The sequence below is a fragment of the Serratia sp. CY47444 genome (genome assembly GCF_052168635.1).
Taxonomy (GTDB): Bacteria; Pseudomonadota; Gammaproteobacteria; order Enterobacterales; family Enterobacteriaceae; genus Serratia; species Serratia bockelmannii.
In genome coordinates this window covers 1-212,275 of record NZ_JBJNMH010000007.1, presented here as the reverse complement: position 1 = coordinate 212,275, position 212,275 = coordinate 1, and the positions used below count along the sequence as shown (strand labels likewise).

Sequence of the window (212,275 nt, the reverse complement as noted above, 5' to 3'; positions counted from 1 at the left end):
GAAAGTATGTTTGCCGAGGTCGATACCGATGAGCGTAATGTTTTGCATGATGATCCCCTCCGGAAAGAAAAACACCCTGTCAGCGTACCGCTCACAGGGTGGGGGTGACCATCTCATTAGGGTTCGGCTTGGCCGAACCCTTTACGTTTACTGCCCGCGTTTCACTGCCGGCTGTCGTTAGCCTGCCGCAACAGCGTGCGGCTCTCCACCAGAAAGCGCTGGGCGTAATCGCCGAACCAATGCTCTACCTTGCGGAAGCTATCGATAAACGCCTGTTTGTCGCCATGCTCCAACAGCTTGATCGCCTCGCCGAAGCGCTGGTAGTAACGCTTAATCAGCGCCACGTTTTCTTCCGACGACATGATGATGTCAGCGTACAGCTGCGGATCCTGCGCGAACAGGCGGCCAACCATCGCCAGCTCCAGCCGGTAGATCGGCGAGGAGAGCGCCAGCAGCTGCTCCAGTTGCACGTTCTCTTCCGCCAGGTGCAGCCCGTAGGCGAAGGTGGCGAAGTGCCGCAGCGCCTGAATAAACGCCATATTCTGATCGTGTTCGACCGCGCTGATACGATGCAGCCGCGCCCCCCACACCTGCAGCTGTTCAAGCAGCCATTGGTAAGCCTCCGGTTGGCGGCCATCGCAGTAAACCACCACCTGCTTCGCCACGCTGCCCACGTCCGGACCAAACATCGGATGCAACCCCACCACCGGGCCGCTGTGCGCCGCCAACATCGCATGCAGCGGACGATTCTTCACCGACGCCAAATCCACCAGAATACAGTCGTCAGGCAACGGCGGCAGGCGGCTTATCACCTGCTCGGTCACGTGGATCGGTACGCTGACAATCACCATACCGGCATCCGCCAACAGCTGTTCCGCCTGCGGCCAATCTTCCTGATCCAATACCCTGACCTGATAACCCGACAGCGTCAGCAGACGGTTGAACAGCCGGCCCATCTGGCCGTTGCCGCCGATGATGACGATCGGCCGCAGCTGCGGGCACAGAGTTTTAAAACCTTTATCGTTCTCGCTGACGTACGATTCGCGCATCACACGGCGCAAGACGTCCTCGATCAAATCCGGCGGCACGCCGAGGTTTTCCGCCTCCTGGCGGCGCGAGGCCAGCATCGCCGCCTCGCGCTCCGGCACATAAACCGGTAAACCGTGGCGGCTTTTCACCTCCCCCACTTCCGCTACCAGATGCAGGCGTTTCGCCAGCAGATCCAGCAACGCTTTGTCCACCTCGTCGATTTGATCGCGCAGCGCGGTCAGTTCTGCCACCATAACTTACTTTTCTCCCGTGCGTGCCTTCAGCGCAGCGCCGAGTTCCTGATGCATGTGGCGCAGCAGCGTTTCCGTGCTCTCCCAGTCGATGCAGGCGTCGGTGACGGATACGCCGTAACGCATGTCAGCACGCGGCTGTTCGGAAGACTGATTGCCCTCATGCAGATGGCTCTCCAGCATAATGCCGGTAATCGAGCGGTTACCCGCTTTAATCTGCTCCACCACGGACTCGGCCACCGCCGGCTGACGGCGATAGTCTTTATTCGAGTTGCCATGGCTGCAATCTACCATCAAGGACGGATGGAGTCCCGCCTCGAGCATCTGTTTTTCACAGGCCGCAACGTGCTCGGCGCTGTAGTTCGGGGTTTTACCGCCGCGCAGGATCACGTGCCCGTCCGGATTGCCCTGAGTCTGCAGCAAGCAAACCTGGCCCGCCTGGTTGATGCCGACGAAGCGGTGCGGCATAGCGGCGGCGCGCATGGCATTGATGGCGGTACCCAGGCTGCCGTCGGTGCCGTTTTTGAACCCGACCGGCATCGACAGGCCAGAAGCCATTTCACGGTGGGTCTGCGATTCGGTGGTACGCGCACCGATCGCCGACCAGCTGAACAAGTCCCCCAGGTACTGCGGGCTGTTCGGATCCAACGCTTCGGTAGCCAACGGCAAGCCCATGCCCACCAGATCCAGCAACAGGCGACGCGCGATATGCAAGCCTGCTTCAACGTCAAACGAACCGTCCATGTACGGATCGTTGATCAAACCTTTCCAGCCGACAGTGGTTCTGGGTTTTTCAAAATAAACGCGCATAACGATATACAGCTGATCGCTCAAGTCAGCCGCCAGGGTTTTCAAACGACGGGCGTAGTCCAGTGCCGCATCCGGATCGTGGATCGAACAAGGCCCACACACGACCAACAGGCGATGATCGCGCCCCTGCAAAATGTTGGCGATGGTGTTACGCGCGGTGGCGATTTCATTTTCGTCGTCGGCGCTGAGCGGGAACTGGTTCTTCAGCTCCTCCGGCGTGATGAGAACCTGTTCTGCACTGATGTGTACGTTATTGAGCGCGTCTTTTTGCATGATGCTATTCCTGTCGTTTGGCGTTATGCGTTGAAATGGAACATTGAGCGTTTCAGGGCTCTACCCTATCACGATATGTAAAGTTTTCAATCCAATTTCCGTAAATAAAAAATTACCATAATTTCTCTTATGAGATAACATGCATAAACACATCAAGAAAATACAATAAAAACAAACAAATTCAATTAAATAATAAATTCACAAGCGCCTCAAAACGCACCTGTTCGCCTTCCCGGCGAAAGCCCCATATCGTAAACATATGTGTACAACTTGTTTTACAGGCAAGATACGCCGCCCGTCTCGGCGCCAACGAACGGGCAGGCGCGGATACCGTCAGACTCAGCACGAAATGCCGCCGAAAGCGATGAATTTCAGTAGAAGAAAAGTGAATAAATGAGGAATAAAAATTAAAAACTTAAGCTAATAGCGGCTATTTTTGTCGCTGAAATGAACCGATATAATGTGACCGTCATCAACAATAACCACCCTTAACAACTGGATCCAAGATGCTCTCTTCTCGCGCTCGTCGCGCTTTTCCGCTGTATATTTGCTGCTTAACGACTTTCACCAGTGTTTCAGCCTTTGCCGACAATACGCTTTTCACCGCGATGGACGATCCGGCCACCGCCAAGAAACCATTCGAAGGCAACGTGCAGGCGGGCTACAACGCCCAGTCAGGCAACTCGCAGAGCTCCACCCTGCTTGCCAACACCAACATGACCTGGTTCAACAGCGATGCGGCGTACAGCCTGTGGGGGGCGGCTAACAACACCACCTCCTCCAACGTGCGCTCGTCCGAAAAATACCAGGCCGGTGGCCGTACGCGCTATAACCTGACCGATCGCAACTACCTGTTCGGCCAGGCCAGCTGGCTGAGCGACCGTTTCAACGGTTACGACTCACGCTCCACGCTGACCGGCGGCTACGGCCGTCAACTCCTCAACGGGCCGCTTAGCGATCTGCGGGTGGAATTCGGTCCCGGCGTGCGCCATGACGAATACCATGGCGGCGGCCGCTCGACCAAAGGGTTGGCCTATGGCGCGGCCAACTATTCCTATCAGCTGACCGACAACACCAAGTTCATTCAGGGCGTTTCCGCACTGGCGAACGAAGAAACCACGCTGAACTCGGAAAGCGCGTTGAACGTGGCGATCAACGATCGCTTCTCGCTGCGCGTGGCTTACACCGTGACCTACAACAGCAAACCGCCGGCCTCGGCGCCGAAGAACACCGACACGACGACCTCAGTCACGCTGGTCTACGGCCTGTAATTTCCCCCCAATATTTCTCAAAGCCCATCATTGATGGGCTTTTTTTATGCCTGCCGCCCTCTTTTGCACAATCTGCTAAAAATATTCACCCCACCCATTGACGACTTTAGCAAATAGCTTAATACTGTATGCATATACAGTAATTATTATACAGCCTCGGAGCATGATGGATTTCGATAGAGAGTGGCCAGAAACGCATCGATAGCCGCCACAGCTCCCGAGAGACTGTAAACAAAGCGAGCATAAGCTATGGAGAAAATCACCTCATTCATCACCTACGCCATGGCGTTGTTTCTCGCCTGGCTCGGCAAGCTGTCACCGCAGGACATTGCCTTTCTAGTCGGTGCGGCGGTAGGCATCGGCACGTTTCTGGTGAACTGGTACTACCGACGTAAAAGCCTGCAGATCTTGAAGGCTATTGAACGCAATGCGGCATCACGGAGGAAAATTTACGATGAATGCAATCGTTAAGCGCTGCAGCGTCGCCACCGTTTTGGCCATCGCCGTGCTATTGCCGTCATTTGGCGAGCTGCAAACCTCAGAAGCCGGCCTCAGGCTGATCGCCGATCTCGAAGGCTGCCGCCTGTCGCCTTACCAGTGTAGCGCCGGGGTGTGGACACAGGGCATTGGACACACTGCCGGCGTCATCCCAGACAAGATGATAGATGAACGCAAAGCCGCGGTGGATTTGGTAGACGATGTTCGCCGCACCGAACGCGGCATGGCCGCTTGCCTGCCGCATACGCTCTCGCAACAAACCTATGACGCAGTGATCGCCTTCGCCTTCAATGTGGGCGTCGGCGCAGCCTGCCACTCTACGCTGGTCGCGCTGCTGCAACAGCGCCAGTGGCGGCAGGCCTGCGATCAGTTACCACGCTGGATTTACGTAAACGGAAAGAAAAATAAGGGGCTGGAACAGCGACGCGCCATGGAACGCGCACTGTGCTTGCAGGGGATTGCCTCATCATGACGAGTTCGCTCGCCAAAGGGTGATGCCACAACAATTTCACTTAATTTGTTCAAGGGGGTTCTTATGATGCACTGTCCACTATGCGGTCACGTGGCCCACACTCGCTCCAGCCGCTATCTGAGCGAGTCGACCAAAGAGCGTTACCATCAATGCCGCAACATCAATTGCAGCTGCACGTTCGCCACGCACGAGTCCGTCGCGCGGGTGATCGTCAAACCTGGCGATGACATTATCCCGGCGCAGCCTCACCCGCCGGAGAGTCAGCATAAACAAAGCGCCGCGGCGCTATAATGCAAAAAGCCTGCTTATGCAGGCTTTATTATGTTGGCGGCGCGCAGACGAAATCTCGCAAATGTAACCAGTCGAGATTTAAGATAAAAAAAGGGGTTGGCATAATGCCAACCCCTGATAACTATTAACTTTTGGATGCAGCGTTAGCCAACGCGGTTCAGACGCTCTTTGATACGAGCAGCCTTACCAGTACGCTCACGCAGGTAGTACAGTTTAGCTTTACGAACGGCACCACGACGTTTCACAGCAATGCTGTCGATTACTGGGGAGTGAGTCTGGAATACGCGCTCAACACCTTCGCCGTTGGAAATCTTACGAACAGTGAATGCAGAGTGCAGACCGCGGTTACGGATAGCGATAACCACGCCCTCGAATGCCTGCAGACGTTTTTTGCTACCTTCAACGACCCATACCTTCACTTCCACGGAATCACCCGGACGGAATGCAGGTACGTCTTGTTTCATCTGCTCTTGTTCAAGTTGCTTAATAATGTTGCTCATAATATGTCTCTTACCCTAGGTAAACTGATATATCGGTCCCGTCTGTTGTCAGACGTTTCCTTCATAGTCCTGTTGCCTGGCCTGATGTTCCCGTTGGAACTCAGCCAGCAACACCGCTTGCTCGTCAGTCAGAGCTAGGCTTTCTAGAAGTTCAGGTCTTCTAAGCCAGGTTCGGCCCAGCGACTGCTTTAAGCGCCAGCGACGTATCTCGGCATGGTTACCCGACAGCAGAACTGGCGGTACCTCCATCCCTTCCAACACCTCTGGGCGGGTATAGTGCGGGCAGTCCAGCAATCCGTCGGCGAAGGAGTCTTCCTCCGCTGAGGCCTGATGGCCCAGCACACCCGGTATGAAACGGGCGACTGAATCAATCAGGGTCATTGCCGGCAGTTCCCCGCCGCTGAGAACGTAATCGCCGATTGACCATTCTTCGTCAATTTCGGTTTGGATTACGCGCTCGTCTATCCCTTCGTAACGGCCGCATACCAGAATCATCTTCTGATTGGCCGCCAGTTCGCACACGCCGGTTTGATCCAGCTTGCGCCCCTGAGGTGACAGATAAATCACCTTTGCTCCCTCGCCTGCCGCTGCTTTCGCCGCATGAATGGCTTCCCGTAAAGGTTGCACCATCATCAGCATTCCCGGGCCGCCGCCGTAAGGGCGATCGTCCACGGTACGATGCCGGTCGTAGGTGAAGTCGCGAGGACTCCAACACTGCACGCTCAGCAGGCCATTTTTTACTGCCCGGCCAGTCACCCCGTAATCGGTGATAGCGCGGAACATCTCAGGAAACAGGCTTACAATACCGATGAACACAAGCCAATCCCCTTACCGTTATTCCACTTGCTTCGACCGTTTGATCCGGGGGTCAAAAACCAGGATCCCAATCTGCCTCAATCACGCGGGCAGTGAGATCGACTTTCTTGATAACCTGCCCATGAAGAAACGGAATCAACCGCTCCTTCATGCCGAACGCATCTTTCAGGTTCGCTTTCACAACCATCACATCGTTCGAGCCGGTTTCCATCATATCGATGACTTTACCCAGCTCGTAGCCGGCGGTGGTGACTACCTGGCAGCCCATCAGGTCTTTCCAGTAGTAATCGTCACCCTCCAGCGGAGGAAGTTGCTCAGAATCCACCATAATCTCGCGATTAGTCAGCAGATTCGCCGCGTCCCGATCGTCAATGCCTTTGACCTTGATGATCAGATCCTGACTGTGGCGCTTCCAGTCTTCCAACTCGATATGCTGCCACTGACCCGCCTGCTGGATAAACCACGGCTGATAGTCAAAAATGCTTTCGGCGTTCTCGGTGGATGAAAACACTCTGAGCCAACCACGAATGCCGTAAGCGGACCCCATTTTACCGAGTACAATCGGCTGCTTAGGCGCTACCGGTTTGAGTTGCTTGCTCATTGCCACCACCGCGACAGATTAAGCTGCTTTCTTAGCGTCTTTGATCAGCGCGTGAACGCGATCAGAAACGGTTGCACCCAGACCAACCCAGTGCTCGATGCGGTCCAGGTCCAGACGCAGTGCTTCAGCCTGACCGGAAGCGATCGGGTTGAAGAAGCCAACGCGCTCGATGAAACGACCATCACGAGCGTTGCGGCTGTCGGTCACTACTACTTGATAGAACGGACGCTTTTTAGCGCCGCCACGTGCCAAACGAATTGTTACCATAACATCCTCTTTAGTTAATAAAACAGCCGGGCCCCATTGAGGGACGGGGCCCGGTTGCAATATAAAAAGCCCGAAAATTTTACTCATTTTGGCGCAAAAAGCAATCTAAAGCGTCGATCGCAGGGGACAACTTTTGCAGCCTGTCAAATTTCGGGCGGTTTTCACCGCGAACGGCGAATGCTGAAAGCGCCCGCACTCAGCGTGCGGAGGCCCATCAGCGGCCTGGGAAGCCCGGTGGCATCATACCTTTCATGCCGCGCATCATCTTCGCCATACCGCCTTTCTTCATCTTCTTCATCATACGCTGCATTTCGTCGAACTGCTTCAGCAAGCGGTTGACGTCCTGCACCTGCATGCCGGCCCCCATCGCGATGCGGCGCTTGCGCGAGCCCTTGATGATTTCAGGTTTGGCGCGCTCTTTCAGCGTCATCGAGTTGATGATCGCCTCCATGCGCACCAGCACTTTGTCGTCCATCTGCGATTTGACGTTGTCCGGCAGTTGGCCCGCGCCCGGCAGCTTGCTCAACATGTTGGCCATACCGCCCATGTTGCGCATTTGCTTGAGCTGCTCCAGGAAGTCGGTCAGATCGAAACCGTCGCCCTTCTTCAGCTTGTTGGCCAGTTTCTCCGCCTGCTCGCGGTCGACCTTGCTTTCGATATCTTCGATCAGTGACAGCACGTCGCCCATGCCCAGGATGCGTGATGCCACGCGATCCGGGTAGAACGGCTCCAGCGCTTCGGTCTTCTCGCCCACGCCGAGGAATTTGATCGGCTTGCCGGTGATGTGGCGGATGGACAATGCGGCACCGCCGCGCGCGTCGCCGTCGACCTTGGTCAGCACCACGCCGGTCAGCGGCAGCGCTTCGTTAAACGCCTTGGCGGTATTGGCGGCGTCCTGGCCGGTCATGGCGTCAACCACGAACAGGGTTTCCACCGGCTTGATCGCCGCATGCACCTGTTTGATCTCGTCCATCATCGCTTCGTCAACGTGCAGACGGCCGGCGGTATCGACGATCAGTACGTCGTAGAATTTCAGCTTGGCCTGTTGCAGCGCGCGATTGACGATGTCGATCGGTTTTTCTTTGACGTCAGACGGGAAGAAATCGATGCCGACACCTTCCGCCAGCGTTTCCAGCTGTTTGATCGCCGCTGGGCGATAAACGTCCGCGGAAACCACCAACACTTTCTTCTTCTGTTTTTCTTTCAGGAACTTGCCGAGCTTACCGACGCTGGTGGTTTTACCGGCGCCCTGCAGGCCCGCCATCAGCACCACCGCCGGCGGCTGGGCCGCCAGATTCAGCTCGGTGTTGACTTCGCCCATCGCGGCGATCAGCTCGCCCTTGACGATCTTGACGAACTCCTGCCCCGGCGTCAGGCTCTTGTTGACTTCATGACCAACCGCGCTCTCTTTGACGCGGTTGATGAAGTCGCGCACCACCGGCAGCGCAACGTCCGCTTCCAGCAATGCCATACGCACTTCACGCAGGGTTTCCTTGATATTCTCTTCGGTCAGCCGCCCGCGGCCGCTGATATTGCGCAACGTGCGCGACAATCGATCGGTTAAATTTTCAAACATCGTCTCATGCTCAACGTGTAATGACAGGCCGCTCCGGCGACACAATTGCGCCGATGATAACACGAAGCGCGCAGGATCTCTGCCTCAGCGTTGGAGATAGGTTGGAGTGAAACGCGCGCAACGTTATACTGACACTCCTATTAACCACGCCGAAGCAAAATTAAACGCTATGCCAGTTTTCTCCATTGTGGCTTTGATGGCCTACCTGCTCAGCCTTGGACTGATCATTCCCAGCTTGTTGCGGAAGAACAGCGCATACCGTCGACTGGCCCTCGTCTCGGCGGTGGTGGCGCTGATTTGCCACGCCATCGCGCTGCAGCAGCGCATCTTTGACGTCAGCGCCGGGCAGAATCTCAGCCTGCTGAACATTGGTTCTATCGTCAGCCTGATCATCTGCTCGGTGATGACCTTCGTCGCTTCACGCGATCGCGGCTGGTTCCTGCTGCCGATCGTCTACAGCTTCGCGATGATCAATCTGGCCTTCGCCAGCTTCATGCCCGGCGAGTTCATCACTCACCTGGAGGCCAGCCCGGAATTGATGGTGCATATCGGCCTGGCGCTATTCTCTTACGCCACCCTGATCATCGCCGCGCTCTACGCCTTGCAGCTCGCCTGGCTCGACTACCTGTTGAAAAACAAGAAGCTGACCTTCAGCGCCGACATGCCGCCGCTGATGAGCATCGAGCGCAAGATGTTCCATATCACCCAGATCGGCGTGGTGCTGCTGACGCTCACTTTGTGTACCGGCCTGCTGTACATGGATAACCTGTTCAGCAAAGAGAACGTGCATAAAGCCGTGCTGTCGATCATGGCCTGGTTCGTGTATATCGTGCTGTTGTGGGGCCATTACCATGAAGGCTGGCGCGGCCGCCGCGTCGTCTGGTTCAGCTTCGCCGGCGCCTTCCTGCTGACGCTCGCCTATTTCGGCAGCCGTCTGATTCAGCAGGTGATGGTGCGCTAGGCCAGCCTGGCTCAATTCTCCCTCTCTATAAGGAATACTGCATTGGAGCATGTGTCGACGGGGACCCTCATCATTATCCTGGTGATCATGATCGTGGTCTCCGCTTACTTCTCCGCCTCCGAAACCGGCATGATGACGCTCAACCGTTATCGCCTGCGTCATCTGTCCAAACAGGGCAACCGCTCGGCGCGTCGGGTGGAGAAGCTGCTGCAAAAACCGGATCGGCTGATCGGCCTGGTGCTGATCGGCAACAACCTGGTCAACATCCTCGCCTCGGCGCTGGCGACCATCGTCGGCATGCGGCTGTATGGCGATCTCGGCGTGGCGATCGCGACCGGCATACTGACCTTCGCCGTGCTGCTGTTCGCCGAAGTGCTGCCGAAGACCTTCGCCGCCCTCTATCCGGAACGTATTGCCTTCCCCAGCAGCGTCCTGCTGGCCCCGTTGCAAAAGGTGATGTTCCCGCTGGTCTGGCTGCTCAACGGCATCACCAGCCTGACCTTGCGCCTGTTCGGCATTCGCACCAACGTGCGCATCAGCGACGCCGTCAGCAAGGATGAGCTGCGTACCATCGTGCGCGAATCCCAGTCGCAGATCTCACGCCGCAATCAGGACATGCTGATCTCGGTGCTGGATCTGGAAAAGGTGACGGTCAACGACATCATGGTGCCGCGCACCGAGATCGTCGGCATCGACGTCAACGACGACTGGAAGTCGATCATGCGCCAGCTGACCCACTCGCCGCACGGCCGCATCGTGCTGTATCGCAGCTCGTTGGACGATGCGATCGGCATGCTGCGCGTGCGCGAAGCCTACCGCCTGATGACCGAGAAAAAAGAGTTCAACAAAGAGAACCTGCTGCGCGCCGCCGATGAGATCTACTTCGTACCGGAAGGCACGCCGCTCAACGTTCAGTTGGTGAAATTCCAGCGCAATAAAGAGAAGGTCGGCATCGTGGTCGACGAGTACGGCGACATTCAGGGCCTGGTTACGGTGGAAGACATCCTCGAGGAGATCGTCGGCGACTTCACCACCTCGATGTCACCGACGCTGGCGGAAGAAGTCACGCCGCAGAGCGACGGTTCGGTCTTGATCGACGGCACCGCCAACGTACGGGAGCTGAACAAAGCCTTCAACTGGACCTTGCCGGCCAATGAAGCCCGTACCGTCAACGGTATGCTGCTGGAAGAACTGGAAGAGATCCCCGAAATCGGCACCCGGGTGCGTATCGGCCATTACGATATCGACATTCTCGACGTACAGGGCAACATGATCAAACAGGTGCGAGTCACGCCGATCACCTCGCTGCAGTCCAGCGTCGGCCATCACTGACCGCCGGCCAGAACGTAAAAAAGACGCGAAATCGCGTCTTTTTTGTTTCTGCGGGAAACGTACGGTCAGATATGCAGCTCCTGCAGCTTCTCTTTCGGCAGCGCCAGCTCGTCGTTGTGGTTCACCACCACGCCGTTATCCAGAATGTGCTTGGCGATTTCCTGCGCTTCTTCCAGCGAGTGCATGTGGTAGGTACCACACTGGTACTCGTTCAGCTCAGGGATCTTGCGCTGGTCGGTCACTTTCAGCACGTCGGCCATCGCCGCTTTCCAGGCATCGGCAACGCGCTGCTCTTCCGGCACGCCGATCAGGCTCATGTAGAAACCGGTGCGGCAGCCCATTGGGGAGATGTCGATAATCTCCACGCCCTGGCCGTTCAGGTGGTCGCGCATAAAGCCGGCGAACAGGTGTTCCAGCGTGTGAATGCCGCGTTCGGGCATCACTTCCAGGTTCGGGCGGCAAAAGCGCAGATCAAACACCGTGATGGTATCGCCATGAGGCGTTTTCATGGTTTTTGCAACGCGGACAGCCGGAGCTGCCATACGGGTATGATCGACGGTAAAGCTATCCAGCAATGGCATTTCGCTACCTCCTCGTAAAAGAGCATTTATTTCGAAACTTTTTTTCCTAACCGGGAAACCTTTTCCAACCCTGCGAGTCTGAGTATGTGAAAGACGCGCATTTGTTATCATCATCCCTGTCATCAGAGATGCATATTTGGCCACATTGATGTGGCCTTTTTCTTTTTCAGCTTCCGCCGTTTTGCTTCAGGAACGCTTCAAAGCTTAGCGTATCATTGGCTTCTATGTCGCGTTGGCGCTGCCACGAGGCTTCCCGCTCTTTATCCAGCTCGGCCTCATTCAGGATTTCCAACGGTTCTTCCAGCAACGTCTGGCGATACTGCTCCGCCAGCTGCAGACCGACGCGCCCAGTGCCTTCCGCCTTCATCGCCTTCAGAATGCGCGCGGAGAAGGTCAGCTCAGGATCGTCAAATGCGGCGACCAGCTCATCGCACACCTGCTGGTATTGACGGTTGCCGGCTTCGCCGTCCAACACTTCCGCGACCCGACGCAGATCGGCGAACAGCGCCTTGCCCACGTTTTCCAGCGGTTCATGGCTGGCGCCACAGCCGATGCCGATGGTCTGGCCCGGCTTGCGCCCTTCCAGAATCACCCGGTTCCAGTTCTTGCGCGTGCACAGCAGTTCATCGCTGCTCATCTCCGGCGCATCGGCCAGCGCGCACCACACCAGGAACAGATCCAGGAAACGCGCCTGCACCGCATCCACGCCGATCGGCGAGAACGGGTTGATATCCAGCGAACGCACTTCGATATATTCGATACCGCCGCGCAGCAGCGCGTCTGACGGCGTCTCGCCGCTTTTGGTCACGCGCTTCGGCCGGATCGGCGCATACAGCTCGTTTTCGATTTGCAGCACGTTACTGTTCAACTGCAGGTAGCGGTCACCCTCTTTCACGCCCAGCTTGGCGAACTCTTCGGAAGGCGTAACGATCGCCCGCTTCAGACCGGCCACATAGCTGTGCAGATCGTTGAAGGTGATGCCCAGATTACTCTGCGACTTGTTGGTGTAACCCAGGTCGCTCAGACGCAGCGAGGTGGCGTACGGCAGATAGCACATCCCCTGCTCGGTGCGTTCGAACGGCAGAGTGGTCTCGCGACCTTTGAGGAACGAAGAACAAATGGCCGGCGATGCGCCGAACAGATACGGGATCACCCAACCGAAACGGTAATAGTTGCGGATCAGGCGGAAATACCCCGCCGAGATCTGCTCTTTACCGCTTTCTGCGTCCTGCACGCCAGCCCAGGCCTGCCAAAACTCCAGCGGCAGCGAGAAGTTGTAGTGCACGCCGGAAATGGTCTGCATCAACGCGCCATAGCGATTCTTCAACCCTTCGCGGTACAGCGTCTTCATGCGGCCGATGTTCGACGAACCGAACTGCGCCAGCTCAATATCCTGCTCGGCTTCGATAAAGCACGGCATGCTGAGCGGCCACATGCGCTCATCGCCAATATTGCGCGCCACGTAGCGATGAATATCGCGCAGGAACGTCAGCAGGTGATCGATATTGTCATCAACCGGCGTAATGAACTCTAACAGCGCCTCGGCGAAATCCGTGGTGATCCAGTGGTGCGTCAATGCCGCCCCCAGCTTTTCCGGATGCCCGGTAGTCGCCAAGGTGCCGTTCGGCGTGACTCGCAGCGTTTCACGCTCGATGCCGCGACGAATGCCTTTTAATGCCTGAGGATGGGCTTCCAACCAAGAAAGCGCCTGTGATACGTCCGGGATCAAATTGACCTCCCGCTTCTAAAAACAATAACTCGTAAGCATACTGAATCCGCACCCGAGAGAATATTGAGTTATATTCACTTGGTTACTGCCACCAGGCGATGCCCTGTACCGTTATCATAGTCAAAACGATGTAACGCAGCGCCTTTCCGATACACAGAAACAGCGCGACAGAGCCCCAGGGCATGCGCAGCCAACCTGCCAACACGCACAACAAATCGCCCACCACCGGCACCCAACTGAGCAACAGCGCAGCCGGGCCGAAGCGTTGCAGCCACCCGAGCGCCGTTGCCAGCCCCCGCTGTGGTTTCAACGCCGGTAACAGGCGCCCGATAATGACATTGGTCAAGCCGCCCAGCGTGTTGCCCAGGGTCGCGGCCAGCACCAGCAATTCCGGCGAGACGCGACTCTGGGTCAGCAAGGCGACCAGAACGATTTCTGAATTTCCCGGCAGCAGCGTCGCACTGAGGAAGCTACTGCCAAATAACGATATTACGGCTAGCGTACTACTCACAGCGTGCGGACGTCTACCACAGCCATACCGGCACTTTTCGCCGCCTGAATGCCAAATTCGGCATCTTCAAACACCACGCATTTTTCCGGCGGCACGCCGATCAGTTCAGCACAGCGTAAGAAGGTATCCGGCTCCGGTTTATGGCGCTGTACGTCGTCCGCGCCGACGATCGCGTCGAAGCAGTCGAACAGGCCGAGATGACGCAGCAGCATTTCCGCCATGCGGTGCTCGCTGCCGGTACCGACCGCCATCGGACGGCGACCGTGATAGGACTTCACCACCTCGATCAGCGGCAACGGGCGCACGCTATCCAGCAGCATCGCTTCCACCGCGCGGGTTTTCTCCGCCGCCAGGTGATGGGGATCGAGGTCGGCCTGATGGCTGGCGATAATCGCCTGAGCGATGCGCCAGGTCGGCGAACCGCTCAGCGCCACCATGGCCGTTTCATCAAACGTCATGCCATAACGGGACAACACTTCATGCCACGCTTTACGGTGCGTTGGCTCGGTGTCCAGAATCGTGCCGTCCATGTCGAAAATAAGACCCTGATAGCGGTCGTACATCGTTACTCCATGATCGTTGAGGAAAGAAAACTACTTTAGCGTAAAGCCGATGGGTTGTCGCTGACTGCGTCATAGCGGAATGTGCTGTGCCTAATCGTGCACAAAGGGGAAAGGGGGGGAGATAGATAAAGGCTGAAAAGCGAAAAACCCGCCGAGGCGGGTTTCTCTTAGATGGTGCATCCAGGAGGATTCGAACCTCCGACCGCTCGGTTCGTAGCCGAGTACTCTATCCAGCTGAGCTATGGATGCATGTCTATTTTTTTACTGCTTGCCTGCTTCGCTAACGAAACACGACAGAAAGAATGGTGCATCCAGGAGGATTCGAACCTCCGACCGCTCGGTTCGTAGCCGAGTACTCTATCCAGCTGAGCTATGGATGCACAGGAATTCTTTTTTGATACCGTATGGTACGTTGTTACTACCCCACCATACTGCAAAATATGGTGCATCCAGGAGGATTACTCGGCGCTAGCGCCTCGCCCTACGGGCCATTGCTTAAGCAATGTTATCCTCCTTCGAGCACTTTCTTGCTCGTCACCTGTCTGAAACTCTCGCTTCGCGACACATGAGGAAAATATGGTGCATCCAGGAGGATTCGAACCTCCGACCGCTCGGTTCGTAGCCGAGTACTCTATCCAGCTGAGCTATGGATGCAAATGGCGGTGAGGCGGGGATTCGAACCCCGGATGCAGCTTTTGACCGCATACTCCCTTAGCAGGGGAGCGCCTTCAGCCTCTCGGCCACCTCACCATACGCTTCTTTCGAATTGTGCCTAACTTGCTTTGGAGAAGCTCATCGGCACTGCGTGGCGCACATATTACTTTCTCCGACTTTTAAGTCAAACAATTTTTCCCAACTCATGCGCGTTTGCACAATTCACACCCAACATGGGCGATTTCACGGCAAAAAGGGCGTTTTATCAACAGGCAACCGCAGCGTCTGTGGCAACAAAGCAGGAAACTCACCGGGAAAATAATCACGAAAAAGAGAGGGGGGAACGAAAGAAGTGGGTAAAACGATGCAGTAGCGTCTCGTCTGGCAACGAGACGCTGCTTCGGAATCAGTAAGTCGTCTGCTGAGACTTCTCTGCCTGAATGCGCTGATAGATTTCTTCACGGTGAACCGAAACCTCTTTGGGGGCATTCACACCAATACGCACCTGGTTGCCTTTTACCCCTAGCACAGTGACCGTAACCTCATCGCCAATCATGAGGGTTTCACCAACTCGACGAGTCAGAATTAACATTCTTTGCTCCTTGAAAGATTAAAAGAGTCGGGTCTCTCAGTTTCCCCGTCATTATCCATCATATGTGGTGAAAACGTAAGCCGCGCAATCCACAATAAGTGTAAGCAGACTTGGTCCCACCTCAGATAATGGTAAGTTTAGCCGACCTGAAAAACTTTGTTCCCGCAATTGTAACTAAATTGTGTTAGCACAGTATGAAAACGCCATAATCAACAAAGTATTATGGCGTTTGTGCGTGCTATTTATTTATGTTCACAGCTTCGAGGCCACCCAGGCTTCTACGCTGTTTAACGCCGCTGGCAGGGCGTTGATATCCGTCCCCCCCGCCATCGCCATATCAGGGCGACCACCGCCCTTGCCGCCGACCTGCTGCGCCACGTTGCCGATCAACTCGCCGGCTTTCACGCGGTCAGTCAGATCCTTGGTCACGCCCGCGACCAGGCTGACTTTGTCATCAGCCGTCGTCGCCAACACGATAATGGCCGAACCCAATTGATTTTTCAGGTCATCCACCATAGTGCGCAGCATTTTGGCTTCGACATTGTCCAACTGGCTGACCAACAGCTTCACGCCGTTAACCACTTTCGCCTGACTGGACAGCGACGCGCTTTCCTGCGCCGCCTGCTGATCTTTCAGTTGCTGCAGTTCTTTTTCCAGCACGCGGGTGCGATCGAGCACCGAGCGCACTTTATCGGTCAGGTTGTTGCTATCGCCCTTCACCAACTGCGCAACGTCTTGCAACAAATCGCTTTGCTGATGCAGCGTAGCGATAGCGCCAGCGCCGGTTACCGCTTCAATACGGCGGATGCCCGCCGCGGTGCCAGACTCGCTCAGAATGCGGAACAGGCCGATATCGCCGGTGCGGCTGGCGTGGGTGCCGCCGCACAGCTCGGTGGAGAAGTCGCCCATGGTCAGCACGCGAACGTTGTCGTCGTACTTCTCACCGAACAGCGCCATCGCACCCTTCTCTTTGGCATCTTCCAACGCCATCAGCTCGGTCTGCACCGGCAGGTTACGACGCACCTGCTGGTTAACCAGATCTTCCACCGCGCGAATTTGTTCCGGCTTCATCGCTTCGAAATGCGAGAAGTCGAAGCGCAGGTATTTGTCGTTAACCAGAGAGCCTTTCTGCGCAACGTGCTCGCCCAACGTTTGGCGCAGCGCAGCGTGCAGCAGGTGGGTCGCGGAGTGGTTCAGGCGGATGCTGTTGCGGCGTTCAGTGTCGATCTGCGCGTCTACGCGATCGTTCAGCTTCAGCGAACCTTGCGCCAGCTTGCCTTGATGGCCGATAGCCTGACCGTATTTCTGGGTGTCGTTGACCACAAACTCGGCGCCTGCGGCTTTCAGCACGCCTTTATCGCCGACCTGGCCGCCGGATTCACCGTAGAACGGCGTCTCGTCCAGCACCACCACCGCCTCTTCGCCAGCGTTGATCTGATCGACCGGCTGGCCGTCGCGGAACAGCGCAATGACCATCGCCTGCTGCTCGTCGTGATCGTAGCCGCTGAACTGGCTGCTGCCGTCCACACGGATCAGGCTGTTGTAGTCGGCGCCGAAGCCGCTGGATTCGCGCGCGCGGCGGCGCTGTGCTTCCATCGCCTCTTCAAAGCCCGCTTCGTCGACTTTCAGACCGCGCTCGCGGCAGACGTCAGCGGTCAGGTCCACCGGGAAGCCGTAGGTATCGTACAGACGGAAAGCGGTTTCGCCGTCCAGGGTATCGCCCTGCAGCTTGGCCAGCTCTTCATCCAGCAGCGCCAGACCACGCTCCAGCGTACGGGCAAACTGCTCTTCTTCGGTTTTCAGCACCTGCTCCACCAGCGACTGCTGGCGTTTCAGTTCATCGGCCGCCGGGCCCATCACTTCGATCAGCGGCGCCACCAGCTTGTAGAAGAAGGTGTCTTTCGCGCCCAGCATGTTGCCATGGCGGATCGCACGACGAATGATGCGACGCAGCACGTAGCCGCGGTTTTCGTTAGACGGGATCACGCCGTCAGACACCAGGAAGGCGCAGGAACGGATGTGGTCGGCGATAACGCGCAGAGATTTATTGTCCAGATCGGTCGCACCGGTCACTTTCGCCACGGCGGCAATCAGGGTGCGGAACAGGTCGATCTCATAGTTGGAGTTCACATGCTGCAACACCGCCGCGATGCGTTCCAGGCCCATACCGGTATCCACCGAAGGTTTCGGCAGCGGCAACATGGTGCCGTCGGACTGACGGTTGAACTGCATGAAAACGATGTTCCAGATCTCGATGTAGCGATCGCCGTCTTCTTCCGGGCTGCCCGGAGGACCACCCCAAATGTGATCGCCGTGATCGTAGAAAATCTCGGTGCACGGGCCGCATGGGCCGGTATCGCCCATCTGCCAGAAGTTATCGGAAGCGAAAGGCGCGCCCTTGTTGTCGCCGATGCGGATAATGCGCTCGGCCGGTACGCCGATTTGCTTCTGCCAGATGTCGAATGCTTCGTCATCGGTTTCATACACGGTGACCCACAGTCGCTCTTTCGGCAGGTTGAACCAGTTTTCACCGGTCAGCAGTTCCCACGCGTAGCTGATCGCATCGTGCTTGAAGTAATCGCCGAAGCTGAAGTTGCCCAGCATTTCAAAGAAGGTGTGGTGACGAGCGGTATACCCGACGTTTTCCAGGTCGTTATGCTTGCCGCCTGCGCGCACGCAGCGCTGCGAGGTAGTGGCGCGGGAATAGGCGCGTTTGTCGAGCCCCAGGAAAACATCCTTAAATTGGTTCATGCCGGCATTGGTAAACAGCAATGTCGGATCATTGTTAGGCACCAGGGAGCTGCTTGCTACAACCTGATGACCCTTACTATGAAAGAAATCGAGAAACGCTTGACGGATCTCAGCGGTGCTCTTGCTCATAATTTTCCTGGAAAGGCTAGAATAACGACACGTGAGCCGGTGGCGCGTCATCCCGACGATGACAACCAGCTCACGAACAAAAAGTGGGGATAAGATAAATTTTCTTCAGAGGGAAGTAAAACCCCGTGTGCGCTCATTGCGCAAAATCACGGTAAATTGACTGAATTTCTTCCTGGAAAAAGCCGCGATAGAGCAGATAACGCTGCACTTTGGCTTTCTCTTTCCAGTCAGTTGGCAACGCATCGCCAAATTTTCGCTGCGCCACCTGTTTCGCCTGTTCACACCAGTCGATGTCGCATTCCGCCAGCGCGTCCTGTACCAGCGCTTTGTCGACGCCCTTTTGCATCAGTTCGCTGCGGATGCGCTGCGCGCCGTAACCTTTGCGGCTGCGGCTGCCAATGTAGCTGTGGGCGAAACGCTTATCGTCCAGCCAATTATGCTGATAACAGTAGGCGACAACCTGCTCGATCAGCGCAGGATCTACCGGCTCTTCAGCCACCGGCGGTGATGCCGGCGCATGTGGTCCCTTGCCGCCAAAACGGGCTTTCGCCACAAACGGCTGCGCCGCAAGTTTGCGGCGCAGTTCAGCTTCACTATGATCGCGTTGCGACAGCAGGCGCATGGCGCGGCTTAGCAAGTCATTCATCATTTGAGCCTGAATTCAGGGGATGCGCGCCACATAAACGGCGGCGCACATCTTCAGCGATTAAAACTGCTCGCTGGTTTCCGCTTCGTCATCTTCGAAGTCGTCACCGGAGGCAGCCACCAGCTCACCGCCGCTGTGCAGCAGCAGGTCGCGCAGTTTCTTATCCAGCTCGGCGGCGATAGCCGGGTTTTCTTTCAGGAAGTTACAGGCGTTCGCCTTGCCCTGACCGATCTTCTCGCCGTTATAGCTGTACCAGGCGCCGGCTTTTTCGATCATCTTGTGCTTCACGCCCAGATCGACCAGCTCACCACGGCTGTTGATGCCTTCGCCGTACATGATTTGGAATTCAGCCTGTTTGAACGGCGCAGCGATTTTGTTCTTCACCACTTTCACGCGGGTTTCGCTGCCCACCACTTCGTCGCCCTCTTTGATGGCGCCGATACGACGGATATCCAGGCGTACCGAAGCGTAGAACTTCAGGGCGTTACCACCGGTGGTGGTTTCCGGGTTGCCGAACATCACACCGATCTTCATACGGATCTGGTTGATGAAGATCAGCAGGGTATTGGCGTTTTTCAGGTTGCCGGCCAGCTTACGCATCGCCTGGCTCATCATGCGCGCCGCCAGACCCATGTGCGAATCGCCGATTTCACCCTCGATTTCCGCCTTCGGCGTCAGCGCCGCCACGGAGTCGACGATGATGACGTCAACCGCGCCGGAGCGGGTCAGCGCATCACAGATTTCCAGCGCCTGCTCGCCGGTGTCCGGCTGGGAGCACAGCAGGTTGTCGATATCAACGCCCAGCTTTTTCGCATAGATAGGATCCAGCGCATGCTCAGCATCAATGAACGCACAGGTTTTTCCTTCGCGCTGCGCAGCGGCGATCACCTGCAGCGTCAGGGTAGTTTTACCGGACGATTCCGGGCCGTAGATTTCGACGATGCGGCCCATCGGCAGGCCGCCAGCGCCCAGAGCGATATCGAGTGACAGTGAGCCGGTGGAGATCGTTTCCACGTCCATGGAGCGGTCTTCACCCAGGCGCATGATGGAGCCTTTGCCGAACTGTTTCTCAATCTGGCCCAGTGCCGCAGCTAACGCCTTTTGCTTGTTCTCATCAATAGCCATTTTTGCTCCTTCGTTTCGCAATGCCGGTGTTACCCCACACTGCCACTGAATGTATGTTGTGCAGGAAATGTCACTAATTATACTGTATGGTCATACAGTATCAAGCCTAATTTACAAAAATTCGTCGATGGCGGTTTGCAGCGCGAAAATCGTCGCCTGCAGCCGCACCGCATCGCGGTCGCCCTCGAATTGCATCATGCGCGACAGCCCCCGGCCATCGCTGCCGGCGAAGCCGAACCACACGGTACCGACCGGCTTTTCCGCGCTGCCGCCGTCCGGGCCGGCGATGCCGCTCACCGACAGCGCCAGATCGGCCTGCGCCGCCCGCAGCGCCCCTATCGCCATCTCACGCACCACCTCTTCGCTGACCGCGCCGTGCGCCGCCAACGTGGCTTCGCTCACCCCTAACAGGTCATGCTTCGCCGCATTGCTGTAGGTGACGAAACCGCGATCGAAATAGGCGGAGCTGCCGGCGATATCGGTAATGGCCTTGGCAATACCGCCGCCGGTGCAGGATTCTGCGCAGGTGATCCAGCGGCCCTGTGCCTTCAGTTTTTCCCCCACCAGCACGCTGAGCCGACGCAGTTGGTTTTCACTCATAACCTCTCCCTCGCGAATTCAGGTATATGCGCCCGATAGTAGCATTTATCAAGGCGATGCGGCGGCCGACGCGTGGAAATGCGCAGCGCCTCGCAGGAGGTGCGGTTTTAAGCGCCCAGCCAAGCTGCTAGTATCAAAAGAAGCGCCCCAGCGAGCGGCGGCGCACCAGCACAAGGAACATCACGGAGGCGGCACGCTGCGGCGGCGGCCTCAGGGCGCACCAGAAGAGATTAGGATGATAGCGTGAAAAAAACGTTGGGCGTATTCTTGCCGTTGTACACCACCACCCTGCTGCTGCTGTTGGGCTCGGGCCTGCTCACCACCTACGTCTCGCTGCGGCTGGCCTCCATCCACGTCAGCAGCGCGCTGATCGGCGCCATCATCGCCGCCAACTACATCGGGTTGGTGATCGGTGGCAAGGTCGGCCACTTTCTCATCGCCCGCGTCGGGCATATCCGCGCCTACGTGGCCTGCGCCGGCATCATTACCGCTGCGGTGCTGGGGCACGGCCTAACGGAGTTCATTCCCGCCTGGGTCGCCCTGCGCCTGGTGATCGGGCTGTGCATGATGTGTCAGTACATGGTGCTGGAAAGCTGGCTGAACGACCAGGCGGAATCCAGCCAGCGCGGCATGGTGTTCGGCTTCTATATGGCGGCGACCTATCTCGGCATGTCGCTGGGCCAGATCGTGCTGATGCTGCAAAGCAACCTGGGCATCACCACGCTGCTGGTGATCGCGCTGTGCTTCGCGCTCTGTCTGGTGCCCATCGCCCTCACCACCCGCACCAATGCGCGCCACATGTCGCCGGCGCCGATGGAGCTGCGCTACTTTGTCGGCGCCATTCCCAAGGTGCTGGCCACCACGTTGGTGATCGGCATGGTGGTGGGCTCGTTTTACGGGCTGGCGCCGGTCTATGCCAGCCTGCAGTCCTTAACCACTCAACAAACCGGCCTGTTCATGGCACTGGCCATCTTCGCCGGACTGGTGGCGCAGTTCCCACTCAGCTGGCTGTCAGATCGCTATAGCCGCCCGTTGCTGATGCGACTCAACGCTATTTTGCTGATCGTGGCGGCGCTGCCGCTGGCGCTGCTGCCGCACATCGATTTCCCGCTGCTGCTGGCGGTGGGATTCGTCGTCAGCATGCTGCAGTTTACGCTCTACCCGTTGGTAGTGGCGCTGGCCAACGATCTGATTGAGCCGGAGCGCCGCGTCTCACTGGCCGCCTGTCTGCTGATGGCGTTCGGCGTCGGCGCCAGCATCGGGCCCTTGGCGGTCGGCGCGCTGATCGAGCCGCTTGGCGGTAATATCCTGTACGCCTTCTTCGCCCTGTGCGGCGTGCTGCTGGCGGCCCTCAGCCGCACGGCGAAAGCGGAGGAACCTCAGCTGGCGCAGGACGCACCGGTGCCGCACATTGCGCTGCCGGACAGCCTCGCCAGTTCGCCGCTGTCGCCGGCGCTCAATCCGACCTTCGATGAGCAGATCATTCACGACACCATGCCGCCGCCGGAAGCGGCGCCCGATGTCGACGAGCCGCAGCCCGAGGAACAGGAGATGGAGCCCCTGCCTCAGGGGGCCGATCCGCAAGAGGATACCGGCCTGAAAAAGGCGCACGCCATGCTGTAAACGGCGGCGCTACAGATCCTGGAAGGAGCCCAGCATAAAACCGCGTTCGGCGATCGCCGCTTTCAGCGTCGGCGCGGTCAACACATCCAGCTCGACGAGGCGCGGATGACAGTATTTGCTCTGCAGGATCGTCGCGTCGAGGAACGCCGGGTGGCACATCATTTCCAATGACTCGGCGCCCTGCTCGTCGGCGCGCGTCAACCGCTGCAGGAACAAGGCTTCGGAAATCATTTCACCGTAGAATCCCGCGTCAAACGCGTCGGTGCTGCAGGGCGTCTGCAACGCAATATCGCACCGTTTCGCCTCTTCGCGATCGAGACGCAGCGGCAGACCCTGTGCCTGCGCAAACGCCTCCACCAGCGGGTAAATCTGCGGCTGCATATGCACATGGTGGTGGCTGTCGATATGCGTCGGCGGCCTGCCGAACAGCGTCACAAACCGCGCGAACTGGCGCTGCAGTTCCTCCTGAACCTCGTCCAGCTGCAGCTCGCCGGCCTCGGCGCGGCACCACAGCCATTTACCCAGTTCGCCATGCTCGTTGACCAGCGAAGGCATGGCGCCCAGCGGCCTGCCATGGGTCAAAACGAAATGCAGCCCGATCGGCAGCCCCGGATATTGCCGGCTGAGCGCCGCCGCGTGCTGGGCGCCGCCGCCGTTCACCATCGCCGTGGTAGAAGAAACCACGCCATGCTGATACGCCTCGATGACGCCGTAGTTTTGCCCCTTGCTCAGGCCGAAGTCATCGGCATTCACGATCAGTAGTTTTTCCATAATGGCTCCCGCGAGATGGATTTTTGGCAAGGGAAGCCCGACCGACCGACGCGGCATTCCCCTTCGCTAAGGTAAAAATCGAATGATTAACCGGCCGGCGGCCTGAAGCTCATCGGCATATCTGCGTTGATACTGATCGGGAGCGGCCCTAAAGAGGGCCGTAGCACTTTTTTCGGTAGTTGCCTGGGGTCACGTCGGTGAGCCGCTTGAAGTTCTTAATGAACAGGCTGACATCGCCATAGCCGGAATCAAAGGCGATATCGGAAACCGAAGAGTTGGTGACCTCCAGCTGCGTCTTGGCGAAATTGATGCGGATCTCATTGATCACCTGCATCGGCGTCTTATGGTAGTAACGCCGCATCGCCCGGGTCAGATACTCCTGAGTCTTCCCCGACAGCGCCACCATGTTCGCCAACGCCCTTTCGCCGAACATCGCCTTGTCATGCATGCCGGCCAGGGTGTTCTTCAGCCACTGCGGGATATCATCGCCGCCGTCGTTTTCTTCCTTATAGTGACGAATGCGGCTGATCACATAAAAGGTCAGCGTTTCGAGAAATTCGGCGAAATCATCCTCGCGAAACTGCGGCGAACTCACCACCGATTCGATATAGGCCAAAAACTCGCTCCTCAGGCTGTAGGCCTGCGAGGCGACGAAACAGCGCGGCAGCTGCTGCAAATAGTGCTCTTCAAAGAACGCTTTGCTGACCGCCACGTTGAAGATTTTCGTCGCGCCGAACTCGTAAAAGCTCTGGTGGTAGGAGCCGATAGGGATAAAGACGAAATCCCCGCGTTCCAGCAGCACCCGCTTGCCGTTGATCTCCTGATAACATTTGCCGCTCAGCACGATGGTGAATTCGTAATAGTCGTGCTGATGCAGCCCGGTGGCGCTTTCCACCTTGTTGTAGATGAACAGGTGAAAGTCTTTGCAGTTAAAGAAATCCTGCTCGCGAATCAGCTTCACGTCGTTGGCACTCAGCGAAATTCGGTTATCGGACACGGCGCCGGCCTCCCGTTAGTCAAACCCGTTGCGTCTGGCCGCCTCGGCAAACCAGTAGCCGCTTTTTTTGATGGTGCGGCGCTGATCCGCCCGATCCAAGCGCACCAGCCCATAACGATTCTTGTAGGCATTCAGCCAGGACCAGCAGTCGATAAAGGTCCACAGATGATAGCCCTTGCACTGCGAGCCTTCCGCCAGCGCGCGGTGCAGCCACTTCAGATGCTCGCGAATAAAGTCGATGCGGTAATCGTCCTCCACCCGCCCATCGGCGCCGATAAACGCCTCTTCGCCCTCGACGCCCATGCCGTTTTCGGAAATATAACAAGGCAGATTGCCGTAGTTCTCTTTCAGATCCATCAGGATGTCGTACAGCCCCTTCTCGTAGATCTCCCAGCCGCGGTGCGGATTGATTTTGCGGCCCGGCATTGCATAGTAACTGAACAAATCCTCCGGCGATGCGATCGGCCCCTCGGCACGACGCCCCGCTTTCGCCTGTACCCTGCGCGGCTGGTAGTAATTGACGCCGAGGATATCCACCACGCCGCCTTCGATCAGCGGCGCATCCTGCGGCTCGCAGTAGGGCATCAGCCCATGGCGCTCCAGCAAGTGCAGCAACGCCGCCGGATAACGCCCTTTGGCGACCGGGTCGAGGAAACTGCGGTTGAGCAACAGATCGGCGTCGTGTGCGGCCTGCCGATCCTCCGGCGCGTCGGAGCGCGGATAGGTCGGGCTCAGATTCAGAATGATGCCGATGCTCCCCGGCAGCCCGCGCGCTCTGAAACGCTGCACCGCCATGGCGTGCGCCAGTACGCTGTGATACGCCACGGTGATCGCCCGTTTGAAATCCACCACGCAAGGGTAATGCAGGTCATTCAGGTAACCGGCCTCCACCGGCACGATCGGCTCGTTGAAGGTGAACCAGTGGGTGATCCGATCGCCAAACAGACCGAAGCAGATGTCGGCATAACGCGCATAGGCTTCGACCACCGCCCGATTTTCCCAGCCGCCGCGCTGCTGCATGCACAGCGGCATATCGAAGTGATAGAGATTGATAAACGGGGTGATGCCCTGCGCCAGCAGCTCGTCGATCATCGCGTTATAGAAGGCCACCGCCTGCGGGTTCACCTCGCCGTCGCCGTCCGGGATCAGCCGCGACCACGAAATCGAGGTTCTGAAGGTATTGTGGCCCAGCGTTTTGAGCAGCCCGATATCGGTACGGAAATGGTCGTAAAAGGTCGAGGCCTCGGCCGGCCCCACCCGATCGTGAAAGCGCTCGGGCGCAATCTCGTACCAATAATCGAAGATATTGCGGCTCTTGCCGTCCCGCGCTGCCGCACCTTCAGACTGCGGCGCGGAGGTGGCGCTGCCCCACCAGAACCCGTCGGCAAATTGATATTCCATACTCGTGTCCCTCGCGGGGCGGCCGCGCCGCCCCGTTCCACAGTTAGAATTTCAGCGCCTTGGCGATGTCTTCTTCGCTTTCCGTCGCCGCGTCGATCTGGCTCTGCGCCTTGTTGGAGATCGCCACGAACGGCAGATAAATCACGGTGGCGACCGCCAGGTTGAACAGGCTCAGCAACATGGCCATGATGCTGCCGTTGGTGTTGAAGAATGCCCCCAGGCCGACCGGCATGGTCCAGGGCGCAATGTTGGTGATCGGCGGGATCAGCCCGGAGTAATAAGCCAGCGAGGTGATAATGGTCAGTACCGGCTGCACCAGGATGAACGGAATGAACATCACCGGGTTCATGATCACCGGCAGGCCGAACAGAATCGGTTCGTTGATCTGGAAGATGCCGGACGGCGTCGCCAGCTTGGCGACCTGGCGGTAATCTTCGCGGCGCGAGGCGATGAAGATGGCGATAATCAGACCCAGCGTCGAGCCGGTGCCGCCAAGGTAGATGTAGGAGTCGACGAACGGTTTCGCCCACATATGGAACTCTTTGCCGGCGGCCACCGCCGCTTCGACCGAACCGTATTTGTTGTACAGCTCCACGTTTTCCAGCGCGAACGGCGTCATGATGCCGCTGTCCAGCGCCGCCAGCGCCATGGAGCCGTGCACCCCGAAGAACCACAGCAGCGAGGAGAACAGCACGTAAACCCAGCCCACCACGCTGCCCATCTTGGCCAGCGGCGCCGAAATGCCGTCCATGATGATCTGGTGGAAGTTGGTGCCCCAGTGCGCCAGCGCGAACGCCACCAGCCCCATGATGGAGAGGATGATAAAGCCGGGGATCAGCGCTGAGAAGGAGCGCGACACCGAAGCCGGCACGCTGTCAGGCAGGCTGATCACCCAGTTGCGCCGCACGATGAAAGCAAACATCTCAGCCACCGCCAGCCCGATCACCATACCGGAAATGATGTTGGCGCCGCCCAGCCAATTGGCGCCCACCGCATAGGCCTCGCCGACGTTGAACGGCGTGACGGTCATGAAGGCCGCCACCGCCAGCAGCGCCGAGGCTAGTGGATCGACCTTGCGCTCTTCGGCCAACGCCATGCTGATAAAGAACGGCGTCATCAGGGACATGATCCCTAGCGTACCGTTATAAACGCTGCCACCAATGCTCTTCAGGCTATTCAGCGTCTCGATGGTGGAGGCGTCCAACCTTACACCCAACGAATAGAAAAACGATCCCTCGCCGAAGCTCAGGAACACGTTGTTGATCAACACGAACATCGCCCCGGTCAAGGTCAGCGGCATCAGGCGGATAAAGCCGTTCTTGATGGCGTTGACATGGGGCTGCTTACCGATTTTTACGGCGAAAGGCAGGATAACCTTCTCGAGCGAGGCAATGAGGGTATTCACGGCGGCCTCCTGTTATTGATTGGCTTTCTTGATGGCGGCCACCGCGGCCTTCAGTACGCCCAGCCCATCGACCTTGCCGTACAACAGCGGATCGATGACTTCAACAGGTTTATTGGGCAGCTGTTTCTGCACTTCCGGCAGGGTGTAGGCGATCTGCGGCCCCAGCAGGATCAGATCCGCTTCAACGCCTTTCTCCGCGGCCAGCGCTTCCGGATAGGCGGCGATGATCACCGGCACTTCATATTTTTCGGCCTGCGCCTTCATTTTTGATACCAACAGGGAAGTGGACATACCGGCAGAACAAAACAGATAGATTTTTTTCTTTTCCATACCAAGCACCTCAGATAATCAAAAAAACCCGGTGTTATTTGTATGCCAGATGCAATCACGATTGCTTCACGCACATTCCTTATGAAAATTTCCGTCACGTTGCCCTGGTTACAGACAGTATACGGAGCATGAAAAACGGATCGGTAAGCCAAGAAGAGACAGAACCGTCTCTCATTGACCTGATGGATTGACCCTCTTCACATTTTGCACAAAAAATAGTGTGACCGGGCTCTCAAATAACCGCTAAAAACTCAGAATATTCTTAATAAATAATCAAATGACAATTATAAACAGCAAGTTATGAACTCGCTGAGAATTTAAGAGGTTATTTGCGCCTGAACAAACGGCGAGGGAATAAAAATAGTTCAAGCTTGATTCGGCTGCTGCCATCCGAACGCGACGGCAGCAGGCGAAGAGGATTACATGGGCAGACGCAGCAACTCGATCACCGTGGCCAGCGCCACGGAATGGTTCCTGCGGTTGGGGTAATAGAGGTAAAAACCGGGAAACGGCGCGCACCAGTCGGCCAGCACCCGCCGCAGCCGCCCGCTCGCCAGGTATTCTTCCACCTCCTGCTCGATGGCAAAAGCGATGCCGACGTTCGCCAGCGCCGCCTGCACCATCATCCTGCCGTCATCGAGTATCAACGGGCTGTTAACCGCCACAGAAAATCGCTGCTCCCCCTGCTGAAAAGCCCATTTGTAGCGCTCGCCTGAAGAGGCTTTGCGCCAACCGATGCAACGGTGCTGCAGTAAATCCCGCGGATGCGTCGGCTCGCCGTGCCGCTGAAAATAGTCCGGCGTGGCGACGATGGCGAAACGCAGATCCGGTGTCAGGCGCACCGCGCGCATATCGTTATGCAGGTCCTCACCGAGCCGGATGCCGGCGTCAAAACCTTGCTCGACGATATTGGCGAACCCCTCGTCCGCCACCACTTCCAGCGTAATGCCGGGGTATTCGCTGGCCAACCGCCCCAGATGCGGCACGATGGCGAGATCGATCGCCGAACGCGGCGCGTTGATGCGCACCAGGCCGCGCGGCCCTTCGCGAAACGCATTCAGGCTCTCGAGCGCGGCGTCGATGTCGGTAAAAGCCGGCACCAGCTGCGCCAGCAGATGCTCTCCGGCCTCCGTCGGCGAGACGTTGCGGGTGGTGCGGTTCAGCAGGCGAATGCCCACCTGCGCCTCCAGTTCGCGCAGGGTGTGGGTCAGCGTCGGCGGCGTCACGCCCAATCGGGCGGCGGCGCGGCGGAAGCTGCGTTCACTGGCGATAGCCACGAAGGCCGCCAGGCCGGACAGTTCGGGTTTCTTCATGCTATTGATATAAATTATCTAATAGTGAGATGAGTTTTTAGCGGATAGTTATCCGTCATCTAACAACATAGCATTGCGATCGAACCCATTACCAGGTATCGATGCGATGATTAATGCTACAGCTCCAACCCATGAAACGCCGCGCCGTCTGGCAGACAAAGTCGTACTGGTGAGCGGCGGCGGTACCGGTATCGGCCGCGCTGCGGCGCTGGCCTATGCCCGCGAGGGCGCCAAAGTCGCACTGGTCGGCCGGCGCGCGGCGGAGATCGAAGCCACGGCGCGCGATATCGCGCTGGCCGGCGGTGACGCCCTGCCCATCGTGGCCGACGTCTCCCTGGAAGACGATATCCGTAGGCTGCTCGCCGCAGTGACCGCCCACTACGGCCGGCTCGACGTCGCTTTCAACAACGCCGGCATCATCGGCAACTTCGCCCCCATCACCGAACAGAGCAGCGAGGATTTTGACCGCGTGATCGCCATTAACCTCAGAGGCGTCTGGCTGGCGATGAAATACGAGATTGAAACCTTCCTAGCTCAGCACTCGGGCGGCGTGATCATCAACACCTCCTCCTGGCTGACCCACGGCGCGCTGGCCGGCTCATCCAGCTACTCCGCCAGCAAAGGGGCGCTCGATGCGATGATCCGCGCGGTGGCGCTCGAATACAGCGGCCAGGGCATCCGCGTCAACAACATCAACCCCGGCATCATCGACACGCCGATGGCGCGCGGCAGCGTGGCCGACAGCGCGGCGTTCGCGCCCTTTATAGCCCATACGCCCGCCGGCCGCCTGGGCGAATCGGAAGACATCGGCGATGTGGCGCTGTGGTTGGCGACGGACGAGGCCCGCTTCATCACCGGCCAAAGCCTGCTGGTGGACGGCGGTTACACCATCGCCGGCATGCGCTGAGGAGACGATGCCATGAACTACGTTCGGCTTGGCGACAGCGGCCTGAAAGTGTCTCGTCTCTGCCTGGGCTGCATGACCTATGGCGATCCGGCCTGGCGCCCCTGGGTGCTGAAGGAAGATGAAGCGCGCCCCTTTATCCGCGAAACGCTGGAAGCGGGCATCAATTTTTTCGATACCGCCAACATTTACTCCGGCGGAGAAAGCGAGCGCATTCTCGGCCGCGCCCTGAAGGCGTTCGCCCGCCGCGAAGACGTGGTGATCGCCACCAAGGCCTACTTTCCGATGGACGCGCAGCCGAACAGCCGAGGGCTGTCGCGCAAGCACCTGCTGCAGAGCGTCGACGCCTCTTTGCAGCGGCTGGGGACGGATTACCTCGATCTGTTTGTGCTGCACCGCTTCGACACCGAAACGCCGATCGAAGAAACCGCCGACACCCTCGATGGCCTGGTGCGGGCGGGCAAGATCCGCTATCTCGGTGCCTCCTCGCTGCACGCCTGGCGCCTGATGAAAATGCTGGCCTTTCAACGTCAGCACCGCCTGGCGCCGTTTATTTCGCTGCAGAGCCAATACAACCTGGTGACGCGTGAAGATGAAGAGGAGCTGATCCCGCTGTGTCTGGAGGAGGGGCTCAGCCTGACGCCCTGGTCGCCGCTGGCCCGCGGCGTGCTGGCCGGCTCCGGCAACGCCGGCACGCTGCGCGCCGCCACCGACGAACAGGCGCCCCGTTGGTACGGCGGCAGAAACGAAGTGGAACGCACCGTCGCGGCGGTCGCGGAGGTGGCGGCCACACGCGGCGTTCCACCGGCGCAGATCGCGCTGGCCTGGCTGCTGGCCAAACCCGGCGTGGCGTCGCCGCTGGTGGGCATGTCCAAGCCGCACCATCTGCAGGATGCGCTGGCAGCGCTCACCCTCAGGCTATCGCCGGAAGACCTCGCCGCGCTGGAGGCGCCAATGGCACAGGCTGCCCGCCCCGATCGCTGGTAGCCCCTTTTCCGTCATTCCAGGAGAGAAGACATGTCATATGCGCTTACCGCGCGAGCAGCGTTGTTCACCCTCGCCGCCGCACTCCCCCTGACCACTCCGGCGCAGGCCGCCGCCAATACCCACTGCGCCGAAAGCAGCATGACGCTGCCGCCCGGCGCGCTTTACCCCAACGGCATCGCCCGCGCGGCGGACGGCACGCTGTATGTCGGCCTGATCACCAGCGGCAACGTGCTGCGCAAGCGGCCGGGTAAAGCGTGGGAAACCTTTTTCCCTGGCGCTGACACGGTGTTCGCCTCAAACGCGCTGCGGCTGGACGAACGGCGCGGGTTGCTGTGGGGCAATTCGCCGGACTTCCTTTCCGGCGGCAAAACGCGGGCCAACCGCATCTATGCGCTGAACGTCGCGGATGGCACCCTCAACCGCAGCCTGGCACTGCCGACGGGGGAAATGGGCAACGATATCGTGCTCGGCGCAGACGGCACGGTGTACGTAACGGAAACCCGCGGCGGCGGCATCCTGCGCCTGCGGCCGGGCGAAGCGGCATTCAGTACGCTGTTTCAGGATGCGCGATTGGCGGCCCCCAGCGGGCTGGGCGCCGCCGGGATCGTGCTGCTCGACGATCGGCTGATGGCTGTCGCCAATTTCGGCACCGGTAAGCTTTATACCCTCAGCTATAACGATCCGCAGCCGCAGCTGACGGAAATGCAGCTGCCGCGCCTGATTGAAAACCCGGACGGAATGGGATTGGCTCCGGGCGGCGCGCTGATCGTGCTGGAAAACGGGATCCAGAGCGGCCAAGGGCGGATCCTGCGGATCCCGTCACCCAAGGCGGCAGGGATGCACCAACTTGAGGTCTTGCGCGAAGGCATGGAGTCGCCGGTTAACCTGACTATCACCCCACAAGGCTGCGCCTTCGTCAGCGAGTCGCGCATCCGCCACCGTCTGCTGCCCGGCCATGAAACCGAAGTGCCCGACAGTTTCCGCCTCTATCAACTGCCCCTGCCTCTCACCGCCGCGCAATAAAGTCGCCCCCCCACTGCGGGCGGCGACTTGCGTTGTATCGTTAACATCCAATAAATTGAAACTATTTACTTCGATGCCATTAATCAGACTTATGATTAATCCTAACTTAATAACCTGATTTTAATTAAATTGTTCCGCCGCGTATCGCTGATTATACTTGCCTTATCTCCCGCCTAATTTATCGAGCGTAAGCATGAGCCGATACCATGTTTCCAGCAGCGAAGGCCAATATGAGAAAGAATCCGGCGAGCAAGTTCTAGCCAACAAGCTGGGTATTGCCGATAGCAATGAACTCGACGATGCCGAATTGGTATTGCTGGAACAGCTCTACCATTCCATTTTCGAACAGCATTTTCCATTAGGGAAAATCACCGTCGAGATGATCAAGGGCTGGCATCGCCGCTGGTTAGGCAATATCTATGCATGGGCTGGTCAAGCAAGAACTGTCAATATCAGCAAAGGGGGCTTTATGTTTGCCCCTTCGACGCGATTGCCCAAACTACTGGACGATTTCGAGGTGGAATACCTGGCCCGTTACACACCTTGCTCAGCCATGAGCGAAGAACAGCTGATAGAAGCGATTGCGATAATCCATGTTGAACTGATACTCATACACCCTTTCAGAGAAGGGAATGGCCGTTTGTCACGGCTGTTGGCCGATGTGATGGCGGTTCAGGGCGGGCATAAACCGTTGGATTATCAAAGCTGGGAGCAAAACAGAGCCCAGTATATCTCAGCGATTCACTCAGGTATGAACATGAACTACGAACCAATGAAACACTGGGTCAGTCAAGCACTAAGAAGATATTAGGCAAGGCGCAAATGAGCAAATTTTTTACGCGCTTCTTCTAAAGAAGCTTCAACTCTGGCTGAGGGTTGACCTGTTTCAACCGCCGTTGATGTCGCCACGGAACGCGCAATGTCCGTACGGGACGGCTTGGCATAACCCACCTGCACTTTTTTGCTGTTACTCATGACAACCTCTGTTCGCAAATTTGTTGAAGACATTATATCAAGGAATGTAAAGGACTTCATTCCCTTGCCTCTCACTCCCGAGCCATAGCCTCACCACCACTCCGTGCGGCGACACTTGCGTTGTTGCCCGCAGGCGAACGACAATCTCGCTGCGTTACAAACCGGCCTTGCGCAGCGCTTCCCATTTTTACCTGTGACAGCCGATTGCCCGCTGGGCTAGTATAAGCGTCTGTGCAAACCTTGGGTTTGAGCGCGCCGTTTGGCGTTTTGATGATTTGATTTGCGCCGCCCGGCAAGCGCTAAAAGGGGCGGCGTCTGCTGAAACAATGTGATAGCGAATGACGACAATGAAAATCACAGTTCCCTTTACATTCAATGGATTGGAAAAATAATCGCATGAATAGCACCGATAAACTCGATTCGCACACGCCGATGATGCAGCAGTACCTGCGCCTCAAGGCCCAGCATCCTGAAATCCTGCTGTTCTACCGCATGGGCGACTTCTACGAGCTGTTTTACGACGACGCCAAGCGCGCTTCCCAACTGCTGGATATCTCGCTGACCAAACGCGGCGCCTCGGCGGGTGAACCGATCCCGATGGCCGGCGTGCCGCACCACGCGGTAGAGAACTACCTGGCCAAGCTGGTGCAGCTTGGCGAGTCCGTCGCCATCTGTGAGCAGATCGGCGATCCGGCCACCAGCAAAGGGCCGGTCGAGCGCAAAGTGGTGCGTATCGTCACCCCCGGCACCATCACCGACGAAGCGCTGCTGCAAGAACGCCAGGACAACCTGCTGGCGGCGATCTGGCAGGATGCGCGCGGCTTCGGTTATGCCACGCTGGACGTCAGCTCCGGCCGCTTCCGCGTCGCCGAGCCGCAAGATCTGGAAACCATGGCCGCCGAGCTGCAGCGCACCAATCCGGCCGAGCTGCTCTACCCGGAAACCTTCGAACAAATGGCGCTGATCGAACAGCGCCACGGCCTGCGCCGCCGTCCGCTGTGGGAATTCGAACTGGAGACCGCACGCCAACAGCTCAACCTGCAGTTCGGCACCCGCGATCTGACCGGCTTCGGCGTCGAGCAGGCGCACCAGGCGCTGCGCGCCGCCGGCTGTCTGCTGCAGTACGTCAAAGATACTCAGCGTACTTCGCTGCCGCACATTCGCGGCATCACTATGGAGCGCCAGCAGGACGGCATCATCATGGACGCCGCGACCCGCCGCAACCTGGAGCTGACGCAGAGCCTGTCCGGCGGCAGCGACAACACGCTGGCGGCGATCCTCGATCGCACAGTCACGCCGATGGGCAGCCGCATGCTGAAACGCTGGCTGCACATGCCGACCCGAGACATCAAGGTGCTGACCGCCCGCCAGCAGGCGATCGGCGCATTGCAGGAACTGTTCGCCGATCTGCAGCCTTCGCTGCGTCAGGTGGGCGATCAGGAGCGAATTTTGGCGCGCCTGGCGCTGCGTACCGCGCGTCCGCGCGATCTGGCGCGCATGCGTCATGCTTTCCAGCAATTGCCGGACATCCGCGCGCTGCTGCAAGACGTGGACACCCCGCACGTGCAGCAGTTGCTGGCGCAGGTGGGCCAGTTTGACGAGCTGCGCGAGCTGCTGGAGCGCGCGGTGATTGAATCGCCGCCGGTATTGGTGCGCGACGGCGGCGTGATCGCCCCCGGTTACAACAGCGAGCTGGACGAGTGGCGCGCACTGGCCGATGGCGCCAGCGACTACCTCGACCGGCTGGAGATCCGCGAGCGTGAAAAGCTGGGGCTGGACACGCTCAAGGTCGGTTTTAACGGCGTACATGGCTACTACATTCAGGTGAGCCGCGGCCAAAGCCATCTGGTGCCGATCCACTATGTGCGCCGCCAGACGTTGAAAAACGCCGAGCGCTACATCATCCCGGAATTGAAAGAGTACGAAGACAAAGTGCTCACCTCCAAGGGCAAGGCGTTGGCGATCGAGAAAAGCCTGTACGACGAACTGTTCGATCTGCTGCTGCCGCACCTGGCGGAGCTGCAGCAGAGCGCCGCCGCACTGGCCGAGCTGGACGTGCTGGCCAACCTGGCCGAGCGCGCCGATACCCTGAACTACGCTTGCCCGACCATGAGTGAGCAGCCGGGGATCCGCATTACCGAAGGCCGCCACCCGGTGGTGGAGCAGGTGCTGAGCGAACCGTTTATCTCCAACCCGCTCACCCTGTCGCCGCAGCGCCGCATGCTGATCATTACCGGCCCAAACATGGGCGGTAAAAGCACCTATATGCGACAAACGGCGCTGATCGTGCTGATGGCGCACATCGGCAGTTACGTGCCGGCCACCAAGGCCACCATCGGCCCGGTGGATCGCATCTTCACCCGCGTCGGCGCGGCGGACGATCTGGCTTCCGGCCGCTCCACCTTCATGGTGGAGATGACCGAAACCGCCAACATCCTGCACAACGCCACCGAGCACAGCCTGGTGTTGATGGATGAAATCGGCCGCGGTACCTCCACCTACGACGGCCTGTCGCTGGCCTGGGCCTGCGCCGAGAACCTGGCTAACCGCATCAAGGCGATGACACTGTTCGCCACCCACTACTTCGAACTGACGACCCTACCGGAGAAAATGGAGGGCGTGGTCAACGTGCATCTGGACGCGCTCGAACATGGCGACACCATCGCTTTTATGCACAGCGTACAGGACGGGGCTGCCAGCAAAAGCTATGGCCTGGCGGTCGCCGCGCTTGCTGGCGTGCCGCGCGACGTCATCAAGCGCGCCCGCCAGAAGCTGCGCGAGCTGGAGTCTATCTCCAGCCACACCGCGTCGGGCAGCGTCGATGCCACCCAGATGACGCTGCTGCAGGAAGAGGCCTCGCCGGCGGTTGAAGCCCTGGAAGCGCTGGATCCGGATTCCCTGTCGCCGCGCCAGGCGCTGGAATGGATCTACCGGCTGAAAAATATGGTGTAGTCAGGCGCCAAACGCAGGCATAAAAAAACGGTGAGCATAATGCTCACCGTTTTTATTTGATGCGGTTCAACAACCGGCGTTATTCGCGGAACAGCGCCTCAATGCTCAGGCCCTGCATCTGCAGAATCTCACGCAGACGGCGCAGACCTTCAACCTGAATCTGACGGACGCGCTCGCGCGTCAGGCCAATCTCCCGGCCTACGTCTTCCAGCGTCGCCGCTTCATAGCCCAGCAGGCCGAAACGACGCGCCAACACTTCACGTTGTTTGGCGTTCAGTTCGAACAACCATTTGACGATGCTTTGTTTCATATCGTCATCTTGCGTGGTATCTTCAGGCCCGTTGTCCTTCTCGTCGGCCAGAATGTCCAGCAGCGCTTTCTCCGAATCCCCGCCCAGCGGCGTATCCACCGAAGTGATGCGCTCATTCAGGCGCAGCATGCGGCTGACGTCATCCACCGGCTTGTCGAGTTGCTCGGCAATCTCTTCAGCGCTCGGTTCATGATCCAGTTTATGGGAAAGCTCACGCGCGGTGCGCAGATAGACATTCAGTTCTTTGACGATATGGATAGGCAAACGAATAGTACGGGTTTGGTTCATGATCGCCCGTTCAATCGTCTGACGGATCCACCAGGTTGCATAAGTGGAGAAGCGGAAACCGCGTTCCGGGTCGAATTTTTCCACTGCGCGAATCAAACCGAGGTTACCTTCTTCGATCAGATCCAGCAGCGCCAGACCACGGTTGCTGTAGCGGCGGGCGATTTTCACCACCAGCCGCAGGTTGCTTTCAATCATGCGACGGCGGGACGGCACGTCACCGCGCAGAGCACGCCGCGCAAAATAGACTTCTTCCTCTGCGGTCAGCAGAGGTGAATAACCGATCTCACCCAGATAGAGCTGCGTCGCATCCAATACGCGTTGCGTAACGCCTTGAGACAACAGCTCTTCTTCCGCTAAATCGTTCTCGCTGGTCTCTTCTTCTACCAGCGCTTTTTCATCAAACGACTCGGCCTCAGCTCCATTCTCGTCGAAATCCGCATCATCATGTAACTCGTTAACTTTCAGCGTATTTTGGCTCATATGCTGCTCCTACCCGTGATACCGCGAGCAGAATCTCAGCGTATTCTGCCCAATCTATCGCTGCGGAAGATAACGCAGCGGGTTTACGGATTTCCCCTTGTAACGAATTTCAAAATGCAAACGTACTGAACTGGTACCGGTGCTACCCATGGTGGCTATTTTTTGACCCGCCTTCACTTCTTGTTGTTCCCGGACCAGCATTGTGTCGTTATGAGCGTAGGCGCTCAGGTAATCATCATTATGTTTGATGATGATTAGATTACCGTAACCCCGTAAAGCGTTGCCTGCATACACTACACGACCATCGGCGGTAGCGAAGATAGGCTGCCCACGAGAACCGGCGATATCGACACCTTTATTCCCACCTTCTGATGAGGAAAAGTTATCAATAACCTTACCGTCAGTCGGCCATCTCCAGGTACTGACCGGAGCGCTGTTGCTGACGGTGCTGCTCACGGGAGGAGCGGCTTCCGGCGCGGTAACAGGCGCAGTCGCGGTCCCAACCGCTGCGGCACCTGCTGCAGGTAACATCTTACCTACATTCTGTTTACCCGAGTTTTCAGAATACGCGTTAGTTGATTGAGAATCAACCGTTGCCGTCTGGATCTGGGAGCTGGAAGGTGGCTTCGGAACGCCGCCTTTGGTCGCGTCTGTCGTCGCCAACATGCCGCCGCCGCCGTTGGCAGAACCATTACCAAGCTGAATGGTTTGACCAACATTCAGGCTGTATGGCTCGGGAATATTGTTGCGCTGAGCCAGGTCGCGGAAATCATTGCCGGTGATCCAGGCGATGTAAAACAGCGTGTCGCCGCGCTTGACCGTATAAGTTTCACCGCCGCTGTAGCTCCCTTTTGGGATGGCGTTATAACTACGATTATAGACAATGCGGCCCTCTGGGCTGGCCTGCTGCACTCCGCCATTATTATTGCCGGATGGAACGGCGCCGCCGCCCACACTGCTGATAGGGGCCGACGTCGAGGCCGTATTCGTACAACCCGCCAACCACAAACTTACCATCGTACACACCGCTACCCGGCGTAACGTAATCATTGGGCTTCCCGTGCTCATGCTTCCCCCATGACAGCAATATCAGTGATATATCCAAAATACCCTTTACATCGTAGCCGAGCTTTTGCCACTTCCCAGTTTCTGCGATGTAAAGGCGCCGCCGGCCGATCCCTGAACGCCAGGTCATCTCCCGCCGGAGCATCAAAACGCGCGCCAATGCTAACCACATTGGCGTCGCCGCACCATAAGACAACTACGTAGAAAGGCCAATTCTAGTGAAAATTAGCCTGATTGGAACGAGAAAACCTTATCCGCACGTGATGAAAGTGCAACAGATTTTGCAGACGGTCGAAAAATCAGACAATCGCTAGGCCAATTCGCCTTTCACCAGCGGCACAAAGCGCACCGCTTCTACCGCATCGACCACGAAATCGTTGCCATGACGCTGAATGCGTTTGAGGGTTTGGGTCTGCTCGCCCACCGGCAACACCAAAATGCCGCCGTCGTCCAGCTGCTCCACCAGCGCCTGCGGGATCTCCGGCGGCGCGGCAGTGACGATGATCGCATCGAATGGGCCGCGCGACGCCCAGCCCTGCCAGCCGTCGCCGTGGCGAGTGGAAACATTATGAAGATCGAGCTGCTTCAGGCGGCGCTTGGCCTGCCACTGCAGCCCCTTGATGCGCTCGACAGAACAAACGTGTTGCACCAGATGCGCCAGGATGGCGGTCTGATAACCGGAACCGGTGCCGATCTCCAGCACTCTTGAGGTGGGCTTCAGATTCAGCAGCTCGGTCATCCGCGCCACCATATAAGGCTGAGAAATGGTCTGGCCAGAGCCGATCGGTAATGCAGTGTTTTCGTAGGCTTTGTGATCCAGCGCTTCGTCGACAAAACGCTCGCGCGGCACCGCCTCGATCGCTCTCAGCAGCTTTTCGTCCCGGATCCCTTGCTGACGCAGCTGCGTCAGCAATGTTTGCATACGCTTGTTCACCATTCCCCGCTAACCTCTGCCTTGGTTAACCATGTTGTCACGACTTCCTGCGCCGCGTAGGCGGTCAAATCCACCTGTAGCGGCGTGATCGCCACATAGCCTTGTTCCACCGCCGCAAAGTCGGTATCCGGCCCGACATCAAATTTATCACCAGGCGGCCCGATCCAGTAGAGATTTTGTCCACGCGGATCCTGCTGGCAGAAGACCTTATCGGCAGGATGACGGCTGCCACAGCGAGTGACGCGCAGGCCTTTGATCTCCGCCAGCGGCAAATCCGGCACGTTGATATTCAGGATTTTTCCGGTGCGTAACGGTTCACGCTGCAGCGCACGCAGGATGCGGCAGGTAATGGCCGCTGCGGTTGCGTAGTGTTGGTGACCGTTCAGAGACACCGCCAGTGCGGGCAGCCCCAGGTGCCGGCCCTCCATCGCCGCCGCGACGGTGCCGGAATAGATGACGTCATCACCTAAATTCGGTCCGGCGTTAATGCCGGAGACGACGATATCCGGCGCCGGGCGCATCAATGCGTTGACGCCAAGATAAACGCAGTCGGTCGGCGTCCCCTGCAGCACCGCGATATCGCCGTTGGCCAGCGTCTGCGTGCGCAGCGGCGACTCCAGCGTCAAGGCGTTGGAAGAACCGCTGCGGTTACGATCCGGCGCCACGACCTGCACCTCGGCGAACTCCCGCAGCGCCGCCGCCAGCACCTGAATGCCCGGGGCGCTAACGCCGTCATCGTTACTCAGCAATATCCGCATCACTGTTATCCTGCTGCATGATTTCGCGAACTACGCTGGTGGCGAAGCTGCCTGCTGGCAGCCAGAAGCGCAGTTCCACGGTAACGTCATCCCACCAGTTCCACTGCAAATTTTGCGGCTGCAACAGCAGGGCCCGACGAGCGGGGTCGACACGCTCGCGCTTTAAAAGCGTAAGCAATTCCGGTTGTTCCGCCAAGCATTGTTGTTCAAAAGCCAAGGCTTTGCCGGCGGTGCCTGGCTCACCGTCGCCCGGCAACGCCGCGGTGACAACCAACTCGCCGGCATCCAGCCGTTGCTGCAACGTCTCCAGCTCATCGGCCTTGGCGACGAACCAGCTGCCGCGGCCGCTCAACTGCAGGGCGTCCCCCTCCAGCACGGTGCGCTGCAGGCCGTCGGCCAGGCGCCGGCCGACTATCAGATTGAACAGCGCGCTGCGGCTGGCGGAAAGGTAGAAGCTGCGTTTGCTGCGCTCTTTGACGCGGATTTCGTCGTTTGCCCAGCGACGCGCCATCACCAGATTGTTGCCGCCGCGGCCGAAGCGCTGGCTGCCGAAATAGTTTGGCACGCCCTGCGCGGCGATGGCCTGCAGACGGTTTTCCACGTCCTGACGATCGGAAATGTGGCGCAGCACCAGCGTAAAGTGGTTGCCCTTCAGGTTGCCGATACGCATTTTGCGCAGGTGGCGGGCGAACGAGAGCACCTCGCAGCCTTCCAGCGCAAACTGTGAGAAATCCGGCGTGTCTTTGCCCGGCATATGCAGGCAGAACCACTGTTCGGTCACCGCGTGGCGATCCTTCAAGCCGGCATAGCTGACGGAACGGGCGTGAATACCGGCGAAGCGCGCCAGATAGTCGGCCACGAACTGGGTATTGCAGCCGTTTTTACGGATGTTCACCAGCACATGCTCGCCTTCGCCGTCCGGCGCAAAGCCCAGGTCTTCCACCACCACGAAGTCTTCCGGATTGGCTTTCAACACCCCGGTGCTCTGCGGCCGGCCATGCAGCCAGGTCAGTTTCGCCATATCCATGCGGTTATTCCTTGATCAGCAAGGCGACCGCTTCGCAGGCGATGCCCTCGCCGCGCCCGGTGAAGCCGAGCTGCTCGGTGGTCGTGGCCTTCACGTTGACGTCATCCATATGGCACTGCAGATCTTCCGCCAGGAAGACGCGCATCTGCGGGATGTGCGGCGCCATTTTCGGCGCCTGAGCGATAATCGTGATATCGAGGTTACCGAGGCGGTATCCTTTGGCACGGATACGTTTCCAGGCTTCGCGCAGCAGCTCGCGGCTGTCCGCGCCCTTGAAAGCCGGATCGGTATCGGGGAACAGCTTGCCGATATCGCCCAGCGCCGCAGCGCCCAGCAAGGCGTCGGTCGCGGCGTGCAGCGCAACGTCGCCGTCGGAATGGGCCAGCAAACCTTTGTCGTAAGGGATGCGAACGCCACCGATCACCAACGGGCCTTCGCCGCCGAATTTATGTACGTCAAAACCGTGACCGATACGCATGGTGCGCTCCTTAATTGTCTAACTGAGTCAAATAGAACGCCGCCAGCGCCAAATCCTCCGGCCGCGTTACTTTAATGTTGTCCGCCCTGCCGGCGATCAGCTGCGGATGATAACCGCAATACTCCAGCGCCGAGGCTTCGTCGGTGACGTTAGCGCCTTCATCCAGCGCGCGCTGCAGGCACTGCTTGAGCAGCGGCAGCGGAAACAGCTGCGGCGTCAGCGCATGCCACAGATCCTGCCGTTCGACGGTGTGGGCGATGGTGTCGCGGCCAGGTTCGGCGCGTTTCATGGTGTCACGCACCGGCGCGGCAAGAATGCCGCCGACCTTGCTGTGTGCGGTGATCGCCAGCAGGCGCTCGAGATCGTCGGCGTGCAGGCAGGGGCGCGCAGCGTCATGCACCAGCACCCAGTCCGCATCGGCCGCGAGCTTCAGCCCGGCCATCACCGAATCAGCGCGCTGTTTGCCGCCCTGAGTGACGGTCACCCGCGGATCCTGGGCGATGGGCAGCCGTTCGAACTGGCGATCTTCCGGGCTAATCGCCACGATCACCCGTTCAATGCGCGGGTGGCGCAACAGGGCATGGATAGCGTGTTCGACGATGCTGTGCCGGCCGATGGTTAAATATTGCTTCGGGCATTCCGCCTGCATGCGGCTGCCGATACCGGCAGCGGGCAGGACGGCAATCACCGAGGGAAAGGTGCCTGCGGAGTGATTCATGCGTTATTTTTGTGCGTTATTTTGCGAGGAAGACGCCGCGTTGCGTCTGGATTGGTCAGGAACCAGACGATAGAAAGTCTCACCGGGCTTGATCATGCCCAGCTCATTACGCGCTCGCTCTTCGATCGCTTCCTGACCGCCGTTCAAATCATCGATTTCGGCAAACAGCTGATCGTTACGCGCTTTCAACTTGGCGTTACTGCCCTGTTGGACCGCAACGTCTTCATTGACTCGCACGTAATCGTGAATACCATTTTTGCCCAGCCACAGTGAATACTGTAACCAACCGAGCAATGCCAGCAATAGCAGCGTAAGTTTTCCCATCTCCGCCCCCTGAAAAACCGACCAATCATCCCACAACTTCTCGTTGGACTCCACACTGAGAGCGGCATTTCAACGCCAAATTCAGAATACGGATGAAGGATTCCCGACTTTATCGCCTAATTCCGTGGTGAAAGCGGCAAAAAAAGCCCCTTTTGCCCGGCACGCGCGGCGCATTTTCCGATGAGACACGCACTGCCCTTTCCCCATTATGCAGCAAGAACCACTGCATCGCCGCTTGCTGACCCATTTCTTACGCCAAAGCAACGTCAAAAGTGAATATTTAACACCATAGAAAGAATAATTATCATGCAGTGGTTGCACTTTCATTCATTGGGGCTTATTTTTATGCACTCATAGTGCATAAATAATTCCAATATATAACCATTCATTATCGGGGATCGCGATGTTAAAACGTTTAGTTCTGATCGGCGCCTGCCTAGCCGCCACCTTCTCCACCGCCGCGTTAGCGGCTGAAACGACCTACGTCGTCGGCTCCGGCGGCACCTATCGGCCGTTCGAGTTTGAAAACAGCCAAAAGCAGCTGGAAGGTTTCGACATCGACATCATCAAAGCGGTGGCCAAGGCCGAAGGCTTCCAAATCAAACTGATCAATACGCCGTGGGAGGGGATCTTCGCCACGTTGAATTCCGGCGATCGCGACATCATCATTTCCGGCATCACCATCACCGACAAGCGCAAGCAAATGGTTGATTTCTCGGCGCCTTACTTCCCGGCCGAACAGGCTATCGTGGTGCCGCAAGACTCGACGGTGGACTCCATCGCCGCGCTGAAGGCGCTGAAGGTCGGCGTGGTGAACTCCAGCACCGGCGACATCGTGGTGTCCGACGTGCTGGGTAAAAACAGCACCGCCATCAAGCGCTTCGACAATACCCCGCTGATGCTGCAGGAGCTGTATGAAGACGGCATCGGCGCGGCGGTCGGCGACGTCGGCGTGGCCAAGTTCTATATCAAAACCCACCCTGAGAAAGCCTTCAAGTTGGTGCCCGACGCCAAGTTTGAGCGCCAGTATTTCGGCATCGCCGTCGCCAAAGGCAACGATGAGCTGCGCAACAAAATCAACGCCGGCCTGAAGAAAATCGTCGCCGACGGCACCTACGCCAAGATCTACCAAACCTGGTTCGACAGCAACGTACCGACGCTGCCGGCGGAATAATGCCCTGTCGCCGGCGCCCACCAGGCCGCCGGCGCACCACCGTTTCAGCCTACCAAGAAGGAACGCCCTTTGAACTTCCGCTGGGAGATCATCCAGGAATACGCGCCGCTGTTTATGGAAGGCGCCTGGATGACCATCAAATGCACCATTATCTGCGTGCTGCTGGGCACCACCTGGGGATTGATCCTCGGGCTGGGCCGTTTGGCGCAGGCGCCGCACGGCATCTGGAAACCCATCCTGCATTACGGCGTTCAGTGGCCGGTACGCATTTACATCAGCGCCTTTCGCGGCACGCCGCTGTTCGTACAAATCATGGTCGTGCATTTCGCTCTGGTGCCGCTGTTCATCAATCCGCGCGACGGCCTGTTGGTCACCAGCGGCCTGATGAGCGTCGATTTCGCCCGTGCTCTGCGCGCCGACTACGGTGCCTTTCTTTCCTGCGTGGTGGCGATCACGCTCAACGCCGGCGCCTATGTGTCGGAGATCTTCCGCGCCGGGATCCAATCGATCGATCGCGGCCAGATGGAGGCTTCGCGTTCGTTGGGCATGAGCTACGGCAAGACCATGCGACAGGTTATCTTGCCGCAGGCCTTCCGCCGCATGCTGCCGCCGCTGGGCAACAACGCCATCGCGATCGTCAAGGATTCGTCGCTGGCCTCCGCCATCGGCCTGGCGGATCTGGCCTATGCCGCCCGTACCGTCTCCGGCGCCTACGCCACTTACTGGGAGCCCTATCTGACCATTTCGCTGGTCTATTGGGTCATCACCTTCCTGCTCTCGCTGCTGGTGCAACACATGGAAAAGAGGTTCGGTAAAAGTGATTCGCGTACATAACCTGCAAAAACAGTTCGGCGAGAGCCACGTGCTGCGCGGCATTTCCTGTCAGATCGCCGCCAATGAAGTGGTGTGCGTCATCGGCCCTTCCGGCTCAGGGAAGAGCACCTTCCTGCGCTGCATCAACGCGCTGGAAACGCTCTCCGGCGGCGAGATCGAGGTGAATGGCTTCGCCGTCCACGATCAGAAAACCGACCTGAACAAAATGCGTGAAAGCGTGGGCATGGTATTTCAGCGCTTCAACCTGTTCCCGCACATGACGGTGTTGGAAAACATCATCATGGCACCGGTAAGCGTGAAGAAACTGCCTCGCGCCGAAGCCATTACGCAAGCTGAACAGCTGCTGCGCAAGGTCGGCCTGCTCGACAAGATTGACGCCTACCCCAACAGCCTGTCCGGCGGCCAGCAGCAGCGGGTGGCGATCGCCCGCGCGCTGGCGATGGAGCCGAAGATCATGCTGTTCGACGAACCGACCTCCGCGCTCGATCCGGAGCTGGTGGGCGAAGTATTGGCAGTGATGAAATCGCTGGCCCACGAGGGCATGACCATGGTGGTCGTCACGCATGAGATGGGCTTTGCCCGCGAGGTGGCCGACCGGGTGCTGTTTATCGATCAGGGGATCATTCAGGAGGAAGGCGCACCGCAGCAGATCTTCAGCCATCCGACTAATCCGCGCACTCAGGCATTTCTAAGCAAAGTTTTGTAACCTTCGGCACCGCTTTGCAATCCTTCGGGCGCCGGCATCGGCGCCCGCTCCCTCACCACCCGGTCAGGAAGCTGAACACCAGCCAAAACAGGCACAGCACAATGGTGCCGGTCAACAGCAGCGTCAAGATCAGACGACCGCGCAGCAGCATGCTGAGGGTGATGCCGATCAACACCGACAGCGGCATCAGCGCCAGGAAGAATGGCCAAGTATAAAGCAGGAAAAACAGCGTGTTGGAACCGTAAACCAGAAACGGCAACGCGAACGCCAGCCAGTAGAAAACAAAGCCGCTGACGCCACCCAGGAAAGAATAAGAAGGCTCCTCTCTCTCCTGTTTTGATTGCTTGGAGTCGATCAAGATAGGCGTGACATTTTGCATAGTGATCCCTGGTTATTCGGCTCGCTCTGCGGCGGCTTAGAGTAAAAAGCGCATGGCGAAAAACGCCACACGCTTTTTTTGAATTCAGGGTTTGATAATAGCCTGACCACGCAACACGTCTAACAATTGCGCAATCAAATTTGTTACCAATTGTTGGCCATCAAGGTGGATTTCCGGCTGCTGCGGCGCCTCGTAAACCGCGTCGATACCGGTGAAATTGCGCAGCTCGCCGGCGCGCGCTTTCTTATACAATCCCTTCGGATCGCGCGCCTCGCAGATCGCCAACGGCGTATCGACAAACACCTCGATAAAGCGATCGTCACCGAGCATCTCGCGCACCATCTGCCGTTCGGCGCGGTGCGGCGAAATGAACGCGGTCAGCACCACCAGCCCAGCGTCCACCATCAGCTTGGCCACTTCCCCCACCCGGCGAATGTTCTCGCGCCGATCCTCGTCGGAGAAGCCGAGATCGCGGCACAGGCCATGGCGCACGTTATCGCCGTCCAGCAGGTAGGTGCTGACGCCGAGCCCATGCAGCGCCTGCTCCAGCGCGCCGGCGACGGTGGATTTGCCCGAGCCGGACAGCCCGGTAAACCACAGCACCGCGCCGCGATGGCCGTTGCGCGCTTCGCGATCCGCGCGCGTCACCGCGTGCGGATGCCAAACCACGTTCTCGTCGTCCGGCCCGGTCGCCCTCAGTTCAACGGCCACCTTATCGGCCACCGAGCAGATCGCGCGCGCCCCAGTGCGGGAAGTGCTTGCGCACCAGCGCATTCAGCTCCAGCTCGAAGGCGCTGAATTCGCCGCGCGCCGCCGATGCGGCCTGCAGCGTTTCACGCACCAGACCGGCGCCAACCGTGACGTTGCTCATGCGATCGATAAAGATCAGCCCGCCGGTGTCGTGATTGCTCTGATAGCTGTCCAGCATCAGCGGCTCGTCGAAGGTCAGTTCCACCAATCCGATGCCGTTGAGCGGCAACGTGTCGGCCGGATGCTGCGCCAGCGTATTGATCTCCACCTGATGACGGATGCTCTCCACGCGTGCGCGGGTCTTTTTACCGGCGATCTTGATGTCGTAGCTCTGGCCCGGCACCAACGGCTGCTCGGCCATCCATACTACGTCCACCAGCGCGCTCTGCGCCGCCTGCAGACTTTCGCCGGCGTCGACCAGCAGATCGCCCCGGCTGATGTCCACTTCATCCTTCAGCACCAGCGTAATCGCCTCGCCCGGCACCGCTTCTTGCAGATCGCCGTCGAAGGTCACGATGCGCGCCACGTTGGACTCCACACCGGAAGGCAGCACTTTGACCCGTTGCCCCACCCGCACCACGCCGGCAGACAGCGTGCCGGCATAGCCGCGAAAATCGAGGTTCGGGCGGTTGACGTACTGCACCGGGAAGCGCAGCGGCTGGTTTTCTCGCTCGCTGATCACATCAACGCTCTCCAGCACTTCCAGCAGCGTCGGGCCGCTGTACCACGGCATATGGGCGCTTTCGCTCGCCACGTTGTCGCCGTCCAGCGCCGACAGCGGCACGAATTTGATGTCCAGGTCGCCTGGCAGCTGCTGGGCGAAGGTCAGGTAATCCTGTTTGAACTGCTCGAACACCGTTTCCTGATAGTCCACCAGATCCATCTTGTTCACCGCGACCACCAGATGGCGAATGCCCAGCAGGGTCGCGATAAAGCTGTGGCGGCGAGTCTGATCCAGCACCCCTTTGCGAGCGTCGATCAGCAGGATCGCTAGATCGCAGGTAGAGGCACCGGTGGCCATGTTGCGGGTGTACTGCTCATGCCCCGGGGTATCGGCGATGATAAACTTGCGTTTTTCGGTCGAGAAGTAGCGATAGGCCACGTCGATGGTGATGCCTTGTTCGCGCTCGGCCTGCAGGCCGTCCACCAGCAGCGCCAGATCGAGCTTCTCGCCCTGGGTGCCGATGCGTTTGCTGTCGCTGTGCAGCGTCGACAGCTGATCCTCGTAGATCTGGCGGGTATCGTGCAGCAGGCGGCCGATCAGGGTGCTTTTGCCGTCGTCGACGCTGCCGCAGGTCAGAAAGCGCAGCAGGCTCTTGTGCTGCTGCGCGTGCAGATAGGACTCGACGCCGCCCTGGTCAGCGATTTGTTGTGCAATTGCGTTGTTCATCCGGCGGCTCCTTAGAAATACCCTTGACGCTTTTTCAGCTCCATCGAGCCGGACTGATCGCGATCGATCATCCGCCCCTGGCGTTCACTGGTGGTGGAGACCAGCATTTCTTCGATGATCTCCGGCAGGGTTTGCGCCTGCGAATCCACCGCGCCGGTCAGCGGCCAGCACCCCAGGGTGCGGAAACGCACCATGCGCTGGCTGATCACTTCGCCCGGCTGCAGATCGATGCGATCGTCGTCCACCATCATCAGCATGCCGTCGCGCTCCACCACCGGGCGTGGTTTCGCCAGGTACAGCGGCACGATGTCGATCTTTTCCAGGAAGATGTACTGCCAGATATCCAGCTCGGTCCAGTTCGACAGCGGGAAGACGCGGATGCTCTCCCCTTTGTTGATCTGGCCGTTGTAGTTGTGCCACAGCTCCGGCCGCTGGTTTTTCGGATCCCAGCGGTGGAAGCGATCGCGGAACGAATAGATGCGCTCTTTGGCGCGCGATTTCTCCTCGTCGCGCCGCGCACCGCCGAAGGCGGCGTCGAAACCGTACTTGTTCAGCGCCTGCTTCAGGCCCTCGGTCTTCATGATGTCGGTATGCTTGGCGCTGCCGTGCACGAACGGGTTAATGCCCATCGCCACCCCTTCCGGGTTTTTATGCACCAGCAGCTCGAAGCCGTACTCCTTCGCGGTGCGATCGCGGAATTCGTACATTTCGCGGAATTTCCAGCCGGTATCGACGTGCAGCAGCGGGAACGGCAGCGTGCCGGGGAAGAACGCCTTGCGCGCCAGATGCAGCATCACGGAAGAGTCTTTGCCGATGGAATACAGCATCACCGGGTTGGCGAATTCAGCGGCGACTTCACGGATGATATGGATACTCTCCGCCTCCAATTGCCGCAAATGAGTGAGTCGTTTTTCGTCCATAACAGGTCCTTAAAAGCCTTGCCTATGCCAAATTCACGACGGCCGGGCGCGCTGCCCCTTCCGTCTGCGATTGATGCCCGAACCAGGCGATTTGATGGTGCAGTTCCACCACTTCGCCGATCACCAACAGCGCCGGCAGCGGCGCCTGTTGGGCCAGGTGTTCCAGTTGTTCCAGCGTGCCGATCTGCACCTGCTGATCGGCGCGCGTGCCGCGGCTGATCACCGCCACCGGCGTCGCGGCAGCGCGACCGTGGGCGATCAGCCGCTGGCTAATGTCCGCCGCCTTCATCGTGCCCATGTAGATAGCCAACGTCTGCCGCGCCCGAGCCAGATCGGCCCAGTCCAGGCCATCGCCGTCGGGGCGGCAGTGGCCGGTGATAAAGGTCACGCTCTGCGCGTGGTCGCGGTGCGTCAGCGGAATGCCGGCGTAGGCGGTCGCCCCCGCGGCGGCCGTGACGCCCGGCACCACCTGGAAAGGAATGCCGGCGGCGGCGGCCACCTGCAGCTCTTCGCCGCCGCGGCCAAAGATGAACGGATCGCCACCCTTGAGGCGCACCACGCGTTTGCCCTGCTGCGCCAGTTCCACCAGCAGCCGATTGGTCTCCTCCTGGATCACCGAGTGCGCGCCGGCGCGCTTGCCCACGCAGATGCGTTCGGCGTCACGGCGCACCAGATCGAGGATTTCGCCGCTGACCAGATGGTCATACAGCACCACGTCCGCCTGCTGCATCACCTGCAGCCCGCGCAGGGTCAACAGCCCCACGTCGCCCGGCCCGGCGCCCACCAACGCTATCTCGCCCTGGGCGCCCTCATCGCCTGCGGCGAAGCGGTGTAAATCCTGCTCCAGCTGGCGTTCCGCCTGCGCCGTCTGGCCGTTGGCCACCAGCGTGGCGAAACGGCCACCGAAGGTTTTTTCCCAGAAACGGCGACGCTCGCCAATCGAGGCCAACCGCTGTTTGACCTGGCCGCGCCAGCGGCCCGCCACCTGCGCCATCTGCCCCAAACTGGCGGGTAGCAACGCCTCCAGCTTTTCGCGCAGCAACCGCGCCAGCACCGGCGCCTGGCCGCTGGACGATACGGCCACCACCAGCGGCGAGCGATCGATGATCGACGGGAAGATGAACGAACAACGCGGCTGATCGTCCACCACGTTGGCCAGCACCCGGCGTTTATCCGCCTCGGCGAACACCGCGGCGTTCAGCGCGTTGTCGTCCGTGGCGGCGATCGCCAGAAACACGTCGTCCAGCTGCTGCGGATCAAAGCTTTTCCCCAGCCAGAGCACCTGCCCTTGCTGACGTTGTTGTTCCAGTTCCGGTGAGAGCGACTGCGCAACTATCCGTATTTCAGCCCCGGCGCGCTGAAGCAGGGAGACTTTGCGCGCCGCCACGTCACCACCGCCAACGACCAGTACCGGACGTTGTTTCAGGTCGGCGAATATTGGTAGATAGTCCACAACAGCCTTTTCATATAACAGAAAGATAGTGTGACTATACGGGCTGAGATTTAGCCTCTGAAATGACGAAAAGGAATGATTAGTTCCTTTATGGAATATAGGCCGCAACGCCGAAGGCAAACGGTGATACTCACGACAGCAGTTTGCGCGTTGGCGCGAAAATTAAGAGACAGGGAAATTGTGTAATGCCGCCCGGCGTCTCATACTGGGTGCCGAAGAAAAATGATCGGCAGCGCCGATAGCAAAGAAGGATTTTTCGGTATGTTTTCCCGTTTTTACCTGAAGACCAGCCTGCTGGCCCTCGCACTCGGCGGCGTCTTCAGCGTGTGTGCCGCACAGCCCGTAAAAGACGCGCCAATGGGCCGTTTCGCCGCCGAACAGACCCGCCACATCGCCACTTACTTCCCCGGCCGCATGGCGGGCAGCCCGGCCGAATTGCTCACCGCCGACTACCTGAAGCAGCAATTCAGCAAGATGGGTTACCAAAGCGATATTCGCAGCGTCAATACGCGCTATCTCTACACCAGCAAAGATGGCAAGAAGAACTGGAACAACGTCACCGCCAGCTCGGTGATCGCCGCCCGCAACGGCGACAGCCCGAAACAAATCGTGGTCGTCGCCCACTTCGACACCTATACGCCGCAGAGCGACGAGGATCTGGATAACAACCTCGGTGGCTTGACGCTGCAGGGCGTCGACGACAACGCCTCCGGCATCGGCGTAATGCTGGAACTGGCGGAACGCCTGAAGAACATCCCCACCGCCTACGGCCTGCGCTTCGTCGCCACCAGCGCCGAAGAGCTCGGTTCGCTGGGGGCGCAGAACTACCTGCAGCGAATGAGTGCGGAAGAGAAAAGCAACACCGTGCTGGTGATCAATCTCGACAGCCTGATCACTGGCGATCGGCTGTACTTCAACGCCGGGCGCAACACGCCGCCGCAGATGGCGAAGCGCTCCCGCGATCGCGCGCTGGATATCGCCCATCGCTACGGCATCGCCGCCGCCACCAATCCAGGCAGCGCACAGCATCCGCAGGGCACCGGCTGCTGCTCCGATCAAGAGGTGTTCGATGCCGCAGGCATCCCGGTATTGTCGGTAGAGGCCACCAACTGGTCGTTGGGGGAGAAGGACGGCTATCAGCAGCGCGCCGTCAGCCCGCACTTCCCGCAGGGCATCACCTGGCACCGCCCGCAATACGACAACCTGCAGTATCTGGATCGCTATCTGCCGGGGCGGATCGACAAACGCAGCCGCGACAGCGTGCAGATCCTGCTGCCGCTGATCAAAGAGTTGGCGCAGGCGCACCCGCCGAAAGCACAAAAGAAAAAGTAGCCTACAAAAAAACAGGGCCCAGCATTGCTGAGCCCTGTCGGGTGATTCGCCTCTTTTAGCCTTCGTGCAGACCGCACTCGCGCTTCAGGCCGAAGAAACGCGTCTCTTCCTCACTCATGCCCGGCTCCCATTTCTGGGTGGTGTGGGTATCGCCTACCGACAGGTAGCCCTGTTCCCACAGCGGGTGATAACTCAGCCCGTGTTCGGTCAGATACTGGTAAATCTTGCGGTTGTCCCAGTCAATGATCGGCAGGATCTTGAACACCCCACGCTGCACCGCCAGCACCGGCAGATTGGCGCGGCTACCGGACTGCTCGCGCCGCAGACCGGCGAACCAGCTCTGCGCCCCCAGCGTCTCCAGCGCGCGGTTCATCGGCTCAACCTTGTTGATCTGGTTGTACTTTTCAATCCCTTCCACGCCCTGTTCCCACAGCTTGCCATAGCGCGCCTCTTGCCAGGCGGGAGACTGTTCGGCGCGGAACACCTGCAGATTCAGCTTCAGCTGGTCGGTCAGTTGATCGATAAAGCGATAGGTTTCCGGGAACAGGTAACCGGTGTCGGTCAGGATCACCGGGATATCCGGCCGGATGCGCGTCACCAGGTGCAGACATACCGCCGCCTGAATGCCGAAACTGGACGAGAGTACGAACTCGCCGGGCAGATGCTCCAGCGCCCATGCAACGCGCTGTTCGGCGCTGAGGGTCTCCAGTTGGCCGTTGACTACCGCCAATGCCAGCGCCTGCCCGGATTTGGGCAACGCGTTCAGCGCCGCCAGATCGAATTCAGCCATGTTGTCTCTCCTGATGCTTGAAATTACCTGCGCGGCCCCTCTGCCCAGAGGCCGCCCGGCCTCACTCCCAGAAATCTCGCGCCGGATCCAGCACCGGTTTGACGATGCCCGCACGCACGGTGAAGTCGCCGAAGCCTTCGCCGCCGTTGCGCTCCTCCGCCCAGCGCCCCACCAACAGGTCGATCTCGTTCAGGATCTCGTCTTCGTTGATGTTCTCGCGGTACATGCGCGGAATGCGCGTGCCTTCGCGGTTGCCGCCCAAATGCAGGTTATAACGGCCGACCGCCTTGCCCACCAGCCCCAGCTCCGCCAGCAGCGCGCGGCCGCAGCCGTTCGGGCAGCCGGTAATGCGCAGCACGATATGCTCGTCGCCCACCCCGTGCCGATGCATGATCCCCTCCACCTTGGTGACGAACTGCGGCAGGAAGCGCTCGGCCTCCGCCATCGCCAGCGGACAGGTCGGGAACGACACGCAGGCCATCGAATTCTTGCGTTGCTCGCTGATCTCGTCGTCGATCAGGCCATGATCGCGCGCTAGGGCTTCGATCTTCGCCTTCTCGCTTTCCGGCACGCCGGCGATGATCACGTTTTGGTTCGCCGTCAGACGGAAGTCACCTTTATGGATCTTGGCGATCTCCGCCATGCCGGTCTTCAGCGGGCGCCCCGGATAGTCCAGCAGGCGGCCGTTCTCGATAAACAGCGTCAGGTGCCATTGATCGTCGATGCCCTTCACCCAACCGATGCGATCGCCGCGGCCGGTGAATTCATACGGCCGGATCGGCGCGAAAGTAATGCCGGCGCGCTTTTCCACTTCGGCGCGGAAAACATCTACCCCGACGCGCTCCAGCGTGTATTTGGTCTTGGCGTTCTTGCGATCGGTGCGGTTGCCCCAGTCGCGCTGCGTGGTCACCACCGCTTCCGCTACCGCCAGCGTATGTTCGAGCGGAATGTAGCCGAACTCGCTGGCCTGGCGCGCGTAGGTTTTCTTGTTGCCGTGTTCGATGGACAGCCCGCCGCCCACCAGCAGGTTGAAGCCTACCAGCTTGCCGTTTTCGGCGATCGCCACAAAGTTCATGTCGTTGGCGTGCAGATCGACGTCGTTCTGTGGCGGGATCACCACCGTGGTTTTAAATTTGCGCGGCAGGTAGGTCGGCCCCAGAATCGGTTCTTCGTCGGTGGTGGCCACCTTTTCCTGATCCAGCCACACCTCGGCGTAGGCGCGGGTGCGCGGCAGCAGGTGTTCGGAGATCTTCTTCGCCCACTCGTAGGCTTCCTGATGCAGCTCGGACTCCACCGGGTTGGAGGTGCACAGCACGTTGCGGTTCACGTCGTTGGCGGTCGCCAGCGCGTCCAGCCCCAGGCGGTTCAGCAGCTGGTGCACCGGTTTGACGTTGCCTTTCAGGATGCCGTGAAACTGGAACGTCTGGCGGTTGGTGATGCGAATGCTGCCGTACAGCGTGCTCTCCTGCGCGAACTTGTCGATGCCCAGCCACTGCTGCGGGCTGATGATGCCGCCCGGCAGGCGACAGCGCAGCATCATGGCGTGGCGCGGCTCCAGCTTCTGCTCGGCGCGTTCGGCACGAATGTCACGGTCATCCTGCTGGTACATGCCGTGAAAACGGATCAGCAGGAAGTTGTCGCCGTTGAAGCCGCCGGTCAGGCCGTCGTTCAAATCTTCGGCGATGGTGCCACGCAGGAAGTTGCTTTCCTTCTTCATGCGCTCCGCATCGGCCAGTTTGCCTTCGACTACCAAAGGCCCGGGGTGTTTATCACTCATCAGTAAACATCTCGCTGATAACGGCGCTCAAGGCGCAGCTCACTTAAAAATTCATCCGCCTGCTCGGTATCCATGCCACCGTGCTCGGCCACCAGTTCCAGTAATGTGTTTTCCACGTCTTTCGCCATGCGATTGGCATCGCCGCAGACGTAAATGTGCGCGCCTTCCTGAATCCAGCGCCACACTTCTGCGCCCTGTTCGCGCAGTTTGTCTTGTACGTATATTTTATGTTGCTGGTCACGGGACCAGGCCAGATCGATGCGGGTCAGCAGGCCGTCTTTCACGTAGCGCTGCCATTCGACCTGGTACAGGAAATCTTCGGTAAAGTGCGGGTTGCCGAAGAACAGCCAGTTCTTGCCGCCGGCGCCGTCGGCGTCGCGCTGCTGCATAAAGGCGCGGAACGGCGCGATGCCGGTGCCCGGGCCAATCATGATCACCGGCGCTTCCGGATTGGCCGGCAGGCGGAAGTTGTCGTTGTGCTCGATAAACACACGCACGTCACCGTCTTCGTCCAGGCGATCCGCCAGGAAGCCGGAGGCGCCGCCGCTGCGGGCGCGCCCGTCGATGTCGTAACGCACCACGCCCACGGTGATGTGCACTTCGCTTTCGTTCTCCGCCTGCGAAGAGGCGATGGAGTACAGGCGCGGCGTCAGCGGACGCAGCAGCCCGACCAGCTGTTCGGCGCTCAGATCCGCCGGCGCCTGGCGCACCATGTCGACGATCGGCGTGTTGTGCGCATACTGCTGCAGCGCAGCCTTATCCGCCAACAGACCGATCAGCGTTTCGTCGCGCGACAGCGCGGCGTATTTATCGACGATCGGCGTGGTGTTCTGCGTCAGTTCGAAATGGCTGCGCAGCGCCTGCGCCAGCGGCAGGGTCTGCCCTTCCACCTCGACCGGCTCGTCGCCTTTCAGCCACAACAGCTGCACCAGTTCGTCCACCAGCGCCGGATCGTTGTCGAACCATACGCCGAGCGCATCGCCCGGCTGATAGCGCAGGCCGGAGTCGCCCAGATCGATCTCGATATGGCGCACGTCTTTATCCGACGCGCGGCCGGTAATTTTCTGCTTGACCGCCAGTTGGGCGGTGAGCGGTTGTTCCTTGCTGTACGGACTGCTGTCGATCAGGTCAACCGCGCCGCTGGCCAACACGCCCGGCGCAGCGCTTTCCGCCGGCGCGCGCGCCTTCAGCACCGACACCACCTGTTTGCGCCAGGCGGCGGCCAGCTCCTGGTACTCCACGTCGGCATCTACGCGCTCCACCAGGCGCTCGGCACCCAGCTCGGCCAGCTTGCCGTCGAAATCTTTACCTGACTGGCAGAAATTCTCATAAGAGGTGTCGCCTAACCCGAACACCGCAAACGCGGTGTCATTGAGCTTCGGCGCCTTCTTCGAGAACAGGAATTTATGCAGCGCCACCGCTTCTTCCGCCGGTTCGCCTTCCCCTTGTGTGGAGGCGACGATCACCAACAGGCGCTCTTGAGCGATCTGCTTGAACTTGTAGTCGCCGGCGCTGACCAACGTGGCGCTCAGATTGGCGGCCAACAGATCGTCGCGCAACTGCTCCGCCAGGCGGCGCGCATTGCCGGTCTGCGAAGCGGAAATGATGGTGATGGCGGCCGCAGCCGCAGGGGCGGCAGGCGCAATGGCCACGGCTCCGGGCTGTTGATTGACCATGCCCCAAAAATAACCGGACAGCCACGCCAGCTGCGTCGGCGAATAGTCGCCGATCGTTGCCTGCAAGCGCGCCAGCTGTTCGGGCGTCAGCGGGAGCAAAGATGTTGGAGGAGCCTGAGTCGTCATTGCTGTACTTATTTCCTATACTTAGCGCCTTTCCTGCCAGGCGCGCGCCAGTGCCAGTCGCTGTCTCTTCGCTGCGTCGGGTGTGCGGAAAAGATCAGGAGAGTTTGTAAGGTTACCGAGCAGAATAGCAACGATTAAATAAGGGATAGCAATAAATCATAACCAAAATGACTAAGCTGTTTTTCTGGTAAGGGATAACGCTTAAACCGTTAAACAAAGTTTTTTATCCAGATGAAAATAAAGCACTTTTTTTCATCATTTTTTCACCGTTCAACATTTCGGCTCATAACCCCAGCCGATAGGTGCCGCAGACACCAAACAAAAAAAGTGTTAACCGGGTGCGTTTGCCGTGGCGGTAGACCATAACGGTATAAATGGCAAGCAGGCGCGCTTTCCGGTACTATGCGGCGGTTTTTGAGTCAATGAGGCCGTAATAATGGCAACCACGCTGTTTAAAGATTTTCAGTTTGAAGCCGCACACCGTTTGCCGCATGTACCGGAGGGCCACAAATGCGGCCGTCTGCATGGGCATTCGTTTATGGTGCGTCTGGAAGTGACCGGTGAAGTGGACCCCCACACCGGTTGGGTGATGGATTTCGCCGAGCTCAAGGCTGTGTTTTCCCCGATCTGGGAGCGGCTGGATCACCATTATCTGAACGATATTCCAGGATTGGAAAATCCCACCAGCGAAGTGCTCGCCGCCTGGATTTGGCAGCAGCTCAAGCCCCAGTTACCGGAACTGACTGCGGTGATGGTGAAAGAGACCTGTACGGCGGGATGCGTATATAAAGGTTGATGCCGTGAGGGTATGTGCAGATACCCTCACACTACCTCGCCTTGCAGATCCAGGTGCCGCGCCGCCCAGGGCCTTTCCGACAGGCTCAACGCCATTCCCCCGCGATAGACAAACGTTTTGCTCTCGCCATCCTCAATGAACGCCGTCTCGTTTTCCATCGCCCGATAGCCGGCGCCGGTATAGTATTTTTCGCTTACCGCAAACAGTATGGAATATGCGATCCCTTTACTGCGCAGAGAGTCATGCGCCTGCACCAACATTTTTGCGGCCACGCCGCGGCGGCGATGCGTTTGTGCCACGGCCACCAGCCCGATGATGCCAATCACCTCGGCCTCACCGTCAATCAGCACCGGCCGCTCATGCACCGCCAGTTGGCCGACGATCGCCTCACCTTCCGTGGCGATCACCAGGCAAACCGGCGCATGCTGCAGATAAAATCCGTCGGTTATCTCGGGGAAAGCGTCGGACAACAGTGAGCGAATCGACCGCAATTCCGCTTCCGTCACCGCCTCGAATGCACGCGATAAAATCTTCACCGGCAACTCCTGTCTCGTTCTAACGCTTCCGGCCAATAAACTCAGGCGATATTCAGATATTTGTGGGTCTGCATCGACAGCCGCCAGTTGCGCGCAATGCAGGTTTCGATACACAGGCGGGTCGCCTCTTCTTTCTGGCTGATCGGCTGCAGCGCAATAATCCGCGCCTTGTCGTCCTGCAGCGTCGCCAGCAGCGCGTCGAGCGCCTCGATGTCGCGCTCGCGCGCCACCGGATGCTTCACCTCGTCGGCGCGCCGCAGCGCCTGATCCAGCACTTTCATGCCGCCGCGCATATTCACCTTGGGCGAAACCGTCACCCAGGTGTTGGCGGAGCAGCGAATTTCGTGGGTGCCGCTGGTCTCAATCTGGCAACGGTAGCCGTGCTGTTCGAACAGCTCGGTCAGCGGCGCCAGATCGTAAATGCAGGGTTCGCCGCCGGTGATCACCACATGACGCGCGGTGTAGCCTTGTTGGCGCATCACCGCCAACAGCTGCTCGGCGCTGGCATTGCCCCAGGCGTCGCTCTCTTCTGTTTTGACCAGGATCCGTTGCAGGTCGACTTCCCGATGGGCTTCCTTTTCCCAGGTATGTTTGGTATCGCACCAACTGCACCCTACCGGGCAGCCCTGCAGGCGGATGAAAATGGCCGGCACGCCGGTGAAAAAGCCTTCGCCCTGCAAGGTTTGGAACATCTCGTTGATCGGGTACTGCATCGGTTTCTCAATCTGGAAAAGTAAAAAGCGATTATCGCAGATTCCGGCCCGGCGACCAAACGGCCAAAATTGTATTAAATTTTATCCTCCGCGCCGCCATCAGCATATCTCACCGCCAATGGCGTTCATTTAATTTGTTAACCGGTCTTTGGCCTTTCATCGGCGGTGCAACCTGCTCCACAGAAAACAACACGCAGTTAACAAATAAGATAATTATATTTGACATAAAGCGCTGACGCGCAGATGTATATACAAGCAAACACAAGCCGAGCGCCAGTTTCGGCCACGTTCCATCACGACTACATCTGCGTTTAGAGGGTGCCATGACTCATTCCACCAGCGAGTTAAACATTCAACAGGCCATCGACGACAGCAAGTTTTCGCTGTTTCACTGGACCCTGATCATTCTCGGATTCCTGATCCTCGCCATCGACGGTTTCGATACCGCCGCCATGGGCTATATCGCCCCCTCGGTCGCCAAAGACTGGGGCATCGTCAAACAGGATCTGGGGCCGGTGCTGAGCGCCGCGCTGCTGGGGCTGTCGCTCGGCGCGCTGATCGCCGGGCCGATCTCCGACCGCATCGGCCGCAAGCGCGTGCTGGTGTTTTCCTGCCTGTTCTTCGGCCTGTCGAGTTTGGCCACCGCCTACGCCGGTTCGCTCAACAGCCTGACGCTGTGGCGCTTCCTCACCGGCCTCGGGCTGGGGGCGGCGATGCCCAACGCCATTACCTTGATCTCCGAATACGCGCCGCAGCGCTGCCGTTCGCTGGCGATCAACACCATGTACTGCGGCTTTCCGCTGGGCGCAGCCGGCGGCGGCGCCATTTCATCGTGGCTGATCCCGAGCTACGGCTGGCACAGTGTGCTGCTGCTCGGCGCCATCGCGCCGCTGGTATTGACGGTTCTGCTGATCCTGCTGCTGCCGGAGTCGGTTAAATATATGGTTAACCGCGGCCAGGATGCGGCGAAGATCAAGCGCATCGCGCAGCGCTTCGTTAGCCGGAGCCTCGACGGCGTGACGCGTTTTTACCTGTACGAAGAGAAGCTGGCGCAGACCAAAACCAGCGTCGGCCTGCTGTTCAGCCGCCCCTATCTGCTCGGCACGCTGATGCTGTGGCTGACCTACTTTATGGGGTTGGTGATCTACTACGTGTTGCTGAGCTGGATGCCGATCCTGATGCAGGGATTGGGTTACCAGTTGGAACAATCGGCGATGCTCACCTCGCTGTTCACCTTCGGCGGCACGCTGGGCATTCTGGTGGCCGGCTGGCTGATGGATCGCTGGAATGCGCATAAAGTGGTCTCGAGCGGCTTTGTCGTCACCGCCCTGCTGATCGTGGCGATGGCCACCGAAGATAAACAGATCGTGCTGCTGGGCGCCTTCATCTTCCTGATGGGCGTCACCATGAACGGCGCGCAGTCCGGGCTGCAAACGCTGGCGGCGACCTTCTACCCGACCCACAGCCGCGCCACCGGCATCGCCTGGATGCAGGGCATCGGCCGCTTCGGCGGCGTCGCCGGCACCATGATGGGCGCCCAACTGCTGGCGATGCAGTGGGAAGTGCAGAGCATCCTGATGTTCCTGTGCGTGCCGGCGCTGATCGCCGCCATCGCCACGGTGTGCAAGATGAGCCGCAAACCGACGCTGCAGCCGGCCGCCTGACCCTTGCAAGCCCGCCCACGGCGGGCTTTCTTCCTTCGGTGATAGGGCTTTTTTATCCTGCGCCGTCAACTGTAATCAGACTGTAAAAATATTGTGACTAGCCGCCCAAAAATGAGTCAATTTTAATTCATTTTTGCCGAACAGCTCACTTTTCTCCGGCTTTCCGTACCTGGGACCGGCGATAAAAACTCGCATATCAACCTGATATAAAAAGAAAATAACTTTTTCTTATGCCACTTTTCAGCGGCAACTGGTCAGTGTTGCATATGCTTGTACATACAAGTATATGTTAATAAGCCCTACGCATTGTTATGCCGTGGTACTCATCCCCACCGCGGCATGGAATCTGCACCGATACTGTTTGAGGAAACTGCTGTGACTACAAATAACAAAGTTCGCAATGTCGATGTACGCGCGCCACGCGGCACACAATTAAACGCAAAAAGCTGGCTGACCGAAGCGCCGTTACGCATGCTGATGAACAACCTCGATCCTGAAGTTGCGGAGAACCCACACGAGCTGGTGGTGTACGGCGGCATCGGCCGCGCCGCGCGCGACTGGGATTGCTACGACAAGATCGTCGAAACCCTGAAAACGCTGGAAGAAGACGAAACCCTGCTGGTGCAGTCCGGCAAACCGGTCGGCGTATTCAAAACCCACAGCAACGCGCCGCGCGTGCTGATCGCCAACTCCAACCTGGTGCCGCACTGGGCAACCTGGGAACACTTCAACGAACTGGACGCCAAAGGCCTGGCGATGTACGGCCAGATGACTGCCGGCAGCTGGATCTACATCGGCAGCCAGGGCATCGTTCAGGGCACCTATGAAACCTTCGTTGAAGCGGGCCGCCAGCACTACGACGGCAGCCTGCAGGGGCGCTGGGTGCTGACCGCCGGTCTGGGCGGCATGGGCGGCGCGCAGCCGCTGGCCGCGACGCTGGCGGGCGCCTGCTCGCTGAACATCGAATGTCAGCAGAGCCGCATCGATTTCCGTCTGAAAACCCGCTACGTCGATGAGCAGGCCAAAGATCTGGACGACGCGCTGGCCCGCATCAAGAAATACACCTCAGAAGGCAAAGCCATCTCCATCGCTCTGTGCGGCAACGCGGCGGAAATCCTGCCTGAGCTGGTGCGCCGCGGCGTGCGCCCGGACATGGTCACCGACCAGACCAGCGCCCACGATCCGCTGAACGGCTACCTGCCGAAGGGCTGGAGCTGGGAAGAGTATCGCCAGCGCGCGCAAACCGAGCCGGCCAAAGTGGTCGCCGCCGCCAAGCAGTCGATGGCCGATCACGTCAAAGCCATGCTGGCGTTCCAGCAGATGGGCGTGCCAACCTTCGACTACGGCAACAACATTCGCCAGATGGCGAAAGAAACCGGCGTCGACAACGCCTTCGACTTCCCGGGCTTCGTGCCGGCCTACATCCGTCCGCTGTTCTGCCGCGGTATCGGGCCGTTCCGCTGGGCGGCGCTGTCCGGCGATCCGCAGGACATCTACAAAACCGACGCCATGGTGAAAGAGCTGATCCCGGATGACGAACACCTGCACCGCTGGCTGGACATGGCGCGCGAGCGCATCAGCTTCCAGGGCCTGCCGGCGCGCATCTGCTGGGTTGGCCTCGGCCAGCGCGCCAAGCTGGGCCTGGCGTTCAACGAGATGGTGCGCCGCGGCGAACTGTCCGCCCCGATCGTCATCGGCCGCGACCACCTGGATTCCGGCTCCGTTTCCAGCCCGAACCGTGAAACCGAAGCGATGAAAGACGGTTCCGATGCGGTTTCCGACTGGCCGTTGCTGAACGCCCTGCTGAACACCGCCAGCGGCGCCACCTGGGTTTCCCTGCACCACGGCGGCGGCGTCGGCATGGGCTTCTCCCAACACTCCGGCATGGTGATCGTCTGCGACGGCACCGACGAGGCCGCCGAGCGCATCGCCCGCGTCTTGCACAATGACCCGGCTACCGGGGTCATGCGTCACGCCGACGCCGGTTACGATATCGCTATCGACTGCGCCCGCGAGCAAGGCCTGAACCTGCCGATGGTTGCCGCGACCCAAGGAGAAAAAGCATGAAAGCGCTGACTATTCGCCCAGGCAAACTGACGCTGGCCCAGCTACGCGACGTGTATCAACATCCGGTGACGCTGACGCTGGACGACAACGCCTACGGCCCTATCCAACAGAGCGTGGCCTGCGTGGAACGCATCGTTGAAGAAAACCGCACCACTTACGGCATCAACACCGGGTTTGGCCTACTGGCTTCGACCCGCATCGCCCGCGACGATTTGGAAAACCTGCAGCGTTCGATCGTGCTGTCACACGCCGCCGGCGTGGGCGAGCCGACCGACGACAACCTGGTGCGCCTGATCATGGTGCTGAAGATCAACAGCCTGTCGCGCGGCTTCTCCGGCATTCGTCTGGAAGTCATTCAGGCGCTGATCGCGCTGGTCAACGCCGAAGTTTATCCGCATATTCCGCTGAAAGGCTCAGTCGGCGCCTCCGGCGACCTGGCGCCGCTGGCGCACATGAGCCTGGTGTTGCTGGGCGAAGGCCAGGCGCGCCATCAGGGCCAATGGCTGCCGGCGACCGAAGCGCTGGCCAAAGCCGGCCTGAAACCGCTGACGCTGGCGGCGAAAGAGGGCCTGGCGCTGCTGAACGGCACCCAAGTCTCCGCCGCCTTCGCGCTGCGCGGCCTGTTCGATGCCGAAGATCTGTTCGCCGCTGCGACCGTGGCGGGCAGTCTGACGGTGGAAGCGGCGTTGGGCTCTCGCAGCCCGTTCGATGCGCGTATCCACGAGGTGCGCGGCCAGCGCGGCCAGATCGACGCCGCCCTCGCCTATCGCCACCTGCTCGGCGCGCGCAGCGAAGTCTCCGACTCGCACCGCAACTGTGAAAAAGTGCAGGATCCTTACTCCCTGCGCTGCCAGCCACAGGTGATGGGCGCCTGCCTGACGCAGATCCGCCAGGCCGCCGAGGTGCTGGAAATCGAAGCCAACGCCGTCTCCGATAACCCGCTGGTGTTCGCCGAACAGGGCGACGTGCTGTCCGGCGGCAACTTCCACGCCGAACCGGTAGCGATGGCCGCCGATAACCTGGCGCTGGCGTTTGCCGAAATCGGTTCGCTGTCCGAACGCCGCATCTCGCTGATGATGGACAAACACATGTCGCAACTGCCGCCGTTCCTGGTGGAAAACGGCGGCGTGAACTCCGGCTTCATGATCGCCCAGGTCACCGCCGCGGCGCTGGCCAGCGAAAACAAAGCGCTGGCGCATCCGTCGAGCGTCGACAGCATCCCGACCTCCGCCAACCAGGAAGACCACGTCTCCATGGCGCCGGCCGCCGGTCGCCGCCTGTGGAGCATGGCGGACAACGTGCGCGGCATTCTGGCGGTCGAATGGCTGGCCGCCTGCCAGGGCCTGGATTTCCGCAACGGCCTGAAGACCTCGGAAGGTCTGGAGCAGGCGCGCCGTCTGCTGCGCGAGCATGTCAGTTTCTACGACAAGGATCGTTTCTTCGCCCCCGACATTGAAGCCGCCAGCCAACTTTTGGCGGCCGGTCACCTGACATCGCTGCTGCCTGCGGCGCTGCTGCCTAGCCAGGCATAATCATCACACACTGAATCACGCAGTTTGTTCTGCCCCGCCGGGTGCATTCCACCCGGCGCGGGCAGCGCGTGCCTGTTCGGCAAACACTTAACGGGAAACAACATGCGTAACGAAACGACACAACTCAGACGCGGACTAAACGCGCGGCATATCCGTTTCATGGCTCTCGGCTCGGCGATCGGCACCGGCCTGTTCTATGGCTCCGCCGGCGCCATCCAGCTGGCCGGCCCGGCCGTGCTGCTGGCCTACCTGGTGGGCGGCGCGGCGGTGTTCATGGTGATGCGCGCACTGGGTGAAATGGCGGTACACCAGCCGGTTTCCGGCTCGTTCGGCCACTACGCCAGCCACTATCTCGGCCCGCTGGCCGGGTTCCTCACCGGTTGGACCTACACCTTCGAAATGGTGATCGTCGCCCTGGCGGACGTCACCGCCTTCGGCATTTATATGGGGCTGTGGTTCCCGGAGGTCGCTCAGTGGGTTTGGGTGCTCAGCATCATCCTGTTTATCGGCGCGCTCAACCTGTGCAGCGTCAAGGTCTTCGGCGAGCTGGAGTTCTGGCTGTCGCTGGTCAAAGTCGCCGCCATCGTGGCGATGATCGTCGGCGGTGCGGCGGTGATGCTGTTCGGTTTCGGGCAAACCCAGCACGCCACCGGTATCAGCAACCTGTGGCAACACGGCGGCTTTATGCCTAACGGCTTCGGCGGTGTGGTCGCGTCATTGGCAGTGGTGATGTTCGCCTTCGGCGGCATCGAGATCATCGGCATTACCGCCAGCGAGGCGAAAGACCCCGCCAAAGTGCTGCCGAAGGCGATCAACGCCGTACCGGTGCGCATCCTGCTGTTTTACGTGCTGACGCTGACGGTGCTGATGGCGATCTATCCGTGGAACAGTATCGGCCAGAACGGCAGCCCGTTCGTCGAGATTTTCAGCAACCTTGGCATCAGTTCCGCCGCCAACGTGCTGAACGTGGTGGTGATCACCGCGGCCATTTCGGCCATCAACAGCGACATCTTCGGCGCCGGCCGCATGATGTACGGCATGGCGCAGGACGGCCAGGCGCCGCGCAGCTTCACCAAACTGACCGCCAGCGGCGTGCCGTGGATGACGGTGCTGGTGATGTCAGTCGCCCTGCTGCTGGCGGTGGTGCTCAACTACCTGATCCCGGAGAAGGTCTTCATGATCATCGCCTCGATCGCCACCTTCGCCACCGTCTGGGTGTGGCTGATGATCCTGCTGTCGCAGATCGTCATGCGCCGCACGCTGTCGCCGGAAGAAACTCGTCAGTTGAGCTTCCCGGTGCCGTGGTGGCCGGTGGCGCCGGCATTGGCGACCGCCTTTATGGCGTTCGTCATCGGCCTGCTCGGCTACTTCGAAGAGAGCCGCATCGCGCTGTACGTCGGGCTGGTGTGGATCGCTTTACTCACCGTGGCTTACTGGCTGTGGGTGCGCAAAAAAGGCGGCGGCTCGCCGGTGACCGCGGCGACGCAACAGATGTAACGCCCGCTGTTGATAAAACCCGCTGCGGCGGGTTTTTTTATTGCGCTTGCGCCAGCGCCTGCAGGATATCGGCCTGCAGATCGTCAAACGCCTCCAGCCCGGCGGACAGCCGCACCAGCCCCTCGCTGATGTGGTGCCGTTTCCGCTCTTCCGGCGTGTAGGCCGAGTGCGTCATGCTGGCCGGGTGTTGCGCCAGGCTTTCGCAATCGCCCAGGCTGACCGCGCGCAAAATGAGCTGCAGCGCATTGAGGAAGCGAATGCCTGCACGCATGCCGCCCCGCAGTTCAAACGCCAGCATGCCGCCGGGGCGCGCCATTTGCCGCTGCGCCAACGCATGCTGCGGGAAGTTCACCAGGCCGGGGTAATACACCCGCTCGACCGCCGGATGCTCCGCCAACATCTCTGCCAGGCGCTGCGCGTTATCGCAATGACGTTCCATGCGCAGCGGCAAGGTTTTCATCCCACGCAGCACCAGCGCGGCATCCTGCGCCGACAGTACCGCCCCGTTCATGTCCTTTAACCCCTCCAGACGGATCGCCTCGGCCAACGCCTGACGCGTCACCGCTATCCCGGCCAAGAGATCGCCGTGCCCGCCGAGGTACTTGGTCGCCGAGTGCACCACGATATCGGCACCTAACGCCAAGGGCCGCTGTAGATAGGGCGTGCAGTAGGTATTGTCCACCAGCAGCAGCGCCTGATGCCGATGGGCGATCTCCGCTACGGCGGCGATATCGACCAAGCGCATATTGGGATTGGCCGGGGTTTCGCAATACACCAGTCGGGTATGCGGACCCATGGCCGACGCTAGCCGCTCCGGCCGGGTCAGGTCAACGTGGGTTATCTTGACGCCGAAGCGTGCCAAGCCATGATGAAAGTAGCTGAAGGTACAGCCATAGACGGTTTCATCGACAATCAGCTCATCGCCCGGTCTGAGCAGCGTCCAGCAACACGCGGTGATCGCCCCCATACCGGAAGCGAACGCCACCGCCGCCTCCCCCTCCTCCAGGTTGGCGATGCGTTGCTCGAGCAGGGTTAACGTCGGATTGGCGATGCGCGAATAAAAGTACCCCGGCTCGGTGCCGGCAAAGCAGGCACCGCCGTATTCCGCGGTGGGAAAAGCAAACGTAGAGCTCATAAACACCGGCGGAGACAGTGCCCCCTGATACCGCTTCGGATCGTAGCCGTAATGAATAGCCCGGGTGGCAAAGTCGTGGCCAACTGCTGTAGCGGACATAACACAACTCCTTACCTGAGTGGGTGAAGCTTAATTCGTTGATTCATCCGAAAGGGCCGGCGGCAATGCGCTGTCTCGCGTGCGCTGGCCGATGATTTGTAAAGTACGCAGCAGCAGCGTCAACCCCAGCAGGGTATCCGGCTGCTTCAGCAAGGCGTACAGCGCGCGAAAACTGGCCGGCGGAGGATTCAATTGCAGCTCGCTGTGCGCCATCTGCAACGCAGTCCCCCCCTCCCAACCGACCGTAACCAGCCCTTCAAACACGCCGGCCAGTTTCTCCACCAGCGCGTTGTCGGCGATATCCACCACGTCCGACAACAGCGACAACAGATCGACCACGTTATCCAACCGCCCGCCCGCCAGCAGCGGCTGCAATTTCTCGAGCAACGCCGCCAATGATTGCAGGTCCGCCGCATGCACCGTGCTTTCCGTCATATCAGCCCCCTTACCGTGGCCCAGTAAAGGCCACGGTTAAACCCATTACGCAGCATGCCGCCTACCTTGGTGGCGGGCGTCGGCAGTACGTCATGCCGGTAGTCGTAGACCAGCGGCATGCCGGCATTCAGCCCCATTTGCGCGACCGCCTGCACCTTGCCATCGTAATGGCTCACGGGCTGGCCCAGCCGCATTTCCGCCACGATGTTGTCGGCAATGACCGGCGCCTGATTATGGCAAGAGCCGCCGGCCTTGCTGACCGGCAAATCCACGGTATCGCCGATCACATATACGCCCTGCAGACCGTAGACCTGCAGCGTTTGATGATCGGTTGGCAGCCAGCCTTCGCCGTTTTGACTCTCGCTCAACCCGGTATTGCGCACCGCCTCGACTGCGCGAATCGGCGGCGTTGCCATCAGAATGTCGAACGGCTGTTCTTCCCCTTCGGCGGAATAGGCGATGTTACGCTGGGCGTCTACCCGGCTGAGGGTAAACCCTCGCTGGTGGCGAATGTCGCGCGCGGCAAAAATGGCGGGCAGCGCTTCGCCGGTCGGCCGCTGCAAAAACAGGCAGTTGCGCAGCAGTTGGGAAATGGTCGGGTAGGTGTACACAATCTCTACCGCCTTGCGCACGCCGCGCCGCCGCAGGTAGTCGTCCAGCATCAAGGTGGTTTCGATCGGCGCAATGCCGCACTGATGGGGCACGTTGGGCGTTTCGGGGAAGGACACGGTGATGAAAATTCGGCCTTTTTCGATCGTCGCCAGCTTATGCGCCAGCCGCCTGGCGGCCTGATACTGATAAAAATGATCGCCCGCCTGCGCCAATCCTTCGATGCGTTCTGGCCAAGGGACACAGCCGGTAGCAAAGACCAGAAAGTCATAGGAATAAATTTTACCGCTTTGCGTAGCTATACTTCGCTGTTTTAAATCGAAAGATTGCGCTTTATCAACAATAAACTGTATTTCAGGCCGCAATAAACTCCGCTGTGAACGCGTGAGCTCTTGCTTGAAAAAAGCATTGAACGCCACATACATAAACGCCGGCTTGTAATAATGCAGCGGCGAATCCGATATCATTAATAACTCGACTTTATTATTAATAATCTCTTGGTGTAATTTTGCGGCCAATAAATTGGCCAGGATGGTGCCGCCGGTTCCACCGCCGGTAATGATGATTCGCTGTCGCATCAAGCCCCCGCTCAACCGGCCAGCAAGCCGGCAGTATTAAGGTATGGTGATGATGAAGTTCTACGGCAGAACGGCGAGAAATAAACTGCCTTATTGGCAGTCTAGTAACGAATAGTTATAAAGCAAATAAAATGGGAATATAAAAACGGGAAAGAGAGATATCGGAATAAATTTACCCCGTTAAAAACTACCGTTTTTAATAAATAACTACTGGTTAATATATCGGTTATAGCCACAAAAAAACCCGCCGCAGCGGGTTTTTATTTAACAACCGAATCGGTCGAACTTACTGGCCTTTAACTTCTTTCAGGCCGTTGAATGGCGCACGGTCACCCAGCGCTTCTTCGATACGGATCAGTTGGTTGTATTTAGCAACGCGGTCAGAACGGCTCATGGAGCCGGTTTTGATCTGGCCAGCCGCAGTCCCTACCGCCAGGTCGGCGATGGTCGCGTCTTCGGTTTCACCGGAACGGTGAGAGATCACCGCGGTGTAACCAGCGTCTTTCGCCATCTTGATTGCAGCCAGCGTTTCGGTCAGAGAACCGATCTGGTTGAATTTGATCAGAATGGAGTTAGCGATGCCTTTCTCGATGCCTTCTTTCAGGATCTTGGTGTTGGTCACGAACAGGTCGTCGCCCACCAGCTGAATTTTGTCGCCCAGCACTTTGGTCTGGTAAGCGAAGCCCGCCCAGTCAGATTCATCCAAGCCGTCTTCGATAGACACGATTGGGTACTGTTTGGTCAGCTCTTCCAGGAAGTGAGTGAACTCTTCGGAAGTGAAGGCTTTATTGCCTTCGCCGGCCAGCACGTATTTACCGTCTTTGTAGAATTCGGAAGCCGCGCAGTCCATCGCCAGAGTAACGTCTTTGCCCAGCTCGTAGCCCGCCGCTTTTACCGCTTCAGCGATAACGGCCAGCGCTTCGGCGTTGGAACCCAGGTTTGGCGCGTAGCCGCCTTCGTCGCCCACGGCGGTGTTCATGCCTTTGGCTTTCAGAACTTTCGCCAGGTGGTGGAACACTTCAGAACCGATGCGCACCGCTTCTTTCAGGGTCTTCGCGCCAACCGGCTGAATCATGAATTCCTGAATGTCGACGTTGTTGTCAGCGTGCTCGCCGCCGTTGATGATGTTCATCATCGGCAGTGGCATGGAGAATTTGCCTGGGGTGCCGTTCAGTTCAGCGATGTGCTCATACAGCGGCATGCCTTTAGAGGCTGCGGCCGCTTTCGCTGCTGCCAGGGAAACCGCCAGAATGGCGTTGGCGCCGAAGTTGGATTTGTTTTCGGTGCCGTCCAGATCGATCATGATCTTGTCGATGTTCGCCTGGTCTTTGGCATCTTTACCCAGTACTGCCTGAGCAATCGGACCGTTTACTGCAGCAACGGCTTTCAGTACGCCTTTACCCAGGAAACGAGACTTGTCACCGTCACGCAGTTCCAGCGCTTCGCGGGAACCGGTAGAAGCACCTGACGGCGCAGCAGCCAAGCCGACGAAACCGCCTTCCAGATGAACTTCGGCTTCAACAGTCGGGTTACCGCGGGAGTCGATGATTTCACGACCGATGACTTTAACGATTTTGGACATTAGGTTTTCCTCAGTACAAGTTAAACTAAAACTCCAGACAAACAGCGCGCGGTTCTCACCGCGCGCCGCCCACCAAATATTTTATTTCACCTGGCGCTTCTGATGCTCGCCTGCGGCTTTCACGAAGCCGGCGAACAGCGGATGCCCATCACGCGGCGTAGACGTAAATTCCGGGTGGAACTGACAGGCTACAAACCACGGGTGATTCGGCAGTTCAATGATCTCGACCAGCTTGTTGTCGGCGGAACGACCGGCGACACGCAGCCCTGCGGCTTCGATCTGCTTCAACAGCATGTTGTTAACTTCGTAACGGTGACGATGACGCTCGACAATGGTCGGTTCGCCGTACAGCTGACGCACCAGGCTGTTGTCGCTCAGGTTGCACTGTTGGCCACCTACGCGCATCGTGCCGCCCAAATCGCTTTCTTCGCTGCGCACTTCGACGTTGCCGTCTTCGTCGCGCCATTCGGTGATCAACGCCACCACCGGGTACTTACAGTCTGGCATAAACTCGGTGGAGTTGGCGTTTTCCATGCCGGCCACGTTGCGAGCGAACTCCATCAACGCCACCTGCATGCCCAGGCAAATGCCCAGGTAAGGAATGTTGTTCTCGCGCGCATAGCGTGCGGTCATCACTTTGCCTTCCACGCCGCGGTAGCCGAAGCCGCCCGGGATCAGGATCGCATCCAGCCCTTTCAGCACTTCCACGCCGCGGGTTTCTACGTCCTGCGAGTCGATCAGCTTGATGTTCACGGTCAGACGGTTTTTCAGCCCGCCGTGTTTCAGCGCTTCGATCACCGACTTGTAGGCATCCGGCAGCTCAACGTATTTGCCGACCATTCCGATGGTCACTTCGCCGCCCGGATTGGCTTCTTCGTAGATCACCTGTTCCCATTCGGCCAGGTTGGCTTCCGGTGCGTTCAAGCTGAATCGTTTACAAATATAATCGTCCAGCCCCTGAGATTTCAATAGGCCTGGGATTTTATAAATAGAATCAACGTCTTTCAGAGAGATAACCGCTTTTTCCGGCACGTTGCAGAAAAGCGCGATTTTAGCGCGTTCGTTAGCAGGAACCGCGCGATCGGAACGGCAAATCAGCACATCAGGCTGAATACCGATGGAAAGCAGCTCTTTTACGGAATGCTGGGTCGGCTTGGTTTTCACTTCGCCGGCCGCCGCCATGTACGGCACCAGCGTCAGGTGCATGTACAGAGTGTGCTCGCGGCCCACTTCCACCGCCATCTGACGGATGGCTTCGAGGAACGGCAGCGATTCGATATCGCCGACGGTGCCGCCGATTTCCACCAGCACCACATCGTGGCCTTCGCCACCTTCGATGATGCGCTCTTTGATCGCGTTGGTGATGTGCGGAATGACCTGCACGGTCGCACCCAGATAGTCGCCGCGGCGTTCTTTACGCAGCACGTCGGAGTAGATGCGGCCGGTGGTGAAGTTGTTGCGACGCGACATTTTGGTGCGGATGAAGCGCTCGTAGTGACCCAAATCCAGATCGGTTTCTGCGCCGTCTTCGGTGACGAAAACTTCCCCATGCTGAATCGGGCTCATGGTGCCCGGATCCACGTTGATGTACGGGTCCAGTTTCATGATGGTAACGTTGAGGCCACGGGCTTCAAGAATAGCCGCCAGAGAGGCTGCGGCAATGCCTTTACCCAGAGAGGATACGACCCCGCCGGTCACAAAAATATAATTAGTTGTCATGCTGAACCTGAGAGTTTAGGTTTAAAGACGATGGAAGAACCAGGACGGGAAAGTAGTATACCCGAACCTCTCCTGACCTACAAACGATCGTTTTGCTGTCCATCATCTCGGCCGCCCTCCCGTGTTCATCAGGGTTTACTCCGCCGGCGCCGCCTAAACCCTCTAGGAAATACAAAGAGTTAGCGGAGAAAATTTCTTTTTACCGCCCCTATCGAGCGATAAAACGCCTTAGATTTCAGTTTGTTGGCCTTTTGCTGCCGACGGCAGCCCTGCGCCTGTGACCTGACCGTAAGCTTAACCGTTTCAGCCTGAGTGAACCTTGTTTGCGATCAACATTGTCGTTGCAGCGATTCAACTTTCCTTGCGCTTCACCTGCTGCCAGGCGTCTTCCATCTGCTCCAGCGTGGCGTCCTCCAACCGCAGCCCGCGTTGCTGGACGATCGCCTCCACCTCCCGGAAGCGGCGTTCGAACTTGCGGTTCGCCGCCTGCAGCGCGTTCTCGGCCTTGTGGCCCAAATGGCGCGACAGGTTCACGGTGGCGAACAGCAGATCGCCGATCTCCTCTTCCAGCTTGCTCTCATCAACCACCGCCTGGCGGGCTTCGTGCATCACTTCGTCGATCTCTTCATACACTTTGTCCAGCACCGGGCCCAGCGTGTTCCAGTCGAAGCCGACCGAGGCGCAGCGTTTTTGGATCTTTTGCGCCTTCATCAACGCCGGCAACGCCTGCGGAATGTCGTCCAGCACCGAGTGCAGCGCTTTTTCGGCGCGCTCGCCGGCCTTGAGCTGCTCCCAGCGCGCCGCCACGGCTTCGCTGTCTCCGCCCTTGGCGTCGCCGAAGATGTGCGGATGACGGCGCTCCAGCTTGTCGCTGATGGCGGTGCACACCTCATCAAAATCGAACAGCCCCTGTTCCTGCCCCATCTGGGCGTAGAACACCACCTGGAACAGCAAGTCGCCCAGTTCGTCGCGCAGATCGGCGTAGTCCTGCCGTTCGATGGCGTCCAGCACTTCGTAGGTCTCTTCCAACGTATAAGGCGCAATGGTGGCGAAGGTTTGCTTGCGGTCCCACGAGCAGCCGAGCTGCGGGTCGCGCAGCGTTTTCATGATGTTCAGCAGACGCTGCAGCGGAGTGGATTGGGTCATAAAAAATCTCTGAGAAAGAATGGGGGCGCAGGGGAGCGCCCGCAGAATTCATGGATTTCGGGCCGCATCCGCTATCGATACGGCCCGAAAGGCGATATGGGCTTAGTTGCCGTGCAAACGCTTGGCGTCTATCACGTCCGGCAGTTGGTTCAGCTTCGCCAGCACCCGGCTCAACACCTGCTGGTTGTAGATTTCGATATCCATGTCGATAGTGGCCAACTGCTTCTTGGTATCGCTGCGGCTGGCGACGCCCAGCACGTTGACCTTTTCGTTGGCCAGAATGGTGGTGATATCGCGCAGCAGCCCGCTGCGATCGTTGGCCATCACGCGCACCACCAGCGAATAACCGCTGGAGTAGCTTTCGCCCCACACCGCATCGACGATGCGCTCCGGCGCATGCGATTGCAGATCGACCAGCTGATCGCAGTCCGCACGGTGGATCGAAATACCGCGCCCCTGGGTAATAAAACCGACGATGTCGTCGCCCGGGATCGGCTGGCAGCAGCGGGCGATGTGGTGCATCAGGTTGCCCACGCCCTCCACCACCACGCGGCCGTTATCCTTGTTGCGGGTCGGCGGCGGCGCTTTCTGCTGCACCAGCTGGCGCAGCGCCTCGCGATCCTGCTCTTCGGCGCTCGGCTTGTTGAACTTGCCCTGCAGGTAATTCACCATCTGGTTCAGGCGAATGTCCCCGCCGCCGATCGCCGCCAACACCTCGTCCAGCGAGTTCATGTTGTAGCGCGGGATCAACAGCTTCTCAGCCTCTTTCAGGCTGATGCCGAGATGCTCCAGTTCGTTGTCCAGCATCTGGCGGCCGGCGAGAATGTTCTTGTCGCGATCCTGCTTGCGGAACCAGTTGTGGATCTTCGAGCGCCCGCGGCTGGTGGTCACGTAGCCCAGGTTCGGGTTCAGCCAGTCGCGGCTCGGGTTTGGCTGTTTCTGGGTGATGATCTCAATCTGATCGCCCATCTTCAGCTGATAGGTAAACGGCACGATGCGGCCGCCGATCTTGGCGCCGATGCAGCGGTGACCGACGTCGCTGTGAATGTGGTAAGCGAAATCGAGCGGCGTGGAGCCGGCCGGCAGATCCACCACGTCGCCTTTCGGGGTAAAGACATAGACCCGATCGTCGAACACCTGGCTGCGCACTTCGTCGAGCATTTCGCCGGAGTCCGCCATCTCTTCCTGCCAGGCGATGAGCTTACGCAGCCAGGCGATGCGCTCTTCGTAGCCGGAGCGCACGGTCACGCCCGCGCCCTCTTTGTACTTCCAGTGTGCGGCCACGCCCAGCTCGGCGTCTTCATGCATTTGCCGGGTGCGGATCTGAATCTCGACGGTTTTGCCGCGCGGCCCCAGCACCACGGTGTGGATCGACTGGTAGCCGTTGGGTTTCGGGTTGGCGACGTAGTCGTCGAACTCGTCCGGCAGGTGGCGGAAGTGGGTATGCACGATGCCCAACGCCGCGTAGCAATCCTGTAGACGCTCCGCCACGATGCGCACCGCGCGCACGTCGAACAGTTCGTCAAACGCCAGGTGCTTTTTCTGCATCTTGCGCCAGATGCTGTAGATGTGTTTCGGCCGGCCGTAAATCTCCACCCGAATGCCTTCTTTGGCCATCTCGGCGCGCAGCCCGGCGACGAAGTCGTCGATGAACTGTTCGCGATCGATGCGGCGCTCATGCAACAGCTTGGCGATGCGCTTGTATTCTTCCGGGTGCAGGTAGCGGAAGCAGAAATCTTCCAGCTCCCACTTCAGTTGGCCGATGCCGAGCCGGTTAGCCAGCGGGGCGTAGATGTTGGAACACTCTTTCGCCGCCAGCACACGTTCGTCTTCCGGCGCGTCTTTCACCTCGCGCAGGTGGGCGATACGTTCCGCCAGCTTGATGACCACGCAGCGGAAATCCTCCACCATCGCCAACAGCATGCGGCGCACGTTGTCGACCTGTTCGGAGGCCATCGAGTCGTTTTGGGTGGCTTTCAGTTGACGAATGGCGTCCATGTCGCGCACGCCGTGCACCAGCGCGACGATGCCATTGCCGAACGCTTCGGTCAGGGTCTCTTCCTGCACGATGCCGGCGTCCACCAGCGGGAACAGCAGCGCGGCGCGCATACTGTCGTTGTCCATGCTCAGCGTCGAGAGGATTTCCACCATCTCCAGGCCGCGCCACAGCAGCAGCGAGGCGTCGGGATGGTTTTGGGTCTGCTGCTCACAATAACGCCAGGTTGCGGCCAATCGCTCACATGACTGCGGGTTGGGTAGCCCCAAGCCGGCGATCCACTCATCGAGAGCGAACTCACCCGCCGTATTCAGATGTGCACTTCTTACCGCAACCATAACTTCTCCCTACTTTGCAGCGACCTCTGGCGCGCGCTCGTTGATAAACAGCGCCATTGATTCAAGATGCCCCGTGTGCGGAAACATATCCAACATCCGCACGCGCGCAAGACGATAACCGGCGTTCAACAGCACTTTGCTGTCGCGAGCCAGCGTGGTGGGGTTACAGGAAACATACACCACCCGCGCCGGCGCCAGTTTTACAATGTGTGACATCACCCCGGCCGCACCGGCGCGGGCGGGATCCAGCATCACCTTATCAAACCCTTGTGCTGCCCAAGGTTGCCGCTCAACGTCGTCCTCCAGATTCTCATGGAAGAACGACGCATTATTCAGCTTATTCTTATGTGCATTATATTGCCCATTCGCTACCAGCGTGGCAACACCTTCGATGCCCACCACCGCAGCGGCGCGGCGCGCCAGCGGCAGGGTGAAATTCCCCATGCCGCAGAACAGGTCCAGCACCCGATCATTGGGTTGAATGTCGAGCCATTCAAGGGCCTGCGCCACCATTTGTTGGTTTACGGCGTCATTGACCTGAATAAAGTCGCGCGGACTGAAGTCTAAGCGTAGCCCGTCAACCTGATAATACGGCGTTTCACCGCACAGTTTTTCCACGCGGTCGCTGTCCGGCGCCAGATAAACAGCGACGTTTTCCCGCTCGCCAAACGCCAACAGCGCCTGGCGATCCGCCTCTTTCAGGGCATCGAGATGGCGCAGCACCAGCAGCGGGCCGTTATCCGCCAGCACCAGCTCCACATGCCCCAGCCGCCGCACCGCCTGCAGCCCGCTCAGGCAGGCGCGCACCGGCGCCAGCAGCTGTTCCAGCTCCGGGCGCAGCACCGGGCAGTGCTCCACCGCTACCAGCTCGCTGGAGGCCGCCTGTCGAAACCCCATCATCAGGCGCTGCAACTTCGGCTGCCACGCCAGGCTCAGGCGGGCGCGGCGGCGATAACCGTATTCCGGGCCGGCGATCACCGGTTCCTGCTGCGGGGTCACCCCGGTTTCGCGGGCGATCATGCGCACCAGCGCCGCCGCCTTGCTCTGCTGCTGCAGTGCCTCATCCGCATGCTGCTGCTGGCAGCCGCCGCACACGCCGAAATGCGGACAGCGCGGTGCCACCCGCTGCGGGCTGCGGCTCAGCAGGCGCTTGAGCTTGCCTTTGGCGAACTGGCGCTTGTCTTCGGTCAGCTGGATTTCCGCCTGCTCGCCCGGCAATACGCCCGGCACGAACACCGCTTTGCCGTCGTGGCGCGCCACGCCCTGGCCGAAAGGATCGAGATCGCTCACCGTCACGGTGAAGATTTGTGAGCTCTGCCGGGTCGTCACGCGGCGTTTGGGAGAGTAGAATTGCGCCATATTTGTCGATTGTGTGCTGGTTCATTAAGCTAGTGTCAGCTGTCAATTCTCCCACATTGGAATCCCATGACCAAATACAGCCTGCGTGCGCGCATGATGATCCTGATTCTGGCCCCGACCTTGCTGATTGGTTTGCTGCTCAGCACCTTCTTCGTGGTGCACCGCTATAACGAGCTGCAGGAGCAATTGGTCGACGCCGGCGCCAGCATCATCGAGCCGCTGGCGGTGGCCAGCGAGTACGGCATGACGTTCCGCAGCCGCGAATCGGTCAGGCAGTTGGTCAGCCTGTTGCACCGCCGCCATTCGGACATCGTGCGTTCGATCACCGTGTTCGATGCGCAGAACAATTTGTTCGTCACCTCCAATTATCATCACAACTTCGCTCAGCTGCAGCTGCCGAAAGGCGTGCCGTTGCCCACCGAGCTGATGCTCACCCGACGCGGCGATTCGCTGATCCTCCGCACGCCGATCCTGTCGGAAAACCAATATCCGGATGAAACCGCTGACGGCGGCAGCCACCCCGACAACAACCTGGGCTATGTGGCGATCGAGCTGGATCTGCAGTCGGTGCGGTTGCAGCAATATAAAGAGGTGTTCGTCTCCACCCTGCTGCTGTTGCTGTGCATGTGTATCGCCATCCTGTTTGCTTACCGGCTGATGCGCGACGTGACCGGCCCGATCCGCAACATGGTGAACACCGTCGACCGCATCCGCCGCGGCCAGCTCGACAGCCGCGTGGAGGGCTACATGCTCGGCGAGCTGCACATGCTGAAGAACGGCATCAACTCGATGGCGATGTCGCTTACCGCCTATCACGAAGAGATGCAGCAGAACATCGATCAGGCCACCTCCGACCTGCGTGAAACGCTGGAGCAAATGGAGATCCAGAACGTCGAGCTGGATTTGGCGAAAAAACGCGCGCAGGAGGCAGCGCGCATCAAGTCCGAATTCCTGGCCAACATGTCGCACGAGCTGCGTACCCCGCTCAACGGCGTGATCGGTTTTACCCGCCAGATGCTGAAAACCGATCTGAGCGCAACCCAAACCGATTATTTGCAGACCATCGAACGCTCGGCCAACAACCTGCTGACCATCATCAACGATGTGCTGGACTTCTCCAAGCTGGAGGCCGGCAAGCTGGTGCTGGAGCATATTCCGTTCGCCCTGCGCGAAACGCTGGACGAAGTGGTGGTGCTGCTGGCCCCCAGCGCCCACGACAAAGGGCTGGAGCTGACGCTGGATGTGCACAACGACGTGCCGGAGCAGGTGATCGGCGACTCGCTGCGCCTGCAGCAAATCATCACCAACTTGCTGGGGAACGCCATCAAGTTCACCGAAACTGGCAATATCGATATCCGCGTCGAGCTGCGCAAACAGCTGGATCGCCGGGTGGAAGTGGAAGTGCAGATCCACGACACCGGCATCGGCATCTCCGAACGCCAGCAGTCGCAGCTGTTCCAGGCATTCCGTCAGGCAGACGCCAGCATCTCCCGCCGCCACGGCGGCACCGGGCTAGGGTTGGTGATCACGCAAAAGCTGGTGAAGGAGATGGGCGGCGACATCTGCTTCCACAGCCAGCTGAATCGCGGCTCGACCTTCTGGTTCCACATCACGCTGGATCTGAACGAGGGCATGCTGTCGCTGGCGCCGAGCCTGCCGGATCTGAACGGCAAAACGCTGGCCTATATCGAGTCCAACCCGACGGCGGCACAGGCGACGCTCAACATGCTCAGCGTCACGCAGCTGGTGATCACCCACTCGCCGACGCTGGGCCAGCTGCCGTCAGGCCATTACGATTTCCTGCTGGCCGGCGTGCCGATCCCGTTCCGCGACAACATGGCGCAGCATCAGGACAAATTGTTGGCCTCGCTGAAGCTGGCCGATCGGGTGATTCTGGCGCTGCCGTGCCAGGCGCAGATCGACGCCGAACTGCTCAAGCAACAAGGTGCGCTTGGCTGCCTGATCAAGCCTATCACCAGCACGCGTCTGTTCCCGCTGCTGAGAATGGAGACGCCCGATCGGCTCGCCGCCCCACCTGAGCGTAAACGTCTGCCGCTGACGGTGATGGCGGTGGACGACAACCCGGCCAACCTGAAGCTGATCGGCACGCTGCTGGGCGAACAGGTGGAAAAAACGCTGCTGTGCGAGAGCGGTGAGGAAGCGCTGGCGCTGGCGCGCAACAACGTGCTGGATCTGATCCTGATGGACATTCAAATGCCGAAGATGGACGGCATTCACGCCAGCGAACTGATCCGCCAACTGCCGCACCACAACTCTACGCCGATCGTCGCCGTCACTGCCCATGCCGCCAGCGGCGAACGCGAGCATCTGCTGCAGGCCGGGATGGACGACTACCTGGCCAAGCCGATCGACGAGAAAATGCTGACCCGCGTGCTGTCGCGCTACCACAGCGGCGACGTGGAAAGCGCCGTCGCCGACGATGCCCCGCTGTCGCTCGACTGGCCGCTGGCGCTGCGCCAGGCGGCCAATAAACCGGATCTGGCGCGCGATCTGCTGCAAATGCTGCTCGATTTCCTGCCGCAGGTGCGCGAACGGGTGCAGGCGCTGCTCGAGGGGCAACACGACGACGAGATCCTCGACCTGGTCCATAAGCTGCACGGCAGCTGCAGCTACAGCGGCGTGCCGCGCCTCAAGCAGCTGTGTTTCTACCTCGAGCGGCAGCTGCGCCAGGGCATCACCAACGACGAACTGGAGCCGGAGTGGCTGGAGCTGTTGGATGAGATTGAACTGGTGATCCACGCGGCGCGCGCGCATCTGGCGCAACCGACCTGAATCCTCAGGCCATAATGCAAAAAGGCACGCCGTAGCGTGCCTTTGTTGCTTTTAGCGCCTGACGTTTATCACTGCGCCAGCAGGTACAGTTGGCTATCGCCACGCTGAATATTCAACGCCAGCACCGACGGTTTGCTGTCGAGGATTTTACGCAGCTCGCCCAGGTTCTGGATCGGCTGTTGGTTCACGCCCAGGATCACGTCGCCCTTTTTCAGGCCGATGCGCGCGGCGGCGCTGCCGGCTTTCACGCTGTCGACCTTGACGCCTTTCACGTTGCCGACCTGGGTATTGCTCAGCTCGGCGCCTTCAATGCCGGTGTAGATATTGCCCGAGGCCACCTGGGTCTGCGCGCTTTGCTCCAGCGTGACGTCAATCGTTACCGGCTTGCCGTCGCGAATAATGCCCAGCGACATCTTGCTGCCGACCGGCAGCGTGCCGATCTCCGCCCGGAACGAGGCGAAGCTGGAGATGGCCTTGCCGTTCATGGTGACGATCACGTCGCCGGCCTTGATGCCCGCCTTCGCGGCGGAAGATTTCGGCATTACCTGGCTGACGAAGGCCCCGCGCTGCGCATCGACCTTCATCGCCTTGGCCAGCTCAGAGTTCAGCTCGGTGCCCATGATACCCAGCTCGCCGCGTTTCACCTGGCCATACTCGACCATTTGCGCCGTCAGGTTTTTCACCATGTTGCTCGGAATAGCGAAGCCGATACCGATATTGCCGCCGTCCGGCGCCAGGATCGCGGTGTTGATGCCGATCAGCTCGCCGTTCAGGTTAACCAGCGCGCCGCCGGAGTTACCGCGGTTGATCGCCGCATCGGTCTGGATAAAGTTTTCGTAGTTTTCGATGTTCAGGCCGCTGCGCCCCAGGGCGGACACGATGCCCGAGGTGGCGGTTTCACCCAACCCGTACGGGTTGCCGATCGCCACGGTGTAATCGCCGACGCGCAGCTGATCGGAGTCCGCCATCTTGATCGCCGTCAGGTTCTTGAAGTCTTTCAGCTGGATCAACGCGATATCGGAACGCGGATCCTTGCCGATCACTTTGGCGTCGAAGCGGCGTCCGTCGCTCAGCTGCACCTGGATCTTGTTGGCGTTGTCCACCACGTGGTTATTGGTCACCACATAGCCCTTGGTGGCATCGATGACCACCCCGGCGCCCAGCGCCTGGAATTTCTGCTGCGTGCCCTGCGGCTGGCCATCCGGCCCTGGCTGTTCACCGCCCTGACACATCGGCGAGCCCTGGAACGGCGAACCGTCCTGGCAGAACGGCGAATCCTCACCGAAGAACTGTTGGAACTGCTGCGGCATGCGCGGCGTATTGACCGTGGTGCTGCCCTCAACGTTAATGCTCACGACGGAAGGCATCACCTTCTCCAGCATCGGTGCCAGGCTCGGCAGCTGTTGGGTGCTGGAAGAGGCGGTTTCAGCGGCGCTGGCCGTCGCCGGGCCCATCGCCATACCGATACTGAATGCCAGTGCGCTCAGAACTAATGCGGTTTTTTTCATCTGTGTGTCTCTTATAAAGTCGTTCAAAAAGAATGGCCGTCTTGCGTGCTTATTCAGAGTTAATTAATAGCCCGAAGTTCCGGCACAGATGATTGGCAATAGTAAACAAATATTGTCCGTCTTTACAAAACTCGAGACAGCCAACCGGTTGGAATTGCTGGCAATTATTCTTCAGCTCAATTATTCCGCCGCCATCAATCGACGATATTCATCATAGGCGTACAGGTCGGTCATTCCGCTGATATAGTCCTGCAATAAACGCGCGCGGAAATAATATTCCCGAATGCCTTGCTGCTCCGGCGATAAATGCTGCAGCCCTTCTACCGCCTCCGCATACGCTAGCCGATGCTTGGTGGACAGCTTGTGGAACAGGCGTGTTTCAATCGGATAAGCGCGATGGCTGTCCTCGCGCACCAGCTGGCTGAAGTCCGCCAGCGACATCGCCAACAGCGGGCTGTAAATGTCCAGCAGGCCGCTGATCACCCGATAGCCTTGCAGCTCGAGCTGCTCGACCTCAGGGTGGTTGAACACGTGCTTGAACGCCACATTTTTAAATATCTTCAGTAGCCGATAGGCCGGGCTGGAATCCTCCAGCAGCGCCTGATTGAAACTGCCCTGATAGACCGCGTCCAGATTGTCGATAAAGCGCTGCGCCGCATGCGGCACCAGCCGCGCCACGGTAAACACCCGCAGATACATGAAGAACTGATCTTCCGCGCTGCGCCGCGCGCCGCCGCGATCGATCTTGCGAAACGCGCTGGCGACGGTCTTGTCGAACAGATCGCCCGGCACCACCTCGCCCCACTCCTGAATCAGGTGCTGATACAGCTGCTCGACGGTGAAAATGCTCTTCTCCACCGCGTCTTCCAGATCGGCCACACAGTACGAGATATCGTCGGCGGCCTCCATAATATAGGTCAGCGGGAAACGATCGAACTCGCCCATGTGCAGCTCGCGCCGCAACCGATCGACGAAGGCCTCTTCCGCCAGATAGTAGCCGGGCTTTTTCATCAGGTAACTGTGGCTGGCAGGGATGTCGCTCGCCCAGTAGGCCGGGCGGGTGTATTTCAAAATGCAGCCGACCTGCGCGTAGGTCAGGTTGAGCTTGAGCAGGCTGTACACCATGCGGATCGCCTGGGCGTTGCCCTCGAAGTGGCTGAGATCCTGACGGATCCGGCTGCGCAGCCGGTTCAGATCGCTCTCCCCTTCATGCAGGCGCAGCGTCGCCACCTGGCAGCGATCGTGGCTGCCCGGCTCGCTGCCGCAGCTGGCGGGATCGAGCCGCTGGGCGAACCAGTCGTTGATCGCCGACTCGCCGAAGTGTCCGAACGGCGGATTACCGATGTCGTGCATCAGGCAGGCCATTTCCACGATGCTTTCAAACGGATCGAGCAGCCGGGTCAAGCCGAGCTCATCAATTCTCCCCGCCTGTTTGAAGCGATTGAGGATCTCTTTGGCGATGTGGCGCCCAACCTGCTGCACCTCCATCGAGTGCGTCAGGCGGCTGCGCACCGCCGCGTTGCGTTCCAGCGGAAACACCTGGGTTTTTTGCTGCAGACGGCGAATGGCGGCCGAGTTGACGATGCGCCCGCGATCGCTCTCGAACTGCCGCACGATGTCGTACTCTTCCTCGGCCTCGATCGGTTTGCTGAAAGGCCGTTGGAAGCTGATTTTTTGCTTGAAGTCGATCCCGGACATCTGTTTCTCCGCCGTTGCGCCCTGCCCCCGTGATAACAATTCCCGGCAGCGGATGCAACGCATTATCTCTGATACACAGCCATGATAGACTATGCCGCAATTCTCACGGCCAATCAGCGAGTGTTATTTATGAAAGTAGGCATCATCGGCGCAATGGAGCAGGAAGTCACCCTGCTGCGCGATCAAATCGAAAACCGTCAAACCATCCAGCGCGCGGGCTGCGAAATCTACACCGGCCAGATCGGCGGCGTTGACGTGGCCTTGCTGAAATCCGGCATCGGCAAAGTCTCTGCGGCCATGGGCACCACCCTGCTACTGGAACACTGCAGCCCGGATCTGGTGATCAACACCGGTTCCGCCGGCGGCCTGGCCAGCACCCTGCGCGTGGGCGATATCGTGGTGTCGGAAGAAGTGCGCTACCACGACGCCGACGTCACCGCCTTCGGCTACGAGCCGGGCCAGATGGCCGGCTGCCCGGCGGCGTTCGTCGCCGACGACGCGCTGATCGCGCTGGCGGAAAGCTGCATCAAACAGCTGGATCTGCACGCGGTGCGCGGCCTGATCTGCAGCGGTGACGCCTTCATCAACGGCGCCGAGCCGCTGGCGCGCATCCGCGCCACTTTCCCGCGCGTCGCCGCCGTGGAAATGGAAGCCGCGGCGATCGCCCACGTCTGCCATCTGTTCGGCACGCCGTTCGTGGTGGTGCGCGCCATTTCCGACGTCGCCGACAGCGAGTCGCACATGAGCTTTGACGAGTTCCTGGTGGTAGCGGCCAAGCAGTCTACGCTGATGGTCAATGCCATGCTGCAAACCCTGGCCAAGCGCGGTTGATGTGAGGCTGCGCTTCACCTCGATGCTCTGTCTGTTGGCGCTCTGGCTGGCCCTGCCGGTCGGCGCCGCCCAGCGGGTGATTAGCCTGGCGCCCAACGCCACCGAGCTCGCCTATGCCGCCGGCATGGGCGAGGTACTGGTGGCGGCGAGCGCCTATTCCGATTACCCGCCGCAGGCCGCCAAGCTGGAGCAGGTGGCCTCCTGGCAGGGCATCAACCTGGAGCGGGTGCTGGCGCTCAAGCCGGACCTGATCCTCGCCTGGCGCGGCGGCAATCCGCAGCGCGTGCTGGATCAGCTCGCCGCGTTCGGCATCCCGATCTTCTATGCGGACGCCGACAACCTCGGGGGGATCGCCGGCTTGCTGGATAAGCTGGCGCAATACAGCCCGCACCCGGATCAGGCGCATCAGGCGGCAGACGACCTTCGCCGCCAGTTCGCCGCTCTCAAGCAACAATACGCCGCTAACTCACCACGGCGCGTGCTGCTGCAGTTCGGCACCCAGCCGCTGTTCACCAGCTCCGGCGCCACATTGCAAAGCCAGGTGCTGGCGCTGTGCGGCGGGCAGAACGTCTTCGCCGATAGCCGCACCCCTTGGCCGCAGATCAGCCGCGAGCAGGTGCTGGCGCGTCAACCCCAGGCCATCGTCATCACCGGCGGCGCGAAAGAGGCCGCCAATGTGAAAGCCTTCTGGGCGCCGCAGCTGCAGGTGCCGGTGATCGCGCTGAACGAAGACTGGTTCAATCGCGGCGGGCCGCGCCTGCTGTTGGCGGCGCAGCAGCTGTGCCGCCAGCTGGCGGAGATCCGCTGATGCTGGTGTTCTGGTTGGATATTCTCGGCACGGCGGTGTTCGCCGTCTCCGGCGTACTGTTAGCCGGCAAGCTGCGCATGGATCCGTTCGGCGTACTGGTATTGGGCGTGGTCACCGCGGTCGGCGGCGGCACCATCCGCGATATGGCGCTGGCCAACGGCCCGGTGTTCTGGGTCAAGGATCCCACCGATCTGGTGGTGGCGATGATCACCTGCGTCTTGACGCTGCTGCTGGTGCGCCAGCCGCGCCGCCTGCCGAAATGGGTGCTGCCGGTGCTCGACGCCGTCGGGCTGGCGGTGTTCGTCGGCATCGGCGTCAACAAGGCTTTCGCGGCCGGCACCGGCCCGCTGGTGGCGATCTGCATGGGAGTGATCACCGGCGTCGGCGGCGGCATTATCCGCGACGTGCTGGCGCGCGAGATCCCGATGATCCTGCGCACCGAAATTTACGCCACCGCCTGCATCATCGGCGGCATCGTGCACGCTACGGCGTTTTACACCTTCCACATGCCGCTGCAACAGGCCATGATGCTGGGCATGATCATCACGCTGGCCATTCGGCTGGCGGCCATCCGCTGGCACCTCAAGCTGCCCGCCTTTATTCTCGAACGCTGAGCCGTCGCCCTGCGGGGCGACGCGTGGCAACGCCGCACCGGGTGATTTATTAGACTAAAAACGGGTTCAGTGGTATTATTTTCATCCAAAAAATAGCGTAATGTCGATGTAAAATTCTGTTACCCGCAGGTTAATCCCTTCCCCGCGCTGTTAAAACTTTTTAACTTTTTGCCGATAAGTCATCACAAGATGGCTTACGGATGACTATTCCCGCAATGATGAAAAAAATTCTGCTTGCCTGCTGTGGCGCCCTGCTGAGTGGCGCCGCGTATGCCGATGCCGTCAGCGGCCAGATCGGCGTTACCCTGACCATTGAACCGCAATGCGCCGTGCGCCTCGAAGCCGCCGTCCCCCAGGCCGAATGCAGCCACGCGACGGCGCAGCCGAAGATCATCCGCAACCCACCGACGCAGCAGAACGGTGCGGAAGTGATCCTCGTGGAATGGTAATGGTAGGCATAAAAAAAACCCGCCGGCCTAAGGCGAGCGGGTTGATGTTCTGACAGGCAAACTCAGATGCTGAACGACGAACCGCAACCGCAGGTGGTTTTGGCATTCGGGTTGGTCACCACGAAGCGCGACCCTTCCAGCCCTTCGGTGTAATCCACCGAACCGCCAACCAGATACTGCAGGCTCATCGGATCGACCACCAGCGCCACGCCCTGCTTCTCGATGGTCATGTCGCCATCGTTGACCTTGTCGTCAAAAGTGAAGCCGTACTGGAATCCGCTGCAGCCGCCGCCGGTAATGTAAACCCGCAACTTCAGGTTCGGGTTTTCTTCGTCAGCAATCAGGAACTTAACCTTGTTTGCTGCTGCCTCGGTAAATTGCAGGGGCAGTGCCGTTTGATCACTCATACTCTTTACTCCCAACATTGTTCAGCATCAGATCGCGACTATGGCTGCCTGATTAATATTAACGATTATCCGATACCTGAGTGTTGCGTTCAAGTATTCACCGCATTTGTTGTATTTTCTTTACCTGTTTTCTCCGCCGCTTCCCGTGCCAGCTGCGCCTCCTGCCTTTGCAGGGTGCGAGCCAAGATCGATGAATACAGCGGCTTGCCGCCGAGCAGCTGCGCCACTACCGTGGCGCCGAGGCAGGTGATGATCATCGGTAAAATCAGTTGGTAGTTGTCGGTCATTTCCAGCACCAGCACGATACCGGTCAACGGGGCCCGCACCGTGGCGGCGAACAGCGCCCCCATACCGGCGATGGCGAAGGTGCCCGCTTCGATGCCGTATTGCGGGAACAGATGCGCCCCCGCCAGCCCGAAGGCGGTGCCGAACAGCGTGCCCAGCGCCAGCATCGGCGCAAAGATGCCACCCGGCGCGCCGGAACCGAAGCACAGCAGCGTGGTGAAGATGCGGGTAATGAAGATAAACATCAACATGCCGACGCTGTAATTGCCCGCCGCGGCGATCGGGATCAGCCCAAAGCCGCCGCCCGCCGCCTCTGGCTGAATCAACCCCAGAATGCCACACACGCCGCCGAGCAACCCACCCATCAACAAGATATTGCGCATTCTGCCGCCGTGCAGGCGCGCGAACATGTCTTGGGTGCGGAAGATCAGCGCGTTGAACCCCACGCCCACCGCGCCGAATATCGCCCCCAGCACCAGATAGAGCCACAGGGTATTGATGGGCGCCGAAGAAAGTTTGTCGACCGCGATCACCGAGCCCTGGCCGTTAAACAGCTGGTACACCACGCTCGACATGATAACGCCGATAAACACCGCTTTAATCGAGATCAGGTTGTAGCGAAACTGCGGCCGCATCTCTTCGATGATAAACAGAATGCCGGCCAGCGGCGCGTTGAACGCGGCGGACAGCCCGGCGGCGGCCCCGGTCGCCAGCAGCGAATGACGCGCCTCGGCGCCGCGAATGCGCAGCACGTCCAATACCATGCGCCCGACGTTGCCGCCCATTTGCACCGTGGGCCCTTCGCGCCCCAGCACCATGCCCGCCCCCAGCGTGCCCATGCCGCCGATGAATTTCACCGGTATCACGCGCCACCAGCGCACCGGCCGCAGCTCCTCCAGCGCGCCTTCGATCTCCGGAATGCCCGAGCCGCCCGCCTCAGGCGCAAAGCGCCGCACCAGGTAATAGCCCAGCGCCGCCAGCGCGGCGGACAGGATAAACGCCAGCGGCCACACCAGGATCCAGGAGTCGGCGACCTGCGCCAGCGAAGCCAGCCGCTGCTGCTGCACCCACTCCACCGCTTTATCGAAGGCCACGCCAAGCAAACCAGCCAGCGTCCCCACCAGCGCGGCCATCAACAAGATCGCCACCGGCGTTTTATCGCGGCGGATAAACTGGCGCACCGCATCGCTGCGGCTAAGGCGCGGGCTCAACGTCCCGACGGGCTGTGAGTATGATTCTGTCATCGCGAATAATTCGTCAGGTAATTTGTAATACAAATAGGCAGGGCGATAATTCTACCCCAACCCGGCGGCGGGCGCTGCCGTTAATGGTATCTGACTGTGATCGTTTCATAACGCGGCGCTCTCCTCTAGAATAGCGCGGTCAAATCATTCAAAAGAGAATCCAGGAGCCGATTTATGAGCCTACACAGCAAGTCCGAAAGTCTGTACGCCCAGGCGCAACAGTTGATCCCCGGCGGGGTAAACTCTCCGGTGCGTGCATTCACCGGCGTAGGCGGTGTGCCGCTGTTTATCGAGCGCGCAGACGGGGCTTACCTGTTCGATGCCGACGGCAAGGCCTATATCGACTATGTCGGTTCCTGGGGGCCGATGGTGCTGGGGCATAACCACCCGGCGATCCGCGACGCGGTGATCGAAGCGGCGCAGCGCGGCCTGAGCTTCGGCGCGCCGACCGAGATGGAAGTCAAAATGGCGCAGCTGGTCACCGAGCTGGTGCCGACGATGGATATGGTGCGCATGGTGAACTCGGGCACCGAAGCCACCATGAGCGCCATCCGCCTGGCGCGCGGTTACACCAACCGCGATAAAATCATCAAGTTCGAAGGCTGCTACCACGGCCACGCCGACTGCCTGCTGGTGAAAGCCGGCTCCGGCGCGCTGACCCTCGGCCAGCCGAACTCACCGGGCGTGCCAGCCGACTTCGCTAAACACACCCTGACCTGCACCTATAACGATCTGGATTCGGTGCGCGCCGCCTTCGAACAGTACCCGTCAGAGATCGCCTGTATCATCGTCGAGCCGGTCGCCGGCAACATGAACTGCGTGCCGCCGCTGCCGGAATTCCTGCCGGGCCTGCGCGCCCTGTGCGACAAGTACGGCGCGCTCTTGATCATCGACGAAGTGATGACCGGCTTCCGCGTGGCGCTGGCCGGCGCGCAGTCCTATTACGGCGTTGAGCCGGATCTGACCTGCCTCGGCAAAATCATCGGCGGGGGGATGCCGGTGGGCGCCTTCGGCGGCCGTCGCGATGTGATGGAGGCGCTGGCGCCGACCGGTCCGGTCTACCAGGCGGGCACCCTGTCCGGCAACCCGATCGCCATGGCGGCGGGCTACGCTTGCCTGACCGAAGTGTCGCAGGTTGGCGTGCACCAGACGCTGACCGAACTGACCGAGATGCTGGCCGCAGGCCTGCTGCATGCGGCGCAGGAAGAGAATATCCCGTTGGTGGTCAACAACGTCGGCGGCATGTTCGGCCTGTTCTTCACCGACGCGCCGGCGGTCACCTGCTACCAGGACGTGATGCAGTGCGACGTGGAACGCTTCAAGCGCTTCTTCCACCTGATGTTGGAAGAAGGGGTGTATCTGGCACCGTCCGCCTTCGAAGCGGGCTTCATGTCCGTGGCGCACAGCAAGGAAGACATCCAGCGCACCATCGACGCCGCGCGTCGCTGCTTCGCCAAGCTGTAATCCCGGCCGGATGGCAAAAAAAATGGGCGCCTCGGCGCCCGTTTTGTTTTTCGCTGCGGCTTAAAGCAGCGTGCCGTAAATGGTCAACAGCGCCACCACCACCACGATGATCATCGTCACCTTGCGCGCCAGCGTCACCGCCGCGCGCGGCGTTTGCACCGGATCCATATGCGGATCGCGCGCCAGCGAGAACTGCGCCAGCCGCGTCAACACCTGATACGACGACGAATGCCGATCCCCCAGCGAGGCGAACCAAGCCGGCAGCGCCCGCTCGCCGTGGCCAAACAGCGCATAGGCCACCCCGGCCAAACGCACCGGGATCCAGTCCAACCAGTTCAGCAGATGATCGATGCCCGACTGCGAACGCTCCAGCGGCGTATTGTGGCGCGCCAGCCAGGTTTGATAGGCGCGCAGGAAGGCATATCCCGCCAGCGCGATCGGCCCGTACGGCCCAAAGACCACGAACCAGAACAGCGGCGCCAGGTAATAGCGGAAGTTGATCCACAGCAGCGCGTTTTGCAGCTCGCGCAGGCGCAGCTCCTCACTGCAGTCCACCGGCAAGCCGTGGATCAACGCCAGCTCTTCCGCCATCTGGTCGCTGGCGTGGGTATCGCCCTGTCGCGCCGCTTTCAGGTAGGCGCGGTAGTGTTTGCGCTTGATGCCGGCGCCGACGCATAGCAGATCGATGACGATCCACAGCAGCAGCGTCACCACGCCAAAGAATAACCCGTGCGACAACCACAGAACGCCCCAGACGACAACCATCCAGGCGGCGGTCATCGCCAGCGTCTGCGCCAGCGAAACCCGATGCAGCCGCTGAAATACCACTTCGAGGCGATGATCCAGCTGCCAGTGTTCCCCCAGCTTGAACAGGCGCTCCCAGGCCAAAACCAGCAACAGCGTAAACAGCGTCATTAGCGATTCCTCTCCCTTTTTCTTGTCTCAAGCATAGCGTCGGCAGGCGCGCCGCGTTGTTCCAGAGATGCCAGATAGCGATCCCAATCGAACGCCGGCCCGGGATCGGTTTTGCGGCCGGGGGCGATATCGCAATGCCCGGCGATATGCGCCGCCAACGGCGGATAATGTTCGGCCAGCAGCGCGGTGACCGCCTGCAGCGTGCGATATTGCGCCTCGGTGTAGGCTAACTGGTCGGTGCCTTCCAGCTCGATGCCGATGGAGAAATCGTTGCACCGTTCGCGCCCCTGATACAGAGAAACGCCCGCGTGCCACGCGCGCTGGTCGAAGGGCACATACTGCACCATCTCCCCATCGCGGCGGATCAGGCAGTGCGCAGACACTCGCAGCTGATGGATCTCGGCGAAATAAGGGTGCTGCGCGGGATCGAGCGTGCCGGTGAACAGCTGGTCGATATAGGGGCCACCGAATTCGCCGGGCGGCAGGCTGATGTTATGGATGACCAGCAGCGAGGGCGGCTCGTCATCCGGGCGACGATCGCAGTGCGGCGAAACCACTCGCGTCACCCCGACAATCCAGCCATTTTCCAACTGCATCAGACACCTCTCTGCGGTGGTACTTATTCCTGCAACAGAGTAGCATGTTCCCCTACGATCTAACCGTCCATTTCGGAGTTTTCCATGCCGACACGCCGCTACAGTGCCGACCGTCGCCGTACCGAGCTTCTTGAACGTATTGAAAGTGATATTCCCTATTCCGTCGCCCAGGCGCTGCGCGAAGACCTGGGAGGTGAAGTTGACGCCGGGCGCGATATTACCGCGCAATTGTTACCGGCGGACAAGCAGGCCGAAGCCACCGTCATTACCCGCGAAGCCGGCGTGTTCTGTGGCTGCCGCTGGCTGAACGAAGTCTTTATTCAGTTGGGCAACCAGGTGCAGGTGGAGTGGCTGGTGGCAGACGGCGACCGTCTGATACCGAACCAACCGCTTTGCCGGCTGCGCGGCCCTGCGCGGGTGCTGTTGACCGGCGAGCGCACCGCGCTGAACTTCGTGCAGATGCTCTCCGGCGTGGCGACCGAGGTCAGCCGCTATGTGGCTCTGCTGGAAGGCACCCAGACTCGCCTGCTCGATACCCGCAAGACCTTGCCCGGCCTGCGCACCGCGTTGAAATATGCCGTACTGTGCGGGGGCGGCAGCAACCACCGGCTGGGGCTGTCCGATGCCTTCCTGATCAAGGAAAACCACATCATCGCCTCCGGCTCGATCAAAAACGCGGTGGAAAAAGCCTTCTGGCTGCACGCCGACGTGCCGGTGGAAGTGGAAGTCGAATCGCTTGATGAACTGCAGCAGGCGCTGGACGCCGGCGCCGACATCATCATGCTGGACAACTTCAGCGTCGAGATGATGCGTCAGGCGGTCGCCCAAACCCAGGGCCGCGCCCAGTTGGAGGTATCCGGCAACGTCACCAGCGAGACGCTGCGCACCTTCGCCGAGACCGGCGTGGATTACATTTCGGTCGGCGCGCTGACCAAACATGTGACCGCGCTCGATCTGTCGATGCGCTTCAAATGATCCCCTCGCCCCCGGCCGCCGCCGGGGGCGTTACCGCAGATTTGCGAAGCCCCTCGCACCGTTTTTCCCTCCGCTGCAAACGGCATCATTACTGATGGAAGCACGCCGAGAAACGCGTAAAACCCGCTCGCCGTTCCCCCGCGCAAACCGCTACCGTTGTTTTCCACACCCTTATGGAGGAAACAACGCATGGAAACGCAACGCGGCTTTAGCCTGATCGAACTGATGGTGGTGATCGCCATCATCGCCATCCTCAGCGCCATCGGCATTCCCGCCTACCAGCGCTACATCCAGAAAGCGGCGATGACCGACATGCTGCAAACCATGGCGCCGTATAAACTGGCGGTCGAACTGTGCGTGCTGGATGAAGGCGCGCCCGCCGGCTGTGACGCTGGCAGCAAAGGCATTCCCACCGGCGGCGCGTCGCGTTACGTCAGCGAGGTGAAAGTCGTTAAAGGCGTCATCACGCTGACCGGCGCCCAAACGCTGCAGGGGCTGGCGGTGGCGTTAACCCCCAAATCGAACGCCGATGGGCTGACCCACTGGACCCGGCTGTGCAGCAGCGAAAACGCGACGCTGGTTGAGGTGTGCCGGGAAGTCTTCCGCTTCGACGACGCAGCGGAGTAGCAGCGATGAACGCGCAAATCAGCGAAGAGGTTCACACCCTGTGTCGGCGCTATCAGGCGCTGGCGCTGAGCGAAGACCCGACCACCCTGACGGTCGCGCTCAGCGAAGAAGCGCCGCAGGGGCTGCTGGTGGCGCTGCGTTTCGCCACCGGCAAACGCATCCATCTGGAACAATGGCCGGCGGCCAGGTTGGAGCTGGCGCTGAATCAGCACCACGAGCCGCTCTCGGCACCGCTGGCAGCCGAAGAGGACACAACCGATATCGCCTACCCCGACGACGGCGATGCGCCGGTGGTACAGTTCATCAACCAGACGCTGCGCCTGGCCATTCAGCGCCGCGCCTCGGACATCCACTTCGAGCCCTTTCGGCAGCATTTTCGCATTCGTCTGCGCATCGACGGCGTGCTGCAAACCCTCGCCTCACCGCCGCCGCAGCTGACCGCGCGCCTCATCGCCCGGCTGAAGATCCTCGGCCAGTTGGATATCGCCGAGCGCCGTCAGCCTCAGGACGGGCAGCTCAGCCTGACGCTGGACAGCGCGCGCTATGCCATGCGTATCGCCACCCTGCCGACGCTGCACGGCGAAAAGGTGGTGCTGCGCGTCCAGCAGGGTGAGCAGCAGGAGCTGCCGCTGGATAAACTGGGCATGAGCCGGGCGGATCTGGCGCGCTACGCGACGGCGCTGGCCTGCCCGCAAGGGTTAATCCTGGTGACCGGCCCGACCGGCAGCGGCAAGACGGTGACGCTGTACAGCGGTCTGCGCCAGTTGAACGATGCGCAAAGCAACCTATGCAGCGTCGAGGATCCGGTCGAGATCCCGCTGTTCGGCATTAATCAGACCCAGATCAACGCCAAAACCGAGCTGAGCTTCGCCCGGGTGCTGCGCGCCCTGCTGCGTCAGGATCCGGACGTCATCATGATCGGCGAGATCCGCGATGCGGAAACCGCCGAGATCGCGGTCAAGGCCGCGCAAACTGGCCACCTGGTGCTGTCAACGCTGCATACCAACTCCACTGGCGAAACCCTGACGCGGCTGATGCACATGGGGATCCCCGGTTACCTGCTCGCCGGCTGCCTGAAGCTGATCGTCGCGCAGCGGTTGGTGCGCAGGCTGTGTCGCCACTGCCGCTACCCGCAAAGCCAGCCGACGCATTTTCCCACCGCGATCTGGCCAGAACCGCTGACCGCCTGGCGCGCCGACGGCTGCGAGCACTGCTTCGGCGGTTACTATGGGCGCATCGGCGTGTATGAGCTGTTGGCCATTACGCCGGAAATACAGGCGGCGCTGCTGGCGAACGCTGCTCCTAGCCTGCTGGCGGATATCGCCCGCGAACAGGGGCAGCTTTCGCTGCTGCAGGCCGGGCTGACTCTGGCCGCCGAAGGCACGACCTCGCTGGAAGAACTGTATCGCGTGATCGACGTCGTCCAGCTCGGCGCAACCACGTCATGAAAGCACGCCGCCTGTTTCTGTGGCAGGCTTTCGACGCTCAGGGCGCCTTACGCCGCGGCGAACTGATGAGCGAAGAAAAACGGCAGGTGAGCCGATTACTGATTGAGCAAGGCATGCAACCGTGCCGAATCGGGCACGGCAAACGCGTTACGCCCGGCCAATGGCGTGGAGAACCCTTAATCCACTTCACCCGCCAGCTCGCCACTCTGCTTCAGGCGGGGTTGCCGCTGGTCGATGCGCTGCAGTTGCTGGCAGCAGAGCATCCTTCGGCAGCCTGGCGCTGCCTGCTGCGCCAGCTGGCCGACCAGGTGCGCGAAGGGCAACCGCTTTCCGAAACCCTCGCCGAACAACCGGGGATTTTTCCCCTGATCTACCGCCAGCTGATCGCCATCGGCGAACTGACCGGTAACCTCGATCGCTGCTGCCTGCAGCTGGCACAACAGCAAGAAGCCCAGCTGCTGCTGCGCCGCAAGGTGACCAAGGCGCTGCGGTATCCCCTCTTCATCTGTGCGGTGGCGCTGCTGGTCAGCGTGCTGATGCTGGTGATGGTGCTGCCGGAATTCGCCAAGGTTTATCAATCGTTCGATGCGCCACTGCCCTGGTTTACCCAAGGGCTATTGAAGTTGTCCGCGCTGCTGATCGCCGTTGGCCCCTATTTGGCGCTGCTGCTCGGCGCATCGCTGTTCGGCTACTGCCGCTGGCTGCATCCGCGCCCGCCGTGGCGCAGACGTGAACAGGCACTCTTGCTTCGCCTGCCGCTGATCGCCCGGCTGGTGAGCGGCGGCGCGCTGAGCCAAACATTTCGCATCCTGACCATGACCCAACGCGCCGGGCTGACGCTGGTGGAAGGCTTGAGCGCGGCGGCGCTGGCGGCTGACCATCTGCTGTACCGACAGGCGCTGGAGCAGGTGCGACGGCAGATCGCCGAAGGCGAAGCCTTTCATCAAGCCATGGGCCTGCAACCGCTGTTTCCGCCGCTGTGCCGGCAGTTGGTGCGGGTGGGCGAAGAGTCCGGTTCGCTGGACGCCTTGCTGGATAAATTGGCACAGTGGTATGAACGGCAGACGCACGAGCTGGCCGATACGCTGGCGCAAACGCTGGAGCCGCTGCTGATGCTGGTAGTGGGCGGGATTGTCGGCGCTTTGGTGATCGCCATGTACCTGCCTATCTTTCAACTGGGCAGCGTGTTGGGATAAAGGGAAAAGGATAGCGGGCGCCGCGGTGTGCTGCGCCCGAATGCAAGGTGCGGCTTATTTGCTGCCGAAGACGCGGTTTTCCTGCTCTGCCACGCGGATAAAGGTGGTGCGCTTGGTCAGCTCTTTCAAACGCTCGGCGCCGACGTAGGTGCAGGCGGAACGCAGGCCGCCGAGGATATCGCGCACGGTAAACTCCACCTCGCCCCTCAGCGGCAGCTTGACGGTTTTCCCTTCGGCCGCGCGATACTCCGCTACGCCGCCGACATGGCGCTTCATCGCTGACTCGGAGCTCATGCCGTAGAACAGCATGAACTTCTCGCCGTTCTCTTCCACCACGGAGCCTTCGCACTCGTCGTGGCCGGCCAGCATGCCACCCAGCATCACGAAGTCCGCGCCGCCACCGAAGGCTTTGGCGACATCGCCCGGCACCGAGCAGCCGCCGTCGCTGACAATTTGGCCGCCCAGCCCATGGGCCGCATCGGCGCATTCGATCACCGCCGACAGCTGCGGGTAGCCCACGCCGGTTTTCACACGGGTGGTACAAACTGAGCCCGGGCCGATGCCGACTTTAACGATGTCGGCGCCGGAGAGGATCAACTCTTCCACCATCTCGCCGGTCACTACGTTGCCGGCGCAGATGACGTGATTAGGGCAGGCTTCGCGCGCTTTCTGCAGGAAGGCGACGAAGTGTTCAGAGTAGCCGTTGGCCACGTCGATACAGATGAATTTCAGCGCCGGAGACAGGGCCAGGATCTGCTGCATTTTGGCGAAGTCGGCTTCGGAGGTGCCGGTGGACACCATCACGTGGCGCAGCACCGATTCCGGCATGCGCTGCACGAAGTCAGCCCATTGCTCGACGCTGTAATGTTTGTGTACGGCGGTGAGAACGTCGAAAGAAGCCAGGGCCTCGGCCATGCGGAAGGTGCCCACCGTGTCCATGTTGGCGGCGATAATCGGCACGCCGGACCAGCTGCAACCTGAATGCTTGAAGGTAAACTGACGTTCCAGTTCAACCTCGGAACGGCTTTTCAGCGTGGAACGCTTAGGGCGGATCAACACGTCTTTAAAGCCTAACTTCAAATCTTCTTCAATACGCATGACTTATGATTTCCTGGTTAATGGCGACGGATCGCAAGGAGGATATTCGAACCTCTGCCCGACGGCTTTCCCGTGGCGCGGAAAGATGACGGCGAGATTAATGCCAGTTCCAGTGACGTTATAATACGCGCTAATAATCGCCGAACAAGACTGCGAATTCGCCTTTATTTACGCTACAATCCGACAAATTTACCTGCATAATCGCAGTGTGATTGCCCGCTCATTTCTGCCGTGCCGCTGCGCTTTTTCTCGCCGCCCGAACGGGGCCGAGGCGCAAGCGCCGCCTGCCGACTTGCACTTCTGCGCGATCGCTTTATGATTCGTCTATTATTTTTTTATGAACATCGGATGCACCTAACACCATGGCCTACATTGTTGCGTTGACCGGGGGCATAGGCAGCGGCAAAACGACCGTTGCGAACGCCTTTGCGCGCCACGGCGCAGCCATTGTCGATGCCGACGTGATCGCCCGTCAGGTCGTTGAGCCGGGCACCCCTGCTCTGGCCGCGATCGCCGAGCGATTTGGTAATGAAATGTTGCTGCCGGACGGCGCGCTCAACCGCGCTGCTCTGCGTCAGCGCATCTTCAGCCACCCCGATGATAAAACCTGGCTGAACCAACTACTGCATCCGCTGATACACCGCGAGACCCAACGCCAACTGGCGCAGGCGGCCAGCCCGTACGCGCTGTGGGTCGTGCCGCTGCTGGTGGAAAACGGCCTGCAGGATCGCGCCGATCGGGTGCTGGTGATCGACGTCGACACCGAAACCCAGTTGGCTCGCACCATCGCGCGCGACGGCATCAGCCGCGAGCAAGCGCAGAGCATTCTCGCCGCCCAGGCCACGCGCCAGCAGCGCCTCGCCGTGGCGGATGACATTATTGACAACAGCGGCGCCGCTCAGGGGATAGAGCCACGGGTCGCCGCACTGCATCGTCGCTACCTTGAACTGGCGGCAACAGCGCCCCAACAGGATTAAACTGCATGAGTGATGTTTCCCCAACCGTTCTCTTTGAACACCCGCTGAACGAAAAAATGCGCACCTGGCTGCGCATCGAGTTTTTACTGCAACAGCTGCACGGCCAGCGCGCCCTGAGCGAAACCGCCATCGCCCTTACCTTTTTCCGCACCGTCTCCGATTTGCTGGACGTGCTGGAGCGCGGCGAAGTGCGCACCGAACTGCTCAAAGAGCTGGAGCGCCAGCAGCAAAAACTGTTGGCCTGGGCCGATGTGCCGGGCGTGGATATGGCGCTGATCGATCAGCTGCGCGGCCAGTTAAAGTCGCGCTCATCGGCGCTGATGGCGGCGCCGCGCCTCGGTCAGGCGCTGCGTGAAGACCGGCTGATCGGCCTGGTGCGCCAGCGGCTGAACATTCCCGGCGGCTGCTGCAGCTTCGATCTGCCAACCCTGCACATGTGGATGCACGCGCCGCAGCAGGATCGCGACGCCGACGTCGCCGCCTGGCTGCAATCGTTGGATCCGCTGAACCAGGCGCTGATCATGGTGCTGGATCTGATCCGTCAGTCGGGGCCGTTCCGCAATCAAATCAGCCTGAACGGCTTTTTCCAGGACAACGCCGAAGGGGCGGATCTGCTACGCCTGCGCCTCCATCTGGCGCCGCAGCTTTATCCGCAGATTTCTGGCCACAAGACGCGTTATGCCATTCGTTTCCTGCCGCTGGACAGCGAAAATGGCGTGGTGCCTGAACGCCTGACGTTCGAACTGGCCTGTTGTTGAACTCATGAAAGCAAGCCTTCTCAGCACTGACAGAAGGCGTAAGGAACCGTTATGACGACCGTAGTGAAATGCCCAACCTGTGGCACCGGCGTGGTTTGGGGTGAAGTCAGCCCGTTCCGGCCGTTTTGCAGCAAGCGCTGCCAGCTGATTGATCTTGGCGAGTGGGCCGATGAAGAGAAGCGCATTCCGAGCAACAGCGATCTGTCGGAAAGCGAAGACTGGAGCGAACTCGACGACCGCTAGTCGCCGGTTGAAGGCCTGGCGGACGCCAGGCCAATCTTGTTATTGCGCGGCGTTCGCCTGCGCTACCAGCAGTTGAATAATGCCGACGTTGGCTTCCGGGAACTCGTCTTCACGCAGATCGGCCTGTTTTACCCAGCGCATCGGCTGCCCCTCACGGCCAAACGGCTCGCCCGCCCAACGCTCCACCAGATAAAAATTCAGTGTCACGATGCGATCGCTGAAACGATGTTCCACCACCTCCAACAGTTCGGCCCGCTCGGCTTCGATACCGGTCTCTTCGTGCAACTCGCGGCTCAGGGCCTGTTCCGGCGTCTCACCCGGTTCGATCTTGCCGCCGGGAAACTCCCAAAATCCGGCCATGTGCGTGTCAGCGGCGCGGCGGGTAATAAAGATCTCCCGTTGAGCATTGCGGATGATGCCCACGGCGATATTCAGATGTTTCATCTCACCCTCCTGATGGGTGCCAAAAAACAGGGGCTCAGCAAGCTGAACCCCTGGGTGTTATCGGTTAACCGCAGCCGGCATTACTGCAGGCGGCCGTGGCACTGCTTGTATTTCTTGCCGGAACCGCATGGGCAAGGATCGTTGCGGCCCACTTTGCGCTCGGCGGTCGCCGGCGCGTTCGGATCTTCGGTCACCAGCGCGTTCTCGTCGTGGTGGCTCAGCTGTTGCTGCTGCGCCAGGCGCTCAGCCTCTTCACGACGCTGCTGTTCCAGCGCTTCCACTTCTTCCGGCATCCGCACCTGTACCTTGCTCAGCACGCTGATCACTTCATATTTCAGCGATTCCAGCATGGTGGCGAACATGTTGAAGGATTCGCGCTTGTACTCCTGCTTCGGATCCTTCTGCGCATAGCCGCGCAGGTGGATGCCCTGACGCAGGTAGTCCATCGCCGCCAGGTGCTCTTTCCACAGGGAATCCAGCGTCTGCAGCATCACGCCCTTCTCGAAGTTGCGCATCATTTCGCTGCCGACCACGTCTTCCTTACGCAGGTACTGCTCTTTGGCGTTCTCCAGAATGCGTTCGCGCAGCGTCTCTTCGTGCAGCTCCGGCTCTTTGTCCAGCCACTGGGCAATCGGCATCTCCAGATCGAAGTCGTTCTTCAGGCGCTCTTCCAGCCCCTGAATGTCCCACTCTTCTTCCAGCGACTGCGGCGTGATGTAGTTGTCGATGGTGCTCTTGAACACGTCCTCGCGGATGCTGGCGATGGTTTCGCTCACGTCGGACACGTCCAGCAATTCGTTGCGCTGGCTGTAGATGGCGCGGCGCTGATCGTTGGCGACATCGTCGTATTCCAGCAGCTGCTTACGTATATCGAAGTTGCGGCTCTCCACCTTGCGCTGAGCGTTGGCGATCGCCTTGGTCACCCACGGGTGCTCAATCGCTTCGCCTTCTTTCATGCCCAGTTTACGCATCATGCCAGACACGCGATCCGAGGCGAAGATACGCATCAGGGCATCTTCCATCGACAGGTAGAAGCGGGATGAACCGGCATCGCCCTGACGACCGGAACGGCCGCGCAGCTGGTTATCGATACGGCGCGATTCATGGCGCTCGGTGCCGATAATATGCAGACCGCCCGCCGCCAGCACCGCATCGTGGCGCACTTTCCAGGCGGCTTTGATGGCTTCAATTTGCTCTTCGGTCGGTTCTTCCAGCAGCGCCACTTCGGCCTGCCAGCTGCCGCCCAGCACAATATCGGTACCACGGCCCGCCATGTTGGTGGCGATGGTCACCGCACCGCTCTGACCCGCCTGGGCAACGATGTCCGCCTCCATGGCGTGGAATTTGGCGTTCAGCACCTTGTGCTCGATACCCGCTTTGGTCAGCTCATGGGAAACCACTTCGGATTTCTCGATTGAGATGGTACCCACCAGCACCGGCTGGCCTTTGGCGGTACGCTCGCGGATGTCTTCAATGATGGCGCCGATCTTCTCTTTCTCGGTCATGTACACCAGATCCGGCATATCCTTACGGATCATCGGACGGTTGGTTGGCACCACGATCGTGTCCAGTTTGTAGATCGAGCTGAATTCGAAGGCTTCGGTATCGGCGGTACCGGTCATCCCGGCCAGCTTCTCGTACAGACGGAAGTAGTTCTGGAAGGTGATCGAAGCCAGCGTCTGGTTCTCGTTCTGGATCTCCACGCCTTCTTTGGCTTCCACCGCCTGGTGCAAACCGTCGGACCAGCGGCGGCCCTGCATGGTACGGCCGGTGTGCTCATCGACGATGATCACTTCGCCGTCTTTCACGATGTAGTCCACGTCGCGGGTGAACAGCACGTGGGCTCGCAGCGCGGCGGTAACGTGGTGCATCAGCATGATGTTGGTCGGCGAGTACAGCGATTCGCCTTCATCCATTATGCCAGCTTCCACCAGCATCTCTTCGATCAGGATCAGGCCGCGTTCGGTCAGGTGGACCTGACGCGCCTTCTCATCCACCGAGAAGTGCCCTTCACCCTTGAAGGTGTCGGAGTCTTCTTTTTCCTGGCGGATCAGTTTAGGGATCAGCTTGTTGACCTTGATGTACATCTCGGAGCTGTCTTCTGCCGGGCCGGAGATGATCAGCGGCGTACGCGCTTCATCGATCAGGATGGAGTCCACCTCATCCACCAGCGCATAGTGCAGTTTGCGCTGCACGCGCTCTTCTGGGCTGAACGCCATGTTGTCGCGCAGGTAGTCGAAGCCGTATTCGTTGTTGGTGCCGTAGGTGATGTCGGCGGCGTAAGCTTCACGCTTGGCCGGCGCCGGCATGCCCGGCAGGTTGATACCGATGCTCAGGCCGAGGAACTCGAACAACGGACGGTTGTTTTCGGCGTCACGCTGCGCCAGATAGTCGTTGACGGTCACGACGTGCACGCCGCGGCCGCTCAGGGCGTTCAGATAAGCCGGCAGCGTCGCGGTCAGGGTTTTACCTTCACCGGTGCGCATCTCGGCGATGCAGCGATCGTTCAGCACCATGCCGCCCAGCAGCTGCACGTCGAAGTGACGCATGCCGAACACGCGCTTGCTCGCCTCACGCACCACGGCGAAGGCTTCCGGGATCAGGCTGTCCAACGACTCGCCTTTCTCCAGGCGCGCGCGGAACTCGTTGGTTTTCGCTTTCAGCTCGTCATCGGACAGTTTTTCCATGTCCGGTTCCATGCGGTTGATCTGCTCAACCACTTTGCGCATGCGGCGCAGGGTACGATCGTTACGGCTGCCAAAAACTTTGGTTAATAATTTCACTAACATGATGTTTGATATCTCTGTCATGACGGCCGAGCACGGCAGTCAACTTGCTATTATTTATGGTTTTTGTGCCCGAAGGGCGAAGTCAGACGAGTGCGGCGGGCCCGGCACGAATGCCTTGCACCTGCGCCACCCACAGGCCGGTCTGATGCCGTGCCAGCGTTGGCAACACCTCAAGGTGGGTGTGACGAATGATGGTCGGCGGCTTCGGCTCGTGCGTCAGCAGCGCGTTGAGAGTAGAAAGCAGCGCCAGTTGCGCCACTTGCAAAGGGGGTTCCGCTTCGGCTTCGCTCTCCTGCACCCGCGCATAAACCGCCTGCGGCGCCAGCGCGAAAGAGAGGTGACGAATGACGGTGCGCAGCGCATGTTGCTGCCAATAATCTACGCTGAAGGTAGGACGGCGATGTGCGTCCTGCAGCAGGGCCAGGCTGTTGAAGGTGCCGTTGGCCGAATTTTGCCGGTTAAGGCTGGACGATGTGCTCGGCAGTGCGGCCTGATCGGGGGCGCCGGACAAATTGGAAGGTGCGCCAAGCGTGGCCGCAACCATCCCTAACAGGAGATGGGGCCAGAAATAACGTCTGCCAAATTGTCGCCAACGATTTAGAATACCGATCACGAGTTTATAATCCGCCGGAGCCCATTATGCGCGATAGCCGTCCACAATTATTAGATGTCCTGTTCGACGACGCGTCTGCCGGCAGCAAAGGGACGCTGCAAAACGTCCAGCAACGCGCGGTGGCGCTGCTCAAGCTTAACCGTGCAGTGAAGGGCCTGTTGCCCGCTCCCCTGCATCCCTGGTGCCGCGTCGCGAATTTCCGACAGGGTATTTTAGTGCTCGAAACGGCAAATGCCAGTTGGATGATGCGCTTGCGCTACGAACAACCCGCTTTGCTGTCTGCACTACGAGCGCAAATTCTACCATCATTGTCGTCGATCGACATCAGGATTAATCCGGCCTTGATGGCGAAAGGCAGCAACCAGGTGCAAAACGCCGAAAAAGCGCCTGAAAAACCCGTGCCAATACGGCATTTGAGTCTGGAAAGTGCGGAGGAACTGAGAGGATTGGCAAGCCGTAGCCCGGAGAAGCTGCGCAAAATATTGGAACGGCTGGCTGCATTGGCCGGAGAGGGTACCAACACAACCAGTCGTGATAAGTAATCAGCGACACGAACTGCAAAACACCCGACAGCCGGCATCACACCATCGCGAGCCTGAATGCTCAGGCTCTCAGGGGATGCGCCTGCCGTTATTCGCAGGCGAGGAATTCAGACCTTACGCCAATACGGTAGACGGTGCCTTGAATGCCAATGGCATTTCGGCTTCGTCCTGGAAGGTCACGTATTCCCACGCTTCCTGCTTGGCCAGCACGGCCTGCAGCAGTTTGTTGTTCAGCGCGTGGCCAGACTTGAACGCGGTGAACGCGCCAATGATGTTGTGGCCGCACATGAACAGGTCGCCGATGGCGTCCAGCATTTTGTGACGTACGAATTCGTCTTCGAAACGCAGACCGTCTTCGTTCAGCACGCGGTAGTCGTCTACCACGATGGCGCAATCGAAGCTGCCGCCCAAGGCCAGGCCACGGGACTGCAGGTATTCGATGTCACGCATAAACCCGAAGGTGCGCGCGCGGCTGATTTGACGCACGAACGACTCAGCCGAGAAATCAAGGCGATAGCGCTGAGAGCTGGCGTCGATAGCCGGGTGGTTGAAATCGATGGTGAAGTCCAAGCGGAACCCGTTATGCGGGGACAGCTCGGCCCATTTATCGCCATCTTCAACACGCACAGTCTCTTTCAGACGCAGGAATTTCTTCGCCGAGTTCAGTTCTTCGATGCCGGCATCCAGCAGCAAGAACACGAACGGACTGGCGCTGCCGTCCATGATTGGGATTTCAGCGGCGTCGACTTCAATGACGATGTTGTCGATGCCCAGCCCAGCCAGCGCGGCGTTGAGGTGCTCAACGGTCGAAATACGCACGTCATGCTCATTCACCAGGCAAGTACAGAGCATGGTATCACGCACGGATTTTGCATCAGCCGGAAAATCAACCGGTGGATTCAAGTCAGTGCGACGATAGATGACCCCGGTATTAGCCGGCGCTGGGCGCATTGTCAGCGTGACTTTCTTGCCGGTATGCAAACCGACGCCAGTCGCCTGAACAATACGTTTTAATGTCCTTTGTTTGATCATCGTTTTATCTCGCAATGTTATCCATCCTACCAGCCAAGCATACAGCATGGCTGGCGGGACAGTTTAGCACAAAGAGCGGAGATTCCAAATTCTCAGGATATTCTTAGTCTGCCTGCTTACGCAGGAAGGCTGGAATATCAAGATAGTCGGGCTCTTTATTCGGCTGCGCAGCTTGGTCGTTGACCACCTTCGCGGCAGGTTTCACTTCCTGCGGCAGAGGCGACATGCCGTGCTGCTGATAACGGTGATCCATCACCGGCTGGCTGGCCTGCTTATTGGTCACCAGGGTGATTTCAGGACGCTTGTCCATACCGATACCGGTTGCAACCACGGTTACGCGCAGTTCGTCGTTCATTTCTGGATCCAGCGAGGTACCGATAACCACGGTAGCGTTGTCGGAAGCGAACGCGCGGATGGTGTTACCCACGGTTTCGAACTCATCCAGACGCAGGTCGAAGCCAGCGGTAATGTTGACCAACACGCCGCGCGCGCCGGACAGGTCGATGTCTTCCAGCAGTGGGCTGGAGATCGCCATTTCGGCCGCTTCTTCGGCGCGGTCTTCACCGCAAGCCACGCCGGAACCCATCATCGCGTAGCCCATTTCGGACATCACGGTGCGCACGTCGGCGAAGTCGACGTTCATCAGGCCCGGACGGGTGATCAGCTCGGCGATACCCTGCACCGCGCCTTTCAGCACGTCGTTGGCCGCGCCGAACGCGTCCAGCAGGGAAATGCCGCGACCCAGAACTTTCAACAGCTTGTCGTTCGGGATAGTGATCAGCGAGTCCACGTGTTTGGACAGCTCAGCGATACCCTGCTCCGCGAATGCCATGCGCTTCTTGCCTTCGAAGTTGAAAGGCTTGGTCACCACGGCCACGGTCAGAATACCCAAATCTTTAGCCACTTCAGCCACCACTGGCGCTGCACCGGTACCGGTACCGCCGCCCATGCCGGCTGCGATGAAGACCATGTCTGCGCCGTCCAGCGCTGCGCGCAGGGCTTCGCGGTCTTCTTCCGCTGAATTGCGACCCACTTCAGGGTTCGCGCCCGCACCCAGACCTTTGGTAATACCGCTACCAATCTGGATGGTTTGGCCAACCGCCGTTTTGCGGAGCGCCTGGGCGTCCGTGTTCACAGCGAAGAATTCAACACCTTCGATGCGCTCGCGCACCATGTGTTCAACGGCGTTGCCACCGCCGCCGCCGACGCCGATGACTTTAATCACCGCGTCATTGGTTAGTTCCATTGGTTCAAACATAGTTTCTCTCCGTTTTGTGCCTGTCGCTGCGAGATCATAAAAAGATTACTCAGCATGATCTCTTTGTTGAAACATTAAAACTCTTTTCTCAGCCAGCTATTGATGCGTTTAAACCAATTGCCCACCGAGGCGCGTTTTTCTACTTCTGTCTCACCGCTCAGGTGAGACTCTTTTCCATAGTGCAGCAGACCTACCGCCGTCGAGTAGTAAGGCTCCTGCGCATAATCCGTCAGACCCGTGATGTTCAAGGGTTGGCCGATGCGTACCTGGGTGTGGAACACCCGTTGCGCACAGGCTGCCAGGCCATCAATCTGGGCGGCGCCACCGGTCAGCACGATACCTGCCGCCAGATGATGCTTCACCCCTTGCTGACGCAGTTGCTCCTGCAATTGCAAAATTTCATCGTTAACCAGATTCAACAGTTCGGTGTAGCGTGGCTCAATGACTTCAGCCAGCGTCTGTCTTTGCAGACTGCGCGGAGGACGTCCCCCGACGCTAGGCACCTCTACATTCTCATCCTTGCTAACAATCGACCCAAGCGCACAACCGTGTCGAACTTTAATCGCTTCCGCGTCGGTCGGCGGCGTGCCGAAGGCGTAAGCGATATCGCTGGTGACCACGTTCCCGGCGTAAGGGATCACTTTGGTGTGGCGCAGCGCACCGCCGGTGTACACCGCCATATCCATGGTGCCGCCGCCGATATCCACCACGCAAACGCCGAGTTCGCGTTCATCTTCGGTCAGCACCGCGTAGCTCGCGGCCAGACCGGCGAAAATAAGTTGGTCAACTTTCAAGCCGCAACGTTCCACGGCCTTGACGATGTTCTTCGCCATATCGTTATGGCAGGTAATCAGATGCACCTTGGCCTGCATGCGCACGCCGGACAGCCCAACCGGGTTTTTGATGCCTTCCTGATAATCGATGGCGTATTCCTGAGGAATCACGTGCAGAATGCGGTGTTCGTCGCGCACGCGCACCGATTTGGCGGTGTGCACCACGTTCTCCACGTCGTCCTGCGTCACTTCCTCTTCCGAGATCGGCACCATGCCGATTTCGTTCTGGCAGCTGATGTGCTTGCCCGACAGCGCCAGATACACCGACGAGATCTGGCAGTCCGCCATCAGCTCGGCCTGATCGATGGCGCGTTGTACGCACTTCACCACCGACTCCAGGTCGTTTACGCCACCCTTATCCATGCCGCGAGACGGGCAGCTGCCCACCCCGATAATGTTGACCATGCCATCGGGCAGAACTTCCCCTACCAACGCGGAGACTTTTGCAGTACCGATCTCCAGTCCAACTACCAGTTTTCTGTCCGTCGACTTGATCATTGTTGTTTTGCCTGTGCCTGATTCTGTTGCTGATTACTGTTTTGCTGACCGCCAAGCGCCTGCGGATCGACCAACACCGGAGCCCACCCTACCGAAGCGCCGGACTCGTAGCGCAGATCGACATAGCTGACACGCTTGCTCTCCGCCTGGCCCTGCTGCTGCAATACCGGGTAAAGCTCGATAAACCGCTGCAAACGCCCGTTGCGGTCATCGCGCCCCAGCTCAAGCCGAACATCGTTGTCCAGCGCCAGCTGCCAGGAATGGCGCGCGGTCATCGCCGCCATTTTCAGCGTATACTTGCTGGCCGCCAACGTGGCGCTCATCGCCCGATAGCCCTCCAGCACATCCTGTTCGCTTCCTTCCGGCCCGTAGAGCAGCGGCAACTTCTGCTTGCCCGCCCGCTCCGCCGGCACGCTGAACGCTTTGCCCTCGGCGTCCACCATGTGCAAATCGTTCCAGCGCGCCACCGGGACGTACTCCACCAGATGGATCTTCAGCTCATCCGGCCATTGTTTGCGCACGCTGGCCTGCTTGATCCACGGCAGACGTTCGATCTGCTGCTGGATGACGTCCACATCCTGCGTCATAAAGGTGCCGGGGGCGCCCAGCGCCAGGATCGCCTGACGAATATCATCGTTGGTGGTGTAGTGGCGTTCGCCGGTCACCACCAGCCTTGAGAGCGGCAGGCGACTGGCGTCTTTCATCCAGCCAAGCACCGCCCAACCGCTCCACACGACCGTTCCCAACACCATCAGCAGGAAAATCATTCCCGCCAACTGGGTTCCATTGCTGCGGCGCGGGCCGTTATCCACCTCGCGATCGCGCGCATTTAGGGCAGCTTGCGACATATCAGTCGGCCAACTCCAAAATTCTCGCCACTAGCTGCGAGAAGCTTAATCCAAACTGGCGCGCCGCCATCGGCACCAGGCTATGACTGGTCATGCCCGGAGAGGTGTTCACCTCAAGCAGATAGAAGCTGCCATCGCTGTCTTGCATCACGTCGACGCGGCCCCAGCCGCTGCAGTCCAGACCGCGGTAGGCGCGCAGCGCCAATGCCGCCATCTCGGCTTCCTGCTCGGCGCTTAAACCGCTCGGGCAGAAGTACTGCGTATCGTCCGAAATGTACTTGGCCTGGTAGTCGTAAAACACGCCGGCCGGCTGGATACGGATAGACGGCAGCACCTGGTCGCCCAGCATTGCCACCGTGTATTCCGGGCCGCTCAGCCACTTCTCCACCAGCACATCGTCGTCATGGCGGAAGGCTTCTTCCAGCGCGGCTTCCAACGCAGCGCTCTCGGTGACCTTGCTCATGCCGACGCTGGAGCCTTCACGGCTCGGCTTGACGATCAGCGGCAGGCCGAGATCCGCCACGCGCGCCAGCAGCGCCGCTTTTTCGGCGCCGAGATACAGCTGGCGATTCAGCGCCACGTAAGGCGCCACCGGCAAGCCCATCGACTGCCACACCATCTTGGTGCGCCATTTGTCCATGGTCAGCGCCGAGGCCATCACGCCGCTGCCGGTATAAGGCAGCTCGAGGAACTCCAGCAGCCCCTGCAGGGTGCCGTCCTCGCCGCCGCGGCCGTGCAGCGCGATAAACACTTTGGTGAACCCTTGATCTTTCAGCTGGGTCACCGGGAAATCGCGGATATCGACGCCGTGCGCATCGATGCCGGCTTCGCGCAACCCGGCCAGCACCGCGGCGCCGGACTGCAGAGAAACGTCACGTTCAGCGGAGGTGCCGCCCAGCAGAACTGCAACTTTATCAGCCATGGTGCTCCTCCTCTTTCTTCGGCGGCTGCAGCTTCAGCTCGGCCAGTTTACGGGCGATTTTGCCCACGTTGCCGGCGCCTTGCACCAGCACCAAGTCTTCATCCTGCAGCAGCTGCGCCAGCGTTTCCGGCACGGTATCGGCATCGGAAACCAGGATCGGATCCAGCTTGCCGCGGCTGCGGATGGTGCGGCACAGCGAGCGGCTGTCCGCGCCCGGGATCGGCGCTTCACCGGCGGCGTACACGTCAAGCATCAGCAGCACATCCACCTGCGACAGCACGTTGGCGAAATCGTCGTACAGATCGCGAGTACGCGTGTAGCGGTGCGGCTGGAAGATCATCACCAGACGCTTGTCCGGCCAGCCGGCGCGCGCCGCTTTCAGCGTGGCGTCCACTTCGGTCGGATGGTGGCCATAATCGTCCACCAGCATCGCGCTGCCCGCTTTGCCGTTGACCGGCTCCAGCGGAAACTCGCCGAGGAAATCGAAGCGGCGCCCAGTGCCCTGGAAGCCCGCCAGCGCGCGCAGGATATCTTCGTCGTCGATGCCTTCTTCGGTCGCTACCGCCACCGCCGCCGCTGCGTTCAACGCATTGTGGCGGCCCGGCGCGTTCAGCGTCACCGTCAGCAACGGTTTGTCCTGACGGCTCAGGGTAAAGTGCCCCTGCGGCCCAATCTGCCGGTAGTCTTCGATGCGCACGTCGGCATCTTCACTGAAGCCGTAGGTGGTGATGTGGCGACCCACGCGCGGCAGCAGCTCACGCACCACCGGATCGTCGATGCACATTACCGCGCGGCCGTAGAACGGCAGGTTGTGCAAGAAATTGATAAACGTCTGCTTCAGGTTCTCGAAGTCGCCCTGGTAGGTGTCCATGTGGTCGGCTTCGATGTTGGTGACCACGGCCACCATCGGCTGCAGATGCAGGAACGACGCATCGCTCTCATCCGCTTCCGCGATCAGATAACGGCTGGACCCCAGTCGTGCGTGGGTCCCCGCCGCCTTCACCAGCCCGCCATTGACGAAGGTCGGGTCCAGGCGGGCTTCGGCGTAAATGCTCGAGACCATCGCCGTGGTGGTGGTTTTGCCGTGCGTGCCGGCGATAGCGATACCGTGGCGAAAACGCATCAGCTCCGCCAGCATTTCAGCGCGGCGGATCACCGGGATGCGCGCTTCACGAGCGGCGACGATCTCCGGGTTGTCGGCGGAGATGGCGGTAGACACCACCACCACGCTCGCATCCAGCACGTTTTCCGGACGGTGATTGAAATAAATCGTCGCCCCGAGCGCGCTTAACTGTTGGGTGACCGGATTCGGCGCCAGGTCGGAGCCGCTGATCTGATACCCTTCGTTTGCCAACACTTCGGCGATACCACCCATGCCGGCACCACCGATGCCGACAAAGTGAATGTGCCGGACGCGACGCATCTCGGGCACGATAGTACGTAGTTTCGCCAGTTGTTGTGTATTCATCACTCTCTCTAATCCGGATCCGGTACCCCGGCCCTACATCACATTGCTTTTATTCAGGTTCGGCGCGCCGAACCCCTGCACTCGTTACTTGGCGAGCCGCACCAGCTCCGCCGCCACGCGCTCGGTGGCATCCGGAATGGCGACCGCACGCGCTTTCTCGGCCATGGCCAGCAGCGTCTTGCGATCCCAACTCGCCAGCAGTTCGGCCACCACATCGGCGTTAAACTGCGGCTGTTCGATAATCTTCGCCGCGCCGGCTTCTTCCAGCGGACGCGCGTTCCAGTACTGCTGACGATCCTTGTGCATAAACGGCACGAAGATCGCCGGCAGCCCTGCCGCCGCGATTTCACTGACGGTCAACGCGCCGGAGCGGCAGACCACCACGTCGGCCCAGGCATAGGCGGCGGCCATGTCGTCGATGAACTCGGTCACTTTGTGCTGCGTCTGCCCTACCCTTTCGTAGTCGCGCAGCACCGTTTCCAGCGCGCCCTTGCCAACCTGATGCCAGAGCGTAATTCTATCGCCCAAACGCGCCGCGACTTCAGGAACTGTCTGATTCAGCACGCGGGCGCCCTGACTTCCGCCAATCACCAGCACGCGGATCGGGCCTTCGCGCCCTTGCAACCGCTCTGCCGGCAGTGGCAGCGCCAACACGTCGGTACGCACCGGGTTGCCCACCACCTCGGCGTTCGGGAACGCGCCGGGGAAGGCCTGCATCACTTTGGCGGCGATGCGCGCCAGCCAGCGGTTGGTCAAACCGGCGATGCCGTTCTGCTCGTGCAGCACCACCGGGATGCCGCACTGCCAGGCTGCCAGGCCGCCGGGACCGGAGACGTAACCGCCCATTCCCAGCACCACATCCGGCTGATAGCTGCGCATAATGGCTTTTGCCTGACGCACCGCCTGCCAGATCCGCAGCGGTGCGGTCAATTGAGCCTTCAGGCCCTTGCCGCGCAGGCCGGAGATGCGGATAAAATCGATCTCGATCCCGTGCTTCGGCACCAGATCGGCTTCCATTCGGTCTGCGGTTCCGAGCCAGCGCACCTGCCAGCCCTGCGCCATCAGATGATGCGCGACCGCCAGCCCCGGGAACACGTGCCCGCCGGTACCGCCTGCCATCACCATTAAACGCTTAGGTTTCCCGCTCATCCCTTACCTCTTCACAAACGCCTGAGCCTTGGTCAGGCGCGTTTCATAATCAATTCGCAGCAACAGCACGATCGCCGACGACATAATCAGCAAGCTCGAACCGCCGTAACTGATCAGCGGCAGCGTCAGACCTTTGGTCGGCAGCATGCCCGCGGCGGCGCCGACGTTAACCAGCGCCTGGAAGCTGAACCACACGCCGATCGCGCAGGCCAGGAAGCCGGAGAAGCGTTGGTCGATCTCCAGCGCGCGGCGCCCGATGGACATCGCGCGAAAAGCGACGAAGAATACCATTAACAGGGCTAAAACCACACCGATATAGCCCAGTTCTTCCCCCAAAATGGAGAAGATGAAGTCGGTGTGCGCTTCCGGCAAATACTCCAGTTTCTGCACCGAGTTGCCGAGCCCCTGCCCCCAGAACTCGCCGCGGCCGAACGCCATCAGCGACTGGGTCAGCTGGTAGCCGCTGCCGAACGGGTCGGCCCACGGGTTCCAGAACGACGTCACGCGGCGCATACGGTACGGTTCCGCGATGATCAGCAGCACCACGGCGAACACGCCGGAGCCGATGATCGCCAGGAACTGCCACATTTTCGCGCCGGCCAGGAACAGCATCGCCAGCGTGGTGATGAACAGCACCACCACGGTGCCGAGATCCGGCTGCGCCAGCAGCAGCACCGCCAGCACCACCATCACGCCCATCGGCTTGCAGAAGCCCCAGAAGTTGCTGCGCACCTCTTCCACCTTGCGCACCAGATAGCTCGCCAGGTAGCAGAACAGCGACAGCTTGGACAGCTCCGCGGGCTGAATACGCAGCGGGCCAAGTGCGATCCAACGCGAGGCCCCGTTTACCGAGCTCCCCACCACCAGGACGATCAGCAGCATCACGATCGACATCAGCAGCATCACGTTGCTGTAGCGCTGCCAAATTTCCATCGGGATGCGCAGCGTCACCAGCGACAGGCCGAACGCCAGGCCGAGGTACAGCGCGTCACGTTTGGCGAACAGGAACGGATCGTCCGCCAGGCGTTGGCCGATCGGCATCGAGGCCGAGGTCACCATCACGAAGCCGATGATCGCCAAGCCGAAGGTCAACCACAGCAGGGTGCGATCGTACAGCACCATGTTGACCGCGTCGTTGTCGCGCGCGCCGGTCACCCAGTCTTTCAGCCGTTCTGTCAGCCCGAAGTTCGGCAAGCGTAGTTTCATCCGCCAAGCTCCTGCGCCAGGCGGGCGAACTCATCGCCGCGCACTTCAAAATTACGGAACTGATCGAGGCTGGCGCAAGCCGGCGACAACAGCACCATATCGCCGGGCATTACGCGGCCGGCGATGGTGCGCATCGCCTGCTCCATGGTCTCGGTCAACGTCGCCACTTCCGGCCGCAGCTGTGCCAGCTGAGCGCCGTCACGGCCAAAACAATACAGACGCACGTTGTCGCCCTGCAGATAGCGCGCCAGCGGCGAGAAATCGGCGGACTTGCCGTCGCCGCCCAGCAGCAGATGCAGCGTGCCGTCCACCTGCAGGCCGTTCAGCGCCGCTTCGGTGCTGCCGACGTTGGTGGCTTTGGAATCGTTGATCCAACGCACGCCGTTGTGCTCCCAGGCCAGCTGGAAGCGGTGTGCCAGGCCGGTGAAGGTGGTCAGCGCCTTCAGGCTGGACGCACGCGGGATATTGACCGCATCCGCCAACGCCAGCGCCGCCAGGGCGTTGGTGTAATTGTGGCGGCCGGTCAGCTTCATTTCGCGCGTATTCAGCACCTTCTCACCGCGCACCCGCAGCCAGGTTTCCCCCTGCTGGCGGTTCAAGTGATAGTCGCCTACGTCCGCGCCGAAGCTGACACAGCGTTCGTCGGCGCCGCGCACCGGCATGGTCAGCGCGTCGTCCGCGTTCACCACGCACACCGCGGCGTTTTCATACACGCGCAGCTTGGCACCGCGATACTGCTGCAGACCGAACGGATAGCGATCCATATGATCTTCGGTCACGTTCAGGATGGTCGCCGCCGCCGCCCGCAGGCTATACGTCGTTTCCAGCTGGAAGCTGGACAGCTCCAGCACGTAAAGCTGACATTCCTGACGCAACAGGCTCAGCGCCGGCAGGCCGATATTGCCGCCCACGCCCACCGCCCAACCGGCGGCTTTCGCCATCTCACCCACCAGGGTGGTGACGGTGCTCTTGCCGTTGGAGCCGGTAATCGCCACGATCGGCGCCTGCGCCTCGCGGCAGAACAGTTCGACGTCGCCGACGATTTCGACGCCGGCGTCAGCCGCGGCGCTCAATGCCGGGGTCGCCAGCGCGACGCCCGGGCTGGCGACGATCAGATCCGCCGCCAGCAGCCAGTCTTGATTCAGATCGCCCAGATGGCGCTCCACGCTTTCAGGCAGTTTGTCCAACCCTGGCGGCGCGATACGGGTATCCATCACGCGCGGCGTCACGCCGCGCGCCATGAAGAAATCGACACAGGACAGGCCGGTGAGGCCCAACCCGATGATGACGACTTTTCTACCCTGATAGTCTGCCATGATTAACGCACCTTCAGCGTTGCCAGGCCAATCAGCACCAGCATCAGCGAAATGATCCAGAAGCGCACGATCACGCGCGGTTCCGGCCAGCCTTTCAATTCATAGTGGTGGTGAATCGGCGCCATGCGGAAAATGCGTTGTCCGCGCAGCTTGAACGACCCCACCTGCAGGATCACCGACAGCGTCTCTACCACGAACACGCCGCCCATGATCACCAGCAAGAACTCCTGGCGCAGCAGCACCGCAATGGTGCCCAGCGCGCCGCCTAGCGCCAGCGAACCGACGTCGCCCATAAACACCTGAGCCGGGTAGGTGTTGAACCACAGGAACCCGAGGCCGGCACCGACGATGGCGGTACACACGATCACCAACTCACCGGCATGACGCAGATACGGAATGTGCAGGTAGTTGGCGAAGTTCATATTACCGGTCGCCCAGGCCACCAGCGCGAAGCCGGCCGCCACGAATACCGTCGGCATGATCGCCAGGCCGTCCAGGCCGTCGGTCAGGTTGACCGCGTTGCTGGTGCCGACGATGACGAAATAGGCCAGCAGGATGTACAGCAGGCCCAGCTGCGGCATCACGTCCTTAAAGAACGGCACAACCAGCTCGGTGGCTGGCGTGTCTTTTCCTACGGCGTACATGGCGAATGCGACAATCAGCGCAATCACCGATTGCCAGAAATACTTCCAGCGGGCGATCAACCCTTTGGTGTCCTTACGCACCACCTTGCGGTAGTCGTCGACGAAGCCGACGATGCCGTAACCCACCAGCACAAACAGCACGCACCAGACATACGGGTTGGACGGGTAGGCCCACATCAGCACCGAAATGGTGATGGAGGTCAGGATCATGATGCCGCCCATGGTCGGCGTGCCGCGCTTGCTGAAGTGCGACTCGGGGCCGTCGTTGCGCACCACCTGACCGAAGGACATTTCTTGCAGACGCTTGATCACCCGCGGGCCCATCCACAGCGACAGGAACAGCGCGGTCAGCAGGCTGACAATGGCTCGGAACGTCAGATAAGAAAAGACGTTGAAGCCTGAGTAATACTTGACCAAATGTTCGGCCAGCCAAACTAACATGGTGCTTTCTCCTGTAACGCGCGTACTACCTGCTCCATTGCGGCACTACGTGAACCTTTGATTAACACGGTGATGACCGCATGTTCCGACAGTAATTCCGCCACGCGCGCGATCACTGCTGTCTTGTCCTGATAATGTTCGCCGTTGCCGGAGGCTTCGCTCAGCACGCGGCTCAACCCGCCGACGCTGATCACTTTATCGACCCCGGCCAGGCGGGCGGCTTCACCCACCTGACGGTGGCACTCTTCCGCTTCTGCGCCCAGCTCGGCCATATCGCCGACCACCATCACGCGGTAGCCCGGCATTTCCGCCAGCACCTGCGCCGCCGCGGTCATCGACCCGACGTTGGCGTTATAGCTGTCGTCCAGCAGCAGCTTGCCTTCGGCCAGCGCCACCGGGAACAAGCGCCCCGGCACCGCCTGCAATTGTTTCAACCCCTGACGCACCGCTTCGAGCGTCGCGCCCACCGACATCGCCAGCGCCGTGGCCGCCAGCGCGTTGGCCACGTTGTGGCGCCCCGGCAGCGGCAGTGCGATCTCGGCGGTGCCGAACGGGCTGTGCAGCGTGAACTGCGTACCTGCGCCATTCACCCGCACGTTGTCCGCGAAGAAGTCCATACCTTCGGCGGCCTGCGGCGAGAAGCGCCAGACGGTTTTGCCGACCAGCATGCTCTGCCAGTGCGGCCAATCGTTGTTATCGGCGTTGATGATCGCCACGCCGTCGGCCGGCAGGCCGGTAAAGATTTCACCTTTCGCCTGAGCGACGCCGGCCAGCGAGCCGAAGCCTTCCAGGTGCGCCGCCGCCAGGTTATTCACCAAAGCGGTCTGCGGACGCGTCAATGCGGTGGTGTAAGCGATTTCGCCAATGTGGTTAGCGCCCAGCTCTATCACGGCAAAATCATGCTGCGGCTCCAGACGCAACAGCGTCAGCGGCACGCCGATGTCGTTATTGAAGTTACCGGCGGTATACAGCACTTCGCCGCATTCACGCAGAATGGCGGCGGTCATTTCTTTCACCGATGTCTTGCCCGAGGAGCCGGTCAGCGCCACCACGCGCGCCGGCACCTGCTGACGCACCCAGGCGCCAAGCTGCCCCAGCGCCAAACGGGTGTCTTCCACCACCAGCTGCGGCACGTCCACCAATAAGCGCTTACTGACCAGCAATGCCCCGGCGCCTGCGGCTACGGCATCCGCCGCGAAGTCGTGAGCGTCGAAACGCTCACCTTTCAGCGCCACAAACAGGCAACCGGCGGTCACCTTGCGGGTGTCTGTCGTCACCTCGACAATTTGGCAATCGGCGCCGATCGGTTCAGCGCTCAATACCTCAGCCAGTGTCTGAAGAGAGACAGGGATCATGCCAGCACCCCCAGCAGTCGGGCGACCGTCGTGCGGTCGGAGTAATCCAGGCGGCGGTTGCCCACCAGCTGATAATCTTCATGGCCCTTGCCCGCCACCAACACCACATCCTGCGCCTGCGCTTGCATGATGGCGCTGGTTACCGCTTCGGCGCGGCCGTGGATCACCAGCGCCTGCCCGGCGTCCAGCAATCCGGTCAGGATGTCGTTGATAATTGCGCGCGGCTCTTCGGTACGCGGGTTGTCATCGGTGATCACCACGCGATCGGCGAACTGCTCGGCAATACCGCCCATCAGCGGACGCTTGCCCTTGTCGCGATCGCCGCCGCAGCCGAAGACGCACCACAGCTGCCCCTGGCAGTGCAGGCGCGCGGCTTCCAGCGCTTTCTCCAGCGCATCCGGCGTGTGGGCGTAATCCACCACCACCGTCGGTTTGGCCGGCGCGTTAAACACTTCCATGCGGCCGCAGACCGGCTGCAGACGGCTGCCGGTTTCCACCAGCGCCTCCAGCGGATAGCCCAGCGACAGCAGCGTGGCCAAGGCCAACAGCAGGTTGCTGACGTTGAAAGCGCCCATCAGGCGGCTTTCGATCTCGCCGTCGCCCCAGCTGGAGCTGAAACGAACGGTGGCGCCGTTGTCGTGATAATCGACCGCCGTGGTTTTCAGCCAGCGGCCGTGGCCGCCCGGCTGCAGGTTGCCCTGCATCGTCACCGCTACCGCATCCGGCAGCTTGCCGAGCCAGCGCTGACCGACTTCATCGTCGGCGTTGATGATCGCCTGCCCCACGCTGTGGGCGGCGAACAGCGACCATTTGGCCGCCTCGTAATTGGCCATGTCACCGTGGTAATCCAGGTGATCGCGGCTCAGGTTGGTAAAGACCGCCGCGGCGAACGGCAGCGCCGCCACCCGGTGTTGCACCAGACCGTGGGAAGAAACTTCCATGGCGGCGAAGGTCGCGCCCTGTTCCGCCAACTCGTTTAATACGTGTTGAACATCCACCGCAGAACCGGTGGTATTCTCGGTCGGACACACCTGGCCCAGCAGGCCGTTGCCGACGGTGCCCATCACCGCGCTGGTTTCGCCCAGCAGTTGGCTCCACTGCGCCAACAGCTGCGTAGTGGTGGTTTTGCCGTTGGTGCCGGTCACGCCGACCAGGCGCAGACGCTCGCCCGGCTGGTGGTAAAAACGCCCGGCCAGCGCGGAAAGGCGCTGGTTCAGTTGGCTCAGGTAGATCACCGGCACGCCGTGCATCTCAACGATGGCGCCGTCTTCGGCCTGACCGTCAGCTTCGGCGATCACGGCGGCGACGCCCTGCGCGATGGCCTGCGGAATATAGCGGCGTCCATCCGTTTGATGGCCGACAACGGCGACAAACAGATCCCCGGCAGCCGCCACACGGCTGTCTAATGTCATTTCCCGCAGCGCGCGCCCGGGTGCCGTCGGCACCCACGGGGCGAGTAAGTCGCGCAAATTACGATCTGCCACCTGAACCCTCTTTCTTGTTAATCACTAATTCGCTTTTGTCACCGGTAGGCAACGCGTCAGGCTCGACGTTCATGGTGCGTAATACGCCGCCCATGATGGCGCCGAACACCGGCGCGGAGATTGCACCACCATAGTATTTCCCACCCTGTGGGTCGTTGATGACGACCACCAGGGCAAAACGGGGGTTACTTGCCGGCGCGACGCCGGCGGTATAAGCGATATATCGGTTGACGTATTTGCCGTCCGGGCCCACTTTTTTTGCGGTACCGGTTTTGATGGCGATACGGTACCCCTTGATGGCGGCTTTCACGCCGCCGCCGCCCGGCAAGGCCACGCTTTCCATCATGTGCACCACGGTGCGCACCAGAGGTTCAGGGAAAACGCGTTCGCCGGCGACCGGAGGGTCAACCTTGGTGATCGACAATGGGCGATACACGCCCAGGCTGCCGATCGTTGCATAGACTCGCGCCAACTGTAACGGAGTTACCATCAGCCCGTAGCCGAAAGAGAAGGTGGCCCTCTCTATGTCAGACCACCGTTGTTTTTTTGGGTATATGCCACTGCTTTCTCCGACCAGCCCCAAATTGGTCGCTTTTCCCAGCCCAAAACGAGAGTAAGTATCTACTAACGCTGAGGACGGCATCGCTAACGCCAGCTTTGAAACACCGACGTTACTCGACTTCTGCAAGATCCCGGTCAATGACAGCTCCGAGTACCGCGCCACGTCTTTGATCTCGTGGCCCTGGATGCGGTACGGGATGGTGTTCAGCACGCTGTTTTCTCTCACCACGCCGTTTTGCAGCGCGGTCATCACCACCATTGGCTTCACGGTTGAACCGGGTTCAAAAATATCGGTGATGGCGCGGTTACGCATGGTTTCTTTCGGCGTACCGGCCATGTTGTTCGGGTTGTAAGACGGGCTGTTGGCCATCGCCAGCACTTCGCCGGTGTTCACATCGATCAGCACCGCAGTGCCCGATTCGGCCTTGTTGAACGCCACCGCATTGTTCAGCTCGCGATACACCAGCGCCTGCAGGCGCTCATCGACGCTCAGCACCAGGTTGTGCGCCGCCTGGCTGTCGACGGAGGAGATGTCTTCGATCACCCGGCCGAAACGATCCTTACGCACCGTTCTCTCGCCCGGTTGCCCGGTCAGCCAGCGGTCGAAGCTCTTCTCGACGCCTTCGATACCTTGCCCGTCGATGTTGGTCACGCCGATGATGTGCGACGTCACCTGCCCAGCCGGGTAGTAACGGCGCGACTCCTGCCGCAGGTAGATCCCCGGCAGCTTGAGTTTGTGGATGTAGTCGCCGATCGCCGGGTTAACCTGGCGCGCCAGATAAACGAAGCGCCCTTTCGGGTTGGCGTTGATGCGGTTGGAGAGTTGGTCCAGCGGGATGTTGAGCGCATCGGAAAGCGCTTTCCAGCGGCTGTCCAGCGTGATGCCGCCGCGCTCGTTCAGCTCTTTCGGATCGGCCCACACCGCATTCACCGGCACGCTGACCGCCAACGGACGGCCGGCGCGATCGCTGATCATGCCGCGCGCGGTCGGCACTTCCTGCACGCGCAGCGAACGCATGTCACCTTCTTTCACCAGACGATCGGGGTTGATGACCTGCAGGTACGCGACGCGCAGCATCAGGCCAACCATCGCCAGCAAAATGCAGCCGCACAGCAACGCAAAACGCCAGCTGACAAAGCTGGCCTGATCTTCCTGGCGTCTCAACTTACCGGGGCGCGCTGCTTTCATGCGTTTCCTTTCTACTCCGTGTCATTATTCCGGTTAAACCATTCATTGTTTAACGATGATATTTTCCTGCGATGGATCAACGTGTTGCATCTGCAGTTTTTCTGTCGCGATACGTTCAACCCGGCTGTGATCGCCGAGGGCGTTCTCTTCTAAAATCAGGTTGCGCCACTCGATGTCCAGCGCATCGCGCTCCAGAACCAGCTGTTCGCGCTCGGCGGTCAGCAGGCGGGTGCGGTGCGCGGTAGTCACCACGAAAATCGCGGAGACCAGTGACGCAATCAGTAAAATCAGGGGGATCTTGGCGTTGCGCAGCAGATCGCCGCCAATGACCCCAACCAGACCGTGACGTTCGTTGCCGATCACGCGGGCATCCTCTCAGCAATACGCAGCACCGAGCTGCGCGCACGCGGGTTGTCCGCCACTTCCGCTTCCGACGGCATCATTTTGCCCAGCGCTTTCAGCGTTCGTCCGCCCATGCTGCGCAGTTGCTCTTCGGTCAACGGAATGCCCGCCGGCACCTGAGCGCCGCGGCTGTGGTGACGCATAAAGCGTTTGACGATGCGGTCTTCCAGCGAGTGGAAACTTATGATCGACAAACGGCCCTGTGGGGCCAGCACTTCCAGCGCGCCGTCGAGCGCACGCTCGATCTCTTCCAGCTCGCTGTTGATATAGATGCGGATCGCCTGGAAGCTGCGCGTCGCCGGATGCTTGTGCTTTTCACGGAACGGGCTGGCATCGGCAATCAGATCCGCCAACTCTTTGGTGCGCGTCATCGGCTCCACGCGGTTTCTTTCGACGATGGCGCGTGCGATGCGCTTGGCGAAACGCTCTTCGCCAAAGGTTTTCAGCACCCAGGCGATATCGTCCGCCTCGGCCTTCATCAGCCAATCCGCGGCGGACAGGCCGGTGGACGGATCCATGCGCATGTCCAGCGGACCGTCGCGCATGAAGGAGAACCCGCGCTCTGCGTCGTCAAGCTGCGGCGAGGAAACGCCCAGATCGAGCAGAACGCCGTCGATCTTGCCGACCAGTTCGCGCTCCCGCACATAGTGCGACAACTCGGAAAATGGGCCGTGTACGATGGTAAAACGAGGATCTTCAATAGATTTGGCGGCTGCAATCGCCTGAGGGTCACGGTCAATTGCCAGCAAGCGCCCTTCCGGCCCCAGCTGGGACAGAATCAGACGAGAATGGCCACCGCGACCAAAAGTACCGTCGATATATATGCCGTTGCTGCGGATGTTCAGGCCGTTGACGGCTTCGTCCAGCAGGACGGTGGTGTGTTTATAGTTTTCCAACATGCTTATAGCGACAAGTCCTGTAGCCGCTCAGACAACGGTTCCTGAGTCGACTGTTCAGCGTCAATATCATCCTTGACTTGTTGATACCAGGTCTGTTCATCCCACAGTTCAAACTTGTTGAACTGACCGACCAGCATCACTTCTTTTGTGAGCCCGGCGTGTTGCCGCAGCGTATTGGCAAGCAGCAAACGACCGGCACTATCCATCTGACACTCACTGGCATGCCCCAACAGCAGGCGCTGAACGCGGCGCTCGGCGGGATTCATGCTCGACAGACGTGATAATTTTTGTTCAATAATTTCCCATTCGGGCAAAGGATAAAGCAGCAGGCAGGGCTGATGGAGGTCAATGGTACAGACCATTTGGCCTTGCGATTCCTCGTTGAGCAATTCCCGATATCGGGTAGGTACGGCGAGCCGCCCTTTGCTGTCGAGGTTGACCATCGTCGCTCCACGGAACATTCCTGAGCTACCCCTTAGTGACCGTTTTCACCACTTTACCCCACAAATTCCCACACAATGGAGTTTACGGAGGGTATGAAAACCTTGTCAAGCCAGAGCGCCAGCGCTTTGGCAATATTTCTCTGGTCATTTTGGGAGCTGACTCGCGAAAGAAACTCTGATTATTCGACGATTAAAAATTAACACCATGATAAACGGAGAGAATTTTCTAAGCGGAAAGAATCTGATTAAAAACCTGACGAACTGGCGATTAATTAACTCATTACTTCCTTCTGCAAGCCATGTCTCATTTTTCAGCTCGGCAATCTCAGGGCTGTAACCGCTGCCGCCCCGCGCCCGCCAAGGCTCGGCGCCTGGCGAATCGACCGAAGAATAAGGCCATAACCCCTTGAGTTAATAACGCTCAATCGTTATTCACCGTGAAACTGCGCGCTATTTTACTTCAATTTGTCCCGCCATGATGAGAGCACGATAAAAATAAATGGCTCGGATATTACGAGCAGAAGTAATTTCGATTTAAATCAATTTGGTAAGATTATTCCCAAAATACCTGTTTACAATTATGGTTTCATTTTCTTACACCTTTATTTCCACAATTTTTGCCGGAAAAAAACCTCTTCAAACACCAAAAATCGCAACTGCATGTTTTTAATGAATTTATTTAAATTCACCGATTTTAATCTCCCTGTCCCATCCTGTGCCCCTGTTCTGCGGGACAAAAACCGAACAAATGTTAAAAATAAAAATTTAAATCCAGTTAAAAAACACAATACAGATTAGTACACTATATAAAGCGCAAAAACCAGAACTAACAACTACGAATAAATAATTTAACAGAACATTAACCAAAAAGGAGAGAGTGCATGCTTTCGCCCGCCCCTCACTGGCGTAGCGCCGCTGCCGATACGTTCGCACTGGTGGTGTACTGCTTTATCGCCGGCATGGCGATAGAAGTGTTGATCTCCGGCATGAGCTTCCAGCAATCCCTCTCTTCGCGCCTGCTGTCGATCCCGGTCAACATCCTGATCGCCTGGCCTTACGGCCGCTATCGCGATCTGTTTATCCGCACGGCACGCCGCTGCCCACGCGGCCAATTCCTACTGCGCAACCTCGCCGATCTGCTGGCTTACGTCAGTTTCCAGTCGCCGGTTTATGCCGCCATTCTGTGGAGCGTGGGCGCCGACGGCCAACAAATGCTGGCGGCGGTGACCAGCAATGCGCTGGTCTCCATGGCGATGGGCGTAGTGTATGGCTATTTCCTGGAATATTGCCGACGGCTGTTTCGGGTCGCGGGTTACGTCTAAACCAGGAGCCCGACAACGCGGGCTCCTGTAGAGCGGCCTATTTGCGGCTCAGGCTACCGCGGCGGAACAGATTACGGCGTATCCGCGTCAGTCCCGGTTTGGGTTTACGCGGTTCGTCCAGGCTGGCCAACACCAGCTCCAGCACGCGTTCGGCCACGTCGCGATGGCGCTGCGCTACCGCGAGCACCGGGCACTCCAGAAAATCCAACAGCTCATGGTCGCCGAAGGTGGCAATCGCCAGATCGGTCGGCAAACGGCCGCGTTGCTTCAGCGTCACGTCCATCACGCCCTGCAATAAAGAGAACGACGTGGTGAACAGCGCCTGCGGCATCGGGTGCGTTTTCAGCCATTCAGCAAACAGCGCGCCGGCGGCCTCACGCTCATAGCTGTTGGCGTACAGATAATCGACATGGCGAGGATCCTCTTGCCAGGCCTGACGGAAGCCCTGCTCACGCAGGAAGCTGACCGAAAGCTCCGGCAAGGCGCCCAGGTACAGTACCGACTCCGCCGGGAAGGTGCGCAGCTCCTGCGCCAGCGCAAAGGCATCTTCCTCGTCGGCCCCGACGACGCTGATGAAATGCTCGCGATCCAACGCGCGGTCCAGTGCGATGATCGGCAGCGGATCGTTGGCCCAGCGTTGATAGAAGGGGTGCTCCGGCGGCAAGGCGGTGGAAACGATGATGGCGTCCACCTGACGCTGCAGCAAGTGCTCGATACAGCGCATTTCGTTGTCCGGCTGATCTTCGGAGCAGGCGATCAGCAATTGATAACCACGCTGGCGCGCCTGACGCTCCAGGTAGTTGGCGATACGGGTATAGCTGGTATTTTCCAGATCCGGGATCACCAGACCGATAGAACGGGTGCGCCCAGCGCGCAGCCCTGCCGCGACGGCATTCGGGTGGTAGTTATGCTCCCTGACCACGGCCATCACTTTCTCGACGGTTTTATCGCTGACACGATACTGCTTCGCCTTGCCGTTGATGACATAACTGGCCGTCGTGCGCGAAACGCCCGCGAGACGCGCGATTTCATCCAGTTTCACATTAACCCCTTAATGACGCTGAAAATAGAAGTGAAGGCTGTGCTCGGATTAACCATGACATCCCGTGCGGTTATTCAATCCAGCCTCTGCGATCTAACAGCAGAAAACACTACCTAGCAACCGCTTTTGCCGAAAGGTGCCAGCAATCGGGCAAAAAAATGCCGAAAAACAAAGGGCGCAGCCATGCCGCGCCCCGATTATTCGCCACTAAACCGCGCTCAGCGCATGATTTTGTCGCCGCGCGACACGCCGACCACGCCGGAACGCGCCACTTCCACAATCTCCGCCACTTCACGCACCGCGCTCAGGAAGGCGTCGAGCTTGTCGCTGGTGCCGGCCAGCTGTACCGTGTACAGCGTCGCCGTCACATCGACGATCTGGCCGCGGAAAATGTCGGCGCAGCGTTTCACCTCTTCACGGCCATAACCGCTGGCCTGCAGCTTCACCAGCATGATCTCGCGCTCGACGTGAGCGCCTTGCACCAGCTCGCTGACGCGCAGCACGTCCACCAGCTTGTGCAGCTGTTTCTCAATCTGCTCCAGCACTTTCTCGTCGCCGACGGTCTGGATAGTCATGCGCGACAGCGTCGGATCGTCGGTCGGCGCCACCGTCAGGCTTTCAATGTTATAACCGCGCTGGGAGAACAGCCCGACCACGCGCGACAAGGCGCCGGATTCGTTTTCCAGCAAGACAGATAAAATACGGCGCATGATCAGGTCCTCTCCGTTTTGCTAAGCCACATTTCGTCCATGCTTCCGCCGCGGATCTGCATCGGGTAAACATGTTCGGTTTCATCGACGGTCACGTCGACGAACACCAGCCGCTCTTTTTCCGCCAGCGCCTGCGCCAGCTTACTTTCCAGCTCATCCGGCGTGCGGATGGCGATGCCGACATGGCCGTAAGCCTCGGCCAGCTTGACGAAGTCCGGCAGCGAATCCATGTAAGACTGCGAATGGCGGCCGGAATAAATCATGTCCTGCCACTGCTTCACCATGCCCAGATAGCGGTTGTTGAGGTTCACCACCACCACCGGCAGGTTATATTGCAGCGCAGTGGACAGCTCCTGAATATTCATCTGAATGCTGCCGTCGCCGGTCACGCACACCACGGTTTCTTCCGGCAGCGCCAGCTTGACGCCCAATGCCGCCGGCAGGCCGAAGCCCATGGTGCCGAGGCCGCCGGAGTTGATCCAGCGGCGCGGTTTGTCGAACGGATAATAGAGCGCGGCGAACATCTGGTGCTGGCCCACGTCCGAGGTGACGTAGGCGTCGCCTTTGGTCAGGCGGTGCAGGGTTTCGATCACCGCCTGCGGCTTGATGGTGCCGCTGTGCTTGTCGTAACCCAGGCAGTCGCGGGCACGCCACTGCTCGATAGACTGCCACCAGTCGCGCAGCGCATCGTGATCCTGCGCTTTCTCATCCTGCGCCAGCAACTCCAGCATTTGAACCAACACCTGCTTGGCATCACCGACGATCGGAATATCGGCGTCCACCGTTTTGGAGATCGAAGTCGGATCGATATCAATGTGCAGCACGGTGGCGTCCGGGCAGTATTTAGCCAGATTGTTGGTGGTGCGATCGTCGAAGCGCACGCCTACGGCGAAGATCACGTCGGCATGGTGCATGGTTTTGTTGGCTTCATAGGTTCCGTGCATGCCGAGCATACCGACGCTCTGACGATGGGTGCCGGGGAAAGCGCCCAATCCCATCAGGCTGCTGGTTACCGGCAGGTTCAGCTGCTCCGCCAACGACAGTAATTCAGCTTCACAACCGGCGTTGATCGCGCCGCCGCCGACGTACATCACCGGCTTTTTGGCCGCCAGAATGGTTTGTAACGCGCGTTTGATCTGCCCGCGGTGGCCCTGCACCGTCGGGTTATAAGAACGCATGCTCACGTCCTGCGGGTAGGCATAAGGCATCCGCACCGCCGGGCCGACAATGTCTTTCGGCAGATCGATCACTACCGGGCCGGGGCGGCCGCTGGAAGCCAGGTAGAACGCCTTCTTCAACACCGCCGGGATGTCTTCGGTGCGTTTTACCAGGAAGCTGTGCTTCACCACCGGGCGCGAAATCCCCACCATATCGCACTCCTGGAAGGCGTCGTAGCCGATCAGCGAGCTGGGCACCTGCCCCGACAGCACCACCATCGGGATCGAGTCCATATAAGCGGTAGCGATACCGGTAATGGCGTTGGTGGCGCCGGGGCCTGAGGTCACCAACACCACGCCCACTTCACCGGTGGCGCGCGCGTAACCGTCGGCCATGTGCACCGCACCTTGCTCGTGGCGCACCAGAATATGATCGATCCCTCCGACCGTATGCAGGGCGTCGTAGATATCGAGCACCGCCCCGCCGGGATAGCCGAATACATGCTTAACGCCCTGATCGATCAACGATCGGACGACCATCTCGGCTCCTGACAACATCTCCATGGGTTTGCCTCCAGGCTTGCTTATTCTTCTCTGGCGCCGGAACGTAGCGCCTGCTGCGGGGCAATGCCCCTAAATTTTTATGGGTTGTCGCTATCGAATTAACATAACGTCAGAAGATGGGGCAGGCAAACGGCAAAATGGCTTAACAGCGGCGGGGTTATTGCCAAGCGGCTGGAGATCGCGGCTTTATAAAAACAATGCGCTAGCCCCAGAGGCGTCAGGCTAGGCATTGTTTCGAACAGAGGGAAAATTACAGAACTAAATCAGGCGAGGTATATGCCGTTTTTTTCGCCGGACGCGCGATCCGGCGGCGGCGTCAAGCCTGTTCCTGGTACATTGAGTCGATTTCACGCTGATAGCGCTGCAGGATCACTTTGCGGCGCAGCTTCAGCGTTGGCGTCAGCTCTCCCAGCTCCATGGAAAAGGCCGCCGGCAGCAGAGTGAACTTCTTCACCTGTTCGAAGCGCGCCAGCTCCTTTTGCATCTCGCGCAGACGCTTTTCGAACATCTCGAGAATTTCACCGTTGCGCAGCAGTTCCAGACGATCTTGGTACTTCAGGTTGACTGACTTCGCGTACTCTTCCAGCGACTCAAAGCACGGCACGATCAGCGCGGAAACGAACTTGCGCGCATCGGCGATGATCGCCACCTGTTCGATAAAACGGTCCTGCGCCAGCGTACCTTCCAGCATCTGCGGCGCGATGTATTTGCCGCCGGAGGTTTTCATCAAATCCTTCAGGCGCTCGGTGATGAACAGATTGCCCTCTTCATCGATCGCCCCGGCATCGCCGGTTTTCAGCCAGCCGTCTGCGGTAAAGGTCGCGGCGGTTTCCAATGGCTTGTTGAAATAGCCGCGCATCACGATCGGCCCTCGCACCTGGATTTCATTTTCTTCACCGATGCGCACCTCGACCTCCGGCAGCGGTTTGCCGATGGAGCCGAAACGGAAATGCCCTTCCTCCCAGCAGGACACGGTCGCACAGGTTTCGGTCATGCCGTAGCCGTACTTGATGTTGACGCCCATCGCCTGGAAGAACAGGATCACATTGTCATCCAGCTTGGCACCCGCCGCCGGTAGAAAGCGCACCCGGCCGCCGAGGATACCGCGCAGCTTGCTCAATACCAGCTTGTCGGCCCAGCGATGGGAGAGTTCGAACAGTTTGCCCAACGGTTTGCCGGCCCGCTCCTGCAGGAACTTGCGCTCCCCGCAGACGATCGCCCAGTGGAACAGCGCGCGGCGCAGCCAAGGGGCGCGCGCCACTTTTTCATGCACCGCGCTGAAAATCTTCTCGTAGAAACGCGGTACCGCGCACATCAGCGTCGGGCGGACCTGCCCCATCGCTTCCCGCACCCAGTCGGTGTTCGGCAGGAAGACGTTCTGCGCGCCGGAATGCATCACAAAGAAGCTCCAGGCACGCTCGAACACGTGCGACAGCGGCAGGAAACTGAGCGACACATCTTCTTCGCCGACCGTCAGCCTTTCATCATGCAGGTAGAGCTGCGCCGCCAGATTGCGGTAGTCCAGCATCACCCCCTTAGGCTCACCGGTGGTGCCCGAGGTATAGATCAGGGTGAAGAGATCCTGAAGGTCGCACTCTTCAATGCGCTGCCGACGTTGAACGATAAAAGCCGCCGGATCGGCGGCACGCTCGAAGGCGCTCAGATGCTGTGCGATCTCGCAGCCGCGCAGATCGGCATCCTCGTCAAACACGATAATATGGCGCAGCTGTGGGCAAACGCCGCGCAGCGCGATGGCGGCGTCAAGCTGCGCCTGCTCCCCGACGAACAGTATACGGATGTCGGCGTCGTTGGTGACGAACGCCGCCTGCGCCGGCGTATTGGTGGAATACAGCGGCACGCTGACGCCGCGCAGATGCAGGATAGCGAGATCGGCCAACGACCAGGCTATGCCGTTATTGGCGAATATACCGATGCGCTCTTGCACTTCGGCCCCAAGGGCCAACAGCCCGGCGGCAATGCGATCGATGCGGGTGGCAGCCTCTCCCCAGGTCAGTTGAAACTCGCCGTTGGGCGACCATTGGCGAAAAGCTGTGCGATTGGCTCGATGGGTGATTTGATGCTGTATACGATGGATCAAATGGTATTGCAGCAGATTAGTGATCATAGTGCTCTAAGCCTGAAATGAATCATACAGTTAAGCCTGAACGACGCCTTGCGGCCCTCATCTCAGCTTACACGTGTTTACTTTTTTCCGCGCAGTCTACCTACTCTCAGGCAGAGGGAAAAGTGATTTCAGCGTAGAAGTGTGAGCCAAAACTCAGGCCGGCTTTCGCGCTTTCATGGGTTGGACAGAACGGGAAAGAAAAGGTTGGGTGGCAGCAATAAAACGCGGCCCATCCGGGCCGCCGCATCGAATTAGTTTAAAATACCAGCCGAAAAGTAAAAATCAGAATATTAATTTATATTAATTATTTTTGGTAAACGAACCAACCCACCCTGAAAATAAGTTATTTTATCGCCGCAAAACCAAGAAACATCTTAATAAAAACCCAGATAGTTCTTAGCTTTTATCATGAGAAAAAAACGCTCAGTTGAATATTATTTTTGTATGACCCCATTTTTTATCGCGTTACTTTGGGTTACCGGCCTCAATCAGAACGGATTTCATCCACTGGTGGCCTTTATCCCGCTCGGAGGATTCATGCCAGGAGAGATAGCAAGTAGCTTTATTATCGTTGCCACATAAAGGAACCGACTTTATTTTCAACGCTTCCGTCTGTTGCCGCACCAGCCAGGCGGGCGCAATCGCCACCATGTCCGTTTGCGACACCATATTCAACACGCTGTAGAGATCCGTGCACTGTTGTGTCACGGTGCGCAGCATCGGTTCCTCTAAATAAAAAGGTTTACTGAAAGAACCAAAACTTTCCAGGGAAACTGCCGCGTGCTGTTCGGCCAACATTTTCTCCGGCGTCACCTCCTCCCCTATTCGCGGGTGCGCCTGCGCGACCGCCAGCACTAATTCGTCGTCGAACATTGCCAGGCTGCGAAACTCCGCCGACTCGAAACGGCTGTAGCCGATGACAAACTCGACGTCCTGATAACGCAATTGATGTTCGATATTATTGTTAATGTATGACTTTATTTGCAGGTTAAGCTGCGGCGCGATCTGTTTGACGTGATTGATTATTCCAGCGCCCAGACGTAAATCGAGCGGGCTGCACAGCGACAAGGAGAACGCTCGCGTGCTGGTCAGCGGCTCAAACTCAGATCCCGGCAACTCATTTTGCACCAGCTGCAGCGCTTGCCGCACCGGCCCGAACAGCTGCCTGGCGCGCATAGTGGGCTGAATCCCGCGCCCGCAGCGCACAAACAGTTCATCGTTGAACATCACCTTCAGGCGCGCCACCGCGTTACTCACCGCCGGCTGCGACATCCCCAACGAATTAGCGGCTCGCGTAATATTTTGCATTTGCATCACGGCGTCAAACACCGTCAGCAAATTAAGATCGACGCTGCGCAAATGGATGTCCGCCGGCTCTTTGACCATGGCGATTTCTGAATCATATTCAGCCATATTTCACTCCACTAAATCCTGTGTAGATAATCTAATCCTTATGCTCGAAAAACAATGAAACGCCGCATTGTCTTATCTTTGCACGACAAATCCTGCTATTACCGTCATGAGCCGATAAAAAACCTCGTGTTATCGACACGATATAAGTCGTATATGGAATGCATGTCAGTCACTTATCCCGTCAGCAGGAAGAATGCTACCTGGGTGGTACCAACAATTAGGTATTAACAATGATTAATACAATTAAACAACGTAACCGCACTGTATGAGACAAACTATAAAAACACATCATAAGCAATCAAACCATCTAAAAACACCGCTCACTTTGTGTAAAATCGCATTATTTTGTTATATTATGACTAAAACAATCAATTAATCATATGAATCCAATTTCAATCATTTGAATTAAAAATGTTATTTTGTTGCCTCCCGTGATTAATCTCTCTTAATTTTCATCACAAATCTTAACCCAACAAAATCCAGAAGCAATTAGCGCAGTCTCTATTCGATTCGTTTATGCTAAGCAACGCGCAAACTGCGCCCCACTTTTTCTCTAGAGCACCGCATTTTTACCGAATGTTCCTCTGTTTGGCCACTTAGCCGGTGCATTGTCCCCGCATTCAATCAGGTGTTGACATCGCCAGGCCAATCACGTATCAAATTAGGCAGACACCCAATTTAAGAGAAGCTGAACCCTTATGATCCGTACCCACCGTCTACTAGGCCTACTACTCAACGCATCTTGTTTGCGCGGTATGCCTGTGGATGAAGTTCGGAGCTGACTCAGCCGATCACCCATAAGAAACCCGCGCTACTGCGCGGGTTTTTTTTTGCCCGCTTAGCGTGAAATCAACACGATAAGGAATGCACCGATGAGCCAACAAGTCATTATTTTCGATACCACTCTGCGTGACGGCGAACAGGCATTGCAGGCCAGCCTGAGCGTAAAAGAGAAGATTCAGATTGCGCTGGCGCTGGAAAGAATGGGCGTTGACGTGATGGAAGTCGGCTTCCCGGTCTCTTCGCCGGGCGACTTCGAATCGGTGCAAACCATCGCGCGCCAGATCAAGAACAGTCGCGTCTGCGGCCTGGCCCGCTGCGTGGACAAAGACATCGACGTGGCTGCCGAAGCGCTGCGCGTCGCCGAAGCGTTCCGCATCCACGTGTTCCTGGCCACCTCCACCCTGCATATCGAATCTAAGCTGAAGCGCTCGTTCGACGAAGTGTTGGAGATGGCGGTGCGCTCTGTCAAACGCGCCCGCAACTACACCGACGACGTAGAGTTCTCCTGTGAAGACGCCGGCCGCACGCCGATCGACAATCTGTGCCGCGTGGTCGAAGCCGCCATCAACGCCGGCGCCACCACCATCAATATTCCGGACACCGTCGGCTACACCACGCCGAACCAGTTCGGCGGCATCATCACCACCTTGTATGACCGCGTGCCGAACATCGACAAAGCCATCATTTCCGTACACTGCCACGACGATTTGGGCATGGCGGTCGGCAACTCTATTGCCGCGGTCCAGGCCGGCGCCCGTCAGGTGGAAGGCACCCTGAACGGCATCGGTGAGCGCGCCGGCAACTGTTCACTGGAAGAGGTGATCATGGCGATTAAAGTGCGCCAGGACATCATGAACGTGCACACCAACATCAATCATCAGGAAATCTTCCGCACCAGCCAGATCGTCAGCCAGCTGTGCAACATGCCGATTCCGGCCAACAAGGCGATCGTCGGCTCCAACGCCTTCGCCCACTCCTCCGGCATTCACCAGGACGGCGTGCTGAAGAACCGCGAAAACTACGAAATCATGACCCCGCAGTCGATCGGCCTGAAGGACGTGCAGTTGAACCTGACCTCCCGCTCCGGCCGCGCGGCGGTGAAACACCGCATGGAAGAGATGGGCTACCAGGAGCAGGACTACAACCTGGATACCCTGTATGCCGTCTTCCTGAAGTTGGCCGACAAAAAAGGCCAGGTGTTCGACTATGACCTGGAGGCGCTGGCCTTCATCAATAAACAGCAGGAAGAGCCGGAGCACTTCAGCCTGGGCTACTTCAGCGTGCAGTCCGGCAGCAGCATCATGGCCACCGCCTCGGTGAAACTGATCTGCGGCGGCGAAGAGAAAGCCGAAGCCGCCACCGGCAACGGCCCGGTCGATGCGGTCTATCAGGCGATCAATCGCATCACCGATTACCCGATCGAGCTGGTGAAGTACCAGTTGACCGCCAAGGGCCATGGCCGCGACGCGCTGGGCCAGGTGGATATCGTCGTCTCTTACAACGGCCGCCGCTTCCACGGCGTAGGCCTGGCGACCGACATCGTCGAATCCTCTGCCAAGGCAATGGTGCACGTGTTGAACAATATTTGGCGCTCACAGCAGGTAGAAAAAGAAAAGCAGCGCCTGCAGCAAAACAAACATCAAAATAATCAGGAAACGGTGTGAACATGACGAAGACTTATCACATTGCCGTCTTGCCCGGAGACGGCATCGGCCCGGAAGTAATGGCTCAGGCGCGCAAAGTATTGGACGCAGTGCGTCAACGCTTTGATATTCGCATCACCACCGCCGAGTACGACGTCGGCGGCATCGCCATCGATCGCCACGGCAGCCCGTTGCCGGCGGCGACCGTCGCCGGCTGCGAGCAGGCCGACGCCATCCTGTTCGGCTCGGTGGGCGGCCCGAAATGGGAACACCTGCCGCCGGCCGAGCAGCCGGAACGCGGCGCGCTGTTGCCGCTGCGCAAGCACTTCAAACTGTTCAGCAACCTGCGCCCGGCCCGCCTGTATCAAGGGCTGGAGGCATTCTGCCCGCTGCGCGCCGACATCGCCGCCCGCGGCTTCGACATTCTGTGCGTGCGCGAACTGACCGGTGGCATCTACTTTGGCCAACCGAAGGGCCGCGAAGGCCAGGGCATGCAGGAGCGCGCTTTCGATACCGAGGTGTATCACCGTTTCGAGATTGAACGCATCGCACGCATCGCCTTCGAATCCGCCCGCAAGCGCCGCCACAAGGTGACGTCGATCGACAAGGCCAACGTACTGCAAAGCTCCATCCTGTGGCGTGAAGTGGTCAATCAGGTTGCCAAGGATTACCCGGACGTGTCGCTGTCGCACATGTATATCGACAACGCCACCATGCAGCTGATCAAGGATCCGTCCCAATTCGACGTGCTGCTGTGCTCCAACCTGTTCGGCGACATCCTGTCCGACGAATGCGCGATGATCACCGGCTCGATGGGCATGTTGCCATCCGCCAGCCTGAACGAGCAAGGCTTCGGCCTGTACGAACCGGCGGGCGGTTCCGCGCCGGATATTGCAGGCAAAGGCATCGCCAACCCAATTGCGCAGATCCTGTCCGCCACCCTGCTGCTGCGTTACAGCCTGGGCGCCGATGAAGCGGCCGACGCCGTGGAGCGCGCCATCAACCAGGCGTTGGAACAGGGCTACCGCACCGCCGATCTGGCCGGTGACGGCAAAGCCGTCAGCACCGATGAAATGGGCGACATCATCGCTCGCTTTGTAGCTCAGGGGGCATAACATGGCCAAGACCTTATATCAGAAGCTGTACGACGCCCACGTGGTATACGAAGCGCCGAACGAAACGCCGTTGCTGTATATCGACCGTCACCTAGTGCACGAAGTCACCTCGCCGCAGGCGTTCGACGGCCTGCGCGCCATGGGCCGCAAGGTACGCCAGCCCGGCAAAACCTTCGCCACCATGGATCACAACGTGTCGACCCAGACCAAAGACATCAACGCCAGCGGCGAGATGGCACGTATCCAGATGCAGGAGTTGATCAAGAACTGCGCGGAATTCGGTGTTTCGTTATATGACCTGAATCACCCCTTCCAGGGCATCGTGCACGTGATCGGGCCTGAGCAAGGCATGACGCTGCCGGGCATGACCATCGTCTGCGGCGACTCGCACACCGCCACCCACGGCGCTTTCGGCTCGCTGGCGTTCGGCATCGGCACCTCCGAAGTGGAACACGTGCTGGCGACCCAAACCCTGAAGCAGGGCCGGGCCAAAACCATGAAGATTGAGGTTACCGGCGACGCCGCCGAGGGCATCACCGCCAAAGACATCGTGCTGGCGGTGATCGGCAAAACCGGCAGCGCCGGCGGCACCGGCCACGTGGTGGAGTTCTGCGGCAAGGCGATCGAAGCGTTGAGCATGGAAGGCCGCATGACCCTGTGCAACATGGCGATCGAAATGGGCGCCAAAGCCGGCTTAGTGGCGCCGGACGACACCACCTTCGCCTACCTGAAGGGGCGCCAGTTCGCGCCAACCGGCGAAAACTGGGAGCAGGCGGTCGCTTACTGGCGCACGTTGAAGTCCGACGCCGACGCCCAGTTCGATACCGTGGTGACGCTGCGCGCCGAAGAAATCGCGCCGCAGGTCACCTGGGGCACCAATCCCGGCCAGGTGATCGCCGTCAATCAGGCGATCCCGGCGCCGGAATCGTTCAACGATCCGGTCGAGCGCGCCTCCGCCGAGAAAGCGCTGGCCTACATGGATTTGAAGCCGGGCATCAAATTGACCGACGTGCCGATCGACAAAGTGTTCATCGGCTCCTGCACCAACTCCCGCATCGAAGATCTGCGCGCGGCGGCGGCGATCGCCAAAGGGCGCAAGGTCGCCAGCGGCGTGCAGGCCATCGTGGTGCCGGGATCCGGCCCGGTGAAGGCCCAGGCGGAAGCCGAAGGGTTGGACAAAATCTTTATCGAAGCCGGTTTCGAATGGCGTTTGCCGGGTTGCTCAATGTGTCTGGCAATGAACAACGACCGTCTGAATCCGGGCGAGCGCTGCGCATCCACCAGCAACCGTAATTTCGAAGGGCGTCAGGGCCGCGGTGGGCGCACCCACCTGGTCAGCCCGGCGATGGCGGCCGCGGCCGCCGTCGCCGGTCACTTCGCCGACATCCGTGATATTCACTAAGGGGCTAACGTGGCTAAATTTACTCAACATACCGGCTTAGTGGTGCCTTTGGATGCGGCCAACGTCGACACCGACGCCATTATTCCCAAGCAGTTCTTACAGAAGGTCACCCGCACCGGTTTCGGCCAGCATCTGTTCAACGACTGGCGCTTCCTCGACGATGCCGGCCAGCAACCGAACCCGGCGTTCGTGCTGAACAAACCGCGCTATAAAGGCGCCAGCATCCTGTTGGCGCGGGAGAACTTCGGCTGCGGCTCCTCGCGCGAACACGCCCCTTGGGCGCTGACCGACTACGGGTTCAAAGTGGTGATCGCGCCGAGCTTCGCCGATATCTTCTACGGCAACTCATTTAACAACCAGCTGTTGCCGGTAACGCTGAGCGAGCAGCAGGTGGATGAACTGTTCAAACTGGTAGACGCCAACGAAGGGACGGAGTTCGTGGTGGATCTGGAGAACCAGACGGTCAACGCCGGCGGCAAAAGCTATCCGTTCGAAATCGACAGCTTCCGCCGCCACTGCATGATCAACGGGCTGGACAGCATCGGCCTGACGCTGCAGCACGAAGCGGACATCTCCCGCTACGAAGCGCAGCAGCCGGCGTTTCTGAATTAATCCCCTTCACCCGCCGCCCGGCGGGTGAATTTTTTCCTCACCAGTAGCCCAGCAGCTTCCACCACGCCCCGCCGATCAGCATCCAGATCAGCAGGTTAACCACACTCATCACCCATCCCGCTTTCCACCATTCTCCCAGCGTCACATAGCCGGAGCCAAAGATGATCGGCGCGGTGCCGGTGCCGTAATGCGTCAGCGACATCATCAGCGAAGAAGAAAACGCCAGGATCAGGCCCAGCAGCGCCGGTGGCGCGCCAAGCGCGATGCCGGCGGCGAAGAAGGCGGCGAACATCGCCGTCACGTGCGCGGTGGTGCTGGCGAAGAAATAGTGCGAATACAAGTAGATGAGAGTCAGCAAGATCGTACCGCCCACCCAGCTCATACCCATATGGTCAATGCCGTTGCCCACGGTCTGCGACAGCCAGCCGATCAGCCCCAGCTTGCCGAGGAAACTGGCCATCATCACCAACGCCGAGAACCACACCACGGTGTCCCAGGCCCCTTTATGCTTCAGCACATCCTCCCAGCTCAGCACGCCAGTGGCCAGCAGCACCGCCAAGCCGATCAGCGCCGCGGTGGTGGGATTGACCGCCAGCGCCGGGCCGAAGATCATCGCCGGAATGCCGGCCCACAGTATCAGCAACAGCGCGAACACCCCGAGGGTAATTTTTTCCGGCAGCGTCACCGGCCCCAACGCCTGCAGTTTTTCGCGCGCGAAGCGCGGCGCGTCCGGGGTGCTTTTCACCTCCGGCGGATACAGCAGGTAGATGACCAGCGGCATCACGAGCAGCGAACACAGCCCAGGTACCAGGGCGGCAATCGCCCACATCGACCAGGACAGCTCGAAGCTGCCATGGGTGCCTTTGGCGATCAGGCTGACGATCAACGGGTTAGGCGCAGTGGCGGTGATAAACATCGCCGAGGTGACCGGGTTGATGTTGTAGTTCACCAGCGACAGGTAGCGGCCGATCTTGCCGGAGGTATTGAGCTCCGGTTTTGAACCGAAACTGTCGGCGATCGATTTCATGATCGGGTGAATGATGCCGCCGCCGCGCGCGGTGTTGCTCGGCGTCACCGGCGCCAGCGTGGTTTCCGCCAGCGTCAGCGCATAGGCGATGCCCAGCGTTTTTTTGCCGAACAGCGAAATAAAATAGTAGCCGATGCGCGCGCCCAGCCCGGTTTTGTTCAGGCTGAGGGAGATCATGATCGAAAAGCCGATCAGCCAGATCAGTTGGTTGGAAAAACCGCTGAGCGCATCGTCCAGCGCGGCCCCCGGCTTGCCGGGATTGGTGACGCCGGTCACCGCCACCAGGGCGATGGCGATCACCGAGACCGCGCCAATCGGCATCGCTTTGCCGATAATGGCGATGATGGTGCCGATAAACAGCGCCAGCAGCTGCCAGGCGTTGGGCGCAACGCCCTCCGGCACGGGAATGAGGAACCAGATAATCAGCGTGGCGGCCAGGGCGCACAAGGAAGGAAGCGGTTTGAGCGGTGTGAGTTTATCCATAACGTTCCCACTGTTCTAAACAACAAGGCGGCATCTCAATAGCGAGACGGGCGTGGGCGCAACGATCGCGCTCCATATGCCTTCAGCTTGGGCGTCCGCTTCAGCCTTCTCAATGACTTGCATCAAGAATGCCGTCGTTTAACCTCACACTTCACGCACTTTGGCGCTCATCCCGAGCGCCGCCAGCGCCAACAGCGCCGCCATCCAATACACCGAGCCATGACCGAGGTTCTCCACCAGTGCGCCCTGCAGCACCCCGGCCAGGATCACCCCGGTCGAGATACTGTTGGTGAACAGCGTGGTGGCGGCGCCCGGTCGGCCCGGCATCAAATCCTGAAAATAGAGCATGCCGATACCGGCGACGATACCGATAAACACCGCGTTGAGCAGCTGCAGCGCGATCAGGGCCGGCTTGCTCTCCAGTACCGTCAGCCCGAGGTAAAACAGCACGCCTGCCACCACCGCCAGCAGCATCATGTTGCGCTTGCCGAAACGTTTGACGTAGTAACCGGCCAGCAGCATCGCCGGGATCTCCAGCCCGGCGGCGGTACCCATCAACACCCCGGCCAACCCTTCCGGCAGGCCGAGATCGGCGGTGATATACAGCGGCATATCGATGATATACAAGGTGTTGCAGGTCCACATCAGCATTGAGGCGATGAACAGCAGCCGTACGTCGCGATTGCGCCAGGCACTGGCGGGCGCGATCGGCGCAGACACCCCACCCTGCAGCCCCTCATTTTCCGCCGCGCGCGGCACCGAAGGCAGCATAAACCCCACCAGCAGCACGCAAACCGCGAAGGTGGCGGCGGCAATCAGGAACATCACGGTGAATCCGTAGTTCAGCGCCAACGCAAACGACAGCGGCGGGCCGATCACCCACGCCAGCGAAAGCTGGGCGCGCATCACCGAGCTGAACATCACTACTTCACGCGCCTCGCTATCGGCATATTCCCGCGCCAGCGCGAAGATCTGCGGCATGGCGGTGTTGGCAACGGCGGACATCAGCACCCCGGCGGTGATCAGCGTCAGGTAGTCGCGGTTAAAGGCGAACAACAGGCAGTTACCGACCGCCATCAGGCAGCACAGCAGGATCAGCCTGCGGCGATCGCCGCGGGTGTCGGAACGTTTGGCCAGCAGGAAGCTGACGACGATGCCGGCCACCGCGTTGGCGGTATAAAACAGCCCGACCCACAGCGGCCGCACCTTAACTTCGGTGGTCAGAAACAGGCTGAGCGTCGGCGTCAGCAATGCGCCGGCGATGCCGGAGAGAAAAGCGATCAGTAGGAATGCGGCAAAGATGGGGTTAATGCGCAGTGACAACCGGCTCAGGCGTTGCATATCGTCTTCCCTGACCTCAAAGCAGAAGAAAGAACCTTAGGCCACGGCAAGAAAAATGCAAGCGCATCGCCATGTCCATGCATAAAAAAACCAGTGGGTTGCCCCACTGGCTGGTGAAACAGCACCATTACTCAGAAACTTGTTGCCGCAGCCCCTACAGGTGCTCGCGATATTGCTTATCGGTCATCTCTTTGATGTCCCATTGCGTCAGGTGTGCCAGCATCGCCAGCCGCGCCTGTTCGGGCACCACGCTCAGCCAGTCGGCGCGTTGACGGCGCACCGCGCTGAAATAGCGCTGATAGAACTGTTTGGATAAGAAAGCTTTCATGATTACGCCCTCCCCTTTCATTGATGAAAATTATCGGCGTAATATAGGGAAAGAAAAATTGACGAGTTGAGGCGGGAGCGTTCCTCTTTTATGTCCACGTCCAGATTGCAGCAACAGTTCATCCGCCTGTGGCAGCGCTGCCACGGTGAAACCACCGACACCACCCTGCAGGATCTGGCGGAGGTGCTCAGCTGCTCGCGGCGCCACGTGCGCTCCCTGCTGAGCGCCATGCAGCGGGAAGGCTGGCTCACCTGGCAGGCGGAGTCGGGGCGCGGCAAGCGTTCACGGTTAACCTTCCACTACACCGGCCTGGCGCTGCAGCAACAGCGGGCCGAGGAGCTGTTGGAACAGGATCGCATCGATCAGTTGGTGCAGCTGGTGGGCGACAAAAACGTGGTGCGCCAAATGCTGCTGTCGCAGCTGGGGCGTAGCTTCCGCCAGGGTAAACACATCCTGCGGGTGCTCTACTACCGGCAGTTGTACAACCTGCTGCCCGGCTCGGCGCTGCGGCGTTCGGAAACCCATTTGGCGCGCCAGATCTTCAACGGCCTGACGCGCATAAATGAGGAAAACGGGGAACTGGAGTCCGATCTGTCCCACCATTGGCAGGCGCTGACGCCCTTGCACTGGCGGTTTTACCTGCGCCCGGCGATCCATTTTCATCACGGCCGTGAGCTGGAGATGGCAGACGTCATCACTTCCCTCTCGCGTCTCACCTCGCAACCGCTGTTCTCACATATCGAAAGCGTCACCTCGCCGACGCCGTTCGTTATCGACGTGCATCTGCGCAGCCCCGACCACTGGCTACCCTGGCTGCTGGGCAGCGTGCAGGCCATGATCCTGCCGCGCGAATGGCGCGAACTGCCGGACTTCGCCCGCCATCCGGTCGGCACCGGCCCCTACCGCGTGGTGCGCAATCTTCCCAGCCAGATGAAGATCCACGCCTTCGACGACTATTTCGGCTACCGGGCGCTGATCGACGAGGTGAACATCTGGGTGCTGCCGGAGTTCTCCGAAGAGCTGGTGCACTCCGGCGTGCAGCTGCAGGGCGATGAAACCGGCAAAAACGAACTGGAAAGCCGACTGGAAGAGGGCTGTTATTTCTTGCTGTTCGATCAGCGTTCCCCGCTGGCCGCCGACCCCGCCATTCGCAGCTGGCTGTGCGAATTGATCAACCCCATTTCGCTGCTGAGCCACGCCGGGCCGCTCTACCAGCGCTATTGGTCGCCGGCATACGGCCTGCTGCCGCGCTGGCACCACAACCGCACGCTGGCGCAGCAACCCAAACCGGCGGGGCTGACTGAACTGACGATGACCCACTTCAATGAGCATTCGGAGTTTCACGCCATTCGCCAGGCGATCGAACCGCTGTTGGCGCAGCACGGCATCCGCCTGATCGTACAAAGCGTGGATTACGCCACCTGGCACCAGGGCGACGCGCGCAGCGATCTGTGGCTCGGCAGCGCCAACTTCTATCTGCCGCTGGAGTTTTCGCTGTTCGCCACGCTGTACGAACTGCCGCTGATGCAGCACTGCATGAACGAGGATCTGGCGGAGGATGCGGCGCTGTGGCGCGCCAACCGCTTGCCGCTGGCGGAGTTTTGCCAGCGGCTAGTCAGCAACCACCAGCTACATCCGCTGTTCCACCACTGGCTGCAGCTGCACGGCCAGCGCAGCATGCGCGGCGTGCGAATGAACACCCTCGGCTGGTTCGACTTCAAGTCAGCCTGGTTTGCCCCGCCGGAGGCATAAGCGCCTTTCGCCCGGGTCGGTTAATCTTTACAATAGCGCCGTCTCAACGGGGTGCGGTGAGTCGGGCCGTGTGCATAAGCCCGATTTTCCGCTGAGAGCACACCCGTCGAACCTGATCCGGTCAATACCGGCGGAGGGATTTGAGCCCAGCGAACCGGCGACGCCGCCTCGCCCCCTCAGATGCCCTTGCCCCCTTATTTTTCAGGAGTGCAACGTGGTCAAAAAATATCTGCCCTGCTTATTGCTGCTGTGCGCCGCGCCGGTGTTCGCCAAGCCGACGCTGACGGTATACACCTACGATTCCTTCGCCGCCGACTGGGGCCCTGGCCCGGCGGTGAAAAAAGCCTTCGAAGCCGAGTGCGACTGTGAACTGAAGTTCGTCGCGCTGGAAGACGGCGTCTCGCTGCTGAACCGCCTGCGCATGGAGGGCAAGAACAGCGCCGCCGACGTGGTACTGGGGTTGGACAACAACCTGTTGCAGGCGGCGCAGCAAACCGGCCTGTTCGCGCCGAGCGGCGTCGACACCGCCAAACTGACGGTGCCGGGCGGCTGGCAGGATACGACCTTCGTGCCTTACGACTACGGGTACTTCGCCTTCGTCTACAACAAAGAAAAACTGAAGAATCCACCGAAAAGCCTGCAGGAGCTGATCAGCAGCGATCGCGACTGGAAGGTGATTTACGAAGATCCGCGCACCAGCACGCCGGGCCTCGGCCTGCTGCTGTGGATGCAAAAAGTGTATGGCGACAAGGCGCCGGCCGCCTGGCAGCAGTTAGCGAAGAAGACCGTCACCGTCACCAAAGGTTGGAGCGAGGCCTACGGCCTGTTCCTAAAAGGCGAAGGCGATCTGGTGCTCAGCTACACCACTTCTCCCGCCTATCACCTGATCGCAGAGAAAAAAGACCTTTACGCCGCCGCCACGTTCAGCGAAGGCCACTACCTGCAGGTGGAAGTGGCCGGCAAGCTGAAAGCCGCCAAACAGCCTGGGCTGGCCGAGCGTTTCATGCGGTTCATGGTGACGCCGGCATTCCAGAACACCATCCCGACCGGCAACTGGATGTACCCGGTGATCAACACCCCGCTGCCCGTCGGTTTTGAGCAGATGAACGTGCCGCATACCGCGCTGCAATACAGCGCCGAAGAGGTGGCCACACAACGCGGCGGCTGGATCCGGGCATGGCAAACCGCCGTCAGCCGCTGATCCCCCGCTGGCTCTGGCCGGGGCTGCTGGCCGCCGGCGTGATCCTGCTGGTCGCCGCACTGGCGATGGGCTCGCTGTGGCGCCATGCGCCGGACAGCGACTGGCGCGGCCTGTGGCAGGACAGCTACCTGTGGCACGTGGTGCGCTTCACCTTCTGGCAGGCGCTGCTGTCAGCGCTGATTTCGGTGCTGCCCGCCGTTCTGCTGGCGCGCGCGCTCTATCGCCGCCGTTTCCCCGGCCGGCAGCTGTTGCTGCGGCTGTGCGCCATGACGCTGGTGCTGCCGGTGCTGGTGGCGGTGTTCGGCCTGCTCAGCGTCTATGGGCGCCAGGGCTGGCTGGCGACGCTGTGCGGTTGGCTGGGCGTCGAATATGGCTTCTCGCCCTACGGGCTGCAGGGCATTCTGCTGGCGCACCTGTTCTTTAACCTGCCACTGGCCGCCCGCCTGTTGCTGCAGGCGCTGGAGAACATTCCGGTGGAGCAGCGCCAACTAGCCGCCCAACTGGGTATGAGCGGCTGGCAGCAGTTCCGCTTCGTCGAATGGCCGGCGCTGCGCCGCCAGATCCTGCCGAGCGGCGCGTTGATCTTCATGCTGTGTTTCGCCAGCTTCGCCACCGTGCTGTCGCTGGGCGGCGGACCGCAGGCCACCACCATCGAACTGGCGATCTACCAGGCGCTGAGTTACGACTACGATCTGGGCCGCGCCGCCATGCTGGCGCTGATCCAGTTAAGCTGTTGTCTGGGGCTGGTGTTGATCAGCCAGCGCCTGAGCCAGGTGCTGCCGGTGGGCCATACCCACGCCCAGCGCTGGCGCAACCCGGAAGACAGCCGGTGGCGGCGCATCAGCGATTTTCTGCTGATCGCCGCCGCGCTGCTGCTGCTGCTGCCGCCCCTGCTGGCGGTGATTGCCGACGGCGCCAATCAGGCCGTCGTCAGCGTGCTGCGCCAGCCGGTGCTGTGGCAGGCGCTGTTCACGTCGCTGCGCATCGCCCTCGGCGCCGGGCTATTGTGCGTGGCGCTCACGATGATGCTGCTGTGGAGCAGCCGCGAGCTGAAGCTGCGACAGCAACTGCGCGGCGGCCAGGCGCTGGAGCTGAGCGGCATGGTGATCCTGGCGATGCCGGGCATCGTGCTGGCCACTGGCTTCTTCCTGCTGCTGAGCGATACGATTGGGCTGCCGCAGTCGCCCTATGCGCTGGTGATCCTCACCAATGCGCTGATGGCGGTGCCCTATGCGCTGAAGGTGTTGGAGAACCCGATGCGCGACCTCGCCGAACGTTACAACCCGCTGTGCCTGTCGCTGGATATCCGCGGTTGGCAGCGGCTGCGGCTGATCGAACTGCGCGCGCTGCGCCGCCCGCTGGCGCAGGCGCTGGCCTTCGCCTGCGTGCTGTCGATCGGCGATTTCGGCGTGGTCGCCTTGTTTGGCAATGAGCATTTCCGTACCCTGCCTTTTTACCTGTATCAGCAGATTGGCGCCTACCGCAGCAACGACGGGGCGGTGACCGCGCTGCTGCTGCTGCTGCTGTGCTTCCTGCTGTTTACCCTGATCGAACGCTTACCGGGGCGCCATGCTGACGCTTGAAAAACTGACCTACCTGTATGAACACCTGCCGATGCGCTTTGATCTGCGCATCCAGCCGGGCGAGCGCGTCGCGGTGCTCGGCCCCAGCGGCGCCGGTAAAAGCACCCTGCTGAGCCTGATCGCCGGTTTTCTGCCGGCGGCCAGCGGCCGGCTGCTGCTGAACGGCGAAGATCATACCGCCACGCCGCCGGCCAAACGGCCGGTGTCGATGCTGTTTCAGGAGAACAACCTGTTCGCGCACCTGACGGTGGCGCAGAACATCGGGCTGGGATTGGATCCCGGCCTGCGCCTGACTGAACAACAGCGCCAACAGCGGGCGCATATCGCCCGTCAGGTCGGCCTGGAGGAGCACCTGGAGCGCCTGCCGTCGCAGCTTTCCGGCGGCCAGCGTCAGCGCGCCGCGCTGGCGCGCTGTTTGATTCGCCAACGGCCGATCCTGCTGCTCGACGAGCCCTTCTCGGCGCTCGATCCGGCGCTGCGCAACGAGATGTTGCAGCTGCTGCAGACGGTGTGCGAACAGCGTAATCTGACGCTGCTGATGGTGTCGCACAATCTCGACGACGCCGCACGCATCGCACCGCGCACGCTGCTGGTGGTCGACGGCCGCATCTACTACGACGGCCCGACGCAGGCCCTGCTGGACGGCAGCGCACCGGAAGCGCGCGTGCTGGGCATTTCGGGTAAAGCGTGATCTGACGCGCGTTTTTTATGCTGCGCCAATAAACCTGTTGTGCGAATTTTGCGCCTGTGTTTTTATAAAAACCTGACTTTTTTTACTGATGATAAGGTTCCCTGTGATCGCATCCTCGCTGACTTCGACCCTACTAGTTACCGCGCTACCAGCCGCGGTGGTCGTCGTGCGTGTGGTGGTGGTCGTCGGCAATGCGCCGTAGGGTCCGAATCAACGCATCGATTCCCAAACCCCGCCGGCGCAAACCGGGCGGGGTTTCTTGTTTTAGCACCCTGCCCAGCAAAGCTCACCGGCCTTGAGAAAGGACAGGAACATGGCAACTTCGGGCACGCCTCAACCGAGTACCCGCTTCACCGGCGCACAATTGATCGTTCATTTGCTGGAGCGTCAGGGCATCACCACCGTCGCCGGCATCCCCGGCGGTGCGGCGCTGCCGCTGTATGACGCGCTGAGCCAAAGCACCCGCATTCACCACGTGCTGGCGCGCCACGAACAGGGCGCGGGCTTTATGGCGCAAGGCATGGCGCGCGCCAACGGCAAGGCGGCGGTGTGCATCGCCTCCAGCGGGCCGGGCGCCACCAACCTGGTCACCGCTATCGCCGACGCCAAGCTCGACTCCATTCCGCTGGTGTGCATCACCGGTCAGGTGCCCTCCTCGATGATCGGCACTGACGCCTTCCAGGAAGTCGATACCTACGGCATTTCCATCCCGATCACCAAGCACAACCATCTGGTGCGCGATATCCGCGAGCTGCCGCAGGTGATTGGCGACGCGTTCCGCATCGCCGAGTCCGGCCGCCCCGGCCCGGTCTGGATCGATGTGCCGAAAGACGTGCAAACCGCCACCATTACCCTGGAAGAACTGCCGCCGATCGCCGTGCCGGACGCCGCTCCGAGCTTCGATCCGGCGCTGGTTTCTCAGGCCGCCACGATGATCAACCAGGCGAAACGCCCGATCCTCTACCTGGGCGGCGGCATCATCTGCGCCGACGCTCACCGCCAGGCGGTGGAACTGGCCGAGCGCGCCGGTCTGCCTACCACCATGACGCTGATGGCGCTGGGCGCGATGCCGGTGGAACACCCGCTGTCGCTGGGCATGTTGGGCATGCACGCGGCGCGCAGCACCAACTTCATTCTGCAGGAGGCCGATCTGCTGATCGTGCTGGGCGCACGCTTCGACGATCGGGCAATCGGCAAAACCGAGCAGTTCTGCCCTAACGCCGCCATCATTCACGTGGACATCGACCGCGCCGAGCTGGGCAAGGTCAAACAGGCCAACGTGGCAATCCATGCCGACGTCGGCCAGGTGCTGGAACAGCTGCTGCCGCAGATCGACACGCAGCCACGCAGCGCATGGCTGAACACCGTCAACGACCTGAAACGCGAATTCCCGTTCAACATGCCGAACGCCGACGATCCGCTGAGCCATTACGGCCTGGTGCTGGCCGCCGCGCGCTGCGTGGACGACAGCGCCATCATCACCACCGACGTGGGCCAGCATCAGATGTGGGTAGCGCAGGCCTATCCGCTGAGCCGGCCGCGCCAGTGGCTGACGTCGGGCGGCCTGGGCACCATGGGCTTCGGTCTGCCGGCGGCGATCGGCGCGGCGTTGGCAGAGCCCGAGCGCAAAGTACTGTGCTTCTCCGGCGACGGCAGCCTGATGATGAACATTCAGGAAATGGCCACCGCGGTCGAGCACGATCTGGACGTGAAAATCATTTTGATGAACAACCAGGCATTGGGGCTGGTGCACCAGCAGCAGACCCTGTTCTACCAACAGCGCATCTTCGCCGCCGCCTATCCGAAGCGTACCGACTTCCTGAAAATCGCCGCCGGATTCGGGCTGGATACCTGCGATCTGAACGCCGCGGAAGATCCGCAGGCGGCGCTGGCGGAGGCGATCCAGCGCCCAGGCCCTTGCCTGATCCACGCGCTGATCGATATCAACGAAAAAGTATTCCCGATGGTGCCGCCGGGCGCCGCCAACATCGACATGATTGGAGAATAAGCCATGCTGCAACCACAAGATAAATCCCAGGTGATCCTGGAGCTGGCCGTGCGCAACCATCCCGGCGTCATGTCGCACGTTTGTGGGTTGTTCGCCCGCCGCGCGTTCAACGTCGAAGGCATTCTGTGTCTGCCGCTGAAGGACGGCCAGCAGAGCCGCATTTGGCTATTGGTCGCCGACGATCAGCGGCTGGAGCAAATGATAAGCCAGGTGGAAAAGCTGGAAGACGTGCTGCAGGTGAAGCGCCACAGCGAAGACGTGCGGGTATTTGAACAGCTGGAAGCCTTCTTCCAGTGATACGAAGGGGGCTTACGCCCCCGCAATCATTGCCCGGCCAGCACTTTCCACAGCAGGTGCCGGTACACCGGCATCAGCGGCTGTTGGCTCAGCAGATAGCCGACCGCCAACGCCGCCAGCCAACTCAATCCGCACACCACGCGCAGCCGCAGCGGCGTCAGCCAACGGCTCAGCCGATCGGCGTTGCGCTTGCCCTCACGCCACCAGCGCCAGCTCAGCCACACCGCCAGCCAGACCAGCAGCGCCGCCGCGAGCAGCAACCACTTGAACATCGCGCTGTTGGCGCCGGCGGGAATGTCGATCGCCACGCCCGCCAGGATGCCGGGGAAGAAATAGACCGGCGGCCAGGTCAGGCAACCAATGATGTTCGGCAACGCGAACTTGTACGGCGGCAAATCGAGCATGCCGGCCACCATCGGCACCAGCGGGCGCGTCGGGCCAACGAAGCGGCCGATCAGAATGGTCGCCATGCTGTGCTGGTGCAAGGCATGTTCGGTTTTGTCGAGCAATGCTTTGTTCTTTTTCAGGAACGACCAGCGGTGCAAGGGCCCCTTAAAAGCGCGGCCGACGAAATAGGAGATCCAGTCGCCGAGCAGGCAGCCGATGATGCCCGCCGCCCAGGCGTAGTAAAAATCCACCTTGCCGCTGCCGATCAGCGCGCCGATGCTGGCCATCATCACCGTGCCGGGCAGCAGCAGCCCCACCAGCGCCAACGACTCGAGAAAAGCGACCAGCAGAACGACCATCAGGGTGAAAGCCAGGGACTGGGTGATCAAATCTTGTAAATAGGCTTCCATTACACCTCTGCAGATTATTCGGCCAAACGGGGCGGAGGATTTTCCAGTGCCACCGCAGACGAGTCAATCGATGAATTGTATGCGTATTTGGCAGCGCCGTACGCCGATGGACAATGACTGTATAAAAACACATACTATAATTTATCTATATTAGCGCCAAAACCGACATCTCGCTGGATGTCGCGCACGCCGCCCGGCCGAAGACGAAGGGGTTATGACAGCACTGCAACAGGGTTTCCTGCTCACTCGCCACTGGCGCGACACGCCCGCCGGCACCGAGGTCGAATTTTGGCTGGCGACCGACGCAGGCCCGCGTCAACTGCGCCTGCCGCCGCAGACCTCGGTGGCGTTTATCCCCGCCGAACAAAGGCAGCGCGCGGAACTGCTGCTGCGTGAAGAACGGCAAGTCGAACTGAAACCGCTGGCACTGACGGATTTTCACCACCGCCCAATGCTGGGGTTGTACTGCCGCCAGCACCGTCAACTCATCAAGCTGGAAAAGCTGCTGCGGGAAGGCGGCGTTGCGGTCTATGAAGCCGACGTTCGCCCGCCCGAGCGCTACCTGATGGAACGCTTCATCACCGCGCCGGTATGGTTCAACGGCCAGGGCAACGGCGATGGGCCGTTGCTCAATGGCCAGATGAAGCCGGCGCCGGACTACCGCCCGACGCTCAGACTGGTGTCGCTGGATATCGAAACCACCGCCCACGGCGAACTTTACTCCATAGCGCTGGAAGGCTGCGGCCAGCGCCAGGTCTACATGCTGGGGCCGGCCAACGGCGGCGATGCGCCGCTGGATTTCGATCTGGAATACTGCGCCAGCCGCCCCCAGCTGCTGGAACGGTTGAACGCGTGGCTGGAGCGCCACGATCCTGACGCCATCATCGGCTGGAACCTGGTGCAGTTCGATCTGCGGGTGCTGCAAAAGCACGCCGAACGCTACCAGATCCCGCTGCGGCTGGGGCGCGGCGGCAACCTGCTGGAGTGGCGCGAGCACGGCTTCAAACAGAACCACTTTTTCGCCACCGCCGCCGGCCGCCTGATCATCGACGGCATCGAAGCGCTGAAATCCGCCACCTGGAACTTCCCCTCCTTCAGCCTGGAATACGTTTCGCAGGCGCTGTTGGGTGAAGGCAAGGCGATCGACAACCCTTATCAGCGCATGGCGGAGATCGACCGACGCTTCGCCGAAGACAAGCCGGCGCTGGCCCGCTACAACCTGAAGGACTGCGAGCTGGTGACGCGCATCTTCGCCAAGGCCGATCTGCTCAACTTCCTGCTGGAACGCGCCACCGTCACCGGGCTGGCGGCCGATCGCAGCGGCGGATCGGTCGCGGCCTTCAGCCACCTCTATATGCCGCGCATGCACCGACTGGGCTTTGTCGCCCCCAACCTCGGCGAACAGCCGGAGGAACACAGCCCCGGCGGATTCGTGATGGACTCCCAGCCCGGTCTGTACGATTCGGTGCTGGTGCTGGACTATAAAAGCCTGTATCCGTCGATCATCCGCACCTTCCTGATCGATCCGGTCGGGTTGGTGGAAGGCATGCGCCACCCAAGCGACGCCGATTCGGTGCCCGGCTTTCGCAACGCCCGCTTCTCGCGCAGCAAACACTGCCTGCCGGCGATCGTCGAACAGATCTGGCAGGGGCGCGAAGCCGCCAAGCGCCAACACAATAAGCCCCTGTCGCAGGCGTTGAAGATCATCATGAACGCGCTGTACGGCGTGCTGGGATCGAGCGGCTGCCGCTTCTTCGATCCGCGGCTGGCGTCGTCGATCACCCTGCGCGGCCACGAGATCATGCGCCAAACCCGCGAGCTGATCGAAGCCGAAGGCTATCAGGTGATTTACGGCGATACCGACTCCACCTTCGTGTGGCTGAAACAGCCGCATGATGAGCAGCAGGCGGCGCAGATCGGCCGGGCGCTGGTGCAGCGGGTCAACGCCTGGTGGCAGCAGCATCTGCAGCAGCAGTTCGGGCTGGAGAACGCGCTGGAGCTGGAGTTCGAAACCCACTATTCCCGCTTCCTGATGCCGACCATTCGCGGCGCCGAACAGGGCAGCAAGAAGCGCTACGCCGGCCTGATCGCACGCGCCGGCGGCGAGGAAGAGATGGTGTACAAAGGTCTGGAAACGGTGCGCACCGACTGGACGCCGCTGGCGCAGCAGTTCCAGCAGCAGCTCTATCAGCGCATCTTCAAACGGCAACCCTACCAGGACTATGTGCGCGACTACGTCGGCAAAACCCTGAACGGCGACTTCGACGATCAGCTGGTGTACCGCAAGCGCCTGCGCAGAAAGCTCGACGACTATCAGCGCAACGTGCCGCCGCACGCCCGCGCCGCGCGCATCGCCGATGACTACAACCGCAGCCAGGGGCGGCCGCTGCAGTATCAGAACGGCGGCTGGATCAGCTACGTGATGACCGTCGCCGGGCCGGAACCGCTGGAAACCCGTCATTCGCCCATCGACTATCAGCATTACCTCGAACGCCAACTGCAACCGGTGGCAGACGCTATACTCCCTTTCTTGCACGACGATTTCACCACGCTGGTCACCGGGCAGATGGGGCTGTTTTGAGATTGCGCCAGGTTAAGAAAAATCATCCGGTTTTGCAGGTGACGAACGCGCCGCCTTCCATTACCATAGCGCCCTTCCCAAAACTGAACCACGCTTAGCCCTGCCGTCTCGCGACGTCTGCATGGCGTGAACGGCTATTGCCCGTCAAATTTAAAACAAACCGGGATTAGCAGACGTTCAGTACAGGTGCCGCGGCCCTTCCCGCCCGGTAACAAGACTTACTTACAAAGAATCGAGCCGACAATATATGCCTTTTACTCTTGGTCAACGCTGGATCAGCGACACGGAAAGCGAATTAGGACTGGGCACCGTCGTGGCGCTGGACGCGCGCATGATTACCCTGCTTTTCCCCGCCACCGGTGAAAACCGCCTCTATGCCAGAAACGATTCGCCGATCACCCGCGTGATGTTCAACCCGGGCGATACCGTCAGCAGCCACGAGGGATGGCAGCTGCAGGTGGAAGAGGTGAAAGAGGAAAACGGTCTGTTGACCTATATCGGCACCCGCCAGGACACCCAGGAAAGCGGCGTGGCGATGCGCGAAGTCCTGCTGGACAGCAAGCTGACCTTCAGCAAACCGCAGGATCGTCTGTTCGCCGGCCAGATCGACCGCATGGACCGTTTCGCGCTGCGTTTCCGCGCGCGCAAATACCAGAGCGAGCAGTATCGGCTGCCGTTCGCCGGCCTGCGCGGCATGCGCGCCAGCCTGATCCCGCACCAGCTGCACATCGCTCATGAAGTCGGCCAGCGCCATGCGCCGCGCGTTCTGCTGGCGGACGAAGTCGGCCTCGGCAAAACCATCGAAGCCGGCATGATCATCCACCAGCAACTGCTGGCGGGCCGCGCCGAGCGCGTGCTGATCGTGGTGCCGGAAACGCTGCAGCACCAGTGGCTGGTGGAGATGATGCGCCGCTTCAACCTCTACTTCTCGCTGTTCGACGACAGCCGCTACGCCGAAGCCAAGCTCGACAGCAGCAACCCGTTCGAGACCGAACAGCTGGTGATCTGCTCGCTGGACTTCGTGCGCCGCAACAAGCAGCGCCTGGAAGAGCTGGCGGACGCCCAGTGGGATCTGTTGGTGGTCGATGAAGCGCACCACCTGGCCTGGAGTGAAGAAGCGCCGAGCCGCGAATATCAGGTGATCGAACAGCTGGCCGAGCATATCCCCGGCGTGCTGCTGCTGACCGCCACCCCGGAGCAGCTGGGCCAACAGAGCCACTTTGCGCGCCTGCGCCTGCTCGATCCGAACCGTTTCCATGACTATGGCGAGTTCGTCGCCGAACAGCAGAAATACCGTCCGGTGGCCGACGCCGTCACCCTGCTGCTGAGCGGTGAACGCCTGGCCGACGACAAGCTGAACCTGCTGGGCGAGCTGATCGACGAGCAGGACATCGAACCGCTGCTCAAAGCGGCCAACAGCGAAGGCGACAACGCCGAGCAGGCGCGCCAGGAGCTGGTTTCCATGCTGATGGATCGCCACGGCACCAGCCGCGTGCTGTTCCGCAACACCCGTAACGGCGTGAAGGGCTTCCCGCACCGCAACCTGCACCAGATCAAGCTGCCGTTGCCAACCCAGTATCAGACCGCGATCAAAGTCTCCGGCATCATGGGTGCCAAGAAGTCCGTCGAAGCGCGCGCGCGCGACATGCTGTACCCGGAGCAGATCTACCAGGAATTCGAAGGCGAAAACGCCACCTGGTGGAACTTCGACCCGCGCGTCGAGTGGTTGCTGGACTACCTGCTGGCCAACCGTAACGAAAAAGTGCTGGTGATCTGCGCCAAAGCCGACACCGCGCTGCAGCTGGAGCAGGTGCTGCGCGAGCGTGAAGCGATCCGCGCCGCGGTGTTCCACGAAGGGCTGTCGATCATCGAGCGCGACCGCGCCGCCGCCTACTTCGCCTCCGAAGAGGAGGGCGCGCAGGTGCTGCTGTGTTCCGAGATCGGCTCCGAAGGCCGCAACTTCCAGTTCGCCAGCCAGCTGGTGATGTTCGATCTGCCGTTCAACCCGGATCTGCTGGAACAGCGTATCGGCCGTCTGGACCGTATCGGCCAGATGCACGATATCCAAATCATGGTGCCTTACCTGGAGCACACCGCGCAGGCGGTGCTGGGCCGCTGGTTCCACGAAGGGCTCGACGCCTTCGAACACACCTGCCCGACCGGCCGCACCATCTACGACAGCTGCTACGAGCAGTTGATCGGCTATCTGGCCGCGCCGACCGAGCAGGAAGGCCTGGACGAATTCATCCACGCCTGCCGCCAGCAGCACGATCAGTTGAAAGCGCAGCTGGAACAAGGCCGCGACCGGCTGCTGGAGATGCACTCCAACGGCGGCGACAAGGCCCAGGCGCTGGCCGCCGCCATCGCCGAGCAGGATAACGACGTCAACCTGGTGGGCTTCGCGCTCAACCTGTTCGACATCGTCGGCATCAATCAGGAAGACCGCAGCGACAGCCTGATCGTGCTGACGCCGTCCGATCATATGCTGGTGCCGGACTTCCCTGGCCTGCCGCAGGACGGCTGCACCGTGACCTTCGACCGCGATCAGGCGCTGTCGCGCGAAGACGCGCAGTTCGTCAGTTGGGAGCACCCGATCATCCGCAATGGCCTGGATCTGATCCTGTCCGGCGATACCGGCAGCTGCGCGGTGTCCCTGTTGAAAAACAAAGCGCTGCCGGTTGGCACCCTGCTGGTTGAACTGGTCTATGTGGTGGAGGCCCAGGCGCCGAAACACCTGCAGCTGACCCGCTTCCTGCCACCGACGCCGATCCGCATGCTGATGGATCGCAAGGGCACCAACCTGGCGGCGCAGGTCGAGTTTGAAAGCTTCAACCGCCAGTTGAACGCGGTCAACCGCCACACCTCCAGCAAGCTGGTCAATGCCGTGCAACAAGACGTGCACGCCATGCTACAGCAGGCGGAAAGCCTGGTGGAAGCGCAGGCGCGCACGCTGATCGAACAGGCGAAGCAAGAGGCGGACGACAAGCTGAGCGCAGAGCTGGCGCGTCTGGAAGCGCTGAAGGCGGTCAACCCGAACATCCGCGACGACGAAGTCGAGACGCTGGAGTTCAACCGCCGTCAGGTGCTGGCCAACCTCAATGAAGCAGGCTGGCGTCTCGACGCCATTCGTCTGGTGGTGGTCACCCACCAATAACCGGCGCGATGCGGGGAGGCCACCGTCTCCCCGTTCGGCCCTTTTCGCGGAGCCAAGATGGAACCCTACAATCCCCCGCAGGACCCGCTGCACATCCTGTATCAGGATGAACACATCATGGTGGTCAACAAGCCCAGCGGCTTGCTGTCGGTACCCGGCCGCGCCCCGGAAAACAAAGACAGCCTGATGACCCGCATTCAGGCCGATCATCCGGCCGCCGAATCGGTGCACCGGCTGGATATGGCCACCAGCGGGGTGATCGTGGTGGCGCTCAACAAGGCCGCCGAGCGTGAGCTAAAGCGTCAATTTCGCGAACGCGAACCGAAGAAATCCTATATCGCCCGCGTTTGGGGACATATGGCGCATGATGAAGGATTAGTGGATTTGCCGCTGATCTGCGACTGGCCGAACCGGCCGCTGCAAAAAGTGTGTTTTGACACCGGCAAAGCGGCGCAGACGGAATATCGGGTGCTGTCGCGCGACGCCGACGGCAGCACCCGCGTGAAGCTGACGCCGATCACCGGCCGCTCGCACCAGCTGCGGGTGCACATGCTGGCGCTGGGACACCCGATCCTCGGCGACGGTTTCTACGCCCCGCCGGAAGCCAAAGCGATGGCGCCGCGGCTGCAGCTGCACGCGCAGGAGTTGCGCATCACCCACCCCGCCTTCCAGACGCCGATGCACTTTCGCGCCGAGCCGGATTTCTGAGCTCATCACCCTGAGATACCCTAAATAATTCGAGTTGCAGGAAGGCAGCAACTAAGCGCAGCCCCGGGAGCGTACAAAAAGTACGTGACCGGGGGTAAGCGCGGGCAGCCAACACTCCTGCAGCTCGAAGTATGACGGGTATCGTTATTTAAAACCTTTCTCGCGTTTGATCAGGTCGTACGCCGCCTGGATCTCCTGCGCTTTCTGCTTGGCCATTTCCATCATCTCCGGCGGCAAGCCTTTCGCCACCAGCTTATCCGGATGGTGTTCGCTCATCAGCTTGCGGTAGGCGCGTTTGATGGTGGCGGCATCGTCGCTGCTGCGCACGCCAAGCACCTTGCACGCATCGTCGAGCGTCGGGCCGCGCTGAGCCTGCTGATAGCCGCCCTGCGAATACCCGCCCTGCTGACCGCCGCCGAACTGACGCCCGCCCTCCATCATGCTGAGGAACTGATCGAACTGCGCGCGCGAAATGCCCAGCTCTTCGGCGATGACATACAGCACCTGACGTTCGTTCGGGTGCAGCGAGCCGTCGGCGAACGCCGCCTGAATCTGAATTTCCAGAAACATCCGAATCAGATCGAAGCGGCCGAAACAGATACTGCGGAACTGCTGCAGCGTCTCACGCAGCGGGAACTGGCTCTGTTTGCCCTCGCGGAACGCCTGCTGCGCCGCGGTGCGCGCTTCGCCGTGCAGCTGAAGGCGATCCATAAACAGGCTGGCGATCTGAATATCCGCCTCGGTGACGCGTCCTTTGGATTTGGTCAGGTGGCCCATCACCTGAAAAGTGGTGCGGAAAAACAGCGTTTGCCGCGTTTGCTGGTCGGTGAAAAACCCCCGACTGCGCTTGTTGCTGCGCGCCGTATCGATCATATGACCGATAATCAGCCCCAGAACTACACCCCAGAATCCCGCGCCAGACCAGATGGCGACGATGACGCCGAGCAGTTTTCCCCAATACTGCATATACTCCTCAATTATCATGCCGAAAGCCGCCCGCTCTCCTCCGTTTCAGGAAAGGGCGCAGGCGATTTTTCCTAGAATTTGGATTATCATACCTGTCATTTATCTTTGCGCCTAACGACGACGCAAGTAAACGGCTGGATTTAGCACTAGCGCAACGCAGATGAGTAATATAGTCTCTGACCGTTTGCCAGACACGACGCCTCTGATGACGGAACACCAAAACCGCGTATGAAAAAAAGTTTCCCAACACTGCTGGCCACGATGATTTGGACGGCACTCTACAGTCAGCATGCGCTGGCTGATCTGGCCGAGCAATGCATGCTTGGCGTTCCCGTTTACGACAAGCCTTTGGTCAGCGGCGATCCGAACAGCCAGCCGGTGACCATCAATGCCGATGACTCGCGCGCCGACTACCCGAAAAGCGCCCTGTTCAGCGGCAACGTGCATATCGAGCAGGGTAACAGCACCCTGACCGCCAAAGAAGTTGAGCTGAACCAGACGGAAAACCCCGGCCAGACGGATCCGGTGCGCACCGTCACCGCTACCGGCGACGTGCACTACAGCGACAATCAGATCAAACTGAAAGGCCCGAAGGCCTGGTCGAACCTGAATACCAAAGATACCGACGTCTATGAAGGCGACTACCAGATGGTAGGCCGTCAGGGTCGCGGCGACGCCGACAAGATGAAAATGCGCGGCGCCAACCGTTACACCATCCTGGAAAACGGCACCTTTACCTCCTGCCTGCCGGGCGACGACAGCTGGAGCGTGGTCGGTTCCGAAGTGATCCACGATCGCGAAGAGCAGGTGGCGGAAATCTGGAACGCCCGCTTCCGCATCGGCGGCGTGCCGGTGTTCTACAGCCCGTACCTGCAATTGCCGGTCGGCGACAAGCGCCGTTCCGGCTTCCTGATCCCGAACGCCAAGTACGGCAGCAACAATGGCTTCGAGTTCATGTTGCCGTACTATTGGAACATCGCGCCGAACTACGACGCCACCATCACGCCGCACTATATGTCCAAGCGCGGCCTGCAGTGGCAGACCGAGTTCCGTTATCTGGTGCAGCCGGGCCTCGGCCTGATGGAGTTCGACTGGCTGCCGGACGACAAGGAATACGGCAAAGATCATGACGACAACAAACGCTGGCTGTTCTACTGGAACCATAACGGCGTCATGGATCAGGTATGGCGCTTCAACGTCGACTACACCAAGGTCAGCGATTCCAAATACTTCACCGATCTGGACTCCAAATACGGTTCCACCACCGACGGCTACGCCACGCAGAAATTCAGCCTCGGCTACGCCAACGAAAACTGGAACGCCACGCTGAGCTCCAAGCAGTTCCAGATCTACGACGACACCGATCGTTCACAGTCGGACTCGTATAAAGTTCAGCCGCAGCTGGACCTGAACTACTACAAGAACGACATCGGCCCGTTCGACTTCCATATTTACGGCCAGGCGGCCAAGTTCACCAGCGTCAACCCATATAGCCCTGACGCCACCCGTCTGCATATGGAGCCGACGCTGAGTCTGCCGCTCACCAACGGCTGGGCCAGCCTGAACACCGAAGCCAAGGTGATGGCGACCCACTACCAGCAGGATATTCCTGACGGTTTCGCTGCCAACTACCAGAGCCGCAAAAACGCTGCCGCGCCGGAGCTCGATGATTCGGTCAACCGCGTACTGCCGCAGTTCAAAGTCGACGGCAAGCTGGTGTTCGAGAGGCCGATGATCTGGGCCGAGGGCGCTACCCAGACGCTGGAGCCGCGCGTGCAGTACCTGTATGTGCCGTACCGCGACCAGAGCAACATCTACACCTACGACACCACGCTGCTGCAGACCGACTACTCCGGCCTGTTCCGCGATCGCACCTACAGCGGCTTGGATCGCATCGCTTCGCAGAACCGCGTCTCTACCGGTTTGACCACCCGCATTTATGATGACGCCCTGGTTGAACGTTTTAACGCTTCCGTGGGTCAAATCTACTACTTCAGCCGTTCGCGTACCGGTGACCAGATGACCGGTTACGACAACAACGACGATACCGGCAGCGTAGCCTGGGCCGGCGATACCTATTGGAAAATCGACGATCGTTGGGGCCTGCGCGGCGGCCTGCAGTACGACACCCGCCTGAACAGCGTCTCGCTGGGCAACGGCGTGGTGGAATACCGCCAGGACGCCGAGCGCGTGGTGCAGTTGAACTACCGTTACGCCACGCCGGAATATATCCAGACGGCGTTGAACACCAAAACGGTTCCGGCCTTCCAGGACGGCATCTCGCAGGTGGGCATCACCGGCAGTTGGCCGATCGCCGATCGTTGGGCGGTGGTCGGGGCGTACTACTACGACACCCGCGCCAAACAATCCGCCGATCAGTTGGTGGGGCTGAAGTACAACACCTGCTGCTGGGCGGTGACGCTGGGCTATGAGCGCAAGATCACCGACTGGAACAACAGCAACAATACCAGCGTTTACGACAACAGAGTTTCGTTCAACGTCGAACTGCGCGGCCTGAGCAGCGATCATAGTCTCGGCTCCGCAGAAATGCTGCGCTCCGGCATTCTGCCGTATCAGCGCGCATTCTGACGCTTTGCAACACTTTGAAAACGAGAACTTTCACCCGCATTTGCGGATTACATAATGGGAAATGTATGAAGAACTGGAGAACGCTTATTCTCGGATTGGTGGTTTGCGCCAATGCCGCGTTCGCAGCACCCCAAGAAGTGGATAAAGTCGCCGCCGTCGTGGATAACGGCGTGGTACTCGAAAGCGACGTCAACGGTCTGTTGCAGTCAGTCAAGCTCAACGCCCAGCAGGCCGGCCAACAGCTGCCGGACGACAAGACGCTGCGCCATCAGATCATCGAACGCCTGATCATGGATAACATCCAGCTGCAGATGGCCAAGAAAATGGGCATCACCGTGTCCGATGCCGATCTGGACAAAGCGATCGCCAACATCGCCGCGCAAAACAAGATGAGCGTCGATCAGCTGCGCAGCCGCCTGTCGTACGAAGGGTTGAACTACAACACCTACCGCGCGCAGATCCGCAAAGAGATGCTGATCTCCGAAGTGCGTAACAACGAAGTGCGCCGCCGCGTCACCATCCTGCCACAGGAAGTGGACGCACTGGCCAAACAGGTGGGCGCACAGAACGGCAGCGACACCGAAATGAACATCAGCCACATCCTGATCCCGCTGCCGGAAAACCCGTCGCAGCAGCAGGTCGACAAAGCCGAAGAGCTGGCCAAACGTCTGGTGGGTGAGATCAACAGCGGCGCCGACTTCGGCAAGCTGGCGATCACCTACTCCGCCGACTCTCAGGCGCTGAAAGGTGGCAACATGGGCTGGGGCAAACTGCAAGAAATCCCGACCCTGTTCGCGGAACGTCTGGTGAGCGCCAAGAAAGGCGACGTCGTCGGCCCAATCCGTTCCGGCGTCGGCTTCCACATCCTGAAAGTGAACGACATTCGCGGCGCCAGCCAGTCGGTGTCGGTCACCGAAGTGCACGCCCGTCACATCCTGCTGAAACCTTCAGTGGTGCTGACCGACGACCAGGCTCGCGCCAAACTGCAATCCGTGGCGGAAGCGATCAAGAGCGGCCGCGCCAAGTTTGCCGACGAAGCCAAACAGCTGTCGCAAGATCCGGGTTCTGCGATGCAGGGCGGCGATCTGGGCTGGGCTTCCCCGGACATCTACGATCCGGCCTTCCGCGATGCGTTGCTGAAGCTGAGCAAGGGTGAAATCAGCGCGCCGGTCCACTCCTCCTTCGGTTGGCACCTGATCCAGTTGCTGGATACCCGCCAGGTGGATAAGACCGACGCTGCGCAGAAAGATCGCGCTTACCGTATGCTGTTCAACCGTAAGTTCGCCGAAGAAGCGCAGACCTGGATGCAGGAACAGCGCGCCCAGGCTTACGTGAAGATCCTCGATGGCAGCGATGCACAGCAATAAACGCGTCGTCATTACCCCCGGCGAACCCGCCGGGGTGGGGCCGGATTTGGTGGCAGCGCTGGCGCAACAGGATTGGCCTGTTGAGCTGGTGGTGTGCGCCGATCCGGCCCTGCTGCTTGAACGCGCCAAGCGTATGGGCCTGCCGCTGACGCTGCGCGACTACCAGCCGCAGCAACCGGCCGAAGCGCAACGCGCCGGCACGCTGACCGTGCTACCGGTCCCGCTCGCTCACCCGGTTACCGCCGGTGAGTTGAACGTCGGCAACAGCGCCTACGTGGTGGAAACCCTGGCGCGCGCCTGCGACGGCTGCCTGAACGGCGAGTTCGCGGCGCTGATCACCGGCCCGGTGAACAAGGGCGTGATCAACGACGCCGGCGTGCCGTTTATCGGCCATACCGAATTCTTTGCCGATCGCAGCCGCTGCGATCGCGTGGTGATGATGCTCGCGACCGAAGAGCTGCGCGTGGCGCTGGCGACCACCCACCTGCCGCTGCTGGCGGTGCCGGGCGCCATCACGCAGCAGAGCCTGTTCGAAGTCATCCGCATCCTCGACCACGATCTGAAAACCAAATTTGGCATCGCCCAGCCGCACATTTACGTTTGCGGTCTGAATCCCCACGCCGGGGAAGGCGGCCATATGGGGCGCGAAGAGATAGACACCATCATCCCGGCGCTCGACGCGCTGCGCGCTGACGGCATCCATCTTGTCGGCCCGCTGCCGGCGGACACCCTGTTCCAGCCCAAATATCTGCAAGATGCCGATGCGGTGCTGGCGATGTATCACGATCAGGGGCTGCCGGTGCTAAAATACCAAGGGTTCGGCCGCGCGGTGAATATCACCCTCGGTTTGCCTTTCATACGCACCTCGGTCGACCACGGTACCGCTCTGGAACTGGCCGGCACCGGCACCGCCGATGTCGGCAGTTTCCAAACGGCCCTGAATCTCGCCATTAAAATGATAATTAATTGTAATGAATAACAGAGTCCACCAAGGGCACTTTGCCCGCAAACGCTTTGGACAAAACTTTTTAACCGATCAGTTTGTCATCGATAGCATTGTCTCCGCCATTCACCCGCAGCCGGGCGAAGCGGTGGTCGAGATCGGCCCCGGCCTCGGCGCCTTGACCGAGCCGGTCGGCGCGCGCATGGACCGCATGACGGTGATCGAACTGGACCGCGATCTGGCCACCCGGCTGGAGAACCACCCGCGGCTGAAAGACAAGCTGACCATCCACCAGCAGGACGCCATGACGGTGAATTTCGCCGAACTGGCCGAGGAAGCTGGCCAACCGCTGCGCGTATTTGGTAACCTGCCGTACAATATTTCGACGCCGCTGATGTTCCACCTTTTCAGCTATACTCAGGCAATCCGCGACATGCACTTTATGTTGCAAAAAGAGGTGGTCAACCGTCTGGTGGCCGGCCCGAACAGCAAGGCCTACGGGCGTTTGACCGTGATGGCGCAGTACTACTGCAACGTCATTCCGGTGCTGGAAGTGCCGCCGACCGCGTTCGCGCCGCCGCCGAAGGTCGATTCCGCCGTGGTGCGTCTGGTGCCGCACACCGAGCTGCCGAACCCGGTGGGCGACGTGCGCATGCTGAGCCGCATCACCACGCAGGCATTCAACCAGCGGCGGAAAACCATCCGCAATAGCCTGGGCGACCTGTTCACGCCGGAGCAGCTGACGGAGCTGGGCGTCGATCCTTCGCTCAGAGCAGAAAATATTTCTGTGGCGCAGTACTGCAAGCTGGCGAACTGGCTGTCAGCCAATCCGGCGCCGCAGCAATAAGGAGTTGTTGTCATGATTGATTCGCCCCGCGTGTGTATTCAGGTTCAGAGCATCTATGTGGAATCACAGTCGATCCCTGAAGAAGAGCGTTACGTCTTCGCCTATACCATCACCATCCGCAATCTGGGGCGGACCGACGTGCAACTGTTGGGCCGTTACTGGCTGATCACCAACAGCAACGGCCGTCAGACCGAAGTCCAGGGCGAAGGCGTGATCGGCGAACAGCCCGTCATTCCGCCCGGTGGCGAGTTTCAGTACACCAGCGGCGCCATTCTGGAAACGCCGCTGGGCACCATGGAAGGCCATTACGAAATGGTGGACCATCAGGGTCAGCCGTTCCGCACCGCTATTCCCGTGTTCCGCTTAGCCATTCCAACGCTGATCCATTAACTATGTCGACATACCTTATCGGCGACGTTCACGGCTGTTTCGATGAACTGAAGTCGCTGCTGGCTCAGGCTGCTTTCGATCCCGAGCGCGATCAACTGTGGCTGACCGGCGATCTGGTGGCGCGCGGCCCCGCCTCGCTGGACGTGCTGCGCTATGTGCGCTCGCTCGGCCCGGCGGTGCGCATGGTGCTGGGCAACCACGATCTGCACCTGCTGGCGGTTTACGCCGGCATTAGCCGCAACAAACCCAAAGATCGCATCACGCCGCTGCTGGAAGCGCCGGACGCCGACGAGCTGATCAATTGGCTGCGCCGCCAACCGGTGCTGCAGGTGGATGATGAGCAAAAGCTGGTGATGGCCCACGCCGGCATCACCCCGCAGTGGGACATCGACACCGCGAAAATGTGCGCACGCGAAGTGGAGGCGGTATTGAGCAGCGACAGCTATCCGCTGTTCCTCGACGCCATGTACGGCGACATGCCGAACAACTGGGCGCCGGAGCTGAGCGGCCTGGCGCGCCTTCGTTTCAGCACCAATGCGCTGACGCGCATGCGCTACTGCTTCCCCAACGGCCAGCTCGACATGATCTGCAAAGATGCGCCGGGCAGCGCGCCGGCGCCGCTGAAACCGTGGTTCGAGCTGCCGCGCCTGGTGGATCCGGAATACACCATCATCTTCGGCCACTGGGCCTCGCTGGAAGGCAAGGGTACGCCGGAGGGCGTGATCGGGCTGGATACCGGCTGCTGCTGGGGCGGCGATCTGACGATGCTGCGCTGGGAAGACCGCCGTTACTTCACGCAACCCGCCAATCGCGGCGAAGCGCCTGACCACGCCGGCAGATTAGCCGCATCCTGAAACGATAAAGGCGGCCCGGTGGCCGCCTTTGTTCTGTATTGATTGCCGCCTTACGCTCCAATCACTCCGCCATCTTCACGCGTGATCATCAACACCGATGAACGCGGGCGCGGGCTGTTGTTCGGGAAGTGCGAATCGCCCTCTTCTCCCGGATGCTGTACGTTGACGAACATCGTCTTGTAGTCCGGGGTGAAGGTGATGCCGGTCAGTTCGCAGGACTTTGGCCCCACCATGAAACGGCGAATTTCGCCGCTGACCGGATCGCCCACCAGCATCTGGTTGTTGCCCTGCCCAACGTAATCCCCCTTGTTGCTGTACTTGCCGTCGGTGAGGATCCACAGGCGGCCGGCGCGATCGAAGCCCAGCCCGTCCGGGCTGTTGAAGGTATTTTCCGCCGTGATGTTCGGCGTGCCGCGGTTGACGCCTTCCGGGTGGGCAATCGGGTTGCCGCACAGTGCATACATGTCCCAGGCAAAGGTGCCGGCGGTGGCGTCGCCGCCTTCGTCCCAGCGAATGATCTGGCCATAGATATTGTTCGGCCGCGGGTTGGCGGCGTTCAGCGGCATCCCTTCCTCACCGCGTTTGCTGTTGTTGGTCAGCGTGCAGTACGCACGGCCGTCATGCGGGTTCACCGCGATCCACTCCGGGCGATCCATTTTGGTGGCGCCGACCTGCTGCGCCGCCTTGCGGGCGAAGATCAGCACTTCGGCCTCGTCGCGGAAGCCGTTCTCCGGCGTCAGGCCGTTCTTGCCGAACTCGAGCGCAATCCAGCGCCCTTTGCCCTTCAGCGGCGTGCCGGCTTCGTCGCCGTCGAACTGCGCCACGTACAGCGTTCCCTCATCCAGCAGCGTGCGATTGTTGGCCGGATTGGCGGCGTCGACCACGCCTTTGGAAACGTACTTATAGATATGTTCACCGCGCTCGTCGTCGCCCATATACACCACCAGACGGCCGTCTTTGGCCACGGTCACCGCCGCGTTTTCATGTTTGAAGCGGCCGAGCGCGGTGTGCTTGATGGGCGTCGAGATCGGATTCAACGGATCGATCTCCACGATCCAGCCGTGACGGTTGAATTCGTTGGGATTCTTCGCCACATCGAAGCGCTCGTCATAGTCCGGCCAGTTGCGCTCCGGTTCGTTGACCTTCAGCGTGTAGCGCTTCTGTTCCGGCGTGGTTCGATAATCGGCCTGACGGGTGCCGAAATAGGTGTCGAAGTTTTCCTCGCAGGTCAGGTAGGTGCCCCACGGCGTCTTGCCGTTGGCGCAATTGCCGAAGGTGCCCAGCACCTTGCGGCCGCTCGGATCGGCGGCGGTCTGCAACAGCGGATGTCCGGCGGCCGGGCCGCTGAATTGCATCTCGCTGTTGGCGGTGATGCGGCGGTTATAGCGCGACGGGCGCTCCACCGCCCAGCGCTGGCCGTCGCCGACCCGCTTGACCGCGACAATGGAGACGCCGTGCGCCGCCTGCGATTTGCGCACCTCTTCCAGGCTGGTGGCCTTGGCGCCGCCGTGGGCGAACAGGTACTGCTCGTTAACGTATTCGTTATTGATGGCCATCACGCCGTGATTGTCATCGATAGGGAAGAAGCTCATGCCATCATTGTTGTCGCCAAACTGTTTTTCCTGATCGGCGGCGCTGTTGTTGCCCTGCGGATCGAAGGCCGGCGCGCCGTCCACCAGCGGCTCGCCCCAGGAGATCAGCACCTCGGCGCGGTAGCCTGGCGCTATCGTCACTTCATCGGCGGTAGACGCGGCGATGCCCCGGAAACCCAGCAGCGTGTTCGGCGGCAGATCCTCGGCTAACGCCTCGGCGGAGACCGACCAGATGCCGCCGCCGAGAAAACCGGCCAGGCCGACGGCGCCGGCGCTGCCGAGCAGCAGCTTGCGGCGAGTGGGATCGATCAGGCGGTCGGCGTCTAATTGCTCAATTTGCTTGGTCATAACGTGGTTACCTTTTTAGTTATGGCGCCGCGGTCAAGATTCACCAGAGTTGCCGTGGCGCTCGGAGTTGGGCTTCATACTAATCAGGTAATGTGACGGAAAGGTTACGAATGACCGGCGCAAAAAGACCGGGGGCGCAATTGCTTGCGCCCCCGGGGATAGCTGGCTAACGCGCTGAAATCAGCGGCGCTGCAGGATTTCGAAGCAGTAGCTGTGCGAATTCAGCTCGTCGGCGTCGTGGAATTCGCTGAACGTGGTTTCCCACTCGTCCGGCTCGTAATCCGGGAAGTGAGTATCGCCGCCGACTTCGGCGTCGATGTGCGTCAGGTACAGGCGATCGGCGCGCGGCAGCAGCTGGGTATAGATGCGCCCACCGCCGATCACCATCACTTCTTCCACCTCACCCGCGGCGGCCAGCGCCTCATCCAGCGAGGTCACCCAGGTCACCCCGGCGGCATTACCTGGGCGGCTGCTCAAAACGATATTGTGGCGGCCCGGCAGCGGGCGGCCGATGGACTCGAAGGTCTTGCGGCCCATAATAACCGGCTTATTCAACGTGTTGCGTTTAAACCACGCAAGGTCCGCCGGCAGGTGCCACGGCATGGCGTTTTCCATGCCAATAACGCGATCCGCCGCCAAGGCAGCGATCAGGCTGATAATCATTGTTTAACCCTGTGTAGGCAGCAAAATTGGTGACACTATACGTAAAGGCCTGAGTGCCGTCGATAGGCTAATCAAGCAAGATGAATATATAAGATAGCTCTTATCAGCATATCTAATAACCAACGATCGCCCGCCGGGAAATTTCACACGCCGGGGCGTTTGCGGTACAGCCACAGGCCCGGCAACGACAGGCCGATCGACAACGCGCCGACGATGAAACTGGCCTTGAGGAAGTTGGTGATCATGGTCTCCATCAAGGCTTCGCTGTAGCCCAGATGTGAGATCTCTACCACAGTTATCATCGCGGTATAGGCGGAAATGCCGGGGAACATCGGGATCACCGCCGCCACGGTGAATACCTTCGGATGCGCCAACAGCCAGCGCGACCAGTAGATGCCGATGATACCGATCAGGATCGCCGCCAGCAGCGACGCCCACTCGATATTCATGCCAGCGTGCATCATCAACATGCGCGAGCCGCGCCCGATTGCCCCGAGCAGCGCGCAATAGCGCAGCGCGCGTAGCGGCACGTTGAACACCATGGCAAAGCCCAGCGCCGGCACCGCCGCCAACAGCATCTCCTGCAACAATGCCCACAGCAGACTCATGACCACCCCCGCAGATCCCACAGCGACATCGCCATCACCACCCCGATGCAGGTCGCCAGCGTCAGCAGGCTGGCCATCGCCCAGCGCGCCAGCCCGGTATTGACGTGCCCCTTGAACATATCGGCCACCGCGTTGATCAGCGGGAAGCCCGGTACCAGCAACAGCACGCTGGCGGCCATCGCCACGCTGGAGGTGTCTTTAAACGCCGGCAGGCGCAGCAGCAGTCCGGAGATCGACGTCGCGACAAACGCCGTCAGGCAAAAATTGATCAGTGGATTCATATGACGGGCGGTGAGGATTTGACGTACCAGCATCGCCGCGCCGCTGGCGATAAAGGTCACCAAAAAGGCGTCGTCGCCGCCGCCGTTGAGCATGCTGAAACATCCACAGGACAGGCCCACCATCAGCACCACCAGCCAGCGCGGGTAGCGTAGCGGCCGGATCCTTTCAAAACGACGCGCCACGTCGTGCGCATCCGCCAGGTGGTGCTCGGCGAGGATCACGATATGCTGCACTTCGGTCACCACCTGCATATTGATGCCGCGATCGACATTCTTGCGGGTGGTGGTCAGGCAGGCGCCGTGGCTGAGGGTGGTCAACACCACCGCATTGGCGGAGATTGAACTTTCCACGCTGTCCATCCCCAGCGCCAACCCCAGGCGGGTCGACAGCTGTTCCACCACCGTGCTCTCGGCGCCATGCTGCAACAGCAGCAGCGCGCATTGAATGCACAGGCGGGTAATTTCACGCTGTTGCCGGTGCGGCTCCGGCATGTCTGTGGCGGTAGTCTGCTGCATAGTGCTCCGTCGCTGGCGGTAGATGAATTATTATCATAGAGCCTAACAATACCTCATTGGGTTGATGCGCATCAGAGGAAGCGGCGTTATTATCGCCAGAACTCTGTCTTTTGCGCGAGACGCCCCATGCTTGAAACTTCGCTGTTCGTCGCCGGCATCGCCGCCCTCGGCATGCTCTCCCCCGGCCCGGATTTTTTCCTGGTGATCAAAAATGCCGCCCGCTATCCGCGGCTGGCCGCCATGATGACCGCTTTCGGCGTGATCTGCGGTGTCGCCACCCACATGTCCTACTGCGTCGCCGGGCTGGCGGTGGTGATCACCACCACGCCGTGGCTGTTTAACCTGCTGAAATACGCCGGGGCGGTCTATCTGGTGTGGATCGGCATCCAGGCGCTGCTGTCGCGCGGCGGCGGCAAGATGAACGTCAGCAATCTGCCGCAGCAACAGGTCAGCCTGAAGAGCGCCTTTGCGCAAGGCTACCTGTGCAACCTGCTGAACCCGAAAGCCACCCTGTTCTTCCTGGCGGTATTCACCCAGGTGCTGCAGATCGATTCCGGCCTGGGCGACAAGCTGTGGTACGCGGGGATTATTCTCGGCCTGTCGGTCATCTGGTGGCCGCTGCTGGTGTTCCTGATCCAGAGCGGGCCGGTGCGCCGCGGGCTGGAAAAGACGCAGAAGGTCGTCGACAAATTGCTGGGTGGCATGCTGATCGCCTTAGGGATCAAGGTCGCGTTGAGCTAAGCAAAAAAACGGGGCGCCATTACGGCGCCCCTGCTGTTATCCTTTGGCTTCCACCACCTCATCTTCCGGCGCCTTGCCGTCGATACTGCCGCGCCAGCCGGTCTGCTGCACCCGCGACAGCCGATTCTGATCCTGCTCGATGGCCGCACTGAGCATCTCCTTGGCTCGCTGCAGGCTGGCGATACGGAATTCAGTATCCTGATAATTCTCCAGCGTGTCTTCCAACATCTTCAGGTTATAGCGGCGGAACGTGTCCGCCTTCTCGCGCGCCTCATAGGCGTCCAGCCCCAGCAGTTCCAGCGTTTCACGGCCGATGCGCAGCGAGCTTTCGAAAGTTTCGCGCTCCGGTTTTTCCACCCCTAGCTGCCGCAGCTGATACCAATGATCGACGTCGCGCGCCCGCGCCACCACCTTCAGATGCGGGAAGTGCTGCCTGGCCAGCTCGGTTAACGCCAGGCTGTCTTCCACATCGTCGATGGCGTTGATCAGCACCTTGGCGTGAGCGGCGCCGGCGGCCTCCAGCAGATCGGCCCGCGTGGCGTCGCCGTAAAACACCTTGGTGTCGAATTTGCGCAGCGTTTCAATATGGTCCGGATCGTGATCCAGTACCACGGTGTGCACGCCGTTGGCCAACAGCAAACGGCCGGCGATCTGGCCGAAACGGCCGAAGCCGGCAATGATCACGCTGGCATTCTCGTCGTCGATGACGTCAGCCGGGCGCTCCTCTTTCGGCGCATTTTTTTCCAGCTGCGCGGCGATCACCAACAACAGCGGCGTGGCCGCCATCGACAGCGCTACCGCCAGCGTCAGCGACTTGGCCCATTCGACCGGCAATACGCCGGCCAGCTGCGCGGCGCTGAAAATCACAAAGGCAAACTCACTGCCCTGGCCCAGCAGAATGGCGAACAGGCCGCGCTGGCGCTTCGGCACCCCGAGCAGCGGCCCAATCAGCCACAGCAGCGCCGCCTTGATCAACATAAAGCCCAGCAGCAGCGAGGCGATCAGCAGCGGGTGATGGAACAGGGTGCCGAAGTCAATCGACATGCCAACGCCGATAAAGAACAGCCCCAGCAGCAACCCCTTGAACGGCTGAATATCGCTCTCCAGCGCGTGACGGTATTCCGAGCTCGCCAGCAGTACCCCGGCGAGGAACGCCCCCATCGCCATCGACAGTCCGGCCATCTCCAGCAGGATGCCAAAACCGAACACCAGGAACAGCGCCACGGCGCTGAACACCTCGCGCATGCCCGAACGGGCGACAAAGTGCAGCAGCGGGCGGGTGACGTAGCGGCCGAGCAGCACCACCATCGTCAACGCGCCCACCACCTTGGCCGCCGACAGTACGAAAGCGCCCAGCGTGGTGGTGGCGCCGCTGCTGGCGAGCAGCGGGATCATCGCCACCAGCGGGATCGCCGCGATATCCTGGAACAGCAGCACCGCAAACGCACTGCGGCCGATTGGCGACGGCGTCAAATTACGTTCGCTCATCGCCTGCATGGCGATGGCGGTAGATGAAAGCGCCAGCGTCAAACCGATCAGCAGCGCCACCTTCCAGTTGAGGCCGAGGAAGTAACAGAAGGCGCTCAGCGCCAGGCCACAGCCCACCATTTGGATGCTGCCGCCGCCGAACACCGAGGCGCGCAGCGTCCACAGCCGCTTGGGATCCAGCTCCAGGCCGATGATAAACAGCATCAGCACCACGCCGATCTCGGCGAAGGTCAGGATCGACTCGGCATCCGACACCAGCTTCAGCCCCCAGGGGCCGATAATACAGCCGGCGATCAGGTAGCCAAGCACCGAGCCCAGCCCCAGTCGCACCGCGATCGGCACGAACAGCGCCGCGGAGCCGAGGTAGATCAGTCCCTCGATCATCATGTGATGGTTATCCATGGCTGGCCTCCCGGGTTTCCGCTTCGGCATGTTCCATCAGGTAGTCAACCAACCGCTGGCGGTAGGCTTCGCCGGCGGCGAGCAGCGCCGGCTCGTTGCAGGTAAAGGTGTTGTGCACGGCGAAATAAGGTTGCCAGTTCATGCCGCAATAGATCGCCGTAGCCTGCAGCGGCTGCGCCAGCGTAGCGAAGTTAGGAAAGTCGCCCAGCTCGAAGTGGTGCTCGTCGCCGCCGCTGGTCACTGCCCACAGGCAGTCTTTACCCACCAGCGCATTGCCGTCGTGGCCGTAGGCCCAGCCGTGCTCCAGCACTTTGTCGATCCACAGCTTCAACAGCGGCGGGAAGCTGTACCACTGCATCGGATGCTGCAGCACCACCAGGTCGGCGCGCTCCAGCGCCTGTTGCTCGGCGTTGATATCGATATTGAAATCGGGGTACAGCTCATACAGCGAGCGCACCTCTACCTCGGGGAGATCCCTCACCGCCTGCAGCAGGCGCTGATTGGCATGCGAATGCCGGGGATACGGGTGAGCATAAATTATCAGAATCATTGTTATCGTCGTTCCTTCGTTTCTTGCCAATACACCAAGCATATACCAATCACACAGAGTGACAGTTTGCCCACTGATTGATAGCGGAAATTTTTAACACCAGCCGACAAATTCGCTGAATAAAAAAAGGCGCTGCATCTGCAGCGCCCTGGCATAACGTTCTCGCGCGGTTACTTGCCGATACGCGCGTGCATTTCCTGCACCGAAGTCACCTGCTCGGTCGGATCCGCTTTCAGCGCCATCGCGGTGGCAAAGCCGCCGTTCAGCGTGGTGTCGTAGTGCACCTTGTACTGCAGGGCGCTGCGGCGAATCAGCTTGGAGTCCTCAATCGCCTGGCGGCCTGCCGTGGTGTTGACGATGTAGGTGTACTCGCCGTTCTTGATACGGTCTTGAATGTGCGGACGCCCTTCGTGCACCTTGTTGACCAGACGCGGGTTGATACCCGCTTCGCCCAGCACCACCGCGGTGCCGTGGGTGGCATCCAACTCGAAGCCCTGCTTCAGCAGGCTGGCGGCCAAATCGACCACGCGGGCTTTATCGCCTTCGCGCACCGACAGCAGCGCGCGGCCCTGCTTCTTCATGCCCGAGTTGCTGCCCAGCATCGCTTTGGAGAAGGCTTCCGCGAAGGTGCGGCCTACGCCCATCACTTCCCCGGTAGAGCGCATTTCCGGCCCCAGAATCGGGTCGACGCCCGGGAATTTGTTGAACGGCAGCACCACTTCTTTCACCGAGTAGTACGGCGGGATAATTTCTTCGGTCACGCCCTGCTCAACCAGCGTTTTGCCCGCCATCACGCGCGCGGCCACTTTGGCCAGCGGCACGCCGGTCGCTTTGGACACGAACGGCACGGTACGCGCGGCGCGCGGGTTGACTTCAATCAGGTAGACTTCGTTGTCTTTCACCGCGAACTGTACGTTCATCAGACCGCGCACCTGCAGCTCGAACGCCAGTTTTTCCACCTGGCGACGCATCACGTCCTGAATTTCCTGGCTCAGGGTGTACGCCGGCAGTGAGCACGCGGAGTCGCCGGAGTGCACGCCCGCCTGCTCGATGTGCTCCATGATGCCGCCAATCAGCACGCGCTCGCCGTCGCAGATAGCATCGACGTCCACTTCCACCGCGTCGTCCAGGAAGCGGTCCAGCAACACCGGCGCATCGTTGGACACGCTGACCGCGGTCTGGAAATAACGGCGCAGGTCGGTTTCGTCATAGACGATTTCCATCGCCCGGCCGCCCAGCACGTAGGAAGGACGCACTACCAGCGGATAGCCGATGCCCGCCGCCTTCTCGACCGCCTGCTCGATGGCGGTAACGGTGGCGTTGGCCGGCTGCTTCAGGCCCAGGCGGTTGACCGCCTGCTGGAAGCGTTCGCGGTCTTCGGCACGGTCGATGGCGTCCGGGCTGGTGCCTATGATCGGCACGCCTGCGGCTTCCAGCTCACGCGCCAGCTTCAGCGGGGTCTGGCCGCCGTACTGTACGATAACGCCTTTTGGTTTCTCGATGCGCACGATTTCCAGCACGTCTTCCAGGGTCACCGGCTCAAAGTACAGGCGGTCCGAGGTGTCGTAGTCGGTGGAGACGGTTTCCGGGTTACAGTTGACCATGATGGTCTCGTAACCGTCTTCACGCAGCGCCAGCGAGGCGTGCACGCAGCAGTAGTCAAACTCGATGCCTTGGCCGATACGGTTCGGCCCGCCGCCTAACACCATCACTTTCGGCCGGTCGTTGGTCGGGTTGGACTCGCACTCTTCTTCATAGGTGGAGTACATGTAGGCGGTGTCGGTGGCGAATTCCGCCGCGCAGGTATCCACGCGCTTGTACACCGGATGCAGACCGTGGCTGTGACGCAGCTTGCGAATTTCGCTCTCGGCGACACCGGCTAGCTTGGCCAGACGCGCATCGGCGAAGCCCTTGCGCTTCAACGTGCGCAGGAAGTCTTTGTCCAGGCCGTTGATGCCCGCTTCGGCTACCTGCTCTTCCAGGCGCACCAGCTCTTCAATCTGCACCAGGAACCAGCGATCGACGTTGGTCAGGTTGAAGACGCCGTCGACCGACAGACCGGCGCGGAAGGCGTCGGCGATGTACCAGATGCGGTCGGAACCGGCGTCTTTCAGCTCGCGGCGGATTTTGGTCAGCGCTTCCGGATCGTCCAAGCTCACTTTCGGATCGAAGCCGGTGGCGCCCACTTCCAGACCGCGCAGCGCTTTCTGCAGCGACTCCTGCTGGGTGCGGCCGATGGCCATCACTTCGCCGACCGACTTCATCTGGGTAGTCAGGCGATCGTTAGCGCCGGCGAACTTCTCGAAGTTGAAGCGCGGGATCTTGGTCACGACGTAGTCGATGGACGGCTCGAACGACGCCGGAGTGCGGCCGCCGGTGATGTCGTTCATCAGCTCATCGAGGGTATAGCCCACCGCCAGTTTGGCGGCGATCTTGGCGATCGGGAAGCCAGTGGCTTTCGACGCCAGCGCCGAAGAGCGCGACACGCGCGGGTTCATCTCGATGACGATCAGGCGGCCGGTTTTCGGGTTAACCGAGAACTGCACGTTGGAGCCGCCGGTTTCAACGCCGATCTCACGCAGCACCGCCATCGAGGCGTTGCGCATGATTTGGTATTCCTTGTCGGTCAGGGTCTGGGCCGGCGCAACGGTGATCGAGTCGCCGGTGTGGATGCCCATGGCGTCGAAGTTTTCGATGGAGCAAACGATGATGCAGTTGTCGTTCTTATCACGCACCACTTCCATCTCGTACTCTTTCCAACCGATCAGCGATTCGTCGATCAGCAGCTCGTTGGTCGGCGACAGGTCCAGACCGCGTTCGCAGATCTCTTCGAACTCTTCGCGGTTGTAGGCGATGCCGCCGCCGGTGCCGCCCATAGTAAAGGAAGGACGGATAATGCACGGGAAGCCGACGTCAGCAGCCACCGCCAGCGCTTCTTCCATGGTGTGCGCGATGCCGGAACGCGCGGTATCCAAACCGATTTTCTTCATCGCCACGTCGAAACGGCGGCGGTCTTCGGCCTTGTCGATGGCATCGGCGGTCGCGCCGATCATGGTGACGCCGAACTCGGCCAGCACGCCCTGACGCTCCAGTTCCAGCGCGCAGTTCAGCGCCGTCTGGCCGCCCATGGTCGGCAGCACCGCATCCGGGCGCTCTTTTTCGATGATCTTGCGCACCACTTCCCAGTGGATCGGCTCAATGTAGGTCGCGTCGGCCATCTCCGGGTCGGTCATGATGGTCGCCGGGTTGGAGTTGACCAGAATGACGCGGTAGCCCTCTTCGCGCAGCGCTTTACACGCCTGGGCGCCCGAGTAGTCGAACTCACACGCCTGGCCGATAACGATCGGACCCGCGCCGAGGATCAGGATGCTTTTTATGTCTGTACGTTTTGGCATTTTTTACTGCTCCTGATTATTTGGCGTTAGAACGGTAAGTCTCAATCAGTTCGATAAAGTGATCGAACAGCGGCGCGGCGTCGTGCGGGCCTGGGCTGGCTTCCGGGTGCCCCTGGAAGCTGAACGCCGCCTTGTCGGTGCGGTGAATGCCCTGCACCGTGTGGTCGAACAGCGATTTGTGCGTCACGCGCAGGTTCGCCGGCAGGTTGTTTTCATCTACCGCAAAGCCGTGGTTCTGCGCGGTGATCATCACGGTGTTGTTGTCCAGATCCTTCACCGGGTGGTTGCCGCCGTGGTGGCCGAGCTTCATCTTCATGGTTTTCGCCCCGCTGGCCAGCGCCAGCAGCTGGTGGCCCAGGCAGATGCCGAACACCGGAATGTCGGTTTCCAGGAACTGTTTGATGGCGGCGATGGCGTAGTCGCACGGCTCCGGGTCGCCCGGGCCGTTGGACAGGAAGATGCCGTCCGGATTCATTTTCAGCACTTCGTCGGCTGGGGTCTGCGCCGGCACCACGGTCAGGCGACAGCCGCGATCCACCAGCATGCGCAAGATGTTGCGCTTGGCGCCGTAGTCGTAAGCCACCACGTGGAACGGCAGTTCCGCGGCGGTTTTGGCTTCCGGCAGATCGCCTTCAAGCGTCCAGCTGCCTTGCTGCCAGCTGTAGGCCTCTTGAGTGGTGACCTCTTTCGCCAAATCCATGCCCTTCAACCCCGGGAAGCCTTGCGCCTTGGCCAGGGCCAGCGCGGCGTCCGGCGAATCGGCGGCAACGATGCAGCCGTTCTGGGCGCCTTTTTCGCGCAGCAGGCGGGTCAATTTACGGGTATCGATATCGGCGATCGCCACAATGTTGTGACGCTTGAGGTAGTCGGACAGGCTTTCTTCACTGCGGTAGTTGCTGGCGATCAGCGGGAGGTCACGAATGACGAGGCCTTGGGCGTGTACTGCGGAGGATTCTTCGTCGGAAGCATTGGTGCCGACATTGCCGATATGAGGATAAGTAAGAGTAACGATCTGGCGGGAATAGGAAGGATCAGTGAGGATTTCTTGATAACCGGTCATCGACGTATTGAAGACCACTTCCCCCACTGCCGTTCCCTCTGCCCCGATGGCCCGACCGTGGAATTGGGTTCCGTCTTCCAGAACCAATAGCGCTGACTTTATCAAAACATCCTCCGAGGAATAATCAATCACAATATTTGCATATTAATTCAGATATCACGATCTAAATCAATGCAAAAACCGTCCGCGAGGCCAATTTTTGGCAAATTGGGCGCATTTTAATGATGAGTGCCCGGCTTGTCTACCCAAACTGCCGTTTTTTGTTTTATTTTTGCAGTTCTCGCCGCTCATGCGGCTTGAGCGACGATAAAAACACAGAAAACCGGGGCTGGAAAACGGTTGCGAGGCTGAATGACGGAAAATGGCGCCAGAATAGACTCAAAAAGACCTTAAAATGAGATTTGGTGGATAAAAACGGGATGATTAGCAAGGTAAATATCAATAAATAACAGTCAATGAAACAAAATCACGCCAATGCTTCATTTTTCATGTTAAAAAAAAGGACAATAAAATTATTGTCCGATTATCATAGCATTATGATCAATACAACCACATCACGATGGTATGCAAATCAATTATAATTGGTCCAAATTCAACACATCACGCATATCAAACAGGCCTTTATCCCGAGTATGCAACCAGGCGGCCGCGCGCACCGCGCCGCTGGCAAAAGTCATACGGCTGGAGGCCTTATGGGTGATTTCCACCCGTTCACCGATGTCGGCGAACATCGCGGTGTGCTCGCCGACGATGTCGCCGGCGCGAATGGTGGCAAAGCCGATGCTTTTCGGATCGCGTTCGCCGGTATGGCCTTCGCGCGCATAGACCGCGCAACTTTTCAGGTCGCGCCCCAGCGCGCCGGCGATCGCTTCGCCCATGGCCAACGCCGTGCCCGACGGCGCATCCACTTTGTGCCGGTGGTGCGCCTCAACGATTTCGATATCGGTATAGTCGCCCATGACCTGCGCGGCCTTCTCCAGCAGTTTCAGCACCAGATTGACGCCGACGCTGAAGTTGGCGGCAAACACGATACCGATATGCTGCGCCGCATCGCGGATCGCCTGTTTGCCGGCGTCATCGAAGCCGGTGGTGCCGATCACCATCGCCTTATGGTGCGCCACGCAAAATTCCAGGTAGCCCAGGGTGCTTTCAGGGCGGGTGAAGTCGATCAAAATATCGAACTCGCTCGCCACTTTATCCAGACTGTCACTCACCTTGACGCCCAGCGCGCCGGCATCAACGCCGACCAGGCTCGATCCCGGGCGCGACAGCGCCGCCCCCAACACCACGCCTTCCGCCTGCTGCACCGCCTGGATCAATTGACGGCCCATCCGGCCGCCGGCGCCCGCAATCGCAATGCGGATTTGTGAATCTTTCATGCTTGCTCTCTTCTTGATGTAACGCGTATCCCATTAACCTATCGATTCAGGGTAACTGCCCCGCTGCGGCGCCGCCAGAGGATTCATTTCATAATTAGAAAATTATGATATTCCTCCGTTCTCATCAGCGGCGCTGTCGTGAGATTAACATTCAACCGATTTGGCGGCCTGCGACGATTGTACATAATCATGCAGTTTTCATTGCAAAAAAATGCAGAAAAAAGGCGCCGAAAACGGCGCCTGAGGAACGGAGTGCGGCGGGGTCAAGCGGTAATGGCGGCCACTTCGTTGGCTATCGCCGTCAGCGCATCGTGGCGAGCATAGTCCTCCTGCACCAGCGCCGCGCGCCGGCGATAGATCGGCTGTTGCAGAATGCGCGTCGCTGCCGCCAGTATTTGTTCCGCGCTTGGCGTGCTGGTATGCAGGCTGATGCCGCAACCGGCGGCCACCACGCGCGCGGCCGCCTCCAGCTTGTCCTCACCGGTGCCGGCGACAATCAGCGGCACGCCGCTGTCCAGCGCATAGTTGATCGAGCCGTAACCGCCGTTGGTGATCAAGAGCGCCGCCTGCGGCAACCAGTGTTCGAAGGAGATAAACGCCCGCACTCGGGCGTTGTCCGGCAATGCGTCCATCAGCCCTTCGGTCGCCCGCCCGCCAGTGGTGGCCAACACCCGCACCGGCAGATGCGCCAGCGCCTGCAGCGTCGGCACGATCAGCTGATGCAGATCGACATTGGCCAGCGTGCCCTGAGACACGATCACCAGCGGCCGACGATCGTCCTCCTCCCACAGCGCCTCTTCCGCGGCCGGTTGACCACCGCTGCGCAGCGGCCCGACGAAGCGCACGCCGCTCGGCAGGTCGTCGCGTTCATATTCCAGCGCCGTGGTGGCCAACTGCAGGAAACGCTCGCAGCCGCCGATCAGCGCATCGGTAAACGGGCGATTCAGCGGCCGCCCACCCACTTGCACCAGCGCGGTATCAAAGCTTTGCTGCACCTCATCAAGCAACACCCGCGTCGCTTCATCCACCAATTGCTCGCGGGTCAGCGCCCGCGGCAGCAGCGCCGGCGGGATGCGCGGGCCATAGAAAATGGCGTCGCGCGAAGAATACGACAGCGGCGTGACGCCGATCCCGAAGACCGGCGGCCGTTCGGCGGACTGCAGCAGCGGCAGCACGCCGTAGAAGCAGTTCTCCACCATCAGCAGATCGGTCTTTTCGGCGGCGATGGCCGCACGCAGCTGACGATCCAACAGTGGGATCGGCGCGGCGAAGAAATCTTTCAGCGCCAGCGCCATCTGCGCATTGCCCGGCGGCAGCGCGGCGCGCTCGGGGAAATGCTCCTCCAGGTGGCGATAGTCGAAATCCACCTGCGCGTCGAACGGCACGAAGCTCGCCCCAGCCGCTTCGGCGCGTTCGCGGAACAGCGCGCCGGTCATCACCCGCACCTGATGCCCTTGGGCAACCAGGTGGCGAGCGATGGCCAACATCGGGTAGACGTGCCCCGGAGTGGCGACCGCCGCCATCAGTATCCTTGCCATAATGCTCCTTTACGCTTCTGCGTTGGCCGGCTTCAGCGCCAGATTGGCGCACACCGGGTTGCTCTGAATATGCACGCGCTGCAAATGACGCGCGGAACGGGCAGTAAAGCCCTCACGGCCGTGCAGCAGCGAGAAATTGTCCGCCACCACCACGTCGCCCTGTTGCCACTGATGGGCATAATAGTGACGCGGATCGTACAGGTGCTGCTGCAGAGTGTGATGGAACTGTTCCTGCTGTTGTTCCGGCACGCCGTGATATTCCAGCGCATGCTGGTTGAGGAATTTTTTCCCCTCCGTCGGCGGTTCATTGTAGCGCATGATCAAGCCCCTGCCGTTCGGGTGCTGCACCACCAACGGCGAACAGACTTCTCCGCCGTAATGCACCACCTGCTTGATGCGGTAGGTGATCGACACCGACAGCCACTGATCCAGCAACGCTTCGTCCGCATTGGCCAGCAGCCGCGTGGTATCGACGAAGGTAGTGCACCCGCCTTCGTCCTGCGACGGCGCCGCCACGCAGTGGAACAGCTGGAACTCGGGGATGGTCGGCTTATACATGCCATCCCAATGCAGCGGGACGTAGCTGCTGTCGAAAATATGATCCTTGGCGTCAGGATGTTCCTTCACGTCCAGCACCGCGCCGAACGGCCACATCATGATCTCGCCCCACTGCTCGGCGTAGCGCGTCAGAACCTCCCCATCGCTGAAACCGGAGTCGAATCCGCGCAGCACCAGCAAGTGGTGCTCCTGCGCCAGCGCTCGCAGCGCCGCCACCGGTAGCTCGCCGATCTTTTGCCCCGGATGCTGCGGCGTCAGGATCGCGCCGAACGGGGTATTCGGTTGGATATGGCAATTAAGCGGTTGGTTGTTCATCAGTATTCTCCTTGCATCGAATGTGCTGCTCACACGGCAACGTGCCGTCAAAAACGCGCCCGTCAGGATTTCGGGCGCAAAAGCATGCAGCGGCCTCAGGCCATCTGCGGTTGTTCGATCAGGTAATGGCTCGGCGTGCCGCGGATCTCTACCAGCTCGCCGTCCAGGCTCTGCGCGTCTTTACGTTTCATCAGCACGAACTGGCCGTTCACGTTGGCTGCCACGCCGTGCCACGGCGTCAGCCAGTCGTCTTTGGTCGGCATCATGTGGATACCCATTTTCAGACTGTCGACCGGCTGCGGGTGAATCGACAGACGGATCGCCGCCGGGAAGTGCTGCGCCAGCAGATTGCCCCAGGCCCAGCTGCGCTGGATCACGCCGCAAGCGCGCTGTTTGGCGTCTTTCTGCAGCGCGGCGTTGGAACCGCTGTAGCCCGGCAGTTGGCTGTCTTCATACAGGAAACGCGTGATGGCGCGGTACAGCAAGAGGCCCTGTTCGTCCTGCATCAGTTGCTGTTTGATCGCCTCTTCCGATTCGGCATAGCCCTCCACCAACAATCGGCGCAGCAGATCATAATCATCGGTATGCTCCGCCAGGCCTTTGACATCGCCGAGGTTGAACACGCTCAGGTATGTCGCGCCCACTTCATGCAGCAGGCTTTCAATCTCGCGCTGATAGTGGTTGATCGCGTCGTCGCTGACGCGGATCAGATCGCCGAACACGTGACCGTCGGAGCAGATAACGATATGCGCCCCCGGCGGGTAATAGAGCTGAATGCGCTGGCACAGCGAGTTGAGGAAGATCAGCGACAGCCGCTCCGCCATGTCCGGCACCGCACCGATCACCTTGTTGGTGTTGGGCGACTTGGTCGGGAAGGCCGGCAGCACGAATTCGATACGTTGCTCGTTTTCGATGAATGCCCGAATGCGCGGCAATTGCACCTGAGTGACCCGCCGTTCTTCTTCGGCGATCGAGGTGTCGTCGCCGGGGAAACGGCGGCGGTATTGCAATAATTCACGTAGGATCTTTAACGATATTTCTTCTTTCTGAGCGCTGTCCACAATGAGCTCCTGTTGCGATGTGGCGCGGGTGTATTATTGATAAGCGCAATAAGATTTATCAAAAAGAGAAAAAATCTCTGCAAAATAATAATCAGCCCGGCGTTTATATGCTTCAGGCAATATAGAAGAGATGGTGCTATATTATTAGCCCGTATAATTCACAATCTTGGTTAAGTTGTGCTTAACAAACTATGAGCAATATTTTAAAACGCATGGCCATTTTCTCAAAAGTGGTCGATTGCGGCGCATTCAGCATGGCGGCAAAAGAATTGGGCATGACGACCTCCGCCGTCAGCCAACATATTCGCCAGCTGGAGGAACATCTGGGCATTCAATTACTGTTGCGATCGACGCGTTCATTGAGTCTGACCGAAGCAGGATTGTGTTTTTATGAAGATTGCCTGCTGATGATCCACGCAGCCGAACGTGGCCAACAACGGATCGCCGCGCTGCGCGGCGAGCTGGTCGGCGAACTACGTGTCGCCACCTCCACTGAATTCGCCACCCACTATCTGGTGCCGGCGCTGCAAAGCTTCCTCGATGAACACCCGCAGCTTACGCTGCGACTGGAAATCCACGATGAGAAGATAGACCTCATCACGCAACGCATCGATCTGGCGATACGTGGCGGTGTGCTGGCCGACTCCAGCTACGTTTCCACGCGGCTGGCGCGCTGCCGTGAAGTGTTATGCGCCTCACCGGCCTACCTGGCACACCACGGCGTGCCGGATTCACCGCAGGCGCTGAGCCATCACCACTGGGTCACCTTTACACCGCTCGGCAACCCGCAGTTTGTCCGTCTTATCCATCGCGACGGCGGCGAACACCGCATGCGTATGACGGGGCGTTTGTTCACCAACAGCGGTATGGCGATGAAGGAGTTGGCGCTGACCGGCAAGGGGATCATTCGCAATTTCTTCGCCAACGTTGAACGTGAATTGCGCAGCGGTGAGCTGATTGAAATATTGCCCGATTGGCGGTTACCGGAAATTAATTGCTATGCCATTATGCCGCGCAGGGAGATCCAGCCATTAAAAGTCAGACGGTTGCTGGAACATATGAAACTCTATTTGCAGGAGAAGGGATTAACGGCCGTAGAACATATTCGACAGGAATAAAATAAGAAACATCTGCAACATCCATTATTGTAATTATTGTAATCACTTTGCCAACACCGGGCCTCATTTAGATTGCAGCCTAATGATATTCTGATTAATGACTTTTCGCCAGCCTTTATAATTAAATACACCGCCGTTATTTCAAATACTCAGAATAAATTTGACTTTAGTTAGCAGAAAATTTGAATATGCATGGCATGTTATTTTTAACGCGGCACGATTCCAAAAAAAACGGGAAGCCTAAGCTCCCCGCTGTCATCCGCCGGCGCATGTCAGTCAATCTGACGAACGTCCACCCGCAGCTCTTTAGGCACTTCAAACACGATGTTCTCTTCACGCCCGCTGATTTCATGCACGTCCAGGCCGCCCAGCGCTTTCAGGCGAGAAATCACCTCCTGCACCAGCACGTCCGGTGCCGAGGCGCCGGCGGTAACGCCGATATTGCGCGCTTCGCTCAGCCAGCTCTCCTGAATATCCGCCGCCGAATCGATCAGATAAGCCGGTTTGCCCACGCGCTGCGCCAGTTCAGCCAGACGGTTAGAGTTGGAAGAGTTCTTTGACCCCACCACCAGCACCACATCCGCATCGCCTGCCAGGTTACGCACCGCTTCCTGACGGTTGGTGGTGGCGTAGCAAATGTCATCCTTACGCGGACCGATAATGCTCGGGAAGCGCTGACGCAGCGCGTCAATCACGTCCGAGGTATCATCAACCGACAGCGTGGTCTGCGTCATGAAGCACAGATTGCTTTCGTCTTTCACCTGCAGCTTCCACACGTCTTCCGGCGATTCGACCAGGTACATGCCGCCCTTCGGGTTGCTGTACTGGCCCATGGTGCCTTCCACCTCCGGATGACCGGCATGGCCAATCAGAATCGCTTCGGTGCCGCGGCGGCTGGCGCGCGCCACTTCCATATGCACCTTGGTCACCAATGGGCAAGTGGCGTCGAACAACATGGTCAGATCGCGCGCCTTGGCTTCGGCGCGTACCGCCTGAGACACGCCGTGCGCCGAGAAGATCAGGATAGAACCGTCCGGCACTTCGGCGATCTCTTCGATAAACACGGCGCCCCGCTCACGCAGGCTGTCAACCACGTAGCGGTTGTGCACCACTTCATGCCGTACGTAGATCGGCGCGCCATACAGCTCCAGCGCACGTTCCACGATGCTGATCGCACGATCAACCCCGGCGCAGAAGCCGCGCGGGTTAGCCAGCAATATTTGCATGCGTCTCCTCCTGCTGCGGATCGATCTCCAGCACTTCGATATCGAAGGTCACCGGATGGCCCGCCAGCGGATGGTTGAAATCGACGGTGATTGAATCCTCCGCCACCGCGCGCACCACGCCCGGCATTTCGCTGCCGTCGATGGCGGTAAACAGCATGATGGTGCCCACGTCCGGCACGCCGGTTTCCGCGAAGTCGCGGCGCGAGAAGAACTGGACCAGATCCGGGTTCTCCGCGCCGAACGCCGCTTCCGGCTGCAGGGTAAAGGCACACTTGTCGCCCGCTCGCAGGCCGAGCAGCTGCGCTTCCAGCGGCGCCGACAGGCTGCCGTCACCCAGACGGAACAGCGCCGGTTTGCCGCTGCTGCGGGTAGATTCGGCGGTCGAACCGTCTTCCAGTTTCAGCGTAAAGTGAACCAGCACCGCGCTGTCACTGATAATCTGAGCCGTCATGTTACTCACCTTTACTCTTTGCGCCTTTGTTCGCCGGCGACAGGAAACCTTCCAGCACGATCATCGCCGCACCCACGCAGATAAAGCTGTCCGCCAGATTGAAGGTCGGGTAGTGCCAGTCACCGACGTAGAAGTCGATGAAATCGACCACAAAACCGTGCCACAGGCGATCGAACAGGTTGCCCAACGCCCCACCGATGATGAAGGCGTAGGCGATGTTGTTCAGCTTCTGCTGCGCCGCGCTGCGGTACATCATCACCAGCAGCACCGCGACGATGGCGATGGCGATGCCGGCGAAGAACCAGCGCTGCCAACCGCCGTGATCGGCCAGGAAGCTGAACGCAGCGCCGTAGTTGCGCGCGTAAAACAGGTTGAACGACGGGATCAACGGTTGGGACTGGCCCAGCGTAAAGTTAGCGAGGATCCACTGCTTGCTGCCGAAATCCAGCGCCAGCACCGCCACTACAACCCACAGCCAACGCAGGCCGGTCGAACAAATTGGTTTACTCATCAGGCGCGAGTTCTCAGGCAAAGTTACGCTTCTCGCCGTCACCGGCGACGTTGCTCACACAGCGGCCGCAGATGTCTGCGTGCTCCGCCACCAGACCGATATCGGTGGTGTAATGCCAGCAGCGCGGGCACTTCTCACCTGGCGCCGTGCTGAAGGCGATCTTCAGCCCTTTCAGCAGCTCGGAGGCCTGCGCGTCGGCCGGCGCATCCGCCAATGGCGCAACGCTTGCCGCAGAGGTCAGCAGCACGAAGCGCAGCTCATCCTGCAGGCTGTTCAGGCGAGCCGCTAGCTCGCTGTCGGCATACAGCGTCACCGCCGCTTCCAGCGAACCGCCGAGGCGTTTGTCGGCACGCGCCTGCTCCAGCACCTTGTTCACTTCGCCGCGCACTTTCAGCAGCTCAGCCCAGAAAGCGTCGTTCATCGGCTCGCCTTCCGCCAACCCGAACAGGCCGTCGTACCACTCTTCGGTGAACACGTACTGCGCGCGTTTGCCCGGCATGAAGCCCCAGATCTCGTCTGCGGTGAACGACATGATCGGCGCCATCCAGCGCACCAGCGCTTCCACGATGTGATACAGCGCGGTCTGGCAGCTGCGGCGGGCGACGCTGTCGCTCTTGGCGGTGTACTGACGATCCTTGATGATATCCAGGTAGAAGGAGCCCATCTCGACCGAACAGAACTGCATCAGGCGCTGCACCACTTCGTGGAAATCGTAGTTGGCATAAGCCTGCTCGATATCCTGCTGCGCCGCCAGCGCGCGGCCGACCGCCCAGCGATCCAGCACCACCATGTCTTCAGGCGCCACGCAGTCGGTGCTCGGCTCGAACCCGTTCAGGTTGGCCAGCAGGAAGCGCGCGGTGTTGCGGATGCGGCGGTAAGAGTCGGCGGAACGCTTGAGGATCTCGTCGGATACCGCGATCTCGCCGGTGTAATCGGTCGACGCCACCCACAGACGCAGAATGTCGCCGCCGAGCTTGTTCATCACGTCCTGCGGGCTGACGGTGTTGCCGATCGACTTGGACATCTTGCGGCCCTGGCCATCGACGGTGAAGCCGTGGGTCAGCACTTCTTTATAAGGCGCCTTACCTTTCATCGCGGTGGAGATCATCAGCGATGACATGAACCAGCCGCGGTGTTGGTCGGAGCCTTCCAGATACATGTCAGCGCTGTGGCCCTGGAACTCAGGGCGCACATCGACAACAGAGGCGTGAGTAGAACCGGAATCGAACCACACGTCCAGCGTATCCGGCACTTTCACGTAGTCGGCGGCTTCCGCACCGAGGATGTCGGCCGCGTCCAGATCCCACCAGGCCTGAATGCCGTCTTGCTCGACGCGCTTGGCCACTTCTTCCATCAGCTCAACGGTGCGTGGGTGCAGCTGCTCGGTCTCTTTGTGCACGAACAGCGACATCGGTACGCCCCAGGTGCGCTGACGCGAGATGCACCAGTCCGGGCGGTTGGCCACCATCATTTCGATGCGCGCCTGGCCCCAATCCGGGATCCACTGCACGCCCTTGATCTCTTCCAGCGACTGCTGACGCAGGCCTTTCTGATCCATGCTGATGAACCATTGCGGCGTGGCGCGGAAGATGATCGGCGTCTTGTGGCGCCAGCAGCACGGATAGCTGTGCAAGAACTTCTCGACGTGCAGCAGCGCGCCTTTGTCACGCAGCAGATCGACGATCAGATCGTTGGCCTTGAAGACGAACTTGCCGTCCAGCAGCGGGTAGGTGCCGGTCAGGTAGCAGCCGTTCGGCCCTACCGGGTTGGCCACTTCCAGGCCGTATTTCTGGCCGATCACGAAGTCGTCCGGGCCGTGGCCTGGCGCGGTGTGCACCGCACCGGTACCGGCGTCCAGCGTCACGTGCTCGCCGAGGATCGCCGGCACGTCGAAGTCCATGAACGGGTGTTTGAAGCGCAGCAGCTCCAGATCGGCGCCTTTGCAGCTGCCCAGCACCGTCCACTCGGTGATGCCGGCGCGTTTCATCACGCTTTCCACCAGTTCGGCCGCCAGGATCAGGCACTGGCCGTCAACCTGCACCAGTTGATAGGTGAAGTCCGGATGCAGCGAGATCGCGCGGTTGGCTGGCAGGGTCCACGGGGTGGTGGTCCAGATAACCAGCGAGATGGCGCCGTTGAAGTGGCTCACGCCAAACTTGGCCGCCACGGCAGCCGCGTCGGCCGCATGGAAGGTCACGTCGATCGACGGCGAAGTCTTGTCGTAGTACTCCACTTCCGCTTCCGCCAGCGATGAGCCGCAGTCGGTGCACCAGTGAACCGGCTTGGCGCCTTTCAGCAGGTGGCCGTTGCTGATGATCTTGCCCAGCGCGCGGATAATGTTGGCTTCGGTTTTGAAGTCCATCGTCAGGTACGGACGATCCCAGTCGCCCAGCACGCCCAGGCGGATGAAGTCCTTCTTCTGACCTTCAACCTGCTCGGCCGCGTACTCGCGGCACTTCTGGCGGAACTCGGCCGCCGTCAGCTTCTCGCCCGGTTTGCCGTACAGCTGCTCAACCTTCAGTTCGATAGGCAGGCCGTGGCAATCCCAACCCGGCACATAAGGCGAGTCGAAGCCGGCCATCCCTTTCGACTTGATGATAATGTCTTTGAGAATCTTGTTAACCGAGTGACCAATGTGAATGCTGCCGTTCGCATACGGAGGGCCGTCATGCAAAATGAAGGTTTTTTTGCCCTTTTTGGCAGTACGAATAATCCCGTACAGATCCTGTTCATACCAACGTTGCAGCATGCCAGGTTCGCGCTTGGCGAGATCGCCGCGCATCGGGAACCCTGTTTCCGGCAAGTTCAGGGTATTCTTGTAGTCACTCATTAGATTCTCGGTTCCGTTTTCGGCTATAGAGATTAAACCGGTGTCTGTAGCCCGAAGAACTTCCGGGCCGTCACCACATCATTGGCGATTTGCTGCTTCAGGGCATCGAGCGAAGCAAACCGTTGTTCATTGCGCAATTTTGCGCGGAGCACCACCTCAATATGGCGCCCGTAAAGATCCATTGTGACATCCAGCAGATGCACTTCCAGCTGCTGGCGCACGCCGGCGACGGTCGGACGCGTGCCGATGTTGGCCACGCCCGGCAGCGGCTGCGGCCCCAGGCCGTACACCTCCACCGCATACACCCCTTTCACCGGCGCCACCAGGCGCTTGAGCGGCAGGTTGGCGGTCGGGAAGCCGATGGTGCGGCCCAGCTCATCGCCGTGCACCACGCGCCCGGAGATGCTGTACGGGTGGCCCAGCAGGGTCTCTGCCAGCGGCAGATCGTCCTCGCTCAGCGCGGTGCGGATCGCGGTGCTGCTGATGCGCCGCTCGCCTTCGCGGAAGGTCGGGGTACTGACCACGTCGAAGCCGTACTCTTTTCCGGCCTGCTGCAATAGCGGAAAATCGCCCTGACGCCCGGCGCCAAAGCGAAAATCATCCCCCACCATCAGGAATTTGACGCCCAGTTTTTCCACCAGCAGCTCGGCGACGAACGCCTGCGCGGTGTTGGCGGCGAAACGCGGATCGAACTTGACGCACAGCAGGTAATCGACGCCCGCCTGCGCCAGGTAGTTGGCCTTGTCGCGCAGGCGCGTCAAACGGGCCGGCGCCTTGTCTGCGGCGAACATCTCCAGCGGCTGCGGCTCAAAGATCATGACCATCACCGGCAGCCCGAGGCGTTGCCCTTGTTGCTTCAACTGCTCCAGCAACGCCTGATGACCGCGATGCACGCCGTCGAAGTTGCCGATGGTGAGCACGCAACCATGGTGGCGCGCCCGGATATTGTGAATGCCGCGAATTAGCTCCATAGCTGGCTCAAAACAGTGGAAATCGGCGGATTATACCTTGTACAGCCGGTAAGGTTAACCCGCGATTGGTGCCTTTATGTAATAGACATACCATACCGGAGATAATCTGCGCGTGAAACGGCTTCGCCGCAGTTTATCCGGCGCCACCGGGCCGATTCTCGACCGCGGCCAACGGCTTGCGCCCGCCGCGGCAAATCATTGGCGAATTTTCTCGCGAAACACTGTATTCCCAAGAGCGAAGCTGGTAAAATCCTGCGCCATCACAACGTAGCGAGTGCCGCCTGTACAAACGGCGCTTATTTGCACAAATCCATTGACAAACGAAGGCTAAAAGGGCATATTCCTCGGCCTTTGAATTGTCCTCAATAGAATATATTTGGGAGTTGGACCTTGGCTAATATCAAATCAGCTAAGAAACGCGCCGTACAGTCTGAGAAACGCCGCAAGCATAACGCAAGCCGTCGCTCAATGGTGCGTACCTTCATCAAGAAGGTAGACGCAGCTATCGCAGCTGGCGACAAAGAAGCAGCACAAAATGCATTCCTGGTAATGCAGCCACTGGTGGACCGTCAGGCAGCTAAAGGCCTGATCCACAAAAACAAAGCAGCGCGTCATAAGTCAAACCTGACTGCACGCATCAACGCAATGCAGTAAGCATTTCGTTATCTGCTTGATAAAAAAACCGGCTCAGGCCGGTTTTTTTACGCCCTGCGTTCAGTGAACCGCTAGCAGGAAAACAGCGCCGAGAAGTCTTTGTTGCAGACGCGCTGCACCGCCGGATGCTGGATCATGCGCTCGGCGAAGATGATGTAATACTCCTCCTGCACGCTGTCTATACGTCCAATCTCCACCACGTTATCATCGTTGTAGGTATCCTGCGCATACAGCGTCGGCGCCACGAAGATCGCGTTGTGGTACATGCCGAAAGCCTTCATCAGCGCCGCATCGTCGAACTCGCCCAGAATCTCCACCTGGATGCCCTGCGTATTGAACCAGTTGAGCAGTTTGCGCCCCAGCATCGAACGGCGGCCGGGGATCAGCAACTTGCGCTGCTCCAGGCAGGCCGGGAACGGCAACTCCGGCGCCGGCTGGCGACAGAAGAAGCTGATGCCGCACTCGCCCAGCTTCAGCGAGAACAGCCCTTCCTGCTGGCTGGAGTCCACCGGGCAATCCGACAGGATCATATCCAGCTTGTGCTGGCTGAGCTGCTCCAGCAGCATCTCGTGCGTCGATTCAAAACAACGCAGGTGGATCTGTTCGTTGTCCACCACCACCGCCGTTTCCAACACCTGGCTGACCAGGCGCTTCGACAGCGCGTCCGCCACGCCGACGTCGAACAGCAGATTCGACTCTTTGCGATAGTTGACGATATCCAGCATTTCCTGGCTGAGCATAAACATCTTGTCAGCATAGCGGAACACCAACTGCCCCAGCTCCGAAGGCACCAACCCGCGCCCCTGGCGTTTGAACAGCTTGCCGTCCAACCGCTCTTCTAGCGCCTTGATCTGGCCGGTGATGGTCTGCGGCGTCAGAAACAACGCTTCAGCGGCGCCGACCACGGAACCGGCCTTGCAGACCTGCCAGAAATAGTAAAGGTGATTAAAGTTGATATGCGACATCCTCACGAGCGGCTCTCCTTAACAACGTTTCGCAGCGGCAAACGGTGTGCCGTGACGAGCGACAAACTTCCTTTCCCTGCTTCAGACAACGTATAGCCCCATTAGTCCCAACGAAGAACGGCCGAAGCTGCACATATTTTATACCGTACAGCTCCGACCAGCCATTTTATTATGTGCCCTTACCGGGCACATTCAGGATTAACGTACGCGCGGCAACGCCAGACGCAGCAATCCATACCCTACCACCGCCGCAGCCGTCGAGCCCAACAGGATCCCCAGGCGGGAATAGGTGCTGAGCGCCATATCCGCCTCGCCGAACGCCAGCGAGGCGATAAAAATCGACATGGTGAAACCAATACCGCAAAGCACCGAAACGGCAAATACCTGTTTGAAGCCGATGCCTTCAGGCAAACGGGCGATGCCCATTTTCACCGCCAGCAGGCTGAAGAGGAAAATCCCCAGCGGCTTACCGATAAACAAGCCAGCCGCAATCCCGACCGGCAGCAGCGACGTCAATCCTTCCAGCGATACGCCCTGCAAAGAGACCCCGGCGTTAGCGAAAGCGAACAGCGGCAGGATCATAAACGCGACCCACGGGTGCAGCTCATGCTCCAGCGTTTCCGATGGCGATGGCCCCTTCTTGACGTTCAGCGGGATCATAAAGCCGACGATCACCCCGGCCAACGTCGCGTGCACCCCGGACTTGAGGATCGCCACCCACAACACCAGGCCAACCATCATATACAGCGAGGTTTTTCCCACGCCACGCCAGTTCATCACCGCCAGCAGCACCGTCGCCGCCGCTGCCACGCCCAGCGCCACCATCGACACTTCGTGGGTGTAGAACAGCGCGATGATGATAATCACGCCCAGGTCATCGATGATCGCCAACGCCAGCAGGAATACTTTCAGGCTAGTCGGCACGCGGTTGCCCAGCAGCGCCATTACGCCCAGCGCGAAGGCGATATCGGTCGCCGCCGGGATTGCCCAACCCTGGCGAGTGACTTCATCCGCGCCGTTGAAAAGCAGGTAAATCAGCGCCGGCGCCAGCATGCCGCCCAGTGCGGCGATCGCCGGAAACACCGCCTTGTCACGCCCGGACAGCGAGCCTTGCATCAGCTCGCGCTTGACCTCGAGCCCCACCACCAGGAAGAAGATGGCCATCAGGCCGTCGTTGATCCACAGCAGCAGCGGCTTGGCGATCTCCAGCGAAGCAATTTTCACCATCACCGGCAGGTTAAGAAATGCCTGATAGATCCCCTGCGCCGGGCTATTGGCCATGATCAGGGCGACGATCGCCGCCGCGATCAGAATGATGCCGCCCGCGGCTTCCTGACGTAAAAATTGACGAATGATATTGGTCACAGTACGTCTCTCCAAATCTGTGCAGGACGTAGCGCCCTGCGAACCACAGTCATGAAGTGAGTATAGAGGGCGTTTTAGTTCGAAAAAATAAGTTTATAAATGCTAAATAACTCGAAAAAACCGATCAAAAGCACGAGTAAATCACATTATTCTTAGGGAATGAGCGTTGTAGCACGCAAATAAAAACCCCGGGCAAATGCCCGGGGTTCTAACATAAACCAACAGAAACAGAAGGTTAGCGAGTCAGATCGTCAAAGAACTTTTTCACCCCGTCGAAGAAGCTCTTCGAGCGCGGGCTGTTCTTGTCGCCGGATGGGCCGCCCAGGCTCTCTTCCAGCTCACGCAGCAGTTGCTTCTGCTTGTCGTTCAGATTGACCGGGGTTTCCACCACTACGCGGCACAGCAGGTCGCCCTGGCTGCCGCCACGCACCGATTTCACACCCTTGCCGCGCATGCGGAACAGCTTGCCGGTTTGGGTCTCCGAAGGCACCTTCAGTTTCACCCGGCCATCCAGCGTCGGCACTTCAATCTCGCCGCCCAGCGCCGCCATGGCGAAGTTGATCGGCACTTCACAGTACAGGTTGTTGCCTTCACGCTCGAAGATCGGGTGCGCCTTCACCTGCACCTGAACGTACAGATCGCCCGCCGGTGCGCCGTGCTCGCCGGCTTCGCCTTCACCCGCCAGGCGGATGCGGTCGCCAGTATCGACGCCGGCCGGAATTTTCACCGACAGCGTTTTGGATTTCTCAACCCGGCCGTGGCCGTGGCACTTGTTGCACGGATCTTTGATGATCTGGCCGCGGCCATGGCAGTGTGGACACGCCTGCTGCACGGTGAAGAAGCCCTGACGCATTTGCACCTGGCCTTGACCGTGACAGGTTGGGCAGGTGACCGGTGAACTGCCCGGCTTGGCGCCGCTGCCGTGGCAGACGTCGCACTCTTCCAGCGTCGGGATGCGGATCTCTTTGGTGACGCCACGTACCGCTTCCTCGAGGGTCAGCTCCATGTTATAGCGCAGATCGGAACCGCGGCTGGCGCGCTGACGGCGGCCTCCGCCGAAGATATCGCCAAACACGTCGCCAAAGATATCGCTGAAGTCGGCACCGCCGCCAAAGCCGCCGCCGCCCATGCCGCCCTGTTCAAAGGCCGCGTGGCCATACTGGTCGTAGGCCGCGCGTTTCTGGTCGTCGGTCAGGACTTCGTAAGCTTCTTTAACTTCTTTAAACTTGGTTTCGGCGTCTTGTTCCTGGTTGCGGTCAGGATGGTATTTCATCGCCAGGCGTTTATACGCCTTTTTGATCTCACGTTCATCCGCCGTCTTGCTGACGCCGAGAATCTCGTAATAGTCTTTCTTCGCCATTCTTTCGCTTACCCTTAACATGCGTGCACGGGCGCAGAGTTGCCTCGACGCCCGTGCTGGTTTCCGGTAGCGGCATCTCGGCCGCCCCGTGCCCGCTTAAGGGCGATTATTTTTTGTCTTTAACTTCTTCGAACTCAGCGTCAACCACGTCGTCGTCTTTCTGCGCCGCGTTGTCCGCGCCGGCGTCAGCACCCTGCTGAGCCTGCTGCGCCTGAGCCATTTCCAGCAGCTTGCCGGAAACCTGCACCAGCGCCTGAGTCTTCGCTTCGATCTCGGCTTTATCTTCGCCTTTCACCGCCGCTTCCAGATCTTTCAGCGCCGCTTCGATCGCCGTTTTATCTTCCGCCGGCAGTTTGTCGCCCGCTTCTTCCAGCTGCTTGCGAGTACCGTGGATCAGGTGATCCGCCTGGTTACGCGTCTGTACCAGCTCTTCGAACTTGCGGTCAGCTTCAGCGTTCAGCTCGGCATCGCGCACCATTTTCTGGATTTCGTCTTCGTTCAGGCCAGAAGATGCCTTGATGGTGATCTTCTGCTCACGACCGGTGTTCTTGTCTTTGGCAGACACGTGCAGGATGCCGTCGGCATCGATATCGAAGGTCACTTCGATCTGCGCCATGCCGCGCGGTGCCGCCTGGATGCCGTCCAGGTTGAACTGGCCCAGAGATTTGTTATCGCTGGCGCGCTTACGCTCACCCTGCAGCACGTGGATGGTTACTGCAGACTGGTTGTCTTCCGCAGTAGAGAACACCTGGCTGTGCTTGGTCGGGATCGTGGTGTTTTTGGTGATCAGCGGCGTCATCACGCTGCCCATGGTTTCGATACCCAGCGACAGCGGGGTCACGTCCAGCAGCAGAACGTCCTTCACATCACCGGCCAACACGCCGCCCTGTACCGCAGCGCCTACGGCAACCGCTTCGTCCGGGTTCACGTCTTTACGCGGTTCTTTGCCGAAGAAGTCTGCGACTTTCTTCTGCACCATTGGCATACGGGTCTGGCCGCCCACCAGGATCACGTCCTGGATGTCGGAAACCGACAGGCCTGCGTCTTTCAGCGCCACTTTCAGCGGTTCGATAGAACGCGCAACCAGATCTTCAACCAGAGACTCGAGTTTGGCGCGAGTCACTTTGATGTTCATGTGTTTTGGACCGGTCGCGTCTGCAGTGATGTACGGCAGGTTAACGTCGGTCTGCTGAGCGGAAGACAGTTCAATCTTCGCTTTCTCAGCGGCTTCTTTCAGGCGCTGCATCGCCAGCGGATCGTTGCGCAGATCGATACCCTGATCTTTCTTGAACTCTTCCACCAGGTAGTTGATCAGACGGCTGTCGAAGTCTTCGCCACCCAGGTGGGTGTCACCGTTGGTCGCCAGCACTTCAAAGGTTTTTTCGCCGTCAACGTCGTCGATTTCGATGATAGAGATATCGAAAGTACCGCCGCCCAGGTCATAAACCGCGATGGTGCGGTTGCCGACTTCTTTGTCCAGGCCGTAGGCCAGGGCCGCAGCGGTCGGTTCGTTGATGATGCGTTTGACTTCCAGACCCGCGATGCGGCCGGCGTCTTTGGTCGCCTGACGCTGGGCGTCGTTGAAGTAAGCCGGTACGGTGATAACCGCTTCAGTTACCGGTTCGCCCAGGTAATCTTCCGCCGTTTTCTTCATTTTTTTCAGCACTTCCGCAGAGATCTGCGGCGGAGCCATTTTCTGGCCTTTCACTTCCAGCCAGGCGTCGCCGTTGTCGGCTTCGACGATTTTGTACGGCATGATCGCTTTGTCGCGCTGCGCTTCTTCATCCTGGAAGCGGCGACCGATCAGGCGCTTGATGGCGAACAGGGTGTTTTCAGGGTTGGTCACTGCCTGACGCTTAGCCGGCTGGCCAACCAGAGTTTCACCGTCCTGGGTATATGCGATAATAGAAGGAGTGGTGCGGTCGCCCTCGGCGTTTTCCAGCACGCGTGCCTTGGCACCATCCATAATTGCTACGCAAGAGTTGGTAGTACCCAGGTCGATACCAATAATTTTGCCCATCTAAACGTCTCCACTAAAAAATTCATAATCAGTCAGGTTGCTAACCTATATGCGGGCGATTTTTTGCTTTTCAACTGCCCGATATCTCAGTGCGACCCGCGGTTAGCAGCTGCGGTTGCAAATAAGATGGGGCCATCCCGTCCGGCATCAAGGGGCAAGGCGAAAAAAATTTCTTTTTTTATCGTCATTCAGATCATTGTTTCCGGCTGCGGGGATCATTATGATGCGCGCGCTCTGGTGGAAAACTTCGATTTTTTGGCCATTCAGACCATTTATGATTTTACTTCGCTGTTTCCGTTAATTTTCTGTTATCGCAGAGGACTTATGCACACCAACAAGTTGGCGAATCCCGGCCCTCTCGGCCTGATGGGCTTCGGGATGACCACCGTCTTGCTGAACCTGCACAACGCGGGCTTTTTCCCACTGAACTCCGCCATCATCAGCATGGGGATTTTCTTCGGTGGCCTGGCCCAGATCCTGGCCGGCCTGCTGGAGTACAAGAAGGGCAACACCTTCGGCATGACTGCGTTCACCGCCTACGGCAGCTTCTGGCTGAGCCTGGTCGGCCTGCTGCTGCTGCCGCGTTTGGGCCTGGCTGAAGCCACCGAGGCGCACGTGCTGGGCATCTACCTGGCGCTGTGGGGCGTCTTCACCCTGTTCATGTTCTTTGGCACCCTGGGCGCCAACCGCGTGCTGCAGTTCGTGTTCGCCAGCCTGACGCTGCTGTTCGCCCTGCTGGCCGTCGGCAACATCACCGGCAACCACGCGCTGCTGACCTTCGCCGGTTATGAGGGCATCATCTGCGGTGCCAGCGCCATTTACCTGGCGATGGCCGAAGTGCTCAACGAGCAATACGGCCGCACCGTGCTGCCAATTGGCGAGCCGGCTCCGGCCCGCGTCGCGGCATCGCCGGTCACGGCGTAATCGCCCTTCCCTGACGAAAAAGCCCTGCAGTGCAGGGCTTTTTTTTAGCTGTAGGAACCGGCTCGCCGCTCGCCGGCTTCGCTGTTCAGGTCGCGATGCAGGTAGACGCCGAGCAGCAGCCCGATGAGCGACAGCGCCAGCACATAGTAAGCGGGCGCTAACGGGGTCAATTTCATGATCAACGTCACAAAAATAGGGGTTAAACCGCCAAAAATAGCGTACGAGACGTTATATGAGAACGAGATGCCGGTAAACCGCACTTCCGCCGGGAAGGCCCGCACCATCACATACGGCACGGCTCCCACCACGCCTACGCTGAAGCCCACCAGCGCATAGCAGGCGAACAACATTTCCGGGCGCACGCCCACCGTTTGATAGAACAGCCAGCTGCAGCCGGCCAGCAGCACACTGCCGACCACCAGCGTTTTGCTGGCGCCGAAGCGATCGGCCGACAAACCGGCGACAATGCAGCCGGCGATCAGCATGATGGTGGCGATACTGTTGGCCTGCAGCGTCAAAGCCGGCGCAATGGCGAACTGTTTTTGCAGATAGGTTGGGGTCATCAGGATCACCACCACGATACCCGCAGAGAGCAGCCAGGTCAGCAGCATCGACACCACCACTTCCCGTTTGTGATTGAGCACCACCGATTTCAGCGGCAGCTCTTCGGCCAGCGCTTTACGCGCCTGCATCTCGATAAAGATTGGCGTTTCCTGCAGCCAGCGGCGCAGGTACATCGCCACCAAGCCGAACATGCCACCCAACAGGAAAGGAATGCGCCAGCCGCCGCCGGCAATGCTCTGCGGGCTGAGCGTGGTATTGATCACCGTCGCCACCACCGAACCCAGCAAGATGCCTACCGTCAACCCGGCGGTCAGCGTGCCGCAGGCGAAGCCGATGCGCCGGCGCGGCACGTGTTCGGCGACGAAGACCCAGGCGCCCGGCACCTCACCGCCGATCGCCGCGCCTTGCAGCACGCGCATCAACAGCAGCAGCAGCGGCGCGGCGATGCCGATGCTGGCGTAGGTCGGCAGCAGACCCATCGCCAGCGTCGGCAACGCCATCAGCAGAATGCTCAGGGTAAACATCTTTTTGCGGCCGACCAGATCGCCGAAGTGCGCCATCACGATGCCGCCCAGCGGGCGGGCAAGATAGCCGGCGGCGAAGATGCCGAAGGTTTGCACCAGCCGCAGCCACTCCGGCATGTCCGCCGGGAAGAACAGATCGCCGACCACGGCGGCGAAGAACACGAAGATGATGAAGTCGTAAAACTCCAGCGCGCCGCCCAACGCGGCCAACGTCAGCGTTTTGTAGTCTTGCCGGTTCAGCCGGCGATTATTGTCGTGAGGCATAGGGCACCGTCGGTAAAGGCTGTAAAAATAAAAGCCGCAGGCTTTCTGTAAAAGAATCCTTACTATAACGGCAAATTATTTTCACACCAGACGGGCTGAAGCCGATCTCGCAGAACGCTGAAATTTAGAGGTTTATCTCGCGACGCGCGCTCTTTGGCCGAAATGCTGCTACCACCGCGGCGTGCGTTTCGACGTAAGGCCCGTCGAGCAGTTGAATGCAATAAGGCACGCTGGCGAAGATGCCGTGCACCACCGCATTGCCCTGCTCATCCTTTACCCCTTCCAGCGTTTCTTTGATCGACTTCGGTTGGCCGGGCAAGTTGATGATCAGCGCCTGCTTGCGGATCGCTCCCACCTGGCGAGAAAGAATTGCCGTTGGCACATAGTGTAGGCTGATCTGACGCATTTGCTCGCCGAAGCCGGGCATCACGCGATCGGCGATCGCCAGCGTGGCGTCGGGGGTGACGTCGCGACGCGCCGGCCCGGTACCGCCGGTGGTCAGCACCAGATGGCAGCCCATTTCGTCCACCAGCTCACACAGCGTTTGTTCAATTTGCGTCTGCTCATCGGGGATCAGCCGGGTTTCCAGCTTGAACGGCGTCGCCAGCGCGCCGGCCAGCCACTCCTCCAGCGCCGGAATGCCTTTATCCTGGTAAACGCCGCCGGAAGCGCGGTCAGAAACGGAAACCAAACCAATACGTAAAATATCCATGCGTAACCTCTACAGCCTGATGGGGTCCGAACGGGTTCGTCTCCCGTTCTGTTGTCATTGCCGAGAGTATAAGGGCTTCCCCCGCCGGCGGGAGCGTCGGGCATAAAAAAAGGTGGCCTGAGCCACCTTTTTACTGCGCGATCTGCAGGAATTACAGCAGGTCGGCGATCATTTTTTCCAGTTTACCCTGGTCTACGGCGAACTTGCGGATGCCGTCGGTCAGTTTCTCAACCGCCATCGGATCCTGGTTGTGCTGCCAGTAGAACTCAGGTTCGGTCAGTGCGGCAGGACGCGCCTTCACTTCACCGGTGTAAGACAGTTTGCGCTCCAGCGCGCCTTCGCTCTCCGCCAGCTCTTTCAGCAGCGCAGGCGCGATGGTCAGGCGGTCGCAGCCGGCCAGTTCGATGATTTCGCCGACGTTACGGAAGCTGGCGCCCATCACCACGGTGTTGTAACCGTGCTGTTTGTAGTACTGGTAAATTTCGGTCACGGAGATCACGCCCGGATCTTCGTGCGGGGCGAACTCTTTCTTGTCGCCGTTGGCTTTGTACCAGTCGAGGATACGGCCAACGAACGGCGAGATCAGGTAAACGCCGGCTTCGGCACAGGCGCGAGCCTGAGCGAAGGAGAACAGCAGCGTCAGGTTACAGTTGATGCCTTCTTTCTCCAGCTGCTCCGCCGCGCGGATGCCCTGCCAGGTCGAGGCCAGTTTGATCAGAATGCGATCGTTGCTGATGCCGGCTTCGTTGTACAGCTTGATCAGGCGCTTGGCCTTGGCCACGCTGGCAACGGTGTCGTAAGACAGACGCGCGTCAACCTCGGTGGAGATGCGGCCCGGAACCAGTTTGAGGATCTCCAGACCGATGTTGACTGCCAGCTTGTCGGCGGCGTCGGCGATCTGCTGCTCGCGATCGCTGCTCTGGCCGCGCGCCCAGGCGATGGCTTCGTCAATCAGTTTGCGGTATTCAGGAATTTGGGCTGCATTGAGGATCAGCGAAGGGTTGGTTGTGGCGTCCTGCGGTTGATACAGCTTCATTGCCGCGATATCACCCGTATCTGCAACCACTGTAGTCAGCTGGCGCAGGGAAGTTAATTTGTCGGTCATGTTGGCATTATCTCATCGTTTGTGCATGAACTTTTGGCATTGTTCAACCATGCCCTGCCCTGATAATAACATGCGCCAAGCCCGGCGCAAGGCTGGAAAACCGCGGCGCGCAAGCATCTGTTTTATCCTTGGGCGAGCAACCGTTTACGCCGATATCTTTCGCCATAACCGAGCGGATGGAAAGGCAATAACGTGCTATCGCCCGAATAAATTATGTTAAATTCGAAAAAATTGATGCAATTCGTCCGCTAATCTGCGAAAAATCTTAATCGACTGACGCCGGACCGATTCCAGCTAAGCTCTTGTAAAAAATAGGCCAATGTTTTTCACCTGCGGTGGATGCTGCCAGGTGCGCATGACATTTCGATAAGAGGAGGGATCCCTTGACGGACCTGATGAATTTTATAAACAACATTTTGTGGGGGTCAGTGCTGATTTATCTGTTGCTCGGCACCGGCATCTACTTCACGTTGCGTACCCGCTTTATCCAGCTTCGCCACTTCAGCCACATGTTCTCGGTGTTGAAAAACAGCAATAAAAGCGACAGCGCCGGCATCTCCTCTTTTCAGGCGCTCTGCACCACGCTGGCGGCGCGCGTCGGCACCGGTAACCTGACCGGCGTCGCCATTGCCCTGACCGCCGGCGGCCCCGGCGCCATCTTCTGGATGTGGGTGGTGGCGTTTATCGGCATGGCCACGTCATTTGTGGAAAGCTCGCTGGCTCAGCTCTACAAAACCAAAGACGATAACGGCAACTACCGCGGTGGCCCGGCCTATTACATGGAAAAAGGCCTCGGCATGCGCTGGATGGGCGTGCTGTTCTCCATCTTCCTGATCATCGCGTTCGGTCTGGTGTTCAACGCCGTACAGGCCAACTCCATCGCCCAGGCCTCCGCCGTCGCCTTCCATTTGCAGCCGTTGCACGTCGGCATCGGCCTGGTGCTGCTGAGCGGCGTGGTGATCTTCGGCGGCATCCGTTCCATCGCCAAAGTGGCCGAACTGGTGGTGCCGCTGATGGCCGGCGCCTACCTGCTGTTGGCTCTCTGGGTTATTGGCCATAACATCGAACACATGCCGGCGATCCTGGCGCTGATCTTCAAAAGCGCCTTCGGCCTGCAGGAAGCCGCGGCCGGCGCCGTCGGTTACGGTATTTCCCAGGCGATGACCCAGGGCGTGCAGCGCGGCCTGTTCTCCAACGAAGCCGGCATGGGTTCGGCGCCCAATGCGGCGGCGTCCGCCTCCCCCTACCCGCCGCATCCGGCTTCGCAGGGCTATGTGCAAATGCTCGGGGTGTTTATCGATACCATCGTCATCTGCAGCGCCACTGCGGCGATCATCCTCTCTTCCGGCATACTCGATCAGCCGACCGACAGCATCAGCGGCATCGATCTGACGCAGCGCGCGCTGTCGACTGCCGTCGGCAGCTGGGGGGCACCGTTCGTCGCCATCGCCATCTTCTTCTTCGCCTTCACCTCGATCATCGCCAACTATGCCTATGCCGAGAGCAACCTGGTGTTCCTCGAGCACAACCACCCGGGCGGCCTGCTGATTTTCCGCTGCGTGGCGCTGGGCATGGTGATGTTCGGCGCGCTGGCGGAGCTGCCGCTGGTGTGGAAAATGGCAGATACCTCCATGGCCCTGATGGCGATCACCAACCTGACGGCGATCCTGCTGCTGTCGCGGGTGGCGCTGAAACTGGCCGACGACTACCATCGCCAACGCCGCCTGGGCAAGCTGCCAACCTTCGACGCCACCCGTTATCCGGAGCTGAAGTCGCAGCTGGAGCCGGGCGTGTGGGACGACCAAAAGCCGCCGCGCTGAGTTTTCCGGGGCGCCTGCGATACGCGCCCCGGCCTATTGGACCGATTGCCCCTTTTTCCCGCGCTTTTTGCTACAGTATCCGCACTTGGATAAACAGGATCTGGCCATGCTCGTTATTATTTCCCCTGCAAAAACTCTCGATTACGAAAGCCCGCTGGCGACAGAACGCTTCACGCAGCCCGAACTGCTGGACAAGTCGAAACAGCTGATCAACATTTGCCGCGAGCTGACGCCGGCGCAAATCGCCAGCCTGATGAGCATCAGCGACAAGCTGGCCGGGCTGAACGCCGCGCGCTTTAGCGAGTGGCAGCCGAAATTTACCCCGGACAATGCCCGTCAGGCGCTGCTGGCGTTCAAGGGAGACGTTTACACCGGCCTGCAGGCGCAGGATTTCAACGAAGCCGATTTCGACTTCGCCCAGCAGCATCTGCGCATGCTGTCCGGCCTGTATGGCGTGCTGCGCCCGCTCGATCTGATGATGCCGTACCGGCTGGAGATGGGCATCAAGCTGGAAAACCCGAAAGGCAAAGACCTGTACAGCTTCTGGGGCGATAAAATCACCCAGAAGCTCAACGAAGCGCTGGAGCAGCAGGGCGACGACGTGGTGGTCAATCTGGCGTCCGACGAGTATTTCAAGGCGGTGAAGCCGGCCAAACTGCACGGCGCGCTGATCAAACCGGTGTTCCTCGACGAGAAGAACGGCAAGTACAAGGTCATCAGCTTCTACGCCAAGAAAGCGCGCGGGTTGATGAGCCGCTTTATCATCAAAAATCGCCTGACGCGCAGCGAACAGCTGGTGGACTTCAACCTGGAAGGCTACGCCTTCGACGAAGCCGCCTCGCAGGGTAATGAACTGGTGTTCAAACGCCCGGAGCAGGCATAAAAAAAGCCGTCGCAAGACGGCTTTTCGCATTCTAGCCTGCTGAACTTCAGGCCGGCAGTCCCATCAGGAACTTGCGCAGCTCGCCGAAGCCGGCCGGGAGCGTGTGCGACAGCAGCGGCAGATCGGCCCGCAGCGCCAGCGCTTTCGGCAACGGCAGTTCCTGGCCGAGGATCGCTTCTACGCTCTCTTTAAACTTGGCCGGATGCGCGGTACCGAGGAACAGGCCAAACTCTCCGTCCTGCAGCTGATCGCGCAGCGCGCGATAGGCAATGGCCGCGTGCGGTTCTGAGATATAGCCCAGCTCGGCCAGTTCACGCATCGTTTCCCTGGTGGTCTCATCGCTGACCGCCGCGTGACCCAGCTCTTTCAGCTGCCAGACCTTACGACGGAACAGCTCTTCCACGCGCGGCCAGTTGTTTGGCTGGCTGACGTCCATGGCGTTGGACAGCGTCGCGACCGTGGCGTGCGGCTGCCACTGGCCGCTGGTCAGGAAGCGCGGCACGGTGTCGTTGGCGTTGGTGGCGGCGATGAAGCGCTTCACCGGCAGACCCAGCGACTTGGCCAGCAGCCCGGCGGTCAGATCGCCGAAGTTGCCGCTCGGCACCGAAATGACCAGCTGATTGCGCGCTTCCTGCGGCAGCTGCGCCACCGCTTCGAAGTAGTAACAGATCTGCGCCAGCAAGCGGCTGATGTTGATCGAGTTGGCCGAGTTCAGGTGCAGCGCATCTTTCAACTCCTGATCGTCGAACGCCTGCTTCACCAGCGCCTGACAGGCATCGAAGTCGCCGTCGATCGCCACGGTGTGAATGTTGCCGCCCAAGGTACAGAACAGTTTCTCCTGCAACGGGCTGATTTTGCCCTGCGGGTAGAGGATCACCACCCGGACGTTTTTCAGGCCGTAGAAGGCGTGCGCCACGGCGGCGCCGGTGTCGCCGGAGGTGGCGGTCAAAATGGTCACCGGCTGATCGCCGGCCACTTCCGCCAGCATCTGCGCCATAAAGCGGCCGCCGAAGTCTTTGAACGCCAGCGTCGGGCCGTGGAACAGCTCCAGGCAGGAGACGTCTTCCGTCACTTTCGCCACCGGCGCCGGGAACTCAAAGGCGGCCTGTACGCGTTTCTTCAGCGCAGCTTCCGGCACCTCTTCGCCGATAAAGGCCGACAGAATGCGGCTGCTGCGGGTGACAAAATCCTGCTCCAGCAGCTGGTCGATCTCGGTCAGTTCGAACGCCGGCAACTCCAGCGGGAAGAACAGCCCCTGCTGCTTACCCAGGCCTTGTTTGATCGCCTGCGCGAAGCTGACCTGCTCGTTGTGATCCTTAAGGTTGTACAGTTTCATGCGTTATCCCAGTAGTCGAGCGCCTGCGGTATCCAGACGGCAAATATGAACAAAACCTTCGTCGTTTTGCAGATAGTGTTGTTGCAGCCAGGCGGCCATGCGCTGCGCGGTAGCGCCGTCGTTGCAGACGGCGAACAGCGTCGGGCCGGAGCCGGAGATGCCGCAGGCCAGCGCGCCGATGTCCTGCGCCGCCTTGCGCGCTTCGGCAAAGCCCGGCAACAGCCGGGTGCGGTACGGTTCAGCGATCACGTCCTGCATCAATTTGGCGGCCAGCTGCGGCTGCCGGGTATGGCAGGCGTGAATAAAGCCGGCCAGGTAGCGGCCGTGGCTGATGCAATCCTGACGACGGTATTGCGCGGGTAAAATGGCGCGCGCTTCGGCGGTGGACACCTTGATGCCGGGATAGGCCATGACCCACAGCCAATCGTCGAAGCACGGCACCTCCTGGCTGATGATGCCTTCTTCTTCCAGCATCAGCTGCAGGCCGCCCAAATAGCATGGCGCCACGTTGTCGTAATGCACGCTGCCGGAAATGCGGCCTTCCAGCTCGCCCATCAGGCCGAGCAGCGTCATCTTATCCAGCGGGCGATCGCAAAATTCGTTCATCGCCATCAGCCCAGCCACCACCGAACAGGCGCTGGAACCCAGCCCCGAACCGATCGGCATGTTCTTCTCCAAGCGCATCGCCACCGGCACTTCGCGGCCGATCTCCTGGCAGAAGCGCTCCCAACATTGATAAACGATGTTCTCTTTCGGCTCGGCCGGCAGCTTGCTGACGAAGCGCCCGGCATTCTGCAAACTGAACGTTTCGGCGGCTTCGACGCTGACGCAGTCGCCCAGCAGCGTGCCGTCGATCGGCGAAACCGCCGCGCCCAGCACATCGAAACCGACGCTGACGTTACCGATCGAGGCCGGTGCATACACCTTAACCATATTAAACTCCCAACTTCCATGACAGTGTGCGCAGCAGATCGGCAAACACGCCCGCTGCGGTCACATCGTTACCGGCGCCGTAGCCGCGCAGCACCAGCGGCAGCGGCTGATAATAGCGGCTGTAGAAGGCCAGCGCGTTCTCGCCGTTCTTCACTTTATACAACGGATCGTTGCCGTCCACCGCCTCGATGCACACCTTGCAGCGCCCTTCGTCGATCAGGCCGACATAGCGCAGCACCTTGCCTTGCTCGGCGGCGTTGGCCACGTTGCGCGCGAATTCTTTATCCAGCTCCGGCAGTCGCGCCAGGAACTGATCCACATCGCCCGACGCGTCGAAGGACGGCGGCAGCACCGCCTCAACCTCGATATCGCTCAGTTCCAGTTTGTAACCGGCCTCGCGCGCCAGGATCAGCAGCTTGCGCGCCACGTCCATACCGGACAGGTCGTCGCGCGGATCCGGTTCGGTGTAGCCGTTGGCCCTGGCCTGCAGGGTCGCGGCCGACAGCGACATCCCTTCGTCCAGCTTGCCGAAGATAAAGGACAGCGACCCGGACAGAATGCCGGAGAAGCGCACCAGCTCATCGCCGGCGTTCAGCAGGTTTTGCAGGTTCTCAATCACCGGCAGACCGGCGCCAACGTTGGTGTCGTAGAGAAACTTGCGGTGCGAACCGGCAGCGGCCGCGCGCAGTTGCTGATAATAGTTCATCGACGAGGTGTTGGCCTTTTTGTTCGGCGTCACCACGTGGAAACCGTCCGCCAGGAAGTCCACGTATTGATCGGCCACCGCCTGGCTGGAGGTACAGTCGACGATCACCGGGTTCAGCAGGTGATACTCCTTCACCAGCCGGATCAGGCGGCCGAGATTGAACGGCTCCTGCGCGCCGGCCAGCTCGTCGCGCCAGCTGTCCAGCGCGATGCCGTGCACGTTGGTCAGCATCACGCGCGAGTTGGCGATGCCGCACACCCGCAGGTCGATATGTTTTTGCTTCAGCCACGGCTGCTGGCGGTAGACTTGCTCGATCAGCGCCCCGCCGACGCCGCCGACGCCGATGACGAACACTTCGATCACCTGATCGGTGTTGAACAGCATCTGATGGCTGACGCGCACGCCGGTGGTGGCGGAATCATTGCTGACCACCACCGAAATTGAACGCTCGGAAGAGCCCTGGGCGATAGCGACGATATTGATGTTGGCGCGCGCCAGCGCGGAGAAGAAGCGCGCGGAGATGCCACGCAGGGTGCGCATGCCGTCACCGACCACCGAGATGATCGCCAGGCGTTCCATGACGTCCAGCGGATCCAGCACGCCGTCTTTCAACTCCAGATAGAACTCCTCTTCCAGCGCCCGGCGGGCGCGCTGCAGTTCACCCTGCGGCACGCAGAAGCTGATGCTGTATTCGGAAGAGGATTGGGTGATCAGCACCACCGAAATGCCGGCGCGCGACATCACGGCGAACACCCGTGCGGCCATGCCGACCATGCCTTTCATGCCCGGGCCGGAGACGTTGATCATCGCCATGTTGTTCAGGTTGGTGATGCCTTTGACCGGCATCGCGTCATCGGTGCTGTCTTTACCGATCAGCGTGCCGGGGGCTTGCGGGTTAGAGGTGTTTTTAATCAGGCAAGGGATTTGGAACTGGGCAATCGGCGTGATGGTGCGAGGATGCAGCACTTTGGCGCCGAAGTAGGAGAGCTCCATCGCCTCCTGGTACGACATCGATTTCAGCAGCCTGGCGTCCGGTACGGTGCGCGGATCGCAGGTATACACGCCGTCGACGTCGGTCCAGATTTCGCAACAGTCGGCGCGCAGGCAGGCGGCCAGCACCGCGGCGGAATAGTCGGAGCCGTTGCGGCCCAACACCACCAGCTCGCCCTTGTCGTTACCGGCGGTGAAACCGGCCATCAGCACGATGTGGTCGGCCGGGATCGCCGCTGCGGCGATGCGCAGCGTGGACTCGGCGATGTCCACGGTAGACTCCAGGTAGTGGCCCTGCGCCAGCAGCTTCTCCACCGGGTTGATCACCGTGACCGGATAGCCCTTGGCGCGGAACACCCCTTCCATGATGGCGATGGAGAGTTTTTCGCCGCGGCAGATGATCGCCGCGTTCACGCTGTCCGGGCACTGCCCCAACAGCGAGACGCCGTGCAGCACCTGCTTGAGTTGCGCGAACTCCTGATCGACCACGCCTTTCAGGCGATCGTATTCAAAGCCCGGCAGCGCCTGCGCCAGGCCGCTCAGCAGATCGGCAAAGATCCGCTCGGCGTCGCTGATATTCGGCAGAATATCCTGACCCGCCACCGTCTTGTCGATCATCGCCACCAGATGGTTGGTGATCTTTGCGGGGGCGGACAAGACCGTGGCTACCTGTCCCTGACGCGCGTTACTCTCCATGATGTCGGCGACGCGCAGAAAACGTTCCGCATTCGCTACCGAAGTTCCGCCAAATTTCAGCACTCGCATGTGTCATCTCTCCGAATTTAAGCCGAAAAAAAAGCCCGCACTGATTAGGTGCGGGCTTTTTTCTGTGTTTCCTGTGCGCGTCAGCCCGCCCCGTTACCTGTGGTATCGGTGGTGGTAATAATTGTGGTTTTCAGGCTGATGTTGCGCATGTTGTCTGTCTGTCTCATGAAATACTCTGTCCCCTCTATTGGTTAAAGCAATCGCTATCCCAAGTCAAACTATTTCTTTTTTTTGCTTATTTTCCGTTCAGCGGCGACATTGCGCGATATCGGAGGTGAAAAGCAAAACGACAGAACAAAAAAACAACTTAAAGCCGATTTACTAGTGGATCACGCTGGGTAACCGTCTGATGGAGCCGCTATCACTTGGCGAGTTTTTTTTCGATGTCGTGCAGCAGCGTATGCAACATCGCCGTGTCTCGCTGTTGCAACGCCCCGAGGCGCTGATGCAGCCAATCGCGCAATTTTTGGTCATCGCCGACATCCAAAGCGTTCAACAAGGCATCGGCGCGGTGGCGCAGCGCTTTGAGTTGCCCTTCCGACGCCACCTTTTCCTGCGGCGTGCTGACGCCCATCAGGCTCGCCAACTGGTAGCAGTACACCATCACCGCCTGGCCCAGGTTAAGCGACGGGTAGTCCGCCTGCATCGGCACGCCGGTCAGCAAATCCGCCAGCGCCAGCTCTTCGTTGGTCAGGCCGGAATCTTCGCGGCCGAACACCAGCGCGGCCTGGCCGACCCACTGCTTACGCTCACTCAGCTGTTCCAGCAGCTCAGGCGGCGTGCAGTAGTAGTGAAAACGCGCGCGGCTGCGGGCGGTGGTGGCGACCGTGAAGTCTACATCCGCCAGCGCCTGTTCCAACGTGGCGAACGTTTGCACGCCGTCGAGGATCTCGCCGGCCCCGTGTGCCACCCAGCGTGCAGCCGGCTGCAGGTGCGCCTCGCTGTCGACGATGCGCAACGAAGCGAAGCCCATGGTTTTCATCGCGCGCGCCGCCGCGCCGACGTTTTCCGGCCGCGCCGGAGCCACTAAAACAATATGAAGCTGCATCACTCTTCCACCGAAGGCGGGCCTGCGCTTTTGACGGTATCGCAGCGCCCGCTTATATTTACAATTGCGTAACAATAAACGCGTTAATAGCAACAAACAAGATTAAACGGCTCGTTGAGCTAATAAATCCGCCGTAACAGTCATTATTCATGCTTATGTTTTACTGTATTTATTTATCAATGAGTTAAAACAAGACGATGCTCAATAAGCGAATAATTGTATCCTATCGGGCCCGATAATGCTGAATCGTTCACAGAATTTGAGGTTCTGTGACTTAAACTGGCATTTCTGTAAGTGTTTTTCACAAATCTGTTAACGTGCTACAATTGAATTTGATATATGTCAACAAAGCGTAGTTTTGTTGGGTGATGAATTCGGCACGCGCTGTTATATTGCTGTTAATGGGGTTAGGATATGCGCCGATTTGGCACCCCAGGGGTTGTAGGGAACAGCATCCCCACCAGGCTAGCGATCTTGTTGACATGAGATGGAAAGTGCATCAAGAACGAGTTTACGTACTTTAGTCATTTGCTGAGAGGGAACGTGGCGCTATCTCTGCCCTCCTCTAAGAAAACAGAGACTTCTGTACTTCCTATTTTCTATTTTGTTGGCAATTTTAGGTAGCAAATATGCAGACCCCGCACATTCTGATTGTCGAAGACGAGTTAGTCACTCGTAACACCCTGAAGAGCATTTTCGAGGCGGAAGGCTACATTGTTCATGAAGCCAATGATGGTGCAGAGATGCACAATATCCTGTCTGAAAATGATATCAATCTGGTCATCATGGACATCAACCTGCCAGGCAAAAACGGCCTGCTGTTGGCGCGCGAACTGCGTGAACAGGCCAGCGTCGCCTTGATGTTCCTGACCGGCCGCGATAACGAAGTGGATAAGATCCTCGGCCTGGAAATCGGCGCCGACGATTACATCACCAAGCCGTTCAACCCGCGTGAGCTGACTATCCGCGCACGTAACCTGCTGTCGCGCACCATGAATCTGGGCAGCCTGGGCGAAGAGCGCCGCCTGGTCGAGAGCTACAAGTTCAACGGGTGGGAACTGGACATCAACAGCCGCTCGCTGATCAGCCCGGCCGGCGAACAGTACAAACTGCCGCGCAGCGAATTCCGCGCCATGCTGCACTTCTGCGAAAACCCGGGCAAGATCCAATCCCGTGGCGAACTGCTGAAGAAGATGACCGGTCGCGAACTGAAGCCACATGACCGCACCGTGGACGTCACCATCCGTCGCATTCGCAAGCACTTCGAATCGACGCCGGACACGCCGGAAATCATCGCCACCATTCACGGCGAAGGCTACCGCTTCTGCGGCGAGCTGGAAGAGTAACTCCCGCCTGCCGTCATGAAAACGGGGTTCAGCATGCTGAACCCCGTTTTTTTATTTCGTCTCAGCCCACGGCATGATCGGCACCGCGCTCAGCGCATTTTTCGGCGAGCCATCGATCACCTTGTCGGAATAGCTCAGGTAGATCAGTGAATTGCGCTTGGCGTCGTAGAAGCGCACCACCTGCAGCTTCTTGAACACCAGCGAAGTGCGTTTCTGGAACACCACATCGCCTTCCGCCTTGCCGTTTTTGATCTTGTCGCTCAGCTCTATAGGCCCGACCTGCTGGCAGGAAATGGCCGCGTCGGCGGTGTCTTCCGCCAGCCCCAGGCCGCCTTTGATGCCGCCGGTTTTGGCGCGGCTGATATAACAAGTTACATTTTTAACATCCGGATCGTCGAACGCTTCGACCACGATTTTGTGGTCCGGCCCCAACAATTTAAACACCGTATCAACGGAACCCACTTGCTCCGCCTGTGCGCTTCCCACGGTTGCGCAAACCAAACCGAATAAAAATATCCAGCTTTTTTTCATTTACTTAACTCCGATATAACCTTGCCGCAAAAATAGGTTCGGCGATCGCCATTATTTATGTCTAAGCTCACGGAATCGGTTTTATACGGGTCCGCACCGTCCGTTTTAGCACAGAGCGTGACAAAAATCTTTGAGAGTCGCGGAGTAAAAAAGTTGCTATGATGCGGCGTCGTTATTTCTTTGCGCCCACTACGGTGTACCCCAATCCAACTCTGGCGCGGCATGCGCAGCAGAGGCAAAGAGTGCAACGCATAATGGCTCATGGATCGGTCTGATAGCGCAGCACCAGCGTGACGAATCAACAGTTCGGGTTCCTACCCCCAAGCTTTACGAGGAAGATCTATGGATCAAGCCGGTATCATTCGTGATCTGCTTAGCTGGCTGGAAAGCCATTTGGACCAACCCTTGTCGCTGGATAACGTGGCGGCCAAGGCCGGCTACTCCAAATGGCATCTGCAACGGATGTTCAAAGATATTACCGGTAATGCCATCGGTGCTTACATCCGGGCAAGGAGACTGTCCAAAGCCGCCGTCGCGCTGCGCCTGACCGGCCGGCCGATTTTGGATATCGCCCTGCAATATCGCTTCGACTCGCAGCAGACCTTCACCCGCGCCTTCAAGAAACAGTTTGCGCAAACGCCGGCGCTATACCGCCGCGCCGAAGACTGGAACGCGTTCGGCATCTGTCCGCCGATCCGTCTGGGGGCCTTCACCCTGCCGCAGCCGGAATTCGTCTCGTTGCCGGATAAGCCTCTGGTCGGCCTGACCCAAAGCTACTCTTGTACGCTGGAACAGATCACCACCGTGCGCACCGAACTGCGCTCGCAGTTCTGGCGCCAGTTCCTCGGTGACGTCGATACCCTGCCACCGGTGCTATACGGGCTGCACCACTCGCGCCCGAGCCAGGAGAAGGACGACGAACAGGAAGTGCTGTACACCACGGCGCTGGAGCCGGATCAGGTGCCTGACAAGGTGCAGGAAGGCCAGCCACTGGTGTTGCCGGGCGGCGAATTTGCGATGTTCAGCTACGAAGGGCCCACCGAGGGGCTGCAAGACTTCATCCTGACGGTGTATGGCACCTGCCTGCCGGCGCTCCAGCTGACGCGCCGCAAAGGGCACGACATCGAGCGTTTCTACCCGAAAGGCGAGCGCCGTCCGCATCAGGCGCCTATCGAGATCAAGTGCGATTACCTGATCCCGATTCGGCGTTAACGCTGCAGTTCGTCCAACGCGGGCATGTCCAGGTGCGTGACATCGCCCGCCGTTTCCACGATCCAGCCGGAAGCCAGCCACGGGCTCTGCTGGTGATCGACGCGCGACAATGAGCAGTTGCGCAAGCGCAGGCGGCGTTCCGCATAGGCCGGTAGCCCAAGCACCGTACTGATCAAACACCCCAACGCGATGCCATGGCTGACGAGCAGCGGTTTACTGCCTTCAGGCAGCATCAGGCAGCTCTCCAGCGCGGCGCGCATGCGCTCGCCGAGTTCCTCCATGGATTCGCCTTGAGGGATACGGCCGTCAGGAGTACCATCGACCATCTGTTTGCGCCACTGCTCTTCCTGCGGCGTTAAACTGTCGATCAGGCGTTCTTCCAGAACCCCCATGTGCAGCTCACGCAAACGCGGATCGCAAATCACTTCGCAGCCACAGGCTTCGGCGATGATTTGCGCGGTGCGGCGCGTGCGCCCCAGATCGCTGGTAATGATGTGCGTAATGCCTTCTTTGCTGACCCGCCTGGCGACCAGACGGGCCTGGTGTTCACCCATGGCGGTTAACGGGCTGTCGGACTGACCCTGGATGCGGCGAGCCGCGTTCCATTCCGTTTCGCCATGGCGAACGAGGTATACCTGTAACATTTTTGTTTTCCGTTATACTGCGTGAAATTTGCGTTTATCCCCGGCCCGGCGGCGCTTTTGCCGCTGCCCGGCGTATCGGCCAGAAGGATATCAAACCCGTTATGTACCATGTTGTCGCTGCAACTACCAACCCGGCAAAGATCAAGGCTATTCAACTCGCCTTCGATGACGTCTTTGGCGCGGGCCAATACCGCATTGAATCCGTTGACGTCGCCAGCGGCGTCTCGCTGCAGCCGATAGGCAACCACGAAACCCGCACCGGTTCGCGTCAACGCGTCATGGAAGCGCGCCAGGTCAGGCCCGAGGCCGATTTTTGGGTCGGCGTGGAAGCCGGGATTGAAGAGAATATGACCTTCGCCTGGATGACCATCGAGAACCCGCACATCCGTGGCGAATCCCGCTCGGCGAGCCTGATGCTGCCGGAAGTCATCTTACAAGGTATTCGCGCCGGTCGCGAATTGGGCAGCGAAATGGCGGCGATCACCGGCAACGCCGAGGTGAAACGTCAGGGCGGCGCCATCGGCGTCTTCACTGACGGCCGGCTGAGCCGCACCAGCGTTTACCACCAGGCGCTGCTGCTGGCGCTGGTGCCGTTCCACAACGCCATCTATCAGCAATAACGCTGAGTCTGCTAGGGCGCGTCGTGCAGCAACTGCTGCTCAAGCCACTGTTTCAGCGCGGGTGAAGCCGCTTTCAGGCTGTTAGAACCGCGGGTGATGGTGGCGATCCCCGCGCCCAGTTCATTTTTCAGCTCGCGCTGGCTCATCTCGCCGCGCATCAATTCCTGAATGATCCGCACCCGGGTGCCCAGCGCAGTGCGCTCGTCCGGCGTCAACATCAGCTGCAACAGCGGTTGATGAAGTTCTTGCGCAAACGAATTCTGCAGCAGCGCGACGAAGCGCAGCCAATCCTCATTGCCTTGTTCTGAAAGAGCGGGGTCGTTTAACGATAATTGCGTCATGGCAGCCACCATACTATTTAACTAGTACAGCAGCATACCATAGGGCCGTCAAAATCAATAACGTCTCTGCCACTCGGCGTCGGTCAGCACCTTGGCCGGCCGGTGTGTCAGATAACGGTAAAACGCATCATAAGCCAGCACGTTCTTGACGTAGCCGCGGGTTTCAGAGAACGGAATGCTTTCGATGAACGCCACCGGATCGATCCGCCCCGCGCTGTTGCCCAGCCAGGTATTCACCCGCGACGGGCCGGCATTATAGGCGGCGCTCGACAGAATGCGGTTGCGGCCGAACTGCTGATAGACCGACTCCAGATAGCTGGTGCCGATGGTGATATTGGTCTGCGGATCGAACAGTTGGCTCGGGCCGACATAGCCGGGAATATTGAACATCTGCACCGTATGCTGCGCGGTGCGCGGCATCACCTGCATCAGGCCGGCGGCACCGACCGGCGACTGCGCCTTCGGATTCCAGGCGCTCTCCTGGCGCGCGATCGCCATCGCATAGCTGCTGGTGATCCCCTTGTCATCGGTGGCGCGGCGGAACTCCTGTGGCCAAGCGACCGGGAACCGTTCCTCCAGGTGATCCCACAGCTTGCCGACGATGGTCGCCTGCACGCTCAGATCGGCCCATTTTTGCTCAAAGGCGTAGCGCGCCAGTGCCTCTTGTTCCGGCCGGCTGCGGCTGGCGACGTAGGAGCCCCATTCGCTGCGGGCCAGGTTGTCCATATTCCAGTACATCAGCTCGCGTACCCGGGCGACCTCCGGCCCGTCGACCAGCGACGTGCGCGGCTTGGCCGCCACCGCCACCATCACCGGATAAGTGGCGTTCAGCTTCTGCGCCGCCACCATCGGATAGAAACCGCGTTCGGTCATCAGATTGCGCAACATCTCCTCACCTTCGGCGCGTTTGCCTTCGTCCATCAGCTGACTGGCGCGCCAGTAGCGCCACTCATCCTTGTTGCGCGACGCTTCCGGCAGACGGGCCAGCCAGGTCGCGACGCCCTGCCGATCGCCGTTACCCAGCGCCATGCGCACCCGGCGCTCCAGCAGCGAAGGCGAACGGCTACGCAGAATCACCTGATCGCGCCACTGCGCCTGTTCATAGGTAGCGTCGCTGCCCATCAGGCGCCAGGCCACCGACTCTTCCAGCCCCAGCCGCTCGTCGTCGCTCATTTTCTGCAGCCGCGCGAGCGTCGGGATCATCGCCCGCGCGTTTTCCACATCCTGCCGCGCCAGGCGTTCAAAGGCGATGCCGGTGGCGGCACGGGTAAAGTCGGTCGGCCCTACGCTGCGGGCGAAGGCTTCCACGGTGGTCGGATCGTTTTGCAAGCGCACCAGGGCGTTGCCCATGGTTTGATAGTCGGCCGGCAGTTGGCTGTAAAGGTTGCTGACCAGCGAGCTGTTGCCCTCTTTCAGCGCCAGCTTCATACGCGCCAGAATATCCAGCGGCGTTTGCTTGCCTGCGCCGCGCCAGACGCTGAACAGCCGATCGCAGGCGCTCGGCAACGTTTTGCCGTTCAACCACAGTTCATCGGCGCCGCTCCAGGCCGCCTGCTGGTCGCCGGTAGCCCATTTGGCGTAGTAATAGTTGCAGCGCGCCGCCACCGGTTTGGGCGGCTGTGGGCTGAAGGCCAGCAGGGTGCGCCAGTCTTCGCGCCGCGCCAGCTCATTGACGAAGCGCGGCGCCAGCGATTTCGCCGGCGGCAGCGTCGGGTTGCGCTTGATAAAGTCGTTCACCTCGGAGAACCCCGCCTGGCTAAGATCCTGTGTCAGCTCGCGGTATTCCAGGTAAGGATAAAGCGGATAATCACGCAGCGTCGGCATCAGCTGCGCCACCACGTCCATCTGATTGCCGTCCCACGCCTGTTTGATCTGCTGGTAGCGCTGACGTTGCGCATCCAGAGAATCCGCCAGCGCCGCGCCTGAAAACGCCGTCAGGCACAGCCCCATTGCCAACAGCCGTCGCTTGTCCACCTTGACCATCCTCGCTCTTTCCTCACTGGTTGTACCGAGGGAGCCGCCCAGCCCCCCCGGTGACCGCCGCGCACGGCGCCGCGGGACAAAATAAAGCCGGGCGCACGGCCCGGACGCAGATATCTACCATAGACAGCGCAATCGCTTATCCATTCAATACTGTAGAAGAAGAAGTGTATCGCCATGACGGGAGCCAGGTAAAAAACGTTTACTTTGACTGACAAATCAGGTCGCCGGGATATTTCCAGTCACCGGATTTTTATTAACCGGCCCGGTGTTTATGAAAGAAGTAAAATGCTTTTTAATTATTAGCTATCACATTATTTCATTTGAGATATGAGCCCGCCGTTGCGCAAATCGCCTGACAGCTGGCCAAACGCGCCAACTTTGCAGAAAAGCGGTGGCAAACCCGGGTAGGCATTTTTATACTATCAAAAATAAGTAGGATAATTCCGAGAAAACAGCACATAAAGCGCCCAACGAAGACATCTTATAATACAATCCGCGCCAATTATGGGTTAGATAGTGTTCATTAGGCAGTGCGACTGACAGCTTTCAGCAAAACGATAGTCCCTTCAAGCGGGCCGGATTTTTCCTTGTCAGGCCACGGCCTGCGGGCGGTGGATCAGGCCGGAATGGCGGGTGAAGATGGCGAATAAGACCGCGATAGCAATGCGTTGCGCAAAAAGCCCCGAGCCGGGCTTCCTTGGCGCACGCCTGAATATCGGTCGCCTGCTGCTGATCGTTTTGTTAGCGCTGCTGACGTTGTCCGGGCCTGCGCACGCCGCCGATGATCCCTATCAAAAGCGCACGCACGCCGTGACGACCGTGGTGGTAGGCATCATCAGCTACGCCCGCTGGTCGCGTGAACCCAATCCGATCCGCTTGTGCGTGACCGCGCCCACCCAGTATGCCGAAGGGCTGTTCGATCCGATCCTGCTGAGCGCGCCGCGCCCGATTAAAGCCGAGCGCGTGCCGTTCGACAGCCCAACGCTGAGTACCGGCTGCGATGTCATCTACTTAGGGAACATCACCGCCGCGCAGAGACAAAATTTCATGCAGCGCATTTCCGGCAACTCCATTCTCAGCATCAGCGAAAACGATAGCGAATGCTCCGCCGGCAGCGCTTTTTGCCTGCAGATCGATGGGGACCAGGCCAGTTTCAAGGTCAACCTGGACGCTCTGGCGCGCAGCGGCGTGCGCGTTCACCCCAACGTGCTGCAGCTGGCACGCAAACAGGCGCCGCCGCTATGAGGCTGTTGCGTAGAAACCGCTCTGGCAATGCGCGCCCGACGCTGGGCCGAGTGCTGCAGCGGGTGCATCTTGGGCTGGCGCTGATCGCCGTCGGCACCGCCGGCATCTTTTTGACGCTGGTGGCGCTGTTTGCGCTGCGCGCCTATGCCAATCACAACCTGCACCTGATCGCGCGCTCCATCAGCTATACCGTCGAAGCCGCCGTAGTGTTTGAAGATCGCACTGCCGCGCGCGAGGCGCTGATGCTGATCGCCTCCAACGAAGAGGTATCGGACGTGCGGATCCTCGACAACAACGGCAAGATGCTAGCCAACTGGCGCCATCCCACCGATGGGCCGCTGCATGGCCTTGAGCAGATCGTCGCGCACTGGGCGCTGCCCGAGCCGGTCATTCTGCCTATCACCCACGAGGGCAAGCAGGTCGGTCAGGTCTGGCTGAGCGGTAACGGCGGCAGCCTGCTGCGTTTCCTGTTGCGCGGCATGGTCGGTATGATCGCCTGCCTGGTGCTCAGCACCCTGTGCGCCCTGGTGTTGTCGCGCCGTATGCTGGTCGGCATCGTCAGTTCGCTGGACGACATCGCCAATGTGGCGCATGCGGTGCGCCGCGATCGCACCTTCGGCCTGCGGGTGCCGTCGGCGCCTATCGCCGAGTTGCATGAGCTCAGCAACGATTTCAACGGCTTGCTCGACGAGCTGGAGGCCTGGCAGGCCCATCTGAAGCAGGAGAACGACTCGCTGGCGCACCGGGCAACGCACGACAGCCTGACCGGTTTGCCGAACCGCGCCTTCTTCGAAGGGCGACTGAGCCGGGCGCTGGGCGATATCGAATCGCCGGCGAAATTGGCGGTGCTGTTTATCGACGGCGATCGTTTCAAGGAGGTGAACGACAGTTACGGCCACGCCGCAGGAGATGCGGTGCTGACCACCATTGCCGGGCGCATTCGCGCGCAGCTGCGCGAAACCGATCTGGTCGCACGCCTGGGAGGGGATGAATTCGCCGTGCTGCTGGCGCCGGTACACGGCACGGAAGATGTCTTGCAGATCGCTGACAACATCATCGACTGCATGACGCAACCGGTCATTTTGCCGAACGACGAGACGGTCATTACCTCTCTGAGTATCGGTATTGCGCTGTACCCTGATCACGCGTCAACGCCTCAGGGTCTTTTGCACGAAGCTGACGATGCGATGTATCAGGCAAAGCATCGTTATAACGGAGGCTGGCGGCTGGCTATACATAAATAAGAGCCCCGGCTATAACACTTGAACTAGGGATTTTGACTATGATACAGCAACTGTTTAAAGGTCGTTTTTCACTGCTGGCGATAACGTTCGTCGCCCTGCTGGCGCTCGCCGGCTGCCAGAGCAAACCGCAGGGCCTGACGCCCGAGCAGGTTGCGCTGCTGCAATCGCAGGGCTTCAAACTGACCGATAACGGCTGGGAGTTCGGCCTGTCGGATAAAGTGCTGTTCGGCAACAATATCGGCAAGCTGAACCCGGAAAGCACCGAGACGGTGCAGAAGATGGGCCGTGCGCTGCTGAGCGTCGGCATCACCAAGTTCCGCCTGGACGGCCATACCGACAACTACGGTGAAGACAGCTACAACGACCAGCTATCCCTGCGCCGCGCCGATGCGGTGGCCGATCTGCTGGCCAGCGTCGGCATTCCGCGCGCCAATATCGAAACTCGCGGCATGGGCAAACGCGACCCCGTTGCCGATAACCGCACCTCCAGCGGCCGCGCGGAAAACCGCCGCGTCGCGATCGTCGTCACGCCATAAGCCGCCAATATGCGCCTTTATCGGCGCATAAACGGTTATACTTAGCGATCGCTGAGCGATGTCTGGGATCCGAGATCGAAACGGGCTACACTCATGCCGCCAGACATCCTATAAATACTGATATAGAGAGGCTTAGAGCAACGTGGCTCAATACGTCTATACCATGCACCGCGTCGGCAAGGTAGTACCGCCGAAGCGTCATATTTTGAAAAACATCTCCCTGAGCTTCTTCCCTGGGGCAAAAATCGGCGTACTGGGCCTGAACGGCGCCGGTAAGTCCACCCTGCTGCGCATCATGGCCGGCATCGATACCGATATCGAAGGGGAAGCGCGCCCGCAGCCGGGCATCAAGATCGGTTATCTGCCGCAGGAGCCGCAGCTTAACCTCGAACACACCGTGCGTGAATCGGTGGAAGAAGCGCTGGCGGAAGTGGTCGGCGCGCTGAAACGCCTGGACGAAGTGTACGCACTGTACGCGGAAGAAGGCGCAGACTTCGACAAGCTGGCCGCCGAACAGGGCCGCCTGGAAGAGATCATTCAGGCGCACGACGGTCACAACCTCAACGCTCAACTGGAACGCGCCGCCGATGCGCTGCGCCTGCCGGACTGGGACGCCAAAATCGCCCACCTGTCCGGGGGTGAACGCCGCCGCGTCGCGCTGTGCCGCCTGCTGCTGGAAAAACCGGACATGCTGCTGCTGGACGAACCGACCAACCACCTGGACGCCGAGTCCGTGGCCTGGCTGGAACGCTTCCTGCACGACTTCGAAGGCACCGTGGTGGCGATCACCCACGACCGTTACTTCCTGGATAACGTGGCCGGCTGGATCCTCGAACTCGACCGCGGCGAAGGCATTCCGTGGGAAGGCAACTACTCGTCCTGGCTGGAGCAGAAAGACGCGCGTCTGGCGCAGGAAGCGTCCGCCGAAGCCGCTCGTCGCAAGTCGATCGAGAAAGAGCTGGAGTGGGTGCGTCAGGGTGCCAAAGGCCGTCAGTCCAAAGGCAAGGCCCGTTTGGCCCGCTTCGAAGAGCTGAACAACACCGAATACCAGAAACGTAACGAAACCAACGAACTGTTCATCCCACCTGGCGCACGCCTGGGCGATAAAGTGGTCGAAGTCAGCAACCTGCGCAAGTCCTACGGCGACCGCCTGCTGATCGATGACCTGTCGTTCTCGGTGCCTAAAGGGGCAATCGTCGGCATCATCGGCCCGAACGGCGCGGGTAAATCCACGCTGTTCCGCATGATGTCCGGTCAGGAACAACCTGACTCCGGCAGCATCGTGTTGGGCGATACCGTCAAGCTGGCGTCCGTCGATCAGTTCCGCGACAGCATGGACGGTTCGAAAACCGTGTGGGAAGAAGTCTCCGGCGGGCAGGACATCATGCGCATCGGCAACACCGAGATGCCGAGCCGTGCCTATGTCGGCCGCTTCAACTTCAAGGGCGTCGATCAGGGCAAACGCGTGGGCGAGCTGTCCGGCGGTGAGCGTGGCCGTCTGCACCTGGCCAAGCTGCTGCAGGTTGGCGGCAACGTGCTGCTGCTCGATGAACCGACCAACGACCTGGATATCGAAACCTTGCGCGCACTGGAAAACGCCCTGCTGGAATTCCCTGGCTGCGCCATGGTGATCTCGCACGACCGTTGGTTCCTCGACCGTATCGCCACCCACATCCTGGACTACCAGGACGAGGGCAAGGTGGAATTCTTCGAAGGCAACTTCACCGAGTACGAAGAGTACAAGAAGCGTACGCTGGGCGCCGACGCGCTCGAGCCGCACCGCATCAAGTACAAGAAGATCGCCAAGTAATACGAAAGGCGCCGCATGCGGCGCCTTTTTTTATGCCCGTGACCCGTCCTGAATAGCGTTGACACATTTTACTCACGCACAGAGGAAAATGTGATGAACCAGTATATTAAACGCACACAACGCGATTACTCTCTATCCTTTAAACTGGCTGTCGTCGA

188 protein-coding genes, 4 tRNA genes, 1 riboswitch and 1 other annotated feature are annotated in these 212,275 nt (G+C 59.9%); of the genes, 70 read left to right on the top strand and 122 right to left on the bottom strand.

Annotation, left to right across the window (positions count from 1 at the left end; all coding sequences use genetic code 11):
* Positions 1-161: 161 nt before the first annotated feature.
* Positions 162-1,283: a bifunctional chorismate mutase/prephenate dehydrogenase gene (tyrA, locus tag ACJ8IL_RS12355; RefSeq protein WP_016929015.1), complete on the bottom strand. Its 1,122-nt coding sequence runs from the start codon at positions 1,281-1,283 to the stop codon at positions 162-164.
* A gap of 3 nt (positions 1,284-1,286) precedes the next feature.
* Complete coding sequence (locus ACJ8IL_RS12350) at positions 1,287-2,363, bottom strand: 3-deoxy-7-phosphoheptulonate synthase (protein ID WP_060434277.1); 1,077 nt, start codon at positions 2,361-2,363, stop codon at positions 1,287-1,289.
* A gap of 506 nt (positions 2,364-2,869) precedes the next feature.
* Between ACJ8IL_RS12350 and ACJ8IL_RS12345 the strand changes: the two genes are divergently transcribed.
* The 4 genes from ACJ8IL_RS12345 to ACJ8IL_RS12330 all read left to right on the top strand — a co-directional run bounded on the left by ACJ8IL_RS12345 (position 2,870) and on the right by ACJ8IL_RS12330 (position 4,895).
* Complete coding sequence (locus tag ACJ8IL_RS12345) at positions 2,870-3,634, top strand: DUF481 domain-containing protein (protein ID WP_025301642.1); 765 nt, start codon at positions 2,870-2,872, stop codon at positions 3,632-3,634.
* Positions 3,635-3,883: 249 nt separating this feature from the next.
* Positions 3,884-4,105 (top strand): HP1 family phage holin, encoded by a 222-nt coding sequence (locus tag ACJ8IL_RS12340; RefSeq protein ID WP_025301641.1) that lies wholly within the window; start codon positions 3,884-3,886, stop codon positions 4,103-4,105.
* Positions 4,089-4,604: a lysozyme gene (locus ACJ8IL_RS12335; RefSeq protein ID WP_049208782.1), complete on the top strand. Its 516-nt coding sequence runs from the start codon at positions 4,089-4,091 to the stop codon at positions 4,602-4,604. Before ACJ8IL_RS12340 ends, ACJ8IL_RS12335 begins: the two co-directional genes overlap by 17 nt.
* Before the next feature lie 63 nt (positions 4,605-4,667).
* Positions 4,668-4,895, top strand: a complete 228-nt coding sequence (locus tag ACJ8IL_RS12330) for an ogr/Delta-like zinc finger family protein (RefSeq protein WP_025301639.1) — start codon at positions 4,668-4,670, stop codon at positions 4,893-4,895.
* A 143-nt stretch (positions 4,896-5,038) separates the two neighbouring features.
* Here the strand turns inward: ACJ8IL_RS12330 and rplS are convergent, their stop codons facing one another.
* The 5 genes from rplS to ffh form a co-directional block, all read right to left on the bottom strand.
* The gene (gene rplS / locus ACJ8IL_RS12325; RefSeq protein ID WP_025301638.1) at positions 5,039-5,395 is read right to left on the bottom strand and encodes a 50S ribosomal protein L19; all 357 of its coding nucleotides are present in this window, start codon (positions 5,393-5,395) and stop codon (positions 5,039-5,041) included.
* Between the two features lie 48 nt (positions 5,396-5,443).
* Entirely contained in the window at positions 5,444-6,211 is a 768-nt protein-coding gene (gene trmD / locus ACJ8IL_RS12320) for a tRNA (guanosine(37)-N1)-methyltransferase TrmD (RefSeq protein ID WP_004932485.1), read from the bottom strand.
* A 52-nt stretch (positions 6,212-6,263) separates the two neighbouring features.
* Positions 6,264-6,812, bottom strand: a complete 549-nt coding sequence (gene rimM / locus ACJ8IL_RS12315; RefSeq protein WP_019455135.1) for a ribosome maturation factor RimM — start codon at positions 6,810-6,812, stop codon at positions 6,264-6,266.
* 18 nt (positions 6,813-6,830) lie between these two features.
* A complete protein-coding gene (rpsP, locus tag ACJ8IL_RS12310; protein WP_004932501.1) occupies positions 6,831-7,079 on the bottom strand; it encodes a 30S ribosomal protein S16 in 249 nt (82 codons plus the stop codon).
* Positions 7,080-7,293: 214 nt separating this feature from the next.
* Positions 7,294-8,655, bottom strand: a complete 1,362-nt coding sequence (ffh, locus tag ACJ8IL_RS12305; protein WP_004932504.1) for a signal recognition particle protein — start codon at positions 8,653-8,655, stop codon at positions 7,294-7,296.
* A 169-nt stretch (positions 8,656-8,824) separates the two neighbouring features.
* Here ffh and ACJ8IL_RS12300 point away from each other — a divergent pair, with 169 nt between their 5' ends.
* Complete coding sequence (locus tag ACJ8IL_RS12300) at positions 8,825-9,616, top strand: cytochrome C assembly family protein (RefSeq protein WP_004932506.1); 792 nt, start codon at positions 8,825-8,827, stop codon at positions 9,614-9,616.
* A 42-nt stretch (positions 9,617-9,658) separates the two neighbouring features.
* Positions 9,659-10,948 (top strand): HlyC/CorC family transporter, encoded by a 1,290-nt coding sequence (locus ACJ8IL_RS12295; protein ID WP_016929024.1) that lies wholly within the window; start codon positions 9,659-9,661, stop codon positions 10,946-10,948.
* Between the two features lie 65 nt (positions 10,949-11,013).
* Here ACJ8IL_RS12295 and luxS read toward each other — a convergent pair whose 3' ends face one another.
* From luxS to alaS, 10 genes are all read right to left on the bottom strand, one after another.
* Positions 11,014-11,529, bottom strand: coding sequence for an S-ribosylhomocysteine lyase (luxS, locus tag ACJ8IL_RS12290; RefSeq protein WP_004932513.1), 516 nt, complete (start codon positions 11,527-11,529; stop codon positions 11,014-11,016).
* A gap of 166 nt (positions 11,530-11,695) precedes the next feature.
* Positions 11,696-13,258 carry a glutamate--cysteine ligase gene (gene gshA / locus ACJ8IL_RS12285; protein ID WP_025301637.1) on the bottom strand — a complete coding sequence of 521 codons (1,563 nt, stop codon included), beginning with the start codon at positions 13,256-13,258 and terminating at the stop codon, positions 11,696-11,698.
* 82 nt (positions 13,259-13,340) lie between these two features.
* Positions 13,341-13,769 carry a YqaA family protein gene (locus ACJ8IL_RS12280; RefSeq protein ID WP_025159656.1) on the bottom strand — a complete coding sequence of 143 codons (429 nt, stop codon included), beginning with the start codon at positions 13,767-13,769 and terminating at the stop codon, positions 13,341-13,343.
* Positions 13,766-14,332, bottom strand: a complete 567-nt coding sequence (yqaB, locus tag ACJ8IL_RS12275; RefSeq protein ID WP_025301636.1) for a fructose-1-phosphate/6-phosphogluconate phosphatase — start codon at positions 14,330-14,332, stop codon at positions 13,766-13,768. Before yqaB ends, ACJ8IL_RS12280 begins: the two co-directional genes overlap by 4 nt.
* 172 nt (positions 14,333-14,504) lie before the next feature.
* Positions 14,505-14,581 (bottom strand) — tRNA-Arg (locus ACJ8IL_RS12270).
* Positions 14,582-14,635: 54 nt separating this feature from the next.
* Positions 14,636-14,712: transfer RNA gene (locus ACJ8IL_RS12265), tRNA-Arg, on the bottom strand.
* Positions 14,713-14,909: 197 nt separating this feature from the next.
* Positions 14,910-14,986 (bottom strand) — tRNA-Arg (locus tag ACJ8IL_RS12260).
* A gap of 3 nt (positions 14,987-14,989) precedes the next feature.
* Positions 14,990-15,082, bottom strand: a tRNA-Ser gene (locus tag ACJ8IL_RS12255).
* A gap of 310 nt (positions 15,083-15,392) precedes the next feature.
* Entirely contained in the window at positions 15,393-15,578 is a 186-nt protein-coding gene (gene csrA / locus ACJ8IL_RS12250; RefSeq protein WP_004091602.1) for a carbon storage regulator CsrA, read from the bottom strand.
* Between the two features lie 252 nt (positions 15,579-15,830).
* Positions 15,831-18,458: an alanine--tRNA ligase gene (alaS, locus tag ACJ8IL_RS12245; protein ID WP_049207215.1), complete on the bottom strand. Its 2,628-nt coding sequence runs from the start codon at positions 18,456-18,458 to the stop codon at positions 15,831-15,833.
* Between alaS and ACJ8IL_RS12240 the strand changes: the two genes are divergently transcribed.
* On the top strand, positions 18,408-18,551 hold the full coding sequence (locus ACJ8IL_RS12240) for a hypothetical protein (RefSeq protein WP_162180460.1): 144 nt from the start codon (positions 18,408-18,410) through the stop codon (positions 18,549-18,551). The genes alaS and ACJ8IL_RS12240 overlap by 51 nt on opposite strands.
* A 40-nt stretch (positions 18,552-18,591) precedes the next feature.
* Here ACJ8IL_RS12240 and recX read toward each other — a convergent pair whose 3' ends face one another.
* From recX to pncC, 3 genes are all read right to left on the bottom strand, one after another.
* The gene (recX, locus tag ACJ8IL_RS12235; RefSeq protein WP_049272556.1) at positions 18,592-19,104 is read right to left on the bottom strand and encodes a recombination regulator RecX; all 513 of its coding nucleotides are present in this window, start codon (positions 19,102-19,104) and stop codon (positions 18,592-18,594) included.
* Between the two features lie 60 nt (positions 19,105-19,164).
* The gene (gene recA / locus ACJ8IL_RS12230; protein ID WP_004932541.1) at positions 19,165-20,229 is read right to left on the bottom strand and encodes a recombinase RecA; all 1,065 of its coding nucleotides are present in this window, start codon (positions 20,227-20,229) and stop codon (positions 19,165-19,167) included.
* A gap of 111 nt (positions 20,230-20,340) precedes the next feature.
* A complete protein-coding gene (pncC, locus tag ACJ8IL_RS12225; RefSeq protein WP_047728887.1) occupies positions 20,341-20,829 on the bottom strand; it encodes a nicotinamide-nucleotide amidase in 489 nt (162 codons plus the stop codon).
* A 243-nt stretch (positions 20,830-21,072) separates the two neighbouring features.
* Here pncC and ACJ8IL_RS12220 point away from each other — a divergent pair, with 243 nt between their 5' ends.
* Positions 21,073-22,452 carry an MFS transporter gene (locus ACJ8IL_RS12220; RefSeq protein WP_442516565.1) on the top strand — a complete coding sequence of 460 codons (1,380 nt, stop codon included), beginning with the start codon at positions 21,073-21,075 and terminating at the stop codon, positions 22,450-22,452.
* A gap of 9 nt (positions 22,453-22,461) precedes the next feature.
* Here ACJ8IL_RS12220 and chbG read toward each other — a convergent pair whose 3' ends face one another.
* The 6 genes from chbG to ACJ8IL_RS12190 form a co-directional block, all read right to left on the bottom strand.
* Complete coding sequence (chbG, locus tag ACJ8IL_RS12215) at positions 22,462-23,223, bottom strand: chitin disaccharide deacetylase (protein WP_213873706.1); 762 nt, start codon at positions 23,221-23,223, stop codon at positions 22,462-22,464.
* A gap of 148 nt (positions 23,224-23,371) precedes the next feature.
* On the bottom strand, positions 23,372-24,220 hold the full coding sequence (gene chbR / locus ACJ8IL_RS12210) for a transcriptional regulator ChbR (RefSeq protein ID WP_060425318.1): 849 nt from the start codon (positions 24,218-24,220) through the stop codon (positions 23,372-23,374).
* A gap of 15 nt (positions 24,221-24,235) precedes the next feature.
* Entirely contained in the window at positions 24,236-25,621 is a 1,386-nt protein-coding gene (locus ACJ8IL_RS12205) for a glycoside hydrolase family 1 protein (RefSeq protein ID WP_025301629.1), read from the bottom strand.
* Between the two features lie 43 nt (positions 25,622-25,664).
* Entirely contained in the window at positions 25,665-27,026 is a 1,362-nt protein-coding gene (chbC, locus tag ACJ8IL_RS12200) for a PTS N,N'-diacetylchitobiose transporter subunit IIC (protein WP_016929034.1), read from the bottom strand.
* 12 nt (positions 27,027-27,038) lie between these two features.
* Positions 27,039-27,356, bottom strand: coding sequence for a PTS sugar transporter subunit IIB (locus ACJ8IL_RS12195; protein ID WP_004932561.1), 318 nt, complete (start codon positions 27,354-27,356; stop codon positions 27,039-27,041).
* 419 nt (positions 27,357-27,775) lie between these two features.
* On the bottom strand, positions 27,776-28,669 hold the full coding sequence (locus ACJ8IL_RS12190; protein WP_043135815.1) for a LysR family transcriptional regulator: 894 nt from the start codon (positions 28,667-28,669) through the stop codon (positions 27,776-27,778).
* A gap of 106 nt (positions 28,670-28,775) precedes the next feature.
* Between ACJ8IL_RS12190 and ACJ8IL_RS12185 the strand changes: the two genes are divergently transcribed.
* The 4 genes from ACJ8IL_RS12185 (at position 28,776) to ACJ8IL_RS12170 (ending at position 32,394) form a co-directional block, all read left to right on the top strand.
* Positions 28,776-29,576: an SDR family NAD(P)-dependent oxidoreductase gene (locus ACJ8IL_RS12185; protein WP_049294839.1), complete on the top strand. Its 801-nt coding sequence runs from the start codon at positions 28,776-28,778 to the stop codon at positions 29,574-29,576.
* 12 nt (positions 29,577-29,588) lie between these two features.
* Positions 29,589-30,560 carry an aldo/keto reductase gene (locus tag ACJ8IL_RS12180; RefSeq protein ID WP_261427512.1) on the top strand — a complete coding sequence of 324 codons (972 nt, stop codon included), beginning with the start codon at positions 29,589-29,591 and terminating at the stop codon, positions 30,558-30,560.
* Between the two features lie 30 nt (positions 30,561-30,590).
* Positions 30,591-31,583: a Vgb family protein gene (locus ACJ8IL_RS12175; RefSeq protein WP_442516564.1), complete on the top strand. Its 993-nt coding sequence runs from the start codon at positions 30,591-30,593 to the stop codon at positions 31,581-31,583.
* A 193-nt stretch (positions 31,584-31,776) separates the two neighbouring features.
* Positions 31,777-32,394, top strand: coding sequence for a Fic/DOC family protein (locus ACJ8IL_RS12170; RefSeq protein ID WP_025301624.1), 618 nt, complete (start codon positions 31,777-31,779; stop codon positions 32,392-32,394).
* Here the strand turns inward: ACJ8IL_RS12170 and ACJ8IL_RS12165 are convergent.
* Positions 32,391-32,558 carry a hypothetical protein gene (locus ACJ8IL_RS12165; protein WP_162882342.1) on the bottom strand — a complete coding sequence of 56 codons (168 nt, stop codon included), beginning with the start codon at positions 32,556-32,558 and terminating at the stop codon, positions 32,391-32,393. The two genes, ACJ8IL_RS12170 and ACJ8IL_RS12165, sit on opposite strands and share 4 nt — an antisense overlap.
* A 396-nt stretch (positions 32,559-32,954) precedes the next feature.
* Between ACJ8IL_RS12165 and mutS the strand changes: the two genes are divergently transcribed.
* The gene (gene mutS / locus ACJ8IL_RS12160; RefSeq protein ID WP_060434473.1) at positions 32,955-35,510 is read left to right on the top strand and encodes a DNA mismatch repair protein MutS; all 2,556 of its coding nucleotides are present in this window, start codon (positions 32,955-32,957) and stop codon (positions 35,508-35,510) included.
* Positions 35,511-35,589: 79 nt separating this feature from the next.
* On the opposite strand, the gene rpoS is transcribed toward mutS, so the two are convergent.
* From rpoS to ftsB, 8 genes are all read right to left on the bottom strand, one after another.
* Positions 35,590-36,588 carry an RNA polymerase sigma factor RpoS gene (gene rpoS / locus ACJ8IL_RS12155; RefSeq protein ID WP_004932578.1) on the bottom strand — a complete coding sequence of 333 codons (999 nt, stop codon included), beginning with the start codon at positions 36,586-36,588 and terminating at the stop codon, positions 35,590-35,592.
* 54 nt (positions 36,589-36,642) lie between these two features.
* On the bottom strand, positions 36,643-37,638 hold the full coding sequence (gene nlpD, locus ACJ8IL_RS12150) for a murein hydrolase activator NlpD (RefSeq protein WP_049204752.1): 996 nt from the start codon (positions 37,636-37,638) through the stop codon (positions 36,643-36,645).
* 325 nt (positions 37,639-37,963) lie between these two features.
* Complete coding sequence (locus ACJ8IL_RS12145; RefSeq protein ID WP_060434264.1) at positions 37,964-38,590, bottom strand: protein-L-isoaspartate(D-aspartate) O-methyltransferase; 627 nt, start codon at positions 38,588-38,590, stop codon at positions 37,964-37,966.
* The gene (gene surE, locus ACJ8IL_RS12140) at positions 38,584-39,345 is read right to left on the bottom strand and encodes a 5'/3'-nucleotidase SurE (RefSeq protein ID WP_038628899.1); all 762 of its coding nucleotides are present in this window, start codon (positions 39,343-39,345) and stop codon (positions 38,584-38,586) included. Before surE ends, ACJ8IL_RS12145 begins: the two co-directional genes overlap by 7 nt.
* Entirely contained in the window at positions 39,326-40,372 is a 1,047-nt protein-coding gene (gene truD, locus ACJ8IL_RS12135; RefSeq protein WP_164068006.1) for a tRNA pseudouridine(13) synthase TruD, read from the bottom strand. Before truD ends, surE begins: the two co-directional genes overlap by 20 nt.
* A 4-nt stretch (positions 40,373-40,376) precedes the next feature.
* A complete protein-coding gene (gene ispF, locus ACJ8IL_RS12130; RefSeq protein ID WP_004932594.1) occupies positions 40,377-40,850 on the bottom strand; it encodes a 2-C-methyl-D-erythritol 2,4-cyclodiphosphate synthase in 474 nt (157 codons plus the stop codon).
* Positions 40,851-40,860: 10 nt separating this feature from the next.
* Positions 40,861-41,568 (bottom strand): 2-C-methyl-D-erythritol 4-phosphate cytidylyltransferase, encoded by a 708-nt coding sequence (ispD, locus tag ACJ8IL_RS12125; protein ID WP_442516563.1) that lies wholly within the window; start codon positions 41,566-41,568, stop codon positions 40,861-40,863.
* A 3-nt stretch (positions 41,569-41,571) separates the two neighbouring features.
* The gene (ftsB, locus tag ACJ8IL_RS12120) at positions 41,572-41,892 is read right to left on the bottom strand and encodes a cell division protein FtsB (protein WP_021505314.1); all 321 of its coding nucleotides are present in this window, start codon (positions 41,890-41,892) and stop codon (positions 41,572-41,574) included.
* A gap of 403 nt (positions 41,893-42,295) precedes the next feature.
* Here ftsB and ACJ8IL_RS12115 point away from each other — a divergent pair, with 403 nt between their 5' ends.
* The 3 genes from ACJ8IL_RS12115 to ACJ8IL_RS12105 all read left to right on the top strand — a co-directional run bounded on the left by ACJ8IL_RS12115 (position 42,296) and on the right by ACJ8IL_RS12105 (position 44,606).
* Positions 42,296-43,066: a basic amino acid ABC transporter substrate-binding protein gene (locus ACJ8IL_RS12115; protein ID WP_025301618.1), complete on the top strand. Its 771-nt coding sequence runs from the start codon at positions 42,296-42,298 to the stop codon at positions 43,064-43,066.
* A 114-nt stretch (positions 43,067-43,180) separates the two neighbouring features.
* Positions 43,181-43,900, top strand: a complete 720-nt coding sequence (locus ACJ8IL_RS12110; protein WP_042706788.1) for an amino acid ABC transporter permease — start codon at positions 43,181-43,183, stop codon at positions 43,898-43,900.
* Complete coding sequence (locus ACJ8IL_RS12105; RefSeq protein WP_043135839.1) at positions 43,884-44,606, top strand: amino acid ABC transporter ATP-binding protein; 723 nt, start codon at positions 43,884-43,886, stop codon at positions 44,604-44,606. The genes ACJ8IL_RS12110 and ACJ8IL_RS12105 overlap by 17 nt, the downstream gene beginning before the upstream one ends.
* 52 nt (positions 44,607-44,658) lie before the next feature.
* Here ACJ8IL_RS12105 and ACJ8IL_RS12100 read toward each other — a convergent pair whose 3' ends face one another.
* The 5 genes from ACJ8IL_RS12100 to cysG all read right to left on the bottom strand — a co-directional run bounded on the left by ACJ8IL_RS12100 (position 44,659) and on the right by cysG (position 49,498).
* Positions 44,659-44,985, bottom strand: coding sequence for a DUF3561 family protein (locus ACJ8IL_RS12100; RefSeq protein WP_033637158.1), 327 nt, complete (start codon positions 44,983-44,985; stop codon positions 44,659-44,661).
* Positions 44,986-45,069: 84 nt separating this feature from the next.
* Complete coding sequence (cysC, locus tag ACJ8IL_RS12095) at positions 45,070-45,759, bottom strand: adenylyl-sulfate kinase (RefSeq protein ID WP_080271240.1); 690 nt, start codon at positions 45,757-45,759, stop codon at positions 45,070-45,072.
* On the bottom strand, positions 45,698-47,125 hold the full coding sequence (gene cysN / locus ACJ8IL_RS12090) for a sulfate adenylyltransferase subunit CysN (protein WP_147823047.1): 1,428 nt from the start codon (positions 47,123-47,125) through the stop codon (positions 45,698-45,700). Before cysN ends, cysC begins: the two co-directional genes overlap by 62 nt.
* 11 nt (positions 47,126-47,136) lie before the next feature.
* Entirely contained in the window at positions 47,137-48,045 is a 909-nt protein-coding gene (gene cysD, locus ACJ8IL_RS12085) for a sulfate adenylyltransferase subunit CysD (RefSeq protein WP_004932620.1), read from the bottom strand.
* Positions 48,046-48,067: 22 nt separating this feature from the next.
* Positions 48,068-49,498 (bottom strand): siroheme synthase CysG, encoded by a 1,431-nt coding sequence (gene cysG / locus ACJ8IL_RS12080; protein ID WP_127146511.1) that lies wholly within the window; start codon positions 49,496-49,498, stop codon positions 48,068-48,070.
* 261 nt (positions 49,499-49,759) lie between these two features.
* On the opposite strand from cysG, the gene ACJ8IL_RS12075 reads away from it, so the two are divergent.
* Positions 49,760-50,830 (top strand): aminopeptidase, encoded by a 1,071-nt coding sequence (locus tag ACJ8IL_RS12075; RefSeq protein ID WP_025301612.1) that lies wholly within the window; start codon positions 49,760-49,762, stop codon positions 50,828-50,830.
* A gap of 55 nt (positions 50,831-50,885) precedes the next feature.
* Here the strand turns inward: ACJ8IL_RS12075 and ACJ8IL_RS12070 are convergent, their stop codons facing one another.
* From ACJ8IL_RS12070 to cysJ, 3 genes are all read right to left on the bottom strand, one after another.
* Positions 50,886-51,620 (bottom strand): phosphoadenylyl-sulfate reductase, encoded by a 735-nt coding sequence (locus ACJ8IL_RS12070; RefSeq protein WP_016929052.1) that lies wholly within the window; start codon positions 51,618-51,620, stop codon positions 50,886-50,888.
* A gap of 61 nt (positions 51,621-51,681) precedes the next feature.
* A complete protein-coding gene (gene cysI / locus ACJ8IL_RS12065; RefSeq protein ID WP_025301610.1) occupies positions 51,682-53,397 on the bottom strand; it encodes an assimilatory sulfite reductase (NADPH) hemoprotein subunit in 1,716 nt (571 codons plus the stop codon).
* Positions 53,397-55,199: an NADPH-dependent assimilatory sulfite reductase flavoprotein subunit gene (gene cysJ / locus ACJ8IL_RS12060; RefSeq protein ID WP_147823050.1), complete on the bottom strand. Its 1,803-nt coding sequence runs from the start codon at positions 55,197-55,199 to the stop codon at positions 53,397-53,399. Before cysJ ends, cysI begins: the two co-directional genes overlap by 1 nt.
* 436 nt (positions 55,200-55,635) lie before the next feature.
* Here cysJ and queD point away from each other — a divergent pair, with 436 nt between their 5' ends.
* A complete protein-coding gene (gene queD, locus ACJ8IL_RS12055; protein ID WP_004932638.1) occupies positions 55,636-55,995 on the top strand; it encodes a 6-carboxytetrahydropterin synthase QueD in 360 nt (119 codons plus the stop codon).
* 26 nt (positions 55,996-56,021) lie between these two features.
* Here queD and ACJ8IL_RS12050 read toward each other — a convergent pair whose 3' ends face one another.
* Together ACJ8IL_RS12050 and queE are read right to left on the bottom strand one after the other, a co-directional pair.
* Positions 56,022-56,531: a GNAT family N-acetyltransferase gene (locus ACJ8IL_RS12050; protein WP_185742327.1), complete on the bottom strand. Its 510-nt coding sequence runs from the start codon at positions 56,529-56,531 to the stop codon at positions 56,022-56,024.
* Between the two features lie 41 nt (positions 56,532-56,572).
* Positions 56,573-57,244: a 7-carboxy-7-deazaguanine synthase QueE gene (gene queE, locus ACJ8IL_RS12045; RefSeq protein WP_004932641.1), complete on the bottom strand. Its 672-nt coding sequence runs from the start codon at positions 57,242-57,244 to the stop codon at positions 56,573-56,575.
* Positions 57,245-57,567: 323 nt separating this feature from the next.
* On the opposite strand from queE, the gene ACJ8IL_RS12040 reads away from it, so the two are divergent.
* From ACJ8IL_RS12040 to ACJ8IL_RS12025, 4 genes are all read left to right on the top strand, one after another.
* Positions 57,568-58,908: an MFS transporter gene (locus tag ACJ8IL_RS12040; RefSeq protein WP_025301605.1), complete on the top strand. Its 1,341-nt coding sequence runs from the start codon at positions 57,568-57,570 to the stop codon at positions 58,906-58,908.
* A gap of 375 nt (positions 58,909-59,283) precedes the next feature.
* Positions 59,284-60,975: a urocanate hydratase gene (gene hutU, locus ACJ8IL_RS12035; protein WP_025159649.1), complete on the top strand. Its 1,692-nt coding sequence runs from the start codon at positions 59,284-59,286 to the stop codon at positions 60,973-60,975.
* Positions 60,972-62,507, top strand: a complete 1,536-nt coding sequence (gene hutH, locus ACJ8IL_RS12030) for a histidine ammonia-lyase (RefSeq protein WP_025301604.1) — start codon at positions 60,972-60,974, stop codon at positions 62,505-62,507. Before hutU ends, hutH begins: the two co-directional genes overlap by 4 nt.
* A gap of 102 nt (positions 62,508-62,609) precedes the next feature.
* A complete protein-coding gene (locus ACJ8IL_RS12025) occupies positions 62,610-64,004 on the top strand; it encodes an amino acid permease (RefSeq protein WP_442516562.1) in 1,395 nt (464 codons plus the stop codon).
* Between the two features lie 37 nt (positions 64,005-64,041).
* On the opposite strand, the gene ACJ8IL_RS12020 is transcribed toward ACJ8IL_RS12025, so the two are convergent.
* The 8 genes from ACJ8IL_RS12020 to rlmD form a co-directional block, all read right to left on the bottom strand.
* Positions 64,042-65,238 (bottom strand): methionine gamma-lyase, encoded by a 1,197-nt coding sequence (locus ACJ8IL_RS12020; protein WP_442516561.1) that lies wholly within the window; start codon positions 65,236-65,238, stop codon positions 64,042-64,044.
* A gap of 30 nt (positions 65,239-65,268) precedes the next feature.
* On the bottom strand, positions 65,269-65,673 hold the full coding sequence (locus tag ACJ8IL_RS12015) for a hypothetical protein (RefSeq protein WP_080271238.1): 405 nt from the start codon (positions 65,671-65,673) through the stop codon (positions 65,269-65,271).
* A complete protein-coding gene (locus ACJ8IL_RS12010) occupies positions 65,670-66,860 on the bottom strand; it encodes an NAD(P)/FAD-dependent oxidoreductase (RefSeq protein ID WP_442516560.1) in 1,191 nt (396 codons plus the stop codon). The genes ACJ8IL_RS12015 and ACJ8IL_RS12010 overlap by 4 nt, the downstream gene beginning before the upstream one ends.
* A 286-nt stretch (positions 66,861-67,146) precedes the next feature.
* Complete coding sequence (eno, locus tag ACJ8IL_RS12005) at positions 67,147-68,442, bottom strand: phosphopyruvate hydratase (protein ID WP_025301599.1); 1,296 nt, start codon at positions 68,440-68,442, stop codon at positions 67,147-67,149.
* An 81-nt stretch (positions 68,443-68,523) separates the two neighbouring features.
* Positions 68,524-70,161, bottom strand: coding sequence for a glutamine hydrolyzing CTP synthase (pyrG, locus tag ACJ8IL_RS12000; RefSeq protein WP_004932674.1), 1,638 nt, complete (start codon positions 70,159-70,161; stop codon positions 68,524-68,526).
* Positions 70,162-70,512: 351 nt separating this feature from the next.
* Entirely contained in the window at positions 70,513-71,307 is a 795-nt protein-coding gene (mazG, locus tag ACJ8IL_RS11995; protein ID WP_025301598.1) for a nucleoside triphosphate pyrophosphohydrolase, read from the bottom strand.
* Between the two features lie 102 nt (positions 71,308-71,409).
* Positions 71,410-73,641, bottom strand: coding sequence for a GTP diphosphokinase (gene relA, locus ACJ8IL_RS11990; protein ID WP_025301597.1), 2,232 nt, complete (start codon positions 73,639-73,641; stop codon positions 71,410-71,412).
* A gap of 9 nt (positions 73,642-73,650) precedes the next feature.
* The gene (rlmD, locus tag ACJ8IL_RS11985; RefSeq protein WP_025301596.1) at positions 73,651-75,000 is read right to left on the bottom strand and encodes a 23S rRNA (uracil(1939)-C(5))-methyltransferase RlmD; all 1,350 of its coding nucleotides are present in this window, start codon (positions 74,998-75,000) and stop codon (positions 73,651-73,653) included.
* Between the two features lie 66 nt (positions 75,001-75,066).
* Here rlmD and barA point away from each other — a divergent pair, with 66 nt between their 5' ends.
* Positions 75,067-77,793, top strand: coding sequence for a two-component sensor histidine kinase BarA (barA, locus tag ACJ8IL_RS11980; RefSeq protein ID WP_173889519.1), 2,727 nt, complete (start codon positions 75,067-75,069; stop codon positions 77,791-77,793).
* A gap of 68 nt (positions 77,794-77,861) precedes the next feature.
* On the opposite strand, the gene degP is transcribed toward barA, so the two are convergent.
* Both degP and dgt read right to left on the bottom strand, forming a co-directional pair.
* The gene (degP, locus tag ACJ8IL_RS11975; RefSeq protein WP_049294833.1) at positions 77,862-79,301 is read right to left on the bottom strand and encodes a serine endoprotease DegP; all 1,440 of its coding nucleotides are present in this window, start codon (positions 79,299-79,301) and stop codon (positions 77,862-77,864) included.
* A gap of 180 nt (positions 79,302-79,481) precedes the next feature.
* Positions 79,482-80,999, bottom strand: coding sequence for a dGTPase (gene dgt, locus ACJ8IL_RS11970; RefSeq protein WP_060448158.1), 1,518 nt, complete (start codon positions 80,997-80,999; stop codon positions 79,482-79,484).
* 129 nt (positions 81,000-81,128) lie between these two features.
* Between dgt and mtnN the strand changes: the two genes are divergently transcribed.
* From mtnN to ACJ8IL_RS11950, 4 genes are all read left to right on the top strand, one after another.
* Positions 81,129-81,830 carry a 5'-methylthioadenosine/S-adenosylhomocysteine nucleosidase gene (mtnN, locus tag ACJ8IL_RS11965; RefSeq protein WP_049200308.1) on the top strand — a complete coding sequence of 234 codons (702 nt, stop codon included), beginning with the start codon at positions 81,129-81,131 and terminating at the stop codon, positions 81,828-81,830.
* 22 nt (positions 81,831-81,852) lie between these two features.
* Complete coding sequence (gene btuF / locus ACJ8IL_RS11960) at positions 81,853-82,638, top strand: vitamin B12 ABC transporter substrate-binding protein BtuF (RefSeq protein WP_043136301.1); 786 nt, start codon at positions 81,853-81,855, stop codon at positions 82,636-82,638.
* The gene (locus tag ACJ8IL_RS11955; RefSeq protein WP_038873529.1) at positions 82,638-83,252 is read left to right on the top strand and encodes a TRIC cation channel family protein; all 615 of its coding nucleotides are present in this window, start codon (positions 82,638-82,640) and stop codon (positions 83,250-83,252) included. Before btuF ends, ACJ8IL_RS11955 begins: the two co-directional genes overlap by 1 nt.
* Before the next feature lie 200 nt (positions 83,253-83,452).
* Positions 83,453-83,701 carry a hypothetical protein gene (locus ACJ8IL_RS11950; protein WP_065424607.1) on the top strand — a complete coding sequence of 83 codons (249 nt, stop codon included), beginning with the start codon at positions 83,453-83,455 and terminating at the stop codon, positions 83,699-83,701.
* Positions 83,702-83,763: 62 nt separating this feature from the next.
* Here ACJ8IL_RS11950 and erpA read toward each other — a convergent pair whose 3' ends face one another.
* Both erpA and clcA read right to left on the bottom strand, forming a co-directional pair.
* Positions 83,764-84,108: an iron-sulfur cluster insertion protein ErpA gene (erpA, locus tag ACJ8IL_RS11945; RefSeq protein ID WP_004932708.1), complete on the bottom strand. Its 345-nt coding sequence runs from the start codon at positions 84,106-84,108 to the stop codon at positions 83,764-83,766.
* A gap of 89 nt (positions 84,109-84,197) precedes the next feature.
* Positions 84,198-85,637 carry a H(+)/Cl(-) exchange transporter ClcA gene (clcA, locus tag ACJ8IL_RS11940; protein ID WP_060448159.1) on the bottom strand — a complete coding sequence of 480 codons (1,440 nt, stop codon included), beginning with the start codon at positions 85,635-85,637 and terminating at the stop codon, positions 84,198-84,200.
* A gap of 174 nt (positions 85,638-85,811) precedes the next feature.
* On the opposite strand from clcA, the gene hemL reads away from it, so the two are divergent.
* On the top strand, positions 85,812-87,101 hold the full coding sequence (gene hemL, locus ACJ8IL_RS11935; RefSeq protein WP_025301587.1) for a glutamate-1-semialdehyde 2,1-aminomutase: 1,290 nt from the start codon (positions 85,812-85,814) through the stop codon (positions 87,099-87,101).
* Positions 87,102-87,161: 60 nt separating this feature from the next.
* Here hemL and ampE read toward each other — a convergent pair whose 3' ends face one another.
* Complete coding sequence (gene ampE, locus ACJ8IL_RS11930; RefSeq protein WP_025301586.1) at positions 87,162-88,016, bottom strand: beta-lactamase regulator AmpE; 855 nt, start codon at positions 88,014-88,016, stop codon at positions 87,162-87,164.
* The gene (gene ampD / locus ACJ8IL_RS11925) at positions 88,016-88,612 is read right to left on the bottom strand and encodes a 1,6-anhydro-N-acetylmuramyl-L-alanine amidase AmpD (RefSeq protein ID WP_442516559.1); all 597 of its coding nucleotides are present in this window, start codon (positions 88,610-88,612) and stop codon (positions 88,016-88,018) included. The genes ampE and ampD overlap by 1 nt, the downstream gene beginning before the upstream one ends.
* 84 nt (positions 88,613-88,696) lie before the next feature.
* Here ampD and nadC point away from each other — a divergent pair, with 84 nt between their 5' ends.
* From nadC to hofC, 4 genes are all read left to right on the top strand, one after another.
* Complete coding sequence (gene nadC / locus ACJ8IL_RS11920) at positions 88,697-89,587, top strand: carboxylating nicotinate-nucleotide diphosphorylase (RefSeq protein WP_147823053.1); 891 nt, start codon at positions 88,697-88,699, stop codon at positions 89,585-89,587.
* Positions 89,588-89,776: 189 nt separating this feature from the next.
* Entirely contained in the window at positions 89,777-90,214 is a 438-nt protein-coding gene (ppdD, locus tag ACJ8IL_RS11915; RefSeq protein ID WP_099816579.1) for a prepilin peptidase-dependent pilin, read from the top strand.
* 5 nt (positions 90,215-90,219) lie between these two features.
* The gene (gene gspE / locus ACJ8IL_RS11910; protein WP_442516558.1) at positions 90,220-91,662 is read left to right on the top strand and encodes a type II secretion system protein GspE; all 1,443 of its coding nucleotides are present in this window, start codon (positions 90,220-90,222) and stop codon (positions 91,660-91,662) included.
* On the top strand, positions 91,659-92,858 hold the full coding sequence (gene hofC / locus ACJ8IL_RS11905) for a protein transport protein HofC (protein WP_025301581.1): 1,200 nt from the start codon (positions 91,659-91,661) through the stop codon (positions 92,856-92,858). Before gspE ends, hofC begins: the two co-directional genes overlap by 4 nt.
* A 54-nt stretch (positions 92,859-92,912) precedes the next feature.
* On the opposite strand, the gene ACJ8IL_RS11900 is transcribed toward hofC, so the two are convergent.
* A complete protein-coding gene (locus tag ACJ8IL_RS11900) occupies positions 92,913-93,956 on the bottom strand; it encodes a GMP reductase (protein ID WP_342095842.1) in 1,044 nt (347 codons plus the stop codon).
* A gap of 362 nt (positions 93,957-94,318) precedes the next feature.
* On the opposite strand from ACJ8IL_RS11900, the gene coaE reads away from it, so the two are divergent.
* The 3 genes from coaE to yacG are packed head-to-tail and all read left to right on the top strand — an operon-like array spanning position 94,319 to position 95,934.
* Complete coding sequence (coaE, locus tag ACJ8IL_RS11895; protein ID WP_025301580.1) at positions 94,319-94,933, top strand: dephospho-CoA kinase; 615 nt, start codon at positions 94,319-94,321, stop codon at positions 94,931-94,933.
* 5 nt (positions 94,934-94,938) lie between these two features.
* Entirely contained in the window at positions 94,939-95,691 is a 753-nt protein-coding gene (gene zapD, locus ACJ8IL_RS11890; RefSeq protein ID WP_025301579.1) for a cell division protein ZapD, read from the top strand.
* 51 nt (positions 95,692-95,742) lie between these two features.
* On the top strand, positions 95,743-95,934 hold the full coding sequence (gene yacG, locus ACJ8IL_RS11885; RefSeq protein ID WP_025301578.1) for a DNA gyrase inhibitor YacG: 192 nt from the start codon (positions 95,743-95,745) through the stop codon (positions 95,932-95,934).
* Between the two features lie 39 nt (positions 95,935-95,973).
* Here yacG and mutT read toward each other — a convergent pair whose 3' ends face one another.
* From mutT to secM, 3 genes are all read right to left on the bottom strand, one after another.
* On the bottom strand, positions 95,974-96,378 hold the full coding sequence (mutT, locus tag ACJ8IL_RS11880) for an 8-oxo-dGTP diphosphatase MutT (protein WP_049204788.1): 405 nt from the start codon (positions 96,376-96,378) through the stop codon (positions 95,974-95,976).
* Between the two features lie 80 nt (positions 96,379-96,458).
* Positions 96,459-99,167, bottom strand: a complete 2,709-nt coding sequence (gene secA, locus ACJ8IL_RS11875; protein WP_025301576.1) for a preprotein translocase subunit SecA — start codon at positions 99,165-99,167, stop codon at positions 96,459-96,461.
* An 82-nt stretch (positions 99,168-99,249) separates the two neighbouring features.
* On the bottom strand, positions 99,250-99,780 hold the full coding sequence (gene secM, locus ACJ8IL_RS11870) for a secA translation cis-regulator SecM (RefSeq protein ID WP_049204789.1): 531 nt from the start codon (positions 99,778-99,780) through the stop codon (positions 99,250-99,252).
* A gap of 26 nt (positions 99,781-99,806) precedes the next feature.
* Between secM and ACJ8IL_RS11865 the strand changes: the two genes are divergently transcribed.
* Positions 99,807-100,322 (top strand): DUF721 domain-containing protein, encoded by a 516-nt coding sequence (locus tag ACJ8IL_RS11865; RefSeq protein WP_442516557.1) that lies wholly within the window; start codon positions 99,807-99,809, stop codon positions 100,320-100,322.
* A gap of 114 nt (positions 100,323-100,436) precedes the next feature.
* Here the strand turns inward: ACJ8IL_RS11865 and lpxC are convergent, their stop codons facing one another.
* The 16 genes from lpxC to mraZ form a co-directional block, all read right to left on the bottom strand.
* Positions 100,437-101,354: a UDP-3-O-acyl-N-acetylglucosamine deacetylase gene (gene lpxC, locus ACJ8IL_RS11860; RefSeq protein WP_004932754.1), complete on the bottom strand. Its 918-nt coding sequence runs from the start codon at positions 101,352-101,354 to the stop codon at positions 100,437-100,439.
* Between the two features lie 103 nt (positions 101,355-101,457).
* On the bottom strand, positions 101,458-102,612 hold the full coding sequence (gene ftsZ, locus ACJ8IL_RS11855; protein ID WP_004932757.1) for a cell division protein FtsZ: 1,155 nt from the start codon (positions 102,610-102,612) through the stop codon (positions 101,458-101,460).
* Positions 102,613-102,686: 74 nt separating this feature from the next.
* The gene (ftsA, locus tag ACJ8IL_RS11850) at positions 102,687-103,943 is read right to left on the bottom strand and encodes a cell division protein FtsA (RefSeq protein ID WP_004932758.1); all 1,257 of its coding nucleotides are present in this window, start codon (positions 103,941-103,943) and stop codon (positions 102,687-102,689) included.
* On the bottom strand, positions 103,940-104,791 hold the full coding sequence (gene ftsQ, locus ACJ8IL_RS11845; protein ID WP_004932761.1) for a cell division protein FtsQ: 852 nt from the start codon (positions 104,789-104,791) through the stop codon (positions 103,940-103,942). The genes ftsA and ftsQ overlap by 4 nt, the downstream gene beginning before the upstream one ends.
* Before the next feature lies 1 nt (position 104,792).
* Positions 104,793-105,713 (bottom strand): D-alanine--D-alanine ligase, encoded by a 921-nt coding sequence (locus ACJ8IL_RS11840; RefSeq protein ID WP_442516556.1) that lies wholly within the window; start codon positions 105,711-105,713, stop codon positions 104,793-104,795.
* Entirely contained in the window at positions 105,706-107,181 is a 1,476-nt protein-coding gene (gene murC, locus ACJ8IL_RS11835; protein ID WP_025301571.1) for a UDP-N-acetylmuramate--L-alanine ligase, read from the bottom strand. The genes ACJ8IL_RS11840 and murC overlap by 8 nt, the downstream gene beginning before the upstream one ends.
* An 84-nt stretch (positions 107,182-107,265) precedes the next feature.
* A complete protein-coding gene (murG, locus tag ACJ8IL_RS11830) occupies positions 107,266-108,330 on the bottom strand; it encodes an undecaprenyldiphospho-muramoylpentapeptide beta-N-acetylglucosaminyltransferase (RefSeq protein ID WP_004932773.1) in 1,065 nt (354 codons plus the stop codon).
* 3 nt (positions 108,331-108,333) lie between these two features.
* On the bottom strand, positions 108,334-109,536 hold the full coding sequence (ftsW, locus tag ACJ8IL_RS11825; RefSeq protein WP_442516555.1) for a cell division protein FtsW: 1,203 nt from the start codon (positions 109,534-109,536) through the stop codon (positions 108,334-108,336).
* Complete coding sequence (murD, locus tag ACJ8IL_RS11820) at positions 109,533-110,852, bottom strand: UDP-N-acetylmuramoyl-L-alanine--D-glutamate ligase (protein ID WP_049204793.1); 1,320 nt, start codon at positions 110,850-110,852, stop codon at positions 109,533-109,535. The genes ftsW and murD overlap by 4 nt, the downstream gene beginning before the upstream one ends.
* Positions 110,853-110,854: 2 nt before the next feature.
* A complete protein-coding gene (gene mraY, locus ACJ8IL_RS11815) occupies positions 110,855-111,937 on the bottom strand; it encodes a phospho-N-acetylmuramoyl-pentapeptide-transferase (RefSeq protein ID WP_004932782.1) in 1,083 nt (360 codons plus the stop codon).
* Positions 111,931-113,292 carry a UDP-N-acetylmuramoyl-tripeptide--D-alanyl-D-alanine ligase gene (murF, locus tag ACJ8IL_RS11810; protein WP_342095840.1) on the bottom strand — a complete coding sequence of 454 codons (1,362 nt, stop codon included), beginning with the start codon at positions 113,290-113,292 and terminating at the stop codon, positions 111,931-111,933. The genes mraY and murF overlap by 7 nt, the downstream gene beginning before the upstream one ends.
* Positions 113,289-114,776 carry a UDP-N-acetylmuramoyl-L-alanyl-D-glutamate--2,6-diaminopimelate ligase gene (gene murE, locus ACJ8IL_RS11805; protein ID WP_197811548.1) on the bottom strand — a complete coding sequence of 496 codons (1,488 nt, stop codon included), beginning with the start codon at positions 114,774-114,776 and terminating at the stop codon, positions 113,289-113,291. Before murE ends, murF begins: the two co-directional genes overlap by 4 nt.
* Positions 114,763-116,526, bottom strand: coding sequence for a peptidoglycan glycosyltransferase FtsI (locus tag ACJ8IL_RS11800; protein ID WP_004932790.1), 1,764 nt, complete (start codon positions 116,524-116,526; stop codon positions 114,763-114,765). Before ACJ8IL_RS11800 ends, murE begins: the two co-directional genes overlap by 14 nt.
* 42 nt (positions 116,527-116,568) lie before the next feature.
* A complete protein-coding gene (gene ftsL / locus ACJ8IL_RS11795; RefSeq protein WP_015376645.1) occupies positions 116,569-116,889 on the bottom strand; it encodes a cell division protein FtsL in 321 nt (106 codons plus the stop codon).
* The gene (rsmH, locus tag ACJ8IL_RS11790; protein ID WP_025301565.1) at positions 116,886-117,827 is read right to left on the bottom strand and encodes a 16S rRNA (cytosine(1402)-N(4))-methyltransferase RsmH; all 942 of its coding nucleotides are present in this window, start codon (positions 117,825-117,827) and stop codon (positions 116,886-116,888) included. The genes ftsL and rsmH overlap by 4 nt, the downstream gene beginning before the upstream one ends.
* A gap of 2 nt (positions 117,828-117,829) precedes the next feature.
* The gene (gene mraZ / locus ACJ8IL_RS11785) at positions 117,830-118,288 is read right to left on the bottom strand and encodes a division/cell wall cluster transcriptional repressor MraZ (RefSeq protein WP_025159638.1); all 459 of its coding nucleotides are present in this window, start codon (positions 118,286-118,288) and stop codon (positions 117,830-117,832) included.
* A gap of 863 nt (positions 118,289-119,151) precedes the next feature.
* Here mraZ and ACJ8IL_RS11780 point away from each other — a divergent pair.
* Positions 119,152-119,592, top strand: coding sequence for an L-alanine exporter AlaE (locus tag ACJ8IL_RS11780; protein ID WP_025301564.1), 441 nt, complete (start codon positions 119,152-119,154; stop codon positions 119,590-119,592).
* Between the two features lie 37 nt (positions 119,593-119,629).
* Here the strand turns inward: ACJ8IL_RS11780 and cra are convergent, their stop codons facing one another.
* From cra to leuO, 5 genes are all read right to left on the bottom strand, one after another.
* Positions 119,630-120,634, bottom strand: coding sequence for a catabolite repressor/activator (gene cra / locus ACJ8IL_RS11775; RefSeq protein ID WP_025301563.1), 1,005 nt, complete (start codon positions 120,632-120,634; stop codon positions 119,630-119,632).
* Positions 120,635-120,852: 218 nt separating this feature from the next.
* Positions 120,853-121,344 (bottom strand): acetolactate synthase small subunit, encoded by a 492-nt coding sequence (ilvN, locus tag ACJ8IL_RS11770; protein ID WP_004932806.1) that lies wholly within the window; start codon positions 121,342-121,344, stop codon positions 120,853-120,855.
* A gap of 2 nt (positions 121,345-121,346) precedes the next feature.
* Positions 121,347-123,065, bottom strand: coding sequence for an acetolactate synthase 3 large subunit (gene ilvI, locus ACJ8IL_RS11765; RefSeq protein WP_043135936.1), 1,719 nt, complete (start codon positions 123,063-123,065; stop codon positions 121,347-121,349).
* A 316-nt stretch (positions 123,066-123,381) separates the two neighbouring features.
* Positions 123,382-125,190 (bottom strand): AMP-dependent synthetase/ligase, encoded by a 1,809-nt coding sequence (locus tag ACJ8IL_RS11760; RefSeq protein WP_043135941.1) that lies wholly within the window; start codon positions 125,188-125,190, stop codon positions 123,382-123,384.
* A 465-nt stretch (positions 125,191-125,655) separates the two neighbouring features.
* Positions 125,656-126,603 carry a transcriptional regulator LeuO gene (gene leuO, locus ACJ8IL_RS11755; RefSeq protein ID WP_025301560.1) on the bottom strand — a complete coding sequence of 316 codons (948 nt, stop codon included), beginning with the start codon at positions 126,601-126,603 and terminating at the stop codon, positions 125,656-125,658.
* An 872-nt stretch (positions 126,604-127,475) separates the two neighbouring features.
* On the opposite strand from leuO, the gene leuA reads away from it, so the two are divergent.
* The 4 genes from leuA to leuD are packed head-to-tail and all read left to right on the top strand — an operon-like array spanning position 127,476 to position 132,158.
* Positions 127,476-129,050, top strand: a complete 1,575-nt coding sequence (leuA, locus tag ACJ8IL_RS11750; protein WP_442516554.1) for a 2-isopropylmalate synthase — start codon at positions 127,476-127,478, stop codon at positions 129,048-129,050.
* A gap of 2 nt (positions 129,051-129,052) precedes the next feature.
* Positions 129,053-130,144 (top strand): 3-isopropylmalate dehydrogenase, encoded by a 1,092-nt coding sequence (gene leuB / locus ACJ8IL_RS11745; protein WP_025159635.1) that lies wholly within the window; start codon positions 129,053-129,055, stop codon positions 130,142-130,144.
* A gap of 1 nt (position 130,145) precedes the next feature.
* Positions 130,146-131,546 carry a 3-isopropylmalate dehydratase large subunit gene (gene leuC, locus ACJ8IL_RS11740; RefSeq protein ID WP_025301558.1) on the top strand — a complete coding sequence of 467 codons (1,401 nt, stop codon included), beginning with the start codon at positions 130,146-130,148 and terminating at the stop codon, positions 131,544-131,546.
* 9 nt (positions 131,547-131,555) lie between these two features.
* Positions 131,556-132,158, top strand: a complete 603-nt coding sequence (gene leuD, locus ACJ8IL_RS11735; RefSeq protein WP_004932829.1) for a 3-isopropylmalate dehydratase small subunit — start codon at positions 131,556-131,558, stop codon at positions 132,156-132,158.
* Between the two features lie 37 nt (positions 132,159-132,195).
* Here the strand turns inward: leuD and ACJ8IL_RS11730 are convergent, their stop codons facing one another.
* The 3 genes from ACJ8IL_RS11730 to sgrT all read right to left on the bottom strand — a co-directional run bounded on the left by ACJ8IL_RS11730 (position 132,196) and on the right by sgrT (position 135,337).
* Complete coding sequence (locus ACJ8IL_RS11730; protein ID WP_025301557.1) at positions 132,196-133,668, bottom strand: DASS family sodium-coupled anion symporter; 1,473 nt, start codon at positions 133,666-133,668, stop codon at positions 132,196-132,198.
* Positions 133,669-133,812: 144 nt separating this feature from the next.
* Entirely contained in the window at positions 133,813-135,009 is a 1,197-nt protein-coding gene (locus ACJ8IL_RS11725) for a sugar efflux transporter (RefSeq protein WP_060434222.1), read from the bottom strand.
* Positions 135,010-135,163: 154 nt separating this feature from the next.
* Positions 135,164-135,337, bottom strand: coding sequence for a glucose uptake inhibitor SgrT (gene sgrT / locus ACJ8IL_RS11720; protein WP_071826098.1), 174 nt, complete (start codon positions 135,335-135,337; stop codon positions 135,164-135,166).
* Between the two features lie 90 nt (positions 135,338-135,427).
* Here sgrT and sgrR point away from each other — a divergent pair, with 90 nt between their 5' ends.
* From sgrR to ilvN (ACJ8IL_RS11685), 7 genes are all read left to right on the top strand, one after another.
* Entirely contained in the window at positions 135,428-137,089 is a 1,662-nt protein-coding gene (sgrR, locus tag ACJ8IL_RS11715) for an HTH-type transcriptional regulator SgrR (protein WP_197836144.1), read from the top strand.
* A 37-nt stretch (positions 137,090-137,126) separates the two neighbouring features.
* Positions 137,127-137,246, top strand: a riboswitch (TPP riboswitch).
* Between the two features lie 57 nt (positions 137,247-137,303).
* Complete coding sequence (thiB, locus tag ACJ8IL_RS11710) at positions 137,304-138,290, top strand: thiamine ABC transporter substrate binding subunit (protein ID WP_197836146.1); 987 nt, start codon at positions 137,304-137,306, stop codon at positions 138,288-138,290.
* On the top strand, positions 138,266-139,873 hold the full coding sequence (thiP, locus tag ACJ8IL_RS11705) for a thiamine/thiamine pyrophosphate ABC transporter permease ThiP (RefSeq protein ID WP_089180558.1): 1,608 nt from the start codon (positions 138,266-138,268) through the stop codon (positions 139,871-139,873). The genes thiB and thiP overlap by 25 nt, the downstream gene beginning before the upstream one ends.
* Positions 139,860-140,564 (top strand): thiamine ABC transporter ATP-binding protein ThiQ, encoded by a 705-nt coding sequence (thiQ, locus tag ACJ8IL_RS11700; protein WP_025301552.1) that lies wholly within the window; start codon positions 139,860-139,862, stop codon positions 140,562-140,564. Before thiP ends, thiQ begins: the two co-directional genes overlap by 14 nt.
* An 88-nt stretch (positions 140,565-140,652) precedes the next feature.
* Positions 140,653-140,766 (top strand): ilvB operon leader peptide IvbL, encoded by a 114-nt coding sequence (gene ivbL, locus ACJ8IL_RS11695; protein WP_154747116.1) that lies wholly within the window; start codon positions 140,653-140,655, stop codon positions 140,764-140,766.
* Between the two features lie 111 nt (positions 140,767-140,877).
* A complete protein-coding gene (gene ilvB / locus ACJ8IL_RS11690) occupies positions 140,878-142,572 on the top strand; it encodes an acetolactate synthase large subunit (protein ID WP_033651682.1) in 1,695 nt (564 codons plus the stop codon).
* A gap of 3 nt (positions 142,573-142,575) precedes the next feature.
* Positions 142,576-142,869 carry an acetolactate synthase small subunit gene (gene ilvN / locus ACJ8IL_RS11685; RefSeq protein WP_073529733.1) on the top strand — a complete coding sequence of 98 codons (294 nt, stop codon included), beginning with the start codon at positions 142,576-142,578 and terminating at the stop codon, positions 142,867-142,869.
* 26 nt (positions 142,870-142,895) lie between these two features.
* Here ilvN (ACJ8IL_RS11685) and ACJ8IL_RS11680 read toward each other — a convergent pair whose 3' ends face one another.
* Positions 142,896-143,666 carry a DedA family protein gene (locus ACJ8IL_RS11680; RefSeq protein WP_025301550.1) on the bottom strand — a complete coding sequence of 257 codons (771 nt, stop codon included), beginning with the start codon at positions 143,664-143,666 and terminating at the stop codon, positions 142,896-142,898.
* Between the two features lie 214 nt (positions 143,667-143,880).
* Here ACJ8IL_RS11680 and ACJ8IL_RS11675 point away from each other — a divergent pair, with 214 nt between their 5' ends.
* The 3 genes from ACJ8IL_RS11675 to rluA all read left to right on the top strand — a co-directional run bounded on the left by ACJ8IL_RS11675 (position 143,881) and on the right by rluA (position 150,109).
* Entirely contained in the window at positions 143,881-146,247 is a 2,367-nt protein-coding gene (locus ACJ8IL_RS11675) for a DNA polymerase II (RefSeq protein WP_442516553.1), read from the top strand.
* A gap of 247 nt (positions 146,248-146,494) precedes the next feature.
* Positions 146,495-149,401 (top strand): RNA polymerase-associated protein RapA, encoded by a 2,907-nt coding sequence (gene rapA, locus ACJ8IL_RS11670; protein ID WP_442516552.1) that lies wholly within the window; start codon positions 146,495-146,497, stop codon positions 149,399-149,401.
* Positions 149,402-149,458: 57 nt separating this feature from the next.
* A complete protein-coding gene (gene rluA, locus ACJ8IL_RS11665) occupies positions 149,459-150,109 on the top strand; it encodes a bifunctional tRNA pseudouridine(32) synthase/23S rRNA pseudouridine(746) synthase RluA (RefSeq protein WP_043135978.1) in 651 nt (216 codons plus the stop codon).
* Positions 150,110-150,253: 144 nt separating this feature from the next.
* On the opposite strand, the gene djlA is transcribed toward rluA, so the two are convergent.
* Complete coding sequence (gene djlA, locus ACJ8IL_RS11660; RefSeq protein ID WP_025301546.1) at positions 150,254-151,075, bottom strand: co-chaperone DjlA; 822 nt, start codon at positions 151,073-151,075, stop codon at positions 150,254-150,256.
* A 228-nt stretch (positions 151,076-151,303) separates the two neighbouring features.
* Between djlA and lptD the strand changes: the two genes are divergently transcribed.
* The 6 genes from lptD (at position 151,304) to apaH (ending at position 158,065) form a co-directional block, all read left to right on the top strand.
* A complete protein-coding gene (gene lptD, locus ACJ8IL_RS11655) occupies positions 151,304-153,664 on the top strand; it encodes an LPS assembly protein LptD (protein ID WP_025301545.1) in 2,361 nt (786 codons plus the stop codon).
* A gap of 65 nt (positions 153,665-153,729) precedes the next feature.
* Complete coding sequence (gene surA, locus ACJ8IL_RS11650) at positions 153,730-155,031, top strand: peptidylprolyl isomerase SurA (protein ID WP_025301544.1); 1,302 nt, start codon at positions 153,730-153,732, stop codon at positions 155,029-155,031.
* Positions 155,009-156,010, top strand: coding sequence for a 4-hydroxythreonine-4-phosphate dehydrogenase PdxA (gene pdxA, locus ACJ8IL_RS11645; protein WP_380826549.1), 1,002 nt, complete (start codon positions 155,009-155,011; stop codon positions 156,008-156,010). Before surA ends, pdxA begins: the two co-directional genes overlap by 23 nt.
* Positions 156,003-156,821: a 16S rRNA (adenine(1518)-N(6)/adenine(1519)-N(6))-dimethyltransferase RsmA gene (gene rsmA / locus ACJ8IL_RS11640; protein ID WP_025301542.1), complete on the top strand. Its 819-nt coding sequence runs from the start codon at positions 156,003-156,005 to the stop codon at positions 156,819-156,821. Before pdxA ends, rsmA begins: the two co-directional genes overlap by 8 nt.
* Before the next feature lie 12 nt (positions 156,822-156,833).
* Positions 156,834-157,211, top strand: coding sequence for a Co2+/Mg2+ efflux protein ApaG (gene apaG, locus ACJ8IL_RS11635; RefSeq protein ID WP_016929119.1), 378 nt, complete (start codon positions 156,834-156,836; stop codon positions 157,209-157,211).
* 2 nt (positions 157,212-157,213) lie between these two features.
* Positions 157,214-158,065: a bis(5'-nucleosyl)-tetraphosphatase (symmetrical) ApaH gene (apaH, locus tag ACJ8IL_RS11630; RefSeq protein ID WP_043135986.1), complete on the top strand. Its 852-nt coding sequence runs from the start codon at positions 157,214-157,216 to the stop codon at positions 158,063-158,065.
* A gap of 50 nt (positions 158,066-158,115) precedes the next feature.
* Here apaH and ACJ8IL_RS11625 read toward each other — a convergent pair whose 3' ends face one another.
* The 4 genes from ACJ8IL_RS11625 to ACJ8IL_RS11610 all read right to left on the bottom strand — a co-directional run bounded on the left by ACJ8IL_RS11625 (position 158,116) and on the right by ACJ8IL_RS11610 (position 162,073).
* The gene (locus tag ACJ8IL_RS11625) at positions 158,116-160,005 is read right to left on the bottom strand and encodes a PhoX family protein (protein WP_442516551.1); all 1,890 of its coding nucleotides are present in this window, start codon (positions 160,003-160,005) and stop codon (positions 158,116-158,118) included.
* 180 nt (positions 160,006-160,185) lie between these two features.
* Complete coding sequence (gene folA, locus ACJ8IL_RS11620; protein ID WP_025301539.1) at positions 160,186-160,668, bottom strand: type 3 dihydrofolate reductase; 483 nt, start codon at positions 160,666-160,668, stop codon at positions 160,186-160,188.
* A 143-nt stretch (positions 160,669-160,811) separates the two neighbouring features.
* Positions 160,812-161,276: a threonine/serine exporter gene (locus ACJ8IL_RS11615; RefSeq protein ID WP_442516550.1), complete on the bottom strand. Its 465-nt coding sequence runs from the start codon at positions 161,274-161,276 to the stop codon at positions 160,812-160,814.
* Positions 161,273-162,073 (bottom strand): threonine/serine ThrE exporter family protein, encoded by an 801-nt coding sequence (locus ACJ8IL_RS11610; protein WP_060434209.1) that lies wholly within the window; start codon positions 162,071-162,073, stop codon positions 161,273-161,275. The genes ACJ8IL_RS11615 and ACJ8IL_RS11610 overlap by 4 nt, the downstream gene beginning before the upstream one ends.
* A gap of 126 nt (positions 162,074-162,199) precedes the next feature.
* Between ACJ8IL_RS11610 and ACJ8IL_RS11605 the strand changes: the two genes are divergently transcribed.
* The gene (locus ACJ8IL_RS11605) at positions 162,200-162,814 is read left to right on the top strand and encodes a LysE family translocator (protein ID WP_025301536.1); all 615 of its coding nucleotides are present in this window, start codon (positions 162,200-162,202) and stop codon (positions 162,812-162,814) included.
* A gap of 36 nt (positions 162,815-162,850) precedes the next feature.
* Here ACJ8IL_RS11605 and kefC read toward each other — a convergent pair whose 3' ends face one another.
* The 8 genes from kefC to pvcA all read right to left on the bottom strand — a co-directional run bounded on the left by kefC (position 162,851) and on the right by pvcA (position 174,560).
* Positions 162,851-164,704, bottom strand: coding sequence for a glutathione-regulated potassium-efflux system protein KefC (kefC, locus tag ACJ8IL_RS11600; protein ID WP_025301535.1), 1,854 nt, complete (start codon positions 164,702-164,704; stop codon positions 162,851-162,853).
* Positions 164,697-165,254: a glutathione-regulated potassium-efflux system oxidoreductase KefF gene (kefF, locus tag ACJ8IL_RS11595; RefSeq protein ID WP_025301534.1), complete on the bottom strand. Its 558-nt coding sequence runs from the start codon at positions 165,252-165,254 to the stop codon at positions 164,697-164,699. The genes kefC and kefF overlap by 8 nt, the downstream gene beginning before the upstream one ends.
* 170 nt (positions 165,255-165,424) lie before the next feature.
* The gene (gene carB, locus ACJ8IL_RS11590; protein ID WP_025301533.1) at positions 165,425-168,649 is read right to left on the bottom strand and encodes a carbamoyl-phosphate synthase large subunit; all 3,225 of its coding nucleotides are present in this window, start codon (positions 168,647-168,649) and stop codon (positions 165,425-165,427) included.
* A gap of 16 nt (positions 168,650-168,665) precedes the next feature.
* Positions 168,666-169,814, bottom strand: coding sequence for a glutamine-hydrolyzing carbamoyl-phosphate synthase small subunit (carA, locus tag ACJ8IL_RS11585; RefSeq protein ID WP_071826157.1), 1,149 nt, complete (start codon positions 169,812-169,814; stop codon positions 168,666-168,668).
* 470 nt (positions 169,815-170,284) lie between these two features.
* Entirely contained in the window at positions 170,285-171,088 is an 804-nt protein-coding gene (gene dapB, locus ACJ8IL_RS11580; RefSeq protein WP_442516549.1) for a 4-hydroxy-tetrahydrodipicolinate reductase, read from the bottom strand.
* A 263-nt stretch (positions 171,089-171,351) separates the two neighbouring features.
* A complete protein-coding gene (locus ACJ8IL_RS11575; protein WP_442516566.1) occupies positions 171,352-172,611 on the bottom strand; it encodes a glycosyltransferase in 1,260 nt (419 codons plus the stop codon).
* Between the two features lie 24 nt (positions 172,612-172,635).
* On the bottom strand, positions 172,636-173,499 hold the full coding sequence (locus ACJ8IL_RS11570; RefSeq protein ID WP_049207249.1) for a TauD/TfdA dioxygenase family protein: 864 nt from the start codon (positions 173,497-173,499) through the stop codon (positions 172,636-172,638).
* A gap of 95 nt (positions 173,500-173,594) precedes the next feature.
* Positions 173,595-174,560 carry an L-tyrosine isonitrile synthase gene (gene pvcA, locus ACJ8IL_RS11565; protein ID WP_025301528.1) on the bottom strand — a complete coding sequence of 322 codons (966 nt, stop codon included), beginning with the start codon at positions 174,558-174,560 and terminating at the stop codon, positions 173,595-173,597.
* Positions 174,561-174,751: 191 nt separating this feature from the next.
* On the opposite strand from pvcA, the gene ACJ8IL_RS11560 reads away from it, so the two are divergent.
* On the top strand, positions 174,752-175,678 hold the full coding sequence (locus ACJ8IL_RS11560) for a LysR family transcriptional regulator (RefSeq protein ID WP_025301527.1): 927 nt from the start codon (positions 174,752-174,754) through the stop codon (positions 175,676-175,678).
* A gap of 272 nt (positions 175,679-175,950) precedes the next feature.
* Here the strand turns inward: ACJ8IL_RS11560 and ispH are convergent, their stop codons facing one another.
* From ispH to ribF, 5 genes are read right to left on the bottom strand one after another with little or no spacing between them, the layout of a single operon-like run.
* Positions 175,951-176,904: a 4-hydroxy-3-methylbut-2-enyl diphosphate reductase gene (ispH, locus tag ACJ8IL_RS11555; protein ID WP_025301526.1), complete on the bottom strand. Its 954-nt coding sequence runs from the start codon at positions 176,902-176,904 to the stop codon at positions 175,951-175,953.
* Entirely contained in the window at positions 176,885-177,355 is a 471-nt protein-coding gene (gene fkpB / locus ACJ8IL_RS11550; RefSeq protein ID WP_038628869.1) for an FKBP-type peptidyl-prolyl cis-trans isomerase, read from the bottom strand. Before fkpB ends, ispH begins: the two co-directional genes overlap by 20 nt.
* 1 nt (position 177,356) lies before the next feature.
* Positions 177,357-177,866 (bottom strand): signal peptidase II, encoded by a 510-nt coding sequence (gene lspA / locus ACJ8IL_RS11545; RefSeq protein ID WP_025301524.1) that lies wholly within the window; start codon positions 177,864-177,866, stop codon positions 177,357-177,359.
* A gap of 13 nt (positions 177,867-177,879) precedes the next feature.
* The gene (ileS, locus tag ACJ8IL_RS11540; protein WP_167324831.1) at positions 177,880-180,696 is read right to left on the bottom strand and encodes an isoleucine--tRNA ligase; all 2,817 of its coding nucleotides are present in this window, start codon (positions 180,694-180,696) and stop codon (positions 177,880-177,882) included.
* A gap of 32 nt (positions 180,697-180,728) precedes the next feature.
* Positions 180,729-181,667, bottom strand: a complete 939-nt coding sequence (gene ribF, locus ACJ8IL_RS11535) for a bifunctional riboflavin kinase/FAD synthetase (protein WP_025301522.1) — start codon at positions 181,665-181,667, stop codon at positions 180,729-180,731.
* Between the two features lie 390 nt (positions 181,668-182,057).
* Between ribF and rpsT the strand changes: the two genes are divergently transcribed.
* Complete coding sequence (gene rpsT, locus ACJ8IL_RS11530; RefSeq protein WP_004932960.1) at positions 182,058-182,321, top strand: 30S ribosomal protein S20; 264 nt, start codon at positions 182,058-182,060, stop codon at positions 182,319-182,321.
* Between the two features lie 71 nt (positions 182,322-182,392).
* Here the strand turns inward: rpsT and nhaR are convergent, their stop codons facing one another.
* The 4 genes from nhaR to dnaK all read right to left on the bottom strand — a co-directional run bounded on the left by nhaR (position 182,393) and on the right by dnaK (position 188,031).
* Positions 182,393-183,292: a transcriptional activator NhaR gene (gene nhaR, locus ACJ8IL_RS11525; RefSeq protein WP_004932962.1), complete on the bottom strand. Its 900-nt coding sequence runs from the start codon at positions 183,290-183,292 to the stop codon at positions 182,393-182,395.
* Positions 183,293-183,484: 192 nt separating this feature from the next.
* On the bottom strand, positions 183,485-184,651 hold the full coding sequence (gene nhaA / locus ACJ8IL_RS11520; protein ID WP_025301521.1) for a Na+/H+ antiporter NhaA: 1,167 nt from the start codon (positions 184,649-184,651) through the stop codon (positions 183,485-183,487).
* Between the two features lie 235 nt (positions 184,652-184,886).
* Positions 184,887-186,011: a molecular chaperone DnaJ gene (gene dnaJ, locus ACJ8IL_RS11515; protein WP_004932969.1), complete on the bottom strand. Its 1,125-nt coding sequence runs from the start codon at positions 186,009-186,011 to the stop codon at positions 184,887-184,889.
* Positions 186,012-186,117: 106 nt separating this feature from the next.
* Positions 186,118-188,031, bottom strand: coding sequence for a molecular chaperone DnaK (dnaK, locus tag ACJ8IL_RS11510; RefSeq protein ID WP_004932972.1), 1,914 nt, complete (start codon positions 188,029-188,031; stop codon positions 186,118-186,120).
* A gap of 324 nt (positions 188,032-188,355) precedes the next feature.
* Here dnaK and satP point away from each other — a divergent pair, with 324 nt between their 5' ends.
* The gene (gene satP / locus ACJ8IL_RS11505; protein ID WP_033652984.1) at positions 188,356-188,955 is read left to right on the top strand and encodes an acetate uptake transporter; all 600 of its coding nucleotides are present in this window, start codon (positions 188,356-188,358) and stop codon (positions 188,953-188,955) included.
* A 44-nt stretch (positions 188,956-188,999) separates the two neighbouring features.
* Here satP and ACJ8IL_RS11500 read toward each other — a convergent pair whose 3' ends face one another.
* From ACJ8IL_RS11500 to tal, 3 genes are all read right to left on the bottom strand, one after another.
* Positions 189,000-190,307, bottom strand: a complete 1,308-nt coding sequence (locus tag ACJ8IL_RS11500; RefSeq protein WP_127146488.1) for an MFS transporter — start codon at positions 190,305-190,307, stop codon at positions 189,000-189,002.
* Positions 190,308-190,431: 124 nt separating this feature from the next.
* Positions 190,432-191,019, bottom strand: coding sequence for a molybdopterin adenylyltransferase (gene mog / locus ACJ8IL_RS11495; protein WP_015376607.1), 588 nt, complete (start codon positions 191,017-191,019; stop codon positions 190,432-190,434).
* Positions 191,020-191,170: 151 nt separating this feature from the next.
* Positions 191,171-192,124 (bottom strand): transaldolase, encoded by a 954-nt coding sequence (gene tal / locus ACJ8IL_RS11490; RefSeq protein ID WP_004932982.1) that lies wholly within the window; start codon positions 192,122-192,124, stop codon positions 191,171-191,173.
* 383 nt (positions 192,125-192,507) lie between these two features.
* Between tal and ACJ8IL_RS11485 the strand changes: the two genes are divergently transcribed.
* Positions 192,508-193,944: an alanine/glycine:cation symporter family protein gene (locus tag ACJ8IL_RS11485; RefSeq protein ID WP_025301518.1), complete on the top strand. Its 1,437-nt coding sequence runs from the start codon at positions 192,508-192,510 to the stop codon at positions 193,942-193,944.
* Positions 193,945-194,050: 106 nt separating this feature from the next.
* Entirely contained in the window at positions 194,051-194,827 is a 777-nt protein-coding gene (gene yaaA / locus ACJ8IL_RS11480) for a peroxide stress protein YaaA (RefSeq protein ID WP_197769297.1), read from the top strand.
* 46 nt (positions 194,828-194,873) lie between these two features.
* Here the strand turns inward: yaaA and thrC are convergent, their stop codons facing one another.
* The 5 genes from thrC to ACJ8IL_RS11455 form a co-directional block, all read right to left on the bottom strand.
* On the bottom strand, positions 194,874-196,163 hold the full coding sequence (thrC, locus tag ACJ8IL_RS11475) for a threonine synthase (protein ID WP_197769296.1): 1,290 nt from the start codon (positions 196,161-196,163) through the stop codon (positions 194,874-194,876).
* Positions 196,164-196,166: 3 nt separating this feature from the next.
* Entirely contained in the window at positions 196,167-197,096 is a 930-nt protein-coding gene (gene thrB, locus ACJ8IL_RS11470; RefSeq protein WP_049205430.1) for a homoserine kinase, read from the bottom strand.
* A gap of 1 nt (position 197,097) precedes the next feature.
* A complete protein-coding gene (gene thrA, locus ACJ8IL_RS11465) occupies positions 197,098-199,557 on the bottom strand; it encodes a bifunctional aspartate kinase/homoserine dehydrogenase I (protein ID WP_049205431.1) in 2,460 nt (819 codons plus the stop codon).
* Positions 199,558-199,581: 24 nt separating this feature from the next.
* Positions 199,582-199,699, bottom strand: a sequence feature (Thr leader region).
* A complete protein-coding gene (thrL, locus tag ACJ8IL_RS11460; RefSeq protein WP_086581142.1) occupies positions 199,638-199,706 on the bottom strand; it encodes a thr operon leader peptide in 69 nt (22 codons plus the stop codon). (Overlaps the previous feature by 62 nt.)
* 212 nt (positions 199,707-199,918) lie before the next feature.
* Positions 199,919-200,605 (bottom strand): tRNA/rRNA methyltransferase, encoded by a 687-nt coding sequence (locus tag ACJ8IL_RS11455; RefSeq protein ID WP_025305230.1) that lies wholly within the window; start codon positions 200,603-200,605, stop codon positions 199,919-199,921.
* A 629-nt stretch (positions 200,606-201,234) separates the two neighbouring features.
* On the opposite strand from ACJ8IL_RS11455, the gene arcA reads away from it, so the two are divergent.
* Positions 201,235-201,951 carry a two-component system response regulator ArcA gene (arcA, locus tag ACJ8IL_RS11450; protein WP_025305229.1) on the top strand — a complete coding sequence of 239 codons (717 nt, stop codon included), beginning with the start codon at positions 201,235-201,237 and terminating at the stop codon, positions 201,949-201,951.
* 51 nt (positions 201,952-202,002) lie between these two features.
* Here the strand turns inward: arcA and creA are convergent, their stop codons facing one another.
* Positions 202,003-202,482, bottom strand: a complete 480-nt coding sequence (creA, locus tag ACJ8IL_RS11445; RefSeq protein WP_004933005.1) for a protein CreA — start codon at positions 202,480-202,482, stop codon at positions 202,003-202,005.
* Positions 202,483-202,824: 342 nt separating this feature from the next.
* Here creA and robA point away from each other — a divergent pair, with 342 nt between their 5' ends.
* The gene (gene robA / locus ACJ8IL_RS11440; RefSeq protein WP_126179571.1) at positions 202,825-203,694 is read left to right on the top strand and encodes an MDR efflux pump AcrAB transcriptional activator RobA; all 870 of its coding nucleotides are present in this window, start codon (positions 202,825-202,827) and stop codon (positions 203,692-203,694) included.
* Here robA and gpmB read toward each other — a convergent pair.
* Positions 203,691-204,338: a 2,3-diphosphoglycerate-dependent phosphoglycerate mutase GpmB gene (gpmB, locus tag ACJ8IL_RS11435; protein WP_038878534.1), complete on the bottom strand. Its 648-nt coding sequence runs from the start codon at positions 204,336-204,338 to the stop codon at positions 203,691-203,693. The two genes, robA and gpmB, sit on opposite strands and share 4 nt — an antisense overlap.
* A gap of 101 nt (positions 204,339-204,439) precedes the next feature.
* Between gpmB and yjjX the strand changes: the two genes are divergently transcribed.
* A complete protein-coding gene (yjjX, locus tag ACJ8IL_RS11430) occupies positions 204,440-204,958 on the top strand; it encodes an inosine/xanthosine triphosphatase (RefSeq protein ID WP_004933015.1) in 519 nt (172 codons plus the stop codon).
* Positions 204,959-204,969: 11 nt separating this feature from the next.
* Here the strand turns inward: yjjX and trpR are convergent, their stop codons facing one another.
* Both trpR and sltY read right to left on the bottom strand, forming a co-directional pair.
* Positions 204,970-205,299: a trp operon repressor gene (trpR, locus tag ACJ8IL_RS11425; RefSeq protein WP_016929152.1), complete on the bottom strand. Its 330-nt coding sequence runs from the start codon at positions 205,297-205,299 to the stop codon at positions 204,970-204,972.
* A 54-nt stretch (positions 205,300-205,353) separates the two neighbouring features.
* Positions 205,354-207,282, bottom strand: coding sequence for a murein transglycosylase (gene sltY, locus ACJ8IL_RS11420; RefSeq protein WP_038630194.1), 1,929 nt, complete (start codon positions 207,280-207,282; stop codon positions 205,354-205,356).
* A 633-nt stretch (positions 207,283-207,915) separates the two neighbouring features.
* Between sltY and ACJ8IL_RS11415 the strand changes: the two genes are divergently transcribed.
* From ACJ8IL_RS11415 to ettA, 4 genes are all read left to right on the top strand, one after another.
* Positions 207,916-208,527: a YfiR family protein gene (locus ACJ8IL_RS11415; protein WP_025305224.1), complete on the top strand. Its 612-nt coding sequence runs from the start codon at positions 207,916-207,918 to the stop codon at positions 208,525-208,527.
* Entirely contained in the window at positions 208,524-209,771 is a 1,248-nt protein-coding gene (locus tag ACJ8IL_RS11410) for a diguanylate cyclase domain-containing protein (protein WP_025305223.1), read from the top strand. Before ACJ8IL_RS11415 ends, ACJ8IL_RS11410 begins: the two co-directional genes overlap by 4 nt.
* A 38-nt stretch (positions 209,772-209,809) precedes the next feature.
* Entirely contained in the window at positions 209,810-210,307 is a 498-nt protein-coding gene (locus ACJ8IL_RS11405) for an OmpA family protein (RefSeq protein ID WP_049294810.1), read from the top strand.
* A gap of 142 nt (positions 210,308-210,449) precedes the next feature.
* A complete protein-coding gene (gene ettA / locus ACJ8IL_RS11400; protein WP_025159620.1) occupies positions 210,450-212,117 on the top strand; it encodes an energy-dependent translational throttle protein EttA in 1,668 nt (555 codons plus the stop codon).
* Positions 212,118-212,275: the final 158 nt, after the last annotated feature.

Bases quoted from the DNA above. Each gene is read 5' to 3' on its own strand.
- tyrA (WP_016929015.1), bottom strand. From the start codon at position 1,283: ATGGTGGCAGAACTGACCGCGCTGCGCGATCAAATCGACGAGGTGGAC.
- ACJ8IL_RS12350 (WP_060434277.1), bottom strand. From the start codon at position 2,363: ATGCAAAAAGACGCGCTCAATAACGTACACATCAGTGCAGAACAGGTT.
- ACJ8IL_RS12345 (WP_025301642.1), top strand. From the start codon at position 2,870: ATGCTCTCTTCTCGCGCTCGTCGCGCTTTTCCGCTGTATATTTGCTGC.
- ACJ8IL_RS12340 (WP_025301641.1), top strand. From the start codon at position 3,884: ATGGAGAAAATCACCTCATTCATCACCTACGCCATGGCGTTGTTTCTC.
- ACJ8IL_RS12335 (WP_049208782.1), top strand. From the start codon at position 4,089: ATGAATGCAATCGTTAAGCGCTGCAGCGTCGCCACCGTTTTGGCCATC.
- ACJ8IL_RS12330 (WP_025301639.1), top strand. From the start codon at position 4,668: ATGATGCACTGTCCACTATGCGGTCACGTGGCCCACACTCGCTCCAGC.
- rplS (WP_025301638.1), bottom strand. From the start codon at position 5,395: ATGAGCAACATTATTAAGCAACTTGAACAAGAGCAGATGAAACAAGAC.
- rimM (WP_019455135.1), bottom strand. From the start codon at position 6,812: ATGAGCAAGCAACTCAAACCGGTAGCGCCTAAGCAGCCGATTGTACTC.
- rpsP (WP_004932501.1), bottom strand. From the start codon at position 7,079: ATGGTAACAATTCGTTTGGCACGTGGCGGCGCTAAAAAGCGTCCGTTC.
- ffh (WP_004932504.1), bottom strand. From the start codon at position 8,655: ATGTTTGAAAATTTAACCGATCGATTGTCGCGCACGTTGCGCAATATC.
- ACJ8IL_RS12300 (WP_004932506.1), top strand. From the start codon at position 8,825: ATGCCAGTTTTCTCCATTGTGGCTTTGATGGCCTACCTGCTCAGCCTT.
- luxS (WP_004932513.1), bottom strand. From the start codon at position 11,529: ATGCCATTGCTGGATAGCTTTACCGTCGATCATACCCGTATGGCAGCT.
- yqaB (WP_025301636.1), bottom strand. From the start codon at position 14,332: ATGTACGACCGCTATCAGGGTCTTATTTTCGACATGGACGGCACGATT.
- csrA (WP_004091602.1), bottom strand. From the start codon at position 15,578: ATGTTAATTCTGACTCGTCGAGTTGGTGAAACCCTCATGATTGGCGAT.
- ACJ8IL_RS12240 (WP_162180460.1), top strand. From the start codon at position 18,408: ATGAAAGAAATCGAGAAACGCTTGACGGATCTCAGCGGTGCTCTTGCT.
- alaS (WP_049207215.1), bottom strand. From the start codon at position 18,458: ATGAGCAAGAGCACCGCTGAGATCCGTCAAGCGTTTCTCGATTTCTTT.
- recX (WP_049272556.1), bottom strand. From the start codon at position 19,104: ATGAATGACTTGCTAAGCCGCGCCATGCGCCTGCTGTCGCAACGCGAT.
- recA (WP_004932541.1), bottom strand. From the start codon at position 20,229: ATGGCTATTGATGAGAACAAGCAAAAGGCGTTAGCTGCGGCACTGGGC.
- pncC (WP_047728887.1), bottom strand. From the start codon at position 20,829: ATGAGTGAAAACCAACTGCGTCGGCTCAGCGTGCTGGTGGGGGAAAAA.
- chbG (WP_213873706.1), bottom strand. From the start codon at position 23,223: ATGGAAAAACTACTGATCGTGAATGCCGATGACTTCGGCCTGAGCAAG.
- ACJ8IL_RS12205 (WP_025301629.1), bottom strand. From the start codon at position 25,621: ATGGAATATCAATTTGCCGACGGGTTCTGGTGGGGCAGCGCCACCTCC.
- ACJ8IL_RS12195 (WP_004932561.1), bottom strand. From the start codon at position 27,356: ATGGAAAAGAAAAAAATCTATCTGTTTTGTTCTGCCGGTATGTCCACT.
- ACJ8IL_RS12190 (WP_043135815.1), bottom strand. From the start codon at position 28,669: ATGAAGAAACCCGAACTGTCCGGCCTGGCGGCCTTCGTGGCTATCGCC.
- ACJ8IL_RS12185 (WP_049294839.1), top strand. From the start codon at position 28,776: ATGATTAATGCTACAGCTCCAACCCATGAAACGCCGCGCCGTCTGGCA.
- ACJ8IL_RS12180 (WP_261427512.1), top strand. From the start codon at position 29,589: ATGAACTACGTTCGGCTTGGCGACAGCGGCCTGAAAGTGTCTCGTCTC.
- ACJ8IL_RS12175 (WP_442516564.1), top strand. From the start codon at position 30,591: ATGTCATATGCGCTTACCGCGCGAGCAGCGTTGTTCACCCTCGCCGCC.
- ACJ8IL_RS12170 (WP_025301624.1), top strand. From the start codon at position 31,777: ATGAGCCGATACCATGTTTCCAGCAGCGAAGGCCAATATGAGAAAGAA.
- ACJ8IL_RS12165 (WP_162882342.1), bottom strand. From the start codon at position 32,558: ATGAGTAACAGCAAAAAAGTGCAGGTGGGTTATGCCAAGCCGTCCCGT.
- mutS (WP_060434473.1), top strand. From the start codon at position 32,955: ATGAATAGCACCGATAAACTCGATTCGCACACGCCGATGATGCAGCAG.
- rpoS (WP_004932578.1), bottom strand. From the start codon at position 36,588: ATGAGCCAAAATACGCTGAAAGTTAACGAGTTACATGATGATGCGGAT.
- nlpD (WP_049204752.1), bottom strand. From the start codon at position 37,638: ATGATTACGTTACGCCGGGTAGCGGTGTGTACGATGGTAAGTTTGTGG.
- ACJ8IL_RS12145 (WP_060434264.1), bottom strand. From the start codon at position 38,590: ATGGTGAACAAGCGTATGCAAACATTGCTGACGCAGCTGCGTCAGCAA.
- surE (WP_038628899.1), bottom strand. From the start codon at position 39,345: ATGCGGATATTGCTGAGTAACGATGACGGCGTTAGCGCCCCGGGCATT.
- truD (WP_164068006.1), bottom strand. From the start codon at position 40,372: ATGGATATGGCGAAACTGACCTGGCTGCATGGCCGGCCGCAGAGCACC.
- ispF (WP_004932594.1), bottom strand. From the start codon at position 40,850: ATGCGTATCGGTCACGGTTTTGACGTACATAAATTCGGCGGCGAAGGC.
- ispD (WP_442516563.1), bottom strand. From the start codon at position 41,568: ATGAATCACTCCGCAGGCACCTTTCCCTCGGTGATTGCCGTCCTGCCC.
- ftsB (WP_021505314.1), bottom strand. From the start codon at position 41,892: ATGGGAAAACTTACGCTGCTATTGCTGGCATTGCTCGGTTGGTTACAG.
- ACJ8IL_RS12115 (WP_025301618.1), top strand. From the start codon at position 42,296: ATGTTAAAACGTTTAGTTCTGATCGGCGCCTGCCTAGCCGCCACCTTC.
- ACJ8IL_RS12110 (WP_042706788.1), top strand. From the start codon at position 43,181: ATGGAAGGCGCCTGGATGACCATCAAATGCACCATTATCTGCGTGCTG.
- ACJ8IL_RS12100 (WP_033637158.1), bottom strand. From the start codon at position 44,985: ATGCAAAATGTCACGCCTATCTTGATCGACTCCAAGCAATCAAAACAG.
- cysC (WP_080271240.1), bottom strand. From the start codon at position 45,759: ATGCGCTGGTGCGCAAGCACTTCCCGCACTGGGGCGCGCGCGATCTGC.
- cysN (WP_147823047.1), bottom strand. From the start codon at position 47,125: ATGAACAACGCAATTGCACAACAAATCGCTGACCAGGGCGGCGTCGAG.
- cysD (WP_004932620.1), bottom strand. From the start codon at position 48,045: ATGGACGAAAAACGACTCACTCATTTGCGGCAATTGGAGGCGGAGAGT.
- ACJ8IL_RS12075 (WP_025301612.1), top strand. From the start codon at position 49,760: ATGTTTTCCCGTTTTTACCTGAAGACCAGCCTGCTGGCCCTCGCACTC.
- ACJ8IL_RS12070 (WP_016929052.1), bottom strand. From the start codon at position 51,620: ATGGCTGAATTCGATCTGGCGGCGCTGAACGCGTTGCCCAAATCCGGG.
- cysI (WP_025301610.1), bottom strand. From the start codon at position 53,397: ATGAGTGATAAACACCCCGGGCCTTTGGTAGTCGAAGGCAAACTGGCC.
- cysJ (WP_147823050.1), bottom strand. From the start codon at position 55,199: ATGACGACTCAGGCTCCTCCAACATCTTTGCTCCCGCTGACGCCCGAA.
- queD (WP_004932638.1), top strand. From the start codon at position 55,636: ATGGCAACCACGCTGTTTAAAGATTTTCAGTTTGAAGCCGCACACCGT.
- queE (WP_004932641.1), bottom strand. From the start codon at position 57,244: ATGCAGTACCCGATCAACGAGATGTTCCAAACCTTGCAGGGCGAAGGC.
- ACJ8IL_RS12040 (WP_025301605.1), top strand. From the start codon at position 57,568: ATGACTCATTCCACCAGCGAGTTAAACATTCAACAGGCCATCGACGAC.
- hutH (WP_025301604.1), top strand. From the start codon at position 60,972: ATGAAAGCGCTGACTATTCGCCCAGGCAAACTGACGCTGGCCCAGCTA.
- ACJ8IL_RS12025 (WP_442516562.1), top strand. From the start codon at position 62,610: ATGCGTAACGAAACGACACAACTCAGACGCGGACTAAACGCGCGGCAT.
- ACJ8IL_RS12020 (WP_442516561.1), bottom strand. From the start codon at position 65,238: ATGTCCGCTACAGCAGTTGGCCACGACTTTGCCACCCGGGCTATTCAT.
- ACJ8IL_RS12015 (WP_080271238.1), bottom strand. From the start codon at position 65,673: ATGACGGAAAGCACGGTGCATGCGGCGGACCTGCAATCATTGGCGGCG.
- ACJ8IL_RS12010 (WP_442516560.1), bottom strand. From the start codon at position 66,860: ATGCGACAGCGAATCATCATTACCGGCGGTGGAACCGGCGGCACCATC.
- eno (WP_025301599.1), bottom strand. From the start codon at position 68,442: ATGTCCAAAATCGTTAAAGTCATCGGTCGTGAAATCATCGACTCCCGC.
- pyrG (WP_004932674.1), bottom strand. From the start codon at position 70,161: ATGACAACTAATTATATTTTTGTGACCGGCGGGGTCGTATCCTCTCTG.
- mazG (WP_025301598.1), bottom strand. From the start codon at position 71,307: ATGACCCAATCCACTCCGCTGCAGCGTCTGCTGAACATCATGAAAACG.
- relA (WP_025301597.1), bottom strand. From the start codon at position 73,641: ATGGTTGCGGTAAGAAGTGCACATCTGAATACGGCGGGTGAGTTCGCT.
- rlmD (WP_025301596.1), bottom strand. From the start codon at position 75,000: ATGGCGCAATTCTACTCTCCCAAACGCCGCGTGACGACCCGGCAGAGC.
- barA (WP_173889519.1), top strand. From the start codon at position 75,067: ATGACCAAATACAGCCTGCGTGCGCGCATGATGATCCTGATTCTGGCC.
- degP (WP_049294833.1), bottom strand. From the start codon at position 79,301: ATGAAAAAAACCGCATTAGTTCTGAGCGCACTGGCATTCAGTATCGGT.
- dgt (WP_060448158.1), bottom strand. From the start codon at position 80,999: ATGTCCGGGATCGACTTCAAGCAAAAAATCAGCTTCCAACGGCCTTTC.
- mtnN (WP_049200308.1), top strand. From the start codon at position 81,129: ATGAAAGTAGGCATCATCGGCGCAATGGAGCAGGAAGTCACCCTGCTG.
- btuF (WP_043136301.1), top strand. From the start codon at position 81,853: ATGCTCTGTCTGTTGGCGCTCTGGCTGGCCCTGCCGGTCGGCGCCGCC.
- ACJ8IL_RS11955 (WP_038873529.1), top strand. From the start codon at position 82,638: ATGCTGGTGTTCTGGTTGGATATTCTCGGCACGGCGGTGTTCGCCGTC.
- ACJ8IL_RS11950 (WP_065424607.1), top strand. From the start codon at position 83,453: ATGACTATTCCCGCAATGATGAAAAAAATTCTGCTTGCCTGCTGTGGC.
- erpA (WP_004932708.1), bottom strand. From the start codon at position 84,108: ATGAGTGATCAAACGGCACTGCCCCTGCAATTTACCGAGGCAGCAGCA.
- clcA (WP_060448159.1), bottom strand. From the start codon at position 85,637: ATGACAGAATCATACTCACAGCCCGTCGGGACGTTGAGCCCGCGCCTT.
- hemL (WP_025301587.1), top strand. From the start codon at position 85,812: ATGAGCCTACACAGCAAGTCCGAAAGTCTGTACGCCCAGGCGCAACAG.
- ampE (WP_025301586.1), bottom strand. From the start codon at position 88,016: ATGACGCTGTTTACGCTGTTGCTGGTTTTGGCCTGGGAGCGCCTGTTC.
- ampD (WP_442516559.1), bottom strand. From the start codon at position 88,612: ATGCAGTTGGAAAATGGCTGGATTGTCGGGGTGACGCGAGTGGTTTCG.
- nadC (WP_147823053.1), top strand. From the start codon at position 88,697: ATGCCGACACGCCGCTACAGTGCCGACCGTCGCCGTACCGAGCTTCTT.
- ppdD (WP_099816579.1), top strand. From the start codon at position 89,777: ATGGAAACGCAACGCGGCTTTAGCCTGATCGAACTGATGGTGGTGATC.
- gspE (WP_442516558.1), top strand. From the start codon at position 90,220: ATGAACGCGCAAATCAGCGAAGAGGTTCACACCCTGTGTCGGCGCTAT.
- hofC (WP_025301581.1), top strand. From the start codon at position 91,659: ATGAAAGCACGCCGCCTGTTTCTGTGGCAGGCTTTCGACGCTCAGGGC.
- ACJ8IL_RS11900 (WP_342095842.1), bottom strand. From the start codon at position 93,956: ATGCGTATTGAAGAAGATTTGAAGTTAGGCTTTAAAGACGTGTTGATC.
- coaE (WP_025301580.1), top strand. From the start codon at position 94,319: ATGGCCTACATTGTTGCGTTGACCGGGGGCATAGGCAGCGGCAAAACG.
- zapD (WP_025301579.1), top strand. From the start codon at position 94,939: ATGAGTGATGTTTCCCCAACCGTTCTCTTTGAACACCCGCTGAACGAA.
- yacG (WP_025301578.1), top strand. From the start codon at position 95,743: ATGACGACCGTAGTGAAATGCCCAACCTGTGGCACCGGCGTGGTTTGG.
- mutT (WP_049204788.1), bottom strand. From the start codon at position 96,378: ATGAAACATCTGAATATCGCCGTGGGCATCATCCGCAATGCTCAACGG.
- secA (WP_025301576.1), bottom strand. From the start codon at position 99,167: ATGTTAGTGAAATTATTAACCAAAGTTTTTGGCAGCCGTAACGATCGT.
- ACJ8IL_RS11865 (WP_442516557.1), top strand. From the start codon at position 99,807: ATGCGCGATAGCCGTCCACAATTATTAGATGTCCTGTTCGACGACGCG.
- lpxC (WP_004932754.1), bottom strand. From the start codon at position 101,354: ATGATCAAACAAAGGACATTAAAACGTATTGTTCAGGCGACTGGCGTC.
- ftsZ (WP_004932757.1), bottom strand. From the start codon at position 102,612: ATGTTTGAACCAATGGAACTAACCAATGACGCGGTGATTAAAGTCATC.
- ftsA (WP_004932758.1), bottom strand. From the start codon at position 103,943: ATGATCAAGTCGACGGACAGAAAACTGGTAGTTGGACTGGAGATCGGT.
- ftsQ (WP_004932761.1), bottom strand. From the start codon at position 104,791: ATGTCGCAAGCTGCCCTAAATGCGCGCGATCGCGAGGTGGATAACGGC.
- ACJ8IL_RS11840 (WP_442516556.1), bottom strand. From the start codon at position 105,713: ATGGCTGATAAAGTTGCAGTTCTGCTGGGCGGCACCTCCGCTGAACGT.
- murC (WP_025301571.1), bottom strand. From the start codon at position 107,181: ATGAATACACAACAACTGGCGAAACTACGTACTATCGTGCCCGAGATG.
- murG (WP_004932773.1), bottom strand. From the start codon at position 108,330: ATGAGCGGGAAACCTAAGCGTTTAATGGTGATGGCAGGCGGTACCGGC.
- ftsW (WP_442516555.1), bottom strand. From the start codon at position 109,536: ATGAAACTACGCTTGCCGAACTTCGGGCTGACAGAACGGCTGAAAGAC.
- murD (WP_049204793.1), bottom strand. From the start codon at position 110,852: ATGGCAGACTATCAGGGTAGAAAAGTCGTCATCATCGGGTTGGGCCTC.
- mraY (WP_004932782.1), bottom strand. From the start codon at position 111,937: ATGTTAGTTTGGCTGGCCGAACATTTGGTCAAGTATTACTCAGGCTTC.
- murF (WP_342095840.1), bottom strand. From the start codon at position 113,292: ATGATCCCTGTCTCTCTTCAGACACTGGCTGAGGTATTGAGCGCTGAA.
- ACJ8IL_RS11800 (WP_004932790.1), bottom strand. From the start codon at position 116,526: ATGAAAGCAGCGCGCCCCGGTAAGTTGAGACGCCAGGAAGATCAGGCC.
- rsmH (WP_025301565.1), bottom strand. From the start codon at position 117,827: ATGTTGGAAAACTATAAACACACCACCGTCCTGCTGGACGAAGCCGTC.
- mraZ (WP_025159638.1), bottom strand. From the start codon at position 118,288: ATGTTCCGTGGAGCGACGATGGTCAACCTCGACAGCAAAGGGCGGCTC.
- ACJ8IL_RS11780 (WP_025301564.1), top strand. From the start codon at position 119,152: ATGCTTTCGCCCGCCCCTCACTGGCGTAGCGCCGCTGCCGATACGTTC.
- ilvN (WP_004932806.1), bottom strand. From the start codon at position 121,344: ATGCGCCGTATTTTATCTGTCTTGCTGGAAAACGAATCCGGCGCCTTG.
- ilvI (WP_043135936.1), bottom strand. From the start codon at position 123,065: ATGGAGATGTTGTCAGGAGCCGAGATGGTCGTCCGATCGTTGATCGAT.
- ACJ8IL_RS11760 (WP_043135941.1), bottom strand. From the start codon at position 125,190: ATGATCACTAATCTGCTGCAATACCATTTGATCCATCGTATACAGCAT.
- leuO (WP_025301560.1), bottom strand. From the start codon at position 126,603: ATGGCTGAATATGATTCAGAAATCGCCATGGTCAAAGAGCCGGCGGAC.
- leuA (WP_442516554.1), top strand. From the start codon at position 127,476: ATGAGCCAACAAGTCATTATTTTCGATACCACTCTGCGTGACGGCGAA.
- leuB (WP_025159635.1), top strand. From the start codon at position 129,053: ATGACGAAGACTTATCACATTGCCGTCTTGCCCGGAGACGGCATCGGC.
- leuC (WP_025301558.1), top strand. From the start codon at position 130,146: ATGGCCAAGACCTTATATCAGAAGCTGTACGACGCCCACGTGGTATAC.
- ACJ8IL_RS11730 (WP_025301557.1), bottom strand. From the start codon at position 133,668: ATGGATAAACTCACACCGCTCAAACCGCTTCCTTCCTTGTGCGCCCTG.
- ACJ8IL_RS11725 (WP_060434222.1), bottom strand. From the start codon at position 135,009: ATGCAACGCCTGAGCCGGTTGTCACTGCGCATTAACCCCATCTTTGCC.
- sgrT (WP_071826098.1), bottom strand. From the start codon at position 135,337: ATGAAAGCTTTCTTATCCAAACAGTTCTATCAGCGCTATTTCAGCGCG.
- sgrR (WP_197836144.1), top strand. From the start codon at position 135,428: ATGTCCACGTCCAGATTGCAGCAACAGTTCATCCGCCTGTGGCAGCGC.
- thiP (WP_089180558.1), top strand. From the start codon at position 138,266: ATGGCAAACCGCCGTCAGCCGCTGATCCCCCGCTGGCTCTGGCCGGGG.
- thiQ (WP_025301552.1), top strand. From the start codon at position 139,860: ATGCTGACGCTTGAAAAACTGACCTACCTGTATGAACACCTGCCGATG.
- ivbL (WP_154747116.1), top strand. From the start codon at position 140,653: ATGATAAGGTTCCCTGTGATCGCATCCTCGCTGACTTCGACCCTACTA.
- ilvB (WP_033651682.1), top strand. From the start codon at position 140,878: ATGGCAACTTCGGGCACGCCTCAACCGAGTACCCGCTTCACCGGCGCA.
- ilvN (WP_073529733.1), top strand. From the start codon at position 142,576: ATGCTGCAACCACAAGATAAATCCCAGGTGATCCTGGAGCTGGCCGTG.
- ACJ8IL_RS11680 (WP_025301550.1), bottom strand. From the start codon at position 143,666: ATGGAAGCCTATTTACAAGATTTGATCACCCAGTCCCTGGCTTTCACC.
- ACJ8IL_RS11675 (WP_442516553.1), top strand. From the start codon at position 143,881: ATGACAGCACTGCAACAGGGTTTCCTGCTCACTCGCCACTGGCGCGAC.
- rapA (WP_442516552.1), top strand. From the start codon at position 146,495: ATGCCTTTTACTCTTGGTCAACGCTGGATCAGCGACACGGAAAGCGAA.
- rluA (WP_043135978.1), top strand. From the start codon at position 149,459: ATGGAACCCTACAATCCCCCGCAGGACCCGCTGCACATCCTGTATCAG.
- djlA (WP_025301546.1), bottom strand. From the start codon at position 151,075: ATGCAGTATTGGGGAAAACTGCTCGGCGTCATCGTCGCCATCTGGTCT.
- lptD (WP_025301545.1), top strand. From the start codon at position 151,304: ATGAAAAAAAGTTTCCCAACACTGCTGGCCACGATGATTTGGACGGCA.
- surA (WP_025301544.1), top strand. From the start codon at position 153,730: ATGAAGAACTGGAGAACGCTTATTCTCGGATTGGTGGTTTGCGCCAAT.
- pdxA (WP_380826549.1), top strand. From the start codon at position 155,009: ATGGCAGCGATGCACAGCAATAAACGCGTCGTCATTACCCCCGGCGAA.
- rsmA (WP_025301542.1), top strand. From the start codon at position 156,003: ATGAATAACAGAGTCCACCAAGGGCACTTTGCCCGCAAACGCTTTGGA.
- apaG (WP_016929119.1), top strand. From the start codon at position 156,834: ATGATTGATTCGCCCCGCGTGTGTATTCAGGTTCAGAGCATCTATGTG.
- apaH (WP_043135986.1), top strand. From the start codon at position 157,214: ATGTCGACATACCTTATCGGCGACGTTCACGGCTGTTTCGATGAACTG.
- ACJ8IL_RS11625 (WP_442516551.1), bottom strand. From the start codon at position 160,005: ATGACCAAGCAAATTGAGCAATTAGACGCCGACCGCCTGATCGATCCC.
- folA (WP_025301539.1), bottom strand. From the start codon at position 160,668: ATGATTATCAGCCTGATCGCTGCCTTGGCGGCGGATCGCGTTATTGGC.
- ACJ8IL_RS11615 (WP_442516550.1), bottom strand. From the start codon at position 161,276: ATGAGTCTGCTGTGGGCATTGTTGCAGGAGATGCTGTTGGCGGCGGTG.
- ACJ8IL_RS11610 (WP_060434209.1), bottom strand. From the start codon at position 162,073: ATGCAGCAGACTACCGCCACAGACATGCCGGAGCCGCACCGGCAACAG.
- ACJ8IL_RS11605 (WP_025301536.1), top strand. From the start codon at position 162,200: ATGCTTGAAACTTCGCTGTTCGTCGCCGGCATCGCCGCCCTCGGCATG.
- kefC (WP_025301535.1), bottom strand. From the start codon at position 164,704: ATGGATAACCATCACATGATGATCGAGGGACTGATCTACCTCGGCTCC.
- kefF (WP_025301534.1), bottom strand. From the start codon at position 165,254: ATGATTCTGATAATTTATGCTCACCCGTATCCCCGGCATTCGCATGCC.
- carB (WP_025301533.1), bottom strand. From the start codon at position 168,649: ATGCCAAAACGTACAGACATAAAAAGCATCCTGATCCTCGGCGCGGGT.
- dapB (WP_442516549.1), bottom strand. From the start codon at position 171,088: ATGAAAGATTCACAAATCCGCATTGCGATTGCGGGCGCCGGCGGCCGG.
- ACJ8IL_RS11575 (WP_442516566.1), bottom strand. From the start codon at position 172,611: ATGGCGGCGGTCGCCACTCCGGGGCACGTCTACCCGATGTTGGCCATC.
- ACJ8IL_RS11570 (WP_049207249.1), bottom strand. From the start codon at position 173,499: ATGAACAACCAACCGCTTAATTGCCATATCCAACCGAATACCCCGTTC.
- ACJ8IL_RS11560 (WP_025301527.1), top strand. From the start codon at position 174,752: ATGAGCAATATTTTAAAACGCATGGCCATTTTCTCAAAAGTGGTCGAT.
- ispH (WP_025301526.1), bottom strand. From the start codon at position 176,904: ATGCAAATATTGCTGGCTAACCCGCGCGGCTTCTGCGCCGGGGTTGAT.
- fkpB (WP_038628869.1), bottom strand. From the start codon at position 177,355: ATGACGGCTCAGATTATCAGTGACAGCGCGGTGCTGGTTCACTTTACG.
- lspA (WP_025301524.1), bottom strand. From the start codon at position 177,866: ATGAGTAAACCAATTTGTTCGACCGGCCTGCGTTGGCTGTGGGTTGTA.
- ileS (WP_167324831.1), bottom strand. From the start codon at position 180,696: ATGAGTGACTACAAGAATACCCTGAACTTGCCGGAAACAGGGTTCCCG.
- ribF (WP_025301522.1), bottom strand. From the start codon at position 181,667: ATGGAGCTAATTCGCGGCATTCACAATATCCGGGCGCGCCACCATGGT.
- dnaJ (WP_004932969.1), bottom strand. From the start codon at position 186,011: ATGGCGAAGAAAGACTATTACGAGATTCTCGGCGTCAGCAAGACGGCG.
- dnaK (WP_004932972.1), bottom strand. From the start codon at position 188,031: ATGGGCAAAATTATTGGTATCGACCTGGGTACTACCAACTCTTGCGTA.
- satP (WP_033652984.1), top strand. From the start codon at position 188,356: ATGCACACCAACAAGTTGGCGAATCCCGGCCCTCTCGGCCTGATGGGC.
- ACJ8IL_RS11500 (WP_127146488.1), bottom strand. From the start codon at position 190,307: ATGCCTCACGACAATAATCGCCGGCTGAACCGGCAAGACTACAAAACG.
- mog (WP_015376607.1), bottom strand. From the start codon at position 191,019: ATGGATATTTTACGTATTGGTTTGGTTTCCGTTTCTGACCGCGCTTCC.
- tal (WP_004932982.1), bottom strand. From the start codon at position 192,124: ATGACCGACAAATTAACTTCCCTGCGCCAGCTGACTACAGTGGTTGCA.
- yaaA (WP_197769297.1), top strand. From the start codon at position 194,051: ATGCTCGTTATTATTTCCCCTGCAAAAACTCTCGATTACGAAAGCCCG.
- thrC (WP_197769296.1), bottom strand. From the start codon at position 196,163: ATGAAACTGTACAACCTTAAGGATCACAACGAGCAGGTCAGCTTCGCG.
- thrB (WP_049205430.1), bottom strand. From the start codon at position 197,096: ATGGTTAAGGTGTATGCACCGGCCTCGATCGGTAACGTCAGCGTCGGT.
- thrA (WP_049205431.1), bottom strand. From the start codon at position 199,557: ATGCGAGTGCTGAAATTTGGCGGAACTTCGGTAGCGAATGCGGAACGT.
- ACJ8IL_RS11455 (WP_025305230.1), bottom strand. From the start codon at position 200,605: ATGCAGCTTCATATTGTTTTAGTGGCTCCGGCGCGGCCGGAAAACGTC.
- arcA (WP_025305229.1), top strand. From the start codon at position 201,235: ATGCAGACCCCGCACATTCTGATTGTCGAAGACGAGTTAGTCACTCGT.
- creA (WP_004933005.1), bottom strand. From the start codon at position 202,482: ATGAAAAAAAGCTGGATATTTTTATTCGGTTTGGTTTGCGCAACCGTG.
- robA (WP_126179571.1), top strand. From the start codon at position 202,825: ATGGATCAAGCCGGTATCATTCGTGATCTGCTTAGCTGGCTGGAAAGC.
- gpmB (WP_038878534.1), bottom strand. From the start codon at position 204,338: ATGTTACAGGTATACCTCGTTCGCCATGGCGAAACGGAATGGAACGCG.
- yjjX (WP_004933015.1), top strand. From the start codon at position 204,440: ATGTACCATGTTGTCGCTGCAACTACCAACCCGGCAAAGATCAAGGCT.
- trpR (WP_016929152.1), bottom strand. From the start codon at position 205,299: ATGACGCAATTATCGTTAAACGACCCCGCTCTTTCAGAACAAGGCAAT.
- sltY (WP_038630194.1), bottom strand. From the start codon at position 207,282: ATGGTCAAGGTGGACAAGCGACGGCTGTTGGCAATGGGGCTGTGCCTG.
- ACJ8IL_RS11410 (WP_025305223.1), top strand. From the start codon at position 208,524: ATGAGGCTGTTGCGTAGAAACCGCTCTGGCAATGCGCGCCCGACGCTG.
- ACJ8IL_RS11405 (WP_049294810.1), top strand. From the start codon at position 209,810: ATGATACAGCAACTGTTTAAAGGTCGTTTTTCACTGCTGGCGATAACG.